Genomic DNA, 230,686 nt, shown 5'->3' with positions numbered 1-230,686 from the left:
ACATAAAGGGTTGGAAGATACTGAAATGCGCTATCGTCAGCGTTATGTAGACTTAATTGTTAATGATGAGTCACGTAAAGTATTTCAGGTTAGAACCCAAATCGTGGCAGCGATACGCCAATATTTGAATAACCAGGCATTTATGGAAGTGGAAACACCTATGTTGCAGGTTATTCCTGGTGGGGCAGCAGCAAGGCCATTTATTACTTATCATAATAGTCTGGATATTGATATGTATTTACGTATCGCACCAGAGTTATACCTCAAGCGTCTTGTAGTGGGTGGCTTTGAGCGGGTTTATGAAATTAATCGTAACTTCCGTAATGAAGGTTTATCAACCCGGCATAACCCTGAATTTACCATGTTGGAATTTTATCAGGCTTATGCAGATTATCATGATTTAATGGACTTAACAGAAGACATGTTGCGTACTGTTACTCAACAGGTGTTGGGCTCTAATGAAGTGAGCTACCAAGGCAGCTCGTATGACTTTGCTAAGCCATTTCAACGGATGACTGTGTTTGATTCTATTTTGCACTTTAATCCAGAGTTAACGGCTAGTGATATTGACAACCTGGAGTCTGCTCGTAAAGTCGCTGAAAACCTAGATATTCCATTAAAAGACAACTATGGTTTGGGCAAGGTGCAGATTGAGATTTTTGAAAAAACCGTTGAGCACCGTTTAGATCAGCCAACATTTATTACTGAATACCCGACAGAAGTCTCTCCACTTGCTCGACGCAATGATGAAAATCCATTTGTAACTGATCGGTTTGAGTTTTTTGTGGGGGGGCGGGAAATTGCCAATGGATTTTCTGAGTTAAATGACCCTGAAGATCAGGCAGAGCGTTTCCAACAGCAAGTGGCTGAAAAAGAAGCAGGTGATGACGAAGCAATGCATTATGATGCAGATTATATTAATGCTCTAGAGTATGGTTTACCACCAACTGCAGGAGAGGGCATCGGTATTGATCGCTTAGTTATGCTGTTTACTAACTCTGCATCGATTCGTGATGTGTTACTTTTCCCTCACATGAAACCACAAACTGAAATTTGACGCATTTGACCATTGAGTTGTGGCTCAATGGTCAGTTATCCTTACACTGTCGCCTTAATTATAAATGTTAAGGCGTTTTCAAAGTTAAAAGCACTTTACTGATTTCTAAAATTTGGCATTCCTTACGGGGATTTTGTCCTAATTTGGTGATTAGCTTTTTTATCGCTTTAGCCTGAAGTGAATGCTGTTTGAGCTTTCAGTTAAAGTGTTTTTAAACTCAGAATTAATTTTATAAACAAAATTAAAAAATCGCTCATCCGGTTTATTGGTAGTTAATAGGTACTTCTATATCAATAGCAAGCCGTTTCTTGAGCAGTAAAAAAGTACAGTGACGGGATCTTACTAATCATGTCTGAATTAAGGGAGCAGCTAGAGCAGTCCATTCCTTATCAAGGGCGTAAAGCCAGTAGAGTAGGAAGTGAGCAACGGCGACGGGCTATTCTGGAAGCAGCGCTTAATATTGTAATCAAGGAAGGGGTACGTGGCGTTCGCCATCGCGCAATTGCAAAAGCCGCCAGCGTGCCATTATCAGCAACCACTTACTATTTTAAGGATATTAATGATTTAATCAGTGACACTTTTTCTTACTTTGTCGAATTAGGTAACGCTAGGCTGAGTCATTTCTGGATTGAAGCTGAAGCAGCGATTAAACAACAGTTGTCTCAGTCAGAGACTACTGAAACAACTAGGCGACATTTACTTAAACATTTTACTGAACTTGCCGTATGTTATATCGAGCAACAAGTGACAGAGCGTCGTAATGAACTTGTTGCAGAGCAGGCTTTTCTGCTGGAAGCACTTAGGTCTTCGCATTTACGACAGCTGGTACACTTACATCACCAGAATTTGCTAAAGGATCTAACCCGCTTTTATCAACTATTAGGTACGGCTAAGCCAGAGCTTGATGCGGCACTGACCAAGGCAGTCGTAGTTGATGCAGAATATTGCTGTTTGCTGGATCCAAACCGTTATGGGCGAGAATATATCCGTGCATTTATACAGCGACATATTCAGTTGGTGCTGCAAATTCCTGATGAGGAAACCATAAACTAACAAACTACATTGGTTAAACTTAGTACTTTGCAGCATGGCGGGTTAATAGAGCTATGTTGCAAGTAATCCAACTGTAGAAAATAGCACTATACAAGTGGTGACAATAAAGGCTGTGGGTGTAAGAATCTACTGACTTAACTTACTCAAGCTTTGAGGTCATTATGAAAAATCAACCCATCATACTAATAGTGGTTGCTGTAGTTAGCGTGATAGCAACAGTGTTTATGCTGGATTGGTATGGGTATCTCCGCCACTCTACTGAGCAAGATTCAGTTTATTTGGCTGAGTTTAACCTAATTAAAAATGATCCTGGGCAAGAACAGTTTCTTTCACATAACCCCGCACCATTTTTAGCCTATTGTGCTGGTGGCTATTTAGTGATGAGTCATCAGAAAAAGCCAGGTGTTGCTGGGGTATTAACCTATAAAAATAAGAAGCCTATTCCTTGTAAGTCAAACTAGCCGTTTAGTTACTAGTCGTGTTGGTGGCTACTTGTCTTTACGTTGGAAATAGCCTTTAACTGTTTGCAATAAAGACGGGCGAGTAGTTACCTTAGACTTTTTCCTGCTTCTTTTGTGTGGGTAGAAGTTCACTTGACCACCGAGCATTTCAGTCATTTCACAGGCATCTTGGTAAATAAAGTCCATTAAATGAGTATTGGCAGGAAGTGTATGTTGAACGAGGGGAGATAGCTGGTAGGCCGGTAAGTCTTCAATAGCCATCAGTTTAATTGGTTTGGCCTGACTGGTTAGCCAAAGGTGTCTTGCTAATATACAGTGACTGGTTAAGTCATATTGTTGGGCAGAATATTGCCAGTTAACCCGTTGTTTTGCTGCTTCTATAAAAGATATCGGCATATGCCAGTGATTTAACAGTAAGCTAGCTAAGCGACTATTTAAACTGCGACACATTTGTTTTACTTTTTTTTCACTAGCAAGCAAATTTGGTTCTTGGGCTAAGTGAGTAATAAGTAACATGCAGCCGGAGTCTTGTAATAAAGAGGCAAGCATCGCTTCATCAGTGTTTAACTGAGAAATATATTTAGCCATGATAGCGCTGATAGCTGCCAGTGCGATACTGCGCTGCCAGTAATTAGCTAAAAAGCGTTTGGCCAGCTTGGAGTCAGATGGAAACAGTTTTTTTATTGTATAGGTTAAAACGAAGTTGCTAACGGCATACTCTCCTAACCTCTGAAGAGCTCCTCGTAAATCCATAGGGGGGGTCGTCTGATGAAAGAGTGGCGAGTCAGCCAGTTTCATCAGCTGGTCGACGAGCACGGGGTCTTGCTCCAGTAATTGAATAATGTCATTTTGGTGATGGCTGGGGTTGGCAATAATCTGGCGAATAGTAACCACAGTTTCAGGAAGACGAGGAAGCGGTTTTTTACCTTGCTCTAGTTGTTGTGCTATTTGAATATGGGGAGCCGTTGCCATGTTTATTTTGGTATTACTTCCGAAAACTATTCGTCAATTGTAGTGACTTTATAGCCGCATCCTATGATGGTTATAATAGCACTTTGAATGACAGTAAGTGAGGGTGAAGCAGGCAGATGGCTGATGTGAAGTTAGAGGTGAGCTGGAAGGAACACCTGATTGAGGAGTTTAATAAAGATTATATGAAAAGCCTGCGTGCTTTTTTACAAGCGGAAAAGCGGGCTGGGAAAGTGATTTACCCTCAAGGATCAGAATACTTTAAAGCTTTTGAACTTACGCCATTTGATCAGGTAAAAGTGGTAATTTTGGGGCAGGACCCATACCATGGCCCTGGACAGGCGCATGGGCTTTGTTTTTCTGTTAGACAAAAAGTTAAAATTCCTCCTTCTTTAGTGAATATGTATAAAGAGCTGGCGCAGGACTTAGGCATTCCTCCCGCCAATCATGGTTTTTTGGAACACTGGGCAAAACAAGGTGTATTGCTGTTAAACAGTGTGCTAACAGTTGAACAGGGACAAGCAGCTTCTCATCAAGGAAAAGGTTGGGAACAGTTTACTGACGAGGTTATTGCTCGTTTAAATGCGGAGTGCCAAGGAGTTGTTTTTATCCTCTGGGGTAGTTATGCACAGCGTAAAGGCAGTTTTATTGATACAAACAAGCATCTGGTTATTAAATCAGCGCATCCTTCACCATTATCTGCTCATCGTGGCTTTTTTGGCAGTCGTCCTTTTTCACAAACTAATACTTATCTGCAGCAGCAAGGGATGGAGCCAATAGACTGGCAATTACCCTCGCTTTAATTTTCGGTATTCTCTGGGAGGGACCCCAATCACTCGCTTAAATAAACGTGAGAAATAATAAGCATCTTCATAGCCTAAGTTTTGGCTTACTGCTGAGATGGGCTGATTCGTTAAGTCTAACAAATAACAGGCACGCTGCATTTTTAAATGGATAAAGTGTTGAATAGGACTGTGGCCGGTCAGAGCTTTAAAGCGCTTGCAAAAGTGATATTTGGATAAATTAACATTGGCAGCCAATTGCTCTAATTTAATTTGACCGTGAATATTTTTTTGCATATTACTCAACACTTTTTGTAAATCAAAATGTTCAGCCTGTAATTGCGGTTTAATGACAGCCACTAAACTGAGTAATTGAGCTAAATGGTTGGCTGCATAAATCAAGGGGCTAAGCTGGTAGGCGGCCTGATGTAATGAAACTAACGTATCAAAACTGGCCACCAGCTCTGGGTGTAAACCAAGTGGTAATTTAACATTACCCGTTTCAGGTAATAAGTGTTGTACATAACTATCACTCAATACCCCGTCAAAATGTATCCAGTAAATTGACCAGGGATTATTATTATCTGATTGATATTGATGTGATAACCCACGGGGTAATACTACTAGGTCGCCTGTACTTATGGTGAATTGTGATAGTTGAGTGTGTAGTTTGCCTTCCCCTGCAACGCAGTAAATTAATAAATGGTCCACATGCTGGTGGCGCTCCATTTGATGGAGTTTGGCCTGAGGATAATAACCAAACCCTAGAGGGTAACAGTGCTGACTAAGTGGGTGCAGGCTTAATTGCCTAGTGAGTGAGTCTGAGGTTATGTAACGAATAGCCTTGCTTGATAAAGGCCAACCAGAAGTGAGTTCAGGTTCGGTAGTTGATTTTGATAAAACCACAATAAAGTCCAGTTTTCTACCAAGATAGTTAATCCTGGATCAGAAGTAACCATGTTACAAGGGAAAGAAGTAATAGGGACATAAATATCGAAAGCAAAAACAGTGGCATCAATAATAACAACAATATAATCATTACCCATCAAGTAGGTAACTTAACAATGACTACTCAACCTAACTGCTTAAATCAATTTATTGATGGTGAGTTCAGTGTCAGTGAAGCAAAACGTCGTATTTCTGTCACCAATCCTGCGACACAAGAGGTGTTGTGTGAAGCGCCTTGTACAACTAGCAAGGAAATCGAAACGGCCATCGTTAGTGCACAGCAAGCTTATTATCAATGGCGAGAGGTGCCCACTCCAGAAAGAGCCAGATTAATGCTGAAGTATCAGGCACTGTTGAAACAACATCAGGAGGATTTAGCTGTTACGTTGAGTAAAGAAACCGGAAAGATCCTGGCTGATGCGAAAGGTGATGTATGGCGTGGGATTGAAGTGGTTGAGCAGGCTGCGAATGTCAGTAGCTTAATGATGGGGGAAACTGTAGAGAATGTAGCCCGAGCTATTGATTGTTACAGCTATTTACAGCCTCTTGGGGTATGTGTGGGCATTACGCCGTTTAATTTCCCAGCTATGGTGCCGCTATGGATGTACCCGATGGCCATTGCTTGCGGTAATAGCTTTGTGTTGAAACCATCTGAGCAAGACCCTATGACACCTATTCAGTTGGCAGATCTGGCAGTGGAAGCTGGTTTCCCTAAAGGTATACTGCAAGTAGTGCATGGTGATAAAGAGCAAGTAGATCAATTAATTACTCATCCGCTGGTGAAAGCCATATCGTTTGTTGGCTCAGTGGCTGCTGGTCAGCATATTTATCGAACGGGTACAGACCATTTGAAACGAGTACAGGCTTTTGCTGGTGCAAAAAATCATATGGTAGTGATGCCAGATGCTGATAAAGAGCAAGTGGTTAGTAATTTAGTTGGCTCAAGTGTTGGTGCTGCTGGTCAGCGTTGTATGGCGATCAGTGTAGCCGTGATGGTGGGTGAGGCTAAAAACTGCCTGGATGATTTACGAGATGCCATGGCTAATGTTAGGCCAGGTTTATGGGATGATCCAGAGGCTAGCTATGGACCACAAATTTCACCACAAGCTAAACAGCGAGTGTTGGGTTTTATTGCGAAAGGCAAAGAAGAAGGTGCCACTTGTTTATTAGATGGTTCAGATTGCAAGGTACCAGAAGCACCTGATGGTAATTGGATTGGGCCGACTTTGTTTGTTGATGTTACGCCTGAGATGAGTATTTATAAGGAAGAAATATTTGGGCCAGTACTTGTTGTGTTATGTGTGGATACCCTTGATCAGGCTATTGAGTTAATTAATCAGAACCCTTATGGCAATGGTACCTCTATTTTTACAGCTTCTGGTCAGGCTGCACGACACTTTCAGCATTATATTGAAGTTGGGCAAGTGGGTATTAATGTACCCATTCCTGTGCCATTACCCTTTTTCTCCTTTACTGGTTGGAAAGGCTCGTTTTATGGTGATCAACATGCTTATGGTAAGCAGGCCGTACGCTTTTATACAGAAACCAAGACCGTGACCGCCCGTTGGTTTGACCCTGGTATGAGTGCATCACCTAATATGACTATCCATTTACGTTAGAGAGGGAGAAAAAATATGGAGTAATAGGGTATTCTTCCACCGCTCTATAAAGCTATCCTCGGTCTTTAGAATTTTAGCTGTCCAGGACACTCTATCACTCTGTATCGGACACTAGGCTTATTTTCAACCCCCTTTCGTAGAAGTCTCGTTAGGAGAAAATATGGATTTTAATTTATCAGAAGAACAGTTAGCGTTTCAGGCTACGGCAAAACAATTTGCAGATAAAGAATTAGCTGAAAAAGCAGCAGAGTGGGATCTGCAAGCACACTTTCCCATTGATGTGATTAAAAAAGCGGGTAACTTGGGTTTTTGCGCAATTTATGCGCCTGTCGAACAAGGTGGAATGGGATTAAGTCGGCTAGATGCCAGTTTAATTTTTGAGGCATTAGCACAAGGCTGTACATCGACCACTGCCTATCTGACTATCCACAATATGGTGACCTGGATGGCCTGTAAGTTTGGTCAGTCTACGGTATTGGAAGAATGGTGTCCCCGTTTAGCTACAGGAGAGGTATTGGGCTCTTATTGTTTGACGGAGCCCAATGCAGGATCTGATGCAGCTTCATTAAAAACCAGTGCTACCAAAAAAGGGGGGTATTATTTATTAAGTGGCAGCAAAATGTTTATTTCTGGTGCTGGCTCAACGGATGTATTACTGATAATGGCTCGAACGGGTGAAGCTGGGCCAAAAGGTATTTCCAGCTTTTTAGTGCCGGCAGATTCAGAAGGAATTAGCTATGGGCGTAAAGAAGATAAAATGGGTTGGAATAGCCAACCGACTCGCACGATTAGTTTCGATCAGGTAAAAATACCGGTTAACTTGCGATTAGGTGAAGAAGGGCAAGGTTTTAAAATAGCCATGCAGGGGTTAGATGGCGGGAGAATTAATATTGCGTCTTGCTCTTTAGGTACCGCACAAGCTGCATTGAAACAGTCCCATGATTATCTGCAGCAACGCCAGCAATTTGGTAAACCATTAGCGGACTTTCAGGCGCTGCAATTTAAATTTGCTGATATGGCTACCCATTTAATTGCTGCACAACAAATGGTGCGTTTGGCTGCTTTTCACGTGGATCAGCAATCCAGTCAGGCCTCCACTTATTGCGCTATGGCAAAAAGGTTGGCAACTGATTTATGTTTTGATATTTGTAATCAAGCGTTACAGTTGCATGGTGGTTACGGTTATATCAAAGAATATCCATTAGAGCGTTATGTTAGAGATGCTCGGGTGCATCAAATTCTGGAAGGTACCAATGAAATAATGCGGGTTATTATTGCCAGGCGCTTATTAATAGAAAATGGATTAGAAACGATTTTCTAAGGACATTCGATGAAAAAAGAACTAGAACCTGTAACAGCCGGGCAGTTAACAGCAATTACCAATAAATTGGTTGTTGAAAAAATTGGCCATACAGCATTGATCACCATTAATAATCCCTCAGCCAATACTTGGGATAGTGAAAGTTTGTCGGGATTAAAAACGATTGTTGAATTATTAAATCAAGACCGCTCTATTTATAGTTTGGTAATTACGGGACAGGGAGAAAAGTTTTTTTCAGCTGGAGCTGATTTAAAAATGTTTGCTGATGGTGATAAAGCTAAAGCCCGAGAGATTGCCAAGCAATTTGCCCTAGCATTTGAAACGTTAAGCCAATATCAAGGGGTTTCTATTGCTGCTATCAATGGTTATGCAATGGGTGGTGGGTTAGAGTGCGCATTAGCTTGTGATTTACGAATAGTTGAAGCTCATGCAGCACTGGCACTACCTGAAGCGTCTGTGGGGTTATTGCCTTGTGCCGGTGGTACCCAGCAATTGCCATGGCTAGTGGGAGAAGGCTGGGCGAAACGGATAATTCTTTGTGGGGAACGAGTTACTGCCGAAAAAGCAGTGGAAATTGGCTTAGCTGAACAACAGGTGTCATCAGGTAAAGCCAAGGAAATGGCATTAGCACTTGCAGAAAATGTTGCTACACAAAGTCCGTCCAGTGTGCGCGCCTGTAAGCAGTTAATTCAAAAAGCCCGATTTCATCCTATGTGGCAGGCATTACCAATTGAACGAGAGCTATTTATTGATTTATTTGATACGGAAGATCAGCGGGAAGGGGTTAATGCATTTTTAGAAAAGCGGCCAGCTGTTTGGAAAAATAGTTAGAAGATAAATAATAAGTGGCTAGGAGATTATTAATGTCACAGTCTGCGGTGTTATTTGAAGAGTTACCCGTTAGTAAGGGAAAGCGACTGGCTAAAATTACCTTGAATCGAGCGAAAGCGCTGAATGCTATTGATTTAGAAATGATCATGGCTATTTTTCAGCAGCTTCAACAATGGCGGAGCCAGCCTGATATTGTTGCTGTTTGGTTGGAAGGTGAAGGAGGCCGAGCCTTTTGTGCGGGTGGTGATATCCGAAAATTATACCTAATGCTCACAGAACAGTCGGACCACCGTTTAGAGCATGCCACTGTATTCTTTCAACACGAGTATCAACTGGATTATTTAATTCATACTTACCCAAAACCCATCATCTGTTGGGGAAGTGGCATTGTAATGGGTGGAGGGCTTGGTTTAATGGTTGGTGCCAGTCATCGAATAGTGACTGAAACCAGTCAAATTGCCATGCCAGAAATTAATATTGGTTTATACCCAGATGTTTCTGGAACCTGGTTTTTATCGCGTTTGCCAAGTGATTTAGGATGTTTTATTGGTTTAACGGGAGCTGCACTTAATGCGGCTGATAGTATTCGCTTAGGTTTTGCTGATTATTTTATTTCTACTGAATTAAAAGCAGAATGCTTGGACACGTTAATTCAAGCGGATTGGGAGCAAACTGATACAGCCAATAAAGTGTTAGTGGGACGCTTATTAAAGCCTTTAGAAAAACAAGCCTGGCGTCATCTTCCTGCGTCTAAAATTGTTGAACACTGGCAAAGTATACGCTTGTTATTTGGTTTAGCTTCTTTGCTAGATATTGATGTAGCTGTAAAATATCATGCAGCAAAACCAGAGGATGACTGGTTAACAGGTACTTTACAAAGCTATATCAATGGTTGTCCAACTACCGCTTGGATTGTCTGGGAGCAAATTCAACGCGGACGTCACTTATCATTGGCGGATGCCTTTCAATTGGAATTAATTTTATCCGTGCAGTGTTGCTTACATCCTGACTTGGCCGAGGGGGTTAGAGCGAGGCTAATCGATCGTGATAACCAGCCTGGTTGGTACTATAAGTCAGTTGCAGAGGTACCCACTGAATGGGTCGAGGGACATTTTCAAGCACCGTGGGCTGAAGACGTGAATCCATTAAAACATTTATTGAAATAACAAATCATAAACAACTGTTGCAGCATAAACAAAATTATAATGAGGGATGTATGAAAATTGGATTTATTGGCTTAGGACTCATGGGGGGGCCAATGGCTCACAACCTGTTAAAAGCTGGGTTTGAGCTTAAAGTATTTGACTTGGTGCCTGCGCTGCTAAAGCCGCTCGTTCAAGAAGGTGCAATGGCGGTTGATAATGCTCAACTAGTAGTAGAAAACGTAGATTGTCTAATTACCATGTTGCCTGCCAGTGAGCATGTTTTAAGCCTGTACTTAAAGGATGAAGGGTTGATAGAGAAAATTGACCCAAAAACCTTGGTGATCGACTGTAGTACAATAGCCCCAGATGCTGCAAAAAACGTGGCTGAAGCGGCGGTTAAGCGGAGTATTACTATGTTAGATGCCCCTGTTTCTGGTGGCACTAAAGGGGCCAAGGAAGGTACCTTAACTTTTATTGTGGGAGGATCAACATCAGGTTTTGAGGCTGCACAGCCCATTTTCTCTGCAATGGGAAAAAATATTTTACATGCGGGTGATCATGGCGCGGGGCAGATGGCAAAAATCTGCAATAACATGTTGCTGGCTATTCATATGGCTGGTACCGCAGAGGCTATCCAGTTAGGGGTTAATAATGGTCTGGACCCTAAAGTACTATCAGATATTTTGGTGCAAAGTTCTGGTAGAAACTGGTCGCTTGAGCTGTATAACCCGTACCCAGGTGTTATGGATATGTCTCCAGCAAGTAATCACTATCAAGGTGGGTTTAAAGTGAATTTAATGGTGAAGGATTTGGGGTTGTCACAGCAAGCGGCGTTGTTAAGTCACTCTAGTACACCGTTAGGTGCATTAGCAAGAAACCTATTTAATCTGCATGCTACTCAGGGAAATGGTCAGTTAGATTTTTCCAGCATCCAGTGCTTTTATCAGGCAGATAAGGACTTGGTTTAGTGTTTTAACTATTGACTCATTTCGGCCGAATATTTCATCACACCACATCAGTTTTAGATTTTGATAGCTGACGAAATATTCGGGCTGGGCGACAGTTCTTCCTTTTAGTTAATGTTTGACTACCCCCATTCGTGGGCGGTCATGCTCAAAATGTCCACTTTGTGTATAAAAACCTCCTCGTACGACTTTAGGTTTTACCAGACGCTCGAAATCACGGTACTCCATGCGGATAATTTCATTATGATTGCCTGCGTTGAACGCAACTTTGTGGTCAGCAACTAATGCTTCAGCCACGTAAACAGGGATATCAAACAAGTTGCCAAATGGTGGCATTGCGCCAGTTTTACAATGAGGAAATAAATCGCTGAATTCACTCTCATGGGCTAGTTCAACATCTACTGCACCAAGATATTCGCTGATAGTGTTGAGGTCGATGGCATAATTTGATGGCATGACAACCATCGACATAACATCATCAACTTTTACCATGACTGTTTTGGCAAAGTCTTTGCCTGGGATATGAGCGGATTGAGCAACTTCCTGTGCTGTAAAGCCAGCAGAGTGCTCATGAATACTGAAAGGAATGTTTTTTTCCTGTAAGTATTCGGTAAGTTGGGGAATAGCCATAGCAGCCTCCGTTATTCCCGAAGCCAGGAAACAGGGATTCTCTTAAATTATAGAACAACCATAATGGTTTATTTCCCCGTTTCTTTCATCACCCTGCAATGGTTATAATCCACTGATAAAAATGAATTATCTTAGTCAGCATTGCCATGGTTTATTGATGAAGCGAATTACTTTTTTTCTAATGCTCCAGTTATGGATGGTTGTTGTTAGCTGCTTTTCTCAGTTAGCTGTGGCAAGTAATGAAGCTAGCAATGCTCAGCCTCAATCACATGACACGATTACTGTTGCTTACTCATTAGGACAGGAGCCTTATCAGTTCACTAATGATCAGGGTAAGGCCAACGGTTTTATTATTGATTTATGGCGTCGTTGGGCTGAACAAGCCAATGTTAAGGTGCGCTTTTTAGGTGCCCCTGCCGTTGTTGCAGCGGAAATGGTGGCAAGGGGGCATGCGGATGTTCATGCTGGCTTATTAACCAAGGAGTTAAAAGCCGTTGATCTAAAAGCTGTAACGCCTGTGGGGAAAAGCAGTATTTACTTTTTTTACCACCGGAATGTGTTGGGCGTAAAAAGTCTGCAAGATTTAGCAGGATTTAAAATAGGGGTTATCAGTGGTGCTGACACTGCTTATGAAATTGAAAGCCGCCTGAAAGATGCTTCACTAGTTAACTACCATAATAATATTGCGATGCTGAAAGCTGCTCAGGCAGGGGAAATCCGTGTATTTGTTGGTAGTGGGCCTACTTTACGGTTTTTAATGGCGAAGCAAGGTATTTCCCGAGAGTATAATTACCAAGCAGAACAACCACTTTATCAGCGTACCCTTTACGCTGCGGTAAATCCTGATAATGCAGCCATTGAAGAATTGATTCGGGATGGTATGCAAAAAATTTCAGCGGCTGATCGCAAGGTGATGGAAAACAAGTGGCTGGAACAAACGCAAAGCTATACCAGTGGTGCTTTAATCGTTGCAATTGATACTGACTTTCCTCCTTTATCATTTTTAAATTCAAAAGGTCGGCCCGCTGGTTTTTTTGTTGATTTATGGCGGCTTTGGGCCAAAAAAAGTGGCAAGCAAGTACGTTTTAAGGCCACTGAGTGGCAGGAGACCCTTGAGTTGGTTCAGGTGGGGGATGTTGATATCCATTCGGGACTTTCTGAGACTACTGGACGTAAAGAATGGCTGGATTTTTCACAGCCTTTTTATGAAATGAGTTCAGTATTATTTTATGACACTTCAGGTAAACCAGTTCGTAACAAAGAGCAATTAGCCGGTAAGCGACTAGGGGTAGTAAGAGGCACATCTCACCAAGGGCATATTGAAAAGCAATGGCCTGATTCGCGGGTAATTACCTTTGAAAATAATGAAGCACTGATCAGGGCTCTGTTGGATAAGCAAATTGATGCGTTTATTGCTGAGCAAGTGTCGATTAATATTTTGCTAAACACATTGGGATTGGTAGGTGAAATAAAAGCGTCCAGTCAATTTTCATTTCGAGAAAAGTTTCATGCTGGGGTGATAAAAGGTCGTAGTAAAGATTTATTAAACGATATTAATAAAGGATTGAGTCTTATAACCCATGAAGAATTTCGGGAAATGGAGGCGCGCTGGTTAGCTGATCCTAAGTTTCGTTATTTCTCTGATGAAGCAGTTCCATTGGAGTTGACTGAAGAGGAAAAACAATGGCTGGTTGATCATCCTGTCATTACTTTTACGGGTGATCCAAAATATCCTCCCATTGAGTTTTTAAATGAAGATGGTAAATACCAGGGGATTGCAGCTGAATATATCGATATTATTGAAAAGCGCTTAGGGATTACCATGAAGTATATCCCTTCGGCTAATTGGGAGGCTGCAAAAGAAAAGTTACGCCACGATGAAGTCGATATGGTCAGTGTCATAGCGTGGGATGAAGATCTTGCTAAGTCTTTGTCATTTACCCAGCCTTACCTGGAAATTCCAACTGATATTATTGCCCGTAGTACAGATGATAGCATCAAAAAAATAAAGGATTTGTCAGGTAAAAAGGTGGCAACCTTACCTGATTTTGAGCCAACAGAATTTATTAAGTCTCGATATCCTGATATTGAGTTTGTAAATGTCCCTGACTTTGCGAGTGGTATTAAACAAGTTTCTCTTGGCCAGTTTGATGCGATGATTGTTAACCGGGCTACGCTTTCTTACTCAATTGACCAGACTAAAATAACCAATTTACGTAGCGTTGCTGAAGTAGGGTATAACTACCATTATCGAATGGCAACTAACCGCCGTTGGGAAGTTTTTAGCACCATCTTAAATAAAGTATTAAGCAGTATTCCTACCAAAGAAAAAAATGAAATCGAAGGCAAGTGGATTTCGATTCAGCCCAGAGTATGGAAGCCCACAAAAGAATTTATCGTTGGGGTGGTTATTACCCTTGCGATTATATTGCTGATTATTTACTGGAATTGGCGCTTATCCCGGGAAATTGATGAACGGCATAAGGCGGAAAAAGCCTTACGGATGAGGGCGCAAATGGATCGGATGATTAGCAATATTACCCGACAATTTATGGATCGTGAGCTTGATGAAGCCATTCAATATACGATTCGGGTGATCGGCGAGTTTATGGGGGCTGACCGAAGTTATGTGCTGAGTTATCAGACGGATTATAAAAGTGCAGATATTACTCATAACTGGCATGTTAAAGCCATGCCTGATTATACAGAACAACAGCAACAGCTGCTAACTGAGCATTTTCGAGTATTGGATAGTCGACCGTTAAAAGGCGAAGTGTGTCAGTGGTCGTTAGGTAGTTTTGGTATACATGAGCCTTCGTCTGCTCGTCATTATTTAGAGTCTCTCAATATTCGTTCAGTTATCCATGTACCGATGTTGTTATCTGGGCGAGTGGTTGGTTCGATTGCACAAGTGACCGTCGATCAGGATAAAACCTGGACCAGTGAAGAAGTAGCCTTGTTATGGCGGGCCGGAGAATTAATTGCTATTGGTCGAGCCCGTAAAGATGCTGAAGATGCCTTGCGTCGGAGTGAAGAGCGTTACCAACTGGCAATGGATGCAGCTACAGATGGACTGTGGGATTGGAATATTCCACAAGGAAAAATTTATTTTAGCCCTCGCTTTGCCAGAATGCTAGGTTATCAGCCTGATACGATAGAAGGTACAAAAGAAGCTTGGGAAGATTTAATTCATCCAGATGATAAAGCACAAACTACTGCATTTTTAGATCATATGTTTGCTACTCAAAATGACAGTTTTGAGTGTACTTACCGGGTTCGTCGCCAAGAAGGCAGTTACAGTACAATTCAAACCCGCGGTAAGGTAGTTAAACGTAATCGTAAAAACGAACCATTACGTGCTGTGGGTACCCATGTTGATATCACGGAAGAATTAACCCGCCAACAAGAATTATCATTAGCGCGGTTTTCACTGGATAACTCTGCAGATGATATTCTTTGGGTGCGCCAGGATGGCAGTCATCGTTATGTCAATATGGCTTTATGTCGCTCACTGGGTTATGAACAGGAAGAATTATTAAATAAAAAAGTCACTGATATTGACCCAGAGTTAAATCAACGTGCCTGGGAGTCACTGTGGAATGTATTGACTCGTGGTAAACCCAGAACCTTTGAAACTTTGCGGCGGCGCAAAGATGACTCTGTTTATCCTGTAGAAGTGACAGCTAATTTTATGGAATATGACGATGAAGGCTATGTCTTCATGTCCAGCCGGGATATTACCGATCGAAAACAAGCAGAAGAAGCCCTTAGGCAAGCGAAAGAAACTGCAGACCAAGCTAATTTAGCCAAAAGTGAATTTTTAGCCAATATGAGCCATGAAATTCGCACACCAATGAATGCAATTATTGGTATGAGCCACCTGGCATTACAAACGGAATTAAGTAAAAAACAATACGACTATATCAGTAAAATCAAGTCTTCTTCTCATGCTTTATTAGGCATCATCAATGATATCCTCGATTTTTCAAAAATAGAGGCAGGCAAAATGGACATGGAGTCCATTAATTTCGACTTGGAAGAAGTCTTTGATAATTTGTCGAGCATGATGGGCGTTAAAGCAGAAGAGAAAAATCTTCAAGTGGTGTATCAAATTGAGCCTGATGTTCCACGCCAGTTAATTGGTGATCCACTGAGGTTGGGTCAGGTATTAATTAATTTAACCCATAATGCCATTAAATTTACCCGTAAAGGACAAGTGACTGTTAGTGCCAAGGTTCGCTCAAAAGGAGATGAAGAAGTCGAGTTGGTTTTTTCAGTAAAAGATACCGGAATAGGTATCAGTGATGGTCAGTTAAGTCGACTATTTGACTCATTTTCTCAAGTCGATGGATCAACTACCCGTAAGTTTGGTGGCACGGGCTTAGGCTTGGCCATTTGTAAAAAACTGGTTGCCATGATGGGTGGGGATATCAAAGTTGTTAGTGAAATGGGGCAGGGTAGTGAGTTTGTATTTACTGCTAAGCTGGGCATTCATCGTTCAGAAGATCAGTTAAAGAGGCTTAGCGAAGAGTTGCAAGGAGTTCGGGTGCTGATTGTAGATGATAACGAAACCTCGCAAACTGTACTGACAGATATGCTGGAAACCTTTAGCCTACGACCCCAGGCTGTAAGCTCTGCGAATGAAGCCTATGAGTTTATTAAGCAAGCTAACCAAACCCCTGGTGATTGCTTTGAGCTAGTGTTGATGGATTGGAGAATGCCAGATACTGATGGCATCGATGCTTCAATTTATATCAAACAAATGGAAGGGCTTGCTAAAGTGCCAGCAATTGTCATGGTCACGGCTTATGGGCGGGAAGAAATTATGCAACAGGCACAAGGTGCCGTGGATGGTTTCTTAATTAAACCTGTTAGTCCTTCGGTTTTATTAGAAACAGTTTTAAGAACCTGTGATCGCTGGTACCGTGCAAGAGTCTTAAAAGGTAGTCAACAGCTTACTCAAATTGCTCCACAGTTGGTGGGTGCTAAAGTGTTGTTGGCGGAAGATAATGAAATTAATCAGCAGGTTGCTCAGGAGTTATTATTAGCATTAGGCTTAGATGTGGTTATTGCGAATAATGGGCGAGAAGCTGTAGAGAAAATTCAACAAGAAAGTTTTCGCCTGGTATTTATGGATATTCAAATGCCAGAAATGGATGGTTTTCAGGCTACGGAAAAAATTCGTAGCATGCCTCAATTTGATAAATTACCTATTGTAGCAATGACGGCGCATGCGATGCGGAGAGATCGAGAAAAATGCTTGGCAGCTGGCATGAACGACCATATTGCAAAACCATTAAATCCTGATGAATTGAGTGTAATGATTGCCAAGTGGTTAAAAACCAAGCCCATTATTAGTAATAAAAGAGTCAGTCAGCCTCAACTGGAATGGCCAGAGCAGTTATCCTCTATTGATTTAGCCGCTGGTCTATCCAGAGTAATGCAAAATCAGCCTTTATACTGCAAGATCCTGAGGGATTTTATTAATCAGCAGCCAGCTAATTTGCAGTCATTAGCAGAAACACTAGCTAATCAAGATTGGGAGCAAGCCCTTTATCTGGCACACACGATGAAAGGAGTTGCTGGTAATATAGGAGCGAATGAATTACAAGACAGTTGCTTAGCGCTAGAAAAGCTACTTAAAGCAGAGCAGTTTGAGCAGGCTGAGCAGGTATTTAATCAATTAAAATCTCATTCGCAAACTTTAGCAGAAGAGCTTAGCCTGCTGCCAGGTGTTATCATTGCTGAAGAAGAGACGGCTACTGAGTTACAAACTGCTGTAGACACAACAGAAAGCAATTGCGAAAACGACAGTACTGGTGCGCCTTCTGCTGATGAATTATTCCAGTTAAAGAAAATGTTATCCAGTGGTGATACGGAAGTGATGGCTGTTTGGCAGAAGTTGATGCCCCACTTAACCAAGACTCTTGATCCAACGCTATTAGGTCAAATTGGTGAAAAAATAGATAATTTTGATTTTGATGAAGCGTTACATTTAGTGGAAGATAATATTCCTTAATTACACATCGCCAGGTGCCTAATACTGAAGCACCTGGTGTATGTGGGGCTAAAAATTGAGCTTTTGGATGATTTAGTTGAGTCACACATTACTGTGATAATAGCGCCATGGCAGCTTCCATTTCATCACTCAAGTCTTCTGCTTCATTCATATCCACATTCGGATCTAAACCTAGTTTTTCAAAAGCTTTAATCGAACTCCAGTCCATTTCTGTGTAAGGATGGCCTGTACCGACCAAACTCTGTAAATTGGCGACCATAACAATATCAACGTAATCCACTTTTGGAGTATCGCGATCAAACTTGATATATTCTTCTGGCACTTTGGCTATCATGCTAGGAAAGTCCCAGGCCTCAAGAATTTTGGTCCCCAGTTTAGGGTGAGTTTTTTCAATTACATGAGCCAAGGTAATGCTATCGGGGATATTGGGTAAATTTTCTACATAAGTCAGTACAGGTAATGCGCCAATTTTATGCATGAGACCAGCTAGCATCGCTTGATCGGGCTGTAGCTTAGTATAGTGTCTGCAAAGCACATTACAGATGCCGGCTACTTCAGTACTTTTAGACCATACATCACGCATCATTTTATCAACAACATCAGAAGTAGCCTGGAACATTTGCTCCATTGCCAGCCCAGTTGCCAAGTTGGCACTGTAGGTCATACCCAGCCGGTTAACTGCCATTTGGATATTATCGATTTCGCGGCTGGTGCGCATCAGCGGAGAGTTGACAATTTTTATGATGCGAGCGGTAATTGCTGCATCATTGCTTATCACCTTTGCTAGCTCGTTAACTCCTGCATCCGGGTCTTCTGCTGTTTCTCGTACTCTCAGTGCTACTTCTGGAAGTGTTGGTAGACTTAATTCATCGTTTTTAAGAGCAGTTAAAATCTCTTCTTCAATTTTTTCTGACAGGTTAGCCATAAGGGAGTTGCCCAAGTTAATCAGTCCGGGAATAATATAGTCCGTTTATCTGGCGAACGAAATATTGCTCCCAGGCAAAGAGGTTGCCGTACCTTAATTGAATTGCGACCCCTTTCGCCTGGGGCGTAGTATCTTTTTAGACAGTATAGGGCAAATCCAGTAATGTCACTTTTTCATTTGGCTGATTGGCAAAATATAAATCATTTGCAGTAACGGCTTTATCCTGCAATACCGCTAGGGCTTGGTATTGGTTGTCGGCTACTTTGGTGTCATTAATTAAATGGCCAACACTTGCTGTATGTGAGTGGGATCGCAGGGGGGTCATGCTCTTAATAGGCTGGTCAGCTTGATATTGAATGCGATACAGGTGATTTTTTTGTTTCCCTAAATATTGCATGCGTGCAACGATTTCTTGACCTGTATAGCAACCCTTTTTAAAGCTTATGCCACCAGTTGCCTGCATATTAAATTGTTGAGGAATAAATTCCAGGCGAGTTTCTTTATTCAACCAGGCTAATCCGGACTGGATGTCTTGTAATTGCCATTGGCTGTAGTTGGCTGGGTTCACCTCATTAGGTAAGTTTTCCCATAACTTAATTGCAGTTGCTTCGGTTAGCCAAGCTTGATAACAAAAAGGCTGATTGGGTAGCTGGCAAATTACTTGGTTATCAAAAGTCAGGCTTGTTCCGGCTTCGGGTATCGGTAATTGTTGGCTATTCAAAAGCTCGGAAATAGCTGGGCCTGAAAAGCCAAGTTTTACATATTGATCCGTTAGATTAGTCATTTCTGCCTTAAAAAAAGCACAGTATTTTTTTAGCTCATCAGTCATTGGGTTGACTAAGTGACGATCCATTATCAGCCAAAAACGGTCAGGTAGTCGGTGTATATAAAAGTTGGCAAGCATTCTTCCTTTGTTATTACAGCATGCGCCCAACGCTAGGGTATTTACAGTCAGAGCTTTTACATCACAGGTCAGCTGTCCTTGTAAAAACTGCTCAGCGCCTTCTCCTGTGACCTGCAAAATACCTAGTGGCTCTAGGTCACTAACGATCGATTGTTGGGATGCACTTGCTGGCTTGAAAGTATTTTGAAAACTTATCAATTGATGATCATCAAAGGTTGCACCTTGTTTAATAAGAAATGATTGCCATGTGGTTATCATGTCGAACTTTTAACCTGTTGTTGATGATAAAATTGTTAATGGTAAAAGAGAAAGCGACTGACATATTACTGAGATTATCACTATCAATAAATGCGTAATTTGTGAAGGACGCTTATAATGCCAGAGGGGTGGAAACATACCCTTATCTCAAAGTAGTAGAGGCTTGTTATGAAATCACAAACTGAACTCAATCGGTTATTTTGGCATAGTCGGCGTGGTATGTTGGAGCTGGATGTACTGTTAGTGCCTTTTTTAAAAGAAGCTTATCTGCAGCTGAGCCCGGAAGATAAAGCCCGCTATGAAAAACTGCTGAGCTGTGAGGATCAGGATATGTTTGGCTGGTTTATGCAAAAGAACCGTCCAGACGATCCAGATTTGGCTCGTATCGTCAATATTATTCTGGAGCGGGTGCAACCCCGAGACTAATGCTAGATCCTGCTCGCCAGCTGAGTTTAACAGTTGGCTCTTCAAAAAGTTTATGCATGTATATTGTCTGCTTGTATACAGGACTTGCCATTTTGCTTTGCTGGCTGGCCAATATTCACCTGTTGTATAAGTTAGTAATGGTTGGAGGGTTATTAGGAGTTGGTTGCTATCAGTTGTTTTTATATGGGCTAAAACGGTTACCGGGCAGTACTGTTGAGTTGAGAAGGCTAGATTTAACTCAATGGCAACTAATAGCGAACAACCAAACCGCTTTTCAAGGAGAGTTGGCAGATGACTGTTTTATCACGCTTCCTTTAACCATTGTTCGAATTAAGCTGGGCAAACTACTAAGACATTCTTTGGTTATTACACCTGACTCTGTAGATAAAGATGCTTATCGTCGCTTGCGGGTAATTTTAAGCCATGATTTTGCTACTGAGCCAGATAACAGCATTCTTTAATCGTTAAACAGCACTAAAAATTGGCTCCTAAAAAGCTTTCAGGGGTTAAGACCGTGTCAGTGGCAACGGGCAGTTGTTCTGGGTAATCAAGCGTATAGTGTAATCCCCGGCTCTCTTTACGTTGCAATGCTGACTGAATAATTAAGTCTGCCACTACAGCCAAGTTGCGCAACTCAATTAAGTCATTACTGACTTTGTAGTTGCTATAAAATTCATAAATCTCTTGTTGTAATAGGTCAATGCGGTGCTTGGCTCTTTGTAGGCGTTTATTGGTTCTAACAATACCCACATAGTCCCACATAAAACGTCGTAGCTCTTCCCAGTTGTGGGCAATAATGATGTCCTCATCAGAGTCTGTCACCTGGCTTTCATCCCATTCAGGTACCGCAGGTGTTGTTTGGGTATTGGGTAGTTTTAATAAAATATCTGCGGCGGCTGAGCGGCCATAAACAATGCACTCAAGCAGAGAGTTGCTTGCTAAACGGTTTGCGCCGTGTAACCCAGTAAAACTGGACTCACCTATGGCATAAAGGTTGGGAACATCGGTTTGGCCATACTGGTCGACTAAGACTCCACCGCAGGTGTAGTGAGCTGCAGGCACTACTGGAATGGGGTCTTTGGTGATATCAATACCAAAGCTGGCACAACGTTGTAATATGGTTGGGAAGTGTTGCTCGATAAATCGGATTGACTTATGACTGATGTCCAAAAAAACACAGTCTAAGCCCAAGCGTTTCATTTCATGGTCGATGCCTCGCGCCACAATATCTCGCGGAGCAAGTTCACCACGGGGATCAAATTGATCCATAAAGCGCTCACCACTTGGTAGCAGGAGTTTACCTCCTTCTCCTCGTACTGCTTCAGAAATTAAAAAAGACTTTGCATGGGGATGGAATAAACAGGTTGGGTGAAACTGATTGAACTCCATATTAGCGACTCGGCAACCTGCTCGCCAAGCCATTGCAATGCCATCACCAGAAGCCCCATCCTGATTACTGGTGTACAGATAAACTTTGCTGGCCCCCCCCGTCGCAAGTACTGTAAATTTTGCTTGAAATAATTCCACTTGGTCTGTGTTGAGGTTGAGTACATATGCACCTATACAACAGTTGTGGCCTTGGCCAAATTTTTTGCTATTGATTAAATCAACAGCAACCCGCTGATCGAGTAAGGTGATATTGGGATGTGTCTGGGCTTTTTTTATAAGAGTTTCAAAAATTGCTTGACCAGTGGCATCGGCGGCATGGATAACCCTTCGATGACTATGCCCACCTTCTTTGGTTAGATGGAAACCATTATTGCTTTTTTTATCTTTGGTAAAAGGTACACCACTATCAATAAGCCATTGAATGCTTTCTTGGCTATTACTGACAGTGTATTTCACTGCATCTAGGTGACACAGTCCAGCCCCTGCCTTTTCAGTATCGTTAATATGCGCTTCTATGGTATCGTCGCTGTCTATTACTGCAGCAACGCCACCTTGAGCCCAGTAAGTTGAGCCAGCAGCAAGATCTGCTTTGCTTAATACAGCAACGCTGGCTTGTTCAGCCAAGTGAAGGGCTAGAGTTAAACCTGCTGCACCGCTTCCAATAATGAGGACATCAAAATGGTGGGCTGTTTTCATAGGGTGGGAGCTAACCAATCGGCATTTAACGAAAGCGCTAGTATAACTGCATTACCTTCACTGGAGCTAGCATGTTAACGACATCAAAACTGTTAATTAGATAGCGTAACTATTGTGGTACTAATCAATCGTTTTTGTGAAAGGACTTGAAGTTCTGAAAGGAACTTAAGCCGATTGAGTGAATCAATTATCCGTCGGGAAATAGAAAGTTGTTTTCTATTAAAAGGCTGCAACTGTTGTTATTTGGATTTAACTAAGCAGATAATGACCAATAAGTAAACAGCAGGTGGTCAAGCAGATAACTGAGCAGTTTTAAGGTAGTTGAGTAGTGTTAATTGGATGAGTTGGTTCATTAAATCCTGCGTGGCATGGTTAGATGACTTATCCTAAAAAGCAGAGAACTTTTGTTATTGAGTATGGTCTACACAACAGAACAAAATGTGATGCTTCGGCAACTCCCACAGGGCTTTCAGTTGCAACTGCAGTCTTTAGCCAGTGAACTGGGGAGGTGGCGATGGTAAGTGCGCAAGACTCAGATCAACGATTAGTTGAGCGAGTGCAAAAGGGGGATAAGCGTGCTTTTGATATGTTGGTAATGAAATACCAACACAAAATCCTGGGGCTGGTTAGTCGTTACATTCATGACCACCAGGAAGTTCAGGATGTTGCTCAAGAAGCGTTTATCAAAGCTTACCGGGCACTTGATAAATTTAGAGGAGACAGCGCATTTTATACATGGCTGTATCGAATTGCGATAAATACAGCGAAGAATCACTTAGTGTCTAAAGGGCGACGTCCACCTGATACTGACGTTGATACTGAAGATGCTGAATACTTTGAAGGGCAAAATCCCCTCAAGGATATTGAGTCACCAGAAAATCGGCTTTTTCGTGATGAAGTAGAAAAAGTGGTTTATAAGGCAATTGCGGGCTTGCCTGATGACCTGAGAACAGCGGTGACATTACGCGAATTTGATGGTCTGAGTTATGAAGAAATTGCGGAAGTTATGCAGTGCCCAGTAGGTACTGTTCGGTCACGTATTTTTCGTGCCAGGGAAGCAATTGATAAACAGATCAGACCATTAATAAACCAGGCTTAATTTTTGATAATAGGTTATTGGATTATTGAAATTAAGCTACTTAAAGTTAGGCATGAAAGAGAACAAAATGCGACAAAAATATAGCCATTCTTGTGAGGTGCCTCATGAATCAAGATGAACGTTTGTGCGAGTCGTTGTCCGCATTCATCGACGGTGAGGCCAGTGAACTAGAAATACATCGGCTGTTGAAACAGTCACAAGACGATGATGGCGTTAGGCAAACATCATTTCGATATCACCTAATTGGTGAGGCCATGCGGCATGAAACTCATCAGTTTTCCGCTATTGATATTTCTTCAGCAGTGAGTACCGCAATAAAGGAGGAGCCAGCTTTACAAGTTAGCTCTGGCAATGGAGCTGAAAAATCTGCTGTGGGGCGTTGGCTACAACCTTTAGCTAGTGTTGCTGTTGCTGCTTCAGTTGCCTTTGCTGTGGTTGTAGGTGTACAGGTGTTTCAAACTGAACAGGTAAATCAGCCCGGACAACAGCTGGCTGCAACTACTGATCAGGAACGAGCGGCTGAAACCAATGCGAAATATGCTGGTGCGGGAGCTAATCCACTTTCACAACTAGCTTCTTATCCTGAAGGTGCAGCACCGGTTGCAGCTACCCAGACAGCACCTGCAAACTCGCTTCGTTTGCTTCAGCCTCAGGCAGTTGATCAGGCAACTCAAACACGTATTCAGTCCTATTTGATGCAACATGCTGAGCACTCAGCCCTTACTAATGGTCAAGGTATTTTACCCTTCGCTCGGGTAAATAAGTTTGAGACGCAGTAGTATGAAAAAGCGAAGTTGGAGTCGGGCTACCTCGTTACTGGCTTTTTCACTATTTATTGGTTCAAGTGCTCATATCTCAGCGGAAACAGACCTTGCAGCTGTGCAGTTGCTGAAAGGAATGAATAAGGCCTTTCGTGAACTAAACTATGAAGGCCAATTTATTTATCAGCATAGCCAAGGCTTAAATAGTGTTGCTATTAGTCACTCTGTGGCAGATGGTCAGGAAAGAGAGCGACTCGTTTTTCTGGATGGACCTAAACGGGAAGTGGTTCGAGATGGCAGTAAGGTAGTTTGTATTAATGCTGATAATGAAGTGATTCGCTTTGATCGTGGTGACTCCTCACTTGCTTTTGGTAGGATGCTAAGTGATAACCCCGGTAAGTTAGCTGAGCATTACAGTTTAGAGATAGCCGGTAAAGGCCGAGTAGCTGATCGTGAAGCAATTATATTGTTAGTGAAACCAAAGGATAAGTATCGCTATGGCTACCAAATCTGGCTGGATGAGGCTTCATCCTTACTGCTTAAACTGGTTTTGCTTAACCACAAAGGCGAAATGCTAGAGCGGCTTCAGTTTACTTCTCTTGAAATTGGTCATGAAATACCTGAAACCAAACTGGTTACTTCATTAAAGGGTGAAGTGAAATCTGAAAAAGTCATTGTATCTAAGGCTTACGATAAAACTAATGCTAGTCCTAGTGATAACGAAAGCTGGTACGTTAACTGGGTTCCCTCTGGGTTTGAGTTATTTCGTCGAGATCAACAGCATAGTCCTGTTACTAAAAAGGCGGTTGAGTCACTAATGTATACTGATGGGTTAGCAGGGTTTTCTATTTTTGTTGAAGCAAAACCAACTAATGCAATATCAGTCATCACGCGAGAAGGTGCGATTACTGCTTTTACTAAAGTGTTGGCATTTGAGCAAGGTGAGTTTTTGATTACAGTTGTAGGTGAGCTTCCTTTAGTTGCAGCAGAGCGTATAGCGATGTCAGTCAAACTGCAAAAAGGGAGTGCAGTTTCTATAAGTCAGTAGCTGTCTAACCTATAGCAGATGACACTTGTTTTTCTTAGTTTGGCTATTGCGGACACTGTATTAAGTATATTAATTTAAAAAATTATTACTTTAAGAATTGTTGGTTTAGCTATTAATGGTTGAAGAGCACGGAATTGTAACGGCTATTGATAATGATGGCCGAGCTTGGGTTGAAACAAATCGGCAATCAGTTTGTGGTCAATGTTCTGCAAATAAAGGTTGTGGTCATCAGTTACTGAACAAGCTGCAATCATCTAGGCAGGCAGCTATTGTTGCTTCAGTTAAAGTGCGAAGCCAGTATTCCTTACAGGTGGGTGACACGGTTGTTATTGGGATTCCTGAAAATACCTTAGTGAAAGGATCCTTGCTGGTTTACCTGCTGCCTTTAGTATTTATGCTATTTATCTGCTGGCTACTAAAATGGCAGGGTTATCAAGAGCAGGTAACAATACTGCTGGGTTTTGTTAGCTTGTTTTCAAGCTTTTATTTGCTACGTAATATTATTAATAAATCATCTTTCCAACAGTCACTGGAGCCTTGTGTGCTAAAGGTTTTAGTGCCGATTCAAAACACTGAAACAACAATAGTGACTTCCTTATAAAGCTAACACTCTAAGACATAGGTTAATAATAAACTCTTAGTGAAGGGATTAAGTTTTTTATGAATATGAGATTTTGGCTTAAACAATCAACTGCAATTTTTGCCTTATTAATGACAATGCAGTTAACAGCTTTTGCGAAGTCTTTGCCTGAATTTACTGAATTAGTAGAAGAAGCATCGCCAGCGGTTGTTAATATTAGTACCTTACAATTACCTAAGCGGAATCGAATGAACCGCTACTATTTTCCTGATGATGATATACCTGATATTTTTCAAGAGTTTTTTGGTCGACCTCATCCGCAACGCCCAGAGTCTGGAGGAAAACCAAGGCCACAGTCCTTAGGGTCTGGTTTTATTATATCTGAAGATGGTTATATTTTAACAAATAACCATGTGGTTAAGGGAGCAGACCAAATTGTTGTTCGCTTAAGTGACCGTAGGGAGCTAGAAGCAGAGTTAGTGGGCTCAGATAAGCGTTCTGATTTAGCGCTGCTGAAAATCAAGGCTAAAAATTTACCAACAGTAAAACTGGGTTCTACAGATAACTTAAAGCCAGGGCAATGGGTTGCTGCCATCGGATCCCCTTTTGGTTTTGATTATTCCGTCACAGCGGGCATTATCAGTGCTATTAATCGAAGCTTGCCAAGTGAAAATTATGTTCCTTTTATCCAAACAGATGTAGCTATTAATCCTGGTAATTCAGGTGGTCCTTTATTTGATATGGACGGAAAAGTAATTGGCGTGAACTCACAGATTTTTACGCGATCTGGTGGCTTCATGGGGCTGTCGTTTGCCATTCCTATTGACGTAGTCATGAATGTGGTTTCTCAGTTAAAAGATAAGGGCTATGTTAGTCGGGGCTGGTTAGGTGTTTATATTCAGGATGTGAATAAAGATTTGGCAGAGTCGTTTGGTTTAGATAAACCTCATGGTGCATTAGTGGCTGAAGTGATGCCCAAAGGCCCTGCAGATGAAGCTGGGTTTAAGCCTGGCGACATTATTACTCAATTTGGTGGCAGAGAAATTGATGTCTCTGCAGATCTGCCACATGCAGTGGGCCAGACGCCAGTAGGAAAAAAAGTAGCGGTAGACGTGGTGCGTCAAGGTGAAAAGATAATCCTTGATGTCACTATTGGTGAATTACCAGATGAAAAGAATAGAACCCGAGCCTCTTCTAAAACCCCTAAATCAAATGACCGGTTAGGCTTACAGGTAGAAGAGCTAACTGATGAACAAAAGCGGAAATATGAGGTTAACAACGGCGTGTTTGTTACGGGCGTTATGGTTGGTCCTGCTAGCTCAGTAGGTATCCGTCGTGGTGATATCATTACAGACTTACATAATCAGCCAATAAACTCTGTTAATGACTTTAAACAGGTAGTGGCTAAGTTACCTGCTAATCGCTCAATTTCGATGCGTCTGGTAAGAAACGGTCGACCTGGCTATATCACTTTTAAATTAACTGAGTAGTCAAACGCCAACAGTCCCAGGGCTGCTAGGACAATTCTGTTGTTCTGGCAGCCTATATCTCATGCTGTTACATGACAGCCTTGCCATTAATGGGCTAAACTACCCGCCAAATTAACCGCTGAGTAATCAGCTTTGCCTGTTATAACTACTTAGTAATGCAGCCTTTTTTCAGGATGCATCATTAGCATTATGTGTAGATTACATCGTGAGTGATTTAAGTCATATTCGTAACTTTTCTATCATTGCCCATATCGACCATGGAAAATCCACCATAGCAGATCGCTTTATCCAGCTATGTGGTGGGCTTACTGAGCGAGAAATGGCTGAGCAAGTGCTTGACTCAATGGAGTTGGAACGCGAGCGGGGCATTACTATAAAAGCGCAAAGTGTCACCTTGTCTTACCAGGCAAAGGATGGCAAAAGCTACCAGCTCAATTTTATTGATACGCCAGGCCATGTCGACTTCTCCTATGAAGTCTCCCGCTCACTGTCAGCTTGTGAAGGCGCTTTGCTGGTTGTCGATGCAGCCCAAGGTGTTGAAGCACAGTCGGTTGCTAATTGCTATACCGCGATAGAGCAGGGACTCGAAGTGGTACCAGTATTAAATAAAATGGATTTACCTCAAGCTGAGCCAGAACGAGTTGCGCAAGAGATAGAAGACATTATTGGTATTGATGCCACTGATGCTGTGCGCTGTAGTGCGAAAAGTGGTCTAGGAATAGAAGATGTACTAGAGCGCTTGGTAGAGCTGGTGCCAGCCCCTGAAGGTGATGTTGATGCACCATTGCAGGCACTGATCATTGACTCCTGGTTTGATAATTACTTGGGTATTGTATCGTTAGTCAGGGTCAAACAGGGCCAGCTGAAAAAAGGCGATAAAATGCTGGTTAAATCAACAGGTGCTAGTCATGTTGTTGATGATGTTGGTATTTTTACTCCTAAGCGTACAGCTACGGGAGTATTAAAAGCAGGTGAAGTAGGGTATGTAGTCGCTGGGATTAAAGATATTCAGGGTGCCCCAGTTGGTGATACTCTCACCTTGGTTAAAACCCCTGAAGTGGATCCACTGCCAGGCTTTCAAAAAGTAAAACCACAAGTGTATGCTGGGCTATTTCCTATTGTATCAGAAGACTATGAATCATTTAGAGATGCGCTGGCTAAGCTGACATTAAATGATGCCTCGTTATTTTATGAACCAGAAACATCTGATGCATTAGGCTTCGGCTTCCGCTGCGGATTCTTGGGTATGCTCCATATGGAAATTATTCAGGAGCGGCTTGAGCGGGAATATAATCTTGATCTAATTACAACAGCACCCACAGTAATCTATGAGCTGAAAATGAAAGATGGCTCAGTAGTTATGGTGGATAACCCATCGAAACTACCTGACCCTTCCAATATTGAGGAAATGCGTGAACCAATTGTGGTCGCCAATATTTTAGTGCCGCAAGACTATTTAGGAAATGTAATAACCCTGTGTGTTGAAAAACGGGGTGTGCAAAAAGATATGCAGTTTGTTGGTGGACAAGTGTCGTTAACTTATGAGCTGCCGATGAGTGAAGTGGTATTAGACTTCTTTGACCGTTTGAAGTCTGTAAGCCGTGGCTTTGCTTCATTAGACTATACTTTCGATCGTTTTGAAGCATCGAGTTTGGTTAAGCTGGACATTTTAATCAATGGCGAAAAAGTAGATGCTTTAGCCCTGATTGTACATAAAGACCACTCCATGCGACGGGGGCGAGAGTTATGTGAAAAAATGAAGGAAATTATTCCGCGACAAATGTTTGATGTCGCTATTCAAGCCGCTATTGGTGGACATATTATTTCACGGCAAACGGTTAAAGCCTTACGTAAAAATGTGACTGCTAAGTGTTATGGTGGTGACGTCACCCGTAAACGTAAACTGCTTGAAAAACAAAAAGCAGGTAAAAAGCGAATGAAACAGGTTGGTAAGGTAGAAATTCCCCAAGATGCCTTTCTGGCAGTGTTAAAAGTTGATAAGTAGGATTATATGGATATCAATTTCCCTCTGATATTAGTGTTGCTGGTATTCGGCACAGGCCTGATTTATTTGGTGGATGTGCTGGTGCTCTTACCCAGACGTAGGTTGGCAGTGGAGCAATATCGAACAACGGTAAAAGCTGAAGACCAGGAAGTGGTGGCTGGCTTGCAAAAAGAGCCAGTAGGGATTGAAACCGCCAAATCTGTATTTCCTGTATTATTTATCGTATTGGTATTACGTTCATTTTTATATGAACCATTCCAAATCCCCTCTGGTTCGATGAAGCCTACGCTGGATATTGGCGACTTTATACTCGTCAATAAGTTCGCTTATGGTATTCGGCTGCCAGTCATTGGTACTAAGGTAATTGAGGTTGGAGATCCTCAACGTGGTGATGTCATGGTGTTTATTAAACCAGGCGATGATATCAATTTTATCAAGCGGGTTATTGGATTGCCTGGTGATACCATTAAGTATAAAGATAAAAAGCTTTATATTAATGGTGAGCAGATTGAAGAACAATTTATTACTAGGCGCACGGATGTTGGAGCGAGTGGTCCATATAAAGAGTTTAAGGTATTTGAAGAATCAATAGCCGAAAATAAACATACTATTCGTAGAGCCTTGGTTGCTCCCTCAAAAAATGGAGAAGAGGGCGAATGGGTAGTGCCTAAGGGACACTATTTTGTCATGGGGGATAACCGGGATAATAGCAACGATAGCCGTTTTTGGAAGTTTGTCCCTGATGAGAACATAGTGGGTAAAGCCGTGGCTATTTGGATGCACTGGCCAAAATGGACGCAATTACCTAGTTTTAAGCATAATGGAGCTATTAATTAGCTTTGGTAAGTGGCTGATAATTTGATAACTAATAAGAAACATTAAGAGGCTATTGGGCAATGAAACTTAAAAAATCGCAGTTGGGCTTAACTGCATTTGGTTGGTTTTTGGCATTGTGTGTAGGTGGTTTTATTGTTGTAACAGTAATGAAATTAGCACCTATATATATCGATAATTATGCTGTACAAAAAGTGTTTAACTCGTTGGATGAACGGCCAGGTATTGCCAAAGCGAGCCCTAGAAAGGTGAGGGACTATATTTCAAAAGGCTTTACGACCAATATGATTCGTGATTTTAATGCCAAAGATGTTGTCATAAAAAAAGAAAGTGGCTTTCTTTCTGCCACGCTTAAATATGAAAAGCGAGAACACTTAGTCAAAAATATCGATATAGTTTTAACTTTTGAAAATAGTTGGAAAATCAAAGCCGAGTGAAAAAAGTAAACCAATCATTATTTCGTAAGCTAGGATATAGCTTTGAAGATGAAAGTCTGCTCCTGTTGGCATTAACCCATAGGAGCTATGCAGGTGGAAATAATGAACGCCTGGAGTTTTTAGGGGATTCGATAGTTAACTTTATTATTGCAGAAGCACTTTATCAGCAGTTCCCTCAAGCCAAAGAAGGCCAGCTTAGCCGATTAAGAGCTAAGCTGGTGCGTGGTGCCACACTAGCAAAAATCGCCAAAGAGTTTGATTTAGGTGACTACTTACGGTTAGGTTCTGGTGAATTAAAAAGTGGTGGCTTTCGCCGTGAGTCCATTTTAGCGGATGCACTCGAGGCACTGATAGGGGCAATTTATCTTGATAATGGACTTGAGGCTTGTCGGGAGCGAGTATTAGCCTGGTTTGCTTCGCGCTTGGAAAAGCTTTCACTGGATGATACCCAAAAAGACCCCAAAACCCGGTTACAGGAATATTTGCAAGCTAAACAGTTGGCTTTGCCTGTTTATGAGGTAGTGGATGTTAAAGGTGATGCTCATGATCAAACCTTTACCATTGAGTGTGTAGTAGCTGGTTTAATGGAGAAAACCCAGGGGGTTGGCTCTAGCCGTCGGGGAGCTGAGCAAGAAGCCGCTCGTCGAGCATTGCAACAGTTAGGAGTAGATAGCAGTGGTAACTAATCAGAGTTCAAACTCAGAACAGAATTTACACTGTGGTTTCGTTGCAATAGTGGGTCGGCCTAATGTTGGCAAGTCTACTTTGTTGAATCAAGTACTAGGGCAAAAGCTTAGTATTACTTCTAAAAAGCCCCAAACCACGCGACATCAAATTTTGGGGATTAAAACAGAAACAACTACCCAGGCTATTTACGTTGATACTCCAGGCCTACATCTTTCCAATAAAAAAGCTTTAAACCGTTATATGAATAAGGCCGCTAGCACGGCTTTACAAGGAGTTGATGTAGTAGTATTTGTGGTGGATCGTACTGGCTGGACAGAAGAAGACCAGCTAGTGTTGGATAAAGTCTGTCATCTTAATTGCCCAGTGATTTTAGCGGTTAATAAAGTTGATCAGTTAAAAGATAAGTCAGCGTTATTGCCACACTTGGCAGAGTTAAATAAAAAAATGTCGTTTGCTGACATTATTCCTATTTCTGCGGAAACAGGAATGAATGTCGATCGGCTCGAGCAATTAGTAGGCAGCTATTTACCTCAAAGTCATCATTTTTATGATGAAGACCAAATTACCGATCGTAGTTCTAGGTTTTTAGCAGCAGAAATTGTTAGAGAAAAAATCATGCGTCAGCTGGGTGATGAAGTGCCCTATCAAATTACTGTTGAGATAGAGCAGTTTCAAGTTGAGTCCCGGTTAATTACTATCAGCGCTTTGATTTTGGTAGAAAAGTCTGGCCAAAAAGCTATTGTAATAGGCAAAAAAGGTGAGCAGATTAAAATCATAGGCCGTGATGCCAGAGTTGATATGGAAAAGCTCTTTGATAATAAGGTTATGTTAAACTTATGGGTCAAAGTGAAGAGTGGTTGGTCTGATGATGAGAGAGCGCTAAATAGCTTAGGTTATACAACCGATTAGTTACTTGACTTCATACCTTTCTATGAATGTGTCTGACGATGGGTATGTATTGCATACCCGCCCCTTTCAAGATAATAAGACAATTGTTGTAGTAATTACCAGTCAGTGTGGACTACAACGAGTTGTTTTTCAAACAAGTAGAAACTCAAGAAAGCAAACAGGAATCACAAGTTTTTTACAACCATTTCAATCACTTTGGCTAACCTGGAAAGGCAGTCATGAATTAAAAACAGGGAAAGCCGTAGAAGTTTGTGGCGAACGTTACCAGCTATCGGGAAAATTATTGTACTGCGGTCTTTACTTGAATGAGTTGCTGGTAAGATTGTTGTTAACTGAAGAAAATTCATCCCGATTATTCAATCTATATCAGTTTACGCTGACTGCTTTGCAAAATGATCCTCTGCAAGTTGAAGTATATCTTCGACAGTTTGAGTTTACATTGTTGGCTGAATTAGGTTATTGCGTTGTATTTGATTGTGATGCTAATGGTGGTTTAATTAACCCAACTGCCAACTATACTTTCCTGCCTGATCAGGGGTTTTGTGTTCAAGAGCAGTCTCCTGATTCTTGTTATCTGTTTGCAGGTAAAGACTTATTAGTATTATCTCAGATGCCATGGGTAAATGGGCATTGGAATAATCAGTCGTATTTTAGCCCACACGAATCCCATATTGAATGGACTAAGCAGTTAAAAGGAGTAGCCAAACATATTACCAGAATGGCATTAGCACCTCATTTAGGTAATAAACCATTGATGAGTAGAGCGCTGTTTTTCAAGCAAAAATAACATTTGCTTATTCTGTGCCTTCATGTTTTCGTTGCCAATCTAATAGCTGCTCAATTTGCTCAACTAGTTCCTCCATTGCTCCAGCCACTTTACGCCTTTCTTCTTTATTTTTTTCAGAAGCTTTTAAAATGGTTTCCATATTGTTGCAAGCTCTACGGAGGAGGGGAACACCACAATAACGAGTAGCACCATGTAATTTATGAACTACTTCCAATAGTCTGGGCCACTGCTTATTTCGATATAACGCTCTAATTTGTTCTTGTTCATTCTTTAAATTGTCAAAGAGCATAGATAACATATCGTTGGCTAGGTCTTCTTTACCGCCAGCTAACTTTACCCCTTCTGTTAAGTCAACTACTTTAGTTTCTGGTTCAGCCTGGGGATCATCATTTAGGTAGTCATTGCCTTTTATTGGGGCAACATGTAAGCCAGTCCACTTTTTTATAATATGCTGCAACTGATTTTCATTGATAGGCTTGGTCATATAGTCATCCATACCTGCCAGTAACAATTGCTTTTTTTCTTCTGCAAGGGCGTGGGCTGTCAATGCGATTATGGGAATACGTCGTTCAGATAGTTCTCTTTCTCTTACTCGGCGAGTAGTCTCCAGGCCATCCATATGAGGCATTTGAACATCCATAAAAATAAGATCAAAGTGGTATTGTTTAGTTTTAATAATCGCTTTTGTACCAGAGTCTACTGCTGTTACTTTCGCGCCAAGATCTTCCAATAAAGCAGTGACTAGACGTAAGTTGGCAGGGTTGTCATCAACAGCTAATATATGGGGTTGGCGGGTAATTGCTTGATTAATACGGCGAGCAATATTGCTTTGGTTACCATGGGGTACTTTACTCTTTTCTAATAATAAATAAGAAAGTGCCCGATATAATCGATTGTGGCAAAGGGGCTTAACAATACAAAGGGCATTATTATGCTGATCTAATATGTTGTTAATTGATTCTTCTTTATTAGTGTGGGCTAGAATTACCAAATATTGCTTATTTTCCTGAGCAGCTTTAATTAAGAATCTAATTTTTTCTAAATCCAAATATGAAGGATGATGGCTGACAACCAGAACATCATAGGTTTTCCCCTGGGCTTTGGCCTCTTGAGTTTTTTCTGCTAAACAGGCTTCATTAGCACAACTATCGACATTTAAATCATATTCTGAGAGTAAATGAGCAATTGCTTGTCTGGCCAGGTCATGGTGTTCCAGTACCAATACATGGGTGTTAGAAAAAGCAGGAAAGTGTTCTTTTAACGTTGGCTCATTAGCTTTAGGTACTGTTAGGGTAAACCAAAAAGTGGAGCCCTTACCTAATTCACTTTCTACGCCTACTTCTCCCGACATTTGTTGGGCAAGTCGTTTAGAAATAACCAAACCAAGTCCGGTACCACCGATATTACGAGTAGTAGAGGTATCAGCTTGAGAAAAGGCTTTAAATAGTTCCTTTTGTTGTTTGCTGGAAAGACCAATGCCAGTATCAGTAACGCTGATTTTAATAGTTACCAAATTATCTTTTTCGTCTTCAAGCATGGCTCTGACGACAATGGAACCATCATTGGTGAACTTAATGGCATTACTCACCAGATTAGTCAGAATCTGTTTTAGTCGAAGAGGGTCTCCCATGAGATGAATAGGAGTGTCAGAGTAAATTAATGGAATCAGCTCCAATGACTTGTCATGAGCACTGGGAGCTAAAATGGTTAACACTTCTTCAATGCTTTCCCGTAAATTAATTGGAATGCTCTCAAGCTCAAGTTTTCCAGCTTCAATTTTTGAAAAATCCAGTACATCATTAATGATTGATAGAAGTCCTTCTGAAGACTTTTGAATTGTGCTGAGGTACTCAAATTGTCGTTCATTCAGCTTGGATCGTAGTAATAAGTTAGTGAAGCCAATGATACCATTCAGTGGTGTTCTAATTTCATGGCTCATATTAGCCAGAAATTCCGATTTTATTCGACTGGCTTCCAGTGCCTCTTTGCGAGCCATGTCTAACTCAATATTTTGGATTTCGATAGTCTCTAATGTTTCCTGTAGGTCTTTGGTTGATTGCTCGATATTATGTTGCATCTCCAATTGACCACGCTGGAGTGAAGCCACCATTGCATTAATACCTGTTTCCAGCGCCCTCATTTCACCACCAGTATTAGTATTAATACGAGTATCCAGATTACCCTGGCGCATATGGTTAACAGCACTGATAATTTTCATTAGCGGGCCAGTAATGTTGTGGCCCATTTTTAGTGCTAAAAATAGGTTGATCAAAACACCAGAAAGGATGAGTAATCCACTGGCAAGGATGGTTTGATATTTTTTAATTTCAGTATTGCTTCGGGAGAATTCTGCAATCAACCAACCCAATAAAACCTTTTCGCTACTACTGCTGATAGCCGGCCCATGATTAATTGAAGGTGAATTTGGTTTGGCATAGATAGGGGTGCTAATCAGTAATGATTGTTTATGTAAGGTATGAAAAGGCCGAGTGAGAAAGTAATTTTGCTGATTACCCTTAAACTGAATTTTGGGGCCAGCATGGGCAAGGGATACTTTTGTATGAGAATACAGGCTGACTGCTCTGACATCATTTTTTTCTAGTGCAGAATTGGCAATTTCTTGAATAAGACTCAGGTTACCCAAAGATAAAGTGTGTTCTGTAATAGGTGTCAGTTGCTGAATAGTGGTTTGACTACGCTCTAGTAGTAAGGCATCTAAGTCATTGATTCGGGCTAAGGTAAAGAAAGTGCCTAGGATCAGTGAGATACTAATAGTTGGAATTAAAGCAAGTGCCAAAACACGGCTCTTGATACCTTGCTGCTTTAGCATAATGAGTTCTTTACCTTTAGCGGGATCAATACTACACCTGAGTATGACAAATCAGTATAATAAACCAGCTTCTTATGTTTAACAGATGTAACTATATAGTTTTTCAATATTAACGGTTCTTCTGCAGACAGCTTATTATCGGAGAAGTTATTAAACGTAAACTGTTGATAAAGAGGATAAAGCATGGCGGTAAATTATCCCACCATTGAGTCACTCGTTGGTAATACGCCCTTAGTTCGTTTGCAGCGAATAACAGGTAATACCACTAGTAATAATGTACTCGTTAAATTGGAGGGAAACAATCCAGCAGGCTCAGTCAAAGACCGCCCTGCGTTGATGATGATTAATGAGGCAGAACGGCAGGGAGTAATAAAACCAGGTGATACGTTGATTGAAGCAACCAGTGGTAATACAGGCATAGCGTTGGCCATGGCAGCGGCCATTAAAGGTTATCGAATGGTTTTAATTATGCCTGATAACATGAGTGAAGAGCGACGGGCTGCGATGACGGCTTATGGTGCTGAGCTGGTTAGGGTTAGTCCAGAACAAGGAATGGAAGGTGCTCGAGATTTAGCCGATCAAATGGAGCGTGATGGCAAGGGTTTGGTGCTGAATCAGTTTGCTAATAAAGCTAATCCTTTAGCTCATTATCAAGGGACTGGCCCAGAACTGTGGAAGCAAACCCAAGGGGAAATAACTCACTTTATCAGTTCTATGGGAACTACTGGCACTATTATGGGCGCATCACGTTATTTAAAAGAACAAAATCCAGCAGTCCAGATTATCGGCTTACAGCCAGCTGAAGGGTCCAGTATTCCTGGTATTCGGCGGTGGCCAAAAGCCTATTTACCCACTATTTTTGAACCAGAACGTGTTGATGTGGTGATGGATATTACTCAGCAGGAAGCAGAAGTCACTATGCGTAAACTTGCTCGGGAAGAAGGTATCTTCTGTGGTGTATCATCTGGTGGAGCAGTGGCAGCGGCACTTAAAATTGCTCAACAAGTAGAAAATGCAACGATTGTTGCCATTATTTGTGATCGGGGTGATCGATATTTATCAACTGGTGTATTTGGCGCAGACAAACCATAAACTACTTAAATACTAGTGCTGCAGCAATATTCTCGTAGCTATTGGTCAGTGGTTGCGAGGAGCACGAAATTATCACACGGATATTTGACATTCCCTGCCTGTGGAGCGAGTGTCTACTGATTGTAAATCAGCTACTTCGCAAACTTCTACTCGTTGTTTAGTCAAAATTATTAAAAAATAAGTTAAAATGGCAGGTTGTAATACTTAACGTATAGATTGTTGTATTTGTACAGCACTAGCACTGCTGTTTGTAGTCTTATAAGCAGGTAGCATTTAAATGGAAACAACAAGGGTGGTAAAAATTAATCAAGTGCATTAGGGTTTTGACCTATATTGCCACTAGTTATAATAACTGATTTTAGATGACTTATGCTGAGGTTAGGTTGTCTGTTAAAGGTTTCTTAATTGCGCGGTTGTTTTTCGTTTAAATGACTTTAAATGGTGCGCTCTTGAAAGTTAAGTAAGCTAGAAAACTAGCAGAATAGATCAGTGGATCACTCATGGTTAAAGTACGTGAAGAACACCCAATACATGAAGATGGTTCTGTCAATATTGATGCATGGCTATCTCAATTCAGCCAAGATGCCAATATTAAAGAAATAGATCAGGTTAGGCTGGCTTGTAGCATTAGTATGCAGGCGGAACTAGAAGCCAGTTCCGAAAAAAATATTTGGGTTGAAGGGACTAGTAGCTTTCGTACTGGGTTGGAAATGGCACAAATTCTTGCTGAACTAAACCTGGATCAAGAAAGCCTGATTGCTGCCATTCTTTATCGTGGTGTTAGAGAGCACAAATTACCGCTTAAAAAGGTTAAAGAGCAGTTTGGCAACCGTGTAGCCAAGCTTATCGAAGGTGTGTTAGGCATGGCAGCAATTAGTTCTTTGCAAATGCATAACCGCAATAAAGTTCTAGGGCAGGAACATGGCCAGCTGGATAAAGTTCGGAAAATGCTGGTATCTGTCATTGATGATGTAAGAGTTGCCTTAATTAAATTAGCTGAGCGTACTTGTGCAATCAGAGCAATTAAGCCGGCTGATAAGGAAAAGCGGCGGCGAGTAGCACAAGAAGTATTTAATATTTATGCTCCTTTAGCCCATCGGCTTGGGATTGGTTATATTAAGTGGGAGCTAGAGGATTTATCTTTTCGTTACCTTAAGCCTCAAGATTACAAAAAAATTGCCAGATTATTAGATGAGAGACGAGTTGATCGTGAACAGTATATTGCTGATGCAATAAAAACACTAAAGGATTCTTTAACAGAAGCGGGTATTGAATCTGATATTACAGGGCGAGCAAAACACATTTATAGTATTTGGCGCAAAATGCGCCGTAAAGGTATTGAGTTTAGAGAAGTCTATGATGTCAGGGCAGTAAGGGTATTAGTTCCTGAAGTGAGAGACTGTTATGCCACACTAGGTATTATCCATTCCTTATGGAAACATATCCCTAAAGAATTTGATGATTATATTGCTACGCCAAAGGAAAATGGTTATCGGTCATTACATACGGCAGTTATTGGGCCTGAAGGAAAAAACCTCGAAGTACAAATCCGTACCTATAAAATGCACGAAGAAGCAGAAAAAGGCGTTTGTGCACACTGGCTTTATAAAGGTACGGATATAAATTCAGTTCGTGACAGTTATGAAGAAAAAATTACATGGCTAAGGCAGGTACTTGAGTGGCATGAAGAAATTGGCGACATGGAAAACCTTGCCGATCAATTACGTGCTGATATTGAACCTGACCGAATTTATGTTTTTACCAAGGATGGTCATGTAGTTGATTTGTCTATGGGAGCTACTCCTATTGATTTTGCTTTTCGGATCCATACTGAAGTGGGCAATACCTGTCGTGGAGCTAAAGTAGGTGGGCGAATTGTGCCACTGAATCATACCTTGAAAACGGGAGATCAGGTTGAAATTTTAACAGGTCCAGGTGCCACGCCGAGCAGGGATTGGTTAAACCCAAATTTAGGTTATGTAACTACATCAAGAGCAAGGGCCAAAATTACTCACTGGTTTAAAGAGCAAGATCGTGAGCATAATATTGTAGCGGGTCGGGCACACTTAGAGCGTGAACTTAAACGGTTAGCCCTGCAAATTGACGATTATGACGAACTTGCTAAAGTGGTTAACTATCAAACCGCAGATGATATGTATGCAGCGGTGGGTGCTGGTGACTTAAAACAAAACCATGTCATTAATGCTGCCCAGCAACTGGTAGAACCCAAAGATGTTAAAGAGTTTGAGTTTAAAACACGCCCTAGTCAGTATAGTAAAGTTGCTGATAGTGACGTTGTTGTCAGTGGTGTTGGTAATTTACTGACCCAAATGGCTGGTTGCTGTCATCCGTTACCAGGAGATGATATTGTTGGGTATATAACCGTAGGGCGTGGAGTCACAATACATCGTCAGGATTGTCCTACAGCATTACAGCTTCAAGAAAAAGAGCCTGAGCGCTTTATTGAAGTAGATTGGGTGAGTGAACAGGTTAATATTTATCCTGTTAACGTCTTGATAAAAGCTTACGACCGGTCAGGCCTATTGCGCGACATTACAATTGTTTTAGCCAATGAAAAAGTTAATGTTTTAGCAGTGAATACTCAGTCAGATAAGGATGATAACCTAGCTGTGATGAAACTTACCATTGAGGTGAGTAGTATACAGGCATTAGGGCGAGTATTAGCCAAAATTAATCAAGTGTCCAATGTTATTGAAGTGGTTAGGGATAAACAGCATTAGTATTAATAAAATTCACCTCTAGTCTGATTTTTTATGAAGTATACAACTGAAGATTTATTATATTTGATGGAACGGTTGCGTGATCCGGACATTGGCTGTCCTTGGGATATTAAACAAAGCTATCGGACAATTGTTCCTCATACCATTGAAGAAGCTTATGAAGTTGCAGATGCGATTGCTAAGCAGGATTTTCCGCATTTAGAAGAAGAGCTAGGTGACTTGCTTTTTCAAGTCATTTTTTATGCTCAGCTTGCGAAAGAAGAAAGTCGTTTTGATTTTGCTGACATCGTTAATCAGTTAGTAGAAAAATTAATTCGACGGCATCCACATGTTTTCCCTGAGGGAACATTAGCATCTAAACGTCAGCCTGAAGATGAAATCAGTGAAAAACAAATAGCAGCAAATTGGGAAAAAATTAAAACGTTAGAAAAACAAAAGCAAGGAAAGTTAGTAAAAAATAACCCAGTGCAGCATTTTATCAGTGAAGTACCAGCGGGATTGCCTGCCTTAACTAAGGCGCTTAAATTGCAAAAACAAGCAGCAAAAGTTGGCTTTGATTGGAGCAACATTAAATTAGTGGTTGCCAAATTGAAGGAAGAGTTAACTGAGTTGGAAACCGAACTGGAAGTAGATAATCAGCAAAATATCGAAGCAGAATTAGGTGACTTACTTTTTTGTTGTGTAAACTTAGCTCGACATCTTAAAGTTAACCCAGAACAAGCATTAGAGCAAACCAATCAAAAGTTTATTGAACGGTTTAATTGGATAGAGAAACAATTAATCGAACAAAATAAAACACTAATGGAAGCAACACTAAGTGAAATGGATTGGCTGTGGAATCAAGCAAAACAAAATAATCAAAGCTAATGACATACTTTAATATGTATCAACGACTGTATAAGTGAGTAATATATAGGAGATTTGAATGAATGATTCACAGGCTGCACTGTGGAGTGATGTTCATTTACTGGGTGAATTTCTTGGTCAAACGATAAAAGACGACTTAGGTGAAGAATTTCTAGGCAAAGTTGAGTGGATTAGACGGCTTTCAAAATCAGAGCGGGCAGGAGGAACGCCTGACCACCTAGCGTTAGTTGAAGCTCTACAGCAGTTAAGTGATGATGAGTTGCTACCACTGGCTCGTGCATTTAGTCAGTTTCTTAATTTAGCTAATATTGCAGAGCAATACCATACTATCTCACCTTTTTATCGAGACGATAACATTCAAGCTAACCCCATTAACGCATTATTACAAAAACTAAAATCTCAGCCGCTAAATAAATTGGTTATTACTGAGGCCATTGAGCAAATGGCGATTGAGCTGGTGTTAACTGCTCACCCCACAGAAGTCACCCGTCGTACATTAATCAAAAAGCATGAAGCGATTGCGGATTGTTTGGCTGAAAAAGATCAGGGAGGGGATACGGTTAAACAGGAGAAAATCCACAACCGACTAGCCCAGTTGATTAGCCAAGCTTGGCACACTAATGAAATTCGTCAACACCGTCCAACCCCGGTGGATGAGGCAAAATGGGGCTTTGCTACCATTGAGAACTCCTTGTGGTCAGCTGTGCCAGCTTTTTGTAGGGTACTAACGACAGAGTTGGAAAAGGTTCTGGGTATCAATCTATCGAAGCAGGTAATACCCATTCGGGTTGCATCTTGGATGGGAGGAGATAGAGATGGCAACCCTAATGTCACAGCCAAAGTGACAGCTGAGGTATTACTGTTATCTCGCTGGATGGCTGCCGATTTGTATTTAAGAGATATCCAGATATTAATTGATGAGCTATCAATGGCCATTTGTAGTGAGCCATTACGTGCTAAAGTAGATGCAGTTAATGAGCCTTATCGAGCTTTATTAAAACAACTAAAGCAGCGGTTAAAAGCCACTTTGTTGTGGGCTGAACAGTCATTATCTGAGCCAGTTACACCTAGTAATAATGTTTTGCTTGATGATCAGGCATTAATTGAGCCACTAGCACTTTGTTATCAATCATTAGTTGATTGTGGCATGGAAACAATCGCTAATGGTCCAATATTAGATACCTTGTATCGAGCCCACTGCTTTGGTTTGCATTTAGTTAAATTAGATATTCGCCAGGAAGCCGGTCGGCATACTGCGGCAATTGCTGAGATTGTTAATTATTTGGAGCTGGGGAATTATGCTGAATGGAATGAACAACAAAAGCAACGGTTTTTGCTTCAAGAATTAGCCAGCAAAAGGCCGTTAATTCCATCAAAATGGCGGCCCTCTGCTGAAACTCAGGAGTTACTCGATACCTGTCGAGTAATTGCCCGACAGCCTGCAACGGCAATGGGTAGCTATGTTATTTCGATGGCTAGTCAACCTTCTGATGTACTTGCTGTATTGCTCTTGCTGAAAGCAACGGATGTTGAATATAAAATTCCTGTAGTGCCCTTGTTTGAAACCCTTGCTGATCTGGATCAGGCGGCTGAAATTATTGACCGGTTGTTAAGTGTTGAGTGGTATCAGCAATATATCAATGGTTATCAGCAGGTGATGATTGGTTATTCTGATTCTGCAAAAGATGCTGGTTTTTTAGCTGCTGCCTGGGCTCAATACCAAGCACAGGAAAAATTAGTGCAAGTGGCCAATAAACATAATGTTCAATTGGTACTTTTTCATGGTAGGGGCGGTTCAATTGGACGCGGTGGTGGTCCAGCCCATGCGGCGATATTATCTCAACCCCCGGGCTCACTTGATCATGGGATGCGGGTAACTGAACAAGGAGAGATGATTCGTTTTAAGTTTGGTTTACCAGATGTCGCCGTAAGAAGTATGGTGCTTTATTGGTGTGCAGCAATTGAAGCGAAACTGCTACCACCACCAGTGCCCACTAATAACTGGCGAGGCACCATGGCGAAAATTGCTAATCAGTCATTAACAGTTTATCGGCAAACCGTGAAAGAAACACCAGACTTCGTCCATTATTTTCGTGCTGCTACTCCAGAGCAAGAGCTGGGCAAATTACCCTTGGGTAGCCGTCCTGCAAAAAGAAGACAAGAAGGGGGGATTGAAAGTTTGCGTGCTATTCCCTGGATTTTTGCTTGGACCCAAAACCGCTTAATGCTACCTTCCTGGCTTGGAGCAGGTGAAGCACTGGAATCTATATTAACTGAGTCTGGTAGTAACTCTCTAACAGAAATGATGTCACAATGGCCCTTTTTTCGAGCCAAGATCAATATGCTGGAAATGGTTTTGGCAAAGGCTGATTTAACTTTGGCTGCACACTATGATGAACGACTAGTACCTGCTTCTTTGAAACCATTGGGTTTTCAGTTGCAACAGCAGTTGGCGCATACAGTCTCGATGGTTAAACAACTTACTGGGTCAGAGACTTTGTTGGCGGATGAGCCTTGGGTGCAGCAGTCAATCGCACTAAGAAATCCTTATACGGATCCTCTAAATGTACTACAGGTTGAGTTACTCTATCGAGCGAGAAATAATCCTGAGTTGGTTACTGACCTGATTGAGCAGGCATTAATGGTAACTATTACTGGAATAGCTGCGGGAATGAGAAATACGGGTTGATAAATATCAACTAACTGCTGCTATTCTTAATGAGGACTGTTAGGGGGAGAGCTAACGAAGTAGTCCATCAGTTAGAATCAGTTTATTTTTTACGTTTGTAAGTGCTTGATTAAACTGGCTGGGCTAGGCTCACGGATATGCCTCTGTAAAAAAGTTGTAAATTAGAGTCGCAAATTACTCATTGTGAACCATAATTTATTTCTGGAAGCTTTTTAAATGATAAATATAACAAGCTAACGCCATGGTTTAGTTTTAAAGTAGGTCTGGGATAAGCCATGCATATTGCAACTCGAGTAAAACGTTACCTTGCTGCCAAGGGGGTCTGCTTTCAAGCCTTACAAATTAGGCGTGACTTGCCGTTCTTGGATGCGATTAAACAGGTAGGTATTCAACCTAAACAGTTGGCTTTACCTGCTATTTATCGAACAAATCAGCAGTTGCTGATGGTGGTTACTGGTTTAAATCAGGTGGTCACTACCTCTCAATTAGGTAAACTGCTGGGATGTCCGGTCAAACCATTAGCTATGCCGGAAATCAATAAGATTTTTGCTGATTGTGAGCCGGGAGCTGCTCCAGCTTTAAGTGAGCCTTACCACTTGCGCTGCGTGATTGATAATCAGCTATTGTGTACTGATAAAGTCTACTTTATTGCTGGCTGTGCTAACTTCTTGATAGGTGTTGCAGCAGATGAATTCAAGTTTTTAAATCCCCACGCACTCTTTGCCTCTTTTCCTGATGTTGATCTTGATGAGGCTGATCAACGTCAGCTTGACGTTACCAAGAAACAGTTAATAACCGATACCTGTTATTACACAGAGACTTCAAAAAATAATGAGTTTAACTGCTTGATTGATTGGCCTCAGCAAAATGAATTGGTTGAGCAGTTATTGATGGAAAAAAATGACGATATTGAGCTTGTAACTGAGTTACTAAAAAAGGCGCCAGGAGTTAAGCAGCACTTAGTTCAATATGCAGGTATTTTAGCTAGTGATGATGCAAACCCCATAGCAACTGATGATTCAAAAGCGCTTGAGTCAGTAATAAAGTCTTTAACACCAAGGGTTGCAGCTAATTTAGCGATAGGCATATTAATCTTACGGCAATTCAGAACACCAGTAAGAGGAGTGGTGGGAAAAGCGGCCTGGTGGCGAGTGGCTTTATATAGTGCTCACCTTGCTCAGAAAATTGCAGCCGAATGTACTCAGTTGCAAGATAAGCAACATACAGCCCACTTATTAGGTTTAATCCACCAATTGGGCATCGTTGCTATAGGTCATTTTTATCCACCTGAGTTTGTTTTGTTAAATAAAATGGCCAATGCAAATCCTCATCAATCAATACGAAAGTTGGCCAGCAAACTGGTTAGGTTAGGTCAAGCAAATAGTGTGTTGAGAATGGGTTATCCGGCATTAGGTGCTTGTTTATTGTTAAAGTGGGGGTGGCCATCCCATTTATGTGAAAGTGTTGGTGCTCACCTCCAACCAGTGGAGGTCATTAAAAATGATGATATGGCGCTGTTACTAAAGTTGGTGAACTGTTTACTAAGTGAATATCAGGTCGGGTACCGAACTACCAGTGCATCAAGTGACAGTTGCTGTAAAGCACTAGCAGTACCCAAACAGCTAGTTCAACAGCTAGCGAGTGAAACGCTTTGTGAATACCAATGCTTAAGCCGGATTAACCATAGTTTGGTGGCATAATATAGGGTGAAGGGGTCGCCCATCTCAGCAAAGGCTATTGTGAATACGACCTAGCGTGCTGGCATTAGCTGGCTAACCTTGTTTCCCCTGTGATACCTGTGTATCTTTGCAGAAATATAATTTCACTACAAAGTTAGTCTTTTTTGGCAGGCTATCTGCAGTTATTTTAAACGACAGGAGCAATGACAATATGCGAGTTATTTTGCTGGGAGCACCGGGGGCAGGGAAAGGTACACAGGCGCAAAATATTGTTAAGCATTACAATATTCCTCAAATCTCTACTGGAGACATGCTGCGTGCGGCAGTAAAAGCTGAAAGCCCTCTGGGTCTTAAAGTGAAAGCGGTTATGGAATCTGGTGGGCTGGTTTCTGATGATATTATTATTGACTTGGTTAAAGAGCGGATTACTCAGCCTGATTGTAAAAACGGCTTTCTGTTTGATGGTTTTCCAAGAACGATTCCACAGGCAGAAGCACTAGAAGACGCAGGTATTAAAATTGATTATGTCGTAGAAATTGCGGTTGATGATGAAGAGATAGTTAAACGCTTAACTGGGCGGCGAATTCATGAAGCCAGTGGTCGTATTTACCACTTGGTTTATAATCCACCTAAGCAGCCAAATAAAGATGATTTGACAGGTGAGCCTTTGGTGCAAAGGGATGATGATACAGAAGTGACCGTTCGACATCGTTTAAAAGTGTATCATGAGCAAACGGCTCCTTTGGTTGATTTTTATAAGTCAAAGGCAGTTCAACCTGGTGCAGCAAAATATGGAAAGATCAAAGGCACTGGTGAAGTTGATAAGATTCGTGAAGCTTTATTTGCACTGTTAGACTAAATCTTAAGCGTTAGCTTAACTGAAAAAGCCAGCCATTACGTTATGTAATGGCTGGCTTTTTTATTTTGTTAGATAACTACTACACGCATCACTTAAGCTATTTTGCATCTATTTTTGATGAAAATATGAATTTTGAATTGGAATCGGTAATTTAAAAAGTGATGAAGACTGGTAAACCACTCTTATAACTATTAGTCAAATAGGGATGTATGAAGAGGCTTTCTGACGAGTTTAATTAAGCTGTTCAGCTGGTAGCAACTTATAAGAGTGCTGATAATAAAAATAATTGATTAAAGTTTGTGCGGCAGTCGTGTGTCAATTAAGAATATATTATTGTATGAGTAAAAAAGTCACCTATTTCATTGGGCAGAAAAAGCACAAAAGACATTTCCTTATCAAGGCTCTTTGAAAGCGAGGAGGCATTTTGTTGATGGTAATAGTGTCTTGATGTTGCGATACAAGTCTCTTGTTATAGTTGTTCGATAGTCCTTTAACTGAACTTATCTTGTCAGCAGATAGAGGCTTATTTATCCAATTAGCTAATCTTGACAACTGATTCCTCTCATCAGCTAGTTGAAGAACAGTTGTAGGTTAGTTGCATACCCATTTTTATCTCAACATAAACTTGTCATTTATTAGTTGGCAAACTTTTAGGGGAGGAGTTTTACTAAATGAAGCAGGGGAATAAACTACTATAAAGATGTAATGGGAAGCTTTTTGGTCCCATATAGTTAAGTTTCTTGATAAAAATTCCTATCATTTTACTGCAATATAGTATTTCTATCCGCTAGATCGTTTTTAAAGTGAAGTTAAGCTGATGATAATCTTTCAAGCTTAAGTAAGTTGTTAAGAGCCTTACTCATCAAGCTTGTTAGCTGAAAAGAATGTGACCTATTATCAATTTAACTAACTTCAAAAGTATATTGTTACCTAAAGGCAATAAACTTTAAGTTAGTCTTATTGCTTAGCCTTGGATAGCTGTTAGTTAACGAGAATGGTTGTCGAAATACATTTTGAAAAGTCTTCCAGAACTCTTTTGATCTTGCTTGATAGAGGGTAATGCAGTTTAAGTGTGGAGCTTTTAGCTGTCGTTCATTTATCACTAGCTATTTATCACAAGGGTTGTTGGCAACTAGTTATACAAACTCGATAGTAGTTATCAGTCGTTGAGTTTAGGGCAAAGTAGGTCAAAAGGGCGGATAATACAAAAAGGGCTATAATAGTTGAATTATGAGGTAGCAAAGGATAGTTATTAACCATTTCAAGAAAGTAAGTCAGTTGTCAGTATGCACCTTATGATCGACACTTAATAATAGGGAAGCACAATTGTGTGTTTAACTTTTAAGCTTAGAAGCCGCTAAGTTACTGGCTTACATGAAGTAAAAGCATTCCTGAGATTTAAAAGGACTAGCTCTAATCATGGCTGCTTTCTATTTATATAATGAAGATAGATCTTAATGCTTCAATCAGTACTTTTTCAAATAGTCTGCAATGTAGACTTCCCTTACCGCTAAAAAACACCCCATTCGATATCATTAACTACTGTTCAGTTATACATCTATTTATTGAACTGTGACCACAAGTATGCAGTAAGAGGAAAAGTTGAAGTAATACTTTTTATAATGCTGTTCTATATCTTTTCGAATGATTTTTAGGATTTGTTGTCACTCTTAACCACTAGGGATGGTGGAAATGCAGCTTATGCATAGTGGTATGGATACCGCTAATTAGAACAATGCAGGAGTAATTGACGAAGAGGATTAAACTGTCACTCCAATCATTTATAAAAACATAAACTTATGGGAGTAAGTCTGATAAAGCAAGACTTGCGATAACTACTTTAATTTACATAAAAGTGCTGCTGGAACTAATCGCTCGACAGCTCAGATAGCACTTTTTATTTCAGTTAGTGCTGCTATTGCTAGCTTCACTGTAGTAAGTTAGCTCCCTAAAAACCCTACGCTTTGGGTATATAATAGGGGCGGTCATGTACAGTCTTTAATATCTTTCGTTAGAGGTTATTAAAGTACTAATCCTTTTTACATTTTACTTGCTGCTGGATTAGTTGGTAAGGCTACTAATAGCGATATTTGCCAAGAAAACGGTATCAATGAATGTAGTGCTTTAGGACTGTGGTCACTACTGAAGATAAAAAGTTGCTGGTAAACAGTTCTTAATGGAAGAGATTCCTAAAATACCCTCAATCCCTGATAAATGAAATTGGCTTTTATCAAGAAAGTAGGTTTAAGCTTACCTACTTTTAAGGGCGATTCAGAGTAAAATCTAAGGTTGTTAGTTCAAAAAAACAAAATTCAGCAAAAAAAGGGTGAAAAATTTCTTAGATTTAAATATTATTCGCACTTTAACTATTGGGTAAGCACTTTTTGTGCTATGTTTTTATTGATAACTCTAATTTGATTCCTGCTCAGGAGATTTAAAATGGCGAGAGGCAGAAAACCTTCAGCAAAATCCGCAGCTGCTAAGTCTGCTCAACCAAAGCGTCGTGGTCGTCCACCCAAAGCAGCAACTAAAGCAACTGCTACTAAAAAAGTAACTGCTGCTAAAGCAGCAACAAGTCCAGCATTTGCCAAGGCTGAAAATGCATTAGCAAAAGCAGAACAGCAAGTTGCAGCTCTACAAGCTAAATTGGCAGATGACAAACAAAAGGTTGCTGAAGCCAAAGTAAAGGCAAAAGCAAAAGCAACTGCTACAAATAAAGCAAGAGTAGAAAAGGCTGTGGAAAAAGTTGCAGCTACTAATGAAAAGATTAAGGCTGCTAACGTTGCTCTTAAAGAAGCTAAGTTCCAAGAAAAGCTGGCTTCTGTTAAATTAAAAGAGCAGGAAGCTGAAGAAGCAATGCAGCAGCGAGTAGAAGAATACCGCTCAGCATTAGCGCAAAAAGCAGAAGCTGACTTGGCTAAAGCGGTAAAAGACTTTGAGCAAAAATGGTTAAAGGCACGTAATAAGTCTGATAAAACCAAAGTTGACAAGCGAGCTAAGACCGAAAAAACAAAACTGAAACAAGCTGTTAAAAGAATTGCTGCAAAAGCAGCTCAGCTTGAAAAAACAGAAGCGAAAAAAGCGAAAACTACTACCAGTCGTAGAGGTCGCCCAGCAAAAGCAAGTAGTGCTACCGCTGCATCAAAACGTCGTGGTCGTCCAGCTAAAGCAGGCTCTACAACTACTGCTCCCAAAAAACGGGGTCGTCCAGCTAAAGCAAGCACAACTGCGGCACCGAAAAAACGTGGTCGTCCAGCTGCTAAATCTACTTCAGCAACTGCCGCTGCACCTAAACGTCGTGGTCGTCCACCTAAGGCAGGTACAGGCACAACTGCAGCGAAAAAACGTGGTCGTCCAGCTGCTAAATCTACTTCAGCAACTGCCGCTGCACCAAAACGTCGTGGCCGTCCACCTAAGGCAAGCACAGGTACAACTGCAGCACTGAAAAAGCGTGGTCGTCCAGCAAAAGCTAAAACTGCAGCATCATCAGCCCAGCCAAAGCGCCGTGGTCGTCCGCCTAAAAAAGCATCTTAGTGGAGAATGCTGAAATAGTCTCTTCATTTGTTGCAGACCATTTATAACTGAGCATATTTTTTTAAGGCCCGTAAGGGCCTTTTTTGTTCTCTACTAATAAAGTGTGTTTGTTGTTTGTTTTATGTTAGCTACTAAAAATGACTGTTTTTTGGCAATGAGATGACATGATTGGTTGGGTATAGGTGTGCAGTGGCCCAATTACTTCACTGGCTATCATAGATGTAGAACACTCTAGTTAAATAGTTTACCTTATTTTGAAGCAAACCTTATCAAGCCCTTCATTGGCAGCAATCCCCTATATGGTTAAAATAAAACAGTAAACAGCTATTGGGTAACATAAAGCCTTTGTAACAGTGAATTTGAATTAAAAGTAATATTATCAATTTTTTGCTATAGGGCTTATTTTGGAGAAAAAAGGTTAATGGCTAAATTGTTGGCACTAGATACTGCAACTGAAGCCTGTTCGGTTGCTTTATCCTTAGATGGTAATATTACTGAGCACTTTGAGATTATACCAAGAGAACACAGCCAAAAGATTCTCCCAATGATTGATAAACTAATGACGGCAGCGGGTTTGACTATCAAACAGTTGGATGGCATTGCATTTGGCCGTGGTCCAGGCGCTTTTACTGGGTTGAGAATTGCGGCAGGCATTACCCAGGGTTTGTCTTATGCTGCAGACTTACCGGTTATCCCGGTATCCAATTTAGCTGCACTAGCTCACTATGGCATGCGTTGTTATCAGGCTGATTCAGTTTTATGTGCTATCGATGCTCGAATGTCTGAAGTTTATTGGGCTCAATATATTTTGCAGAATAACCAGCTGACTTTATTAGGCGAAGAAGTGGTGTGCCCTCCTGAGCAGGTTACCACCCTTCAACTGGAGCGTAATTGGATTGGTGTTGGTACAGGTTGGAAGTATCATCAAATATTAAATGCGGAACTGGCTGACTATTATATTAATGACTATCCGCACGCTTATGATATAGCTGCTATTGCAACACTGCTGTTTGAACAGGGTAAAACTGTGAGCAGCGAGCAGGCTTTGCCAGTCTATTTACGAGATAATGTCGCTAAGAAAAAGAGTGAACAGAAGTAGGGAACCTGATTGTCCCAATACTTGTTATTATTTACCCTAACTGGCAGCTATATTCATGGATTTTTTACAGATTATTATCCTTGCTCTAATTCAAGGTATTACGGAATTTTTACCTATTTCAAGTTCTGGACATCTAGTACTTCCTGCTCAGCTGCTTGGCTGGGAAGATCAAGGTAATGCTTTTGATGTGGCTGTCCATGTAGGTACTTTATTAGCAGTGTGTATTTATTTTTGGGCAGACATAAAAGCCTTATGGAATGGTTGGACAGCCTCACTGATTAAAAAACAGCCCAGTCACGAGGCTAAATTAAGCTGGTGCATTATTTGGGCCACACTACCGGCATTAGTTTTTGGTGGGGTTCTTTCATTATTAAATTGGGATGAAAAACTGCGTTCAACTTTGGTAATTGCCACTACTACCATTGTTTTTGGTTTGTTGCTTTGGCAATCAGAGCTAAAAGGTAAAATGAACCGCGAATTAACAGAAATGACAGTATATCTGGCATTATTGATTGGCTTTTCCCAAGCGTTGGCATTAATTCCAGGTACCTCAAGGTCAGGGATTACTATTACCATTGCACTTTTTTTAGGTTTTAATCGTGCTGCTGCAGCCAGGTTCTCTTTCTTACTATCCATACCCGTCATTTTAGCTGCTGGCACATTGAAAACATTACAACTAATTGCTTCCACTGAGCCAGTAGCCTGGGATGTATTGGTTTATGGCGCAGTCATTGCTGGAGTCAGTGCGTTTTTATGCATTCACTGGTTTTTAGGTTTTATTAACCGTATTGGGTTATTGCCTTTTGTCATTTATCGGTTGCTGCTAGGTGTTGTTCTATTTAGTTTATATTTTGCCACTGAGTTTTGACCAGTAATAATTATGCATCAAATGTCTGGTAGTGAAATAGCGGTTATTTGTCATGAAAGTGGTTTTGTTCATCAAGCTGAGCAAATAGCCAAGCTGCTAGGTTGCCCTTATTTAGGGTTAGCAACACCATCCCAATTAACTGAGCCGGCTTTAGTTATTGAAGTAACAGCAGCAGGCATTGCCCTAGCTGAAACTGGGAAAAAAGCAGCAAACCCCATCAAAGTAGATTTTGTTACAGGTGCTTTAGCCCATAGAAGAAAGTATGGTGGGGGAAAAAGCCAAGCAATTGCAAAGGCGATTGGTTTAAATAAAACCAAAACATTACAGGTATTAGATGCCACAGCTGGATTAGGGCGAGATGCTTTTGTATTTGCATGTTTAGGCTGTCAGGTTACATTACTTGAACGATCAAAAGTCGTGCATTTATTACTGGCTGATGGGCTTAAAAGAGCAGAGGCTGATTTAGAAATAGCTAATATTATGAGCCAGTTACAGTTGTTACAAGTTGACGCAAAAGACTATTTTCAGAAGTTATCTCATTTAACAGGTCAGTATGATATTGTCTTCTTAGACCCGATGTTCCCTCATCGAGAAAAAAGCGCTGAAGTAAAAAAGGAAATGCGTATTTTTCAAAAGTTACTAGGCCATGACCTTGATGCAGACCAATTACTTGAAGCGGCGCTTGATATTGCCAAATACCGTGTAGTAGTAAAAAGGCCTAAATTAGCGCCTCACTTAGCGGATAAACCCCCGACTTACCAGTTAACTGGTAAGTCGGGCCGATTTGATATTTATGTTAATAAAGCTATTGAGAGCTAATTCCATTCATGAGGGGGGATCTATCTCTAAACTTAGTGACAGGGGTAAAGACCGTTTATTGCTCTAATTAGCGGTATCTATACCTGCATGCATAAACTGTATTTCCACCATCCTTGGTGCTTAACGATAATATCAAAGCCTAAAAATCATTCGCGAAAAGTATATCCGCTTTCAGTTAAGTGGAGGATATTATAACGAATATCCGGGGGTAAGATTCTTTTAGCTGCTTGGCCAATATCATATAACTCTTTGCCAAAGCTTAAGCTACCTTGGTTGTTAATAGTGATAACCTGTTTGTTTTTCAAAGTAGCAACCAGGGTGCGGAATAATGTTTTATCAAAGAACTCAGGCGCATTAATCCCTTGGACTAGCGATAGTCGCTGAGCAATATTGTGGCATTGGGTTTCCAGCATTTGTGCATTAAATTTATCACTGCCTGCCTTCAATAATACGCTAATGACCAAGTAAAATCGTTCTAGCATTTGACTAATGGCTTTAGCAAGCAAACTTAACTGAATATATTCAGTAGTATTCGGTGCAGCTCGTACTAACTTGTCATTTTCCTGACTTATCAACTTTAACTGGGCTAAACAGTTAATACTGTTTTCAATTTCTGGCTTGATCTGTTGTTCTGGCCAAATTAAAAACAACTCAGTTTTTAAATAAGGGTAAAGGGTGGTACAAGCTTCAATTAAGTCGTCATGAATTTGATAGGGACTATTGATAAAAAAACAACTTATCAAGGAAGGCAGGGCAAATAAATGCAAGATGTTATTGCGATAATAGGTCATAACCACTGCATTTTTTTCGCTTAGTGTAACAACATCACCTAATGCATCCGTCTGGATGTGAATGAGTTTCATCGTTTCCACATAATGTGTCATTGTTTCACTGGTTTCAGTAGGTAAGGTTACTTTTTGGCTGTAGGGCAGTTGTGTTAATAAGTTTAAGTAGAAATTGAGTGAAAAATATAGGGTGTTTTTATCCATTGCTTGCCTGGGAGTAGAAAGCAGTGACATAGCAATCAGATTAACAGCGTTTACAGCTGCAGCTGAGTTGATTCTTTGGATGATTTGGGTAGCTAAACTATTCGTTACAGCGTTTAGCCATGGGGGTTTAGCTGTTTTTGCTGAATAGTCAGGGTGCCAGTTGGGTTGCTGTTCTGTTAAATAGTCTCCCAGTTTTAGTGGTTCTGCGAAATTGACTGTCACTTTACCCAGTGTCTTTTTTAGGCTGGAGAGTGTGCGGAAAATATCTAGGGGCGACTCTTTTTTCTTACTTTTACCTCGTAGTTCGCCTAAATAGGTTTTAACCTCCAAGACATTCTCATAACCAATATAAACTGGAATAAAAGCAATTGGCTTTCGATTATCTCGTAAATAGCTTCTGATTGTGAGCGCTAACATGCCGGTTTTGGGGAGTAAGCACCGCCCTGTCCGGCTTCTACCTCCTTCGATAAAATACTCGGTGGGAAAACCTTTAATAAACAGTGTATGCAAATATTCATTAAATACTGCAGTATAAAGTTGGTTGCCTTTAAATTGGCGGCGAATAAAAAATGCACCACTGCGACGAAGTAAACCACCAATCACTGGCATATTAAGGTTAATACCGGCAGCAATGTGGGGTGGGGTTAAACCTTGTTTAAACAGTACATAGGATAATAATAAGTAATCAATATGGCTACGATGGCAGGGAACATAGATTATTTCGTGATCTTTTGCTAATGCTTTGACTGATTCTAAGTGGTTTACCTCAATACCGTGATAAACTTTATTCCAAAACCAGGAAAGTACAATATCCAGTAAACGAATAGCTTGATAGCTAAAGTCTGAAGCGATCTCTTTACCATAATGTTGTGCTTTGGCTTTTGCTTGCTGGTAATCAATTTCTTTTTCTGCTACTTCCTTTTCAATGGCTTCTTTAACTAAAGGGGCATGTAATAATGAGCTAACTAAACTATGGCGGTGAGATAAGTCGGGCCCGACAACGGAAGTGCGTAACTGTCTGAAGTGAACCCGTAATATCCTAGCAACTTTTCGTTGTGTTCGGCTTTCACCTAGTTCTTTATTCACAATATCACGCAGTGACATGGCTTGGTTAAAGTGCACCATAGTTTGTCTGCCATGAATAAGAATTGTCAGCAGTTTTTTAAAACGGCTGGCTACTTGAAAGTTGTAGGTAAATAGTAGTTTGAAAGCTGATTGTTCTTTATCAGGAGATCGTCCCCAGAATACAGAGACAGGCACTAGGAGTACATCAAGTGCAGCATTGTTTTCAACCTGGTTAATAAGCAGTTTTAGTTGTTCTGGAAGGCTAGCATCTTCTCGTTTAAACAGAAATCCTTTGAGTTGGGTTAAAAAAAAGTGTGCTGGTTGTTCGATAGTTAAGTTGGTGAGTAGCTCTGATGGTCTTGGTAGCTTTGCGTTAATACACTCCTGTTCAACGAGTAAAAAGTCTGATAAGGAAGAATTATGTAATACATAGCAAACTGGAGTATTAGGTGTGAGCTTAAGTTGCTCAGCAGAAGCATTATATACCTGTACTTTTACCCACAATGAAATTAACTTTCGTAATACAGCCAGTAAAAATTGAGAACTTCTAATTAACTTTTCCATAACATACTTATAAAAGTGGCTAACTTGTTATTAAGTGACAATAATCGTAATCCAAGAGAAAGCTTGGTAACTAAAAGTTGAATAGGCTTCATAGTAGTTAAAGTAGCGAGGCCATTGTTGTATTTTGATTATAAATTGGTAAATGACAGGGAATTCAAAACTTTAATAAGAAGTACTGCTGCTAATGTTTTAGGTATCATGCCAAATAACCGGGCCTTCTCCTGCCCCATTAATTTGCCACCACTCATTTTCATTATTTTTTCCTTCTTCCCAAAAGTTGCCATTACAGCGAACTTCAATGTTTAATGCTTTATATGCGTCATGGGCACAGTCAATATCCGTCTCCCATGGTGACTCAGATGAATTAAACCAAACACTGGAAAAATGTCGTCCCGAGGCTTTCTCCACAATTAAAATAGGAACAGCATGGGGGCCAACCATTCCAAAATAATGGTGACTACGCCCATGACTGTTGGTAGCGGTAAGGTTGTCAAAATGTTTTTCTAGCCAGTTTAGAATAGCTTCTAAGTCAGTGGTTTTAATATACACTTCAATATCAGGCTGCCGCATAATCTAGTCTCTAAACAACATGTGTAATATCCTGCCAAAACAAAGTCCGATATAACCCGTTAACGCAATAATACTGCCGATTGACAAACCAACCAACCCCAGTATAAGGCAGTTGTAACCGTATAAAGGGCTTATCCATTGTTTTTGCACTGCAATAATTAGTAAACCACTAATACCGAATAGAGCTGTTCCTAGTAAAAAAATACTCAAATAACGCTTGGGGTTTTGACCAATGATCAACAGTCGCTGTTTAAACCAAGCAATTTTCATGGTGACAAGCTATCCCCCTAAAAATCATTCGCTTTGGGTATAGTTTGGCACAATGATTGAAATTATGGAGTAATTTGATTGAGAGTAGGGGGTTGGTGTGTTACAGCCCAACGGAGAAGCTGGGCTGTAACAGATTTTAAGTAAAGAGTTTGCTGATAATCTTCTCATACATAGACGACAGAAGGTCTAAGTCTGCCACTTTCACACACTCATTCACTTTATGTATGGTGGCATTGGATGGTCCAAGCTCGATAACTTCAGTGCCTGTTGGTGCAATAAAGCGGCCATCGGATGTGCCTCCAGCCGTAGAAACTGTAGGCTTATAACCCGTGACCTCTTCTACTGCACTCACTGTTGCAGGTAGCAAATGGCCATGGTCAGTTAAAAATGGTATGCCAAATAAACTCCATTCAATATGAAAATCGAGCTGGTGTTGGTGAAGAATATACTCAACTCTCTGTTTTAATGATTCTGCAGAGCTTTCAGTAGAAAAGCGGAAATTGAATTGTACTGTGAGCTCACCAGGTACAACATTGGTTGTGCCTGTACCTGCATTAATATTAGAAATTTGAAAACTGGTGGGTGGGAAAAACTCATTTCCTTGATCCCACTCATGGGAGGCAAGTTCTGCAAGTGCAGGTGCGGCTAAATGAATAGGGTTTTTTACCAGGTGAGGATAGGCTACGTGCCCTTGAACTCCTTTAATAGTGAGCACTGCACCAAGGGAGCCGCGTCGGCCATTTTTAATAACATCGCCAACAAACTCAGTGCTGGATGGTTCACCAACTATACACCAATCAATGTGCTCTCCTCTGGCTTGTAAATGTTCCACCACCTTTACCGTGCCATTTTTAGCAGGTCCTTCTTCATCGCTGGTAATCAAAAAAGCAATAGAGCCATGTTCCTCAAAATCTGGCTTTTCTGCCAAAAATCGTTCACAGGCTGTGATCATTGCAGCCAATGAACCTTTCATATCAGCAGCTCCACGACCATATAACATGCCATCAGCAATAGTGGGTTCAAACGGTGGATATTCCCAGGTAGATTCTGGGCCAGTAGGAACTACATCGGTATGACCGGCAAAGGCTAATACAGGATTTTTTTCACCAAGCCGTAACCAGACATTATCAACGTCTTCAAAGCGAAGCCTTTCTACAGTGAAGCCTAGTGCTGCCAGGTGCATAATCATAATTTCCTGGCAGTTGGCATCATCAGGAGTAATGGATGGCTGTTGGATTAGCGCTTTGGCTAGCTTGATGGTAGGGCTAAGTTGGCTCATAAACTAAGACAGAGGCCTTTTAAAATAGAGTGATCTGATAAGTAATAATGTAACTGGCAGGTTAATGCTACTCAGTTTTTTCTTTGTATTCACAAAGGTCTTCAATAATACATGAGTTGCACATCGGTTTACGGGCTTTACACACATAACGCCCATGGAGTATTAGCCAGTGGTGAGCATCCAGTAAGAACTCTTTAGGTACCACTTTGAGCAATTTTTTTTCCACTTCAAGAACATTTTTACCTGGCGCAAGGTTGGTACGATTGCTAACCCGAAAAATATGGGTATCAACTGCCATTGCAGGCTGGCGAAACGCTGTATTGAGAATGACATTAGCGGTTTTTCGGCCCACTCCAGGTAAAGCTTCTAAGGACTCTCGGGTATCAGGTACTTGAGAGTTGTGCTGCTCCATTAAAATTTTGCAGGTTTTAATGATATTTTCGGCTTTAGCATTATACAAACCAATGGTCTTGATGTATTTCTTAAGCCCTTCAACGCCTAATGCATAGATACTTGCCGGGGTATTCGCAACAGGATATAAGTGTTTAGTGGCTTTATTAACACCAACATCAGTAGCTTGAGCAGATAAAATAACTGAAATTAGTAGCTCAAAAGCAGTGGAATATTCCAACTCAGTAGTGGGATTAGGGTTTTCAGCTTTAAGACGGGCAAAAATTTCATAACGCTTCTGCTTGTTCATATTCAGGCTAACTGTACATCACTTCATATTATTAGAGCTGTAAACATCATCTGAAGTGCAGCTTGGTCTTTAGAATACATCGGGAAAGAGTATTTTTAGCTTTCTCTTTGGGGGTATCTCAAGCCTTATTTTTAAACTCTTTCGTGGCATTCTACTTAGGGAATAGTTACCAGAAGATATTTACAGGTTTTAGCTAATTTGGCCCGTTACTCTAACGCGTTTGCTGCCTGTTGTAACTTCTTTTGAGGCTTTGGCTGCCTGGTGTGCATCAATCAGGTTTTTAATAGCAATAAAAAAGCCCATAAAAACAAATGCCCCTGGTGGTAATACAGCAAACAGAAACTTTTTGTAGTCAGCAATTAAGGTAATGGTCCAGTTTTCGGCAATGCTACCAAATAACAGGTGCATATTGGCAAATAAAGTACCTTGACCAATAGCCTCACGCACTGCACCTAATAAAATTAATACCAGCGCAAAGCCAGTTCCCATCATTAAACCATCCAACATAGAAGGTAATGGTGAGTGTTTGGAAGCAAACGCATCCGCACGACCTAATACAGTACAGTTGGTGACAATCAGAGGAATAAACAAACCGAGAATTTGGTATAACTCGTAAGTGAAAGCCTGCATAAGCAGCTCAACACAGCTGGTAAAAGCGGCAATAATCATTACAAAGGCAGGTAGGCGAATTGCCTCAGTCACTTGATTACGAATGAGTGAAACTGCCAGATTAGAGCAGGTGAGTACCAGTAGTGTCGCAAAGCCCAGCCCAATAGCATTAACCACGCTATTGGAAACACCGAGTAAAGGACATAACCCCAGTAGTTGAACCAGGGCTGGGTTATTTTTCCACAGCCCTTCAGCAGCGATGGTTTTTGGATCTGCACTAGCCATGGTTTAGTTCCTCAAGCTTTTTGGCTCCCTTGTGAAATAAAGTTGCTTGGTGTTCATTAAAATAATCCAACGAGCGCTTTACTGCAGCAACCACGGCGCGGGGGGTAATAGTGGCGCCAGTAAACTGATCAAACTCACCACCATCTTTTTTTACCGCCCAGCCATCTTCTGTTGGGCTTAGTAACGACTTACCTGCAAAGTTATTAATCCAGTCAGATACCTTGCTATCAATCGCATCACCCAGCCCTGGGGTTTCTTTATGAGCAATTACCCGAGTGCCAGTCAGTTTACCTGAGTGATCAATGCCCACTAATAGCTCAATACGACCGTTATAGCCATCAGGTGCTGCAACTGGAATAACGACTGCTGAAGGCTGTTGTTGCTTAAATGCAACATACACCTTGAAAGGTTGGTGCTGGCTAATTAAAGGCTCTGCTGGCTGCATAACATAGGTATGGAGTAAATCATTGTCATAATAATCTTGGGGCAGTATGTCAGCTAAGGCCCGTTGCTCACTGGCACGAATTTGGGCTGCAATCCGGTCTTGAGTAAAGACATAGGTAAGGGCAATTAGGCCCACCGTAAGGGTAGCAAATAACCCAAGACGTAAACTGTTATTACTAATGGCTTTAGCAATTAGACTCATCGAAAACAATCCCTAGTCTGATTTGGCCAAGCCACGATTTGGCTTTTTGTGACCATAAGTGCGGGGCTGGGTGTAATAGTCAATAGTGGGCGCTGCCATATTCATTAGCAGTACGGCAAATGCCACACCATCTGGGTATCCACCCCAGGCTCGAATGATATAAGTAAGTACTCCAATGCTGGCACCAAAAACTAATCGGCCTTTCTTACTGGTGGCTGAGCTGACGGGATCAGTGACAATAAAAAAAGCGCCCAGCATGGTTGCGCCGCTCAGTAAGTGAAATAGAGGCCCTCCATGACTATCTGAACCTTCACCACCATAAAACAAGAAAGACATAACTAACAGGGCAGCAAGCATTGCCACGGGTGCATGCCAGGTAAACACTTTTTTAACCAGCAAAAAGATGCCGCCTGCTAAAAAGGCAAGGTTAACCCAAGTCCAGCCGATGCCCGCATAGCCTTCAAGCACGGGGGTTTGCTGCCATAGCTCCAACAAGGTCAGGCTGGTGTTGGTTTTGACTACATCTAGCGGCGTGGCACCAGTAAAGCTATCAACCACCGTGCTACTGATTGAAGGCAGCCAAAACCCTAAGCTTTCAACAAGTGAAGGGTTGCTTAGATTTCCCTCAATACCTCTTGGGGGTAGCCAGGCAGTCATTTCTACTGGGAAAGAAATCAATAGTAATACATAGCCCAACATGGCGGGGTTGAAAGGGTTGTAACCCAGGCCACCATAAAGCTGTTTGCCAATAACAATGGCAAAGCTACAACCAATTAACGTGAGCCACCAGGGGGCGGTAGGAGGAATCGCCAGGGCCAATAAAAAAGCAGTAACGACAGCACTGTAGTCTGCTAAATAAAATTTAATGGGACGTTGTCGGAGTTTTAATACCAGCGCTTCACTAGCCAGGGCAATAACTGTTGCCCAAGCCAAATTAATTAGCACCCCGTAACCAAAAAAATAACAGTTAGCCAGAATGCCAGGTAGCAATGCAATTAATACCCACTGCATTACCTTGGTACTTTGGTTCTGGCTGTGGGTATGGGGGGAAGACATGCGAATTAATGACATAATGGCAATTAAACCTCTGTTTCTGGCGCTTTATTGGCCAGGTAATCCGCTAAAGCTTGCTCTGTACTAGCCAGTTCCTGTTCGGCTTGGGTGACAGCTGTAGTTAACTCCGCCAGATCTGTTTTACCCTCTGCTTGAGCTTGCTCTAAAGTGCGTTTAGCTTTTTTTGCATTGGCTTTGGCCATCGCGAGCTGAATTTTTAATTTTTTTTCACCTTCATCCAACGGTGTTTTTTTCTTGGTGGGTTTTGCTGGATTATCTTCAGTATTATTTTGTTCAGCTGCAGGAGTAGGGGATGTTTCATCCTGCTTAGCCAAGTAAGCATTAAGGGCAGCTTCAGCTTCCTTAACTGCTTGTTGGTTTGTTGAAACCTCAGTTTGTAAAGCCTCTTCCTGCTCTGAGCCAGCTTCTGCCGCTTTAGCATAATTGCGTTCTGATTTTTTCAGCGCCGCTTTAGTCATAGCCAGTTCAATAGATAACTTTTTATGGTGCTCATCTTTTACTGAGGGTTTCTTTTTGACTGGCTTAGTGGGTTCGGCGGATGGCTGAGGTATTGAAGGTTTCTGGCTGGAAAGCTTGGCTAGCTTAGCTTCAGCTTCTGTAATGATAGTTTGTTGAGTAGTAATTTCTTGCTCAAAACCTGCTATATCACTGGTTTCCCCTGCTTGCTCAATGGCGCGTTTGGCTTTTTTCAGTGCTGCATTGGCCATGGCCAACTTGATTTTAAGGGCTTTTTCTTCAGCACTTGGTTTGGGTTTTGCTGGCTTTTCGGCTGTTTCTACCGTTGTTTTAGTTTGCTGTAACGATGCCTCTAATTGTTTTAGCTGGCCATTGAGCAAAGCTAAATCCTGTTCTATTTTACTGGTGTCTTGCTCTTGTTGTTTGGTTTGCTCTAATTGCCGCTGGGTTTTTTTAATTTGTGCGTTAACCGTAGCCAGCTGAATTTTTAATTGCTTTTGTGCTGGACTTAATGAGGCTTTAGGCCTGGGGCTAGTTCCGGCTGCCTTTTTCGTTTTGGCTCGATCAATCGCTGCTTGCACATCGTCTTTCGGTTGGGCTTTACCTGCCTTGAGTTTGGCTGCTTTTTCTGCATTGGCCTTACGTTTAGCTTCTTTTTCCTGTGCTGCTTTTTCTAAGCGAGCCTGACGTGCCTCAAAACGCATTTTGGAATGTTCTGCTTTTTGCTGCATGGCTTCCTGATGGCGTATTTCCCCTTTAGAGGAACGATAATACTGCACTAGAGGGATAGCGCTAGGGCATACAAATGAGCAGGCACCACATTCAATGCAGTCAAACAAGTTGTGGTGTTTAAGCATTTCATGGTCTTTAGATTGGGAGAACCAATAAAGTTGTTGGGGCAATAAGGATGCAGGACAAGCCTGGTCACACATTCCGCAGCGGATACAAGCCTGTGCTGGTGGCGCAGCAGGAAATTCTTCTGCTGTCGCAGCAATCAGACAGTTCGTTGTTTTTACGATAGGTATTGTATGACCTTCCAGGGTAAAGCCCATCATCGGACCCCCCATCACTAAACGATTGAAGGGGCTATCAACCAGCCCAGCCTGGGGAAGTAATTCAGAAATTAGTGTACCTAACCGAACTTCTAGATTTTTGGGGGTATTCAGCGCTTGCCCCGCTAAGGTTGTTACCCGAGATACCAGAGGTTTGCCTAGGATGACAGCATCATGAATGGCTGCTGCAGTCCCTACATTTTGGCAAATTATGCCAATATCCGCAGGTAAACTACCACTGGGTACTTCTTTGCCCGTCAAAATATATATCAGCTGCTTTTCACCACCAGATGGATATTTGGTTGGAAAGCTAGCAACTTCGATAGAAGTGCCTTTAGCAGCTGACTCCATAGCTGCGATAGCTTGTGGCTTGTTGTCTTCAACTCCAACAATACACTCATTGGGCTGAAGCAAGTGGCAAAGAATTTGTACTCCACTAATAATTTGATCAGCACGCTCACGCATTAACATGTCATCAGCTGTGATGTAAGGTTCACATTCGGTGCCATTGATGATTAAAGTGGTAATTTTGTTTTCACCACGGGCTTTTAATTTAGCGCCAGTGGGAAAGCCTGCACCACCTAACCCTGTAATACCCGCTTGTCGAATATGTTCAATAAGCTCTGCTGGTTTAACCGAGGTGTAGTCTTGTAGTGGAGTAAGTGGTACCCATTGGTCTTGGTTGTCAGACTCAATCACAATACACCGGTCTGACATGCCTGAAGGATGGGGGATAGAGTGGTCAGTAACAGCCACTACTGTTCCTGAAATTGAGGCATGGACAGGGGCACTGACAAAACCATTGGGCTCGGCAATTACCTGGCCAGTTTTGACCTTATCGCCAACAGCCACAACAGGCTCTGCGGGAGCACCAATATGCTGCTGTAATGGCAAGATGACCTTGCTAGGTAGTAACGCTTCAGTAATGCCTTGTTGAGTTGACTGATGCTTGTTTTCTGGGGGGTGAACACCACCAGGTAATGGCCAAACCTGTCTCATGCCAGCCGCCCTCGACCTGCATCGGTTGCGATAATCTGGCTGGGTGGCACAGGAAGATCCCAGCGCCAGGTTTGGGGAGTCACCTCAATCGGAATCATGTCAATACAATCTACAGGACAGGGTTCAACACATAAGTCACAGCCAGTGCACTCATCTGCAATGACTGTATGCATTTGTTTGGCAGCACCTAAAATGGCATCCACAGGGCAGGCCTGAATACATTTGGTACAGCCAATACACTCGGCCTCTCTAATAAAAGCAACGGTACGGGGTTTTTCTTCACCGTGTTCTGCATCTAAAGGGATGGGTTCAACATCCAGCAAATCAGCGAGTGCGTGAATGGTAGCATCACCACCAGGAGGGCATTTGTTAATCGCATCGCCATTGGCAATGGCTTCAGCATAAGGTTTGCAGCCTGGATAACCGCATTGGCCGCACTGAGTTTGGGGAAGTAAGGCATTTACCTGGTCAACTAGTGGATCACCTTCCACCTTAAACTTTTCAGAAGCAAAGCCGAGTACTGCGCCAAAAATAATGGCCAAAATCAGTAAGGCAATAACGGCAATAAAAATAGTATCCATAGTTTATGTGCTTGCTTTACAACTTGACTAAGCCAATGAAACCCATAAATGCCAAAGCCATTAAGCCGGCAGTAATCATTCCGATGGATGCGCCACGAAAAGGCAGAGGAACATCAGCTGCAGCAATTCGCTCCCGCATTGCTGCAAACAAAACCAGTACCAGTGAAAATCCAACGGCAGCACCAAAACCATAAGTAGCTGAGGCAATAAAAGAAGTGTTTAAACGGTTGGTATTGAGCAAGGCAACACCTAATACAGCACAGTTAGAGGTAATCAAGGGAAGAAATACTCCCAGCACTTTATAAAGCAGGGGACTGGTTTTGTGCACGACCATCTCGGTAAATTGCACTACAACGGCAATGACTAGGATAAATGAGATGGTTTTTAAAAAGGTTAAGTCGAGCGGCTTTAAAATATATTCAAAGGTTAAATAACTGCAAATAGACGCCAGAGTGAGTACAAAAGTGGTCGCCAGCGACATTCCAATAGCAGTTTCCAGTTTATTAGAAACCCCCATAAATGGGCATAACCCCAAAAACTGGGCCAGCACATAGTTATTGACCAGGATAGTGCTGATCAAAATAAAAACAAGCTCTGTGGTTACCTCTGGCATGGTAAGTTCACCAACAATTTACAATAGTACAATAGGGTACTTAATTAGGGTTGTAACTGATTCCCTAATACACGTATAAAAAGTAGGGGGATGGCCTTTATATTGCTGTACATATTATTGTGCAGCTTTATATGCCATACAAGTGTGGATTTAGTTAGTTTTAAGTATAAATTGTTATATGCTTAACTGCCGTGGCTATAGTGCTCTACCAACAGGCAGAGCACCCAGCAATGAAGCTATCTTGTTTGGCTAAAGCACTCGCATTCCAGGTTTAGCCCCGGATTCAGGCTGAATAATCCACAAGTCTTTACCGCCAGGCCCAGCACACAACACCATTCCTTCCGACACACCAAAGCGCATCTTGCGGGGTTTTAAATTGGCCACTAAAACTGTTAGTTTGCCTTCTAAGTCTTCTGGCTGATAAGCGGTTTTTATTCCAGAAAAGACATTGCGGGTTTCGCCACCAATATCAAGCGTAAGTTGTAGCAATTTATCGGCACCTTCCACATGACTGGCTTTTACTACTTTGGCTACTCGTAAATCCAGTTTGGCAAAGTCAGCAAACTCAATTTCATCTGCAATTGGCTCTTTGGCTAAAGGGCTATCAGCTGCGGGTAAAGGTTTAGGCTCAGCTTGTTTTGAAGATTCAACCATCGCATTTACCTTATCCATCTCAACTCGTTGCATAAGAGGTTTAAACTTATTAACAGTGTGATCTAGCAACAACTGCTTATTATCCTTCCACTGTAGTGGGTTGATATTTAAATAAGCCTCTGCTTGTTCTGACAATGCAGGTGTGACTGGCTTGAGGTAAATCATTAATAAGCGGAACAGGTTGATACCAACAGTGCAGATATCCAACACTCGTTGTTCTTGTCCTTCTTGTTTGGCCAGAGCCCAGGGCGCTTGATCATTGATATAGGTATTTGCTAGATCCGCTAAGGCCATAATTTCGCGCATGGCTTTAGCAAACTCGCGGCTTTCATAAAAGGTCGCAATTTGCTCGCCTTTCTCAATAAACTGCTCGGTTAGTTCCGGAGCAACATTGTTCTTGGATAATACACCACCTGACTTCTTAATAAAATTAGCGCAGCGGCTGGCAATGTTAATAACCTTATTAACTAAATCACTATTTACTTTTTGGGCGAAATCTTCCAGATTCAGGTCTAAATCATCAATCCGGTTAGTCAGTTTGGCTGCATAAAAGTAACGTAAATATTCTGGATTTAAATGGTCTAAGTAAGTACGTGCAGTGATAAAGGTACCCCGTGACTTGGACATTTTCTCGTTATTGATGGTGAGATAACCATGTACGCAAACTGCCGTAGGTGTGCGATAGCCTGCACCTGACAGCATGGCAGGCCAGAATAAACAGTGGAAGTTGATAATGTCCTTACCAATAAAGTGGTACACCTCAGCTTTACTGTTAGGTGCCCAGTAGTCATCAAAATTCAGATCATCCCGACGCTCGCACAGGTTTTTAAAACTGGCCATGTAACCAATGGGAGCATCCAGCCAGACGTAAAAGTACTTACCAGGTTGATCGGGAATTTCAAAGCCAAAGTAGGGTGCATCTCGGGATATGTCCCAGTCTTGTAAACCAGTATCCAACCATTCAGCCAGTTTGTTGGCAATCTCTTCAGACACGGTGCCACTACGGGTCCACTTTTGCAAAAACTCAGTAAACTTATTCAGACTAAAGAAAAAGTGCTCCGACTGCTTAGTAATTGGTTTGGCACCAGAGATGGCAGAGACAGGATTCTTTAACTCCGCAGGAGAATAAGTAGCACTACATACCTCGCAGTTGTCGCCATATTGGTCTGCTGCTCCACAGCGTGGGCATTCGCCTTTAATATAACGGTCAGCCAAAAACATTTGCTTTTCTGGATCGTAGGCTTGACTGATTTGCTGAGAGGTAATGTAGCTTTCTTCTCTTAAGGCTAAATAAATGGTTTCTGATAGTTCTCGGTTTTCTGATGAATGTGTCGTATAGTAGTTGTCAAAATCGACTAAAAATTCATCAAAATCTTTAATCCGCTCTTTATTGACTTGAGTGACTAGTTCTTCAGGTGTAAGCCCCATTTTTTCAGCATGGAGGCTGATGGCAGTACCGTGTGCATCGTCAGCACAAACGTAGGTGCATTTGTGACCACGCATTTTCTGGAAGCGTACCCAAATATCTGTCTGAATATATTCTACCAGGTGCCCCATATGGAGCGGCCCATTGGCGTAAGGGAGGGCGCTAGTGACAAGTATTTTTCGGGGTTGCTGCTTCATAATTAACCAATGCTGTGATTTTGTTGATGAACCTTATACTTAAAAAAGGGATCCATTAATTAAGCGGAAACCATTATAAAACGAAACCTGGGTAGTGTCCTACCCAAAGCTTAGGTATCTTCGATTTCTTTTTGCAAACAGCACTTTTAGCTGTAATTGGGTAGAGCTACTAACTGTCAAGTAATTGAAGTAAAAAAATGATTGGCCAGCAGGGGGACTAAACTTTTAAAATAATGTTATAGGCAGTCCACAACAGATTAGGGGTAGTGCTTTTACAGTTGGTGAATTTATATGCAGCTATTCGGATCGTACAGGTAGACTACATACAACACCCACAACTAGTTATACAGTATATTCACTAAGCAGTAGGCTATTTCATGAGTGATCAAGATCGAAAGAGCTTTATCAGAATGCGTAACCAGGGCTATTTGCCATGGGAGATTGAGTCTCAGTATGAAGACCAGTCTACTAATACTGATGAGCATCCTGTTTTTGGTCGCACAGAACAAGCGGTAAGTTGTGATAATGGAGCGCGGGTACAGCCATTACCTAAAGACTTTATGCCTGAGCCGCGTTATATTCAGTGGCTTGAAAAGCATCATGGTGTGCCCCCAGAATTTACTTTGGAGCAATTACCCGAGTTTAAGTTGTATTGGCTGGAAACAGGTGAAGCACGTAAAGCCTGGCAGAATAAGTTCAAGAACCATGTAATCTATCAGTGGAAACGGCAGCAAAGTGAAAGACAGCAAAGACCTCACCGCTCAACTATTGAAACAGTCACCGACTGCAGTTGGACAGGAGGGATCCAGTTCGACGAACAACAAGATGAACCTTGATCTCGTCTATGCGATCAATGTGGTTTTTTCCAAATTGCAGGCAGCTTTTCCATTAAGATACAAATCAGCCTTTCCTTCGCTAGACAACGAAAATACAGCTAAAAGACAGTGGGCGAAAAGCCTGCATCGCTATACTCCTGAAAGAATTGTAAAAGCAACTGAAAAAGCTATTCGTCAAGCAAAGTACTTTCCTGATTTAATGGATATTCAAAAGTATTGCAAGCTGACACCACAAGAATGTGGTTTACCCTCCGTAGAAGATGCTTATAGGGATGCTTGCTTTGCTCCTGACCAGTTATCCGCTGAAGTTACTTGGAAACATCCTGCTGTCTATCTGGCAGCAAAAGCCACTGGCTGGCAATTACTGAGAAGTGAAGAACGACGGGTGGCGTTTCCTGTTTTTCAGCGCAACTATGAGATTTTATGTAACCGAGTATTGGATGGTGAGAATTTAACCAGCGAATTGCCGCAGGGGTTGGAGCATCATCAGGTAACAGTGGCTGATCAAGCAGAACAACAGTCGAATGAACAATTAAAGCAGCAAATGTTGGCTCAGGGAATTAACCCAAACGCAGGAAAGCAAGCTTTCGATCAACTCAAGCAGCAATTGCAAAAGCAAAAGTTTTAACTGGAGTATATCTAATGACCACCGTCAACCGAGCCCAGGTTGAGCAAGCAATTGACCAGTATCAAGATCCTTATTATCAAAAACCGCTATCACAAGTTAACGCAATAAAAGCAATTCAGATTTCTTCTGAAGGTGATGTCAGTGTTGAGTTAGAGTTTGCTTATCCAAACTCTAAGCTAGCAGGGGGAATAAAAACTTTGCTGGCTGAAGCAATAAGTCAGTTGCCGGGTGTTAAAACCGCTAGCATCGAAATTGTAACAATGATCCCTGTTTCCAAAGGACAAAATAATTTGCCAGCAATGGAAGGGGTAAAAAATATAATTGCGGTGGCTTCTGGTAAAGGTGGGGTAGGTAAGTCAACGACTGCCGTGAACCTAGCGCTGGCATTAGCGGCTAATGGAGCCAAGGTTGGAATATTGGATGCTGATATATATGGGCCAAGTCAGGGCTTAATGCTAGGAGTTGAGCCTGGTGGGCGACCTGAAGTACAGCAACTGGATGGTCAGGCTTTGATGAAACCAATAATTGCCCGTGGTATTCAAGTGATGTCGATGGCGTTTTTGGTGGACGAAAATACCCCTATGGTTTGGCGTGGGCCAATGGTGAGCGGGGCTTTACAACAATTGCTGAATCAAACTCTGTGGCAAGATCTGGATTATTTGTTTGTAGATATGCCTCCCGGTACTGGAGATATTCAGCTAACCCTGGCACAACGTGTTCCAGTTGCTGGAGCGATTATAGTCACAACTCCTCAAGACTTGGCGTTGCTTGATGCTAAAAAGGGCATTGAGATGTTTCGCAAGGTTAATGTGCCAGTTATTGGCGTTGTTGAGAATATGAGCACCCATATTTGCAGTCAGTGTGGTCATACTGAACACTTGTTTGGTGAGGGTGGTGGTCAGCGAATTGCTGATCAATATCATACTGACTTATTAGGCTTCTTGCCGCTTTCCATGGCTATTCGTGAGCAGGTCGATGGTGGCATGCCTACAGTGGTTGCTGAACCTGATGGCCAGCTAAGTTATGTGTATCAGGAAATTGCACGCAGGGCTGCAGCCCTATTAAGTCAGCAAACCTTGCAGGCAGCAGTGGTGCCCAATATCACCATAGTCGATGATTAAAGAGGCTTATTGGTTAATTATCAGCAGCTGATGTTAACTCTTTGCTGTTTTTAGTAGTTGATGTTTTAAAGCTTGGGACAATATGTAATGCGGTTGTGTGATAGAGATATAGAGGCTTTTTTAGCCAGCGGTAAAATTGTTATCGAACCAATGCCTTCGATTGATCGCATTAATGGCGTGAGTGTCGATTTAACACTAGGCAATAGCTTTAGAGTTTTTAATGACCATGCTGCTCCTTACATTGATTTAAGTGGCCCTAAAGAACAAATTGATGCGGTATTAGACTCTATTATGAGTAAAGAAATTATCTTGAGAGATGAAGAAGCTTTTTTTCTTCATCCTGGTGAGTTGGCGCTTGCCGTTACTCAAGAGTCCATTACTTTGCCTGACGATATCGTGGGCTGGTTAGATGGTCGTTCATCTTTGGCCAGATTAGGGTTAATGGTGCATGTGACAGCTCATCGCATTGATCCAGGTTGGAGTGGCCAGATTGTGCTGGAATTTTTTAATGGTGGAAAGCTGCCCCTGGCATTAAAGCCAAACATGACAATTGGTGCAATTAATTTTGAGCAAATGTCAGGCTCTGCCCAGAGACCTTACAATAAGCGAGATAATGCTAAATACAAAGGTCAGTCAGGAGCGATTGCCAGCCGCATTGGTGAAGAAAACTAAAACTCATGGACTTTTTGCTAGGAACAGTTTTATAGCGGTTGGCCTTTGGGCTTTGCTATAAAGCGGTTTCTAAGTGTTTTCTAGTTTTTCCACCACCCATCTTATTTTTGTCTAATCTTGTTAATAATTCAGTCTGTAATAAAACGAGCTATTTGTGCTGTTAAAGAGTTGTGCTGCTGGTAATCTCAATAATGTATAGCAGAGTAGTAAACGTACTAATGACCATTCTGTTGGGATGGTGGCTTAGTTGTATAAGTAGCGCGAATGCACAAGCAGAAAAGGAAAAACTGCTGTTTGTGAGTGATCCCTGGCCTCCTTATATTACAGGAGATTTGGGACGACCAGCGAAAGGAGGGGTAGCCGTTGATTTTGCTCAGGAGTTATTACAGCGGTTAGGGTATGAAATGCGTTCTATGTTATACCCATGGAAGCATAGTCTGAACATGATAAAAACCAATACAGCTGACTTAATATTCCCCTTAATTCAGAACTCAGAGCGTGAACAGTTCATGGTCTTTTCTCAGACAGTTTTTGTTTCTCATGACCGTATCTGGTTTGTAAAGAAGAAATTAGAGCCATTAAAGTGGAGGCGATTGAGTGATTTATATCAGTACAGGCTGGGTAAAATAAAAGGATACAGCCATGGTCCCGAAATGGATAAAGCTGTCGAAGAAAATAAGTTTACTGAGATTATTTATGGTGAAAATCATTTGATAAACCTAACTCGGTTACTTGATGATGAAGTTGATTTGGTTATTGCTGATGAGCAAGTGATTCAAATGATTATTAAACACAACCCTGACTGGCGTGATTTGTTTGGATTTACCCGTAGGGCAATTAATAAAAGCCAGTACAAAATGGGCTTTGCTAAAGGCTCCCCCGTCACTTCCCGTATGGACGAAGTTAATCAAGAAATTAAGCGAATGAGATCAGATGGTTCATTAAGACGAATTTTCTCAAACTATTAAGGACACCTCTAAGTTTTGAGGTCCCCCTTATGCATGTTGTTTGAGTATATTCTTAATATTGAAGTAGCATAGCAAGATAGCACAAGTAATGTTAAATAACCCAGTTAAAATAGCTATTCTTGATTTACTTAAATCTAGTCAAGCATCGCTTTCTGAATATCAAATAATTAGTCACCTTAGAGAGCTTGAGCTAGTGGAGGATAAACAAGGTAATCTGGCTTTGTTTCGGCTTAATTTTGTGGTGATGAATGCATTATTTCAGCTGCAGCAAGAATTATTGAAGGAACATCTGTACTTGAATATTTCTAGTTTGGCTATTCAACTTGAGCCACTTAGTGCATCCGGTGAAATGGACTTATCTTGCTGGCATGATGATGAATCTTTACGTCATTATTACCTTAACTGGGATAATTTGATCAATACTACAGAACAAGATGTAGAAGCCTTATTGAATTGCTTTTGGCAACGGTTTTTATCGCCAAATAAACGTGTAGATGCCTTATTTGCTTTAGAATTACCTGTGAGTGCTGACTGGGGGATGATTCAACAATCCTACCGGCGACTTGCTGCACTTCATCATCCTGATAAAGGGGGGTGTCCTCAACGTTTTATTGAAGTTCGTGAGGCATATGAAATATTACAAAAAAGTGATAAGCCTTGTACGACTAATTGCTAACTCGACAACTGATGTGTAATGCTAAACAATAGTGAGCTTTATTTGTCTTTTATTCTCTTGTACTAATCCCTGTCTTACTTAGTTCAACAAGGAGTTGGTGTGTTTATCCGCAACTTAATGAAGTTCGTGGTATGTCTATGGCTTTTAGTAGCAATTAATTTTGCTGCTGCGACTGAACAATCAACTTCAGTCACTATTAATAATATCAATGTAGTCAATGCTGAAACAGGAAAAGTTGAGCATCAACAGACTGTTATAGTGGAAAATGGAGTTATTAGTAAAGTCTATAAAACCAATGATAAATCAAAAAATAATGTAGGGCGTGTTATTGATGGCAGTGGTAAATACCTTATTCCTGGTTTAATTGATAGTCATGTGCATATTAGCTCAACTCTGGGGATGTCATTAGACCAAGAGGCAGAATATCCTAAGTTAGTCAAACAATTCCAACAACAGTTACCAAAATCTTACCTTTATTTTGGCTTTACCTCATTAGTCGATTTAAATTCATTTCCTGGGCGCCTTACAGAGTTTCGTCAACAACCTATACATCCAGAGGTGTATGACTGTGGTAGTGCCTTAATGCTTGAAAATGGTTATCCATTGGTTTTTATGCCGAAAAAGAAAAGACTACAGGTTGCGCCGAATATTATTTTCAACCCTGATAGCAACAAGCATGTTGCTGGTGTTTTAGCCAAAACGCACTCTATTGCAGAAGGGATTAAGCGGGTCAAAGCCGGTGGTGCCATTTGTGTGAAGAGTTTTCATGAAGATGGCTTTGCTAAACCAATTTGGCCGGTTCCTTCGTCAAAGATGTTGCAAGAAATGGCAACAGAAGCTCACAAATATGAGCTTCGCTTATTATTACATGCCAACTCAATTAATGCTTATAAAGCAGTTCTTGACTCTGGTGTGGATATTATTGTCCATGGAATGTGGAACTGGGATGAGTACCGAGGGCAAGCTGGTTTGCCTAATGACATTAAGGCTGTGTTGAATGAGATAATACTTAAAGATATAGGGGTGATGCCCACGTTAAGAGTTTTAGGTGGTAGCAATGACATGTTTAATACAGAATTTTTGCAGCAGCCAGAGATAGCAAAGGTATTACCTAAAGCTTTTCTTGAGTGGCTAAAAAGCCCTAAAGCAAATTGGTTCAAAGCTTCCTTGGTGAAGCGACTAAAAATGAGTGAAACAGTCATAGCGGATAAACAGCGGAATATCATTACTGAAGGTAACAGAGCTTTCAAATATCTGTATCAACGAGATGCCAAAATACTGTTTGGCACAGACACTCCTGCTTCACCCAGTTATGGAAATGTTCCTGGTTTTAATGGTTATTTGGAAATGAAGGCATTGGCCAATGCGGGAATGGCATTAAAAGACTTATTAGCCAGTGCAACCATTCGTAATGCTGAAGCATTTGGCTTAGAAAATAAGTTAGGTAGTATTGTAGTAGGAAAAACAGCTAATTTGCTGATATTAAATGATAATCCTCTCAAAACGATTGAGGCTTATAATAATATCGATCAGGTGGTTTTGCAGGGGGAGGTGTATAATCGAGAGGATTTTGCTGTTAATTAATATTGTCTAACGTGGCTGTTATGACTCAATAATACTGACTATAAATATAATGAAACAGCCACTTTCAGCTTTAAAGTGAATAGGTGGCTGTTCGTGTAATGATTTGTTTTTGGATTTATTTGGTAGCTGAATAAGGGTTGTCTGAGTGTAGGTAGCCAATTAAGTGAATTTTTTTAGGGTGCTGACTTAACCAGGCTTTTATCTTTTTGATTTGCTCGTAGTCGTCTTCCCCAAATTGCTGTTGATACATGTTTTCGAACATGGCTTTAGACATTTCTTTTTTTATCTTACGTTGCCAAGGGTCGGTAAAAATTTGGTTTAGCTTATCGGCCAGATCTTCTTTTTTAAGTAGTTCCCAGACGTCTTTTTCAAGCCAGATGCCGTTAATTGTTGGGTTTAAATTAATCTTATAGTCGTATTTACTGGAAATACGGAATTTAGACATAATGATGCTTGTTTTGGGGCATAGTAAGGCGCTTGTTGTTAACCTGGGTTTAATATTCGTTTTTATTCGTTTGAATTTAACCTCTGGGTTTTTTTCTTTCCAGCTTAGATAGTCTTCCAGGTATAACCAATGGCCCTTACAACTACTGCATGTCATGCATGGGATCTGCTTATCTAAACGTGTTGGAGTAAGTACTCCTGCTTTGCAACTTGTACATTTCATAGAGATTAATAAGATTAAATCCAATTTAATATTAAACTGTATCCGCGAATTGGATGTTACTTAAACGAATTTGCGCTGTAAATTGTATGGATGGCCTATGGAGTGTGAACTGATTAAAGTTATGTTGGTGTTTCTGAGGGCTAAATAATTGAAATAGGTAATTATTTTATCTTTATGGGGCTAATCAAGTAATTTTAAAAACTCTAAAATAGTTCACAGTAGGTTTTAATTGTTTCGCGGTGTAATTATATAGAGTGGCTGTGAAAATGTTGGTGAATCCTGGTATATCTCAGAAGGCTTGGTGGGGGGGGAGGAGGGACGATAGAGCCTATGTCCCTCTTCAGTAGGTAAGTAAGACTAGTTATGTGAGTGTAGTTCTTCATTCAGCTCAATAGCTGATTTATTGGTTTTACATTCTAAAGCACCGGTGAGGGAGTTACGGCGAAATAATAAGTCAGAATGGCCAGCTAAATCTTTTGCTTTGGTGGTTTTAACTAGTTTATTGCTGTCGTCTAAAATATTGACTTTTGAACCTGCAGTTACATAAAGCCCTGCTTCAATAGTGCAGCGATCCCCTAAGGGAATGCCAACCCCAGCGTTAGCGCCGACCAAACAGTTTTTGCCTACTGAAATAACAATATCATTGCCGCCAGATAATGTGCCCATAGTGCTACAACCCCCACCTAAATCACTACCTTCAGCAACCATAACACCTGCTGAGATACGACCTTCCACCATGCTTTTCCCTTCCGTCCCAGCATTAAAGTTGACAAACCCTTCATGCATGATAGTGGTGCCTTCACCAATATAAGCCCCAAGTCTTACCCTTGCTGTATCAGCTATCCGTACTCCAGCTGGTACCACATAATCAGTCATTTTAGGGAATTTATCGACGGCGTTAATTTCAAGTAGCTCTCCTTTCAGGCGGCTTGCTAATTGACGTTGCGGCAATTCTGCTAAGTCAATAGCACCTTGGTTAGTCCAGGCAACGTTAGGTAATAAAGGGAAAATGCCGGACAAATCTGTGCCATGGGGTTTTACAAAACGATGGGAGATCAGTTGTAGTTTTAGATAGGCTTCTGGCGTTGTTTGTGGTGCCTCATCGGTAGCAAGTAGGGTAGCGACAAGGGGGCGTTGACTCGTTTTAAAAGCATCAATAATGGCGAGTTGGTCTTGAGCGTTAAGCTTAGTCAGGTTGGTTGCCAATGCAGTTAAGTGATCAGCAGTTAGTTCAATAACTTGGTTGCCTTTTTGGTAATCAAGAGCAGAGGTAAAGGCTTCGGTAAGCTCTGTTGTGGGTTTGAACAAAGGGGCTGGGTAATAAACTTCTAACCAGCTGCCTTGTTGGTTTTTGCTGCCAACACCAAGAGCAATGCTGAAAAATAAATCGGCCATGGTTAATACTACACCTTATCAATATCTCAAAAATGTTTTAGGGGTGAATTAATTACTTTATAGCAATAATTCGCTATAGCTTTCTGGAGAAAAGCCCACACTGATATTGCCATCGTTATCAAGCACCGGGCGCTTAATAACACTTGGGTTGGCAAGCATCAAAGTAATTGCTTTGTCATCAGTTAAGTTGGCTTTTTGATTTTCCGGGATTCGGCGCCAGGTCGTACCCCGTTTATTAATCAGTAATTCCTGGCTTAATTGGGTTAACCACTGGGCAATGATATCACGTCGAATACCTGCTGTTTTAAAGTCGTGAAACTCATAAGCTATTTGTTGTTCGTCTAGCCATTTTTTAGCTTTCTTTACTGTGTCACAATTTTTAATACCATAGAGCTTAATCATGACCTGATTTCTTTACTCCTCATTGTATAGTTAAACTGCGTTGTTGGTTTTTTCCAATTGAGTCTTGTTGTAACCGGTTATCCAAGTGTTGGCAAAGGGTCTGTTGTATTTGTAAACAAGTAGTTTCGTCTGTAATGGGATTACCTTGCAGGTCTGTTACAAAAAATACATCTTCAACTCGTTCCCCTAGGGTAGCAATTTTAGCATTGTGGATTACCAGCTGCAGTTCCACAAATAACTTACCGATTAATGCAATTAAGCCGGGGCGATCTGGGGTGATGATTTCAATAATGGTGCGTTGGTTTTTGTTATCTTGACTAATCATCACTTCCGCTGGGTAGGCAAAATGCTTTAATTGCCGAGGAGTGCGGCGGTTAATCAATTCAGGATTTTTATTATGGCGAATCAATGCTTTGACTAGGTGCTGTTTAATCTGTTTGATTCGGTAAGGCTTATGGCCTATTGGTTTGCCATTTTGTTCTAACACGATAAACGTATCCAGTGAGTAACCTGTTTGTGAGGTAATAATTCTGGCATCCTGAACATTAAGGTTGAGTTTGTCCAACGCGGCTGTTAATACAGCAAACAACCCTTCACGGTCTTTGGTATAAATAAAAATTTGGGTAGTTGCTTCTGCTTGCTGCTCGGTGGTTTCTTTTATCAGAATTAGCGGCTTGCGCTGTTTATGATTGAGGACTTCTTGACAGTGCCAAGATATTTCCTCAGCAGTATGCCGCAAGAAATAATCATCGCCAAAATCATGCCATAACTTTTCGATAGTGGCTGGGGTTACTTCAGCTGTTGTAAGTAAGGCTGCTGCCTGTTGTTGGGTGGTTTGAATTTGCTCTTGCTTATCAAAAGGATTTTCCAGACCTCTTGCAAAGGCCTGTTTCGTTGCTGAATACAGCTGTCTGAGCAATGAGGCTCGCCAACTATTCCATAAGCTTGGGTTGGTAGCATTAATATCAGCAACAGTTAATGCATAAAGATAATCGAGGCGAGATCCTGTAGAGACTTGCTTTGCAAACTGATTGATTATTTCTGGGTCAGAAAGATCCTGGCGTTGTGCTGTTGAAGACATCAGTAGATGATGTTTGACTAACCAAACGACAAGTGCAGTGTCTTGTTCGTTAAGCTGATGTTGTTTGCAAAATTGTTCTGCTTCTACGGCGCCAAGCTTTGAATGATCGCCACCACGCCCTTTGGCTATGTCATGAAACAATCCAGCGATGTTTAGCAGCTCTGGTTTTTCTAAGGTTTTAATAATTTTTGTGGCTATAGGAAAGCGAGTTTTACTTTCTTGGTAGTGAAAACTACGAAGAAATTTAATCAGCAACAGTGTGTGCGCATCAACTGTGTATATATGGAATAAATCGTGTTGCATTTGGCCGATGATTTTACCAAATGGGGGTAAATATCGGCCTAAAACGCCATAACGCACCATTCGCCGTAAATTTACTGTTAGGCCGTATGGGGCCTTCATTAGCTCAATAAACAGGGCTGTATTACCTGGGTTGCTACGAAAGTTCTCGTCAATTAGGTAGCGATGCTCTCGAATCAGGCGAATAGTTGAAGCCTTGACCCCTAAAATTTCAGGGTGTTGGGTCATGAGGACAAATACTTCAAGTAACGCAGATAGTGAGTTTTTAAATACAGCAGGAGAAACCGCTTCAATGTAATTATTATTGATCTGAAAGCGCTCGTTGAGGGTTGTGACGGTAACAGGTTTATCAGCAGATAAAATTAAGTCATCAAAGTGTTGTAACAGTAAATCATTGAGTTCGCCAAGGGCCATAACTGTGCGAAAATATTGTTGCATAAACTGCTCTACTGCCAAGCTGGAATGGGTGTCTTGATAGTCAAACTGCTGGGCAAGTTGCTTTTGATAGTCAAATACCAGTCGGTTTTCATCTCGTTTGGCCAGTAAATGTAGGCCGTATCTTACCTTCCATAAATATTGCCTACCTGAACGTAAAATCCGATATTCAGAGTCGGTAAGTAGTCCTTGATCGACAAGTTGAGCCAGGTTTTTAATAGCAAAATGGTGGCGACTGACCCAGTTGATCATATGAATATCTCTTAAACCGCCGGGTGAGCTTTTTAGGTTGGGTTCCAGTAAATATTCAGTTTCGTTAAACTTTTTATGTCTTTGCCGTTGCTCTTCATATTTGGCTTTCAGAAATTTTTTACTAGGCCAATATTGTTTGGCTTTAATGTCAGCCAGTAACTGTTTGACTAAACGCTTGGGCCCGCATAGGGTGCGAGACTCCAGTAAGTTAGTCATGATTGTGATATCAATAGCTACTTGCTCACAGCACTCGGTAATGGAGCGAACACTGTGGCCGACAGCCAGTCGTATATCCCAAAGTAAAGTAATAAAGGCTTCAATCCCTTGTTGGTAGGTAGAATAATTGTCGCTTGCCAGCAAGATCAGTAAATCAATATCAGAATATGGGTGTAGTTCTCCTCGTCCATAGCCACCCACTGCTACCAAGGCTATGTCATCGCACTCATGACCAATCCAGTGCTCCCAGGCCAGGCTGATCATCTGATCAATTAGCCAGGCTCGAGCATGAACCAATGTTTCGATGGCAACGCCCTTATGGAAGTCTTCATCCAGTTTGCTTTGTGCTTGAGCTAAGCATTTCTTATATGCGGGAATAGAGGAGGTAGATAGGGTAAGCTCAGCACGGAACTGACCCTTATCAAATAACTGTTCACAGTAGTTGAGCGTGGCTTGATCCAGCTTCATGTTTTTTATTATGGGGCGGCAAAAGCCACCCTTTGCCGTAATTGGTGGATTAAAAAGGCTCTTCTGAGCGCTTGGTGAGAACTTCGCAACCGTCAGCAGTGATAGCTAAAGTGTGTTCCCATTGTGCGGAAAGGCGCCCATCTTTAGTGGTGACTGTCCAGCCATCTTTTTTATTGAGTTTGGTGTGCTTTTTGCCAGCATTAATCATAGGCTCGACAGTAAATGTCATGCCCTCTTGTATCTGCAGGCCTGTGCTAGGCTTGCCATAATGAAGTACTTGGGGCTCTTCATGAAATATCTTGCCAATACCGTGGCCACAATACTCCTCTACAACTGAGAAATGATATGCATGGGCATGCTTGCTGATGATATGGCCAATGTCCCCCAGATAAACACCTGGTTTTAAAATCTCAATCGCTTTATATAGGCACTCTTGGGTGACGACACAGAGTCGCCTGGCATGCTCTGCTACTTCACCAACATAAAACATCTTACTGGTGTCACCATGGTAACCATCTTTAATGACAGTCACATCAATGTTAATAATATCACCATTTTTCAGTATCTTGTTGTCACTGGGGATGCCATGACAAACTACTTGATTAATTGATGTGCAAATAGACTTGGGAAAACCATTGTAATTGAGAGGGGCTGGAATGGCTTGCTGTTGATTAACTATGTAATCGTGGCAAATTCTATCTAATTCGCCAGTGCTAACGCCAGGCTCAACATAAGGCCCAATCATTTCCAATACTTCTGCGGCCAGGCGACCAGCAACTCTCATTTTCTCTATTTCTTCAGGGGTTTTAATATTTACAGCCATAACAGGCATTGATCTCCATCGCTTGTCAACGCTTAGCTTATTAGCACAGTAGTGTATCAGAAGCTGACATTAAATAAATTGTTACATGTATTTTGGATAGATGGTGTTTACACCGGGATACTCTGGGAAAGCTTCAATGAGTAGTAATCGAACTTGCTTAGGCTAGGACAAATTAGGGTTGTTATAATGACTATTGAGCGCAACTAATATATCAAAAAATTCAATTAGCTGAGAGGAATTAGCGCGACTATAGGTAGCTTGTGCTGCATCCTATAAATAAAGGCCTAATGCTGGGTTTTAGTTTAGGATAATTTATGGTATAAAGCTGCGCCTGCAAAAATGCAGGATATAACACACACGCACCGACACTGTTACTCTGGGTGCCTAAAGCAGGTTGAGTAGCGGGGTGTGTGGAGGCCTAACCCAATGTTGGAGATATAACATGGCTAAAGTTTCAATGCGTGAAATGTTGAAGGCTGGTGTACATTTTGGTCACCAGACTCGCTACTGGAACCCTAAAATGGCTAAGTACATTTATGGGGCGCGCAATAAAATTCATATCGTTAACCTTGAGCATACCTTGCCAGCTTTCAATGGTGCTTTAGACATCATTAAAAAAATGGCTGAAAGCAAAAAGAAAGTTTTATTTGTTGGTACCAAGCGCGCTGCGAGTAAAGCTATTCGCGAAGAAGCTAAGCGCGTAGGCATGCCTTATGTTGACCACCGCTGGTTAGGTGGTATGTTGACCAACTACAAAACTATTCGTCAATCTATCCGTCGCTTACGTGACTTAGAGGCACAAAAGCAAGACGGCACTTTCGAAAAGCTAACCAAAAAAGAAGCCCTAATGCGTACTCGCGAGCTTGAAAAGCTTGAGCGTAGTTTGGGTGGAATTAAAGAGATGGGTGGCTTACCTGACGCTATTTTTGTTGTTGATGTTGATCACGAGCGGATTGCTGTTACTGAAGCAAACAAATTAGGTATTCCTGTCATAGGTATTGTTGATACTAACAGTAATCCTGATGGCGTAGATTACGTTATTCCAGGTAATGACGATGCAATTCGTGCCATTCAGCTTTATGTTAAGTCTGTTGCTAACGCAACTGCTGAAGGTCGTGCTAATGCAGACCTGGGACAGGCAGATGAATTTGTTGAAGTTGCTGAAGAAGAAACAAAGCAACCTGAAACAAAAGAAGCCGCTGAAGGCTAATCTACAGACGTATTCATGAGTGGGCAGTTTTGCCTTCATCGTATACAACAAAGGGGGCAAGGCCCCCTTTTTCAAATTTTGAGTGAATTGTACTCTAACTGAATTAAGAGGATAGATTCATGGCAGCAATTACCGCCGCATTGGTAAAAGAGTTACGTGAGCGTACAGGCCTGGGCATGATGGAGTGTAAAAAAGCACTTGTTCAAGCTGAGGGTGATATAGAGAAAGCCATTGAAGAGTTGCGTAAGTCTGGGCAAGCAAAAGCTGCGAAGAAAGCAGGCAGGACTGCTGCAGAAGGTGTTGTAGCTGTTAAAGTGGCTGACGATGCAAACTATGGTATTTTGCTGGAAGTGAACAGCGAAACTGACTTTGTTGCTCGCGATGATAACTTTCTGAACTTCGTTAACACTGTGCTGGATAAAGCATTTGCTGACAAGCAAACTGACGTTGCAAAACTAATGGAAGGTGAGTTGGAAACTGCTCGCTTAGCCTTAGTGCAAAAAATTGGTGAGAACATTGGCGTGCGTCGCCTTGAGCAGGTAGAAGCTTCAGTAGTTGGTAGTTATGTACATGGTAATAAGCGTATTGGTGTACTAGTTGCCTTAGAAGGTGGTGATGCTGAGCTGGCTAAAGATATCGCAATGCATGTTGCTGCTGTGAACCCACAAGTGGTGAACAAAGAAGATATGCCTGAAGAAGTTGTGGCTAAAGAGAAAGAAATTTTCATTGCCCAAGCCAAAGACTCAGGTAAGCCAGATGATATTATTGAGAAAATGATTACAGGCCGTATCAGCAAATTCTTAGCAGAGAACAGCCTAGTAGAGCAGGCTTTTGTTAAAGATCCTGATGTAAAAATTGGCGCTTTAGCGAAAAAAGCCGGTGCAAAAGTGCTTGGCTTCAAGCGTTATGAAGTAGGTGAAGGGATTGAAAAAGAAGAAGTTGACTTTGCTGCAGAAGTGGCTGCTCAGGCAGGGCTTAATAAGTAATAGTTGATGATAATGGCCTGCTAAGCAGGCCATTTTTTTGTTTGGTAGATTTTGTTAAGTACAGGTGGACTGATGCCTATTAGTGACCGACAACCAAAATACAAACGTATCTTGCTAAAGCTGAGTGGTGAAGCCCTGATGGGTGATGAGGAGTTTGGGATTGACCCAAAAGTCCTTGATCGAATGGCGCTGGAAATTGGCCAATTAGTGGGTATTGGTGTGCAAGTGGGAATGGTCATTGGCGGAGGAAACCTGTTTCGTGGGGCGTCATTGCATGCAGCTGGAATGGATCGTGTCACAGGCGATCACATGGGAATGCTAGCGACAGTCATGAATGCGCTGGCAATGCGGGACAGTTTGGAGCGCTCCAATATCAATACTCGAGTGATGTCTGCTATCCCAATGAGTGGTGTGGTTGAGCATTATGATCGCAGAAAAGCACAGCGCTATCTAAATGGTGGTGATGTTGTTATCTTTTCTGCTGGTACTGGTAATCCATTTTTTACCACTGACTCTGCTGCCTGTTTGCGAGGCATTGAAGTGGAAGCGGACTTAGTATTGAAGGCGACTAAAGTTGATGGTGTTTTCACTGATGACCCAGTTAAAAACCCTAGCGCTGAAAAATTTGAAACACTCAGCTATGACGAAGTGCTGAATCGTAAGCTTGGGGTTATGGACCTAACAGCAATTTGTTTGGTAAGGGACCATCACATGCCTGTTCGTGTATTTAATATGAATAAAAGCGGCGCCCTGTTAAATATTGTAGTGGGTGGCAATGACGGAACATTAATTGCTGAAGGTGATTAGTACTAGAGGTGAATGATGATTAATGAAATAAAATCTGATGCAAAAACTCGGATGAAAAAAAGCGTAGAATCCTTGGATGTTGCCTTTGCCAAAATTCGTACCGGAAGAGCGCATCCAAGTTTATTGGACAGCATTGTAGTTCCTTATTATGGCGCTGATACTCCATTAAACCAAGTGGCGAATATTTCAGTAGAAGATGGTCGTACTCTGTCAGTTAACCCCTGGGAAAAGCAGTTAGTACCTGCAATTGAAAAAGCGATATTAAAATCTGATCTGGGCTTGAATCCTAATACGGCAGGTGATGTGATACGTATTCCTTTGCCTCCGCTAACTGAAGAAACACGTAAAAACTATATTAAGCAAGCGAAAGCTGAAGCGGAGGGGGCTCGAGTGGCTGTACGAAATATCCGCCGTGATGCTATTAGCGAACTTAAGACACTGTTGAAAGATAAAGAAATCAGTGAAGACGAAGAGCGCAAAGCCCATGATGAGATCCAAAAGATAACGGATCAGTACGTTGCTGAAGTGGATAAGGCGTTACAAAGTAAAGAATCTGAGCTGATGGAAATTTAGCTGTATCAAAAGGGGGCTGCAGCTGACTAAAATGCTTGTGGCGCCCATGCTCTAATTAGGCTAACAAAAGGTTAGCTTTTCTCATTTTGCCTGCTCCTTGTGATAAAAATCAGATAAAAAGCCTTGCATCCTATGGATTTAGCGGTATTGTTTCGCATTCAATGAATGAGGCATATAGATTCAGGATTCATGTCAGCGATAGACACGTCACCCAAGCTTAATAGCACTTCAGCAGACAACTTCCCTCGCCATGTTGCTGTCATTATGGATGGTAATAATCGTTGGGCCAAACGTCATAAACTGCCAAGTATTGCAGGACATAGAGCTGGCCTTAAGGCAGCACGTAATATTGTGGAAGCCTGTCGCGATTACAATATTGAGGTATTAACTTTATTTGCCTTTAGCAGTGAAAACTGGCGTCGTCCCAAAGAAGAAGTAAGTGCACTGATGGAACTGTTTCTTCATGCGCTTAAGAGAGAAACCAAGCGACTGAAAAAAAACAAAATTCGTTTAAAAGTCATTGGAGATACCACTGCTTTTAGTAAAACCATCCAAAAGCATATTAAAGAAACTGAGCTTGCTACTGCAGAGTTTCATGAGTTCACTTTGGTTATAGCGGCAAACTATGGTGGTCAGTGGGATATGCAGGAAGCTTGTAAACGCCTAGCGACAAAAGTTCAGCAGGGTGAGCTAACACTGGATGAAATAACTGCAGAGCAAATAGATGAGCACTTGACCACTGCGGGGCTGCCGTTGCCAGATTTATGTATCAGAACCAGTGGAGTGCACCGTATCAGTAACTTTCTGCTGTGGCAGCTGGCATATGCTGAGCTTTATTTTACTGATATTTTGTGGCCTGACTTTGATAAAGTGGCTTTTCATCAAGCGCTGCTAGATTATAGCTCCCGGCAGCGCCGATTTGGTCAAACCAGTGAACAAGTGGAGGCTGCTCAGTGCTCAAACAAAGAATAATAACTGCCGTTATTTTAGTGCCGCTTGCTCTGCTTGGGGTGTTTGCCCTATCTCCTTTTTACTTTAGCCTTTTTGTTGGTGGAGTCGTTTTACTTGCAGGCTGGGAATGGGCAAATTTAGCAGGTTTAACTGAGATGCCAGCACGACTAGCCTATGTTTTAGGCTTGGCATTGGCTTTATTTGGTTCTCAATTTCTTCCCCTGATGTCGGTACTTAGCCTAGCCATTGTTGTTTGGTTGGCTGCTCTTGGGCTGGTGTTGACTTATCCGACATCGACTACAGTTTGGCAGCATAGAAGCCTTAAACTGATTGTTGGTTTGATGGTGCTGGTACCGGCCTGGAGTTGTTTAGTTTGGTTGAAAAAAGCGGATAACAGCTCATGGCTAATTGTCTACCTGTTTGCTTTGATCTGGGGGGCAGATATTGGAGCTTATTTCTTTGGTAAGCGTTTTGGTAAACATAAGTTAGCCGCTAAAGTCAGTCCAGGTAAAAGTTGGGAAGGGGTTTATGGTGCATTAGCTGTGACAACACTGGTGGCCATTGGCTTTGGTTTGGGGCAGCATAAAAGCTTCCCTCAGGTAGCTGTTATGGTGTTATTTGCCTGGTTAATTGTCGCGGTATCAGTGTTGGGTGATTTGCTAGAAAGTATGTTTAAACGTGAGCGAGGGGTGAAGGATAGCAGTAACTTGTTGCCTGGCCATGGTGGGGTGATGGATCGTATTGATAGCTTAACTGCAGCAATTCCAGTTTTCTGTATTTCGTTATTAGTAACAGGTCTTTAAGGCAGGGTGGCAAGATAGTGCAGCAAATCACCATTTTAGGTAGTACTGGCTCAATAGGTTGTAGCACATTAGCTGTTATCAAAGAACACCCTGATAAATATCAGGTGTTTGCTCTTGCAGCTAATCAACAGCTCGAAAAGCTATTTCAACAGTGTGTTGAGTTTAAACCCCGATATGCAGTGCTTGTTAATGAGGCTGCAGCTGGACAGCTGGCTGAGCGACTAAAGGCTGCTGGGTCTATTACTGTAGTGTTAGCTGGTACCCAAGCGCTAGAGACCATAGCATCGGAGCCACAGGTTAATGTCGTAATGGCGGCCATTATGGGTGCAGCGGGTTTGTTGCCCACATTGGCAGCAGTTAAGGCCAGTAAGAAAGTCTTGCTAGCTAATAAAGAGAGTTTAGTGTTGGCTGGTAAACTCTTTATGAAGGCAGTCAAAGACCATAAAGCGACACTGCTACCCATTGATAGTGAGCATAATGCCATCTTTCAGTGTCTTCCCTGTACACAACAGCCGTTAACAGAAATGGGGGTGAGAAAAGTTGTCTTAACTGCTTCTGGTGGGCCATTCCGGACTTATAGCTCAGCTGAACTAAGAGCAGTAACACCTGAGCAAGCCTGTGCTCATCCTAACTGGTCAATGGGTCAAAAAATTTCAGTTGATTCCGCCTCTATGATGAATAAAGGCTTAGAATTAATAGAGGCCTGTCATTTGTTTGCTATTAAGCCTGAGCAAGTTGATGTAGTGATTCACCCGCAAAGCATTATCCATTCAATGGTTGACTATGTTGATGGATCAGTTTTAGCCCAAATGGGCAATCCTGATATGTGTACACCAATTGCCCACGCACTTGCCTGGCCAAATCGAATATCAACAGCTGTTAAACCACTTAACTTGGTAGATATTTGTCAGCTTGATTTTTATCCTCCTGATGAGCAGCGGTTCCCTTGCCTTAAACTTGCCCGTGAAGCGGCAGCTGAGGGCGGTGCAGCTCCAGCAGTATTGAATGCAGCTAATGAAGTGGCGGTTGAGGCATTTTTAGCTGGAACTATTCGTTTTGTTGACATTCCACTTATCAATGAAGAAGTGCTTTCTAAGCTTGAGGTGCAAGATTCAGGTGAGCTTGAAAGTATTTTGGCTGCTGACAGCAAGGCCCGTGAGGTAGCCACAGCAGTGATTAAGCATATAGGTTTATAAGATGGAGTTTTTACAGTCTGCATTAGCCTTTCTTGTCACGTTAGGTATTTTAGTTACCTTTCATGAGTATGGGCATTTTTGGGTCGCAAGACGTTGTGGGGTTAAAGTTCACCGTTTTTCATTTGGCTTTGGTAAGCCTCTAGTTTCCTGGTATGACCGGCATGGTACTGAGTTTGCCATTGCAGCCTTCCCTTTAGGGGGCTATGTGAAAATGCTAGATGAAAAGGAAGGGCCTGTTCCTCCAGATCAGCTGCAATATGCATTTAACCGTAAGCCGGTGACCCAGCGAATTGCGATCATTTTAGCTGGCCCCTTTGCTAATTTTTTGTTAGCAGTAGTAGCTTTTTGGATTATGTTAATGCTGGGGTTTCAAAGCTTAATTCCAGTGACAGGGCAAATTGCTGAGAATAGTCCAGCCCAGCTAGCAGGTATAGAAAGTGGCTATGAAATTGTCAGTATCAATAATGAACCCACTCCTACATGGTATGATGTCAATATCGAGCTATTGCGCTACATTGGGGATACTACGGATATTGAAGTACAACTACAGCAGCATGAAATCTCGGGTACTCAGTCAGCGGCACCAGTTACTAAAGTAATCCCCGTTACAAACTGGTTATCAGGGCAAGAGCAGCCAAAACCAGTTGCTAGCTTGGGAATAATGCCTTATTCATTACCAATACCGCCTGTAGTAGGTGGTTTGGTTGCTAATGGACGGGCAGAGCAAGCTGGTATGCAGTCAGGTGATAAAATTTTAGCGGTTAATAGCAAGCCAATTAATAACTGGATGGAATTGGTAGCGCAGATAAAACATAATCCTGAAAAAAACTTAACCCTACTTATTTCAAGAAATGCGGAAAATCAGCAAATTATTTTACGCCCTGCGTTTAAGCAACAGGGGAGTGAAAAAATTGGTTTTGCAGGAATAAGTGCTCAACAAATAAATACACCTACTAGTTTAATTAGAAAAGTAAAATATTCTTTTGGTAAGGCCTTTTTGCCTGCACTGGATAAAACATGGTCAATGATAACATTGACTGTGACGTCCATCAAAAAAATGGTGCTGGGTGATGTCTCAGTTAAAAACTTGAGTGGTCCAATAACCATTGCTAAAGTGGCGGGCAATTCGGCAAAATTAGGCCTGGAAAGTTTTTTAAACTTTTTAGCACTTGTTAGCATCAGCTTGGGTGTAATTAACTTGTTGCCTGTTCCAGTACTTGATGGTGGACACCTGTTGTTTTATTTTGTCGAATGGGTGAAAGGAAGTCCTGTCTCAGAAAAAGCACAAGTAATTGGATTGCAGATAGGACTCAGCCTTGTTATAGCTATGATGTTTTTAGCTTTCTATAATGATATAAGTCGTCTGTAAGTTTGGGGGAATCTTTTTTCCATTTGTTGGAAAAAGCTTCTATTTTCTTTCAATGTCTTGCTGACCCTGGAAGAACTGATTTCATGAAACGTTATTTGTTGTCTTTATTAGTTGGGTGTGCAGCAATACCCTATGTTGCATTAGCAGATACGTTTGTCGTATCTGATATAAGAATAAACGGCTTGCAGCGAGTATCTGCAGGTACCGTATTTAATTCAATACCGGTAGGGGCTGGTGATGAAGTTGATGACCAGACCGTTGTTGAAACCACGCGAACACTATTTAAAACAGGCTATTTCCAAGATATTCGTTTATCCCGAGATGGCAATGTTTTAGTAATCAGTGTTGTTGAGCGACCAGCTATTAGCTCAATTAAAATTGATGGAAATAAAGCAATTGAAACTAAAAAGTTGCTTGAAGGTTTAAAACAGGCTGGGCTGTCAGAAGGGGAGATTTTTCAAAAAGCGACCCTAGAAGCAGTTAGGTTGGAACTAGAGCGGCAATATGTTGGTCAAGGTCGGTATGGCGTGAAAGTCGATACGGATGTGGAGCCGTTACCTCGGAACAGAGTTGCTTTAAAAATCAATATTAAAGAAGGCGCTGTTGCTAAAATTAAGCATATTAATATTGTTGGTAATAAGGTTTTCCCTACCGATGATTTGCTGGATTTATTTGAATTACAACCTTCAAGTTTGCTTTCGTTTTACAGTAATGATGATAAATACTCACGTGAAAAGTTGTCTGGTGATTTAGAGCGATTGCGTTCTCATTATTTTGATCGGGGCTATGTGAACTTTAATATTGCCTCCACGCAGGTTTCTATCTCTCCAGATAAAGAGAAAGTCTATATTACTGTCAATGTGAATGAGGGTGAAAAGTTTACGATCAAAGATGTCAAATTAGCGGGTGACTTAGTTGTCCCTGAAACTGAGATGAAATCCTTAGTAGGTGTTAAAGAAGGGCAAATCTTTTCGCGCAAAGAGCTAACCAAAACGGAAGAACAACTACTGGACCGGTTAGGTAATGAAGGTTATACCTTTGCCAACGTAAATACCATTCCTCAGCCACATGATGACAATACCGTCTCTATAACCTTTTTTGTTGACCCTGGCAAACGCACATATGTGCGAAGAGTCAACTTCGTAGGTAATACAAAAACGGAAGATGAAGTATTGCGTAGAGAAATGCGTCAAATGGAAGGCGCGTGGGCTTCAACAGATAAAATTGAGCAGTCTCGTACTCGCTTGGAGCGGTTAGGCTACTTTAAACAGGTTAATGTTGAAACCCCAGCAGTACCAGGTACAACAGACCAAATTGATGTTAACTATGCTGTTGAAGAGCAGCCATCTGGTAGTGTTCAGGCCACACTAGGTTTTTCTCAAGGTAGTGGGTTAATTTTGGGTGGTAATATCAGTCAAAGTAACTTCTTAGGAACAGGAAATAAAGTTAACCTCGGTTTAAACACCAGTAAAGTACGTACTTTGTATCGGTTTGGCTTTATTGATCCCTACTATACCGTTGATGGCGTAAGTCGTGGTTTTAATGTGTTTTATCGTACCACTGACTTTGAAGAAGCTGATATCTCTAACTATTCAACTGATGTATGGGGTGGTGATGTAACCTTTGGCTACCCTATTTCAGAAACTGAGCGCTTAAGTTTTGGCTTTGGCTTAGATAATACTGATGTTAGTACGGGTTCTAATACAGCCCAGCAGATAGTCGACTTTTTAGATAAAGAAGGCGATAGCTTTTTAAACTACAAGTTTAATATTGGATGGAATGAGTCCACCTTAAATCGTGGAATTCTGGCAACAGATGGTCATTCTCAGTCCATTGGGCTAGAGCTTGCACTACCTGGTAGTGACTTGAAGTTTTATAAACTTAACTATACTGGGCAAATCTTTACGCCGATCAGTGAAAAGCTGACACTGCACTTAAAAACCAACTTAGGCTATGGGGATAGCTTTGGTGGTACTTCAGAACTGCCGTTTTATGAAAATTATTATGCGGGTGGTTTTGGTTCTGTGCGCGGTTTCAAGAACAATACTCTTGGCCCCAGGGCTGTGCGCAAGGATAATAATGACGATGATCCAATAGGCGGCAATATTTTGGTTGAAGGAACAGCAGAAGTTATCTTCCCTATGCCGTTTATAAAAGATCAACGTTCTGTGCGTAGTGCTGTATTTTTGGATGCCGGCAATGTTTTCGATAGCAATTGCGGCGATGATGACAAGAATTGCAGTAATGCAGACTTTGGTGAGTTGCGTTATTCGGTAGGCTTAGGCGTTACCTGGATAACAGGCTTAGGGCCTTTAACGTTTAGTTTGGCTAAAGGGCTTAATGCTGACTCAAGTGATGAAACTGAAGTCTTTCAATTTGCACTGGGACAGTCATTTTAATCTGAAAGTTGCTTAGCTTTGCCTAACTTGCAAGAAAAAAGGCTTATTAACTTTTTCTGGTAAGTATTGTGGTACGTGTTTTAAGCAGATCACTTAAAACACGTTGTTAGTGAGACCCAATATGCTAAGGTTTAGGTGTCAAAAGTGCACTAAGGTATCAAAAGAACTTAGGTATAAAGCAACGAAATATTCAGGTTAGGCTATTTGGTACACAACGTAGGAGAATAAGTTTTGGTTAAGAAGCTAGCCAATGTAATCGGACTGGTATTTGCCGGATTTGTATTTGCAACTGTATTAACCCCTGCTGCTATGGCTGAAGTAAAAGTGGCTGTAGTTGACTATCACAAAGCACTTAATCAGTCAGATGCTGCTAAAAGATACCTTAAACAGCTTGAAAACAAGTTTGGTGGTAAAGTTAATACTTTGAAAAAACTTGAGACTGATGCCAAGCGAATTAATGCCAAGCTTAAGAAAGACGCTGCAGCAATGAGTGATACTGAGCGTGGTAAATTACAGCTTGAACTAAAAAGGAAGGCTGAAGATTATCAAATTCAGACTAAAGAGTTTCAGGCAGAAAAAAACAAAGCAGATCGTACTCAGTTTAAACAACTGAAGCCAAAGCTGGATAAAGCTATTGCTGAAGTAGCAAAAGCTAATGGTTATGATCTCGTGTTAAATCGTGCAACAGCATTCTATATTAATCCAAAACATGATATAACTCTCAAAGTAATCCAGAAACTTAATACCTACCGTTAATACCTCTCTTTATATGGCATCAGAGCGTACTTTTTCTTTGCGAGCAATTGCAGATCACCTTGAAGCAGAGCTTCAAGGTGATCCAAACTATTTAGTCTCGGGAATTGCAACCATACAGCAAGCTACAGCGAAAGATTTATCTTTTTTGGCTAACCCAGCGTATAAAAAATACCTGATAGATAGTCAAGCTGGTGCAATATTACTGACCCCTGATGAAGCAAGTGACTTTCAAGGTAATGCTTTAGTCTTGGATAACCCTTATTTAGGCTATGCTAAGATCTCTCACTGGTTCAGTAGTCAAACACAGCCATTAGGGTATATTCACCCCAGTGCAGTCATTGCTGAAACTGCAACAGTAGCAAAGTCGGCATCTATAGGTGCGAATGTAGTGGTAGAGGCTGATGCTGATATTGGAGAAAATGTGGTAATTGGACCTGGTAGTGTTGTTGGTCAAGCCTCTAAAATTGGCGTTGGTAGCTGTCTTGCTGCCAATGTAACTGTTTGTCGTGGTGTTTTTGTTGGTGAGCGAGTCACTATTCACAGTGGTGCTGTTATTGGTGCAGATGGGTTTGGCTTTGCGCACTATAAAAGTGAGTGGCATAAAATTGCTCAGCTGGGAGGCGTCATTATTGGCAATGATACTGAAATAGGGGCAAATACGACTATCGACCGGGGCGCATTGGATAATACAGTAATTGGCTGTGGTGTTAAGTTGGATAACCTGATTCAGATTGCCCATAATGTTGTCATTGGTGATAATACAGCAGTTGCAGGCTGTGTTGGTATTTCTGGCAGTACAAAAGTCGGAAAAAACTGTACAATAGCGGGCGGTTCAGGTTTAGCTGGCCACTTGACTATTGCTGATAATGTTCATATCACCGCAATGGCACTAGTCACCAAATCAATTCGTGAGCCAGGCTCCTACTCTTCTGGGGCAGGTAGTTCAATGCCTACTGCAGAGTGGAAAAAGCTTGTGGTTCGCTATCGTCAGCTGGATAAGTTGGCCAAGCGAATTAAAACACTAGAGCAACAGCTAAGCGCTGGCGCTTAACCCAATTATTATCCAGCTGAAAACAAGTTAGGTTAACGTTGAAAATGATGCGCGTTGAAGAAATTAAAGAGTTTTTGCCTCAAAGGTATCCTTTTTTATTGGTTGATCGGGTAGTTGATCTGGACCTGGAAGCCAAAACCATTAAGTGCTACAAAAATGTTTCGGTTAATGAAGATTTCTTCAATGGTCACTTCCCCCAGCATCCTATTATGCCTGGAGTGCTTATTGTTGAGGCAATGGCTCAAGCCGCAGGTATTTTAGGTTTTAAAATGAGTGGCAAACAACGGGAAGATAATCATGTGTATTATTTTGCTGGTGCCGATAAAGTAAGATTTAAGCAGCCAGTTGTGCCAGGTGATCAGTTGGTTTTAAATGCCACCTACAAAACTGAAAAACGTGGTATATGGAAGTTTTATTGTGAAGCTGTTGTTGATGGCAAAATGGTGAGTTCCGCTGAAATAACTTGTGCCAAAAAGGAACTCTAGTTTTGATCGATTCGCGAGCAGTCGTTGACCCAAAAGCGAAGTTAGCTGAGGGTGTTGAAGTTGGGCCCTGGAGTTATATTGGGCCAGAAGTTGAAATTGGACCTGGCTCAGTAATCCATTCTCATGTGGTTATTAAAGGACCAACTCGGATTGGTAAAAATAATCGGATATTTCAATTTGCTTCAGTAGGCGAAGACTGTCAGGACAAAAAATACCAAGGTGAACCGACTTGCCTGGAAATTGGTGATAACAATGTTATCCGGGAAGGTTGTACTATTCACCGTGGCACAGTTCAGGACAATAGTGTTACTTTAATTGGTAACAACAACTTATTTATGGCTTATGTTCATGTAGGCCATGACAGTATTATTGCTGATGACTGTATTTTTGCTAACAATGCGGCGGTAGCAGGCCATGTTAAAGTAGGGCAAGGTGCCATTCTTGGTGGTTATACGACAGTGCACCAGTTTTGTCAGGTGGGAACTTATAGTATGACTGCTGCTCAAGCTGCCGTTTTTAAAGATATTCCAGCCTTTGTGATGGTAAGTGGCAACCCTGCTGCAGCCCATGGAATGAACTTTGAGGGAATGAGGCGTAGGCAGTATTCACCAGAGCTAATTAAAATACTGCGGCAGGCGTATAAAGTAGTATATCGAAAAGGACTTACTTTAGATGCTGCCCTCGAAAAACTCGCTGTATTAGAACAAGGCTACCCTGAAGTCTCTTTATTTGTAAAATCTTTACAGGCTTCGACCCGGGGAATTACCCGCTAAGTCATGACTGACCTAAATTACCCTTTTTATAAAGGCCCTCTCCGGATTGGTATAGTGGCTGGTGAGGCCTCTGGTGATATTTTGGGGTCGGGTTTAATTAAGTCGCTCAAAGTACGCTTTCCAGGTGCAGTCTTTGAAGGAATTGGCGGACCACTCATGGAAGTGGAAGGCTTTAATAGTCATGTGCCCATGGAGCGGCTTTCCGTTATGGGTTTGGTTGAAGTAATTGGCCGACTGAGAGAGTTACTCGGCGTTCGTAAACAGCTTTTTAATTATTTCACTCAAACTCCACCGCATATTTTTATTGGGATTGATGCACCTGACTTTAACCTGGAGCTTGAGAATAAGCTGAAGCAGGCAGGGATCACGACAGTTCACTATGTTAGCCCTTCAGTATGGGCTTGGCGGCAAAATCGAGTTAAAAAAATCGCTCAGTCAGTTGATCATATGCTTACGTTGCTGCCATTTGAGGCAGCTTTTTACCAACAACATCAGGTGCCAGTTACATTTGTGGGGCATCCACTGGCTGATGAAATTCCTTTATATAGTGACCAAGTAGCTGCTCGGCAAGAGCTTCAGCTACCAGCAAATAAGCCTGTTGTTGCTTTATTACCTGGTAGTCGTGGCTCGGAAATAAAACAGTTAGGACAACTGTTTCTGGCTACTTTTCAGCGTTGCTTGGAGCAGTATTCTGATGCTTATGCCATATTACCTTGTGCAAATAATGCCAGAAAAAAGCAAATTGAAGCACTGCTTAGCTTGCCAGAAAATGCAACCATTAAAGACCGAGTAAAACTGGTTGATGGTCAGGCCGACCAAGCGATGATCGCTGCAGATACGGTATTGGTTGCATCTGGTACAGCCACTTTGCAAGGTATGTTATTAAAAAGGCCGATGGTAATGGCCTATCGGTTGGCACCTGTAACCTATCAAATATTATCCTGGCTGGTAAAAGCGCCTTATGTTGCACTACCTAATTTATTGGCTGAACAACAGGTGATACCAGAGTATATTCAGTCTGCAGCAACTGTTGATAATTTAGCGCAAGCCACTTTAGCAAATCTGGCCGGTAATAATGACTGGGTTGAAACGGAAGCATTGTTTTTAAAGCTTCATCAGCAACTACGCTGCCAAGCCAGTGAAAAGGCAGCCCGTGTGGTCAGCCAAATGATAGCGGATCAATTTATAAAATGAGTCATTTTGAAGCAAGCTGGGAAGTTAATCAGCATCAATTAATTGCTGGTGTTGATGAGGTGGGCAGAGGTCCTTTGTGTGGGGCAGTTGTGACTGCTGCGGTAATACTTGACCCCAATCAACCAATTGAGGGGCTGAATGACTCCAAAAAGCTATCAGATAAAAAGCGTGAGCAATTATATGATGTTATTCAGCAACAGGCACTGTCATGGCACATTGGTAGGGCTGAAGTTGAAGAAATCGATCAGCTCAATATTTTGTATGCCACCATGTTGGCAATGCAGCGGGCTGTGTTAGGTTTGTCAGTAAAACCTGAGCTAGTGCTTATTGATGGCAATCGCTGTCCTGAGCTTCCTTATCCAAGCCAGGCTGTTGTTAAAGGTGATTCTCAAGTGCCAGCCATTGCGGCAGCCTCTATTTTAGCCAAAGTGACTCGAGACCGTGAAATGCTCGCCCTGGATCAACAGTATCCTGGCTATGGTATTTCTAAGCATAAAGGTTATCCAACCAAAGCACATTTAGCAGCACTTGAGAAACTAGGAGTTGCTCCTATCTATCGACGCTCATTTAAGCCAGTAAAAAAATTAATGGAAAGCTGAACTTCCTGAATAAAGTTGCTTAAGGTGGTGCATCCAGTACTAAATGGGCTTGGCTCTGCCAGCGTTGGAGGTATTCCTCTAATAACTCTTTTTCCAGATTTGTATTTTTTTGGCTTTTAATGAAGTTACTCAGGTGCTTGGGGAGATTGCCCTTAAGGCAGGGGGATTTTAAAGCAAAGGTGTAATATAGCGGCTCAGAGTTAATATAATTAGCAAAGTGGCGTAGTTCCTGGCTAATACCCATGGCTTTGGCATAGGCAAGTCCAGGATATAGCTCATAAACAACGTAGTCTGCTCGTTTTGCTAATAAAAGCTTGAAAGCAATTTCTAAAGAGCGAACCCCATAAAGAGCAAGATGGTCCTGGGCATACTGGTCAAACTTTTGGCCAAAACTGTTGTTAATTAGTGTTGCCCCGCGTTTGTTTTTTAGGTCATTCCAGTGATTAAACTTAAAGCCTTTGCCGCTTGGCACAAATACAACATTTGCTACCTGCGTGTAAGCAGGCTTAACGTATTCCATGTAAGTTGTACGTTCAACAGTTAGAAAAGCGCCAGCCAGCATATCCAGTTCATTTGCTTTTACTTTTGCCTGGGCTCGAGACCAAGGGCCTACATAAACTGCATTCACTTTTATGTTTAAGTCTGCTACTGCTTGCTTTAACAGTGCTATGCTAACGCCGGTTAGCTGTTTAGGATTGGCGCGATCACGCCACAATAAAGGTGGGTATTCAGGATTGCCAGAAACCTTTAGTTGAGAGCACTTTGTGGCATGGGACTGATTCGATATGCTTATTAACATCAACACAACAATTAAGCAAACTAGTCGGTGTTGTAGTATTTGTTGTGGACTAGAGCAAAGCATTGGTGTGACTCTACAAGTTCGTCAGTATTGTTGTATTTCGTGCAGTTAGTAATGAAAACACACTTTTTTCCCTGGTGCGAGTGTTTTAGCTCCCCAGCACGCCGACTGCTTAATTTACAGAATGCACTACTGGCAAATAAATTTGGGTTTTATAAAATAGCCTGCTGCTATGCAATATCAATTGCTGAATTTAAGTTGGTGAAAAGGTTGCCAATTAAACTTCAGAACTAAAAGTAATTAGCTTTATGTTTATTCGTTGAGGCTTTAGAGGACTGCATGTCTAATAATCTGCCAAGTTTTGTTCATCTTCGGTTGCATACAGAGTATTCACTGATTGATGGCATTGTAAAGATCAAACCCTTAATTGCTAAAACAGTAGCTAAGGGGATGCCAGCGGTTGCCATTACCGACCAGATGAATTTATTTGCTTTGGTTAAGTTTTACAAAGCAGCTTTGGCAGCAGGTATTAAACCAATTTGTGGCGCTGATGTTTGGTTGGAAAATGATGAGCAGGATAGCTCTCCACTTCCAATGTTGCTGTTGATTCAAAATCAAGAAGGGTATCGTAATTTAACCGAGCTGATTTCTCAGGCCTATCAAACTAATCAGCACCATGAAAAAGCCATTATGAAAAAGCAGTGGCTTAAAGATAAGTCTGCAGGGTTAATTGCTATTTCAGGGGGAAAGCTCAGCGAAATTGGTCAAGCATTATTGGCAGGCCATCAACAACAAGCAGAAGCACTGATTAAAGAGTGGCAGACTATTTTTCCCAACCGATTTTATATAGAGCTGCAGCGTACTGGTCGAGAAAATGATGAAGTGTATTTACATGCAGCTGTAGCGCTTGCTGAAACTTGTAACTGCCCTGTTGTTGCAACTAATGATGTACGGTTTTTACACGAAGAAGATTTTGATGCCCATGAAGCGCGGGTTTGTATTGGGGAAGGGAGGGTCTTAGACGACCCGCGTCGTCCACGATTATATAGTGAACAACAATATTTACGCTCACCAGAGGAAATGATTGAGCTGTTTGCTGATATACCTGAAGCGCTGGCCAATACAGTGGAAATTGCCAAACGTTGTACTATTGAAGTGCAGTTAGGCAAATATTTTTTGCCAGAATATCCAGTACCTGATGGCAAAACCATAGATCAGTTTTTCCGTGAGTTTTCCCATCAGGGGCTTGAAGAGCGCTTGGCTTTAACCTTAGATCCTTCTGCTGCTGATTATGAAATACGTCATCAGCAGTATATTGATCGGCTGAATTTTGAGTTGAATATTATTCTGCAGATGGGATTCCCGGGGTATTTCCTGATCGTGATGGACTTTATCCAGTGGGCAAAAAATAATGGCGTACCAGTGGGGCCTGGCCGGGGGTCGGGTGCGGGTTCCCTGGTTGCCTATGCGCAGAAAATTACGGACCTTGATCCCCTTCAATACGACTTACTGTTTGAGCGGTTTTTGAACCCTGAGCGGGTGTCAATGCCTGACTTTGACGTTGACTTTTGTATGGATGGCCGGGATCGAGTCATTGATTATGTGGCACAAAACTATGGTCGTGATGCGGTATCCCAAATTATTACCTTTGGTACTATGGCCGCGAAGGCGGTAGTTCGAGATGTCGCAAGGGTACAAGGTAAATCCTATGGGTTAGCGGATAAACTGTCGAAAATGATTCCCTTTGAAGTAGGGATGACGCTAACCAAAGCTTATGAGCAAGAAGAAACCATCCGTGAATTTCTAACCAGTGATGATGCTGCCCAAGAAATTTGGGAAATGGCCTTAAAACTGGAAGGTACCACTCGAAATGTAGGGAAGCACGCCGGTGGTGTTGTTATCGCACCCACCAAACTGACCGACTTTGCCCCCCTTTATTGTGATGAGGAAGGGCATGGCTTAGTTACCCAATTTGATAAGGATGATGTTGAACAAGCAGGCTTGGTTAAGTTCGACTTTTTGGGATTAAGAACCCTCACCATTATTGACTGGGCATTAGAAACCATTAATAAGCGTCGTGCCATTCAGAGTGAAGCGCCTATCGATATTAATCAGATCGATTTGACAGATGGGTTGGTGTTTAAGCTCCTCCAGCGAGCAGAAACAACTGCCGTGTTTCAGCTTGAATCACGAGGGATGAAAGAGCTTATCAAGCGGTTATTGCCGAGTTGCTTTGAGGATATTATCGCGTTAGTGGCACTGTTCAGACCTGGCCCATTGCAGTCGGGGATGGTAGACGACTTTATTAACCGGAAGCATGGTCGCGCCACAGTAGAATATCCGCATCCTGATTTGGAACCTGTATTATCTAATACCTATGGAGTAATCCTGTATCAGGAACAGGTCATGCAGATTGCTCAGGTGTTGGCCAATTACTCTCTGGGCCAAGCAGATATGTTGCGTCGGGCAATGGGTAAGAAAAAACCTGAAGAAATGGCCAAGCAGCGGGAAATTTTTAATAAGGGGGCCTCGGACAATAACATTCCTGCGGAGCAAGCGACTTATATATTCGACTTGATGGAAAAGTTTGCTGGTTATGGTTTTAACAAGTCCCACTCAGCAGCTTATGCGCTAGTTTCTTATCAAACGGCTTGGTTAAAGGCGTATTTTCCCGCCGAATTTATGGCTGCAGTACTGTCATCAGATATTCACAATACTGACAAAGTGGTGATTCTGATTGAAGAGTGCCGCTCAATGAAATTGCATATTGCGCCACCCGATGTAAATGTTAGTGAATATAAATTCACTGTTAATGATCAGAATGACATCGTCTATGGCTTAGGGGCTATCAAAGGGGTTGGTGAAGGCCCAATTGAAGCTATTGTTGATGCGCGTAAAAAAGAGGGAGCCTTTAAGGATTTATTTGATTTTTGTAAACGCATTGATGGCAAAAAAATCAACAAACGGGTAATGGAAGCGTTAATTCGTTCTGGGGCGTTGGATCTGTTAGGGGCGCAACAATACCAGGAAAAATCTCGGCTGGGTAAAAATCGCGCAGTATTATTAGCCGCTATGGAAGATGCCTTAAAAGCGGCTGATCAAGCAGCAAAAAGCCAGGATAGTGGTCATGCTGATTTATTTGGTGAGATTTTGTCTGAAACAGAGCAAGACTGTTATGAGTATTATCACAATACTTATGAGTGGAGCGATAAACAACGTTTGCAAGGGGAAAAAGAAACCCTTGGGCTTTATTTAACTGGCCATCCTATTGATCAGTATGAGTCTGAAATTAAGCATATTATTAGAAGCCGCATTGTTGATTTGAGACCAGCTAGAGAAAGCCAATATATTGCTGGGTTGATTGTTGCGTTGCGAGTGATGCGTAATAAGCGTGGGCAGAAAATGGCGTTTATTACTTTGGATGACCGTACTGCAAGAATTGAAGTCTCGGTATTTTCAGATCAATTTGAGCAATATCAGCAGCAATTGGAAAAAGACGCACTGGTAATAATTGAAGGCGAAGTCAGTCATGATGACTACACTAACAATCTAAAAGTGCGGGCCAAGTCTCTAGCTAACTTAACCGAGGCGCGTAGTAAATATGCTAGGCAGCTTCAAGTAGTCTTATCTGAGCAAGGCTGCCAGCCTGGTTTTGTAGAATTGCTGGCCAAACTGCTGGCGGATCATAGAGGTGAGCTACCCATTACCATTGAATATCAAAAACAAGATGCTAAGGCTAAATTGGTGCTGGCTAATCAATGGTGGATATCGCCAACTGATGAATTAATCCAAGCTCTTAAGCAGCAATATGGTAAGCATGCCGTCGAGTTACAGTATAAATAAATTGTTTAGTCATAAACCGGGTCTGTTGTGTAACTGCACTCGACTAAGTAGTCACAATCACGTATCTTATGCTCCTTTTTAGTTGGGCATAATCCGTTAGCAGCCACCGTTATAGTAAGGCAAGAATTACGACTATGAACCCCCAATACCTAGACTTTGAACAGCCAATTGCAGAGCTGGAAGCCAAAATAGAGAGTTTAAGTTCTCCAGAGCAAAATGCTATTGATTTTGCTGAAGAAATAAAAAGGCTTAAAGAGAAAAGTAAACTGAGAACTCAGCAAGTTTTTAGTAAGCTAACAGCCTGGCAGAGAGCGCAAGTTGCAAGGCATCCTCAGCGTCCTTACACTTTAGACTATATTGAACATATTTTTTCTGATTTTGATGAGTTGCATGGTGACCGCAAGTTTGCTGATGATTTATCCATTGTGGGTGGTATTGGTAAACTGGAAAATCAGCCCGTGATGATTATTGGTCATCAAAAAGGCCGCGATGTAAAGGATAAAGTACGCCGCAACTTTGGTATGCCAAAGCCAGAGGGTTATCGAAAAGCATGCCGGTTAATGGAGTTGGCCGAGCGGTTTAGAATACCTGTACTGACGTTTATTGACACACCAGGAGCATATCCAGGGATTGATGCAGAAGAGCGTGGTCAAAGTGAAGCCATTGCTTATAACTTAGCGGTTATGTCTCGGCTGAAAACTCCGATTATTTCCACTGTTGTTGGTGAAGGTGGTTCAGGTGGAGCATTGGCTGTGGGTGTTTGTGATCATTTGATGATGTTGCAGTACTCTACTTATTCAGTTATTTCTCCAGAAGGTTGTGCTTCCATTTTATGGAAGAGTGCTGAAAAAGCAGCCGATGCAGCTGAGGCCATGGGGATTACTGCTGATCGTTTATTAGAGCTTGGCTTTGTTGATCGGCTAATTCCAGAGCCACTGGGTGGGGCTCATCGTGATCCTGTACAGATAGCGGCTAATATTAAAGAGTCGCTGATTAAAGAATTGGATGTGTTAAAGCGCCACTCAATTGATGAACTATTGGATTTACGATACAAGCGTCTGATGTCGTATGGTTCGTTTGGCCAGTAAAAACTGAGTAGATTTTTTGACAAAAAGCCGGCTATTTAGTCGGCTTTTTAGTGTTGGTATCTTGTTGAACTGAAAGCAAATAACTCTTCATGGACTTGCCCCAGTTATACTGCCAAAACCTGGAACGATTGCTAGCTGCCTATAGCCCCACACGCCTGGTAGTAGCTTTCAGCGGTGGGTTGGATTCAGCCGTTTTGTTGGACTTAACCTGTCAGTTTGCTACCAAGCACCAATTACCTTTGGTGGCTTTTCATGTTAATCATGGCTTAAGCCCCAATGCACAGCAGTGGCAGAATAACTGCCACAGAGTCGCTACTGAGTCGGGTTGTGATTTTGTTGTAAGAAAGGTCATAGTTAAATCTGTTGGCAAAGGTGTTGAGGAGGCTGCCAGGGCTGCTCGCTATCAAGTATTTGAAGAGTTTTTAGCTGCAACTGATGTACTACTGTTAGGCCATCATTTGCAGGATCAATTGGAAACCCTGTTATTTCGTTTCTGTCGTGGTTCAGGAGTGGCGGGCTTGGCAGGTATGCCTGCAAGCCGTGCCATTGGTAAGAGCCATTTAGTCAGGCCTTTGCTGGCATATACCAAATCTGACTTGCTTCACTATGCTCAGCAGCATCAATTAACTTGGGTGGAAGACGAGTCCAATGCCGTGCTGGATTTTAGTCGCAACTTTTTGCGCCAAGAAGTTTTGCCAAAGCTGGAATGTCACTGGCCATATTTATCTCGTCAACTAAAGAATACCAGAGAACACTGTCAGGATGCAGCAAGTATACTTGAGGATATGGCCCATTTAGATTATCAAGCCACACTGATTTCCCCTCTTGAACACTGGCGTAAAGGATTGCTTGCTCAGCCATTAAATTGCCAGCAATTACTAAAGTTATCATCCCCCAGGCGACATAACTTGATTCGCTTTTGGCTTAAACCCTTGGGTATTAATATTACTCGACCATTACTGCAGGAGTTTGAAAACTCTTTGCTTATCGCCGCAGACGATGCAATGCCAACTATTACTGTTGGCAACGGCCAACAAAAGGGAGTTCTTAAACGTTTTCAAGAATGCCTATTTTTCTTGCCTGAGGGTTTAGCGAGTTGGTTGCCAGTTAACCAGCAGCTGGACTGGAATTGGCAGGTACATAAAACAATTAAACTAGTGGAAAATGGTCAGTTACTTTGCCGTCAGGCTGAGAATGAAATCAGTGCAGCCAAGCTGGAGGGTAAAGTCCTGACGGTTGCCTATCGTGAACAGGTGTCTATAGGTAAGTTTGCTGTACCTGGACGTCAGGGGCGTAAAACCTTAAAGCGTTGGCTTCAGGCATATCAAGTTCCACCCTGGCTGAGAGAGCGCTGGCCTTTATTGCTTGCTGGTGGTGAGCTGGTTGCTATACCAGGCATACTGGTTAATGAGTCCTTTGCTTGTAAAGGGGGGGAGTCAGGCGTTTCGTTTCATTGGGAGTTTTAGAGCCACTTATTCTCTACTACTAACTAGTAGTTCTCTAAGCTAATGATAAATTGAGGTTACGAGTAGATTCTGGTATTCTGGCGTCCCATCTTGTGATGACCAGTCACCCTCCACATCTAATGGTCATAAACCGCTAACATTAACTAACTTCTGCAGGTTTTTCATGACGCGCTACATATTCGTCACTGGTGGTGTTGTTTCTTCATTAGGAAAAGGCATCGCGTCAGCATCTCTGGCGGCTATTCTGGAAGCTCGTGGTTTAAATGTCACGATGCTTAAGTTAGACCCTTATATTAACGTTGATCCGGGAACAATGAGTCCTTACCAGCATGGTGAGGTATTTGTTACTGAGGATGGTGCTGAAACTGACCTGGATCTTGGTCATTATGAACGGTTTATTCGTACGACAATGACCCGTAATAACAATTTCACCACTGGTCGTATTTATCAGGATGTACTACGCAAAGAGCGACGCGGTGACTACCTGGGTGGCACAGTTCAGGTGATTCCTCACATTACTGATGAAATAAAGCGACGTGTCATTAAAGGTGCCGGTGATGCCGATATTGCTTTAGTGGAAATTGGCGGTACGGTGGGTGACATTGAGTCACAGCCCTTCTTGGAAGCGGTTCGTCAACTAAAAGTAGAGCTAGGTCAGGATAGAGCTTTACTAATGCACTTAACGCTGGTGCCGTACATCGCGACTGCCGGAGAAACTAAAACCAAGCCAACCCAGCATTCTGTAAAAGAGTTGCGCTCCATTGGCTTGCAGCCGGATATTTTGGTGTGTCGTTCAGACCATCATATAGACTCTGGCTCAAGACGCAAAATTGCCTTGTTTACCAACGTTGAAGAGCGTGCAGTTATTGCATTAGAAGATGCAGACTCTATTTATAAAATTCCTCGTATGCTGCATAAACAAGGGCTGGATGACATTATCGTTGACCGTTTTCGAATGGAGTGCCAGCCTGCTGACCTAAGTGAGTGGGATGCTGTGGTAGAGGCTGAAGCAAGCTCAGAGCATGAAGTGACAATTGCTATGATTGGCAAGTACATGGATTTGCTCGATGCTTACAAGTCGCTAATTGAAGCAATGAAACACGCGGGGTTGAAAACCCACACAAAGGTGAAACTGGTTTATATTGACTCTGAGCAGCTGGAAACCGAAGGGCTAGATGCCTTGGATGAAGTGGATGGTATTTTAGTGCCTGGTGGCTTTGGTCAGCGAGGGGTTGAGGGTAAAATTAAAGCGGTGCAGTATGCCCGGGAAAATAAAATCCCTTATCTTGGTATTTGTTTAGGGATGCAAGTAGCGGTTATTGAGTTTGCACGCCATGTGGCGGGTTTAACTGATGCACATAGCTCAGAGTTTGATAAATCCACCCAGCACCCAGTGGTAGGCTTGATTACCGAGTGGACAACAGCTGAAGGTGAAGTAGAAACCCGTAGTGATGATTCTGACTTAGGCGGAACCATGCGCTTAGGTGCTCAGGCTTGTCAGTTGAAACCTAATTCAAAAGCCCATCAGGCTTATGGTAAGGATATTATTCTTGAGCGTCACCGTCATCGTTACGAAGTCAATGATAATTTCGTGGCGCAGCTTGAAGCGGCTGGTTTGGTGATTTCTGGGCGTTCAGTAGACAATGCCCTTGTTGAAATGGTTGAGGTGTCAGATCACCCCTGGTTTGTTGCCTGCCAGTTTCATCCGGAGTTTACTTCAACACCTAGAGATGGGCATGGCTTGTTTACTGACTTCGTAAAAGCGACTCTATCCAATAAAGCTTCAAAGTAAATGTTAAGCTTATTAATGGTGCATTTAGTAAAGTGACGAGTATTTAATAAAATGCACCACACGAGGAAAGTTAGTAGATTGTTAAACAATTGAGATAGTGTATATGAGCCAGAAGATTATTAAAGTTGGCAACATTCAAGTAGCTAATCATCTGCCTTTTGTCTTATTTGGTGGTGTCAATGTGCTAGAGTCGCGAGATCTGGCTATGACAGTTGCCGAACATTTTGTCAAAGTGACGGAAAAACTGGATATTCCCTATGTTTTTAAAGGCTCATTTGATAAAGCTAATCGCTCGTCTATGCATTCTTATCGTGGGCCGGGATTAGAGGAAGGACTAAAGATTTTACAGGAAGTTAAAGACACCTTTATGGTGCCTGTCATTACAGATGTGCATGAGCCTTATCAGGCTGCACCCACAGCAGAGGTGGCAGATATTATTCAACTACCTGCCTTCTTATCCAGACAAACTGATTTGGTTGTTGCCATGGCAAAAACAGGTGCTGCAATTAATATCAAAAAAGCACAGTTTTTAGCGCCTCATGAAATGAAGCATATTTTGACTAAATGCGAAGAAGCAGGTAATGCCCAATTGATGCTTTGTGAGCGTGGCACTATGTTTGGCTATAACAACTTGGTGGTAGATACATTGGGTTTTGGCTTAATGAAAGCTATGAACTACCCCGTTATTTTTGATGTGACTCATGCACTGCAGCGACCTGGAGGGCGGTCTGACTCAGCAGATGGCCGTCGTAGTCAGGTTAATGAGTTAGCGAAAGCTGGGATGGCAACGGGCTTGGCAGGATTGTTTTTAGAAACCCACCCTGATCCCAATCAGGCAAAATGCGACGGGCCTTGTGCACTAAAACTTGATAAATTACAGCCTTTCTTAGAACAACAAAAAGCACTTGATGAGCTGGTAAAAAGCTTTCCTGAAATTGACACTGAATAATTTGCCTAGAAAAGTTTTGGAGTTAACTCACAATGATTGAAATTGTTGATATTAAAGCCCGTGAAGTGTTGGATTCGAGGGGGAATCCGACAGTTGAAGCTGATGTTATTGTAGCGGGTGACTTTATTGGTTCGGCTTGTGCTCCCTCAGGTGCATCAACAGGTTCGAGAGAGGCTTTAGAACTACGCGATGGTGATAAAAGCCGTTATTTAGGCAAAGGGGTTCTAAAAGCGGTTGCAGCCGTGAATGAGCAAATTAAGCAAGCATTATTAGGAATGGATGTGACTGATCAGCGTGCACTAGACAATAAAATGCTAGCGCTGGATGGTACTGAAAATAAATCTAAGTTAGGTGCTAATGCCATTTTGGCAGTTTCTTTAGCAGCGGCTAAAGCGGCGGCGGCAGCTAAACAAATACCTCTGTATCAGCATATTGCAGACATTAATGGCACAACCGGACAGTACAGTATGCCTGTTCCCATGATGAATATTCTTAACGGTGGTGAGCATGCAGATAATAATGTCGATATTCAGGAATTTATGGTGCAGCCTGTTAGTGCCCCGTCATTTCGTGAAGCGCTACGGGTTGGCGCAGAAATTTTCCACGCTTTAAAATCTGTATTAAAAGCCAAAGGCTTAAATACGGCAGTTGGTGATGAAGGTGGCTTTGCACCTAATTTGCCGTCTAATGAAGCAGCGCTTGAAGTGATTGCTGAAGCTGTTGAGAAAGCAGGTTATAAATTAGGTGAAGATGTTACGCTGGCATTGGACTGCGCTTCTTCAGAGTTTTATCGCGATGGCCAATATCAGCTCTCTGGTGAAGGAAAAACGTTTACCAGTGAAGGTTTTGCAGATTATTTAGCGGAACTTACGGATAAATACCCCATTATTTCGATTGAAGATGGAATGGATGAAAGCGACTGGGATGGTTGGGCTGTGTTAACCAATAAAATTGGTGATAAAACTCAGCTAGTCGGTGATGATTTATTTGTTACCAATACTAAAATTCTCAAGCGTGGTATCGATGAGAAAGTTGCTAACTCTATTCTAATTAAATTTAATCAAATTGGCTCCCTGTCAGAAACCCTGGATGCAATTAATATGGCGAAACAGGCAGGGTATACTGCAGTGATTTCCCATCGTAGCGGTGAAACTGAAGATGCCACTATTGCTGATTTAGCTGTAGCCACTGCTGCAGGGCAAATTAAAACAGGCTCGCTATGCCGTTCTGATCGTGTTGCTAAATACAACCAGTTATTACGTATTGAAGAGCAGTTGGGAGATCAGGCTCCTTATAAAGGTAGAGCAGAATTTAAAGCCTAGTTGATCTTCACGAATGACCATAAATACCAAATTAGGGGGCATTGCCCCCTAATTTGTTTTATATGTAAAGTGCTTACCGTATTTTGCGTATGCACCACTAGGCGCTGATGAGTTAAAATGAAAATATAATTATGGGCTTAATACCTTATGAAATGGCTAACTGGATTATTAGTGTTGATATTGGCTCTGTTGCAATACCGGCTTTGGTTTAGTGATACAGGTGTGGTACGTCTGTGGCAGACCCAGCAACAAATTACTGCACAACAGCGAGAAAACCAAGGGCTTTATCAGCGCAATCGGGTATTAGAAGCAGAAGTTGTAGAGTTACAAAATGGCTTAGATACCATTGAAGAATTAGCACGAAGCCAACTAGGTATGATTAAACAAGGCGAACAATTTTATTTAGTTGCTGAGTAATAGTCATAAAATTTAGTAAAAGCGAATGATTTTTCTGTTACTTAAAGTTATTTACTAAAAATCATTTGCGAAGAGAAAAGCAGTTGATGACATCCAACCCTAGTTCATGCTGGGCCATTGTTCCTGCAGCCGGTATTGGTAGTAGGATGCAACAAAATAAACCCAAGCAATATTTGGAAATCAATGGCCAGTCGATTCTTAGTCATACATTGACTCGGTTGCTGCAGTTTCCCTTTCAGAAAATTATTGTCGCTGTGGCTGCTGATGATCAATGGTTTGATCAGTTACCTGTCAGTAAGAATGTCAGAGTTATAAAAATTGAGGGCGGTGCAGAACGCTACCAGTCTGTGGCAAATGGGCTGAACTGGTTAGCTAATTGTGCTACTGCGAAGGATTGGGTGATGGTTCACGATGCAGCCAGACCATGTATTCGTCAGGAAGAGATTCAAAAACTTTATCAAGCGTTAGTTGATCACCCTGTGGGTGGTTTATTAGGGGTTCCAGTCAAAGATACCATAAAGGCTGTAAATACTAAGAAAGAGGTCAAGCAAACAGTTTCGCGAGAAAATCTTTGGCAGGCTCAAACCCCACAAATGTTTCGATTTGGACTATTAAAACAGGCACTAACTGAAGCATTAACAAAAACCCAATTGGTAACGGATGAAGCATCTGCCATTGAGCTGTTGGGTTATTTACCACAAATGGTGGAAGGGCGTGATGATAATTTAAAAATCACACGACCAGTGGATTTACCGTTAGCTGCTTTTTGTCTGGAGCATCAGACAGGCGACGTGTAAATGTTCAAAATAATTAAGAACAGGTCAATTAGAGCAGTTAATAGAGAGAGCAACATGAGAATCGGTCATGGCTTTGATGTACATAAATTTGGTCCAGGTGATGCTATCACCATTGGTGGAGTAAAAATTCCTTATAGCCAAGGGTTGATTGCCCATTCAGATGGTGATGTATTAATTCATGCGCTATGTGACGCATTATTAGGAGCTGCTGCTTTAGGTGATATTGGTCAGCACTTTCCTGATACTGATCCTCAATTTGAAAATGCTGACAGTCAACAACTGTTGACTCATGTTTATCAGTTGGTCAAGAAACAAGGCTGGCAACTACTGAATGTTGATATGACGATAATTGCCCAAGCTCCCAAAATGTCACCTTTTATTCCTCAAATGAAGGATTGTCTACAGCAGCTGCTGTCTGCAGGCAATAACCAGCTCAATATCAAAGCGACTACCACTGAAAAGTTAGGCTATACCGGTCGTAAAGAGGGGATTGCTGCCCATGCAGTAGTATTATTGGAGGCAATCTCTTGAGCTGGTTAGATTTTACTGAGCTAGCGAGGGCCCATGGTAAAGCTCTGACAAAAGCGGTGTTTAAAGCACAGTGCGAAGACTTTGTGGTTGAAGAGGTATTGGGTATTACTCCAACCGAAGAGGGTGAGCACGAGTTACTGTGGGTAGAAAAAATTGGACAGAATACTGCTTGGGTTGCCAAGCAACTGGCTGCTTATGCAGGTATACAACAACGACAAGTTAGTTATTGTGGGTTAAAAGACCGTCAGGCAGTAACCCGTCAATGGTTTAGCTTGCATTTACCTGGTAAACAGGGGCCTGACTGGCAGCAGTTAAATCTTGATGGAGTTAATATCCTGAAGGTTGTACGCCATCAACGTAAATTGGCCAGAGGTTGTCATGCAGGTAATCAGTTTGTTATTCGGTTAAAAGAGGGTGTGGTTGCTGAAAAAAAATTGATAGAACGGATAAGTCGTATTCAGGCGCAAGGAGTACCCAATTATTTTGGTGCTCAGCGGTTCGGCTATGATAATCATAATTTAACTAGGGCCGAGCAATGGTTTTCAGGTGAGTGGCGACCGAAAAAGAATCAACAAGATATTTATTGGTCTGCAGCCAGGGCCTATATTTTTAATAAAGTATTAAATTTTCGTGTCAAGCATCACTTATGGGCTGAGCTGATAAAAGGTGACGTATTGCAATTTAATGACAGCAATACCCTTATTTTACCGGATAAAATTGATGATGCGGCAAAGGTAAAGTGGCAACAAGCTGAATTGATTGCCACGGGTCCATTGTGGGGAAAAGGGCATTTGCTTAGCCAGGAGCAGGCGGCAGAAATTGAAAACAACCTGGCAGAGGAAGAACAATTGTTGACTGATGGTTTGGTGGCAGGAGGAGTCGCCATGGCCAGACGGTCACTAGTGGTTTATCCTCAACAGCTTGTTTGGCAGCAACAACAAGATAATATTGAGATTTCGTTTTATTTACCAAAAGGGGCTTATGCTACAGCTGTCGTTCGTGAGCTGGTTGACTGGTAAACAGATAGTACTTGTATACAAATGAAATTATTGCTTTCAAATGATGATGGAGTATTTGCTCCTGGTCTTGCCGCATCCCACCAGGCTTTGTGTAGTCGTTTTGACTGTCAGGTGGTGGCACCTGATCGAGATAGAAGTGGTGCCAGTAGCTCCCTCACCCTTGATCAGTTATTACGCCCGGAAGTCCATAGTAATGGCTTTATTAGTGTGAATGGCACACCCACCGATTGCGTTCATTTAGCAATTAATGGAATGCTTGATCATATACCTGATATGGTTATTTCAGGGATTAATCTAGGGGCTAACCTGGGAGATGATGTACTTTATTCAGGTACGGTGGCAGCTGCTTTTGAAGGACGGTTTCTTGGCCATCCGGCGATTGCAATTTCGCTGTGTTCTCGCTCCGTAATGCACTTAGCTACTGCTGCTCAAGTTATACGGCAGTTGGTAGAGGGCATCAGTGAACTGCAGTTGCCTGAGAGAAGTGTACTTAATGTTAATGTGCCCGATTTACCGCTAGCTGAACTTAAAGGGGTTTTATTGACTCGGTTGGGGCATCGGGCAAGGCCTGCTAAACCAGCCAAATTGACAGATCCAAGAGGTAATGAAGGCTATTTTATTGCTACGGTGGGTGACGCAGAAGATGCGGGAGAAGACACTGACTTTTTTGCGGTTGAGCAGGGTTATGTTTCTGTTACTCCACTACAAGTAGATAAAACCCATTACCAAGCATTCTCTCATGTTGAACCTTGGTTGGAGGCCTTGCTATGAATGAGCTTATGCTTAATGGAATAGGCATGACTTCAAAGCGGACCCGTGAACGCCTGGTTAACCGCTTGAAAAAAGAGGGAGTCACCTCACGCCTAGTATTGAAAACAATTCAACAAACACCGCGACATATCTTTGTTGATGAAGCGTTATCCCACAGAGCTTATGAAGATACGGCATTACCTATTGGTTTTAGCCAGACTTTATCGCAACCCTACATCGTTGCCAGAATGACAGAGTTACTGCTGACAGGCAGCTCTTTAGGACGTGTTTTAGAAGTGGGCACGGGGTCTGGCTATCAAACCGCTGTGCTGGCTCAACTGGCAGATGAAGTATTTAGTGTTGAACGGATCAAGTCTTTACAGCTAAAGGCAGCTAAGCGGCTGAGTTTGCTAGGGCTTCACAATACTTACTTAAAAGTGGCTGATGGCCACCTGGGGTGGGAGCAACAAGCCCCTTTTGATGGCATTATGGTTACCGCTGCACCTCCTCAGTTACCTGAAGTATTAATCGATCAATTGGCTGTGGGGGGGCGGATGGTTGTTCCTGTTGGCAAAAACAGGGAACAAATGTTGTATCTCATAACCAAAACAGCAGCTGGAGTACAAGTAAGAGAAATAGAAAAGGTGCATTTTGTGCCTTTATTAGGTGGGCTCAAATAGTAAATTTACATGAGCTGCTGAATTGAAACAGTGAGCTGAGTGAAAAGAGAAAATTTTTAAATAGTTAAAAGTATTTGTTCAAGATAAAACAGTATGGGTTGAAATAATTATTCTAGAAACAAATTAAATTGAATAAATTATTCGAATTGAAGTGAATAGTCGGTGGATTTTCTGCCATGAGTTAGCTCAAACAAGGTTTATAGCATGAGTCAAAAGCTGAAGTATGCTGCGTTATTTACGAAAGGGATGGCGATGGGGGCCGCTGATGTGGTGCCAGGTGTTTCAGGTGGCACCATTGCTTTTATTGTTGGTATTTATGATCGTTTGCTTCAGTCTGTTAGCCATATTAATCATCATGCTATTCGGCTTTTATTTACTAAAGGCTATAAAGCGGCTTGGGAATATATAGACGGCAGTTTTCTCTGTACACTGCTAGCAGGTATTGTTTTCAGTATTTTAACATTGGCTAGAGTTATCAGTTATTTGTTAGCCACATATCCCATTTTATTGTGGTCTTTTTTCTTTGGTTTAATTGTCGTTTCCTCATTTTATGTTGGAAAGGAAGTCAAACGTTGGCGTTTGGGTTGTATTGTAAGTGGGGTTTTTGGGGGGATGCTGGCTATTATCGTATCAACTGCCACACCAGCAGAAATGACTGCCAGTTATCCGATGTTTTTTTTAGGGGGAATGGTTGCCATTTGTGCCATGATATTACCGGGCATTTCCGGTAGTTTTATTCTGCTGTTATTTGGCTTATATGGACATGTGATGCTGGCAATTAAGGACTTTGATTTATTGGTTTTGGCGGTGCTTGCAGCAGGCTGCCTCTCGGGTTTGATGATGTTTTCAAACCTGTTGCATTGGTTATTAAACCATAAACGGGAAATCACACTGGCTTTTTTAACTGGCTTAATGGTGGGGTCGCTAAGTAAAGTGTGGCCTTGGAAACAAACGATTTCATACCGGCTAAATAGTCATGGAGAACAAGTACCACTTATTCAGCACAATGTGTTGCCTTGGCAGTTTCAAGCATCTACTGGTCAATCAGATCAACTGTTAGTGGCAATTACTATAATGTTAATGGCAGTGGTACTTGTAATAGCTGTTGATAAGGGACAAAAACTGCTGAAAGCACGTTTTGAAAATAGAGCAGATTGTAAAAATAGCACAATTTAAATAGTTTAATTAACTGTTTGATTAAAAATAAAATTTGGTAGTTTTTTAGATTTTTTTTTAGCAGAAATATATAGTTTTATTCTAGAAAGACATAACCAAACGGCTTAAATGATTGGGAAAAGTTTGAAAAATTTGTGATTTTGTTTGTATCTAAAAGTCAAAATATTGCACATTTTGTTTGCATGGTCTGTCTGGTTTCTTGTTTCGTTTTTGTTCCTGGCTGTGTCACAACAAAGACATATGCACCTGTTACTGATCGTACTCAACGCCCTAAAGTGACGCGTGGAGAGCATATTGTCAAGCCTGGAGAAACTCTTTATTCCATAGCTTGGCGCTATGGTTGGGACTACAGAACGTTAGCGGCTGCCAACAATATTAAGTCTCCCTATTTAATTCACCCACAGCAGCGAATTAGGTTATCAAGCACTATATTGTCTACAAAACAAACAGAAAGAGGCTTGCAGAAATTAACAAAAAAGCAACCAAAAAAAACGGTGAATGTAACAAAAGCCAAAAAACCGACGGCAAAAAGTGTAAAAAAGCGGACATCAAAATCAGGCAATATAGCTTGGATCTGGCCAGTAAAAGGTAGGGTAATTGAAAATTTTACTACAAAAGGTAAGGTTAATAAGGGTATTGATATTGGTGGAAAATTAGGTCAGCCTGTAAATGCAGCCGCGGATGGAAAAGTAGTGTATGCAGGTGGTGGTCTATTGGGTTATGGAAAATTGGTGATTATCAAGCATAACCATCAGTTTCTCAGCGCTTATGCCCATAATAGAAAACTGCTTGTCAAGGAAGGTGATAAGGTTCAGGCTGGGCAAAAGATTGCCGAAATAGGAGCGACAGGTACCACAATGGCGAAATTGCACTTCGAAATTAGGCAAAATGGCACACCTGTTAATCCCTTGAAGTTTCTGCCCAGATAATAATAAAACCTGGCGTTAAAACATGAACAGTGGGTCTTAATAGCTGTCATGGCTAAAAAAACAATAATTACTCCAACTACAACGCAGGATCACTGACTATGGCACTGAAAAGGGAACAAGTTGACTTTACGAACTATATCCACGAAGACGTTGAGGACTCGCACTTTAACGAAGAACGTGGTGATACCGATCATAGCTTAGAAAGCGACTCAGGGTTTTCTGAGAAGCACCCGAAAAATCGTTCATCAAATAAAAATAATAAAGAAAAAGAAGATGACGAAAGCTTTTATAAAAGCCTTGATGCCACTCAACTTTACCTCAATGAAATTGGCTATTCGCCACTCCTAACCCCTGAAGAAGAAGTACATTTTGCTCGTTTAGCCCTAAAAGGCGATGATGGGGGTAGAAAGCGAATGATTGAGAGCAACCTGCGACTGGTGGTGAAAATCTCCCGTCGTTATGTTAACAGAGGGTTGTCATTGCTCGATTTAATTGAGGAAGGTAATTTAGGTTTAATTAGGGCCGTTGAGAAATTTGACCCGGAAAGAGGTTTTCGTTTTTCAACTTACGCCACTTGGTGGATAAGACAAACTATTGAACGAGCCATTATGAATCAAACCCGAACTATTCGGTTACCGATTCATGTGGTGAAAGAATTAAATGTTTATTTAAGAGCTGCCCGAGAATTAACCCAAAAACTGGATCATGAACCTTCACCGGAGGAAATAGCCGATCTACTAGATAAACCAGTAGATGATGTGAAGCGAATGCTAGGACTTAATGAGCGGGTCACTTCGGTGGATACACCTCTGGGACCAGATTCAGATAAGTCAATTTTAGATACCATTTCTGATGAGCATGATTCTGATCCAGCTGAGCTGTTACAAGAATCAGACCTTAACAGTAGTATAGATAAATGGCTATCTGAGCTTTCCGAAAAACAGCGTGAAGTTGTTGCTCGTCGCTTTGGTTTAAGAGGTTATGAAACCAGTACTTTGGAGGAGGTTGGCCGAGAAATTGGTTTAACTCGAGAGCGGGTCAGGCAAATACAGGTAGAAGCGCTAAAAAGGCTACGCGTTATTCTTGAAAAACAAGGGCTTTCCAGCGAATCACTGTTTAGTTAACTACTAAAAGCTAATTCTGAAGGTCAGCAGTAACAGCAGGTAAGTTATACTGCTGGCCCCCAGATATACTAAACATATATTGATTGCGCAGGTTTATTAGCGAGCAGGTAAGTTGCTTACTTTTCTAAGTGCTGCAGTTTGCCTCCAACTCCATTCCACTCATCAGCGTCTGCTGGGGCATCTTTTTTCTCAGTAATATTGTCCCACACTTCTGCAAGTTGTGCGTTCAACTCAATAAACTCTTGTTGATCTTCTGGTACTTCATCTTCAGAAAAAATAGCATTAGCTGGGCATTCTGGCTCACATAAAGCACAGTCAATACACTCGTCTGGGTGGATCACCAAAAAATTGGGACCTTCATAAAAGCAGTCAACGGGGCAAACTTCTACACAGTCTGTGTACTTACACTTTATGCAGTTTTCACCAACAACGAATGTCATGGTGGGTTACTCCATTATTATTTAAATCAGGCTAATCAATTTATTGTGGAAACTGTAAACAAGCATAGTTGTTCTTGTTTAAGTATCCTGCAGGCAGCCCTCTATTTTTAGACTACCTGTCATTAAGGCTTTATAGGATGCAGCACTATATCAGTTATTAAAACAGCTTAATAGATAATTCCAGCTTATAAGCACCTAGTGTCTAGAAAAATTTTCCCTATAGTTAGATCGATTGGTGATTAGAGAAAACAAATGAAGCACTTAAAAATAAGCGCTGCATTTGCCCTTTAAATTTGATGCTTAAGCTTATATAGCAGTTCCAGTGCTTGGAGGGGAGTAAGGTCGTCCACATTAGTTTGCTGTAACTGGTCCACTACTGGGTGGTTTGCTGTTGCAAATAAATCAGACTGCAGTGGTGTTTCTGGGGCTACTGCTGGTGCTGATTTTTTTGTAGGTTGTGGCCGAGAACTCGTAGTTGTAATAGCTTCAGTTGTATCTATTTCTGACTCTACTGTGCTGGCAGATTCCAATTGCGCCAGTTTTTGTTTTGCTTGAGTGATGACTGGATGGGGTACGCCTGCCAGTTGTGCTACCTGTAAACCATAACTTTGGCTGGCTGGTCCCTCGTGAACTGCATGAAGAAAGACAATGCGGTCATCATGCTCAGTGGCATTCAAATGCACATTGGCCACATTAGTGACATGCTCTGGTAAGGCTGTTAACTCAAAATAGTGGGTGGCAAAAAGGGTGAAGGCTTTCACTTGGGTGGCCAAATATTCAGCACAAGCCCAAGCTAATGATAAGCCATCAAAGGTGCTGGTACCTCGGCCTACTTCATCCATTAGTACCAAACTGTATTCGGTTGCATTATGGAGAATATTGGCTGTTTCGGTCATTTCTACCATAAAGGTTGAGCGGCCTCCAGCTAAGTCATCTGAAGAGCCAATCCGGGTGAATATCCGATCAACAATACCAATAGTGGCTTTCGTAGCGGGTACAAAACTACCAATATGGGCTAACAAGGTAATCAACGCTGCCTGCCGCATATAGGTAGACTTACCTCCCATATTAGGCCCTGTAATAATTAACATACGGCGCTGGTTATCTAACTTTAAGTCATTAGCTACGAATGGTTCATCTAATACTTGCTCAACTACTGGATGGCGACCTTCACTAATTTGAATACCAGGCTTTGACGATAAGGTTGGTTTGGACAAGTTTAAATTGTCGGCACGTTCCGCTAGGTTTTGTAAGACATCCAGTTTAGCAATTGCTGCAGCGGTATCTTGCAAGGGAGCTAAATGCTCTAACAGTAATTCCAGTAAACCCTCATAAAGGGCTTTTTCTCTGGCCAGTGCCCGGCTTTTACTGCTTAGTGCTTTATCTTCAAACTCTTTTAATTCAGGGGTAATAAAGCGCTCGGCATTTTTGAGGGTTTGCCGACGAATGTAGTGAGTAGGGGCTTGTTCTGCCTGCTGGCGACTAATTTCAATAAAGTAGCCATGAACTCGGTTATAGCCCACTTTTAAAGTCGATAGTCCTGTTGCTTCTCTTTCTTGAGCCTCTAATTTCAGTAAGAATTCACTGGCATTTTCGCTGATATTGCGTAAGTCATCGAGCTCAGCATCATAGCCATCCGCAATAACACCTCCGTCACGAATGACCACGGGAGGGTTATCAACAATAGCTCTTTGTAGTAACGCAGCAAGTGTCGGATATTCACTAATAATCTGGCCCAGTTGCTGAATGAGAGGGGATTGAATATTAGCCAGCTGAACCTGTAACTCTGGTAATTGCAGAAGTGCATCCCTTAACTTTGCCAGATCCCGTGGTTTTGCGGAGCGGAGTGCTACCCGTGCTAGTACCCGCTCAATATCGCCAATTTGTTTCAATGCTTGATGTAATGGCTCATAGCTGTAGTCAGCCAATAAAGCACTTACTGCCTTCTGGCGCTGTTTGAGTTCAACTTGATTTCGTAACGGTCGGTTTATCCAGCGGCAAAGTAATCGGCTGCCCATCGAGGTGGCTGTTTTATCAAATACGGCTGCCAGGGTATTTTCTTTGCCTCCAGATAAATTGGTTACTAATTCTAAGTTTCTACGACTAGCGGCGTCTAAAATAACACTTTCTTCATGGCGCTCAATACTCAGCCCGCGAATATGAGGTAAAGCAGTTCGCTGGGTTTCTTTCGCGTATTGCATTAGGCACCCAGCAGCATCTATGGCAATGGTTAACTGGTCACAGCCGAACCCTGCTAGGTCATTGGTTTGAAACTGTTGGGTTAACATTTTAAATGCTGTTTCAAAATCAAAGTCCCATACTGGTCGACGGCGCACTCCTGATCTACTTTTAAGCTGCTCTAATAAAGGGCTGTCTTCACTCACTAATATTTCTGCTGGGTTTAATCGCTCTAATTCAGCTAAAAATGCCTCTTTTCCCGAGACTTCTGCCACCTGAAATCGGCCGCTACTGATATCTAATGTTGCAATGCCATATTGATTGTTATTTTGATGGAATGCTGCTAACAGATTGTCTTTACGCTCCTCCAGCAAGCTTTCGTCACTGACGGTTCCGGGGGTGATAACTCTTACCACTTTTCGTTCTACCGGACCTTTACTGGTAGCAGGGTCACCAATTTGTTCACAGATGGCTACTGACTCACCAAGTTTAACTAGCTTGGCCAGGTAGTTATCTGCTGAGTGGAATGGAATGCCAGCCATTGGAATTGGCTCTCCGCCAGAATTTCCCCGTGCAGTCAGGGTAATATCCAACAATTGAGAGGCTTTTTTGGCATCGTCATAAAAAAGCTCATAAAAATCACCCATCCGATAAAACACCAACTCATTGCGATGTTGCTGTTTGATCCGCAAATATTGCTGCATCATAGGCGTATGTTTTGAAGCTTGGGTTGTTACTTTTGCCATTGGATACTAATTGCTCTGTTGGTGACAGGAAATGGGGCGATAATTCTACGCAATTAATGGCTTTAGATTAAGCCTAGGATGTAACTTAATTTGGGAAAACAATTGTTGTATATATAGGATTCACTGATTAAATAGTCTGCAACTGACTTCTTAACGTAATTGATAGTCTTACGAAACTTGATAAAAGTGAAATGCGATGAGTGATGAAATAAAAGCACTTGCCCAGCAAGTAGGAACGTTTTTAATCGATCAGCAACTGAAGCTAATTACCGCAGAATCCTGTACCGGGGGTTGGGTCGCTCAAGTTGTGACTTCAATTGCAGGTAGCTCCAACTGGTTTGAAGGTGCGTTTGTCACTTACTCTAATGCAGCTAAACGGTCAATGCTGGAAGTTTCAGCACAATCCTTGGTTCAGTTTGGTGCAGTGAGTAAAGCAGTAGTAATCGAAATGGCAGATGGTGCCCTTGCTCACAGTGAAGCAGATCTTGCTGTTGCTATTAGCGGCATTGCAGGACCTGAAGGAGGAAGTGCAGAAAAACCAGTTGGCACAGTATGGATAGCTTGGCAACTGCATGAACATCCCACGATAACTTGCTGTTTTCATTTCTCTGGTGATCGTGAGCAAGTTCGTAAGCAAGCTGTGGTTGAGGCATTAAAAGGTATTCTACAGCACTTTAATAGTTAAACCTGTTGTTAAAAAATTGATTAACTTTTTTGCAAATTTTACTGGCTGAGTATAAAGTTGTATGAAATAATACTGTGTAAATATACAGTATCTCACTGATACTTACCAGATTACTAAATTGAATCTATAACTTATGAGGCGAGGTGAGTTAATGGATGATAACAAAAAGAAAGCGCTTAGTGCAGCGTTAAGTCAAATTGAACGTCAGTTTGGTAAAGGTGCCATTATGCGCATGGGTGACCATGAGCGTGAAGCTATTCCTGCCATATCCACTGGCTCACTGTCATTGGATATTGCTTTGGGGATTGGTGGCCTGCCAAGAGGGCGAATAGTTGAAATTTTCGGACCAGAATCTTCAGGTAAAACCACATTAACCTTGCAGGTCATTGCGGAAGCTCAGCGAAAAGGAGCTACCTGCGCATTCGTTGATGCGGAACATGCGCTAGATCCTGTTTATGCTGAAAAACTAGGGGTCAATGTGGATGATCTTTATGTGTCTCAGCCCGATACTGGTGAGCAGGCATTGGAAATTACTGACATGCTGGTTCGTTCTGGTGCGGTGGATGTGATTATTGTTGACTCAGTAGCGGCATTAACGCCCAAAGCAGAAATTGAAGGAGATATGGGTGATGCACATGTTGGCTTGCAAGCCCGACTAATGTCTCAAGCGTTACGTAAAATTACCGGTAATATCAAACAAGCGAATTGTCTGGTTGTTTTTATTAATCAAATCCGTATGAAAATTGGTGTCATGTTTGGCAGCCCTGAAACGACGACTGGTGGTAATGCTTTGAAGTTCTATGCATCAGTTCGGTTGGATATTCGTCGTATAGGCTCGGTTAAGCAGGGTGATGAGGTGATTGGGAATGAGACTCGGGTCAAAGTAGTCAAAAATAAAGTTTCACCACCATTTAAGCAGGCTGAGTTCCAAATTCTTTATGGTAAAGGTATTTATCATATGGGAGAGGTGGTTGATTTAGGTGTTAAACAAGGAGTTATAGATAAAGCTGGCGCATGGTATTCCTATAACGGTGATAAAATTGGCCAGGGTAAAGCTAATGCTGCTCAGTTCTTGCTGGATAATCCAGAAATAGCTACTGAAATCGAGCAAAAAATCCGTCAACACTTTGGTATAGAAACACCATCAAAGGAGACAGTTGTAGAAGAAGTGTAATGGTACGTTGTAGGAAATATTATAAATAACTTGTATCTACACTGATGAATAATTCCTCTCCTCATAAAATCCGACAAGCAGCCTTACGGCTGCTTGCTCGTCGTGAACATTCGACCCAAGAGTTAAAGCAAAAATTAAAAATGCGTTCCTTTATTGGAGAACAAGTGTCAGTCGTTTTAGATAGTCTCAGTGAAGAAGGTTACTTGTCTGATCAACGCGCAGCAGAGTCTATTTTTCGTCGGTGTGTTGAAAAAAACTTGGGGCCAAAACGCATTCAACTAGAAATGCAGCTAAAAGGCATTGAGCAATCAATGGTCGAGGCTGTGTTAGAAGCTAATCAGAAAATTGACTGGTTGCAATTAGCGGTTGCTGCATTAGCAAAAAAGTTTAATCCTGTAGCTGAATGGAGCGATGTAGCATTAATAGCAAAAAAGCAGCGCTATTTAATTCAACGTGGGTTTGACTATGATATAGTCCAGCAAGCACTAAAAACTGCATCTGAGTCATTCTTCTAGCCACCATATTTCATCAGATATCGAAAGTTTTGAGCATTCTGATGAGCTTTCATAAATCTTTGCAGAACACCAAATTGTTTTGACGAGGCTCTCAACAAGCAGGTGGTTGTGATATAGTACCCGCTTTTTTGTTGGTCTCCCTTGAAACTGGTTACTATGCAAGGCTGTTATGACTAGCCCCTATCTTTTAACTTGTTTTTAGTAGATCATAGGCCACCCATATAACCCTGTGAAAGTAAGCGGGTATTGTCAGTGGCGCATGGTGTGCCATGTTAGGCAGTAGTTTTGGCCGCTTGAATTGGGAAATAACGCTAGTCTCAATTATTATGCAGCAGTTAACTTTTTCAATTGAAAACTGGTCTGCCTGGGCTCCTGGCCTGAGCAATCAAGCCGCTTGGCAGCAGTGGGCTGAGGGGGCAACAGAGATACCAGTCACTGAAAATCAGCCGGATTTAGCTTGGTTACCAGCTAGGCAGCGAAGAAGATTAAGTCTGCAAGCTAAAATGGCTTTAGCTGTTGCTCATGAATGTCTGGAAAAAACTGAAGTTTCGTCAGTACGTACAGTATTTGCCAGTCGACATGGTGAGGCTCAGCGGATGCAGCATATGCTTCAACAATTAGCAGTAAATGAGCCTCTATCACCCACCGAGTTTGGTTTGTCAGTCCATAACAGCACTGCAGGATGGTATGGGGTATTATTCAATGATAATGCTGCTACAACCGCTTTGGCAGCTGGTAAGGATACTTTTCCTTGTAGTTTGATAGAAGCTGTATCGCAATTATCTACGCCTGGGGTGAATAGAGTACTGTTGGTATTTACCCATATGCCGTTGCCTGATTTTTATCAGGCGTTTCAGGATGAGTCCAGTTCTTATTTTAGCTTGGGTTTAATACTATCCCAGCAAGCAGGTAGACCAGTTCAGCTTAGTTATCAAAAGGCTGGCTCTCAGCAAAAGCAGTTAATCTCACCGGCATTGGCATTTATTCGCCTCCTGTTATCTGAAAATCAGCAGTTACAAGTAACCACTGATCGAATGGTGTGGCAGTACGAGCACTTGTAATGAAGAAGCTCTATTTGATCTGGCGAGTGCTAGCGACTGGTTTTAGCTTTTTATTGTTTGGCATTGGAGGTTTCTTATTAGCGCTATTGGTGTTTCCTCTAATTAACTTAATTTGGCGTGACCAATGGCTGCGGCGCTATCGTGCACAGCAATTGATTAGTTGGAGTTTTCGCTTTTATCTCAAGTTACTCGACTATTTAGGAGTAATGAGTTACGAAATCAAAGGGCTGGAAACCTTAAGAGCGGATAAGGGACGAATTATTATTGCAAACCATCCTTCCTTGCTGGATGTAGTATTATTGATTGCCGCCTTGCCACAAGCGGATTGTGTGGTAAAACAGGCGCTTTGGCGTAATCCGTTTTTACGTGGTGTGGTCAAAGCGGCTGGTTATATTAGCAATCAGGATACAGAGGCTCTTATTTTGCAATGTCGAGATTCGTTAAAAAAGGGCGGTTGTTTAATTTTATTTCCTGAAGGAACGCGCACCACTCCAGGTAAAGCTGTTCGGTTTCAGCGGGGTGCAGCTAATATTGCATTAAGAGCCCAAGCGGATATTCGCTTGGTAGAGATAAGTTGTCAGCCCACGACCCTAACAAAACAGGAAAAGTGGTATCAGGTTGCTGATCGAAAAGTAAAGTTCTTAGTTGAGGTTAAACGCCTGGTGGAAGTTCAACCGTTTCTTGCAGAAGCTGACGAGTTGCCCCTGGCCACCAGGCAATTAACCCGATATTTAGAAAGTCAGTACACATAAAGGTAGTAATTATGTCTAGCTTAAAGGAAGAGTTAAAACAGCTAATTGTTGATGTGTTGGATTTGGAAGATGTGGCACCAGAAGATATTGTTGATGACGAGCCATTATTTGTAGAAGGATTAGGGCTGGACTCAATTGATGCATTAGAGCTCGGTTTAGCATTGAAAAAGCGTTACAACATCAAAATTGAAGCTAATGCTGAAGATAATAAACAGCATTTTGCCTCAATTAACAGTCTTGCCGCTTTTATTGAAGCAAATAAGTGAGAGAGGAAGTAACCATGCAATCTCGTCAAGATATTTTAGCTGCACTTACTGAAATATTGGTTGAAAAGTTTGAAATTGACGAAGCGGATATTGTTCCTGAAGCAAACTTATATGAAGAGTTAGATCTTGATAGTATCGATGCAGTCGATCTGGTTATTATGCTCCAAGAATTAACTAATAAAAAAATCAAACCTGAAGATTTTAAAGCAGTAAGAACTGTTGATGATGTGGTGAATGCCATCGAGCAGTTGATTAAATAGCAACAGATAACTGTAAGTGGCATTCATTCAATGAGATTGTTATTTATCAAATGGTTGCTAGCTACAACAGTGATTGGCAAGGATAGCTAATGCGTTGGTTAAGTGGGCTAATTGCTGTGCTTGGGTTGCTTTATCCATTAATTGTATTGATAGGGCTAAAGTATTTAGAGCCCCGCTGGATAGGGCTGCTGCTTTTTATTTTGGTGGCTGTGAGGCTGGCGCTAAGTAGTGCAGTACGAAAAAATCTGCAGTTGTTAAAACCGGCACTATGGGGCGGCTTGGCAATATTTTTATTAGCTCTGGGGACAATGGTATTAAACCATGAAATGCCGTTAAAACTTTATCCAGTGGTAATGAATATTATTATGCTGGCTACTTTTGGCGTGACGTTGAAGTCACCACCCTCAATGATAGAGCGCCTCGCCCGATTGCAGGAGCCTGATTTACCTGATGAAGCGATTATTTATACTCGGAAGGTAACAATCGTGTGGGTGCTATTTTTTGCCATCAATGGTGCTATTGCTGCGTTTACGGCTGTTTACTGCGCTTTTGAAACCTGGGCCTTGTATAATGGCTGTATTGCTTATGTATTAATGGGGCTGTTATTTGCTGTGGAGTGGTGTATTCGGCAACAGGTCAAGAAAAGGAATCAGCAGTGTTGAAGTACTTTTCATCAGACCTGGTTATTGAAAATGCTTGGCAACCAGCTTGCTTTAGTCAACTGGCGACAGATCGTGCAAACTTAAAACAGCACTTGGGTTATTTGTCAGAAGATCAGCCAGTGACAACAGCTGAGTTAATAAAAACAGTGTCTGTTTATGCAAATGAATTAAATAGTAAAAAGAGCTGCCGAGGTTGGGCTATTTATTGTGAAGACTCTATTTGTTTTATTGTTGCTTTATTAGCTGCATTAAAAACTGGTCTAGAAATTGTTATTATTCCAAATAAGCAACCAGCCACTCTAAATAAGTTGATTAACCTGCAATATACACTATTGACTGATAGTGTTTTAGATGTTGATAGTGACAGCTACATTCCAGTTATTTTCGATAACTTGCTAGCGACTCATGATACACCTGATTTGTCGGATGACCTGGAATTTTATCTGGAGGAATGGCAGTCATTCTTAGTAGATAGCCATCAGCCATTATATTTTTATACCTCTGGTACCACGGGTAAGCCTAAACTAGTATCTAAAAAATTTGGTCAGCTTGTTGAGGAGGTAGCTGTACTAAATCGTTTATGGCAAGAAAATACAGCACGGGCTGTCTTTATCTCGACGGTTAGCCATCAGCATATTTATGGTTTTTTATTTAAAATCTTATGGCCACTAACGATAGGTAACCCTATTTTAAGCCGCTTAATCAGTTATCCTGAAGAGCTTTTGGCAGTTTCCCAGCATTTTGCCAAAGTGGTATGGATAACTAGCCCCGCATTATTAAAACGATTACCAGATACTGTTGATGGCGAGGTAAAGTCGTTGTCGATGGTGGTCTCTTCTGGTGGCCGGTTAGACTACCCAGTTGCCAAACAGGTGGCTGATGAGCTTCAGCAATTTCCTATTGAAGTATTAGGCAGTACCGAAACCGGTGGTGTTGCCTGGCGTCAACAGTGTCAGCAAGATTCAGCCTGGACACCACTACCCAGGTGCAATGTCACTAAAGATATTGAAACGGGTTGTTTACAAGTTAGTTCACCTTTTATTAGTTCAGAGCATGCCTATTTAGTAATGGGCGATATAATTGATCTGCAGGATAATGGCCAGTTTTTGTTAAGAGAACGAGCAGACCGGATCGTTAAAGTTGAAGAAAAACGGTTGTCGTTAGCTCAGTTGGAGTCGGTGCTGCAACAATGTGTGGAAGTCAGCCAAGTGGCAGCAGTTGGCTTGTTATCCGGGGCAAGAGCCAAAGTAGGTGTGGCTATTGTATTAACAGAAGCAGGGCAGGAAAAGCTAAACCAACTCGGTAAAAGACAGTTGAGTGTGCACTTTACCCAGTTATTAAGTAACTATTTTGAGAGGACCTTGTTACCTAAAAAATGGCGCTATGTAAATCAATTACCTGAAAATAGCCAGGGTAAAGTGTCTGCCAGTGCTTTAGCAGCATTATTTGAGAAGGTGTAAAGATAAAGCGTAATATGCTCACTGTGAAGGATTTTTTAGGCGAGGCCACTGAGGGATGAAACCTCAGGAGCTTAGCGATGGTAACAAAGCTTAAAAATCATTCGCGAAGAGTATATATAGGTGAATAATGGAATTACCAGACTATTCAATCAAACAACAAACAGGTCAGCAGGCAAGTGTTGTATTAACGATTTCAGAATCACTACCACATTTTGCTGGCCATTTTCCTAATCAACCAATTTTACCAGGGGTGGTGCAGGTGGACTGGGCCATTTACTTTGCCCAGCAACTGGGTTTTGGTCAGGCGACAGTAAAACAGTTAGAGGTTATTAAATTTCAGCAGTTGGTAATGCCTCCTACCACTTTGTATTTAAGCTTAGAACGGTTAGCTAGTGGAAAAACCAAATTTAGTTTTACTGATGAAGAAAAAGTCTTTTCTTCTGGCCGGATTGTTTGGGGGAACCCTTGAGCGAGTTTAAGCCTTGTATCGTTATCCCAATTTATAATCACAGTGAAACAATCTCTGATGTTATAGTAGGCATTAATACACTTAATTTGCCTTGTATTGTAGTGGATGATGGTAGTAATGACATTACCAAGCAAGTGCTAAAAAAACTTGAGCAAGATAACCCTCAATTGAGACTAGAGACTTTGGCCAAAAACCAGGGAAAAGGTGCCGCTGTTAAACAAGGGTTGGCAGTTGCCTGGCTAAATGGTTTTTCCCATGCTTTGCAGGTCGATGCTGATGGCCAGCATGATTTACAGGATATTCCGCAACTGTTAGCCAAAGCCAAGCAAAATCCAGAGGCCCTCGTGACAGGGCAACCCTTGTATGATGAATCAATTCCTAAATCACGACAGTATGGGCGTTTATTCACCCATTTTTGGGTGTGGCTGGAAACTTTGTCATTCACCGATTCAATGATTGGCTTTCGTGTTTATCCTTTAGCCAGTGCTGTTTCCGTATTGGATCAGGTAGTGGGTGAGAGAATGGATTTCGATATTGAGGTGCTGGTCAAAATGATCTGGCAAGGGATTCCCGTGCAAGCTTATCCTACCCGGGTGATTTACCCAGAAAATGGTATATCCCATTTTAATTTATGGCATGACAACTGGCTGATCAGCAAAATGCACACTCGGTTGATGTGTGGGATGGTGTTTAGACTGCCAAGCTTGCTCAAGCGTAAACTATTTACTCAGCAAGCCACTCATTGGGCAATGATCAGTGAACGAGGCAGTATTTGGGGATTAAAATTTTTATTGTGGGTATTTCGACTGGGTGGTGACAAGTTAGTTAGACCACTGCTTTACCCGATTATTGGCTATTTTTATTTAACCAATAAGACCGCACAACAGGCATCAAAAACGTATTTATCTCGTGTAGCCAAACAGCAAATCCAGTTCAATCAAGTTACTCAGCTGCTATCAGAATACATTCGTCCTGATGTATTGGTTAGCAGTCATGATAGTTTTAAACACTTCATGGCATTTGGTAAAGCCACTTTGGATAAATGTGCTGTGTGGGCAAATAAAATAACCGAAAAAGATGTTGATATTGTTAATAATGAGTTGTTTGATTCATTGTTGGTGGAGCAACAAGGAGCAATGCTGATCACAGCCCATTTTGGCAATAGTGAGATTTGTCGAGCACTTGCTTATGCCAAATATGGGCAAAAAGTGAATGTGCTGGTACATACTAAACATGCTGTTGCTTTTAACAAAATTATCCAGGAAATTAATCCAGAAGCGCAACTAAGTTTAATTGAAGTGACTGAAATTGGCCCGGATACTGCCATAATGCTCAGTGAAAAAATTGAGCAAGGTGAGTTTATTGTGATTGTTGGAGATCGTACTTCGGTGAATGATCCTGCCAATTGTTGCTATGTAGATTTTTTAGGGCATCTAGCACCTTTCCCTAAAGGTCCATTTATTTTAGCGGGTTTGCTTAAATGTCCAGTTTATTTGTTATTGTGCTATCAAGAACAAAACCGTTATCGTGTTCATTTTGAAAAAATTACTGAGCAAATCCCCTTTGGGAAAAAAGTAAGGGATCAGGAAATACTGAATACCGCAAAAATATATGTCAATTATTTAGAAAGATTCTGTTTAAAACAGCCACTCCAGTGGTTTAATTTTTTTGATTTTTGGCAGCAGGATAAAGTTGTAAACCAACAAAATCCTGCTGTAAAAAAGGCTGTAAAGTAATTTAGGTGTAATGTCCATGGTTCAATCTGCTGTCAATGCTGAAAAAGCTGTTACCATTTCAGATCAAAGCTGGGTCTCCATTGAAGATATCAATAGTATTGCTGCCGGCTATCAGCAGGTTGTACTGTCTTCTGAGCAAACCTTTGTTAGTAAAATCAAACAAGGTTGTGAATTCCTGGATAAGTTGCTCCACGAAGAAGGAGTGATTTATGGTGTAACCACTGGCTATGGTGACTCCTGTACAGTATCTGTGCCGCTTGAATTAGTCGAACAGTTACCAGTCCATTTAACCCGTTTTCATGGCTGTGGTTTAGGTGAATACTTAACGGTAGAGCAAGTCGTTGCGGTATTGGCAGTACGTTTAACTTCGTTAACCAAAGGTGTATCTGGGGTTAGCTTGGATTTGTTACAGTTACTAACCACGCTAATTAACCAAAAAATAGCGCCAGTGATTCCTCAAGAAGGTTCTGTGGGGGCTAGTGGAGACTTAACTCCACTTTCTTATGTGGCTGCGGTATTGATGGGGGAGCGAGAGGTTATCTATCAAGGACAACAACGGCCGACTAGTCAGGTATTTGCTGAACAGCATATCCAGCCAATCAAATTGCGTCCTAAAGAAGGGCTGGCCATTATGAATGGTACTGCAGTGATGACAGCACTGGCTTGCGATGCTTATCAGCGGTCAGCTTATTTAGCCAAGTTAACTGCCCGGTTGACTTCGTTAGCGAGCATTGCATTACAGGGGAATGCTTATCACTTTGATGAGAAACTGTTTGCTGTTAAACCACACCCAGGGCAAATGGAAATAGCAAAGTGGATTCGTACTGACTTACAGCATTTTGAGTCACCTAAACAGTCGGATCGTTTGCAGGACCGTTATTCAATTCGCTGTGCACCTCATGTTATTGGGGTGTTACAAGACGCTTTACCTTCATTTAGAAGTTTTATTGAAAACGAAATTAACAGTGCTAACGATAATCCGATTATTGATGCCGAAGGTGAACATGTATTACATGGCGGCCACTTTTATGGTGGGCATATTGCCTTTGCAATGGATTCGATGAAAAATACTGTCGCTAATTTAGCCGATTTGGTTGATCGGCAATTGGCGTTGTTAATGGACACTAAATTTAATAATGGTTTACCAGCTAACTTGACTGGCGCTACTCAAGAACGATTAATGGTCAATCACGGTTTTAAAGCGGTGCAGATAGGGGCCTCTGCCTGGACAGCTGAAGCGTTAAAATTAACCATGCCAGCCAGTGTATTTTCCCGTTCTACGGAATGTCATAATCAGGATAAAGTCAGTATGGGGACCATTGCTGCACGGGACTGTTTACGTGTATTAGAGCTAACTGAGCAGGTTGTGGCAGCGGCTATTTTATCTATTCATCAAGCGTTAGCACTCAGAGTGCGTAAAGGTGAGTTGCAACTGTCGTCGTTAAGTGAACCCCTACAGGCGATGTATAACGATGTATTTGGCTATTTTGAGTTGGTTGAAGAAGATCGGCCTTTAGAACAAGTACTGCGCCAAACAGTGGAGTATATTAAGCAGCAAAGGTGGGAATTATACGGTTGATACAGTCCCTCAAAATGAAGGTTGTTGTGAAAGCTGCAGAATATGGAGTGATAGGGTGTTCTCCAATACTCTTTATCAATGGTGGATGTAATAACAATGGAATTTAGTCAGACAGTCGAAATAACCGTGCCGTTTCATGATGTGGATATGATGCAAGTTGCTTGGCATGGTCATTACGCTAAATATTTTGAAATTGCCCGCTGTCAGCTATTGGACTCATTTGATTATAACTACCGGCAAATGGAACAGTCGGGCTATATGTGGCCGATTGTTGATTTTCGAATTAAATACATTCGTCCGGCAAAATTTGAGGCAAGTATTCTGGTATCGGCCACATTAGTTGAATATGAAAACCGCTTGAAAATTGCTTACCGGATTAAAGATAAGCAAACGGGTGAAACCCTAACAAAAGGCCATACTGTGCAAATGGCTGTTAAATTGAGTAATCATGAAACCTGTTTTCGCTCACCGTCAATATTATTTGATAAGTTAGGAGTAGAGGTTGAGGATGAATAAATGCTTGCTGAAGGTTTTTACACTTATCACCCTATTTATGATTGGGGTTGTTAAAGCAGAAGTGCTTGATTTTCCTTTTTCTAAAAAATTACAGCAGCCAGCAAATGTCGAAGAATTTTTAAATAAAACACTAGCTTTAAAAAATAATATTCAAGGAAAATTTAATCAAGAAAAACATATTAAAGTACTAAGCCGTCCACTATTGTCATCTGGTGAGTTTATTTTATCTGAACAACAAGGATTAGTGTGGGATACTCAACAGCCAACCAAAAGCCGGATTAAAGTCAATACAACTGGATTATATGAGTGGAAAGTGACAAGTAGTGATTTCACCCAAGGCCAGTGGCAAGTTAAGCCCGAGAGCCAGTCTGCAGGCTTTTCTCGTTATGCTAAAAGCTTTCAGGCGTTGCTGAATGCTGATATCAAACAGTTGCAGGAAGGGTTTGATTTATATTGGCAGCGCACCGCAAATAATTGGCAGTTGGGTTTAAAGCCTAAGCAGAACAGTCAGCTAACAAAGTTAATTAGCTGGATTACAGTCGCAGGCAGTGACCGAGTGGATATGATTCAAATTCGGGAACAGTCCGGAGATTTTAGCCAAATCACACTTTTAGATGTAATTTCTTTAAACAGCAACAAGCCTGTCGATGTCAAAGCGAAATAACTGGATGGTTGGTCTTAATAGGCAAAAAGGGTTGTTTATTGGTTGGCTGTTGTTAATTATTGCCAGTCTGGTTTTGTTGTTTGTTCAGCTTCAGCAGGGTATTCCATTGAAAATGGATATTCTGGAGCTGTTACCGCAAGTTGAACAAACAGAGACCTCTAAACAACAAAGGCCATCACAGGTTTTTATTGACCGATCTGTGAAAACAGTAGCTAATAAAGTTGTGTTACTAGTAGGTCATCAGGATAAGCAAACGGCACTAAATCACGCTAGGCAGTTGCATCAGACATTGACACAACATACTGCTGTAACAGACAGTTTCTTGCAGCTTAACCAAGATAGCTTGCAATCAGTCGCTAAGCTGTATTTTCCTTACCGATTTGGTTTGCTCTCTGATAACGTTGTGAATCAGCTGAAAAATGGCGATATTAATGGGTTGGTTGCACATGCTCAACAACAGTTGTATAGCCCGTTATCTGCTGCAAACTCTAAACTGATCCAAAATGATCCTTTGTTTCTTTTCTATGACTTTTTAACTCAGTTACCTTCAGCCAATGGCAAGTTGCAGTTGGAAGATGGCTATTTACTAGCACAAACTAATGGTCAGGTTTATGTGTTGATGTCCTTGGTGCTGGTTGATGAATATAAACAACAACTGGATTTTGTTGACAAAATAGCGCAAGTCGAACAGCAGCTTCAGGCAAAAGACGCCAATATTGAATTATTAAAAGCTGGGGTGGCTTTTCATAAAGCCTATGGCGAAAAGTCTGCCAAAGCGGATATTTCCTTAATTAGTATTGGTTCGATTGTAGGTATTATTCTATTAGTATTGGTTTTATTTAGAAGTATTAAGCCATTATTACTTACCTTATTTACCATTGCTTTAGGGGTATTGGTCGCTTTTTCTGTCACATTGTTGATTTTTGGTGAGCTGCATATTATTGCCTTGGTATTTGGGGCTAGCTTAATTGGTATTTCCATCGACTATGCTTTTCATTATCTGGCTAAGCAATATACGGCCAGTGACGAATGGCATCCTGCTCGATGTGTTCGTGCTATTTACCCAGGGTTGATATTAGGCTTATTTACCAGTGTGGTGGGTTATATCCCAATGGTGACTGCACCATTCCCTGGGTTGCAACAAATGGGAATATTTAGCATTGTTGGTCTTGCAGTGGCCTTTTTAACAGTGGTGGTAGCCTATCCTGTGTTATCTTCAAGAGGGTTTTATCGAACGGGTTTAGGCTTATTAGGTAACGCTTTACAGGGCTATTTATCTAAATGGCAGCATCAATCCACGGGCTTAAAAACATTTATTGCGCTGGGATTGTTATTGGCCTCCTTAGCGGGTTTAACACAGTTAACTGCAGACGATAATGTTAAAAAGTTACAGGCATTGTCTGAACAATTACTTCAAGAGCAGCAAAAAATCCAAGCCATCACAGGATTTGCTGATGTAGGGCCTTATGCCATCATTTTTGCTGATAATAATGAGCAGCTGTTAATGCAGGAACAGCTGCTGGTCCACCAGCTTCGTCATGCTAAACAAGCGGTTGTAGGTGAGTTTATTGCATTATCTGACTATATTCCTGCGACAGCCATACAACAGCAGCATTATCAGTTACTGGGTCGTTTGGCTGAAAATAATGAAGAGGACCCCAGCAATATTTGGTTGAAATTGACTCAGCTGGGTTATCAATCGTCAGTAGTTGAACAGTATCGGCAGAGTATACTCGCGGCGAAAAGCCAGCAATTAAACTTTAATGACTGGTTTACTCTGTTTCCAAATAAATGGATAAAATCACTTTGGTTGGGAGAGAGCAGCGAAATACACCAAGAAAGTAAACAAGTCGCCTCGGTTATTCGTTTTAATCAAATTATGGATTATCAAGCTTTAGCTAACATAACTGAAAAACAAGACGGTGTCATATTAATTGATCAGGCTAAAACTGTTTCCTCTACCTTTGCCAGTTATCGGGTGCAGTTAGTAAAACTGGTTGGAGTTGCTTATTTGTTAATTGCTTTATTTTTGTGGTTTCGCTACGGCTGGAAAGACGCATTTTTTATTTTTATGCCACCCTTGATTGCAGCATTATTGGCAATAACCAGTATTGCCCAAGTGGTAGGCTATTATAATTTATTTAACTGTTTAGCTATTATTTTAGTGTTGAGTATCGGGATTGATTACACACTATTTTTAAAGGAGTCTGATAGTCATTCGTTAAATGCGACTTTTACGGCTGTTGCTTTGTCTGCATGCACAACCCTATTGTCGTTTGGTTTGCTGGCGTTAAGTGACATTCCAGTGGTTTTTAGTTTTGGTTTAACGATTTGTGTCGGTATCGGTTGTGCCTTTTTCCTGGCACCGTTGGCGGCCAAACATATTTCCAGGTAGTCGGTGATAGGTAATATGAATAATCAACAAGAGGCATTTGATGTCATAGTCATTGGAGCGGGTCCTTCAGGAGCTGTGGTGAGTTCGCTGTTAAAACAACAGGGATTATCCGTTTTGGTTGTTGAGAAAACTCATTTTCCTCGTTTTAGTATTGGTGAGAGCCTGTTACCTCAATCTATGACCTATTTAGAAGCGGCCAACTTATTGCAGCCAGTGGTTGAAGCCGGCTTTCAGTATAAAAATGGTGCAGTATTCCGTCGTGCCAGCCAGTATACCCAATTTGACTTCAGAGAAAAATTCTCCACTGGCTGGGGAACTACCTATCAGGTGAAGCGAGCAGCTTTTGACAAGGTGCTCGCTGATGCCACTGAGCAACAAGGGGTGCAGATTAAGTATGGTTACACGGTCACTGCAGTCAACTTTTTAAACGAAACAGTAGAAGTATGTTGTGTCGATGAACAAGGTAATAGTTACCATTTTTATGGCCAGTTTTTAGCTGATGCCAGTGGTTTTGGTCGAGTATTACCTCGTTTGCTTGATTTGGAGACTCCATCCTGTTTTCCTGTTAGACAATCATTCTTTACCCATATCAAAGATAACATAAGTTGTGAAAATTTTGATCGTAATAAAATCCTCATTACGATTCATCCTGAACGTCAAGATGTATGGTATTGGCTCATCCCATTTTCTGATGGTACTGCCTCCATTGGAGTAGTGGTGCCACCTGAATTAGTAAACAAGGATGAGGATAACACCCGTCAATTGCAGCGATTAATTGGCGAGGCATCTGAGCTAGCTCAATTAACGGATAGTGCTGAGTTTATTAATCCAGCGCAAAAAATTGCTGGTTATTCTGCAAATGTCTCCAAACTATGGGGAGACCGGTTTGTGTTATTGGGGAATGCTGCAGAGTTTTTAGACCCGGTATTTTCTTCTGGAGTAACTATTGCGTTAAAGTCAGCCCATCTTGCAGCGGGGTTAATTACTAAACAAGTGATGGGTGAAGTGGTTGATTGGCAAGCCTGTTATCATCAACCCTTAATGAAGGGGATTGATACATTTCGCTGTTTTGTTGAAGCTTGGTACGATGGCTCATTGCAAAATATTTTATTTTTTGATCAAAAAGAGCCAGGGGTAGAGCGCATGGTCTGTTCTATTTTGGCGGGTTATGCTTGGGATGAGGCTAACCCCTATGTAGCTGATTGTGGTCGTCGGCTGAATGTTTTAAAGGAGCTATGTAGTTGAGAGCGTGTGTGAAGAGTTTATTCGTCATAGTTCTGTATAGCTGGCTGGTAACTGGTTGCGGTTTTCGTACAGTGAATCAGACAATAGGTGATGGCCAATCTGTAAAATCATCAACGATGCCGTTACCCAAAGTACAAGCATTAGGGGAAAGCTTTACGGCTACCCAGGAATTGGTCGGTAACTATCAGGGTAAGGAAAATCAACTGTTGTTTCAGCTGGAATCCAATGAATCTAAGCTGGTAATGGTTGGCTTGACCAATATTGGCCATCGATTAATAACACTGGAATATCAGCAAGATAAGTTAACGGCAGAGTTAAGCCCACTATTACCGGATCAGTTGAAAGCTAATTATTTATTAAGCGATTTTTTGTTAGCATTTTCCAATATTAAGGCTATTCGGTCAGCCTTTAATGGTTCAGCTTATCGCATAGCTGATCATGCTCAAAATGGGACTTATACAAGAATAATTTATAATAAATCCAAACCTATTATTGAAATTAAATATGACCATGTAGATCCTTGGCAAGCTAAAGTACAGCTTAAGCACTTGGTTTATGGCTATAGCCTACAGATTAAGACTATTGCCAAGCAGTTACTATGAAAGGAAGTCATTTAAATAGACCGTTATGAAAATGCCCATTCGACTTTCTGCTCTTGGTATGGTTTGTCCATTAGGCAATGATCCGCAAACCATTTTGCAGAGTTTAATTACAGGCTCCCAACAAGGGATGCAGGCCAGAGATGATTTTATTCCAGAAAAATCAGTAATTGTCGGTGCCGTTCAAGCTACATTGCCCAAACTGGATAAAAAATGGCAACACTATCAGTGTCGAAATAACCAGTTGCTATTAACTGCTTATCAACAAATTGCAGATCAGGTAGAAACTTATATCAAGCAATATGGCCCCGAACGAGTGGGATTGGTGTTGGGCACCAGTACCTCTGGTATTGATGAAGGGGAGGAAGCGGCGAGTTATAAATTACAGCATCAGCAATTTCCAGCAACGTACCATTATTTGCAACAGGAAATTGGTGGCAGTACAGAGTTTTTAGCGAATTATTTAGGACTAGAGGGTGTGGCCTACACTATTTCCACTGCTTGCTCGTCCAGTGCAAAAGCGCTGGCTTCTGCCAGACAGTTATTGCACTCAGGCATCTGTGATGTGGTGATTGCAGGCGGTGTTGATACGCTGTGCCGGTTAACTTTAAATGGCTTTGACTCGCTGGAATCTGTTTCTGATAGTATCTGTAATCCATTTAGCGAAAACCGTAATGGCATTAATATTGGTGAAGGAGCTGCCTTATTTGTCGTTACCCGTGAGCTTGGTGGTATTCAACTGATGGGCGTTGGTGAGTCTTCTGATGCTTATCATATGTCTGCACCACATCCGACTGGACAAGGCGCTGAGCAGGCAATGCAACAGGCATTAACGGATGCTCAGTTACCGCCTGAAGCCATTGCGTATATTAATTTGCACGGAACAGCGACCAAGCAAAATGATGCAATGGAGGCCCAAGCTGTTAGCCGTGTGTGTGGTAGTCATACGCCTTGCAGTTCTACCAAACCTCTTACTGGCCATGCATTAGGCGCAGCAGGTGCTTTGGAAATAGGCTTTTGCTGGTTATTATTGACTGATCATAATCAACAGCAGCTGCTACCACCACAAGTGTGGGATAATTGCTATGACCAAGAATTACCATCTATCGCGTTAGTGAAGCTGGGAGAGCAGTTTACTCAAGCAGCTGCGATAGGAGGGAATTACTTAATGAGTAACTCCTTTGCCTTTGGTGGTAATAATATTAGTGTGGTAATAGGTAAGCCGTATGAGTAATAAACAATCCCGTTGGCAGCCGGAGGAGCTATTACCCCATGGCCATCCTATGGTGTTGTTAGATCAGGTGGAAGATTATGGTGCTGATTTTGTTACAGCAAGTTTTACTGTCACTGAGCAGGCCCGCTTTTTTAACTTGCAGCAAAGATTTGTCCCTATTTGGTTTGGCTTGGAATATATGGCCCAAACGATCGGCTTATTTGCAGGAATACAGCATAAATTAGCTAATGAATCAGTAAAAATAGGCTTTCTATTAGGTACACGACGTTATGCGTGTTTGGCTGATGCTTTGTTACTCGGTAATACTTATCAGGTCAAAGCAAGTAAAAAATATGAAGATGAAGGGTTGAGTGTTTTTGACTGTGCTATTTATCACCAAGAGCTCATTGCTGAAGCTAGCATTAATGTTTTTCAGCCAGATAATCCTGCAGAATTTTTTGAGCAATTATGAGTAATAGTAATAAACGAATTTTAGTGACCGGTTCCAGTCGTGGGATTGGCAAAGCAATTGCGATGAGACTGGCTGAATCTGGCTATCAGGTTGTAGTGCACTATCGCCAGGGGCAGCAACAAGCAGAGTCTGTCGTCAACCAATTAACGGAAACAGGGCTAAAAGCAGATCTATTGCAGTTTGATATTAGTGATCGGGTCCAATGTGAAGCGGTATTAGCAGAAGATATTGCTAAGCATGGTGTTTACTATGGTGTAGTGTGTAATGCGGGCTTAACTGCTGATAATGCTTTTCCTGCCATGACTGACAATGACTGGGACCGAGTTATTCATACCAATCTTGATGGCTTTTATAATGTGTTAAAACCCTTAACCATGCCAATGGTACAAGCCAGAAAGCCGGGACGAATTGTCACAATGGCTTCTGTTTCTGGATTAATAGGTAATCGGGGACAGGTGAATTACAGTGCTGCAAAAGCGGGTATTATTGGTGCTACCAAAGCATTAGCTATAGAATTAGCCAAACGTAAAATTACGGTTAATTGTGTTGCACCTGGATTAATTGATACTGATATGACTGATGATTTACCTGTTACTGAAATTGTTAAACAAATACCAGCTCGTCGAGTAGGAAAGCCTGAAGAGGTTGCATCATTGGTTAATTATTTAATGTCTAAAGGTGCAGCTTATATTACCCGACAAGTAATTTCTGTTAATGGGGGGCTATGCTAATGCGTCGTGTAGTGGTGACGGGTATGTCCTGTATTACAGGCATTGGCCAGAGTTGGAAGCAGGTTCAGGGTAACTTAAAGGCCAAACGTAATAGCATTACGCGGATGAATGACTGGGACCGTTTTGAAGGTTTACACACCCGACTAGCAGGCCCCGTTACTGACTTTGTCCCGCCATCTCACTATTCTCGGAAGAAAATCCGTAGTATGGGACGAGTTAGTTTAATGGCTACGCGAGCGACAGAGCAGGCACTGGAAGATGCAGGTTTACTAGGCGATCCAAGAATTCGTCTGGGGTCAATGGGGGTGGCCTATGGCTCTTCAGTGGGTAGCACGGAACCTCTGGGGGCATTTGGCTCCATGATTACTAATGGTAGTTGCAAAGGGGTAACAGCCACCAGTTATATTCAAATGATGAGTCATACCGCTGCGGTCAATATCGGTTTATTTTTTGGTCTAACCGGAAGATTAATTCCCACCAGCAGCGCTTGCACTTCTGGTAGTCAGGCAATTGGCTTTGCTTATGAAGCTATTAAGTATGGCATGCAGGATATGATGGTTGCTGGGGGAGCAGAAGAACTATGCCCAACGGAAGCGATGGTTTTTGATACTTTATTTGCCACCAGTACTAAAAATAATACCCCGGAATTAACCCCACGTCCGTTCGATAAAGCCCGTGATGGATTAGTGATTGGGGAAGGAGCTGGCACTCTTATTTTGGAAGAGTTAGAGCATGCTGTTGCCAGAGGTGCGCCTATATATGCTGAAATTGTTGGGTTTGGTTCTAACACGGACGGGGCTCATGTTACCCAACCTAATGCAGAAACCATGGCTATTGCGATGGAACTGGCATTAAAAGACGCGGAGTTAACCTCAGACGCAGTCGGCTATGTCAGTGCTCATGGCACAGCAACAGACCGTGGTGATGTTGCAGAAACCAGAGCGACAGAACAAGTATACGGCAATACCGTGCCTATCAGTTCCCAAAAAAGCTATTTAGGCCATACCTTAGGTGCTTGTGGGGCAATTGAAGCATGGTTGTCTATTAAAATGATGAACAACAACTGGTTTGCGCCGACAATTAATTTAACGGAAATAGACGACCAATGTGGTGAGCTTGATTATATTATGGGGGAAGGCCGCGAACTAAACTGCGAGTACGTCACTAGTAATAATTTTGCTTTTGGTGGGGTTAATACCTCATTAATTTTTAAGCGTTGGGATTAACGCTGAACATTTTATAAAAATGACTATCTCTATGAATTAATAAGAGCTAATAGATGTGATTACAGTAGTAAATAAAAAGAATGAGTGATTTTTTCGGTATGTAGGCTTTTGATTCGAGCTTGAGTTAGCTTTTGAAATTATGCAATTCACGTTATCCAAATATAATACATCATTTAGAGCGAATACAAAGACTTTGGCATCGTGACCATATTTTGCAAACCAAGAAGTTAGCTGAGTTTATTGTTCATCAAAAAATATTTTCAATAAAATTTTCCAGAATACTTTGGTCTTCTGGATCTATTTTTATAAAAGAAACACCAATTTTATAATGCTTTTGCGATAAAACAATATTCGACATTTTTGCCATAGTATAGATTTGGTACTTTTTATGGTCGATGACAGCATTGATCATCATTGGATAAACAAGTCCTTCCTTAAATGGTTCAATACATTTTATTAGTGCACCCTCTTTTGAAATATCAAGCACAATGCAAGGTGTAAAGAAGTTTTTTTTCTTGTCTTTTACTAATGCTCTCCAGATGATAGATCGCCGTGGATGTTTTCTTGATTCTTGTTGAGACTTTACTAAAGGCATATAGACCGATCCTTGTGTCATCAACTCATATTCCTTTGTAGTATTTTAACGGATTTTGTGGAATTTTCCATCTCCGAATTATCGCAGGTGATGGGCGTTAATGAAAAATGTGGCTACCACTATTCGCTGCTTGGAAGAGGAGGGGAGGCCGTAGAGGTTATTTAACCTATGATCACCAAGACTACCTCGGTTCATTGGGCATAACACCGGAACATTATCAATGGGATGAAAGTCATATCGCTTGGGTAATCGTTTGGTGACAACCTTCATGAGAATTTTAATACAGGCTCATGTAAGCTATTTGACTGTTATACTAACTACATTCACTTCTGATCGTGGATTTGTCGATATGTGACCAAGCAGGCAATTAGTGGCTTTGGGGCAATAAATAAATCAAGAGTGGTTTACAGTCAAAGGTATGTCTAGGTATTAGTAATAGCAGCTTGATGATTAAAAACCATTTTGCTATTAGCTTTTAATCATCAGTATTTATTAAATTATCGTGGTTCTATATATAAATATCCATCATTTTCTTTATCATCAGGTCCTACAATACTTTGTATATGCTCTTGATCATTCGCAAATGATGACCAACCAGCTTTTTCTAATAGATCATGTGCTAATACATAAGGCGTTGCAAATGATGCACCTGCAGGTGCATACTTTTTATCAGCTGAATTTGAGTAATTATTATCGTTAAATGTTGGATATCTTTTAACCAGTTCTGGTGTAAGCTGATATGGTGCAATTGAAGGTGCAAATCGACTAGCTCCACCTTGTTGAGCTTGCTGCCCAAGAAAACCAACAAATATGTTATTGCTTTCAACTTCGCTTGCATTTTTTATTTGCTCAGATGGAGTTTGGACTTTATCAAGTGCTCCAATCACATTAATACTTCCTGGTTCTTGATTATTTAATGGTGTTAATAGGGAGCCAACACTAATTTGGCCTGGTGAATTACCATTTGCTAGATATATATGTGTACCCATTTTAATTAATGCTTTTAGTGAAGTAATTCTATTTCCATATGCTATATATTTTCCTACTAGTTGCTTTTTAGTTCCTTCTACAATCATATTAAATTGATCTTCTGGAATTTTTTTCTTGATATCTTCTTCTGTCCACCCAAATCGCTTTATGATATCTCTAATAGTGATCGCCCTAGCATGAGACAAAAATGAGCTACTACTTTCAATAGTATTATAATTCTTTGAAAAGCTAACAAAAAAATCAGATAATTTGCTTTTTTCACTATCAGTTAAGTTTGACCAATTATTTGTTATCTTTGAGCTTGCATTTAAGTCATTGTATAGGCTTATCAATTGGGTATCTTGAATACTATTACTACCACCTGAAAAATTTAGATAGTCATAAGCGCCATTTTTATTAGCAAGCTCTACAGCAAAAGCAAAGAAATTTCCAAAATATATTGATTGTTTATCTTTATGTCTGTTATCCCCTGTAAGCTCATCAATCACTACACGTCTATCTGACTGAGAACTGTACAGCCTTCCATCTTGTCCAACATGTTGTTCTATTATATCTTTTACTAGTGTGCCATGCCCTTTAGCTCGTAGTATCGGACGTGGACCAGGTTCAATGTATACATCAAAATCATCTTCAAACCCTTGGTCAAGGATAGCGATTTTAAATGTATTATCTCCATTAAGTGAAGTACCAGAGCTAACAGGATAGCTTATTCTTGAAGTAAGTTTTGCATTAGGATCAAACCGGGGAACGCCAATATTTTCTTTATCTATAAAAGGTTTATTTAAGCTATCAATAACTTCTTCAATATTTACATTACTATTACCAAAAACAATTTGTGATAATGGGATGGTTATTATAGTAGTACCAATAATTGATGTTAACTTTCTATTTGTAAAGATCATCGATGGTTCCTTTAGTAAAACTGCTGTAGCTTTATTTTGGTTTATATGATTTTTTTGATTTTGAGAAACCTTACTTTAGATAAAGTAAATATCACTTGAAGTTAATCACAAATGATGCATATCAACGTTTTTTTATAAGATAATTGATAAATAAACTTCATTTCTTGTTGTTTGTGTATTCTCTATATAAGAATTTGCATTAGGTTTTGTATGTGAAATGAAGTTTGAATTCATTTTTTGGTAGACAATACAATGATTGTATGTCTGATTGTTTGTGCTTTTTTTGGTAGTTATACTGCATTAGATTTATTGTTGATTTGTTCAAGGTTGTAATTAATCGTATTTGCATTTGATTTTTTTGTTTGCTTTTATTCTATCTGCAGCTATTGATTTTTCTACTTGCATAGCACTTATTATAAATTTAACTAAAAACTGTTTTTTGCATTAAAGCACATAACAAGCTTAACCACGAACACACTTTATATTTAAGTGTAAGTAAAACCATGTAACCAAAATAAAACAATTTATTGGAGTTTACTAATGCACCCTTATCGTTCCAATATGGTTAACATTTCTACTTGTTTTCTTTCATTTATTATCTCGACATTCAGTTGGGCTGAATTCACTAAAGATGACTTTAATGTTTGCTTTTATCCAGAGAAAAACTATAAAGGTACACCGCAATGTGCTGTTGCAGGTGAAACTGAAGACATATCAACTTTCCCGTTCTCCAAAGTAAATTCAATTTCAGTTGGAAAAGCTGCAACCGCATATATCTGGGATAATAGCAATAAAAATAAAACATTAAGACGTTTAGAGTCCAGTGTGACAGATTCCACAAGTTTTCCTCTTAGTACGTTTGAAGTAAGAGCTGCCTGGTATGGAAGTTATCTTGATAGATATACCCCTCAGGACCGTCATATACATGATATGTTAATTAGGACATTTCCTATTCGAGACATTCAAATTGATAAATGGGTAAAGCAAACACCTGGTACTGATACACTCAAAGAGTATAAAGGAAAGCCATTTACCCAAAGTATCCGTATATTGGTGAATACTGCTAATACCTCTATTGGCGAGGGCAGCTTTTTTATTCGCCCTACCAAGCTTTATCCATCAAAAAACAGTGAAGGTGAAGCAGCTGTCACACTTAATCAAGATCAAAGTAAAGGCTTATTTCCTGGACTTGCTGGTACTATAAATTCGAACAAAGTAACTTTTCACTATACAGGCACCTCCCGAAATAATAGCCATTACACTAATGGCCATGAAAGTTATAGTGAGGATTCATCGACTTTTCCTGGTTACACACAAAAATACTGGCGTTGGTCTTTCCCATTGAGCGAGCCTTTTGATCCTTTAGATACTAATGTGCTGGTATCGATTTTAATCACACCAGCTAGTTATTTAACTGATGGAAAACCAGGCATTCATGTCATGATAAATAAAGCCCGGTTTGATGAAAAAGGATTATTGGCTGTAGGTGATTCATTGCTGGAATCACCGCTTAGTTTACAGGCTGATGATTACTCTATGAGTCTGTGGCAGACCTTGCCTCTAACGGTAAGCTCATTTCATTTTAATGATGCCAATATTGTACAAGAAGCAGCAAATTTAAATATTGAAGCTGGTAAACTTACCCCACACCCTTATTATTCAGACTATGACATTGAGTTTTTAGATCAGCGAACCTACCCTGTTAATCGACGATTTAAACGCTGTTGGGAAGATTTTATACAGGGAGTCAATACACTTTCAGCTTGGTGGATTGAGCGGCTATTTGGAGCACCTTCCATTTGTGAAATCGATACAGGGGAACATTCACCACAAATAACCCAGCAAAATAATAACTCTTCTGTTGTCATTACTTATACGACAAATAATGAATCTCCTGAGCCTAATCCAAATGAAACAGATACTGTTGTACCCATCAGTAGTAATGAACTAGATGTAGCTAGCAATCAAACCTCTTATCAAGCAGCAATGGATATTGCCTACTGTGCGAATGAAGTGGATACAGGTACAACCCAAGCTGATCAACAAAACCATTGTAATGATAATGAAGAGCAAGTTATATCCTGGTTAGGAGATGTTTCTTTAGATCACCAAATTACCATGCAAACAGGGCTTCGCCAATTCCTTGATGATCAAGCCAGAGGTGCAGCTGTTTTTCCAGATAATATTGCTACTGGAAATGCTCAGCTGGATCAATGGGTACGCGAACATGCGGAGCAAGCAGAGTCTTTAATTGCTCGTTCAGTTCAGGTACTTGTCAACAGCGATACACGTTCATCTCCGAACATTGCTCCTAATGAACTGCGTCAGCGTAAGAAAAAAGTAACAAAGACCAGTTGTTACTCGCGAGACACTTCTGTGAAGCAAGAAAGTGGTGAATGGCAGTGTGTTAAAAATACTAAGAAACGCCATAAAAATACAGATAAGGTTGTCGCTCTACCACCACGGGTAGAAGAAGGATATGTGACTAATGACTCAAATAATTCCAGTGATCAACAGCGTCATCGTAATCTTGTGCGAGAGTTTTTAAACCAAAATAATCATAACAATTTGCCTCCTGGATTAAATAGCAATCAGTTCTCTGATTTTACCCCCTATATCGGGCGGGATGCCGCACCTACAGGCCAGAACTTAGGAATTTTGTATTTAAATAATCCTCGTATTCCCGGTAGTCACCAACGATTTAGTTATGGTTTATCTCATATTTGGACTAATAATGATGGAGGTCATCGCCGTGACTGGGAAAACTATGAAATACAAAATACAACTCAATTATCTCATCTCATTATGACGGCTTTAACTCAAAGGCAGCCTAAAAAACATGAAAAGCAAACTAACGGTAACTATAGACGCGAATATAGCGAAGTATCTGTACCGAGAGGTGATGGAAGCTTTGATGTTTACTCAAACTTTATCATTATTTTAGGAAGTAACGGTATGGTGATCACTGCTTATCCGACTAAAAGAACCAAGCATTATAGAGTTGGTCCTATGTAAATAGATAAAAGTCAAGCTTGATGTTCCATAACACATACATTACCAAATGTGTTATGGAGCAAATTACTTAATACCACACTAAAACCTGTTAACACAATTTCTTAGTATATTTGAAGATGTGACTACTAAACACATATGGATATTTTAGCTTTCTTAAGTTCTTATTTTTTACTACTTAACCATTTATTAGCAGCGTCTTGTGGACGCATACCTTTATTCATCCAAACCATGACTTGGGCAATATCACTGGTAGTCCACTCAAAATCATCAATAATTTTACTTGCTTGAGGATTATTTTTAGAAAATTCTTTATTTATAATAGAGTTTATAAACTCCTGCTTACCAAAAACTTGCTTCGGGTCTGCCAAATACTTTAAGTCAAACTTCGCAAACTTCCAGTGTGGTGTCCAACCTGTGACCACTATATATTTTTTCTGATCAATGCTTTGTTCAAGTTTCCTGAGCATATTAATACTTTTATTTTGAGTTAATTGATATTTAAGCTGGTAGATTTTGATAGCCTGTTTTGTTAGCTTCATTAACCCTGCTGTTGGTTCAATCCCATGTATAACGCCATTGAATTGATCTGAAAAACTATTTAGTTCATTAATGGCACTAATTTGAACATAGGAAGGAACTACCAATCCTAAGCGAGTACCTGATAGGTTTGGCCCTAAGTTTTCTATTTTTTCTTGATATTGCTCTAGATAATCTTTGTGAGTAGACGGTAACCAGGCTGTAACCATAGCATCTGCTTCTCCGGATGCTACCATTGCCCATACCTGATTGATACTGGCAGAAGTCATAGACACCTCATACCCATGGGACTCTAGCACTAGCTTTATCGTATGCGTTGTTGCAATGGCATCTGTCCACTCTGCATAAGCTAACACTATCTTTTCTTTTGTTTCCTTGATTGCCGCTTGCTGAACTTCTAATTCATCATCACTGCAACCTATTAAAAGACCAGCATATAGAAGTAAATTAGTTAAAATCCTAACTGTACTTTTGAGCATCATTAAAATACTTAGTCATACATAAGCAGTTAATACTAAATGTAGCCTATAGACCTCAATGATGATCAAACTTAAAGTTCATCCCTATGATTTCCGATAAGTGGCATTATCGTCTAAGATGGCGGGGGATGTGGGTTGGAGAAGGGGACAGGTGACAGTAGCGGTTGGGCTTGGAAAGTCTGTACCTACTTAATTTTCATTCAAAACCAATTTGGGATAATTTTTGTTGCTTTAGAGGTAGATAGATAAAAAGGCGAGGCTGTTACTCTAAGACAGATTCTGTATTTAAGTTGATTTATTGTAAAACAAGATGATATTAAGTTATTTTATTGGGCGGCTTTACTTTTTATGACTAGGAGGTTGTAGTGATGCTAAAAAAATGCCTATTTTCTGCTTGTATTATAGGATTGTCTATTCATAGCTATGCTGACGTTAAGCGAATGATTACTTATGCAGATATACGTGAGAACATAGGAATTACACCAGGCAATATCCGATACAGAAGATCGGCTAGACTCTCCAGGGGATATTTTTGTTTTTGACCAAATCCTTCTTGCGGAAAATGGTAAAGATATTCTTGGTCGCAATGCAGGCTTTTGTATTCGAACAGACCCTGGCGTCCCTGATTTTAGTGGTACTGATCATCCAACACTACCAGACAACCCAGAAAACAACTATGGTCAATGCCAATGGAGCCTCGTTTTCAGTGATTCTGGAAAAGGGAAAAAAGGTAGCATACAGGTTGCGGGTAGGGAGTCTGATAAAGGGTTATCAGAGATTGCAATTATTGGTGGAACAGGAGATTTTTTGGGAATTAAAGGGGTGTTATGTAGTACTCCAGAACCTCAGAATAAACGCTTTAAACAAGTTTTAGTTTATTCCAAAAAAAGCAACAACAAGAATCAGTTGAGATGTCCATAGCATAAATAATAATTGAACCTAGGCTGCTCACTTGTCCGGCACCAGAGCAGCAATGGCTTACTTTTATGGTGTAGGCGCTGCCGGGGATGCCACACTATGGATATCGATATTACTAATGCCAATACTACTGATACTCTAATCTCAAGCTGGAACGTGATTCTATACAGCTTCATATAGGGCTATTGCTGCTGGTTTCTCGTTTCGGTTCGTTCTATACAGTTGCACGTCCTGTTTCATCACTCGTTCGAAGTGTGCCTATTCATTGATGTATTTATAATCAATCTGTCATATGTTTCTTGTTAATACCTGATAAGTCGGCGTTATTGGCAAGTTTTGTCTGTTTCCACAATGGAGGTTGGATTCATCATCTTGAAGCGACTAAACTTTAAGCTTTAAAAGCTAAAAACCAAATGAATATGAAAAAGCTTTATTATTTTTGTTTATTTCTTATTTTTTTATCTTCTCTTTCTTCGAAAGAGGAAAGAAAACTGTTAATAAGTACAGCTGAAAATTTACCTTGGTCATCAAAAGACTTGAAACATGGAGGCTTTGTTCACCATGTTATAACAGAGGCATTCCAACGAGAAGGCTATAATGTCTCATATGTGTATTACCCATGGGCTAGGAATTATAAACAAGGTTTATCGGGAGAATATGACGCCACTGCTTACTGGATATGTGCCCCAAAAAGAGCTAAATATTTTTTTGTAGCGAACCATTATATCAGGAAGATTATGTTTTCTTTTATTTAAAAAGTAAGCCAATGAAAAAATGGGAAAAGTTAAGTGATTTAAGAAACTATAGAATACGTGCAACAAGAGGTTATACATATACTGGTGAATTTATAAGTGCAGCAAATAATAAAAAACTTAATGTTGTTTTTAGTACAAATGATGAAATTAATTTTAGGATGATGTTTAAAAATAGAATTGATATTTTAGTTATCGGATCTGTAGCAGGCTATTCTTTGTTACAAAGAAAGTTTGATAGCAGCTTAATGCATAGCGTAGATTTTAACCGAAAACCACTGGTGTCTTTTACTAATCATATACTTTTTCCAAAAAAAATATTAAATCTAAACAGCTAGTCAAAGACTTCAATAATAGCTTAAAAGCTATGAAACAGGATGGTACCTATGAAAAGTACCATGACCTACAGTTAGGGGGATATTACTCTAAGCTATAGCCCCTAAGAGGATACATAGTAAGAAAACAAGCTAATCTGGAAACACTATGAAACTGATCGTCCTAGCTTATCTACTGTCGACCTTCTTCAGTTCTGTCCATGCGAAGACTTATACGGTCGGGCTTGTTGACTGGCCCCCCTTTGCTTATGTAGACAATCAGTCTATACGAGGAATCAGTGTAGAAATTGTTCAGGAAGTTTCAAAACGCACTGGTATTACAATCAAAATCGTGGAATTTCCTTGGGCAAGATTGATGGTACTTTTGGAAGGGGGCAAGGTGGATGGTATTGCCTTTGTGGCAAAAAACAAGGAGCGAGAGAGGTACATTCTCTATCCAGAAGAACCTTACTATACACTGACTACTGTTTTTTATGTGCGTAAGGGAGATCGAGATCAAGTCCAGACCTACAATGACCTTTATCGACTCGGCGTTGGAGTCGTTCGCGGGTCTGAATATTTCGATCCTTTTAACAATGATCCAAAGATCACCAAAACGGAGGTAGTAAAGGAAATCCAGTTGCTGCAAATGTTGGACAAAGGCCGTGTTGGTGTGATTGTCGGTACACATCCCCAGGTAGAGGCTCAAATTGCTCAGCATGGGTTTACCGAAAAATTCGAGCAGGCAGTCTATCATCCGGGAAACGATGCGCAAATCTATTTCGGCCTTTCCCGTAAATCAGCTTTGGCAAGCTATGAGTCGCGTATTACAGAGGCTATCCGAGCCATGAAGAAGGATGGATTGATTCAGAAAATATCTAAGAAATATCTTAAATAGTGTGTTTTGTAGTATAAAGATATTTTGCCATTATTTAATGTCTTTACCAATAGTTGGGCACGTTTTGAGTGGGTATCTCAAGCAGAATAAGGCGCTAGGGCCATAGCCAGGCAGTGCAGTGTGTTTGACGACTGTAACAGCCTTAGCGGTTGCATGAATAATTTAGCAGCAATATTAATCAAGAAAAACTTTGGAATAGAGTAAAAGCAAACTTGAGCTATAAATAACTAAATACACTGTTTTATCTCGTGTAAGTATATAATGAGAATATTCATAATTATCATTGAGATGATACTGACCACATCTATTATAAGTAAACTCAATGCTGAACAAATTTTAAGGATTTCAACAGCTGAGTATCCACCATATAACTCCAAATCTTTAAAGCATGGAGGTCTTATACCACACATTATTAAAGAAGCATTTGTTATAGCAGGTTATAAAGTAAAGTTTGAATTCTATCCTTGGAAACGAGCCTATCAAATGTCTGTGGATGGAACTGTTGATGCTACTGCTCAATGGTTAGACTCAAAAGAGCGTAGAAAATATCATTACTATAGTGATCCTCTTGTTGAAGATCAGAACGACTTCGATCAGTATATTGAAAACTCCCGTAAAGGACTCTATTAACGTGTTCCCTCTGCAATTGTGTGTGGCTGGTTAAAATATCTCACACGTTCACTGAGTGATTACGGTTAAGTAGAATAAAGGCGATAGGCGCTTTAAGCAGATTTGGCTAAGTGCTAAGACTTTGGTTAAACGGTTGGGATGAAAACTACCCCTATGATTAAGTAGGGGAAAATCATCAATTTTCTTTAATCTTTTTAAGATTGTTAACTAATAGCTCAGCTTCTTTCTTTGTTAGCCCTATAATTTGCATCCTGTTCGTTTGACTAGATGTTATATTTTCAGATTTTTCTATATTTGTACCGAAGGCTGTAATTGATAAAGGAGCTCCTAAGTTTTTAGAGGTGAATAAGAACATTTTTTCACCAAACTTAGAGGTAAGTTCTAAATGAACGACATGGCCATCCTTTCTTGTTTTGCCAATTTCTATGCCAGTAATGTCTGATCTTTGGGCTGTAATTGAGCCAGACTCTGATTTAAATACAATTTCATTTTTCGCATTATCTTGAAAAGACATAAAGCCTGCTAAGTCTATTCCTGTAACAAAATAGATGATCGAAAGGCTAATAGGTAATCCCACAAGGACCATCAGTAGAATATGTTTTATACTCATGCTTTGCTTATTGGTTTAGGGCTGTTTAACTTAGTTTATAGTTTGCTTTTCCATATTTGACTACTCCATGCCCACACTGCGCAAGGAATGGTCTTCTAAGTCAGATAGAGCCACTGCTACAATACGTCCAGGGTTGCGTATTCTCAGTTCCACATTCCTGGAGCTGTCATTCAAGCCAACATACTCTATCTGCTTAGTTGTAAATAAAAACAATTAATATTCTTTCAAGCGTAACAAAATTAGTGTTAACAGGCCCCCGATTGACATAGCCATGTATTTTTTGATGAGCTGTGCTAGTTATTTCACACTCAATTAATTATCGCTAGCTAAATAAATATTATTTTATTAACTAATAAATGAATAAAACGATTAGTATTTTCTTATTTTTGTTTAAAAAAGTTTTTACTTCTGACTTAATTGTTCTGAAAGTTGTTACCTATTGTCAGCTAATTTGACATTTCTGATCGGTCTATTTAAATCAATTACTCAAACGATTGCATTGTTTTCTTGTTAAAAAAATTGACATTATATATTTTTTTGGAATTTTGATATAAATAAATCGAATTTCAAAAAGTAATGTGATACATTGCTGTGCAAATTAAAAAAACAACCAAAGTTTATTTATTTCATTAATAAGCGACACGTCTATTTCTACGATAAGTCTTTCAGAGTAACGACAAAATTTGTGGTCATTAAGCAGTAAAAGGCATTTAGTTGTGAAAAAATCGTTATGGATTTCTGCACTGGGTATTGCTAGTGCCATTGGATTAAATACAGGTGTGGCAAAAACACAGTCATATCACTTTATTCAATTAGGTGAAAAAGCACAGTGTTTAACTGTGCAGTCACCAGTCTCGAATCATGCGGCTGTAAGGATGAATAGCTGTGAAGGGCTGCCTGAACAACAATGGTATCAGGATGCGTTAGGTCGTTTTCATTCCCGTGTTGCTCCCGATTTTTGTATGGAAGCGGGTCGTAATCCTGCGAATAATTCCGCTGTTTTTATGTGGCGATGCCACCAGGGAATTCATCAACAATGGCAGTTAACAGATCTGCAACTCCAAAATAAAAAAAATCCCCAGATGGTGCTGGATGCTTCTGCCTCTGAGCCAGGCAAAGTGATTACCTATGCAGCTCATGGTGGAACGAATCAACGTTGGCAGTGGCTTTCTGTTGAGCCCCCTATAAACCACAACCAATTACAAGCCCGCATTGAGCAAGCCGATAATCTATTAAAACAAGTTGTATCTGGCGTAGAAAATAATGCCTATTACCCTGAGGATATTGATGGCTTTTTACCTATGGTAGCGGATGCCAAGCAGGTAATGGCAGATGACGATGCCACGCAAAGTATAGTAGACCAAGCAACAAAAACATTAGAAGAAGCCACAGCGCTCTTTCAAGCGTTGAAAATTTCTCACAAAAAAGATTTAGAAGCGTTATATCACAATGTACAAAAAATTGAATTTTCGAGCAGCAATATTAGCCGGTTGGTTGCCATAAATTCTCAAGGGTTTTTAGTGCATGCCAAAGAGCCACAATTAGGTGTTGGGACCATTGCCGCTGGCCGACTAGGGAAAGGCCGTGTAGTTGTATTAGGGCGTGAAATTAACGACTATTTAAACGTTTTGACTAACCCGGCGGCTCAACCGAGTATGCAGCAATTTGCTAGTAATCTATTGAGCTGGTTAACGGCGAGACACCCTCAGCCTTACGATACAGTTCTACAAACCGCTGACCAGCGTTTGAAAGTGTTAGTGCAATGGAAGCAATGGCGCAATAAAACATTTGATGATCAATATCAGATTGATCCTACTACAGTAGCTGATATTGCCAAACAAGCCGCCCTGTTTGATCCAGCTGAGTTTCCTGTTGCTATTGTTGATCCTCGTATCGAGTCACCAGAAGTACAAGCTGTGCTTGAAGATTACGTCAACGCAGGGGGAAGCTTGCTGATGGGGCATCAGGTGTGGACCTGGAAAACTAACCTGAAAACCGCACCAGGCCAGCAGCTTCTCACGAAAGCTGGTATTGCCTGGGATGGAGGTAAATCGCGTTCCCAACTTTCACATCAAATTGCAAGTAAGCCTGCTATTAATGAAATGATTGGAAGAAACGTACCCGAACGTTTAGCCTATCTGAAAGCCGTTGAAGAAGGCGTTGCGGCTTATACCGTATCAAAAGGTACTCTCGAACAACTAGCTATTAACTTAGGGCGTACTCTTCAAAACTTACCTCTACCGGTAAACACGTTACTCACCTACCTCGACAAGGATCTCAACTATCCATTCGACCGACTGACTGAAAGGCCGTATACCCAAGTGTTAGCTTATATTGACTCAGTTACAAAAGACTTATCAACCAATCAGAGCGCAGCAGCGGGTCATGACGTGATGGGCATTGTTCCCACAGATGCTGTTTCGACCGTTAAAACTCTCGCGTTTGATTTTAATCAAGAGCACAGTGACTGGGTCAGAACATCCCGTACCGCCCCTTTTTGGTTAAGCACAGGCCTTTATGCCCGTGCTGGCGAAACGATTGTGATTGAAGTCGCCTCTCCATCGGATCAAACAATGGCTAAGGGTCAAGCCAGTCACATTGAAGTCCGGGTGAATGGCCATACGGATAACATTGCCACAGAAAAGAACCGTAAAAAATGGGCACGTCCTCCACAGGTTAGCTTTACGCAGGCATTAAAAGTAGGCCGTAATACCATTAATGCCCCTTATGGTGGACTAATCTACCTGACTACTTCTCACAAACAGTATCGTCAGGCGCAAGCTAACATCACAATCAAAAATGCCGTAAAAGCCCCTTACTTTAAGCTGGGTGAACACTCGAATGCCCAATGGAATAGCGAAATTAAACATTATCCTGCGCCTTGGGGAGAAATCCACAGTGGCAATATGATCGTTTTATTGTCCAAGCAGCAGCTACAACAAATTGAGGATGTTGAAGCTTACGCCAAAGCCTGGCAGCAGTTGACAAATAACACCTACCAACTGATGGGGCTAGGTAAAGATAAACCGGAGCCACATAAGACCCCATCGTTACCTAACCGTTTTCACTCGGATTTAACCATCAGTGCGGGCTGGATGCATGCAGGTTACCCCATCATGGCCCCCTTAGAAGCCAAATTGGAAAAATACAGCAATGTATTGGGTTGGGGGCCTTTCCACGAGCTGGGCCATAATTATCAACAGCGCGATTGGATGTTACCTGGAACAATGGAAGTGACAGTTAACCTGTTCTCGCTCTATCAACAAGATCAATTTGGCCAGCCGTCACGTTTAGCCGCTCAGAAGACTTATGACAAGGTGCTGAAAAAGCTCAATGAAGGCAAAGGCTGGAATGACATTAAGGACCTTTTTGAGCGTTTGGCATTTTATCATCAATTTGCGTTAGCTTATGGATGGGATTTTTATACAGAGTTGTACAGCCAAACCCGTGAGCTTTACCATCAGCGAGGCTATGCGAAGACCAAGGGGCAGTCTGCAGCCGATTATTTACTGATTATGGGTTCGAAAATTGCCAAGGAAGATTTACGGCGTTATTTTGAAAAATGGCAAATTACCGTCTCGGATGAAGCGAAGCAGCAGGTCGCCCACATGGAACTCCCCATGCCGGCCATACCGTTATGGTTATACGGGACCCAACAATATACCTCTGATGCGCTTTAAGTGATATGTATTACCTCGGTAAGTATGTGGAGCTAGAAAATTTAAGTTTCATATGCTCACTGAGGAACCTGACTGAATATATGAATAATTATTTATTATTAGAGCCAGGTTTGATTACTTTTTCAGATATTATCAATACTATCAACATTACTAGTAAGTAATGTTGATAGTATTGATAATATCTGAAAAAGTAATTTGCAGGGTATAAACATTTGTATCTGACATATACAACAGATTAGCTATACTGTCGGAGTCACTCATTTTTTCACCAATCTAGAATCAAACCCGAAGTCAACAATTTCACCTATATCAAGCTTATCAAATTCTGGGTGCGCTGGATTAAGAATATAATTTGACTCCTCTGGAATAATTACACTAGGCACTCTAAGCAGCAAAGATAGTTTATTTTGCACCCAGAAATCACCTGTTGCCTGTGTATCTGGTTCCATTTCATAAGACTGCCAGTTCAACGGTAAGCTATCTGTATCTAGATCCATGACTAACGACTCATCGAACGACACTGGCAGCTTGTGATATTGCATCAGTATATCTGACTGTTTGAGGTGCGCTAACAACTCCATAGAGGCAAGTGCCAGGCTTTCAGAAAGATAAACAACTCTTGTTCCCTTTGAGTTCCAGCACCCACCAAATAAAAAGGCTCCTTCTCCTGATAGTATCTCTTGTGGTGTTTTTGAGTATACCGGTGCTGCTATTCTCCATCCTTTTAGCATTAACTAAACACCCCATGTCGGATACGCCCGATAAGGTCTTCCACTTCCTTTGCACCGAATTCTGTTCTGGCATGCTCCAGTGGGGTGTTACCACCAAATAAAGGCTCTGGTGTTTTTAGCCAGTTTTTGGCCTTCTCGTCGTCGTCCAGCATCATTGCTTTTACTAAGTCATATAGTTGAACAAACCGATACACCTTGCTTGACTCATCTGGCGTTAGGCGTCCTGCTTGCTTTCGACGGCTTAGGGTAGCTTTTGACATGCCAGAAATTAGCAAAAATGTTTTTTGATCAATTCCTAGCGCCTTTTCAATATGAGCAATAGCCTTTACTGAAAGGCCTTCTAATAATGAGGTCTGAATTTTTATCCGGTCCATACCAATTACAAGAGCAAGTAGCTTGTTCTTTTTAGTGGCTTTAGCAGGGTTAAATTGAAGCTTTGAGCTTCCACTTTCTATTCTTCCAGAGGCAGACATTTTGCTCTCCTTGTGGGTTCATATGATAACTATAATTATATCATATGAACCCTATAAGCTGGTGGTAAGGTTGAGAAGTGCCCCTTATACAAAGGGGGCTAGCCCAGCCACTGACATTGATCGAAAAGCTAATAAAACCCATACTTTGAGGAATAAGAAGGATGTCAACTATTTTACTGCTTGTACGTAGAAGTCTTACTCATCAATAACTAAGATATACATAACTAGGCAATATTCTTGTTATTGTTTAAACAAGCTCACAAGGATTCTACTCTATGGCAAAAATTCTAATCGTGGATGACTCAGAAACAATGATAGAAGGGCATAAAGCAATTCTTGAGGGTCTCGGACACACTATATATTCCGCCGAAAGTGGTGAAGAGGGTGTTGAAAAAGCAATTGAAATTTTGCCAGACTTGATCTTGATGGACATAGTGATGCCTAAAATGAATGGATTTCAAGCTACGAGAAAAATCACTACAGATGATCGCACCAAACATATTCCAGTAGTGATCCTGACAACAAAAGATCAGAAAACAGATATCATGTGGGCTAAGCGGCAAGGAGCCAAGGGATATTTGATCAAGCCTGCCAACAAAAAGGAGCTGGCGAGTACAATCGACCAGCTTTTAGAAGAATCCAACAAGTGACATACTTTTAAGCCAATAATGCAGTTAAGCTAAAATCAAGGGCCCAAGGCCTTAGCTTTAATCAAGTTTGTTAACGTTTAGGCCTAACCCTTGGATTTTTCGTTTTTAACAATAAACCTCTGATAATCTGGATCAGAAAATGCTGTTTTCAGCATTTTCAGTCGCTTGTTAGTTGGCTACTGTATAGGGTGTATTCAACAGCACTCGTTAAAAAAATTGTAGCATTTTGTTGGTTTTTGGAGTGACTTGAGGAAAGGTGAGTGGGGTGGAAGTTTAGAGAGGCTTCTGATTGGTTTTTGTTCTCTACTATTTTAGATTGGTGTTATGTGTTTTTTTACTATCTGGAACAGTGTCCAGATAGTGGTAGTAAAAACAGATAAGGTTACTGTTTAATAAAACAATACTCAGAATCTTTTTCGCATTTAAGAGTAGAATTAGTCCCTAAGATTAATGGGTGATTTTTCCTTCCATGTCCTACATAAGGGTAATAATAAACAGGCTTATTGAATTTTTGTGCAAATTTCTCAATTACAGACTTATAAATTAGACGTTGTTCATCTGTTGGGTCAAGAGGATAAAACTGTCCAAATACTATTGCATTAACATTTAAGTCTTTCTTGAATAGAAGCTGGTGAAGACGTCTATCTAATTGACGGAATGATGTACCAATATCTTCTAAAAGTAGGATTTTACCCGATAGATTTGGTTCATATACTGTAGAAAATAATGACGAAACTAAAGTAAAATTACCGCCTCTTAGTTCACCATTAGCTCCTTTCTTAGCTAATGTATTTAATGGAATGATATTTTGGTAAAATACTCCTTTTGATAATACCTGTTCCACTGAAGGTAGTGGCTCTAAGTCATTCACTTGTATCTTTTTTTCGTCTTTATCTTTGTTATCCTTATTATAGCTTGCTACAACACCATGCAAAGATTTCCATTGTAGAGTTTCATTCACAAATGAATGAATGGCTGTGACATCACTGAAACCAATTAATATTTTAGGTTTTGCTAATAGTAATCTTTCTTTTTCCATATGAAGATAAGGTAGAATATTTACCCCTCCACCACCTCCTTTTACAAACCACACAATATCTACACCATCATCTAATAAAGCATTTATTAAACTTTCTGCCCTAGCCTTTTCTGTATTTACATAGCCAAAGTCAGAAACAACTTGATTCAAGTATTTTGTTGAAACAACATAACCCTTTTTCACTAATGCATCAGTAACACTTTTTATTTTTTCTTCATCATATTGGGTTGATACTGAAATGAGAGCAATACTTTTATAGCTATCAGCTAATAATGGAAATGTTAAAAAATAAACTAATAGTGCACAAAACTTCTTTAACAAAACTTATACTCCACTAACTACCCTAAGTTTTTCTAGGCTAACACTTAATTCGATAGAAAATATAAACAATTAGCCTAACCTCTAAAATGTTACTTATTGGTAACACTTCAGTAAATGTAAGTCAATAATAACTTATATTTATTTGCTCTCTATCTCAATCCCACCTCTTATGTTGTTTTTCAAAAACAGCTGATAGTGCTTCTTATCGGTAGTCATTAGAAAATATAGCGGTATAGTTGTAGTTTGATCAGTTTAGATAGAAAGTAATCCTGTTCTGAGACTAGTAGTGAGGGCTGATCTTCCCTATTAAGAAAATAAACGACGATCATTTTGCATGTTTTTAAAACCGACACACAACGGTGCCGGTATTTTATTATTCGATACGATAATTAAAAATTGGGCAGAAGCGGCTCACAAGGAACTTTTCCTTGGCAGATCATACTGGTTGCTGTTCGCTCTCCAGACTCTTTTGACCAACGAGGAAGTGGGTAGTACTCTATTTCGCTCAGAGCATTGTCACGGTATGGCAGTTTCTCGACATCTTTTGGTGCTGACTCTTTCAATTCATCCTCTGTTGGTAACATTTTGATTAATGCTTTTGCTGCGACCTCTGGATCGCGATAACTTTTCACTATCCCTTTCTTCATTTTGACTTCAACGACTTCATCTCCTTCTTTCTGAAAAGGATTCACTATTACCACCTTCTTTTTTTGATGAAGCAATGTATCGATCTCAATTTTTGTCCATGAGCCATACCATGCAAATACCATTGCTGCATCAGCAACACCTACCAACGCTGGCGTATCGTCCCCCCACATCTTGCCAAAAATATCTTTCGCATCTACATAGTTATGGCTATCTTTAGTGCCTGCTTCTGGTACTACTACTAACGTATAAGCTTCTAAGTCTTTTGCTCGCTCATACCCAATACGTGTATAACCATATACATCATCAAGAGCACCTTTATAACCACCTGTAATAAATGCCACTTCTCGATCAAGATACACCCTATCCATTGCCTTCGATGCCGTTTTAATTGCTTCACGTACATCTCTCGGACTACCAATACGCGCTTTACCTAATATTGCTACTACAGGCATTCCTTCTGCGTGAAGTGAATCTGCCAAAGCGCTTGAATTGGGAGCCGCTTCCTTGTGGTTGAGCTTAACAAAGGCAGAAGGTTGCCCTATTAATTCTAAAGAATCTGATCCTCTCAGGAATCCAAAACGAACATAATCATCATCCGTTTCACGTAAGATTTGCACTTGATCTGCGTCCAAAGCAAACTTCAATGTTTGAATTTCCATAGATATTAAGCTCTCTAAAGCTTTCTTTTTCGAAAGCTCCCCAGCCAAGTATTTTTTTGCAGTATCCAGCATTTTTTTCTCGACAGATGACAGTTCAGTATTGGTTTCTGGTGCATCAATCAGTTGGTTGAATTGAATAATTTCTTCTGGAGTTAAATTAGAGTTGGAAAGAGAAAGAGGTTGTTGGGGGGCGTTCTTAACCAAAGCATGTGGGTTTGAGCATTTTATACCCAGTGCGGTTCCGCTCGCCAGAAACATCGCTGAAACAGGTGTTTCGACATTGTTGATTCGGTTTGGTGCGCATAGCACCTTGCTATGATCTGGTGCTGCACTTATTTGTACTGTAAAATAAGTGCCGGGTTTTAACGCTTCCAATGATATACACTGAGATTGGCCTATTGCAAACTGATTTGACCACTTGGACCTCCAATTTTCAGATACAACTTGTATTCGGGCAGCATACATAGAACCAGGTTGCAGGTATACACATGCCTTTGAAAAAGCATGAGCAGAGGGACCTAATAGGCTCATAAAGGTTGCAACTGTTATTAACATTAAGCGGAATTTCAGCATCAATTTTCTCCTTAAAAATACTTTTTATGTCATCCATAACCAAAGGCAAGTCTGCTCAACTAGAACTAATTAACTAAGCTAAACCCCCAGCTAAGCTGGTGGACTCAAATAGGTTTTACTGTTACAGAGGCAAGAGTTCCTTCTATGCTCGACAAAGAGTGGGAAGGAATAACCTATGAGAGAATATAAGAGTTTGTCTCATACTCGATGGGATTGTAAATATCATGTTGTGTTTATCACGAAAAAAGGATGGTGACTCAAAAGTGTGCCTGATTAAAAGTTAACCTTTAAAATACTTGTTGTTTTCAACAGTAAGAGAATAACGATAAGTAGAGTAGACACATCAATGAGTCACTACCCATAAACCACTAGGGTAAATTATGAGTATTAACAGGCAAAAGTCTTATTTATCATTTGTTGTCGTATTATTGTTATTAGTAAATATGCCTAATGCCTATGCTGAGTGGACATATGTTTATTGTGCGAAGTCGGATCAGAGTGACTGGTATTGGTTAAAAGATATATCAAATCATTATGCAACTATTTCAGGCAATTGGGGTATGGAAAAACTAAGAGAAAGCCGAAAATGGGGGGCTAAATTATGTTATGAATATTTTTTCTACTTTTCAGTATCTGATGATGAGTATAGCTTAATAAGTGAGCAATGCCGGGAGGGCTATGTTCCACAGCCTGCTAATAACAAGTATTCTCAGTGGTATATTTTCAATGTAAATAAATCAAATGGCGAACATTATTTTGCACCTGGATATTACACGATACTTGAAGGTGGGCTAGAATGTTTTGATCAAAATCTAGAAGGTTTTGAATCGCACAGTCCTTGGCAATAAAGCGCTAGGTTAATAACTTATTCATATTGGGTAGACTATAATTGGCCTGCTCAGTTCTAAAAACAGACAATTAATATCCTTTCAAGCCCCACATTGTTGGGGCTTTTTTATGCCTAAATAAAAATCATGAAAATAACAAAACTCTTCGTTCATTGCTCAGACACGCCAGACGATCAGGATGTTACTACACCTATGGCATGTTCAACGTAACTGGTCTGGGATTGGTTATCACAAGGTTATTCAGCGTGATGGGGCTATCGAGAATGGCTGCCCGGAGTTTTGGCCTGGTGCACATGTTAGAGGGCATAACCGCAACAGATTAGGTGTTTGCCTGATTGGTCGTGATGAGTTTACGCTAGGTCAGTTAGACAGCCTGGAGCGTGTATTGACGTGATGGAAAGACCAACACCCTCTACCCAAGATATGCGGACACCGGGACTTCGACTCTAAGAAAACCTGTCCTAATTTTGACGTGGGAGAGTGTTTGGAGAGAGATGTATAAAAAGAATAATTTTAGTTTATTAAATAATATTATTTAAATACAAGCTTTCATTCATTTGAACTCTATCATCAATAACCCTACTCTGTTATCTGGATAAATGACATTTTAGTACTAACTAAATTAAGGACGATGAATTATGACTACTACAGCCCAATCACAAGGCAGCTATTATGCGTTTTTAGATATGCCCAATGACCCACTTCTTCATGAGTTTACTACTCAATGGGTGGTGCCTGCAGATCTTCCTCAAAAAAATACTTCAGGAGGGGATTTCTTTTTATGGAATGGCATCGGGCCAAGTTCTGGTGTAGGCCTTATTCAACCTGTACTAGAGTGGAGAAACGGTCACTGGTCTGTAAAGACAGTACATACGACTGGAAGCAACTACACCTGGACGCCTACGAATAGCCAAAATGGCAGGGGGATTCGTGTTTCGGCTGGAGAGGTACTGACGGCTTTTATAGAACTTAAACAGCATCAACAAAATCGTTACGTTTATTCAGCAGGTTTTAAGGGCGATAAGTTTTCATCTACTATAGCAAGCGTGACGACTACCGTGCCTTATAACCAGCTTATACTATGTCTTGAACCATATGGCACTGACGTTTCTGAATATCCAAATCAACCTTATGTCGAGATGAAAAATATTAATGCTACGTTTGAGGGAGACATAAAAAGTGGTGGCAATTGGTCTATGGATTCGAAAGAAAGTTATAAGAGGGCAATTCCCGTGAGTGGGTCTGTTGTGACAGATGGAATTAGTAATGGCAAAGTTCGCTTTTATTTTCAGTAACCTTAGTCAAATAGGTTAGAAACTTAAATAGCTAGATATAAATAAAGCCTCTGTTTCACAACAGGGGCTTTATTTATTGTTAACTCACTACACGAACATTGATCGCACAGGGGCCTTTCTTACTTTGGCCTATTTCAAACTCTACTTTTTCACCATCTCTAGGCTCACGGCTTTGTATGTCATTCTTATGAAAAAATAAGTCTTTGCCTTCGCTTGGAGCAATAAAACCAAAACCTTTATCTGGGTTAAAAAACTTAACTGTGCCTGAACTCATTCTTATACCTTGTTAATGTGATTGTCAGAATGATTTATAAGGGGTAATTAACAACAAATCAATGTATTCAACAATAATTAACATAGTAATCGGCTTTTTCCAATCGTACCTAACCAACAATCAGCGCAAAGCCGAACTAAATTCACCAAAAGCAATTAGCAGAGATCGTGCAGGGCAATATCAGTGCCTCAGAGCTTGGTTCGCTTAGCATTCAGTCGGCGAGGGTGGAAGGATGACTTTTTACTAATCGTCACTGTTACGCCGCTTGTGCTGTGCTTTGTGCCAGAGACGGGAAGCCACATAAAACAAGGCTTTGAGGTGCTGAGCGCTAGTGTGCCAGAGTGGTATATGTATGCTCTGGCGTTGGTGTATATCGATACGTTTGGATTTAGGCGGATATTTAGAAAATTTATTGTAAGCTACCCTTTTATGATGTCGAGGTAGAGTTACAATTGAATATTCTTCGGCATTTGCCGTTGTAATCCCGCATATGGCATGTTCTGGTCAAACTAAACCGGACACTTTTCTCTGAGACTGTTCAAAGTTAACCGGAGACATATTTTCATTAGCCGTATGCAAACGTTCCAGATTATAATATTTCATATATGCAGTAACATCTTGTCTTATATGCTGGCGAGTAGGTTGCTCTGTTTTCAAAATCCAGTCGTGCTTTAAACTACCAAAAAATCGCTCTACTACTGCATTATCCCAACAAGCACCCACGTCCCCCATTGAAGACCGTATCCGGTGCTTTTTTAATAAACGTTGAAATGGCTGGCTTGTATATTGTGATCCTCTATCACTATGAAACACTAAGCTGACTTTCGGTTGTCGTAAATAAATGGCTTTAGTCATCGCTTTGCAAATTAAGTCTGTGTTCATGCGGCTAGCCATATACCAGCCAACAATTCGGCGAGAAAATAAATCCATGACAATTGCCAAATACACCCAACCTTCAGCTGTCTTCAGATAAGTTATATCACCAGCCCACACCTCATTAGGAGCAACTGGATTAAAGTTCTGATTTAACAGATTATCAGCAACCAGGTCGCCATGCTTACGTTTTGTGGTTACCTTATAAGCTACCCTTTGTTTAACTTTTAAATTCAATTTTCTCATTAATGTGCGGACCCGATAGCGTCCAACTTGAAAGCCTTCTTCGCGTAGTTTCTTGGTTAACATGCGGCTTCCTAAGCTGTTTCTACTTGCTTTAAAGAGTGCTTTGGCTCGTTGACCAAGGACCCGTTCTTCGAATGATAGTGATTTGGCTGGGCGTTTACACCAGTCATAATAAGCCGACTCGCTTACCTTCATCACACGACACAGTAGCTTAACAGGATTGTTATTAGCTGCTTGTTTTTGAATAAAGTTGAATTTTACTTCATTTCTTTCGCGAAGAAGGCACTCGCTTTTTTTAAAATTTCTTTTTCCATTCGCAGAGTTTTCACTTCTTTACGAAGGCGTTTCAACTCTTCGCGCTCATTTTCAGTTAAGGTTTTGCCAGCCTGCTTTTGCTCATAATCATCCTTCCAGAGATACAGTATATTTGGGTTAATACCCAATGATTTAGCTGCCTCTGGCACTGAATAATCTTGCTCCAAAACCAAGGCAACAGCCTCCGTTTTGAACTCTTTTGTGTACGTCTTGTAACTGCGTTTCTGACTCATACCAACACCTTAATGCTTGATACTTATTATCTCTCTTTAAAGTGTCCGGTTCCATTAGACCAGAACAAACATACCATAAATGATCGATATAGAACCGAAGGCGTATGCTATAGAGATTAGAGTGAATAGAGTCTTGAGCTTAGGATTTTCTGCACGAAGTCCTTCTATGCCTTCTTTCATGAATAACCAAATATTACAAAAAGGATGAAAGTAAAAAGGATAATGGTATCCTGCTACAGGCATAAGCAATAATGTTAACAAATAAACTTTGAAAGGAACTGATAGCCCAAGAATGCTTGTAAAAAAGTAGGATATAAAAAAGCATAAGGTTACCTAATTATCATCATACCTAAGCTAATTTTTGTGCAGCTTGTGGTCAAACATTAGAACAAAATGCATAACAAGTTTCTCAAGCTTACTCCGGCCACAAAAAGTGTGTGGCCTCTGTGGGACACACTACGCGCTGCTTCGTGTGCCCCTTAGCAAAACGTTATGTTTAAAACGGAGTCGAAACAATGATAGTTACCAATAAATTGATGCCATCAAAAAAACAAGATGAATTACTAAATGAGTTAGGCCCAGATGGCCCTGTTTTTATGATCAACTTGGTAAAATTTAAAGATAAAGCGGTCTACGAAGATGGGCGTGATACCAACCTTACTGGAAAAGAGGCGTACCGGCTTTATGGTCAAGAAGTTGTGAAAATGCTAGCCAAGTTTAACGCCGAAGTTGTTTTTGGCACACATATCACCGAAATAATAATAGGTGAAGTTGAAGAGCTTTGGGATGAAATGACAGTTGTAAAATACGCGTCACGAAAAGATCTCAATGCAATGACTTCTTCACAGGAATGGCATTCTATTAATGTACATCGCTTGGCAGGTATAGCTGGTCAGTTAAATATCGAATCGGTGCGCCCATTAATGTGAAAAACATAATCGGGAAAGAGCTGGCATCTAGCTAGCCCCTACACCCTGCATTAACCGCGGTGCAGGTATATTACAACCAAACTGTCATATATTTCCTGGTACTACCCCTAATTGGGCTTATTGGTGGGTTTTAATTTGACGACAGGTGAAGTGGGTGTGAGATAGAACAGTAAGTTTTGAGAGCCCTGGACACTGCTTTTAATCAATACAGCAAAATCCCACCCTTGCATGAGATGACTCATTTGCTTGGGTGTTATGAAGTGCTGACGGGTAGGCCAGGTTATAACAGGCAAGTACTGTCGTTACATAATCTGTTGTATTTGACTAGTGATTTTGTCGACCCACCTGCTGTTGATGGCTATACTTATTAAAGGCCGCTGCTGCTTAATGCTCTAGTACTCCGCCTCCTTCAACTGTACTTGGCAGCAGTTGGCTTTTATAAAATCTCAGTAATCAGTTATATATAAACTGTTCGTTGCAACGATGTTACTCAAGCCATCAACTCCTTCATGGTAGCAACGGATAGATGACTAGAATGTACACACTTATTAGCCACCCCTGATAATGAGTGGCTTTTTTATTGTTAACCCACTACACGAACATTGATCGCGCAGGGGCCTTTCTTACTTTGACCTATTTCAAACTCTACTTTTTCACCATCTCTAGGCTCACGGCTTTGTATGTCATTTTTATGAAAAAATAAGTCTTTGCCTTCGCTTGGAACAATAAAACCAAAACCTTTATCTGGATTAAAAAACTTAACTGTGCCTGAACTCATTCTTATACCTTGTTAATGTGATTGTCAGAATGATTTATAAGGGGTAATTAACAACAAATCAATGTATTCAACAATAATATACACAGTAACCGGCCTTTTCCAATTATACCTAATCAAGAATCAGCGCAAAGCTGAACTAAAGTAAGCCATTCACCAAAAGTAATTAGCAGAGATCGTGCGGGGCAATATCAGTGCCTCTGAGCTTGATTCGCTTAGCATTCAGTCGCGAGGGTTTACGGCGATTTCGCTAAATTGTTCATATAAAATTTATTTGGAAGTGATATAAATAAGTTAAAATATTATTAAAGAGTATGGATGAACGATACAGGGATCGATCTATATGCCTTTAGTAAAGTCTCAACAGGAATCAAGACGACACCCTCGACGCTCCGTTGTTTGGAAAGCACTAATCAAAGATAAGAGGAATAAAAATTTTTCATCTTGCACTGTGATTGATATCTCAAGATCAGGTGCACTTATAAAGTGTATTGATCCTTTTAAAGAAGGACTTATTTATCCCCTCATGATTAATGCAGTCATCGAGAGTAGCAGACATAAAATTTATACTATGGCAAAAATATGTAATGTTGTTTTATCAGAAAAGCAATTTTTAACTGGTGTTTCTTTTACAGAAATATCTCCAGAAGATCAAAGTATTTTGGATGATTTTGTTGAGGCAATTTTTAGCGAGCAATAATAAACTTTTCTTTTAGCTCTGCTGCTAATGCCGTTTGTTTTTGTTCTTCCGCTGGGTTATAGGCGGCGACTGTCGCTAACTTAGCGAAAGCGCCATAAACCCTCGACAGGGCGGGGAGCAGTCACAGAGCTTGATGTTTCTCAAGAAATTTCTTGCTTTGCTTGAGACTTTCTCTGATACCTTTCCCCTTTGTTTGTAGTGCCAATTTTTGTACTGAAGGAGCGGCAATCTCCAATAACTTCTTGTAATAGAGTTTGGCTTTGGTGGAATTACCCGCCAGCTCATTCGCATAGCCAATCCCATAAATACTGTTTAAACGATTTGGTGAAATAGCAAGACTGGCTTCATAGGCATTTATAGCATCCTGATAGTTTGCTGTGAGTATCAGCATATCGCCCAGTAGCTCTCTGGCGGGTAACACCACTCCGGGTGTGACGGGATGTTTATCGACAGAATCTTCCAGATCTGCAGCTTGGCGCATCATCGCAAGAGCACTCTTGGTGTCTTTGTTCAGAAAACGAACCCAGGCTGCGACAGTTTTGCGTTGGGCATCCACCAATACGGCCCAGTAGTTACTTCCCGCCTGTTTGGTTTTTGCATAAAGTTGATCCATCAGCTGAATACTCTGCTGGGCTGATGCGAGATCCCCGCTTCTTGCTGCTCCTAGACCTTTGGCGAAATAACTAATCGCCTCCACCTGGGGAAATTTCGCCCAGGGAAAGCTTTCGGGCACACGGGATTTTAATTGTGCAGCTTCTTGCCACTGATGACGCTCCAGTGCAAAACGAGCTGGCATTGAAGCTAAGGCGTAGGCACTGACGAAGGTTTCCTGGTGCTTGCTAGCGGTTTTCATCTCCTTAAGTGTTTTTTTAGCTGCTTGGTCATCCCCCCTTTGTAAATGGGCATAGAGTAAATAATCCAAAGCATGCAGATAGTGGTGGGAGATAAAATCTCCAGCAGGGTAATTCAACGCTGCCTTTGCGGACCGCTCATTCCATTGAACTACATCAGGCCAGAGGCCTATACGGACAAAAATATGGGTGGGCATATGGAGGGCATGGGGTACATCTGGAGCGATTTTGTCGTAAGCGCGGGCGGCAGTAATGGCACGATTAGCAAGCATGGGATTGTCATAGGCGTGAATCGTATAGTGGATTACGCCCGGGTGTTGGGGTTCGTTTTGATAAAGCTTTTCCAACAGTTTTCCCGCTTCTTTTTGGTGGCTATAGGATTTATCCTCTTTGGGAGCGGTAGCGAGATGGGAGAGTGCGTAAAAGGCTGCAGCATTGATATCATTGGGAAATTGTTGGAAGGTTTTGTGTTGCGCCTTTTCCCAGGCGGCAATTCGTTGTGGGTGTGTTAGAGACTGCCAGTTATTAAAAAATGCTGCTGCGGCCGTAATATAGCTTTTTTCCCGTGGGCTGATAGTTTGAATAGTTTTGGCTTTATTGATTGCCTGCCAGCCCTCGTCAAGTTTCTCCTCACTGGGACGCCCTGGCCACAGGGGCTGAAATAAAGTCATAGCAACCCCCCAGTGGGCCATAGCGCAGTCGGGTTCCTGCTGAGTTAAGGCGGCAAAGTGTTCTTTGGCCTGTGCGTACATCATATGGTGCAGCAAGGCCAGAGCGCGCTCAAATTTTTGTCGGGCTTCATTGCTACAGGAGATAGGGAATTCAATTTTACCGATATTTTTTCGGTCGGTTTTTATATTGCTGTCCTGGTGTGCAAAGGAGGTAACGGGGCAAAGAAAGGCCATAAGAGTTATAAAAACAACTATTAACTTAAGTTTCATTGCTCGCCCCTCAAAATTTTTACGTCAATCTATTGCATAGCATAGATAATATTTCTAGAGAACGTGCAAAGTGGTACTATGTAGAGGGTAAATAATATCATTGAGAATAGCGTCCTATCTGATTTAGATGATTTGATGTAGCTAGCCCAGCTCTTATACAGGAAGTCTATAAACAGCTTCAGCTTGATCAGAAAACCGTTGATAAACACTACAGAAGATTAATAATAGGCAGTCTTGTTGTGCAGGATGATGAGACGAAGTTGTATTATCGGCCGCTTAAAATCCAGCTGAGTAGAGCAGGGTAGCAGTTATTCAACAGAAAATTGCTGTAACTCAATACCTGAAATAGGCTTAAAGTGCTTTAGGTTAGTGGTGCATAGTGTTTCACCATAGCGAATAGCTGTTGCGGCAATTAAAGCATCGCCCATTTCTACACTATGGATAAGCGCAAACTGTTTTGTATAACAGCGAGCATTGATAGAAATTTGTGGGTCAATCTCACCTATGTGTGGACCACTACAGAAGGATATGAGCAGCTATGCGCCTAAATTTCTAATGATAAGTGTCCGCCAAATGGGGGGAAGATCAAGATGTTGGTGAAGAAATTGTAGATAAGGCCCGATAGATTTATCGGGCCTTAATGTAAGCTAGTTACTAAAAGTTGGGCGGTCGTCTTTCACTTCTGAGTTTGGAATAAAAATTAGATTTTCAATTTTATAGCGAGTTGAGGCTGGCAGGGGGGCATCGTGAATAGGTAACTCAACTTCTACTAAGTCTTGTGTAAAATCCTCAATAGCTTCAAATAGATTCAAGCTATTTCTTAAACAAGGTGTGTCAGGGTTTTTCTTAACAGTTAAAGAAACGACTGGAGAGGAGCCTCTTTGTATTAATCTAGCTTCTACTTTAAACTCTTGATTTACATCCGTAGTTCCACATGAAAAAGCTCGTGTTTTTAAAACTGGTAGCCCACTGCTATTTCTATCAACAACAACTTTACCATAAAGCTCCGGATTGGCTAAAGAGTCAGCAACTTCAAGTTCTGCAAAAACACTGCTTGAAATTGATGCTATTCCAACTGTTGTTACAATTAATGTCGCCTTTTTTAAGCCTTTAAAATTCATTTTATAAACCTCTTAGTAAAAATGATCGATTAGAAATACTTTTATGAAAAAATAAAAGTATTGGGACATGCGATTTAAACTAGTGTTTAATGCTAAGGGCTTTTGGATCTTTAGTTAAATTTATAAAATCAATCATATAGATTATTAAAATTTATAAAAAAGCAGGCAGTGCTAGATTTGAGTCAGTACACCTAATCCTTGTTTGTTCTCGTTTATACCCGACCATAGGCAGGAGGCTGAGTAAGGGGAAGCCTAAGGCGTTAGTTAAGGAGTTGGGATGAAAATTATTACCCCACCAGGTAGTGGGGAGGGCGTCAACTCAGTTCATGAAAGCTACTACTACCTATCAGGGTGTTCTCCGTATTCAGACTCTATCACACCTTGAATTTTTGCTGCCAATATTGCATGAACTGTCTGGCTGGGATGCACTTGATCTAAAAACACATGGTTAGATAATGGGTCTAATACGGCTCTTGTAAATAATGATACATATCCATCTTTGTTATACGCATCCTGTGTATTGACACCTTCTATTTCTGCTGCATCTATTAGTGAATTGAATGCTTTTTGAGAATCAAAGAAAGTTATTTTTACATTATCGTTGCTAAGCTTACTTACTAATTCTTTTAAATACGAATTATGCATACAGGAAATTTCATACATATCTTGTCTAAAATTATCATCCTTAGAGAGTGCTAATGGAGTTTTTGATAAATCAGGAATCCCTATTACTAGTATTTTTTTTACGCCATTTTTTATCATCTCGCTTAGGTTTTTTTCTATATTGCTAATTACTCTTGGTACATCTGTTCTTTGATATGTAATATAATCGTTTGCTCCAACCCAAACTATAACCAAATCTTTTTCACTAAAATCATGCATTTTTTGAAACTGATCTATTTGGCGGCCTAGGTTGGAAATAAACTGAAACTTTAAATTTAACATTGACCCATACTTAACTGCTGCAGTTCCGCCTTCTGCAAAGTTAACAACTTCTTTTCCCAAGAAATTTGGTGACTCTAAAAAATCTGTCCATACAAAACCATTGGTGAATCTGCCTTTGTAATAAGAATGATTAGATAGTAATATTCCACTTGTTTTCTGCTGCATGAATCCTTCTGAAGCGGACAAACTATCTCCAAATACTACAATTCGTTCTATTTTTTTAAGGTTTTCAGGTCCAGTTTTTGGAAAAAACTGGAAGGCTAGTCTTAGTTCATGCTTTTTTGATAAAAGCATCGGCTTTGTTTCGTAGAGCCTTTTGTCCAGAACTCTTTCCTCAAAAAGGGTTCTGTTGGCTGATATAGGCCTATTCATACGATACTTTTGAAACCCTTTATTTGCTCTTAAAACAACATCGTGAGAAAGACTTCTTATTAGTGCAGGAGTAATGGAACCAGTCATAACATCTAACCTGAAATAACTATTTTAGTATGCAAGCGATTGCTTATTTTGTTAATTTGCATTCTATTTTATATATTTTTCTAGGTATATGACTACTCCCTTTGTCCAGTATGGATGAGAAGCAGTCATGTGAGAATCTAGTAGGGTAGGGCGTAGTGCCTGGCCATCATGTTGCTAAGATGCAATAGCTCAAGCTGCATGACATGATGACCATGACAGCCTTGCTATTCTGCAGCTCTCTGCCATTATTATTGGCACTTCAAACTGAAATAAAAATAAAAGAAGTACCAATGATGATTACAAAAAAACTTGCCAAGCTATCAAAAGAGCATCCACGTATAACTATTCGTACCCTAGCGACCCTAATGGCCATTAATGACAATGAAGGCTGTTCAGTCTCTGAGCTATCTCAGTTTATGGGTGTCAATGAAAAAAATGTCGCCACGACAATCCGTCGTTTGGAAGAGGGGAGGGATAGCGGAGACGTTAAGTTAATAAAGGTTAAGCAAAATAAAGACGACAAACGCTTTAAGCTGGTTTGGCTGACAGCTAAGGGTAAGGCGTTGTTGAAGCGGTTAGGCTAAGTTACCGAGGGGGCATGTTATACATTCAATAATGTAGTGGTTCAGATTTTTTTCTGTTGCTCGAAACAGAGTCAAAGAACCACCATAGGGAGAAGGTGGAAGATAGTTTTCCATAGCCAAGAAATTTCTACGAAAAACTTGGTAAAGCTGTAAGATTTCCAGGGGGGTATGATCTGTGATACCAACTAGAAGATGCTACAATATTCAATAACCCTAAACAAAGTATCAATGGGTGTTAATTATGACTTGCATAAAAACAAAATTGCTTAGTGGCTTCGTACTAGCATTTACCTGCCAACTAGGATTTGGTGTGACTTTAAATATTCTTGAATGGGAAGGTTATATCAGCCCTTATGAAAAAGATATTCAAGCCTATGCAAAATCTAAAGGTATCGATCTTAAGCTCAACATCGTCAAGCCATTTATCACTAATCCAGAACAGATTTTTCAGGTTGCTCGCAGAAAAGGTGCTGATTTAGTTACACCAACACACAACTACTACAAAACCAAAAATGGTCAATTGTTCAATGTTTTACTACCAATAGATACGAAAAAACTAGAAAACTATTCTAAAATTTTGGATTCTTTACGAAATGCTGATTATGACAAAAAGGGAAACGATAAATATTCTGTACCTCTATTGGGCGGCTCCTATGGCTTGGCTTACAATTTGAACAAGATGTCTGAAGCACCAAAATCTTGGGAAGTACTCTGGGATAAAAAGTACAAAGGACAGTTTGCTATTACCAATGATCAATTTGAAGCAAACATCTATATTACTTTATTGGTTCTTGGTTACCCTCCAGCCAGTTTCTATGACATCAAAAAATCAAATATGAAAGAAGCTCAAGTTCAGTCGAAACTCAATGAGTTAGTAGCCAACTCTGGTAAATTTTGGGCTGGGTGGGCTGAGCCTGCCATCATGAAGGACAATGTTTTTGTCACCACGTATTGGTTTGGTGTGGCTGCTGCCAATAATGAAGGACAAAAATGGAAATTAGCTTCACCTAAAGAAGGTCAAACAGTGTGGCTAGATACTATGGCCTTGGCGGAACATTTAAAGAATGACGCAAGCAAGCTTGAAGCAGCTTACTTGGTTATGAACTATATGCTGACTAAAAAAGCACAACAGAAATTATTCAAAGACTATGGCTCAGTCATCGTAAACACAGAAGCAGCCAAAGCTGATGGTAATGATTACACTACATTCTTCAAGGAAGAGTACTTCTGGCAGCCTTTAACGGCACGAACACGTGGCATTTACAAAACTATGTGGGAAAAAGCGAAAGATGCGGCTAAAAAATAGAAGGTTCTTCTGAAAATATTGAATTAATTTAAAATAAAGTAGATAAAGCCTTAAATAGGCTACTTAATACATATATAAGAAAGCATTTGCCCATTAAGTGCAAAGACTCTCTTACACTTAAAAATCAGTATCTAGCAACTTTCCTTAAGTTAACGAGTTTTTCACTGGATGCAAGAGCAAGTGTTGTACAAATTGTCTGTAAGCTAGGAGTAGTGAGGCTTGTAGCGATTTATCAACTCACTAGCTTTAGGGTAAAAGTTAGTGAGTTTTGAGGCAATTAAAAATTAAGTAGAATGGCGACATATGAAGTTATTTAATTTTTTCTAGCCAAGAAATACTCTAATAAATAAACGCTTTTTTCAAACTATATGGTACTTATTTTTTGTTTTACTCTATCAAATCTAACAGTTGATATAGGTTGCCATGCCAGACTATTTTTAAGTAAAAGTTTTATTTTTTTATAAAATATAAAAAACGCGTATATATAATACGTCTTCTTTATTTGTATTTTATTTTCTTACTCAAGAATAGTGTATAGTTTTTTATTTTATAAGTTAATTGCTTCTTAAAATATTACTCCTATTTATTGTTTTAACTTATAAGTTTGTAGTCTATGAGGTTTATTTACATGAGAAAAACAGTTTTAGCCATTTCTATTGTTAGTACTTTTGCTTCTCCGGTTTTCGCCGAGAAAAGCGGCTATTACCTAGGCTTTAGTGCAGGCCAGGCTGATTATGATGATGCTTATGATAAGCATGCAGGTGGACTAATTGCTAGAAATAGAGCAGAAAATACTCCGCTAAATAGTTTTAATACAAGCTCAACTGATAAAGACGGAGTCTTTAAGATTTTTGGTGGCTATCGATTTAATCAGTATTTTGCAGTAGAAGCTGACTACACTAAGTTCTCAGACACAAGGTCAAATTTGTCAGCCTCTGACCCCCAGAACTTTACAGTATCTAATAGAGTTGAAAATGAGCTGCAAGGGGTAGGGTTAAAAGCCGTTGGATTCTACCCAATAACTAATAGTTTTGAATTAAGGGCTTCTGCTGGCTTAATGAGATGGAAGCTTGAAGAGAAGTCGAATGGTGAACACGTTATAAGCCCCTTTACTGGAGATAGAGTGTTCACGTTCAATCAAGATTATAACTCAACTGAAAGAGGCACTAGCATTACTGTAGGCCTAGGTGCTAACTACAATATCAATGATTACTTTACAGTTGGCCTCAACTGGGAGCGTATCAATGATGTAGGTGAAAAGCGGTTTGCTTTTGGCGAAACCGATATTGACACTTATACTGCTTCTTTACAGTATAATTTTTAAAACACGTTCTTACATCCCCGTCTTCAAAAGATGGGGTTTTACACGCTTTCTGATAAAATACTTTCAGTCAATAAGTGGCCAATCTGGGTAAATCTGTTCAGATAATTTATGGTATTCATGAATAGCATTTTCGTCCAGGTACTCTTCATAAAATTTTCTATACGGAGGTTTTTTTCCAGAGTTAACAATGATACTATTAATAATATCGATAGCAAATTTTCCAACCCTTTTTTTAGAGCAGACAATATATGCTATATCAAGAGGTTTTGTATTATTTATTGGGAAAGAAAGAAAAGAGCCTTTTGGTAAGTTATACATAGCTTCAAATGCATAAGAAACGAATGCATCAATTCTACCATATTTAAACATTTGATAAAAATTATTTATACTAGTTGTCCAGAATATATTATCTCTTACTTTTCCTTTGATGAATTTTTCAATCTCACCACCATAATTCCTGTTTTCTGTTAGCCCTATCCTGATATTATCACTTTCTATAAGTTGATTTAAATTTACTGGTTTTCCACTTTTTATATAGTTTGGTATGGTTTCTTTGCGAATGATTATACGATTAGGGAAAATTAAATACACTGGCATACTAAAGTATAAATAATCTTCCCTGCTTGATGTTTTTCGTAAGGCAGGCAAGCATCGATTATCATTATTTTTGATATCTTTCAATGTTCTACTAACAGTAGCCACCTGAAAAACATGATTGAATTGAGGCATTCGTTTAGTAAAAAAAGTAGCAGTTCTATCAGCTATACCTTGTCCTTGATCAGTACCTGACAAAATATAAACAGGAGGCATGTCATTTTTATACCAAATAATTGTTTCTTTAGCATGGGTAGAAACTACTATCCCTATACCAATGGTAATTCCAACTAATAAAGGTATTACTACGTGCACGGTTAACTACCCAGAAATACATATAATATTTGAGTTTAGTTGATGTTTTGTGTCTCTGATTGATTCTAAATAGGGGGAAGATCAAGGCGAATAAGTGAGAATTAAGTAGACTGCTTATTGTAGAGCGACGCTCTCCTGCCGTAGCTGATACCCTCTAGTCTTTGAGGTATCCCAGTCCTGTACAGCTGGGAGCCTCGTATACTTAGGTATTGCTATCGCACAGCTCGTACGGATTCGATGTCTACCTACCAGGTAAGAAATTAAACCTCACTATACCAACTCAAAGTTCAGGACAGGAGTTGTTTTATTATTATTTTTCTTGAGGTTTAGTATTAAGGTTTCTTCAAAGTGTGTATGTGGTAAGTTATATTCTTCCAATAATAACAAAGTTGTTCTAATAACAAACCATGACCAACTAAAAAAGGTTCCCTTATCTCTTTCCCTTTGAGAAAGCATAGAATAATATTTTCTCAATAGTACATCATTTTCTTTTATGTGTTTTAATATCCCATCGACTTCATTTGTATTTAATCCTTTATTACATAAAGCAATATTTCGTATAAACATATAGGGCCTCTCTAATAACCAAGTACAGTGGTTGGTTATTCAAGCAAAAACCTATCCAAATCCAGCAAGCCTGCAACAACGTTCAATCAAACGTAATCCTCCACTTATTTTGTGGTTATTTTTTGGTCATTTGTTGTAAAAAAAGCAGATATCAACTTAATCTCCGACTAAGCTGCTGTAACTACTGATAAGTGGATTAGGGATTGAGACAAGATAAGAATTATTACACTTTGATGATTTGCGACTAACAACAAACCTAATACTTGTTAACTATTCTAATAGAGATAATGAATATATCTTAGCAATGTTTACTAACAATATATGGACATTTGTATGTTTACAGTCATTCAAAGTAGTACTAATCGTCTAGATATTAAATTAAGCGGCAAAATGGACTCTAAAGAAATGAATGCCGTACTAGATGAACTTGCCGATAAAGCCAGGAATATTGAAAACGGAACCTTATTTTATGAAATTACTGATTTCCACTTTCCAACACTTGGAGCAATCGCAGTAGAGTTCTCTCGTTTGCCTGAGATGATTAAACTGATGAAAAACTTTAAACGAGCAGCAGTATTAGCTGACAAAACCTGGTTAAAGAAAGTGAGTGAACTTGAAGGTGCCTTTTTCCCAGGTTTAGAAGTGAAGGCATTTAACTGGAACCAAAAATTGGAAGCAGAAGACTGGTTGTTAAGTTAAAGGTTTGATTGATTTACAATCAGTTTGATATATATTTCCTTGTAACGACCGATAGGCGGATTTTGGAAAGACGACAGGGGAGGTGAGTAAGACAGGAAGCCCGAACACTGCTTTTAAGCCTTTGAGAGCAAGCCTCCGAATGACCGGAGGCATCAATGGATCAATAGTCGTATACCTAACAATTACTACCCGTTGGTGCTATACAATCTTGGACACTATAACAATACCCCCAACCATTGCCCGTATCAGCACACACAATGACTAGCCGTATCACACTCGCTAGTACAGCTGCTTTCGTCTGATGCCAATGGGTCAGGGAGTAGCACATACGTAAAAGCAAGAGTTGGGACAGGGAATGAATAACCTTGGAAGGATTGGATGAGCTTTTGCTGATCCGTTACCTCACCCGCATAGCTATTGCCTGCCAACATAAAAGCTAAGCAGAGCATTGCTATTTTTATACACTTATTAGTCAAGTTTGGCTTATTCATATTCATTCTGGACTAGGCGCTGTGTGGGTTCACCGCCATCTAGCCTGATCAAACTACAACCAATCTGTCATATGTTTCCTGGTAACTACCGATAAGTGATCGTTATCGGCGGGTTTTGGAAAGGCGGAAACATAAACATCACTAAGGATTCACAAGGCAGTAGTTGTGGAAAGCGCAGCGCATGGAGCAGAGGGCCTTATGGTTGCGTTTTATACATGTCAGTAGAAGAGTTGGGTCTTATCCACCTAGCTTCAAATAAAAGAAAATTAATTTCCCTGCAAAACTTTACATAAAAAATATATCACCTAAGTCGTCTTATTTTAAGAGACCAAGAAACAAAAAAACTGGCTTAACAGACAAAAATATAGATGCTAGTGGATGTAAATAGAAAGATTAAAAAAATATGCAGACATTTTAGTGCTATTAGTTTTATTAATCAGTCGTATAAAAATATTTAAATTTTTTTTAAAGGAAAATTTAAATACAGTTATACCAGGTATCAAAATTAATTAAACAGAGGATCTAATCTTGAAACAAGCAGTAAATATAAGATTAAAAGTTTCAACTTCAGCAGCACTTGCAGTCGGTATACTTTTTAGTTTTCAGAGTTCCATAACACTTGCCGCATGTGGATCAGATGAAGAATGGGGTGATAGATTTTCTGATTTAAAAGAAAAAGTACAAAATCACTATAAAAGCGGTACAATAAGTGAGCTTACACGGGAACAGTTTTGTTTTAAAGTCTATGATAATCATGCTCAAAAAGCTCATGAATATGAAGAATTACAGCAGGCTATTGCTGACGTCATTCCTGTAGAATTTGACCGCCCTGTAATAGACCTTCGGTTTATTTTTAATAATGGCTCACTTTCCAAAGGTGAAATGCCTGGTGAAGAGCAAACTATCGGGATTTTAGGTGGAACAGGGCCGCTTAGTGATGCTAGTTTGGTAAATATTATTACTAAACATGTAAACCTCGAAGAACCAGAGTTTCATAAAATGAGACTTAGAGATGCATTTATGATCCACCTTTATTCTCTACCACCTCCCAGAAGTGGCAGTCAATATGTGTATTCTCCAGACTGGTTAGGAAGGTTAGCTGGGCCTGGACTGCCAGGAACAGTAGATGAAGGATTTATGAGTCATGGATATCGAAACTATTATATGGCAAGTAATACTGCCCATACTAAGCGTCAAACACTAATAGATGTGAGTAATGGGCTTCAGATAGCAGCAAGAGTAAATTTAATTTATTGGGCATCCGCAGGTTTTAGCTTACCAAAAGTTCCAAATATTGCTCACCTACCAAAGGATTTGCTTGATAAAATAATTGAATCTGATGTACCACAACGCCAAAAAGAAAATATATTAATTCTTGGTACAAAAGAAGCGTGGAATAAGAAGTTATACAAAGGACTTATGGAGGACAAAGGTATTTCCTATAAACGCCTTAAAACTTCAGATGAACAGGACAATATGCAGGAATATATTGATAAAATCAAACAAGGCACTGCGACTGAAAATGAATTAGAAAATTTGTATAACAAAATTTTTGAGCTTGCCAGTACATATGGAACAAATAATGTTCTATTGAGTTGTACTGAACTACCGCTAGGTCTTAAAAAATACATAAAAACGCAAAAAAATGGAGTAAAAACACTTTCAAAAGCTGGGTATAATGACATCATTGTATATGACTCAGAAGAAATGTTTGCTGAGATCATTGTTGATAATATAAATGACTACTTCTATTACAATTAATTTAAACTTTAATATATAAGCTGGTTAACTTTTGTATAAAAGTTGATCAGCTTACCCTAAATAAATCAATCACTTAGGGTTTTGCTACACAGCAGGAGTAGTGACCTGCTGTAACCATGTGGCAAGGTAGCAGTGATGACTAGGGCGCTTTCGCTCCACTGATTTGCTGGGCTGCAAGGTCAAAGGTATATAATCCTTCAAACTGGCTGTTTTTCTCGGATATTACTTGCTTTGATTTATTAATAATCAAGACATCAGCAAAATCAGCATCTTTTTTCTTACTGCCAACTATTTACTTTTTCAGAGAGCCGATAATCGTTCATGGCTCGCTATATTGTTGGTCCATCTTCAAACACAACGTTGCGCACTTTGAAGAGAGTATCTAGCACATTCACAGTCCCTCGGCAATCGTGCGTGTGTGCTGAATAAAACCCTGATAGCCTAACCTCAACAGTTGTCACCTTTGTTTAGGAATAGAATGACCAAAGAAGCAATCCCCTCCGAGGCCCCATTAACTCTTGAGGCCGTGCAAGCCAAGTTTGAGGCCTGGAGACAGCAACTAGGTAAACGCCAGCCGTTTCCAAAGATATACTGGCGTGATGTCATTGCACTTCAGGAGCACTATAAAATATCAAAAATATTATCCACTTTACGGATCACCCATGCTCAATTCAGGGTTCGTATTCCCTCGGTGAAGGTGGGTGAGAACAAAAATTTTTTAACCACCTATACACAGTTGCCGGGGGGGCACAATTTCTTTCTATTTAAGGAAATCGAATTAACATATAACGTTGCGTTGTACCTGTAGGAATCGAACTTAAAGGCTTATCTTTTCTATTTGTTGCATGGTAAGTAAGCAAAAGATCATTAGAATCCTCATCAGTTACTAACATATTATGATAACTTACCCAGTTACTGCCTTGTTTATTCTGTAACTGTACTATATCACCCGGTGAAAGCAGATTTTTTGCTGTTGATGCACTTTTTGTCCATCCAAGAACTGTAGCATAACTATTTTGGTGGCCAAAATAGTCCCTAAACGGCCAAACTACACTCCAACTGGTTGACCACTCCCAATTTCGATTACTACCTAAACACCAAAGAGGAGGAGAAGCTGAATAGGAATAAAACTCAGTGCTGGTAGATTCATCCCTACAGCCATCACCACTACCTACTTTGCTAAACCCGCCAGCAATCATGGCCTGACTAATAAAATTAGTGCAGTCATTGTCACCAAAATCGGGATAGCTGGGGTTACGACTATTCCACCAAGTATACGCATAATCAATGGCATCTGTACGGTTGTAAGTTGAAAACAAATGAGATGTGCTACTGATCAAGTCTTCTCCCGTTGTTTCCTTTATTAAAGCTTCATTTATGTCAGACTCTTTAGAAAAGTTTTTAAATAACGGGCTTAACCCTTGAGAAGCATACTCAAGTACCTGATCTAATTCTTCTTGTGTTTTCACAAACTGAGAATATTTTCCTGTTAACTCAGGATATTCACCCAACAAGATATTTTTAAGAAACAGCTGAAAGCTTTCATCTTTTTGATTTAACTTAATAGCAATACCTTTCTCTTTCATAAATAAGCTAATTATGTTCTCCCCTGTTGGTTTATTGTTTGCTATCACTTGATGTGAAAGCATCATGAAGTAAGTTACAATGCTAATGAATATTAGCGATTTACTTTGGCTGCTCATAGAAATCCCTTCTATAAAAATCCATATACAGAACAACAGCTTTAATCATATAACACATCAGCAAGCAGCCCTATCAAATATTTATTAAAATAATAAAATTACTCCAAAAATGAATATTAGCTGACATCAGTTACTTCTTTTAGCTTTATTTCGATGGTGTACCCTTAGTAATCATGGGTTACAGTAAATAACTTACACATTATACGGCCAATAACGTCTATCCAAACACCTATCTGCTCTAGTACACTGCCTTCCAAAAAGTTGACAGCAGTTAGGGATGCTTTCCCAGATTTGCTAAGGGGTATATCAGTTCATGAATAGCAAATGGATGTTGTAGAGAAATATGTAACACCACCTAAGCCAGCAGAAGGGCCGAAAGACCTTGTTAGGCAAACTGCAGGAGTCAGAGCCTAACCAGGCTGAAACGGACCTGCAGAACATCTTAACGGCAATTAATTCATGTGTAGAACTAAAGTGAGTTAGACAAAGTGGTAAGTGCAGTAACAAGCTTGCCGGAAGAGTTGAAAGGCCAGGCTAGGCAAACTTACAGGGCTAAGGCTAGTGAATTAAAAAATAATTAATTTTAAATATAGGGTCAATTTTTTATGAGTTTTGGCAGGTTAGGGAGTTTGTGGAAACAGCCCACCCATTAAACTTAAGTACATTATAAAGCCGAATGAAGCAAACAAAACCCCAGTAGTTGCAAAGCAAACAAAGAATGATTTTGAAATATTGAGTAGAGATAAAGATTCGTTGCTAATTTTTCCTAAATATTTTACGGAAATTATGAATATAAACAAGGCTACTATGGTGACTAAGAATCCTAATAAAAAAATTAATTCTTGATTCATCAAAATAACAGCTCACATAACAAAGTCCGATTGCAGTATAAAGATTGATCGGCCACAAGTCAAACGTTTGTTCGAGTATTGCTTGATATACCATTAATAAAGGCCTGCAGAGTAATGAGTAACTATCGGGAGTTCCGACGACGAAGGCAAGAAGCAGACGAAAAACTACAGAAAATAATCAACAAATACCAAGTTAAACATTCAATAAAGTCAAAAATATTATTTTTTCTCGAATTAATTTGTCGCAAATTAGCGAGAAAACCGGCATAGTATTAACTATGGAACTAGAAAATACAGTGTTCTGCTCAACCACAACAGGGCGAATGTGAGCTTTATTTTGGAATGTGATGGTACCTGTTGTATAGCGTTAGTGATCTATGATCTGCTTTAATCAAACAGTATGGAAACAAAGTAAGAAACTTTAAAGGAGAAAGGTTTTGGGTGAGAGGCTACATTGTTTCAACGGTTGGTTTGGATGAAAAGCTAGTGAGGGAATATATTCGAAATCAAGATAGTAGGGATCAATATTTTGACCAGATGAATTTGTCGCTTTAGCGACTGATATATAGCTCTTTTGAGGGGCTCACCCGTATAAGCCACCGGCTTTGCCGGTGGTAATTTAACTTCTAGTTTCGCATGCGAAATCGTTCAGGACTGACAAAGTATTATATGGGTTGAAAATATGTGAAAAAGCCTTCAATCCTGTTGGCTATACCATTTATCAAGAATCGCATCCCAGGATCCATCTTTTTTCATGGCACGTATTTGTTCATCAAACTTTGGCAGAATCTTTGTAAATGGAGATTTTTTGGAGGCTATTATCACATAATAAAAATTCAATTCAGGTAGTGTTGTTGGTATTTCAATGAACTCATCATGCAACCCCAGTTTTTTTAAAGTTGTTCGGATTGCAAAGGGGTTCTCCAGGATATAATCGCCTCCTTGTTCAGCATTTAACACACGCCACATTTGATATTTTTTTACTACGTTATGAATTTTATACCCTTTTCCATCCATATACTTCTTCGTCCACCCATTTCCCAAGTAGTCAACCCGTTCAAAAGGTTTCAAGTCTTCTAACGTCTGAATTTTCTTCAAGGACTCAACAAGAGGGTTCCCTTTTTTGACATAAATACTATATGACCTGAAAAGGACTGGTTCTTTGCCAAAGACTCCATATTTAGAGCGCTCCTCTGTAGGGGTTGTGATCATAGCATCGTGTACACCATCCTTCACATACTCTTGAGCCCTTATCCAGGGGTAGCCATGATGGGAGATGGAAATTCCTAAGCGGTTACTAAGAGCCTCATTCATGATATCGATAAGAATCCCTTCCATTCCGTTTTTTGTTCTTTGGCTGATAGGGAACCAATGCTCCATATAGGCAAGTGACATAGTATCTGCTGAAGAGACTGGGGTTTTAATATAAATAAGTGCTATAAAAATAGTAAAAAAGATATGATAGTAATTTTTCATGTTGGTATTGCTCAATGATTCACAGAAACATTTTCGTGGATGTTCAGGAACATTTGTGACGAAAATGCTAATGCGTTTGTTCCCATATTGCTTTCCATTGAGATGCCTACGAGAGTGTTGTTACTCTGTATTCTTGGTGCTTTCTAGAAGTCTATGGCTTTAAAGGGGTATTTACCAATAATAGATCAGTTTCGCATGTGAAACAGAAGAATGAGTGACACTCAATAAGGTATAAGGTGGCAGTGATCTTCCCCCTATTTAGTGGACACTTGTCATTAGCAAAGTATATAAGTAGCTGAATAAATTATGTTTTTAGGCGCTTGTATACTTTAATACGTGCTTAATTTTCAGGATAAGAAATCACTGGTAGTACAAGAGGTTATTTTATAAAACCAAGAGTTAACTATAGTCCACCAAGTTATTCATTGCACCATTTTGATAATAGTATACATTTTAATTTAAAAGCAACGAAAGACTGCGTAAATACTCTGATATATAAAGCACTTCTAAGTAGTATCGATATGAAAAAAAACTTACCAATCACAGGTGTAGAAAAAAGCTTTTCCGAAAGCTGCAATCTTCTCTCTACAACGAATCTGAAAGGCACTATCACTTATGTTAATAAAGATTTTTGTGATGTTGCTGAATTCAGCTCTGATGAGTTGCTCAATAAAAATCATAATATAGTGCGACACCCTGATATGCCTCCAGCAGCTTTTGAGAATCTATGGAGCTATTTAAAAGCTGGTAAATCTTGGATGGGACCAGTTAAGAATCGTTGTAAAGGAGGGGACCATTATTGGGTAAGTGCTTATGTGATGCCAATTAAGATTGATGGAGAAGTTAGAGAATTTCAGTCAGTACGTTTTATTCCTGACAAGAAGTTGGTAACACGTGCTGAAAAAGTCTATGAAGCACTAAATAATGGAAAAATACCGAAGACTCTTCAGTCATTTAAGATTCCATATTTAGTACGTTTGCTGCTCTGCGCATTAGGAGGTTTTTCTCCAATGATTAGTTTTGGGTTCTGGGCAGGTCTCACTGGTGGAGGCAGTGTTGGAACTGCAGCTCTATCCTTTGTGACTTCAGTAATACTTTCCACTCTATTGTTTCAAGTTTCGGTATCACGGCTCAACCGATTAGCAAAAGAGGCTCGATCAATTTTTGATAATGATCTGATGAAGTATATTTATACTGGAGCTTGTGATGAGATATCACAAATTGAGCTAGCTATGAAAATGAAAAATACCGAATTAAAAAGTGTTATTGGTAGAGTGAAGGATTCAAGTCAACAAATCCAATCAGTTGCTGAGCAATCTAATAACTTAACAGGGGCTACAGCAAATGAAATTGCAAGCCAACAAAGTGAAATTCATCAGCTTGCATCTGCAATAGAAGAAATGACAGCTTCTTTTCAGGAGGTGGCAAAGAACTGTGAGGAGTCCTCTAAACAGGCTGAACAAGCTGAGAAACTAGCTAATGATACTCGTGAAATTTCTAATCAAGCTATTAAGTCGAATGATATTCTAGTTAAAGAAATTGATGCATCAACAAAAACCATTGAGAATTTAGCGCAGCAGAGTCAGAACATTGGTTCTGTTCTGGATGTAATTAAGTCCATTGCGGAGCAAACAAATCTATTAGCATTAAATGCAGCAATTGAGGCAGCCAGAGCTGGTGAGCAAGGACGAGGATTCGCTGTTGTAGCAGACGAAGTGAGAACATTGGCCCAAAAAACACAAGAGTCTACTGGTGAGATTGAGGCTATGATTGAACGGCTCCAAACAGATACTAAGCAAGCAGTCGTTGCTATGGAAGGCAGTAAGCAACGTTCTGAGAGTAGTGTCATGAATATCAATCGTTCAGGTGAGTCATTGGATGCAATAGCTAAAATTATTCATTCATTAGCAGATATGAGTACCCAGATAGCATCTGCCAGTGAAGAACAGAGTTGTGTAGCTGAAGAGATCAGTAACAATATTAGCAGCCTTAGCTTGCATGCATCTAAAACTGCAGATCAAGCACAGCAAACATTGCAATTATCAAAAAGCCTGTCAGAACAAACAAAGCAGCAACAAAGTTTAGTAGATCAATTTTCAACAAAATAATGGATTACATGTACTGATTCATATCTGATCTGACACTACTTTCCAGGCTCAATGCGTTGCTCCTTACAATCAGCGTCATCAACTGCTTCTTCAAAGGCTGCTGTTAACCCCTATACTATTTTACCTTCATAGTTAATTAAAGTTTATATACAGCAATTGGCCATAAAACCTTAAACCTCTCCATTTCCCCCTAGCCTATACTAACACCTGCTAACACTCGCAAAGGACAGCCCAGCAATGCCAGGCAAGGAACACCAGCCGACACCCAAAGGACTAAGATGCAGAAAAATAGCAGAACAAACCACCGCATTCTTGAAGGCTGGCGGCAAGATACAAGAAGTTCCACCCGGCGCTACTGGGCTACCGAGTATCAAGGACGTTAAGCGGTCGTATCAGATGAGTATAAGAGGGTTTCTTTCTTAGATAGGGAATACCCACCCCTGAGCTATTGAAAAGCACTGCTATGAGGTAACACACAAGCAAACTAACACTTATCTACAACATTATATGCATAGAGTCTCTTCGCAAAAAATGTCAAATCGACTAGTTTTTTTGTTGGCAATATAGTACTGCCTGCACTGAGGAAATATTGATGAGTGAATATAGTGTAAGAATCAACCGGGCGCTGAATTATGCTCAGGAAAAGCTTCCAGCCTATGTTGAACTCGAAGAAGTGGCACAGATAGCTGCTTTTTCTCCTTATCACTTTCACCGTATTTTTTTGCTAGTAGTTGGTGAAAACTTTGCATGCTTTATGCGTAAAAGACGACTAGAGTGGTCAGCGATGGAGTTGCTGAACACGAAGCGGAGAATTCTTGATATCTCCTTGGATGCAGGTTATGAAACCCAAGAAAGTTTTGCTAGGGCTTTTAAATGTTACTTTTATACAACTCCTGGTAAGTTTCGGAGTAAAGTGAAAAGCCCAAAAGATGCCTTTCTTGGATTGAAATCGGCTTTTGAAATCCAAATAGGAGAGCTTATGAAACCTGAAATTATTGAACGCGGTCGCTTTATCGTTATCGGTATCAAAGATGACTATAATAGCCCAGATTTTTCTGGTGCGTTATCTCAGTGGGAAAAGTTTTGGTCTAGAAGCTATGAAATTAAAGCTACAAATATTAATTGTTATTATGGCCTCTCAGTAGTTCCTACAAAAACAAGACAAAAGAATGGTTGTTCGGGAGTTTTTCAGTATTTGACAGCTCTTGAGGCCGTTGATGGTGACGTAGTACCAAAAGGCATGGATAAGCTAAGCTTACCACCACAGAAATATGCTAAGTATACTTATGAAGGTCCTGTATCAGGGTTTCAAGCCTTTATCATGAGGGTTTGGACTCACTATTTACCTGAATCAGGCCTAGAGGCCATTGAATCACCTGAGATTGAAGTATACGATGAACGATGTAGATTAGATTCGCACAAAAGTGAAATGGACTACTTAGTTCCAGTCAAGACAAATGAAGTATCTTGAACTAAAGGTTCCACCTCTGATTCAAATAATAATCATTGGGATTTTAATGATCGTTGCTTCAGGCTATCTTCCCAAGGTAAGTATTCATCCTTGGATACGAGTTGCCTCATCTGCGGTAACGCTCATGGCTGGTATGTACTTTTGTTTCTCTGGGGTCTTAGAGTTTCGGAGACATAAAACGACTGTAGACCCCCGGTATCCAGATAACGTTTCAAAGTTTGTAGATAGTGGTATATATACGTTATCTCGTAATCCCATGTATGTAGGTTTTGCGCTAATTCTAATTTCGATAGTTTTTTTCCTAAGCTCACCAGTCCTTCTGTTGGGCGTAATCGCTTTTGTGATGTATATGAACCGATTTCAGATAGAACCAGAAGAGGTGCACTTATCTGAAGCCTTTGGTGAAAGGTATGAGGCATACAAACAAAAGGTGCGGCGGTGGCTGTAATGCATAACAATCGTGTCCCCTCGGCAACTGTGTGTAGGTGGTTAAAAAATTTTTGTTCTCACCCACCTTCACCGAGGGAATACATAAAAATAACATGGGGGATTAGTAGGCCGCGGGAGCTTCCCCAGCAGCCTACTAATCCCAAGGTTTTGATGTGCACCGCTTGAAAAAGCAACTTTTCAAACTTGATTAGCGTATCAGATAGATGGAAGGCCCCATAAAAAGAGCCATATGAAAAAATAAAGAAATATATGATTAGCTGAACTTATTGAATCACACCAATTTTTTTATTGCCTTCAGATTCATAAACAACTACTGAAGTAGTTTTAACATTAAATATTATATTATATTTGGATTTGCTTTGGGCTTTTAAAGTCCCGAATTCTTTTTCAAGTTTATTAGCTATTTCTCGTTTAGCATGTATTGCCCCAGAATTAAAGCCTTGGTTGTGCCAGTTGTTTCTAGTCTCTTCAAGCTTAAAGATCGTAAATGCTGCAGATATGGATATCCCAATGACAACACCTATAATATATTTTATCAATTCTAGTTACTCCAAAAATATTTGTATAAAATTAAGAAACAGGTTTAATAACACTCATATTTTATAGCCTGTTTACTTGCATGAATCTGGTATAACAAAGGAGTACTCTTTGATTTCACTGATACGAATTAAACCGTCATAATCAGCTGCAAAACCGTCAACTATTTCATCTAATAAATGACCTCTGAATCTAAGATACATGAACTGGTAGGGTTTGCTTTGATTCTTTTTATAGAACTCGTGCATTTCAACTCCAGCCCAATCGAAACTCACCCAATAAGTAGTTTTACTATTACATACAGTAAAACTATGAGTTTCTGGGCCCCACGAGTATTTTCCGACATAGCTTTTATCATAGTCAGCTGCAAAAATTGAAGCTGAAATAAAATAGAATAAAATAGCCAAATACATTTTCATATTTTTCTCTTATAAATGAGTTAATTAATTCATAGTGTTTCATTTTATGTTCTATTTTTGAACATAAAAAGGGTGTGCATATTACCATGCTATAATACATATCCTCTGTTGGCAAAGTAGGTATAAGGTAAGCATCGAATTTGTACGGATTATGAAGCTAAAGGCATTGATATAGCACAGAAAAGCTACCAATAAATAACAAGCAACATACAGCAAATCAAGTGAATTTTTTATGATGTATTCAAAGCAGATGCAAAGAAAGTTTTCACCATAAGTTGACAGACAATCTCTGGCTGATTGATTTGTATCCAATTAACAAGATCTTTTTAGGAGGTAGTGGCAATTTTTGCCAAGTTATGGTGAAAACCAAACGCTGAAAAGCCCTGAAAGCCTTATGGTTGGATTTTGTACATGTTAAAATTAGACTATATTGCGTTTTTCATTCAGAATACAGTGCCTATAGGTTGATCAATATGGTTTTAATTAAATTAGGTATGTGAGTAGTAGAATGAGATATTTGTTAGCAGTTTTTTCTGTGATAGTGATGAGCAAAGTCCAAGCACAAGCAATAGTAGTCAATAAAGGAAAGTACTCTGATTACTACCACATGATGTACCAACTAGAAAGAGGGAAATATAAAATAAATTCGAATTATGGATTTAATGAGGGTGGTCAATTTGAAGTACTAGTACCTAAACAGTATTTTCCTGTAGCTGCTCCAAACTGTAAGGAAAATATAATTATTAGAATGCCTTGGTCTGAAAATGAGGTTAAGAAGAAGGCTTTGTATGATCAGTTAGTTGCTCAAAAAGAAGTAAACGTTGTTTTGGAGTTAAACCCTTATATTAACTTAGTTAACAAAAAGCCACTTAAAGTTGAGCTTCAGTATTGTAATGTATTTTTCAGGCATCGATCGGGTGATTATTATGATAGTTTATAATTCACATAATCAATAAAGACCCTGTCACCCCAGCTAGTGCTCTTTATGTGGTAATCTGATATTCTTTCATATATTTTCTAGTTGGGTTTATCGGCGGGCTTTGAGTAGAGATTAGACTTTATTTTTAGGATTTAATTCGTTTACTGCTTTTTCTGCTTTATTTAAAAACGATTGGTCAGCTCCAACGGCTGGTTTAAGTTCCTTGTTTAATGTTTCATTAGCCAGCTGGTAAATCTGCTCTGGGCTTGTTCTTATAGCACCAGATTTGTTAGTTTGATCGGACGGGTGCTTAAAGACACGGAAAGGGCCATGTCCCGTACTGCCAGGTTCACTTACTTTATACTGATCTGCACCAATTTGTTCTTTCAATGGTGTTTTTGTGGCTACGTCTAACCAATTTCCACTCTGTTGATAGGAGCGACCGTGGTATCCAGTAAGGCTATCATAGTGCTTTGCATTATGATCTTGATTAACCAGGTCTGCCATTTTCACCTTTGCGTTGAACTTCTCTGCATATTTTGAGCGAAGACTATCTGATTCACCCATTGTTCCCATACTCTGGTTTTCAGGAAGTTCCGAGGTATTTCCTCCTCGAGTGTAACTGATTAACTTTTCGTTAAAAGCTGTCGAGTATGCTTGGAGGTGGGGGCTTGGTCCTACTTTCAAATCAACTGTCACCCCTCTTTGAGAGCCACCAAGATACGACTTGGTAAGGTCAACCATATTGAATATATGATCTCTTTCAGGCTTGCCATCTGCAGGTATCGCCTTCAGCCAGCGCTGAAGTAGCTCTCGTGTGTCACTGAGTTTCTTTTTCGGGCTGTTATTATCCGTTACCAAATTGTCGGCATCGAGCGTATCTTTGAGGGAGATGATATTAGCATCGCCTTGCTGTAGCCCTAAACTCGCTGGGGTGTGCTTCATCTCTTCTGTAAAAGGATGTGTGTAGATATTAACTTGGTGGCCAAGTGCCCTCCAAGAATATATATTGAACTTATCCAAAGCGCCAAGCGGTTTATCTCCCAGATAAACGTTGTTGATAATTATTTGTTTACCTCCATCCGAAACGGTAATGCCTCTATGCTTACTAAGCGTGTCAGTAACACTTGTTGTTTGTTGAGATGGGCAACTTGCTAGGTCTTGTGCTGGCGCAATCTGTTGTGCATTTCTAGCAACTGAGGCTGTTGGTTGTCTCGTAGCATCAACACTTGCTCCAGAACAAACCGTCCCAGATTGCATTAAGGATGATGTCGAGGCTTTCATACTAATATTCCTTGGGTTTCGGTGTTTGTCAACGTAGTTGTCGTGTTATCTTCTTATCTTCATCGAGCTATCTCAAAACGTGAGGCATAATAAATATTAATAATCAATTTAGGGCTAATTATTAATAACACAGACAACACCCATTGCTCCTTCTGGTGGACGCCTTGCGATGCAAAGCATCCATCCTCAGCAGCTTCAATTAAAGAGGGGAGTTGCACAGTTTTAAATGGATATTAACGAGTTTGATTTCTCTCAGGGTTTAAGTGGACTTCATCTGCCAACTCCCAGTTTCGTATATTCCCACTCCATCGGTTAGGGGAAGCTGCTTTAGCTTGCTCATAAACCTGTTTCCGCCGGCTTAAAATAACTAGGTCTTCACCTGTATGGCGTTGTACCGGTGTTACAAACTTTAATCCACTATGCTGATGCTCATGGTTATACCAATGAACAAATTGATCAACCCACCGTTGAGCGCTTTCTAATGAGGTAAACCCTTGGTGAGGGAAATCTGGTCGGTATTTAGTGGTCTTAAATATGGACTCTGCATAAGCATTGTCATTGCTAACTCGCGGTCGACTATAAGAAGGCTCAATACCAAGTTCAGCGAGTTTGACTTGTAAAGCGCTTCCCTTCATTGGACTCCCATTATCTGAATGTAATATCAGGGGCTGCTGGTGAATTTTATGGAGATTTTCCCGCCAGAAGGCTTTCTGTATTAAGTCTGCCGCTAGGCTACTACGCTCACAATCGTGCACCTCCCAGCCAACCACCTTGCGGCTGAAAACATCAAGGATCAAATACAGGTAAAAAAAGATGCCGGTGACGGGACCTGGCAACCAAGTGATATCCCAGCACCAAAGTTGATTAGGGCCTGTCGCCGTGTGGGTGGTTTTCGGTTTGGGTTGACGAGATTGGGTCTTCCCTCGATGGGTTGATAACCCTTCTGCCCGCATGAGCCGATAAAAGCTGGCTTCACTGGCAATATACTCACCTTGATCTGCTAATTTAGGCACAATCTGAGAAGGTGGGAGGTCAGCAAACTCCGGTGAATTCAGCGTTTCTCGCATCTGTTGATGAACATTGGGAGGCAGCTTATTAGGCGGCAATGGACGCTGTGCAGTGGTGCGGCCATCCGGTTGTAGCTCACCGCCTTGCTGCCACCGTTGATAAGTGCGCGGGGTTAACCCTAATACTTCACAGGCCTTAAATTGCCGAGCCCCTGCAGTTGTGGCTTCCCCAATTAACTGAACTGTTTGTTGCCTATCCGCATACGACGTTAGGCTTCCTCGTCCGGTCCCCAGATTGACTGAGCTTTTTTTTGAAGGACTAACAGGGCCGCGGCTTCGGCCAGTGCTTTTTCTTTTCGCTTTAGCTCTTTTTCAAGTTGTTGGCACCGCTGCTTTTCCACTTGCAAGCTTTTCTTTAGCTCCTGGGAGGGTTGCTCTGGCTGAATAAATGCCTGTTTCCACTGCTCAACTTGCTCAACATACAACCCTTTTTTTCGGCAATAGGCTGCTAGCTCTGCTTGAGATAAGGCCGCTGTCTCAATGATCACATTAAGCCTTTGTTCTGATGACCAGCTTTGATTTGATGTTTCTTTCGGCATGTTGGCAGATTGACTTCGCACTTTGGTTTTCCAAGTATGCAGGGTTGACTGAGGAATGCCAGTCATTTTGTGTACCACTGGGACTGATTTATTTTCGGGTGGGAGCAATAGCTTTAAGATATTTTCTTTTTGCTGTTTGGTATATTTAGCCATCAGTTATCTGTCGTCATCTCAGTGAATAAAAACGACAACTAGCCTGACAGAGAGGGGTTTGGTTTGCTGGTAATGTTTCCGAAGAGGCGATGCTTGATGAAAATTCCTGCTTCAGAGAATAGCTTTTGGATATGTAGTTATCGACTAAGTTAACAAAGCCAACTTGATCAAGGCTTGCCATATTTCTTGAATGGCATAAAACTAAATCGTTACCTATTAAACTGAGCCAGCACCCTTCCATTTTAGCCCCATTAGCATTCGCTAATAATGCACGCTCCATTAATAAGGATTTATTCTCACGGTCCACGTTAATCAACGGACTACAAAATGAAATAAGGTTGCTTCTATTATCTACACTCAATCCAATTTTTATATCGAGATTATTTTCTTCAAAGTTACAAACACCATTGATTAATGTAAGATCGGTATTTATAGCCTTTAGCCAAGTTTCAACTTGAAGGTATTCATTCAAATTTTGCAATGTATTACCCCGCCTTGAATATTCCACCAACTCTCTAATTGGTAATCTAAACACTTATAAAAAAATCAATATCAAATATAATCATTTTTTTTTAGAATAGCGCGAATTTTAAAAAAATAAATATAGAAGACATAGTGCCATAAATATTAAAGTATCCCTTCAGTGTATGCTAATTGAAGTCAGCAGAGGGTTTTGAAAAGACGAGAGGGAAGGGTGTCGGAAATATAAAGCACTCAACTTTCATGTATCAGTCATATTATTTATCTCTTTAGCAGAATGTTTATACTAGCATTAATTAATACAGTTTTTATTTGGGTAGAAAATATTGTTTATACAGCTGTTTATATTTTCCTGACTGTTTTAAGTGTTCAAAGACTCCTTGCCATTTGCTGATTATTTCATCTGAAATGTTTTTTGAAAAAGCAATATACCCACTTGATTCTAATAAAATAACTGGCGTTTGCCGAATATTTTTAGTAATTATTCCTGCTTCTTTTAGCTTTTTGTTGACAGTGCTACTGGCTGATGGAGTAAGATTTACTCTCTTTGATTTTAGCATTTTAAAGCAATTCACGTAACTGACATTTGATACAATATTTGTAAACCCTTTTTTCCGGAATTTTGTGGATAGCATAAATTTTTTTAGGGTTATGCCTCAAAAGTATATCCAAATACTAAGTTATGTGGTTTTTACTCAATACAGGTCTTTTCAAATTATATAACACTTGTCGTATAATTATTATATCTTAGTAGGACATATTGGATGAGATAACGATTATGGCAGTGGTATAAGGGATATAGCTAGAGTAATGGGTGCCAGCTAAAATACTGTCATTAATACATTAAAAAAAAGAACACCAATTACAAGCTGTTAATCAACCATTTGCTTTTCAAAGACCAATCAAATGCATGATATTGTGATTGGTCTTTTTATTAATCGCTATGAGTTAGGCCTTCAAATATGAGTAGACACACTTTTGAGTCACTACCGTTGATTTTTATCAGATTCTGCGGCCTGAGAAGACTCTTTAATACTCACCCCACTACCGGAACCAGCGCTACCACCTTCGTTAATTTTAAGGGTAGCGCCTTGAAACGCGACACCGGATGGGTCTAGTTTAGCAAAGCTACCACCGCCTTTTAAAGTGAGTTCCACTCCAGCATCAATGACAACTTTATCGCCGGCTTTAATATGAATTTCATTACCGGCCTGGATCATGTACTGACTGCCAGTTTTACCGTGTAAACTGTCGCCAATTGTTGTGTGACTATCCTGGTCGATAGTGATGTATTGGTTACCATCGATTTGTTGGTGGTGGTTGCCTTTAGTGTGCTCATAGCTATTGTTGCCCACCACTAAATGACGTTCGTTGCCGATGGTTTCCCGTTTGTCGTTTTTAACCCGAACTTCTAGGTCTTTTTCCGCATGAATAAAGACTTGTTCGCTGCCTTTTTTATCTTCAAAACGGATTTCGTTAAAGCCTTCACCGCCGGGTGTACTGTTGGTTTTAAAAGTGGTGCGGGTTTTATGGTCGGGTAATTTATAAGGAGGTTTATCCCGACCATTATATAAACAGCCCATCACAATTGGTTGGTCAGGGTCGCCATTAATAAATTTCACCAACACTTCGGTGCCAATCCGGGGTACTTGTAAATCCCCCCATTGTTTACCCGCCCAGTTTTGTTTGACCCGTACCCAACAGGAGCTGTTTTCATTGTATTGGCCATCTCGGTCCCAGTGGAATTGAACTTTGATTCTGCCGTATTTATCGCAGTAGATTTCTTCCCCTTTGGGACCAGTCACAAACGCTGTTTGGCTACCCCGAATTTTGGGTTTGGGGGCTAACGGTTGGGTTTTAAGCTGGTGGTCTCGTGGGGTGGCAATAATACGGTTGCTGTAGCTGCTGCCTCTACCTGTGTCGTGTTCTTCCAGTACTTGAGTTTGAATACCATCATGAATCACCTCGGTGAGTAACCAATAGTGATCATAACGGCTGTCATCGTAGTTTTGTAATTGGAAAAAATGCCCGGCTGATACATGAGGGCTGTTACTGAAGCCATCCCCGGTTAATTTAACAGATTTATAGGCTTTGATGAGATTTTCAGCTTTTTGCTTGCCGGCGGTTGGGTTTTGATACGACACATTATGTTGATAAACTTCTAAGCCACTCAACCCGGATTGATCATCACTGGCAGATTCTTTAACTTCCAAGTTCAGGCTTGGGTGTTCAAAATTGTAATCCCGAAACACAACAGTATTCGGTTGGGCTTCTGCAGTTACATAAAACTGGCTGATAAAGTAATGCGTGGTTTCCATTCCGGCCTGGTATTTATACTCCAGCTCAGGGGTAACTGGGACAGGCTTAAAACTGTAGTGGCTATCACTGATCACCATGACACAGTTATTGCTAGTTTGTTCAATAAAGTAGTGCAGGCCGTCTTCTGCCATTAGCCGGTGAGTAAAGTCTAAATCGGACTCTTGATATTGAGTGCAATATACGCGGATGGGTAATTCGCCAGTGATTTGAAACTTGAAATCGTCGGTGGTTAGACCTGCATTCAGCAACACTTGCCGGATAATGGCATCAGCGGTGAGGTTTTGGAAAATCTTTAAATTAACCCGGTAGTGCAGCAAGGACACTTTAGGTGTCAGTTCAAACCGATAACGACAGAAGCGACCAATAGGGTCACTGATTTGGTTGGCGTGAATAATACCGTTGATGTATCGAGGCTCGTCAGGATCATGGATCACTAATTGGGCGGGTTGCTGCAAAATCGCATCAAGATCCAGGTCAAAATTTTCACAAACCGTATCAATAGTAAACACATAAGGGCGGGAAATACCCTCTTGCCCTTCAAATCGGACCACCCGTAGGCTGTCCTCAACCCCTTTTATGCTAAAGGTAAAACGGCTACTGTTACCTACATCCATGACTGCACCTACAAATAAGAGGGTTACGCCTTTTGTAGAACCCTCATAGTTAACTAAGAAACACTGGGGGTACATTAAAAGGGGAGAGCAAAAAGCGCAAGTACAGATACGATAAGTCAATAACAGAATGGCCTTTAAGCACTTAGAGATAATGGTATTTATTAATGGCTGGGGTTGCTTGAAGCACTGATAATAAGAATGGATGTTTTTTGCTCAATTAATGGGAGGGGGTTAAGTTTGATGTTGGATCGTTGGGGGGGTATTAACTATCAACGTGAATGCTGGCAGTTTAGATAAATATTTTCTAATTTTCCGTAGCATTAAAAGCAGAGTTGTAATATTTTCAATTTTTATAGAATTTATTTGATATGTGGTTTTTCCATTTCCTGTATCATTAAAAAACAGTAATTTTATGCTTTTTAAAGCCCACTAATATAAGTTGCTTATTAGTGGGTTTTCAGTTATTGCGCTAATTTTACAACGGTTCCTTTCAAGGTAACGCCAGCGATTAAGGCACCTGCACCGCATTCAAATTCACTGGTGCTGGAAATTTCATTTTTCTTGTAATAGGACTTAATGTTGACTACTGCATTACCTCCTTCTTTTAAGGCACGTTCTTGTAGTGAAATGAGAGCAGACAAAATAACCCATTGACAAGCTTCTTTATCAGACTTGTTAAAAGCATTGGTTTTTTTGTTTGACATATATTCCCCAAGTGTATTTAACACTCTTGGGGTAGGTTGGTTGCCGAAATATAATGGCACATTAGACAGTAATTTCTCTTTGGCTGCTGGTTTACTCAATGCTTCCTGGATTGAATACATTACGCGGGTATCGCGGGCTTCAACGTTGCTAATAGACAATATGGAGAAGGTGAGTAGTGTGCAAAAAGCTTTTGGTTTCATAGGGTTATATCCTATATTATGGGGCCTGAAAGTACCGGAGCACAAAAGGTACTACTGTCACAAAAATCGACATAAACTTCAAGGAACAAATGTAAGGTACTAAACCTACATCTCAGTTGTTGTACGCTCTTATATATCTTTCTCTTTGGTTATATTTTAGGCTGTCGTATTGTTGCTGCGAAACTAGTTTAATTGATAAGTGATAGTGTCACTGGCTATCTCACATAATAGGTTAAAGCAGCGTTGTTTATATAAATGTAATCAAATAAAATCGCATCTTTATTTGTTATTTAGTGAAAGGTTTATAATGTTTGAGCTATATCATCATGTGTTAACAGTGTTTTTGGGATTTTTTGCAATTATGAACCCCATTGCTAATACGGCTGTTTTTATAAGCCTGACTGGCAAAGAAGATAGATCATCTCAAATTAGAGTTGCTTGTAGAGCACTTATAATTTCATTTTTTATTATCCTAGTTTTTTCTATTTTAGGGAAAGCTATTTTTCATTTGTTTGGTATTTCATTACCAGCATTAAGAATTGCAGGTGGTATCCTTATTTTTATAGTGGGTTATCAGATGTTGCATGGAAGCAGTTCAGATATGCATAAACCACGAGAGAATGAAGTTAGTGATATATCAGTTTCCCCTTTAGCAGTTCCTATTTTAGCTGGCCCTGGCACTATAGCAACAGCAATGAACTACTCTGCAACAGGTCAGGTAATAGAAATTTGCATTACGGTTGTGACTTTTGCGGTGCTTTGCTTAATTACTTTTCTAAGTTTTATATTTGGTCAAAAAATGATAAGGGTTCTTGGTGAAAGCGGATTAAGTATTGTTACTCGCTTGATGGGATTGATTTTAACTGTAATAGGCATACAAATGCTTATTACAGGCACTTTTAGTGCAATAAAAGCATTTGGTTGATAAGATCGTTGGCTTAACAGTTTCAACTATGCCAACGATTTAGAGTTTTATTGCTGAGAAAGGAATTTGTGGTAGAGTTAAAAATACAATAATAGCCATAAGATAACTATAACGTTAAGGATAACAATGGGCATATCTATTGAAAGTGATACCTTTTCTAATCAGGATTTTGTTCTTTTTCAGCAAAAAGTGCGTGATGACTTAGATGTACTGAAAAAGCTGTTAGCAAACCCTGAGTTTGGGCAAGGTCCTGCTTCTCTCGGTGCTGAACTAGAGTTCTATATTGTGGATCAGCATCTAAAGCTTTTGCCTATCAATCTTGAAATTAATGCTCAACTGCAAGATCCTCAGCTCACTGTAGAGTTAAATAGGTTTAATTTGGAGTATAATCTTAGCCCTCAGCCGTATAAAGGTTCACCCTTTGTTGCTATTGAGGAGGAGTTAAGCTCTGCTATAAGAAAAATAGATGAAGCTGCCAGTCTTCATAGTGGTCAAGTAATTCCCATAGGTATTCTTCCAACACTATCTATCAAGGATTTTCATGACCAAACAATGACAGATATTCCTAGGTATAGAGCACTTTCCAATGCGTTATGTAAGATGCGTGGTGGCCCTTTTACAATAGCAATTGATGGGAAAGAACCGATCAAGCTAGAAGTTGATGATATTACCTTAGAAGGTGCAAATACTTCTTTTCAAGTCCATTGGCGAGTGCCTGCTAATCAGTTTGCAGATTATTTTAACGCTGTCCAGCTGGTGACACCAGTTGTACTCGCTTTGTCTTCTAATTCACCCAGTTTGTTTGGACACCATCTATGGGCAGAAACGCGAATTGCTTTATTTAAACAATCTATCGATAGCCGTGTATCCCGTGAGCAACGTTGGCGACACCCTCCACGGGTATTTTTTGGAACTGGCTGGGTAAGAGAAAGTGCCTGGGAGTTATTTGCTGCATCTGCAGCATTATTTCCTCCTATTATTCCAGTGATTGGGGATGAGAACCCGTATGCTTGTTTAGCTGCTGGAAAAGCGCCTAAGTTAGAAGAGATGAGGTTGCATCAAGGTACTACTTGGCAATGGAATCGGGCAATATATGATGATGCTGATGGAGGCCATTTACGTATTGAAATGCGCTTTTTGCCGGCAGGTCCTTCATTGATCGATATGAGTGCTAATGCGTTGTTTGCTATAGGGTGTGCGTTGGCGGTTTTACCTGATATCAAACATTTAACCACTGTTTTACCGTTTAATTATGCTGAACATAACTTTTATCGAGCAGCAAAGCTGGGTATGGATGCCAGGTTGGTGTGGCCATCCACAACACAGGTTCAGTTACATGAAGAGCCGGCATTACAAATTGCCAAGCGCTTATTACCAAAAGCATGTCAGGCATTGGAAAAAACTGGCTTGTTTGGCTCTGAAATAAAACGATTAATGAGTGTTATTCAGGGGCGTATCGAACAACGCATGTGTGGTGCTAAATGGCAGCGTTTAGTTACAAACCACTTACTAAAACAGACTAGTAAAGAGGAAGCATTTGCAGGCATGTTGGCCGAATATATTCGAGGTTATCGTAGTGGTAAGTCAATTAGTGAATGGGGTATTCCATTATGAACGACCACACTTCGTCACTGATTAATGTATGGTCTCAGCCTCAGCCACATGATATTGGTTATTCAGTAGATGACTTTATTGCGTTATTAAAGCAACCAACCATTATTAGGTTATCTGGAAGAGATACTAACCGTTCTAGGGTCGTGTCTACCTTGCTGCATGGAAATGAGCCTTCCGGCTTACATGCAGTTTTTCATTGGATTAAATCCCAAAAAAAACCAGCTGTGAATACAGTATTTTTTATTGGCTCTGTGGTTGCAGCACGAAAGCCGCCAGTTTTTTCTAATCGGCATTTACCTGAACATAGAGATTTGAATCGTTGTTTTAAAGGACCATTTGATGACTATTCGGGACAAATTGCGAAATTATTTTTAAACTTTTTGGATGAGGAACAGCCTGAGTGTCTGGTTGATATTCATAATACGTCAGGAGCTGGGCCCGCTTTTGCTGTTAGTATTTGTAATGATTTATCGCATCAGACGCTAACTTCTCATTTTGTTGATCGATTGGTTGTCACGAATCTTCGTTTAGGATCACTCATGGAGTTGTCCGAAAAAGGTATACCAACAGTAACTATAGAGTGTGGAGGGAGTCAGGATGAGCATGCACATCAGTTGGCCATAGAGTCTGTTGATCGTTTTCTGTTACTTGAGAATGTGTTTCGAGAGTCTATTACAGACTGGGGGCTTGAAATATTACACAATCCTGTCCGTGTTGAGCTGATGCCTCATGCCACTATAGCCTATAGTGCCAACCCAGTTGATGGCGTTGATATTACTTTGCCTCCTGATATTGAACACTTAAACTTTGGGGTAGTAGATACGGATACTCGGTTAGGTTGGCTAGGCACAAAAGGAGTGGACTGCTTTAAGGTGTTTACTCAAGAAGGGAAGAATGTTGCACTTGAATTGTTGCGGGTAGAAGGTAATCAACTATTTCCCAAACAGCCGGTAAAAATTTTTATGATCACCACTAATCCTACCATAGCCAAAAATGATTGTTTGTTTTATGCCGTTACTTGCCGACTCTAATCATTAATAAGTTAATTTATAGAAATACTGCAAGCGAGGTATAGTGTTTGTTTTTCACCAGTTTGATGAGGCTGTTTTGACGGAAGACATGATAGTAGCAAGTAATGGACGGGTAGACATTTGGATATGTCATTCGCCAGATGGGGGGGGGATAGCTGAAGAGTGGTTAGGTAGTGAAGAAATGGCGCGATTTCAGCGTTATCGTTCCCCTGCAAAGCAGCAACAGTTTTTAGCGGCTCGAGTATTTTTAAAAAAAACACTCAGCCATTATGTGCTTCTAAAACCAAGCCAATGGCAGTTTAGTGTGAGTAAATATGGCAAGCCGGTTATTGATTGGCGGGAGAGTGGTTTGCTATCAGATCCGCAACTGTCTTTTAACCTTTCTCATAGTCGTGACTGTCTAGCATTGGTTGTTACCCAGGAAAACCCTGTGGGTATTGATGTCGAGTCTCTCTACCGGTCAAGACCATGGTCCAAGTTGGCTAAACGGGTTTGTACTGAGCAGGAGCAAAGTGATTTATCTCGTTTGCCTCAAGCACAACAATTTAGTCATTTCATTAAATTATGGGCACATAAAGAAGCCGTATTAAAAGCAATGGGCTTGGGGATCAACAGTCAGTGGCCAATGAGTCGTTTGGGATTTAAGCTGACCACAGCAGATAAGTTGGATTTTATTCCACCTGTAGATTTCCCTCATTCTCAAGTAGACTTCCGTAGTCTTTACTTCAATGGCACTTGGTGTGCTTGTGCGATATTGGATTATGCAAGCGCTATTGAGTGGAAAATAAAGTATCTCTAAGCCACTTGTTGGTGCCAACTTCGCTTGTCAATTGAGCGAATATTGTCAGTTTCTTCTATTGAAGCTAAATAACTCATCAGCAACTTAAGTTCTTTATCGGCTGGCTCTCCATAATAGGGGGCAACAGGAATCAGGTTGCTGTATTGTCGCTCTAGCTTTTCAGGTGAGTCATCAATGACAATAACATTTTGCAGATCGTAGCCATGCCGTTTTACTTTTTTTAGGTCCTTAATGTAGTAATTACAATCAAGCTCAGAGTGGTAATGAGTAATACAGCGATCTCTCGCCCAAACAAATTCTAATTGATCTGCAGAACCAAATAGATAAGAAACAATAGTGTCTGCATAAAACTGGTTACCAGTGGTCCATACTGCCAATTTAAAGTGTTGCTGGCAAAACTCCAAAAACTCATCCAGGTAAGGGCGAGTGTAAATAAAGTAGGGGCATGCAACAAAAGCATGGGGAAGCTCTAAGGGGATCAGTTCAGCATGAATAAGGGTTTCATCAAGATCAAGGATAAGTAGCTTGTCAGACATCGTCTCGCTCCCAGGGGAAAGCTGTAGTTGACTGTAAAGGGACCCCTGCTAGTAATTATAAGCAATTACAGTCAATAAATGACTTATCCATTAGAAGAAAAAGCTTATACAGATAAATACTTTATACTAATTAGTGATGACTAGGCTTTTTGGAGTGGCCATCGTTCATGTTGATTATGAAGGAAAATAATAAACCTATTCAAAGTGGATTTCTGAAAAATAGCTGTTTGTTGGCGACTAAACTATGAGTTTAAACATTACTAGTGTAAGTAGTGGGGTGAGTCAGGATGTTAACCTTCAAGACCATGCATTTGCCTTCATTATATTATGTATTAAATTGGCGGCGAAAATTGGTTTTTAATGAAAAGCGTAACCTGCTGTATATCCATGACCTGGATGAGTTTAATGACGAAGCACTAATTTATACCAAGGTACTGGATAAAATTCGTTGGCCAGAAAAGCAGCAAGTGGGGTTGCAGGTACTGTTATGTTTGCTAGCTCGGGCAATGCCTTCACAGGGAGATGATAGTTTTTTCAATTGTTTAGGACGGCCATTTGCTCGAGGAATGGAGTTTGATGAAGTACGCTTTCAACAAGTCATAGAGGCTAAAACCTGGGATGACTTTTTTAATGCAATGCGGTCGGCGGTAAAACACCTAAATATTATCAAGGCAAGTTATACCATCAACGACTTATGTCATTTAGTGTTTCATCGAGCATTGGAATGGCAAGATAGAAAAAGCTTTTTATGGGATGCTAAAGATGCGTTTTCATTAATTGCTGCTGACCAGTTTTATAATGGCCGTTATCAAGTAGCTTAATATTCTTCGTGAATGCTTTTTATACCCCTAGGGCACAAGGGCTTTGTTGTCTTCGTTCTTCACCCCAGTCACTTAGTTTTATCTAAGCTCCTAGGGCTTTATCACTCGACGGCCTCGCCTAAAAAAACCTTCACTTGGAGTATGTTTTTTATAGTTATCCTTTAAATACGTTTCGTGAGTGGTTGTTAAACTTTCGGCCAATTTAATAACCAGGGTTTGCTCAGTTGAGATAACTGCTGTTGTATAGATTCCAAGGTAAACAGACGACCTGTGTTGGGCATACAGTGTAGCTGAATTAACTGGTCTTGGTAGTAAAACTGCAGGGCAAAGGCATGTAAATATCCACGGTCAATGGTTTCATCTGGGGTTGGGTAGTAGCGTTTGTCTCCAATGATTGGAGAGCCCAGGCTTTTAAGTGCCACACGAATCTGATGGGTTTTTCCTGTATAAGGTTTGATCAAAAACAAGCGTAGCCCTTTTTCACAACCATAACTAAAAAAATGACTGATAGCTGGGTTTTCAGCTGAGCGTTGTAATTTCCAAGTTCCTCGTCGGGAACGAACCATGTCGCCTTTCACTAACCCTTGTTTTTTACTGGGGCGTTTATCTGTTAAGGCAATATAGTATTTCTCTATTTTTCGTTGTTGAAAAGTGGATGATAATAAGCCATTAGCTGTAGTTTTTTTTGCCAGAATTAATAAACCTGAGGTGATTTTATCTAGCCGATGGACTAAAAATAGTTGCGGTTCGTTCAATTGCTGCTGAAGCTTTGCCACAAAGCTAACAGCTTGATCGTCTTTATGCACACTCACCCCAGTTGGCTTGTCAATGACGACAAAGTCGGGGTGGTCAAACATTATATTTATCATAAAAAAGAATACTGTACCTACAACTAGCAATCGAGCTATCAAGTTTATCGCAACAAATACAACATTTATAGCCAGTTAGGCTGTCGAAAAAGCTGAGAAATAGAAAACGTTCCGTGAGGTAATATAGGGGGCGTAGATGGTTAATTTTCAGCTAAGCCTATCATTAATATGGAGGTATCATCGGGTAGTGGTTTAGATGCATGGGTTTGAAAAATCTGATAGACATTTTCGATAGACTTAGTAACAGGTTGGGTACGATTTTCCAGGAAAGCATTTTTTACAACGTTTTCTAACTGCTTTCGCCCTTCAGCTGTGTCGGCGGACTCAAATAAACCATCGGTATAAAGAATTAATTGTTGACCTGGATGAAATACCAATTGAGTTGAATGATAAATGACTTCGGGCATTAAACCTGGTAGTGGCCCTGAGCATTCAATTTCTTCAATATGTCCACCACTAAGAAATAAAGGGGCAGGGTGTGCTGCAGAGGCAATTGATACCGTTTGCTCATTAATAATTCTTAATGCAATACAGGTAACGATAGTCGCTTGCATTACATCATTGGATTCTGCTGCCTTAGAAAGTGAAGTTAGGATTTCTCCAGGATCAGTATAAACTTGCGTGCAAGCATGGAATAAACCATGAAAAAAACCAGCAAAAGCATGAGCAAAAAATTTAGCCTGTTCACCATGGCCCATTACATCACCTAAAATAATGGTATGTTGATCAGCGCTTTTGTAAATAAAATCACCTCCCCCTGCAGAAGCGGCTTGCATTTTTAAAGCTAATTCAAATTTACCGATTTTCTGGGGGACTTGTACTCGCAAAGTATTGGTTACATCATGATCTAGTTTATCGCCTAACGTGGCTTTAATATGCTTCGTTCTATTTAAGGAACGCTCAATAGCCGCAATTAGCTTTTCTTTTTTGGTTGGCTTTATTAAAAAGTCATCGATGCCGAGATTAGAAGCAGAAAACTCTGTTTCAGCATGCCCCGTGAGAAAAATAAATGGCATATGGTTAGTGGACGGACTGGCTGCAAATCGCTGGCGGACTTCTAAACCATTTAATCCTGGCATTTCCATATCCGAAATAACAAGGCTGACTGGGTGGCGGGTAATGTCAGTAACAGCTTTGCTTGGGTTTTGATAGGTAGTGATGTCATATTTGCTTTTTAAATAATGCTTTAGAATCGCCAGAGTAGTAGCGTCGTCATCTATAATAGCGATAGAGGGCTTGTCCTGAGTTGAATATAATTTAGTAATTTCAAAACAGTTAAGTGGTTGGCTGCTTGAGCCAGCAATATATTGAAAGCAGGGAAATCGAGAAACTACAATACCCAGCCCCATGCCCCCTTCCCGCAATTCATTATCATTCAACGCTTGCTGGCTATTTTTTACTTTAATTGCAAAGTCGGAAAAAGGGTTTCCATCATCATAGACCTGTAATGCCCAGCGATTGTTATCTTGAAAAAATACAACTTGAATATGCTTGGCAGCAGGACAGCCGTATTTAACTACATTAGTGGCAATTTCGCTGAAGGCGAGCTGGAAATTTTGTTGAATTTCTTCAGGAAGTTGAGTAGAGGATAGGACATTGGCCAGTTTAAGTCTTAATTCGCGGACGTTGTTAAAACTGGCTGGCAGTTGTTCATCCATAAACTTGAGTGTCATATCCTTGTTACCTATCTCAGGATGAATTGATCTGGTTATCAACTCTTCTCTACTAATAGTGTAGCGAGAATTGTAAGAAACAGTGGATTAATCAAAGCCTGGGAAGTCTGCTATTTTACTTAGAACAGGGAGCAGTGTTCAGTATGGTAACCACTATGGCAAATGATCAGCAACGGCAGTCTTTTCCCCAATCAAACAAGCTTGAGCAACGAGCCCATGCACGGGTTGAGCGAGTGGAGCGGGCCTTAATTGAAACCTATACAGGTAGTACGAATAATGGTGTAGGCATAACTGTTTCAGCAAAAACCACGAATGTTTCAGTAACAGGGTTTCAGGTTAAACTAACGGAACCGCTCAAAGTTGGCAGTATTTTAAATACCTGTATTGCGGTAACTGATCATCAGGCTCGCTACTGGCTGATTGCTGAAGTGCGCTGGTGCGGTAGAAACTACCCTGCCAAAGGGTATACGGCTGGCTTTTGTATTATACCGGGTGAAGGCTCAGACTATCAGCGTTGGCTAGAAGCATTTGCTGGAATTGACCAGCACGCCCGAAGAGCTTAGCTCTTCATCCTCTTCTACCTCTTTATTTTGTATTGATGTGTCTTGAACAGGCTTGTAGGGTGGCTGTGTTCTGGTAAGCAAGTGTCGTATAGCCCCACAAAGCACAACTAGCTCAATAGGATGAGAGTGACGTAAATCTTCTTATCGTTGTATAATCTCCTGTTTGTCATAGCCGCTTAGCAAAAGTGTAGGTGTGGTTGTCACATGACCTAATTGTTATTCATGGTAAAGCCACCACACATTGCACAATCAACATAAAATAGCCGAAGCGAATGTTTTTTCGTAAGAGGGTTGCTAAGTCAGCTACTGGTTTAGATACATATTTAATTAAGCCCTGATGATGGGACGCCACTATGAAAAGCGCAGAGATACGATCAGCATTTTTAAATTATTTTAAGCGCCAGGGACATGAAATTGTAGCAAGCAGTTCATTGGTGCCGCCTGCTGATGACAAGACCCTGTTATTTGCCAATGCAGGGATGAATCAGTTTAAAGATGTTTTTTTAGGAAGAGAGGCACGCTCTTATACTCGAGCGACCACTGCGCAACGTTGTGTTCGAGCTGGCGGTAAACATAATGATTTAGAAAATGTCGGCTATACGGCTAGGCATCATACTTTTTTTGAAATGTTGGGTAATTTTAGTTTTGGCGACTATTTCAAACGTGAAGCTATTCGTTACGCTTGGGAGTTTTTAACCGAGGAACTAAAACTACCCAAGGATAGACTTTGGGTCACTGTTTATAAAGACGATAAAGAAGCAGAAGACATTTGGTTTAATGAAATTGGTATTGATCAAACCCGTTTTTCTCGGTTGGGAGAAAAAGATAATTTCTGGTCAATGGGTGATACTGGTCCCTGTGGCCCCTGTTCCGAAATTTTTTATGACCATGGCCCTGAGATAGCAGGTGATCCACCAGGAGGACCCAATGATGATGGCGATCGCTATATCGAAATTTGGAACCTGGTTTTCATGCAGTACAACCGTACTGCTGATGGCAAAATGGAGCCACTACCCAAGCCATCTGTTGACACCGGTATGGGGTTGGAGCGAATTGCGGCGGTTATGCAACAAGTGCATAGTAATTATGAAATCGATCTTTTTCAGCATTTGTTAAAAGCAGCTTCTAAAGAATTGGGTGGTGTTGATCTTGCCGCTAAGTCATTGCGGGTAATCGCTGATCATATTCGTTCTTGTGCTTTCATTATTGCTGATGGTGTACTGCCTTCCAATGAAGGACGCGGCTATGTATTACGCCGGATTATACGTCGGGCGATTCGTCATGGTAACAAGTTAGGAGCCAAGGGCGCATTTTTCCATAAATTACTCCCTGCGCTGACAGAGATGATGGGTGATGCTTATCCAGAGCTAGTCAGTGGCCAGCCACATATTGAGCGAATTTTACTAAAAGAAGAGGAGCAGTTTAGTAAAACCCTTGATAATGGGATGAAGATTTTAGAAGAAGTAATTGCTGGGCTGAAAGGTAAAGTGATTCCTGGCCAGACAATCTTCACCCTATATGACACTTATGGTTTTCCTGTTGATTTAACCAATGACATTGCTAGAGAGCGTGGCTTAACGCTGGATATTGCTGGTTATGAAGCTTTAATGCAACAAACGGCAGATGCAAATAGAAAGCGTAAGGTAACTGTTGACTATAATGCTGCCTTAAATCTAGAAGGACAAACCGACTTTACTGGTTATCAACAGTTAGTGCATCAGGCTACCATTAGCCATATTTTGGTGGGGGGGGAAGCAGTACAGCATGCAGCTGAAGGCCAGAAGGCTGTATTGGTTTTAGATAAAACCCCTTTCTATGCAGAGTCTGGTGGTCAAGTAGGTGACAAAGGCGTGTTGCGTTGGGATGGTGGGCGGTTTGAAGTTGTTGATACTCAAAAAGAAACTGACCATCACCTTCATATTGGTACTATCAAGCAAGGTCAGTTAACCGTTGGTCAGCAGGTAGAGCTGGTCGTTGATCAAGAAAAGCGTCAGGCCACGGCACTTAACCATTCTGCGACCCACTTATTACATGCAGCCCTACGTAAAGTCTTGGGTGACCATGTATTACAGAAAGGCTCATTGGTGGATAGTGAGCGGTTGCGGTTTGATTTTTCTCATTATGAAGCGGTTACTTCTGAGCAGTTAGCCCAAATAGAAACACTCGTTAATGAGCAGGTCCGTGCTAATACGCCTGTGGCAGTAGAAGTCACTGATATGGATACTGCCAAAGAAAAAGGTGCAATGGCACTGTTTGGTGAAAAGTATGGTGAACAAGTACGACTGTTAAGTATGGGAACCAATGGTTTCTCAGTCGAATTATGTGGGGGTACCCATGTGGATCGTACGGGGGATATTGGCACTTTTGTGATTGTTGCTGAAACAGGTATTGCTGCTGGTGTGCGACGGATAGAGGCTATAACAGGAAAAGCTGCTTTAAACTGGTTGAAGCAGGGTGAACAACACTTGCAGACTATTGCTGGGTGGATAAAAACCAGCCGTGATAATGTGGTAAGCAAAGTGCAGGATTTACTCGAACGGCAACGCCAGATGGAGAAGCAGCTTAGCCAACTACAGCAGAAACTGGCGAGTTCATTAGGTAATGACTTAATGGCAAGTGTTAAAGAAGTGGCAGGTGTAAAAATGCTAGCTGCTGAATTAACGGGTGTTGATCCTAAAGCGTTGCCCGATACTATTGACCAGTTGAAAAATAAGCTAGGTTCAGGGGTGGTTGTGTTAAGTATCAAGGTTGCTGACGATAAGTTAGCAATTGCCTCTGGTATTACAAAAGACTTATGTGGTCAAATTAAGGCCGGTGAGTTATTAAGTTTTGTTGCTAAGCAAATAGGAGGTAAAGCAGGTGGCAAGCCAGACTTTGCTCGTGGAGGCGGTAACCAGCCAGAAAAAGTAGCAGGGGCATTAGCCTCAGTTGAAGGGTGGCTGGCTGATAAACTGAAATAACTTTAACTCGCTACTGCATTATATAGAGGAAGGTTCATTAATAGCCTCTATATAATGCAAGAAAATTGGAAATAGGTAGTGTGTACTGATTAACCATCTTATAATAAGCCGCTTCTTGATAGCCAAGTTATTGATATTAGATCGTCACACTTAAAAGCAGAGTGCAAAAAATTAACGTAATATGGCATTAATCGTACAGAAATTTGGTGGTACTTCCGTTGGTACCATAGAACGAATTCAGGAAATAGCTGATAAAGTAAAGGCATTTCGTGATCAAGGTGATGATATTGTTGTTGTTGTATCAGCAATGAGTGGTGAAACCAACCGCTTGATTGGGCTTGGCAACCAAATTCAACAAAAACCTACCCCCCGTGAAATGGATGTTTTGTTATCCACTGGTGAGCAAGTGACGATAGCATTATTAACCATGGCTTTGAATGAGCGGGGTTGTCCTGCCAGATCATACACTGGTAGCCAGGTTACAATTAAAACTGATAGTGCTTTTAATAAAGCACGTATTGAAGATATCGAGAAAGATAAAATTGTTAATGACTTGACTGCTGGCCGGGTTGTGGTAGTTGCTGGGTTTCAGGGTGCTGATAGCGAAGGTAATATAACCACTTTAGGTCGAGGTGGTTCTGATACAACAGCTGTTGCATTAGCAGCTGCTCTAAAAGCAGATGAGTGTCAGATTTATACTGATGTAGATGGTGTATATACCACAGATCCACGTGTTGTAGATAATGCACGACGTTTAGAAAAAATCACTTTTGAAGAAATGTTAGAAATGGCCAGTTTGGGTTCAAAGGTGTTGCAAATTCGTTCAGTCGAGTTCGCGGGCAAGTACAGTGTTCCATTACGAGTTTTGCATAGTTTCCAAGAAGGGCCAGGTACACTAATTACATTAGAGGATGAGGACTCTATGGAGCAACCACTGATTTCTGGTATTGCGTTTAATCGTGACGAAGCCAAGTTAACCGTTAAAGGAGTACCGGATATTCCAGGAGTTGCCTCACGAATATTAGGTCCAATCAGTCGTGCCAATATTGAAGTAGACATGATTATTCAAAACGTGGCCGAAGATAAGACAACAGATTTTACCTTTACTGTGCATCGTAATGACTACCAGCAAGCCATGGAGCTACTGGAAGAAACGGCTAAAGAGCTGGGTGCCACTGAATGTGAAGGTGATAATAAAATCGCCAAGGTATCTATTGTTGGGGTAGGTATGCGCTCCCATGCTGGTGTGGCAACTACGATGTTTGATGCTTTGGCTAAAGAAGGAATTAATATTCAAATTATTTCCACTTCAGAAATTAAAGTATCGGTGGTTATTGCAGAGAAATACCTTGAACTTGCGGTGCGTGCGTTACACTCAGCATTTGAACTTGATCAAGTGCCTGGTGGAGAGGGTTAAATATACTCCGTTTAGTGAAAATACGCATAGATTACACTCACCTAGCGACTACACTATATTTATAGGTGGGTGTATAAAATTTAATCATTGTTGTAAGCAGTGATAACATCTAACTAAACCATTTCGATTCAGTAGTAGAAGAAATAGCAGCAACGTCAGTATTTACAAGCCGTTGAGATTATATAGCTTTGAAGTAGCTGTGGTTGTTGTTTAATCTCAATAAGCGAAGGAGATAGTAATGCTTATTTTAACTCGCCGTGTTGGTGAAACTCTCATGGTTGGCGATGACGTGACCGTAACTGTCTTGGGTGTGAAAGGCAACCAAGTAAGAATTGGTGTTAATGCACCAAAAGAAGTTGCTGTGCATCGTGAAGAAATTTATCAGCGTATTCAAAAAGAAAAAGAGGAAAAAGTAGGCAGCTAAATTTTTTTAAAAAGTACTTTGCTTTTCGCGCGAATCTGTTATTATTTCGCGCGTCGCTAAGGAGAGATGGCCGAGCGGCTGAAGGCGCTCCCCTGCTAAGGGAGTATACGGTTTGTAGCCGTATCGAGGGTTCGAATCCCTCTCTCTCCGCCATAGTTTTTTTGCCTGTTGTAGACGCTGTTATTTAGGCAAAGCTGAGCTGCGATTTTGTTGGCGGTTTTGCTGTAAATACTGAAGTGTCAATTTTGTGCGTCCGTAGCTCAGCTGGATAGAGTACCTGGCTACGAACCAGGCGGTCGGAGGTTCGAATCCTCCCGGACGCGCCATATTCAGTATACCATGCTTGGTATATTATTTAGAAAGGCCCGATTAGTCGTCGGGCCTTTCTAGTTTAGGCAAGCTGATTTGGTGTTGTAACTGTTTTGAGCTTAACCCTAAAAAATTAGTTTGACTCTTTTGGCAAAAAACTCTATATTACGCGCCCACATACAACGCGTCCGTAGCTCAGCTGGATAGAGTACCTGGCTACGAACCAGGCGGTCGGAGGTTCGAATCCTCCCGGACGCGCCATATTTATTATGTAAATATTGAAAAAACCCACAAGGTTATCCACATAACCTTGTGGGTTTTTATGTGCTTAAATATTTATTAAATGTTACTTCTTAATGCTCGTCTGGTTATTCCGCCTATTCTTCAGTCCCCTTTATTTATAAAGACTTTTTTATTGTGTTGGTAAGCTGATTTACTCTTTGGTTAAAAAAAAGCCCACCTCTGAAAGTGCTTTTAATTCGACTTTAGTTTGACTTGATCAGAACAAATTAACAGGTTTATCCACAGTTTTTGTGGGTAACTAAGGGTGTTGGCTTGTTGGTGGTTTTACCCAAAGTATTAGTAATACACTATACTGGGGGTATATTTGTGCAATGTTAACAGTTTAAAGCTGTATTTTAAGTGAGTTCGTAGTTAAGTTGATAATAACTAACTAGAAAAACAGATTACTTGGATGTTAACTACACAGGGCTGTGTATGAGTTTCGATCGGCTTTACGATCTTCAGGCAAAAGCAAGGCTGGCTAATTTAAGCAATAGTGAGCCTTGGGTTGGTATTTTAACTGCTCAAGGCCAGTGGTTATTAAAAAATAAGCCACTTGAAAGAGAGTTAAACGCTATAGCTAAAGGGCAGTGTCAGTCTGACTGGGTTGAGCTAATACATGATTTAAGTTGCTCAGATCAGTTAGCCAGTCACGGAACCAGTTTTTGTATTCCCAGTCCTATCCCTTCAAATCTACAACGTCGTTTATGGTGCCAACTATTACCTTTTGAAAAAAAGGAAAATCGTGGTGCTCTGGTTACCATCACTGAGCAATCCTCACTGGTTAATAAGGGAGATTTAACTGCGTGGCTTTCCATTTTGGAGGCTATTCAGGATGCAGCAATGCTATTTGATCAGTCTGGTGTATTACTGCATGGTAATACTTCTGCACTGCAGTTAATGGGGATACCAGAACTCACTCGACAGGACAATCACCATATAAGTCAGGTGTTTCCTGAGTTACAACTGAATAATACCGAGAATTTGCCTAAATGGTTAAGTCATAATAATGAGCGGTTTGGCGCAGGAAAGCGATGGCGTGAAGTGACTTTATTAAATGCCCAAGGTAAACCCTTATTGGTGATGATGACAATGTTGCCATTATCCATTCAAGGACAGCATTGGGTAATGGGTCTATTGAGGGATAACGCCAAACAATTTCTTTCTCAACAGAAGTTACTTAATTACTTATATCATGACCCGCTTACGGGCTTGGCAAATCGAGCACTATTTCAAGATAGACTGGCACAAGGTGTAATTCGCGCGCGCCGCCGAAAACGTAAGGTGGCTTTGCTGATCATTAACTTGGCTCGTTTTAAATTAATAAACGATACATTAGGTCATACTGCTGGTGATGAATTATTAAAACAAGTGGCTTTACGTTTGAAGCAGACTGTCAGAGATGAAGATACTGTAGCGAGATTGGGCAGTGATGAATTTGCAATTATTTTAGAAGATACGTTTGATCAGCATGATGCAGATGTAGTAGGGAGAAATGTTATTGCTGCATTAGGTGTTTCTTTTAAATTGCAAGAAAAAGAAGTTTTTATTTCTGCCAGTATTGGTATTAGCTTATTAACTTCACCGGCTGATAGTCATGAGGTCTTACTTAAACAGGCAGATATTGCCCTTTATAAGGCGCAGCAGTTAGGACCAAACCGCTATGAGTTTTTTTCTAAAGATATGAAAGCAGCTTCTGAGTATCGGATTCATCTAGAAAGCTGTCTTCATTATGCGCTGGCGAATCAGGAAATGGTGCTTTATTACCAGCCTCAAATAGATATTCATTTTGGTTGTATTGTCGGTTTTGAAGCATTATTGCGTTGGAAGCATCCGACAGAAGGTGTTTTATTACCTGGCTTGTTTGTTCCATTGCTGGAAGAAACTGGGTTGATTATCCCGGTCAGTGAGTGGTTGTTGGAAACTGCCTGTATACAACATCGTACTTGGATTTCCGAAGGAAAAGTGCCTCCTTATACATCAATTGCGGTTAATTTACCTACCCGGCTTTTAATGAGTGGTTGTTTATTATCAGTATTAGAAAAGGTGTTGCATATTAGCCAGTTACCCCCACAGTTACTGGAGCTGGAAATAACTGAAACGATGCTAATGCATGATATTAACTTTGCGATTAAGGAGTTAAACCAGGTAAAAGCATTAGGGGTGAGTATTAGCATTGATGATTTTGGCACAGGCTATTCTTCGCTGAGTTATTTAAGAAAACTACCTATTGATACGCTAAAAATTGACCAAATGTTTGTTGAAGATATTCCTGATGACCCGGATGCCGCCAGTATTGCCCGATCCATTATTAACCTGGCACATAATTTAAGGCTGCAAGTAGTTGCTGAGGGGGTGGAAAACGAAAAAGCCCTTGGCTTTCTGCAAGCTGAGGGGTGTGATATTTGTCAAGGCTATTTATTTTCTCCGCCATTGCCAGCAGAGCAATTACTTGAAAGTTATGAGCAGTTGACTGAAACCGCTTATATGGAGTCAACATTGGCGCCGCAGTCGGTTACCCATTGATGCACCCTTCGTATAGCGTATAACTGCTGCTATTATTCACAGAGAAATTGAAAAATTTTACATAAAAAGAAGGGGTTGATTCTTTGTTGGTTAAAAAGTAATCAATCTGCAGTGGTTAGCATAAGTAAGCTGGCTTTCGCGATTTAATCAAAACTTGATCACAGACTTATCCACAAATATTGTGAGTAATGCCATAATTTTTTTATGATATTAATAGCTTTAGGTTGTTGTGTTAGTGTTTGTTATTGCATATTCTACGTCACTTGTCTGCTAATTTAACATCTACATCCACGCTACAAACTGCTGATTTACAAGTGTTTTTATCTAGTGTTGATAAATACTGTCACTTTCAGTAGGTAATGACTGACATAAAGTTAGTGTTATTTCTATTTGTCATACATTTTGAAATATGGTGCGTGAAAATTTTGACAGGGAACTGCCCATAAGTTGTCCACAGTTGTATTTGTGGTCTAAAAAGTAGCAGAAGGTGATGGAAAACAAGAATACGTCACTTGTGGATAGCTGAGGAAAACATCCTCAGCCTGAGTTAAAGTTGCTTTAAAATAATCCTAGTACTTCGGTGTCATAACTAATTAAAATATTTTTAACTTGTTGGTAATTGGTTAATGCCGATTTATGGGTTTCTCTACCAATACCGGATTTTTTATAACCACCAAAGGCAGCATGAGCTGGGTATTGATGATAACAGTTAGTCCAGATTCGACCAGCTTCAATCTGTCGTGCAACACGATAGGCTCGATTGATATCCATAGTCCATACACCAGCACCTAAACCATATTGAGTTTGGTTAGCAATGCTAATAGCTTCTGCTTCGCTACTGAATCGAGTTACGCCAATAGTGGGGCCAAAAATTTCCTCTTGAAAAACCCGCATTTGGTTATTGCCTTGCATGATGGTAGGTTCGATATAAAAGCCATTAGTTAAGTGCTTAGCGACAGAAGCTTTGTGGCCTCCTAATAAAATCTCAGCACCTTCCTGACGACCGATATCCATATAACTGAGGATTTTATCCATTTGTTCGGCTGAAGCTTGGGCGCCTATTTGGGTGTCAGTATCTAAAGGGTCTCCTTGTTTGATGGTTTTCGCTCGATTAAGCACTCGCTCGATAAATTCTTCGTAAATGCTCTCATGAATTAAAGCACGAGAAGGGCAGGTACATACTTCTCCCTGGTTAAAAAAACCTAGTAACAAGCCTTCAACTGACTTATTAATATAAGCTTCTGGTTGCTTAAGAATATCTTCAAAATAAATGTTGGGGGATTTACCTCCCAGTTCGACTGTGCAAGGAATAATTTTCTCTGCAGCTCGTTTTAGAATTTCGCTACCAATGGGAGTTGAGCCAGTAAATGCTAATTTAGCAATTCGGTCGCTATTGGCTAGCGCGGCCCCTGCTTCCTGGCCTAACCCGTTAACAATATTAATTACCCCTGCTGGGAATAAGTCACCGATTAGTTCCATCATAACCAAAATAGAAACAGGTGTTTGTTCTGCAGGCTTAAGTACCACACAGTTACCTGCGGCGAGGGCGGGTGCTAGCTTCCAGGCAGCCATTAGTAGTGGGAAATTCCAGGGAATAATTTGACCCACTACACCAATTGGTTCATGGAAATGGTAACTGGCGGTGGTTGCATTTATATCAGCGGTACTGCCTTCCTGGGCCCTTATACAGCCAGCAAAGTAACGGAAGTGATCAACAACCAAAGGTAAATCAGCATTAAGCGTTTCTCGAATAGCTTTACCATTATCCCAGGTTTCAATTACAGCTAACTTTTCTGTTTGTTGTTCTATTCGATCTGCTGCTTTTAATAATAGGTTAGCTCTGTCCGATACAGCAGTATTTCCCCAAGTCTGTTTGGCCTGGTGAGCTGCGTCCAGGGCTAATTCAATATCCTCTGTGGTTGAGCGAGGTACCTCGCAATAGGCTTCACCTGTCACTGGGCTAATATTTTGTAAATACTGTCCTTTAACCGGGGCTTGCCAGTCGCCATTAATGAAATTGGCATAATGAGGTTTAAAGCTGATCAATGCATTTTCACTTCCTGGTTTTTGGTAGAGCATTATTTATTCCTTATTGGTTACTATTATTGTTGTATTTTTGAGCTTGTATACCCTTCTCGAATGATTTTTAAGGTTTGATGTAGTCACTAAGCATCACGGATGGTGTGAATGCAGTTTATGCAGGAGCAATAAACAGTTTCCATCCCAATCATTTATAAAAACATAAAACTCATGGGGGTAAGCCTGCTACTGCAAGACTTACGACAGCGCCATTAATGTGTATAAAAGTGCTGGCTGGAACTCATCATTAGACGGCCGCCCTTAAAAACCATTTGCTTTGGTTATATTTGTTTAAGTTATGTTGTGCTTCATAAATGTACCGCGTTTTCTTAGCTAGGATCAATTTTGACGGTCGTGGATCCGAATATTTCACTAGTCCACAACGGTTTTGTGGACTAGTGAAGTGCTTCCATTCACCATGTTGCGTATAGTTTTGTTTTTTGAATGTTATGTTTTGTCTTAACTGGGTTGACTATTTCACATGGAATATGTTGTAAGAACAGAAATCTTGTTGAGTTTGGTTGGGTTGGTTGCAATTATTCTAGCAGTACTCGGTTGGCGTCTGGCTAAAACCAAGCAATTGCTTCATGAAGCAATTGCAAAACCAGACCAAACCTGTAATGCAGCACTATCAAAAGTGCAGATAAAAGCGTTGTTTACCAAACTTTATGAAGCCCGGCAACAAAAAAATGTTGAAGGCTTAAAAGGCTATGTTAGTGAAGGCTTTTTACATCAACTGAGCCAGTTATTTGCCCGTTGGGATCAAAAAAAGTGTTGTTATCAGCTGGATAAACAAAAGTTGTTAGATGCTAAATTAGTCAGTGGCTTTAACTACCAAAATCCTGACCGGGATTTAGTTTGGGTTATCGTTAATAGTCGAATGGTAAGTTACCTTTATCATGAGCCCTCTGGCCGGTTGATGGAAGGAGATAAACTATTAAAATCCAATAATGAAATTTGGTTATTTTCTCAAGAACAAGGCCAGTGGATTTTAGATACTATTATTAAAGACTCACCATTTTTTGATTTAAATCTAGATAAGGCGGTTTCTTAAAAGGGGTACTTTGGTAAGTATGTATGGCTACAGTATTTCTTATTTTTGATACACTTGTTGAGGCAGCAAACTTGTTAATTAACAGTTTTTACTTATAATCTTAAAAAAATAAAAATATTTAAAAATATCTTTCATCCTCATTTCTCTAGAGCTGACTTATTGATGGATAGTCAGCTATCTTCTATCTATACTTTTAGCGCTATAAAGATTAGTTTTTTACATACTTAAAATTGCAAATACATTACTTACTGGCTCTCGTGCTACTTATTGTAAGTCCTCATGGAAAAGGGATGGAGACTGATAGTATTGGGTTAGGTCAGAAGAAAAGTAAAAAGTACATATATCTATGTTGTTTAAGATGATTCAAACAATTTTGTTGGTAGTTGCTCTAGTGACTTCTTTTAACTCTATAGCTGGAGATGTTGTGCGCTTGGCCATTGGTGAATGGCCGCCTTACCACTCTGTTGATCTGGAATATTTTGGTATAGGTTCCAGAATTATGAAAGAAGCATTTGCTAATGAGGATATCGAGGTAGAATATGGCTTTTTCCCTTGGGCACGAAGTCTGGCGTTGGTTAAATCAGGTAAATGGGATGGATCAGGAGTTTGGTACTATTCACCAAAACGTGCAAGATATGCTCTTTATAGTGATCCTGTTTTACAGTCTTCTTACGTATTTTTTCATTTGCATAGCTACCCTTTTGATTGGAAAACCATTGATGACTTAAAGGGAGTGATTATTGGTGGTGTAAATGGGTATAGTTATGGGGATGTATTTGATACGGCAATGGATGAAGGCAAACTTATTGTTCAGTTGGTACCTACAGACCAACAAAATATAGAGAAGTTACTTGCTAAAAGAGTTAATATTTCAGCTTTTGAAATAAATAATGCTTATTATTTTCTTAATAGATATTTTGCTTTGCAAAAAAACAAGCTTACATATCATCCTAAGATACTTACTACTCAAGCACTACATCTAATTATATCGAAGCGACTTAAAAACAGTAGAAGGCTTATTAAGTCATTTAATAAGGGGCTTCAAGCTCTCAAACAAAGTGGTAAGGTAGATCAATATATTAATGAATTTCGTACTAAGCAAATTAAACTAATCCGATAGAATATTTGCCCTTATCAGACCAACCCTAACTGCAGTAAATCATCTATTCACGATGATAAAACTATATATCTTATACAAGTGTGTAATTCTGTTTTTGAGTATGAGTAGTCAGTAGATGTAAATTATACGTTACAGCTGATAATCCTTTCAATCTGCGCTGTTGTGTTTACCCGGTTGTCTCATATTGTATATGTTGGTTAACAACATACCCTAAAAAGCCTGTATTGGGGGCTACGCCCTGTTCAGGTGGCTGATCTCTAATTCCTATAAGATATAAGAGGGACGTTATGGCTAAGGGCACAAAATATGTTGCTAAAGAACCGGATGCTGGCGGCTTTATTCATTATAGTGATGATGAAAATGCGGTTTGGCATGAGTTGATTACCAGACAGATGACCTGCATTCCAGGTAGGGCTTGTGATGAATATTTAGATGGACTGGATAAACTGCAATTACCCCATGACCGAATTCCCCAGTTGGAAGAAATCAATAAAGTATTAAGAGCTACTACTGGGTGGGAGGTGGCACGTGTACCTGCGCTGATTTCTTTTGATAAATTCTTTTCCATGTTAGCCAATAAGCAGTTTCCTGTAGCTACCTTTATTCGTTGTTGGGAAGAGCTAGATTATTTACAAGAGCCAGATATATTTCATGAAATTTTTGGGCACTGTCCTATGTTAACGCATCCGGCTTTTGCTGCTTTTACCCACCATTATGGTGAGTTAGGTTACAAAGCGTCGAAGGAAGATAGGGTATTTCTAGCTAGGTTGTATTGGTTAACAGTAGAGTTTGGTTTATTGCAAACTACCAAAGGTTTACGTATTTATGGCGGTGGTATTTTATCTTCTATTGGCGAAACCAATTACGCTTTAGATAGTGATAAACCGGAACGGGTAGCCTTTGAGCTAGTGACCATGTTAAGGACCCCTTATCGCATTGATATAATGCAGCCAATTTACTTTATTATTAACTCAATTGATAATTTATTTGAGTTATCGAAAATAGATTTAATGGTTTATGTTGAAAAAGCTAAAAAACTAGGATTGTTGCCGCCTAAGTATCCACCAAAAACCATGACAGCATAAAGGACGCCTCTAAAAATGCTCTTTTTTCACGATAGCTGTGTTAGCACTGTACTCAGGTCCTCATGTATTACTTATACACTGTGGCCTTCCGTGCGGTGCGGCCTTGTTCTCCTGAAAAATAGCTATTCTTAAAGCGCCCCGTACCTGCACTAATAGTTTCTAAAGAGAACAAAATCTATATTTTGACTATATTGGCAAGATTTTCTTATAGTTAAGACCGATAGGTTTTTTGATAAAAATAAGGAAGAAAAATGTCTGAATTAAAAAGTATGACCTGTGAAGCATGCCGTGCTGATGCTCCCAAGGTAACTGATAAAGAGCTTAAGGAGTTAATTGCACAAATACCTGATTGGGGAGTAGAAGTGCGGGATGGAATTATGCAACTTGAACGGCAATTTAAGTTTAAAAACTTTAAGTTGGCGTTAGCGTTTACTAATAAAGCTGGAGAGTTAGCAGAGGAATTTGGTCACCATCCTGCTTTGTTAACAGAGTGGGGCAAAGTAACGGTAACCTGGTGGACTCATGCTATTAAAGGGTTACATAAGAATGACTTTATCATGGCCGCTAAAACAGATGAATTGTTAGAAAGTTAATTGTATTACTATGTGGCAATTTTACAATAAATGAAATTAAGCTTCTTCTGTAAAAGATTATTGAAAAAGTTGTTTTAGCTCTTCGCTCTTTCATGCTGTTGGAAAGCCAATATGAAAGAACGAAGGGGTTAAAAGGATTTCGCAATACCCTCTATCATGCTTTTTATTAATAGCCATTGACTATCAATCTGTAATAACATCGTATCCGGTTACGGCTTGCACAACGGTAGGTGTGTACTTTTGGGGTTAGTTATCTATCGCTCGGGCCTTAGAAAAATAAGATTCATTGACGGATACGGATACCGCATATGCGGCTTGAAATTACTTGCCAGGACCGTTTAGGTATAGCAGAAGAAGTACTTCGAATTATTTCTAATCAGCAAATCAACTTGAGAGGGGTTGAAATTGATCTGGCGGGAGTTATCTACTTAAGTCTACCTACTTTGCCGTTTGAAGCATTACAGTCATTACTACCTGCAATTCGCCATATAGTTGGGGTAAATGATGTTCGAACTGTGGCTTGTATGCCAGTAGAAAGAGAACATCATGAATTTCTAGCATTATTGGCAACCCAACTAACTCCTGTATTATCCACTGATATTAAAGGCAATATATCAATAGCTAATGATGCTTTGTTAAAATTATTGGGTGTTAGTGTTGATGAGTTTATTGGTAGTGCCTTCAACCACTGGTTCAAAGGCATTAATTTAGCCCGTTGGTTGCAGGAAGATGATCATGCTCCTCATAGCCGGATGTTACGTTGGCATAGCCAGGAAGCATTTGCTGATATTTTACCTATTGAAGTGCCTGAAGAAGAAGGAAATACTTTAGTCGGCGGTTTAGTTTGTTTTAAATTTAATCAACGGGTGACTAAGCCTAGTGAATTAAATCAAGCTAAAACCATTGATTTTAGTGATATTTTTACCGTTAGTCCTTCAATGAAGCATGTGATTCGTCAAGCTCGTCATTTAGCAAAATTAGAAGCTCCACTTTTGATCACAGGGGAAACAGGAACAGGTAAAGAATTGTTAGCTAAAGCTTGTCACTTTGTCAGTAGTCGAGCGGACAAACCATTTTTAGTACTTAATTGTGCTGCATTACCTGATAGTGTTGCAGAAACAGAATTATTTGGTTACGTGAAAGGTGCTTACAGTAATGATCCAGATTCCGGAAAAAAAGGTCTGTTTGAACTAGCTAATGGTGGAACAGTACTTTTAGATGAAATTGGTGAAATGTCAGCCACTTTGCAAGTAAAATTACTCCGGTTATTGCAAGACGGCACTTTTCGTCGAATTGGTGGTGAAGAGGTGGTTAAAGTCAATGTGAGAATTATGTGCACCACCCAGAAAAATCTGCCTGCACTGTGTCAACAAGGAGTTTTTCGTGAGGACTTATTTTACCGACTGAATGTATTGTCTTTGGCTTTACCACCGCTACGAGTGAGAAAAGTTGATATTGTGCCAATGGCCGAACATTTTCTAAAACGGTTTACTTTGTCACTAGGAGAAAAGTTAGTACTCAGTAAAGCCTGTTGTAATTTAATTCAGCAGTACCCCTGGCCTGGCAATGTAAGACAGTTAGAAAATGCTATTTATAGGGCTGCCTCAATGGCTGAAGATCAGGAAATTAGTCCGGAAGATTTACATCTACCATCTTATGCTTCTGGTTATGGCTATTTTGACCATGCGTTTGAGGGCACCTTGGAAGAAGCAACTAAGCGTTTTGAAAGTGAGTTATTAACCAGGCTCTACCCTGCCTATCCAAGCTCTCGACTGTTAGCTAAAAAACTAGGTGTTTCACACACAGCCATTGCAAAGAAACTGAAAGAGTATGGGATAGGCAAACATCGATCGTCAACTTAAGTTTACACTGTTGGCAACCAATTGGGACAGTAGTAGGGCACTATTCAGCTTAGTATCTAAGGGACTTAAGCTAAGCAATTTGCTGTAACAGTATGCTTACAAATAGAGGCTAATATCTCTTTTTATTGATGTATATCATCACTATTTATTTTGCCCGTTATCTGGAGTACTCATTTATCTATGGAGTCAAAAAATAAGTGAGATGACGGAGATACAATAATGACTGGTTATACAACTGCTAACCCGCTGGGCACTGATGGTTTTGAGTTTGTGGAGTATACGGCACCTGATCCTCAGGGTATTCAGGCCTTAAAAAATCTTTTTTTACAGTTGGGCTTTACTGAAATTGCCAAACACCGTTCTAAGGATGTGTGGCTATTCCGGCAAGGAGATATTAACTTTATTGTTAATTCTGAGCCCCACTCTCAGGCAGAGGAATTTGCCCGTCAACATGGTCCAAGTGTGTGCGGTATGGCATTTCGGGTTAAGGATGCTAACCAGGCTCTAGAACAAGCAATTTGTTGTGGGGCTAAACTTTACCAAGGTAACTTAGGGCCAATGGAATTAAATATTCCTGCAATTTATGGTATTGGTGGAAGCACCCTTTATTTTGTTGATCGTTATGGCGATAAAAGTATTTATGATATTGACTTTAATTTCTATCCTGGTTGGCAAGAGAAAATAGCTGAAAATTGTGCTGGTTTATTGGACTTAGATCATCTTACTCATAATGTTAAACAAGGTAATATGGCGGCATGGGCTGGATTTTATGAGCGACTAGGAAACTTCAGGGAAATTCGCTATTTTGACATTGAAGGAAAATTAACGGGACTAGTCAGTAAAGCAATGACAGCACCTTGTGGGAAAATTAGAATTCCAATCAATGAGTCGTCTGATGATAAATCGCAAATAGAAGAATTTATTCGTGAGTACCATGGTGAAGGTATCCAACATATTGCCATGTCAACGGAAGATATTTATGCAACAGTTGCTCATTTAAAAAAATGTGGAATGCGCTTTATGTTTACCCCTGATACTTATTATGAAAAAGTTGATGAGCGGGTACCAGGGCATGGTGAAAATCTGGATAAATTAAGGGAATTACGTATTTTAGTTGATGGTGCACCAAAGAAAGATGGAATTTTATTGCAAATTTTTACAGATACGGTCATTGGTCCGGTCTTTTTTGAAATTATTCAACGTAAAGGTAATGAAGGTTTTGGTGAGGGCAATTTCCAGGCATTATTTGAGTCGATTGAAGAAGATCAAATAAGACGGGGAGTTTTAGCTGATGCGTAAGTGGATACGGTTTCCTCATAAGGAAGGCAAAATATCCCGTCAAGCCCATGCGGATTTTCCAGAATCTGCTATTTATGAGCGAGAGCTAGGACGGAGTGGTTTTTTTGGTCCCAGCAGTCATATGCATCACAAGCATCCTCCCACTGGCTGGTCTCAGTGGGAAGGGCCTTTGCGCCCAAGACTATTTAATTTAAATAATCTTGGGCAAATGGCCACATCACCCTGGCAGGCGACGACGGTTTTGTATAATGCACACTGTAAATATCGGTTTTGGCAGTGCGATAAGGCCATGGAAACCTTGGCACGTAATGCCGATGGTGATGACTTATTATTTATTCATGAAGGTGGTGGTGAGTTTTTTTGTGATTATGGACATTTAACGTTGGTAGCAGGGGATTATGTGGTTATCCCCAGAGGGACCATGTGGCGCCTGGATCCTGACACTACAATGCAAATATTAATAATTGAAGCGACTAATGATTCCTATCAATTACCAGAAAAAGGATTGCTGGGGGAACAAGCTATATTCGATCAAGCGATGTTGGATGTGCCTGCAATTGATGATGCATTTAAAAATCAGCAGTCAGAAACGCCTTGGTCAGTCGAAATTAAGCGAAATAGTCAGGTTTCTGTAGTCACATTTCCCTATAATCCGCTGGATGCAATTGGTTGGCATGGTGAATTATCGGTAGCACGAATTAACTGGCGAGATATTAGACCATTAATGAGTCATCGATATCATTTACCGCCTTCAGCGCATACTACATTTGTAGCTAGTCGGTTTGTGGTTTGTACTTTTGTGCCGAGGCCTATTGAAAGTGACCCTGGCGCATTGAAAGTACCTTTCTATCACAATAACGATGATTTTGATGAAGTGCTTTTCTATCATGCAGGTGATTTTTTCAGCCGTGATAATATTGATAAAGGCATGGTGACTTTTCACCCTGCAGGCTTTACCCATGGGCCACATCCTAAAGCATTTCAGGCAGGGCGTGAGTATAAGAAGAAATTTACCGATGAAGTAGCGGTGATGTTAGATACCCGGGATGCCTTAGAAGTGGGAGAAGTAGCTACAGAAGTAGAAGATACTAATTATGTGAATAGTTGGCAGGTGAAATAAAAGGCACTACCAATACTCTCGTTTTATAGGGCTGTCGCAAAAGGGGTAGAAAGTAAATATAGTGTCTGATATGGAAAACAGGATATTCTTCCTCCGCTCTTGAAGTGCCATATGGCCCATCAAGAGCTAAAAAGGCATCCATACCTTAGTTACAGAATACCCCGTCACCCCATATTCGCTAACTATTTGCGACAACCTCAAAGAAAGCAAAAGTAATGAAATTGTAATTTTAAATTATTTTAAAACTGTAAAAATTAACGATATTCAATATGAAATTAGCTTCAATTAAAAATAATTCCCGTGATGGTCAATTGGTGGTGGTTAACAAACAATTGACTGAAGCAGTGGCTGTACCAGAAATTGTCAATACCTTGCAACAAGCACTGGATAATTGGCAACAGACAGAGCCTGCTTTACAAGAAATTTATCAGGCCTTAAATAAGGGCTCTTTAAAAAATACTCTGCTATTTGATCAGCGACAAGCATTGTCGCCCTTACCCCGTGCTTATCAGTGGGCGGATGGTAGTGCCTATGTTAACCATGTAGAGCTGGTGAGAAAGGCCCGTGGTGCTGAAATGCCAGAGTCATTCTGGACTGACCCATTAATGTATCAGGGTGGCTCGGATGCGTTTTTAGCACCTTATGCTCCCATTGAAATGGCTGACACCAATTGGGGGATTGATTTTGAAGCAGAAATAGCTGTGGTGACAGATGATGTTCAAATGGGAGTTACACCAGAGCAAGCGGCAGGTCATATTAAATTATTTATGCTGGTTAATGATGTGTCATTACGTAATTTAATTCCTGGCGAATTGGCAAAAGGGTTTGGCTTTTTTCAAAGTAAACCTTCTAGTGCTTTTTCTCCTGTGGCAATAACGCCCGATGAGTTGGATGATTCCTGGGATGGTAAAAAAGTGCACCTACCTTTACATAGCAAATTAAATAATGAATTTTTCGGTGCGCCAGAGGCTGGGGTTGATATGACCTTTGATTTTCCAACATTAGTTGCCCATGCTGCGAAAACCAGGCCGCTAAGTGCAGGTGCTATTATCGGCTCAGGGACTGTTTCTAATTACGATCGAAGTAAAGGCTCTAGTTGTTTGGCTGAAAAAAGAATGCTTGAAGTTATTGAACAGGGTAAAGCCGTTACACCATTTATGCAGTATGGTGACTCTATCCGAATAGAAATGTTTGATAAGTCTGGTCAATCTATTTTTGGTGCTATAGAGCAAGTGGTTTCACCCTATAAGGGAGCATGAAATGATTAATCTATACAGCTATTGGCGTTCTTCGGCGGCTTATCGTGTAAGGATTGCTTTAAATTGGAAAGGACTGCCTTATAAGACCATCCCTGTTCACTTAGTGAAGGAGGGTGGGCAACAGCATCAGTCAAGTTACAAAGAACTGAATCCTCAGGAGTTGGTGCCCACTATTCAATTGGATGGTATGACCCTTGGGCAGTCAATGGCTATTTTGGAATATTTAGAAGAGCATTATCCTGAGCGGCCATTGTTACCCGCTGATAATGCAGAAAGAGCGGCTATTCGTGCTTTCGCCCTTGCCATTGCTTGTGATATCCACCCACTAAATAATTTACGGGTATTGCAGTATTTAACTAACCAAATAGGGGTTGATGAACAGACAAAACAGCAGTGGTATAGTCATTGGGTAATCAATGGATTTTCAGCATTAGAAGCACAATTGACTAATACAGCAGGTACATTCTGTTTTGGCGATGAGTTTTCGTTAGCCGATGTGGTACTTATACCCCAAGTATATAATGCTCATCGGTTTAATATTGCTTTAAATGATTTTCCAAATATTAGCCGTATTTATGATAATGGGTTGTCAGTGCCTGCGGTGCAGAATGCAGCACCTGAAGTACAACCTGATGCTGAGTAGCTTTATATAACAGAGAATAAAAAAGCGCCTTTCGGCGCTTTTTTAGTTGTTGCTTTGTGGATAAGGCGGTTAGTTGTTGCTTACATTGAAGGTGGGCTCAACTAAAACAGTTTCAGCAAAGTTATGGTTTTGATAATTGCTCGCCATATCGTAAACACTTATTTCAGTGACTCCCCAGATACCAGGTGCAGAACCTGCTGGTAAGTGAATTTTTTTGGTATATACCTTAGCGGTGTTAGGGTTACCTTCAAAGAATAAGCGGCCATCATTGTTAGGTTGGTGAAAAAACTCGTGAGTCACACCTTGTGGGTCACGTAGTTTGATTCTGGCATAATCAAAACCTGAAATATTATCACTTACCTGATAATTGATAGTAACAATAGTTTCGCCATTAGGGTTACTTGGGTTAACAGGGGTAGCACTCACACTAATTTGGTTTAGATTGAGTACCGGAGGTTGAGTATCAGGGTTGGTTGAGGTTAAGGTAACTTGGCGAGACCTTTCACTGCCATGGAAATTAAATCTCCCCCAGTTTAATGCTTTATCCTTCATGACAACTTCACTCATGCTATACGCGCCTGAAGCCATATAGTTGGGCATAATATACACTAACTTACAGGTGTTGCTGGTTTCGTTAAAGCCACCATGTTTTCCAATGGAATATAGTTTTGCTGATCCGTGTTTCATTGAGCCGAAACAAGGGTCAGTTTCAGCCATACCTACAGCCTCAGCTACTCGCCACTCTGCCGTGATTTTATTGACGGGTTCTGCATAAGAGTTATGATCTTGTGTAACATTTAGCGTTAAGCTATTAGGCACATAGGCTGGTGGGGTGGTATCAGAGTTAGCATTATCAATATATAGTTTCCAGCCAAAATCGTTTGCACCACTAAACCGCTCATTGCCATTAAGATCATTTAAGGCAATTTGATCAGGGCGCCAATATCCTTGGGGAGCATTTTTATCAAGGACAAAGCTACCAGTTAATATGGTGCTGACTTTAGCAGGTGCGCCAGACTGATCGACTGGCTTCAGCGAAAAGTCTTTAAAGGTACCTATTTGGCTATAAACTCTAACATTAGTTTCAGTGGCACCTTCTAGTTGACTATCTTTAGCATGTAACTTAACAGTAACATGCACTTTTTTGTCGCCATTATTTTCAGTAGTTACACCAATTTCAACATTTTTTATTTTGCCTGGATAAATATAGTCGGGATACAGGTTAAGTACTTCGAAAGTCATATCCTGATCAATAATAGAAAGGTATTGGCTGCCTTTCATAATACGTTTTTGGATAAAATCGAATTTTTTAGGTGACCGTGAGCGGAGCTTATCGGGATTTAAAATATAATAAGCGATTGACTCAGCCATATCTTCATTAGGGTTTTTAGTATGGGCATAAGCCGACACGAATTCAGTTTGCTTAGATGTACTCCAGCCATCTTTATCATTAGGATCTACATACCAACCACCTACTTCAGCCCAGTCACTCCGTGTTTGCCCATTGATCACTTTGCCATAGATATAATGCGCTTTCTCATGAACGATTAAGCGATGAACAAAGTCATCTGCATTATGGGCAAATGCTTTTTCCATAAATTCAATGTAGCCATTGCCACTGGAGTTTTCACCAGAGTGCCAAGCAATTGCAGCAAGTGAAGGGTACAGAGGGTTTTCCATTCCATTTTTACGTCTAACTAAATGGGTTAGCCCTTCTATTTTATGCATACCTGTTGGCATGTCTTCAAAAATATTAATTAATTTGACTTTTTCTCTCGGTAAAAAAGGCTGGAAGTAATTGTCTGACTCATTAGTAGTACCAGCAGTTAATTGACTGATGTTTGCTTTTAAGCTTACCCCAAACCGTTCTTTCATTATTTTTTCTACTGCTGCACTATCATTACCAAAGTCGGTAACCACATTTACCAATGCATGGTGGAGTCGTTTAGAAAAAAAACGGCCTTTTACGCCATCGATTTCTACTAGGCGAGGAGCGGCATTAACAAATGTTTTCTCATTAATTCTAATTTTTTTGGTTTTACCTTCAGTGATAACTTCCACATCATCAGTGAGCGCTTTATCAGTAATTTCCCAAACTGATGGAGTTAATTTTTGTTCACCGTAAGAGTTTCTTTTTGGTTGTGGAATCATTCTGATAGTGTTAAGTAAACGGCTAGCGTGTTCTAAAGACCAAGCATTGTCAGGCGTGTCGATTAATGCAATATTGTAATCATGTAGCAGAGCATTAGCGGCAGAGTTATCTACAATCTCAATGGTTTGATTTGAAAACGTGATTGTTTGTTTTTTATTTATGTAAGACTGGTATTCAGATGTACTTTCTTCACTATCTTCCCATTTGAAACAGCTTGAGTAACCATCTTCGCATGCTGGAGTTTTTACAAAGTTAAAATTAGTATTTCCTGAAGTCACTTTTCTTGAGCTGTTTTGTACTTCATATCCTGGTGCATAGGCATGAATCGTGGCAGAGTTTGAATATTGCTCAAAACAAAAGCTGCCATTGCCTGTTACTGCTTTCGTTTTTAAAGTGGTGTCTGAAGCAATAGTAATCTTTGCTGTTGTTTCAGGATCAAGTCCAGTAACAGTCCCTGAAACTTTACAATTTTGGGATGAATCAGTTGTATTGGTTGGCTGACTTGTTTGGCCTTCGTGGTCAAAGTTTAGCTGTACAACAGACTTATTTGAGTTTTGACCGGTTGTATCAGTGACTTGGTAATAAAACTCATCATAGGCGACAGTTGATGTGGGGGTATAGGTAAATTTGCCAGTGTTTGGATCCATCTTTACTTGGCCAAACTTTGGCTGATTGACAACCTTATAGGTTAGGGCATCTTTATCTACATCCTGTGCCCAAACCCAGCTGTTGTGCATGCCAGGTTTGCTGATAGTCTCACTGTGGCCTTGGGTAATTGGTGCCTGGTTAGCCGCCCAAACCGCAGTAGTTAAATGACTTAAGCCAAGAGCCAAAGTTAATGGCAATACATGTTTAGCCATAGTCGAGTTGCCTTTTCCTTATATGTTGTAATAGGCATAAAACAGCTTGTGTATTACTGTTTGCCTAGAAGATGCTGTTAATAGTTCCAGTCATTATTTATATGGCGCCATTTAAACAGTAGTAGCTATTGGAACTACTACAGTTAGCGGTAGCGCTTTAACAATTAATGCGATTGATGTATACCCCCTAATGCTGGGTAAAAATTATCCAATATAAATAACGGATACATTATTGAATCGCGACGCAATAATATCAGGTCGTTAACTTTATGGTCTGACAAGCTTTGTAGTTTTGTGAAATAGTATGCAGATTTAATTTATCTTTACTGTCGTTCTAAGTGAGTGATTTTTAACAAGTTTGTTTGGAGGAAGGGGGCTTAGTACTGGCTAATCTAGCCTCCTTGGATTTGTGAAAAATAATAAAGATAATCTTGTACATTCAAAGGGGGGCTAAAATATATAGTCCATTTGCTCATGAAAAATGATTCTAAATACAGAATTTTTTGTTAATAAATTGCTCATTATAATTACTGACATTTTTCATGCAAATATAGGCTTAGTACAAGAAGGCTGACATACAAATTAGCGGATATGGACTATAGAGGTCTTGATGGGCAAGTTTACTACTGTGAAACTTGCGGTAGCGTCTTTAATTGAGATAAAAACGCTACTGGAACCATGGAATTACACTTCAAGAGCGGCAAGAGTGGCCTGTGATTACCTATTAGACACTAGACTTATTCTTAACACTTTTTCTCAGTGTATGTGGTAAACAAAAGCTTATTAATTTCTAATCCCACTCTGCTGCTGACTGCTGATCTTTATCCCTCTCATCCACCCAATGTTCGCCATCAGAGGTTATTTCTTTTTTCCAAAAAGGGGCGGTGGTTTTGAGTTTGTCGATTAAAAATTCGCAGGCGGCGAAGGCGGCTTTGCGGTGGGCGCTGGCGACGCCGACATATACGATAGATTCACCCAATGACAGCTTACCTACTCGGTGACAAATAATCGCATCAATAATTGACCAGCGTTGCTTGGCTTCTTCGATTAATTCATCCAGCACTTTTTCGGTCATGCCTGGGTAGTGTTCCAGGTAAATGGCGGTGACATCGGGCCGTTCGCTGAAGTCTCTTACTAATCCACAAAAAGTAGCGATTGCTCCGACTTTGGGGGAGTTTTCGCGAAGGGTTTGGTCGAAGGTGTTAATATCAAAAGGGGCCTGTTGAATGCTGATCATTAATCAGCCTCCTGTCACTGGCGGAAAGAATGCCACTTCATCGCCGGCTTTTACTGGGCTACTAAATGGCACCATGGTTTGGTTGACGGCAGCTTTAAGGTTGGGATTGGAGAGGGCTTTTTGCCAGTTGTCGCCGCGCAGCTTTAGTTGCTCGATAATGGCAGTTAATGACTGGGCTTCGTCAGTTAATTCGATTGCATCCATTGCTAACTGTTCTCTCAGACGACCAAAAAATAGTACTTTAATCATTGAGACTCCTCCGCTTGCCAATGACCACTGCGGCCACCTTGTTTTTCGAGAAGCTTGGTCTCTTGAATAACCATCCCTCTATCCACAGCTTTACACATGTCATATAGAGTCAATGTGGCAGCTGAAGCAGCGGTGAGTGCTTCCATTTCTACGCCGGTTTGACCAGTGACTTTGCACTCAGCAATAACCCGTACTTGCTGCTGCTCAGGTTCTGGCAATAGTTGCACATTGACACTGGTCAGCATCAAGGGGTGGCACAGGGGAATAATATCAGAGCAGCGTTTGGCCGCCTGAATCCCTGCTATCCGGGCCACTGCCAGTACATCTCCTTTTTTGTGAGTGCCAGCCATAATCATTTCCAGGGTTGCAGGCTGCATGGTGATAACAGATTGCGCTCGGGCTAGCCGGTGGGTGGGTGGCTTATCCGTTACATCAACCATTTGGGCGTTGCCCTGTTGGTCAATATGGGTCAGTGCTTGGTTCGGTTTTTCCATAAGGATAACTTCTTAAATACATTGGCTATTGAGCCTGTTTTAATACAGCGGAACCCAGGCTGCAAGAGAAGCAGTAATGAATCGTAGCTTTTTAGGTGATTCTTATTCTTGTTCTTGCAATGACTCCGCTCAAGGTGGTCTGATTTGTATTACGAGTTATAGCGATTACTTACTTGAATGGTTAAGGCTTTTTAGTCGGGTGGATACATTACAGTTATCAACAATATTCACCAATCACTACAGGTAGGCTTTGTAAACTTTTGACTTTTAAGTAAAAAATCTGCATAAACTTCCAGTTAAATAGTTTTTAGTTGGTCGATTGATCGAAATGTGATCTCTAACAAGGTCTGAACTGTGTTTTAGTTTGTGTTTTTGGTTTGACTGTGGTCATATATGCCAGCTTTTTGATTGTTTTTTGTACAGCATGGGTAGAGTGTATTGTAAAGAAAAAGCTTTTTTTGCAATACGCTTTAGCGAACTTTTCTATAGCCTAAGCGAAATCAGTTTTTAAGTATTATTAAGTTGTTTAAGAGTAGTCGAATGAAGTATCAGCCTGAAGCTGAAGCTAATCAAACCACGCTTACTGCCTTGCAAGGCATGCTGACAATTTCGGTGTTATTGCAAGCGGTTCAAGACCCAAAGCAGTATGAAGCTCAACTAGAAAAGTTAGCTGAGTTGCCAATCAAACAAGCAACCAAGCAGTTTGCACGACAGTTGCAATTAAGTATTAAATTAAAGACTGCTAAAGCTGAAAAAATAGCAGGGCTAGAATTGCCTTTGTTATTTTTGTCTTCTGCGGGTGAATATTGTTTATTACTTAAATTGAATGACAAGCAAGCACTGATACAGCGGCCATCAGTAGGTCGCCCTGAAGTATTGGAAATAACCGAACTACAAGAGTTGTGGCAAGGTCAGATCATAGCGGTGTCAAGCAAGTTGGTTGCTGATGGCTCCAAGCGTAAGTTTGATATCAGCTGGTTTATTCCTGAATTTATTCGCCATCGAAAGTTGTTAAAAGAAGTTATTATCGCCGCCTTTTTTCTGCAAGTGGTAGCCTTGGTTTCGCCGTTATTTTTTCAGGTGGTGATGGATAAAGTACTAGTGCATCAAGCTTTATCGACTCTAGATGTACTGGTGATTGTGTTAGTGATTGTCGCAGTATTTGAAATTGTACTAAAAGGGCTGCGAGAATATTTATTTGCTCACACCACAACCCGTATTGATGCGCAATTAGGCAGCCAGTTATTTAAGCACTTATTAAATTTACCATTAATTTATTTTAAATCCCGTAGTGTCGGGGTGACAGTGATGCGGATTCGGGAGTTGGATACCATTCGCGAATTTATTACTGGGGCAGGGTTAACCTTATTAGTAGACTTAACCTTTACCGTAGTCTTTTTTGCGGTAATGTATTATTACTCGTTCTTTTTGGCTACTTTAGTGCTACTTTCAGTTCCCCTCTATATTGGCCTTTCGGTATTAATTACTAACCCTTTACAAAAGCGTATTGAAAACCTGTTCCAGTGTGGGGCGATTAATAATGCCTTTTTAACTGAAACTGTCAGTGGGGTAGAAACGGTTAAAAGCTTATCCTTAGAGCCACAATTACAACGGCGCTGGGAAAGCCAAACCCACGACTATGTGAAGGCTAATTATCAAGTGCAGTGGTTGCAAGTATTAGCCAGTCAGGGTGTGCAAATTATTCAAAAAGTCACCATGGTATTGGTGTTGTGGTTTGGTGCAAGAATGGTCATTGACTTAGAGTTATCCATTGGCCAATTAATCGCCTTTAATATGATGGCCAACCACGTTAGCCAACCAGTCATTCGTTTAGCAGAATTATGGCAGCAGTTTGTTCAGGCGCGAGTTTCTGTTGATCGTTTAGGTGATGTATTAAATACCGTGCCAGAGCAAAATAATACAAGCAGTCAATTACTCGAAAAGCCAAAAGGGCGTATTGATATTGATAATGTTACTTTCCGCTATCGCCCAGACTTGCCACCAGTGATTAATACTATGTCATTAACCATTCAGCCAGGTGAGTTAATTGGCGTGGTAGGGCCTTCTGGTTCTGGTAAAAGCACTTTAACTAAATTGATCCAACGGTTGTATATACCTGAGCGTGGACGAGTGTTACTGGATGGTCAGGATATCCGACAGTTAAATCCTAACTCTATGCGTAGTCATATAGGTGTGGTGCTACAGGAGAATTATTTATTTAATCGCACGGTGCGGGACAATATTGCTTTAAGCCAGCCTGCTGCGACTATGGATCAAGTGATGAATGCGGCCAAGTTGGCTGGTGCCCATGAATTTATTATTGAGCTGCCTGACGGCTATGACACGGTATTAGCTGAAAATGGCTCCTCATTATCTGGTGGTCAGCGTCAGCGGGTAGCGATAGCGCGAGCTTTATTAAATGACCCCGCTATTTTAATTTTTGATGAGGCCACCAGTGCCCTTGATGATATTTCTCAGGCAGTTATTCAAGAAAATATGGTGGATATCTGTAAAGGGCGAACAGTGATAGTCATTGCCCATCGTTTATCAACGGTAAAAGCTTGTGATCGAATCATTGCGGTTGATAAAGGGCAGATAGTGGAAGCGGGTAGTCACAGTGAGTTAATGGCAACCAATGGTTGTTATGCAAAATTATGGTCAATGCAGCGAGTTTAGTTGGGTGGTGATATGAGTAGTATGGGAAGTCATTTAAAAACAGCCGCTGCGGCTTATCAACAATTAAAAAATGAGCCTGAACCGATTAAACGGCAACGGCATGAATATGAGTTTTTGCCCGCTTATTTAGAAGTAACGGATAAACCGCCTGCGCCATTATCCCGCAAAATTGCCTGGGGTATTTGTGGTTTATTATTACTAGCGGTGTTATGGGCGAGTTTAGGTCACATCGATATTATTGCCAGTGCGACTGGTAAAATTATGGTTAGCAGCCGGACCAAAGTCATTCAGCCATTAGAGACTGCAGTCATTTCTGCAATTCATGTGCGGGATGGGCAAAGTGTTAAAAAAGGTGATGTGTTAATTGAGTTAAATCCTACCGGTGCTGTGGCTGATACTCAGCGTTTAAAAGAACAATTATTATTTGCTCAGTTGGATGCAGCTCGATTGCGGGCATTATTAAGTGATGAGCCGAAACAGAATTTTATTCCCCCTAAAGATGCATTATCTAATCAGGTTGAAGAAGCTGAGCAATTGATGATGAGTCAATATGGAGAAAAGCAGGCTATTAAAAAAACCTATGCCAGTGAAATTAAACAGAACCAGGCACAGCAAAGCTCCACGCAAACGGAATTAACCAGCCGTAAAAAAGTATTAAAAAGTATTAATAAGCGCTTGTCAGCACAACATTCACTGGTTAAAAGAGATGCTTTTCCAAAAATTCAATACCTTGAGTTAGAAGAAGAAAAGCTGCAGTTAGAAAGTGATTTAGCGGTATTAGAAAGCCGTTTATTAGAGCTGAAAGCTGCTGCGGTTAATATTATTGATCGACGCAACCAAGCGGTATTTGAGCGTGAACGGCAATGGCGCCAGCAGCTGTCAGAAGCAGAAAAAACTATTTCCCAGTCACAGCAAGAGTTAATTAAAGCAAAAGAGCGGGCCAGGTTACAAACCCTGGTAGCCCCGGTTACTGGTGTGGTTCAGGAATTGGCCGTACACACCATTGGCGGGGTAGTCAGCCCGGCACAAACCCTGATGGTGGTGGTGCCAGAAGATGCGCTATTAGAAGCTGAAGCGTTAGTGCTTAATAAAGACGTTGGCTTTGTGATTCCAGGACAGGAAGTGGAAATTAAAATTGATAGTTTCCCTTATACTAAATACGGCACTATTCGTGGTGTTATCAGCAATGTTTCTAGAGATGCGGTGGAAAATGAGCAATTAGGATTGGTTTTCCCTGCCAGGGTCGAAATGGAAACCGATCAAATTATGGTTGACGGTCATGCCATTAATTTAGCGCCAGGGATGACGATTACGGCTGAGATTAAAACCGGTGAGCGACGGGTGATTGAATACTTGCTAAGCCCGCTGCAAGAGTATCAGTCAGAAGCATTAAAGGAGCGGTAAGATGCAGCAGGAACAAGTGCAAGATCAAGAAAATACCGCATTAGAGCAAGTCAAAACTGAGTCGGCTATCAATTGTTTGGTTAGAGTGGGGCAGCTATTTGATATTGCCATTGATTCACAACAGTTGTTGCATCGTCATGGTAATTATGAAGCGGCTTATGATGAGCTGGATATTTCTCGCTGTGCAGGGCGTTATGGCTTTAAATCTAAATGGCAAACCCTAGATGCAACCGCATTAGAAAAAATCCCGGTACCTGCTATTTTATATTGGCAAGGCCATTATTGGGTATTAGAAAAAAATGGTGCTGAAGAAACCAGCTGGCAGCTGTATAACGGCAAAACACAGCAAGTAGTTAATATCAGTGTTAAAGCCCTGCTGATAGCAGAAAAGTTGCAGGTCATGCTGCTGAATAAATCGGAAACCGTTAAAGTTAACCAGCTGCCATTTGGTTTTCAGTGGTTTTGGCAGTTTATCAAAAAATACCGCAAGCAGTTTCGAGATGTCATGATTGTCTCGATTTTCTTGCAGTTATTTGCTTTGGTTACACCATTTCTGTTTCAAACTGTCATCGATAAAGTACTGGTAAGCCGTGGTCTATCCAGCTTGCATGTATTGGCTATTGGTATGCTCAGTTTGGCACTGTTTGAGCCTATTTTTACCTTTGTACGCTCCATTGTATTTTCCCACTTGGCAAGCCGGGTTAACTCCGAGCTGACCAGTTATGTTTATCAACATTTAATTGGACTGCCCTTAGCTTTTTTTCGCACCCGTCAAACCGGGGAAATAATTGCACGTATTCGGGAAATGGACCAAGTGCGCAGTTTTATGACGGGTACGGCACTTACATTAGTGTTGGACTTGTTATTTGTTGGTGTGTTTATGGCGGTGATGTTTAGTTATGCACCATTATTAGCCTGGTTAGTGATTGGTTCATTTGTCATTTATGCAGGTTTTTGGCTATGTATAACTCCCAGTTTGCGCAATCGAGTACAGCGGCAGTATGAAAAAAATGCAGAGAATACAGCGTTTCTAACCGAAACCGTCACTGGCATTGAAACCATTAAAACTTCGGCTACTGAACCGCAATTTAATAAACAGTGGGATGAAAAACTAGCTAATTATGTTAAATCCGCTTTTAGTACCTCGTTATTGGGTAATATTGCGGGGCAGGGAATAGGCTTAATTCAGAAACTATTCTCAGCATTATTATTATGGTTTGGTGTTAAGTTGGTGTTGGAAGGTAAATTAACTGTTGGTGAGTTAGTGGCTTTTAATATGTTAGCAGGTCATGTAACTATGCCGGTGTTACGGCTCGCTCAGGTCTGGCAGGAGTTTCAACAGGCATCCATATCCCTGCGGCGGGTGGGTGATATTATGCATCATCCATCGGAAAATAATATTCAGGCTGGAAAAACTTCACAGCCATCAATTGAAGGTGAAATTGAGTTGCGTAAAGTAACTTTCCGTTATCATGACGATGCTCCTGAAGCCTTGAGAAGACTTGATTTAACTGTACAAGCTGGTCAGATGACTGGTTTAACTGGCCGCTCTGGTTCAGGCAAAAGTACCATTACTAAACTAGTGCAACGTTTGTATGTACCGCAAAGTGGCCAGGTATTAGTGGATGGGATGGATTTAGCCTTAATTGATCCGGCTTTGTTAAGACAAAATACTGGTGTAGTACTTCAGGAAAGTTTTCTATTTAATGGTACCATCCGGGAAAATATTGTTATTAGTAAGCCATCTGCTACTGAAGAAGACATGATTAAAGCGGCCACATTAGCCGGTGCTCATGAATTTATTGGTGAATTACAAGGGGGTTACGATACCCCTGTAGGTGAACGTGGTGGTAATTTATCCGGTGGACAGAGACAACGAGTGGCAATTGCTCGGGCATTAATTAATAATCCTAAAATACTGATTATGGATGAAGCTACCAGTGCCCTAGATTATGAGTCGGAACAAACGATCTTACAAAACATGCCGGCTATAGCAAAGGGGCGTACGGTGATCGTTATTGCCCATCGACTCAATGCATTGCAGCACTGTGAC

The 230,686-nt window shown here is 40.6% G+C and carries 202 protein-coding genes, 3 tRNA genes and 2 pseudogenes (2 of these 207 cut by a window edge); 144 read left to right on the top strand and 63 right to left on the bottom strand.

What is annotated here, in order from left to right; translation table 11 throughout:
* From lysS to G4Y78_RS22135, 3 genes are all read left to right on the top strand, one after another.
* Nucleotides 1–1,057, top strand: the 3' portion of a protein-coding gene (gene lysS, locus G4Y78_RS22145) for a lysine--tRNA ligase (protein ID WP_163835069.1). It extends 449 nt beyond the left edge of the window; 1,057 of the gene's 1,506 nt are visible here — the last part of the coding sequence; its start codon lies off the left edge, out of view; it ends in the stop codon at nucleotides 1,055–1,057.
* A 348-nt stretch (nucleotides 1,058–1,405) separates the two neighbouring features.
* Nucleotides 1,406–2,110: a TetR/AcrR family transcriptional regulator gene (locus G4Y78_RS22140; RefSeq protein ID WP_163835068.1), complete on the top strand. Its 705-nt coding sequence runs from the start codon at nucleotides 1,406–1,408 to the stop codon at nucleotides 2,108–2,110.
* A gap of 161 nt (nucleotides 2,111–2,271) precedes the next feature.
* On the top strand, nucleotides 2,272–2,571 hold the full coding sequence (locus G4Y78_RS22135) for a hypothetical protein (RefSeq protein WP_163835067.1): 300 nt from the start codon (nucleotides 2,272–2,274) through the stop codon (nucleotides 2,569–2,571).
* Between the two features lie 27 nt (nucleotides 2,572–2,598).
* Here the strand turns inward: G4Y78_RS22135 and G4Y78_RS22130 are convergent, their stop codons facing one another.
* Entirely contained in the window at nucleotides 2,599–3,543 is a 945-nt protein-coding gene (locus G4Y78_RS22130; RefSeq protein WP_163835066.1) for an HDOD domain-containing protein, read from the bottom strand.
* A gap of 116 nt (nucleotides 3,544–3,659) precedes the next feature.
* Here G4Y78_RS22130 and ung point away from each other — a divergent pair, with 116 nt between their 5' ends.
* Nucleotides 3,660–4,343 (top strand): uracil-DNA glycosylase, encoded by a 684-nt coding sequence (gene ung / locus G4Y78_RS22125; protein ID WP_163835065.1) that lies wholly within the window; start codon nucleotides 3,660–3,662, stop codon nucleotides 4,341–4,343.
* Here ung and G4Y78_RS22120 read toward each other — a convergent pair.
* Nucleotides 4,329–5,228 carry a helix-turn-helix transcriptional regulator gene (locus tag G4Y78_RS22120; protein WP_230425634.1) on the bottom strand — a complete coding sequence of 300 codons (900 nt, stop codon included), beginning with the start codon at nucleotides 5,226–5,228 and terminating at the stop codon, nucleotides 4,329–4,331. The genes ung and G4Y78_RS22120 overlap by 15 nt on opposite strands.
* Nucleotides 5,229–5,386: 158 nt before the next feature.
* Between G4Y78_RS22120 and G4Y78_RS22115 the strand changes: the two genes are divergently transcribed.
* The 5 genes from G4Y78_RS22115 to mmsB all read left to right on the top strand — a co-directional run bounded on the left by G4Y78_RS22115 (nucleotide 5,387) and on the right by mmsB (nucleotide 11,154).
* Complete coding sequence (locus G4Y78_RS22115; RefSeq protein ID WP_163835064.1) at nucleotides 5,387–6,889, top strand: CoA-acylating methylmalonate-semialdehyde dehydrogenase; 1,503 nt, start codon at nucleotides 5,387–5,389, stop codon at nucleotides 6,887–6,889.
* A gap of 160 nt (nucleotides 6,890–7,049) precedes the next feature.
* Nucleotides 7,050–8,210: an acyl-CoA dehydrogenase family protein gene (locus tag G4Y78_RS22110; protein WP_163835063.1), complete on the top strand. Its 1,161-nt coding sequence runs from the start codon at nucleotides 7,050–7,052 to the stop codon at nucleotides 8,208–8,210.
* A 9-nt stretch (nucleotides 8,211–8,219) separates the two neighbouring features.
* Entirely contained in the window at nucleotides 8,220–9,041 is an 822-nt protein-coding gene (locus G4Y78_RS22105) for an enoyl-CoA hydratase (RefSeq protein ID WP_163835062.1), read from the top strand.
* 32 nt (nucleotides 9,042–9,073) lie between these two features.
* The gene (locus tag G4Y78_RS22100) at nucleotides 9,074–10,207 is read left to right on the top strand and encodes an enoyl-CoA hydratase/isomerase family protein (RefSeq protein WP_163835061.1); all 1,134 of its coding nucleotides are present in this window, start codon (nucleotides 9,074–9,076) and stop codon (nucleotides 10,205–10,207) included.
* Nucleotides 10,208–10,257: 50 nt separating this feature from the next.
* Nucleotides 10,258–11,154, top strand: a complete 897-nt coding sequence (gene mmsB, locus G4Y78_RS22095; protein WP_163835060.1) for a 3-hydroxyisobutyrate dehydrogenase — start codon at nucleotides 10,258–10,260, stop codon at nucleotides 11,152–11,154.
* A gap of 108 nt (nucleotides 11,155–11,262) precedes the next feature.
* Here the strand turns inward: mmsB and G4Y78_RS22090 are convergent, their stop codons facing one another.
* A complete protein-coding gene (locus G4Y78_RS22090; protein WP_163835059.1) occupies nucleotides 11,263–11,781 on the bottom strand; it encodes an aminoacyl-tRNA deacylase in 519 nt (172 codons plus the stop codon).
* Between the two features lie 157 nt (nucleotides 11,782–11,938).
* Here G4Y78_RS22090 and G4Y78_RS22085 point away from each other — a divergent pair, with 157 nt between their 5' ends.
* On the top strand, nucleotides 11,939–17,800 hold the full coding sequence (locus tag G4Y78_RS22085; protein WP_163835058.1) for a transporter substrate-binding domain-containing protein: 5,862 nt from the start codon (nucleotides 11,939–11,941) through the stop codon (nucleotides 17,798–17,800).
* 88 nt (nucleotides 17,801–17,888) lie between these two features.
* Here the strand turns inward: G4Y78_RS22085 and G4Y78_RS22080 are convergent, their stop codons facing one another.
* Nucleotides 17,889–18,725, bottom strand: a complete 837-nt coding sequence (locus G4Y78_RS22080; RefSeq protein WP_163835057.1) for an HDOD domain-containing protein — start codon at nucleotides 18,723–18,725, stop codon at nucleotides 17,889–17,891.
* A 136-nt stretch (nucleotides 18,726–18,861) separates the two neighbouring features.
* Nucleotides 18,862–19,887, bottom strand: coding sequence for a CAF17-like 4Fe-4S cluster assembly/insertion protein YgfZ (gene ygfZ / locus G4Y78_RS22075; RefSeq protein WP_163835056.1), 1,026 nt, complete (start codon nucleotides 19,885–19,887; stop codon nucleotides 18,862–18,864).
* 168 nt (nucleotides 19,888–20,055) lie between these two features.
* Between ygfZ and G4Y78_RS22070 the strand changes: the two genes are divergently transcribed.
* Both G4Y78_RS22070 and G4Y78_RS22065 read left to right on the top strand, forming a co-directional pair.
* Nucleotides 20,056–20,313, top strand: coding sequence for an FAD assembly factor SdhE (locus G4Y78_RS22070; protein WP_163835055.1), 258 nt, complete (start codon nucleotides 20,056–20,058; stop codon nucleotides 20,311–20,313).
* Nucleotides 20,313–20,774, top strand: coding sequence for a protein YgfX (locus tag G4Y78_RS22065; RefSeq protein WP_163835054.1), 462 nt, complete (start codon nucleotides 20,313–20,315; stop codon nucleotides 20,772–20,774). The genes G4Y78_RS22070 and G4Y78_RS22065 overlap by 1 nt, the downstream gene beginning before the upstream one ends.
* A 13-nt stretch (nucleotides 20,775–20,787) precedes the next feature.
* Here the strand turns inward: G4Y78_RS22065 and nadB are convergent, their stop codons facing one another.
* Complete coding sequence (nadB, locus tag G4Y78_RS22060; RefSeq protein ID WP_163835053.1) at nucleotides 20,788–22,398, bottom strand: L-aspartate oxidase; 1,611 nt, start codon at nucleotides 22,396–22,398, stop codon at nucleotides 20,788–20,790.
* Between the two features lie 514 nt (nucleotides 22,399–22,912).
* Here nadB and rpoE point away from each other — a divergent pair.
* The 11 genes from rpoE to recO all read left to right on the top strand — a co-directional run bounded on the left by rpoE (nucleotide 22,913) and on the right by recO (nucleotide 33,035).
* Nucleotides 22,913–23,497, top strand: a complete 585-nt coding sequence (rpoE, locus tag G4Y78_RS22055) for an RNA polymerase sigma factor RpoE (RefSeq protein ID WP_163835052.1) — start codon at nucleotides 22,913–22,915, stop codon at nucleotides 23,495–23,497.
* A gap of 104 nt (nucleotides 23,498–23,601) precedes the next feature.
* Complete coding sequence (locus G4Y78_RS22050) at nucleotides 23,602–24,276, top strand: sigma-E factor negative regulatory protein (protein WP_163835051.1); 675 nt, start codon at nucleotides 23,602–23,604, stop codon at nucleotides 24,274–24,276.
* A 1-nt stretch (nucleotide 24,277) separates the two neighbouring features.
* Nucleotides 24,278–25,306 (top strand): MucB/RseB C-terminal domain-containing protein, encoded by a 1,029-nt coding sequence (locus G4Y78_RS22045; protein WP_163835050.1) that lies wholly within the window; start codon nucleotides 24,278–24,280, stop codon nucleotides 25,304–25,306.
* 115 nt (nucleotides 25,307–25,421) lie between these two features.
* Complete coding sequence (locus tag G4Y78_RS22040; protein ID WP_163835049.1) at nucleotides 25,422–25,907, top strand: SoxR reducing system RseC family protein; 486 nt, start codon at nucleotides 25,422–25,424, stop codon at nucleotides 25,905–25,907.
* Nucleotides 25,908–25,966: 59 nt separating this feature from the next.
* On the top strand, nucleotides 25,967–27,376 hold the full coding sequence (locus tag G4Y78_RS22035; RefSeq protein ID WP_163835048.1) for a DegQ family serine endoprotease: 1,410 nt from the start codon (nucleotides 25,967–25,969) through the stop codon (nucleotides 27,374–27,376).
* 205 nt (nucleotides 27,377–27,581) lie between these two features.
* Nucleotides 27,582–29,381 (top strand): translation elongation factor 4, encoded by a 1,800-nt coding sequence (gene lepA, locus G4Y78_RS22030; protein WP_163835047.1) that lies wholly within the window; start codon nucleotides 27,582–27,584, stop codon nucleotides 29,379–29,381.
* A gap of 12 nt (nucleotides 29,382–29,393) precedes the next feature.
* A complete protein-coding gene (gene lepB, locus G4Y78_RS22025; RefSeq protein ID WP_408022103.1) occupies nucleotides 29,394–30,218 on the top strand; it encodes a signal peptidase I in 825 nt (274 codons plus the stop codon).
* 59 nt (nucleotides 30,219–30,277) lie between these two features.
* Nucleotides 30,278–30,652, top strand: a complete 375-nt coding sequence (locus tag G4Y78_RS22020) for a DUF4845 domain-containing protein (protein ID WP_163835045.1) — start codon at nucleotides 30,278–30,280, stop codon at nucleotides 30,650–30,652.
* Complete coding sequence (gene rnc, locus G4Y78_RS22015; RefSeq protein WP_163835044.1) at nucleotides 30,649–31,338, top strand: ribonuclease III; 690 nt, start codon at nucleotides 30,649–30,651, stop codon at nucleotides 31,336–31,338. Before G4Y78_RS22020 ends, rnc begins: the two co-directional genes overlap by 4 nt.
* On the top strand, nucleotides 31,328–32,248 hold the full coding sequence (era, locus tag G4Y78_RS22010) for a GTPase Era (RefSeq protein WP_163835043.1): 921 nt from the start codon (nucleotides 31,328–31,330) through the stop codon (nucleotides 32,246–32,248). The genes rnc and era overlap by 11 nt, the downstream gene beginning before the upstream one ends.
* A 22-nt stretch (nucleotides 32,249–32,270) precedes the next feature.
* The gene (gene recO, locus G4Y78_RS22005; RefSeq protein ID WP_163835042.1) at nucleotides 32,271–33,035 is read left to right on the top strand and encodes a DNA repair protein RecO; all 765 of its coding nucleotides are present in this window, start codon (nucleotides 32,271–32,273) and stop codon (nucleotides 33,033–33,035) included.
* A 7-nt stretch (nucleotides 33,036–33,042) separates the two neighbouring features.
* On the opposite strand, the gene G4Y78_RS22000 is transcribed toward recO, so the two are convergent.
* Nucleotides 33,043–35,865 carry a response regulator gene (locus tag G4Y78_RS22000; protein WP_163835041.1) on the bottom strand — a complete coding sequence of 941 codons (2,823 nt, stop codon included), beginning with the start codon at nucleotides 35,863–35,865 and terminating at the stop codon, nucleotides 33,043–33,045.
* 183 nt (nucleotides 35,866–36,048) lie between these two features.
* On the opposite strand from G4Y78_RS22000, the gene cysM reads away from it, so the two are divergent.
* From cysM to G4Y78_RS21950, 10 genes are all read left to right on the top strand, one after another.
* Entirely contained in the window at nucleotides 36,049–36,957 is a 909-nt protein-coding gene (cysM, locus tag G4Y78_RS21995) for a cysteine synthase CysM (protein ID WP_163835040.1), read from the top strand.
* Between the two features lie 500 nt (nucleotides 36,958–37,457).
* A complete protein-coding gene (gene relA, locus G4Y78_RS21990; protein WP_163835039.1) occupies nucleotides 37,458–39,698 on the top strand; it encodes a GTP diphosphokinase in 2,241 nt (746 codons plus the stop codon).
* A 33-nt stretch (nucleotides 39,699–39,731) separates the two neighbouring features.
* Complete coding sequence (mazG, locus tag G4Y78_RS21985) at nucleotides 39,732–40,565, top strand: nucleoside triphosphate pyrophosphohydrolase (RefSeq protein ID WP_163835038.1); 834 nt, start codon at nucleotides 39,732–39,734, stop codon at nucleotides 40,563–40,565.
* Between the two features lie 58 nt (nucleotides 40,566–40,623).
* Entirely contained in the window at nucleotides 40,624–43,254 is a 2,631-nt protein-coding gene (ppc, locus tag G4Y78_RS21980; RefSeq protein ID WP_163835037.1) for a phosphoenolpyruvate carboxylase, read from the top strand.
* A gap of 275 nt (nucleotides 43,255–43,529) precedes the next feature.
* Nucleotides 43,530–44,954, top strand: coding sequence for an HDOD domain-containing protein (locus tag G4Y78_RS21975; protein WP_163835036.1), 1,425 nt, complete (start codon nucleotides 43,530–43,532; stop codon nucleotides 44,952–44,954).
* 190 nt (nucleotides 44,955–45,144) lie between these two features.
* Complete coding sequence (gene adk, locus G4Y78_RS21970) at nucleotides 45,145–45,792, top strand: adenylate kinase (RefSeq protein ID WP_163835035.1); 648 nt, start codon at nucleotides 45,145–45,147, stop codon at nucleotides 45,790–45,792.
* Nucleotides 45,793–48,231: 2,439 nt separating this feature from the next.
* Nucleotides 48,232–49,326: a hypothetical protein gene (locus G4Y78_RS21965; RefSeq protein ID WP_163835034.1), complete on the top strand. Its 1,095-nt coding sequence runs from the start codon at nucleotides 48,232–48,234 to the stop codon at nucleotides 49,324–49,326.
* 421 nt (nucleotides 49,327–49,747) lie between these two features.
* Complete coding sequence (gene tsaB / locus G4Y78_RS21960; RefSeq protein ID WP_163835033.1) at nucleotides 49,748–50,425, top strand: tRNA (adenosine(37)-N6)-threonylcarbamoyltransferase complex dimerization subunit type 1 TsaB; 678 nt, start codon at nucleotides 49,748–49,750, stop codon at nucleotides 50,423–50,425.
* Between the two features lie 55 nt (nucleotides 50,426–50,480).
* Nucleotides 50,481–51,293, top strand: a complete 813-nt coding sequence (locus tag G4Y78_RS21955; RefSeq protein ID WP_163835032.1) for an undecaprenyl-diphosphate phosphatase — start codon at nucleotides 50,481–50,483, stop codon at nucleotides 51,291–51,293.
* Between the two features lie 12 nt (nucleotides 51,294–51,305).
* Nucleotides 51,306–52,112: a class I SAM-dependent methyltransferase gene (locus G4Y78_RS21950; RefSeq protein ID WP_230425633.1), complete on the top strand. Its 807-nt coding sequence runs from the start codon at nucleotides 51,306–51,308 to the stop codon at nucleotides 52,110–52,112.
* A gap of 146 nt (nucleotides 52,113–52,258) precedes the next feature.
* Here the strand turns inward: G4Y78_RS21950 and plsB are convergent, their stop codons facing one another.
* From plsB to metG, 12 genes are all read right to left on the bottom strand, one after another.
* Complete coding sequence (gene plsB / locus G4Y78_RS21945; protein WP_163835031.1) at nucleotides 52,259–54,730, bottom strand: glycerol-3-phosphate 1-O-acyltransferase PlsB; 2,472 nt, start codon at nucleotides 54,728–54,730, stop codon at nucleotides 52,259–52,261.
* 189 nt (nucleotides 54,731–54,919) lie between these two features.
* Nucleotides 54,920–55,300 (bottom strand): hypothetical protein, encoded by a 381-nt coding sequence (locus G4Y78_RS21940; RefSeq protein WP_163835030.1) that lies wholly within the window; start codon nucleotides 55,298–55,300, stop codon nucleotides 54,920–54,922.
* A gap of 3 nt (nucleotides 55,301–55,303) precedes the next feature.
* Nucleotides 55,304–55,570 (bottom strand): hypothetical protein, encoded by a 267-nt coding sequence (locus tag G4Y78_RS21935; RefSeq protein WP_163835029.1) that lies wholly within the window; start codon nucleotides 55,568–55,570, stop codon nucleotides 55,304–55,306.
* A 136-nt stretch (nucleotides 55,571–55,706) separates the two neighbouring features.
* Nucleotides 55,707–56,849 carry a succinyl-diaminopimelate desuccinylase gene (dapE, locus tag G4Y78_RS21930; RefSeq protein ID WP_163835028.1) on the bottom strand — a complete coding sequence of 381 codons (1,143 nt, stop codon included), beginning with the start codon at nucleotides 56,847–56,849 and terminating at the stop codon, nucleotides 55,707–55,709.
* Between the two features lie 67 nt (nucleotides 56,850–56,916).
* A complete protein-coding gene (nth, locus tag G4Y78_RS21925) occupies nucleotides 56,917–57,549 on the bottom strand; it encodes an endonuclease III (protein ID WP_163835027.1) in 633 nt (210 codons plus the stop codon).
* A 189-nt stretch (nucleotides 57,550–57,738) separates the two neighbouring features.
* Entirely contained in the window at nucleotides 57,739–58,443 is a 705-nt protein-coding gene (locus tag G4Y78_RS21920; RefSeq protein WP_163835026.1) for an electron transport complex subunit E, read from the bottom strand.
* A complete protein-coding gene (gene rsxG, locus G4Y78_RS21915; RefSeq protein WP_163835025.1) occupies nucleotides 58,436–59,089 on the bottom strand; it encodes an electron transport complex subunit RsxG in 654 nt (217 codons plus the stop codon). Before rsxG ends, G4Y78_RS21920 begins: the two co-directional genes overlap by 8 nt.
* A 12-nt stretch (nucleotides 59,090–59,101) precedes the next feature.
* Complete coding sequence (rsxD, locus tag G4Y78_RS21910) at nucleotides 59,102–60,160, bottom strand: electron transport complex subunit RsxD (RefSeq protein ID WP_163835024.1); 1,059 nt, start codon at nucleotides 60,158–60,160, stop codon at nucleotides 59,102–59,104.
* Nucleotides 60,161–60,168: 8 nt separating this feature from the next.
* Nucleotides 60,169–62,670, bottom strand: a complete 2,502-nt coding sequence (gene rsxC / locus G4Y78_RS21905; protein ID WP_163835023.1) for an electron transport complex subunit RsxC — start codon at nucleotides 62,668–62,670, stop codon at nucleotides 60,169–60,171.
* Entirely contained in the window at nucleotides 62,667–63,251 is a 585-nt protein-coding gene (rsxB, locus tag G4Y78_RS21900; RefSeq protein ID WP_163835022.1) for an electron transport complex subunit RsxB, read from the bottom strand. Before rsxB ends, rsxC begins: the two co-directional genes overlap by 4 nt.
* A 16-nt stretch (nucleotides 63,252–63,267) precedes the next feature.
* Entirely contained in the window at nucleotides 63,268–63,864 is a 597-nt protein-coding gene (rsxA, locus tag G4Y78_RS21895) for an electron transport complex subunit RsxA (protein ID WP_163835021.1), read from the bottom strand.
* Nucleotides 63,865–64,113: 249 nt separating this feature from the next.
* Nucleotides 64,114–66,141 carry a methionine--tRNA ligase gene (gene metG / locus G4Y78_RS21890; RefSeq protein WP_163835020.1) on the bottom strand — a complete coding sequence of 676 codons (2,028 nt, stop codon included), beginning with the start codon at nucleotides 66,139–66,141 and terminating at the stop codon, nucleotides 64,114–64,116.
* Nucleotides 66,142–66,518: 377 nt separating this feature from the next.
* Here metG and G4Y78_RS21885 point away from each other — a divergent pair, with 377 nt between their 5' ends.
* The 7 genes from G4Y78_RS21885 to G4Y78_RS21855 all read left to right on the top strand — a co-directional run bounded on the left by G4Y78_RS21885 (nucleotide 66,519) and on the right by G4Y78_RS21855 (nucleotide 72,626).
* Nucleotides 66,519–66,977 carry a DnaT-like ssDNA-binding domain-containing protein gene (locus G4Y78_RS21885; protein ID WP_163835019.1) on the top strand — a complete coding sequence of 153 codons (459 nt, stop codon included), beginning with the start codon at nucleotides 66,519–66,521 and terminating at the stop codon, nucleotides 66,975–66,977.
* Nucleotides 66,967–67,605 (top strand): replication protein P, encoded by a 639-nt coding sequence (locus G4Y78_RS21880; RefSeq protein WP_163835018.1) that lies wholly within the window; start codon nucleotides 66,967–66,969, stop codon nucleotides 67,603–67,605. The genes G4Y78_RS21885 and G4Y78_RS21880 overlap by 11 nt, the downstream gene beginning before the upstream one ends.
* Nucleotides 67,606–67,619: 14 nt before the next feature.
* Nucleotides 67,620–68,726, top strand: coding sequence for an iron-sulfur cluster carrier protein ApbC (apbC, locus tag G4Y78_RS21875; protein ID WP_163835017.1), 1,107 nt, complete (start codon nucleotides 67,620–67,622; stop codon nucleotides 68,724–68,726).
* A gap of 87 nt (nucleotides 68,727–68,813) precedes the next feature.
* The gene (dcd, locus tag G4Y78_RS21870) at nucleotides 68,814–69,398 is read left to right on the top strand and encodes a dCTP deaminase (protein ID WP_163835016.1); all 585 of its coding nucleotides are present in this window, start codon (nucleotides 68,814–68,816) and stop codon (nucleotides 69,396–69,398) included.
* Nucleotides 69,399–69,616: 218 nt separating this feature from the next.
* Nucleotides 69,617–70,366, top strand: coding sequence for a substrate-binding periplasmic protein (locus G4Y78_RS21865; protein ID WP_163835015.1), 750 nt, complete (start codon nucleotides 69,617–69,619; stop codon nucleotides 70,364–70,366).
* An 88-nt stretch (nucleotides 70,367–70,454) separates the two neighbouring features.
* On the top strand, nucleotides 70,455–71,042 hold the full coding sequence (locus G4Y78_RS21860) for a DNA-J related domain-containing protein (protein WP_163835014.1): 588 nt from the start codon (nucleotides 70,455–70,457) through the stop codon (nucleotides 71,040–71,042).
* 99 nt (nucleotides 71,043–71,141) lie between these two features.
* The gene (locus tag G4Y78_RS21855) at nucleotides 71,142–72,626 is read left to right on the top strand and encodes an amidohydrolase family protein (protein WP_163835013.1); all 1,485 of its coding nucleotides are present in this window, start codon (nucleotides 71,142–71,144) and stop codon (nucleotides 72,624–72,626) included.
* Between the two features lie 115 nt (nucleotides 72,627–72,741).
* Here G4Y78_RS21855 and G4Y78_RS21850 read toward each other — a convergent pair whose 3' ends face one another.
* The 5 genes from G4Y78_RS21850 to map all read right to left on the bottom strand — a co-directional run bounded on the left by G4Y78_RS21850 (nucleotide 72,742) and on the right by map (nucleotide 78,665).
* Nucleotides 72,742–73,293, bottom strand: a complete 552-nt coding sequence (locus tag G4Y78_RS21850) for a TFIIB-type zinc ribbon-containing protein (protein ID WP_163835012.1) — start codon at nucleotides 73,291–73,293, stop codon at nucleotides 72,742–72,744.
* A gap of 357 nt (nucleotides 73,294–73,650) precedes the next feature.
* A complete protein-coding gene (gene dapD, locus G4Y78_RS21845; RefSeq protein ID WP_163835011.1) occupies nucleotides 73,651–74,688 on the bottom strand; it encodes a 2,3,4,5-tetrahydropyridine-2,6-dicarboxylate N-succinyltransferase in 1,038 nt (345 codons plus the stop codon).
* A 57-nt stretch (nucleotides 74,689–74,745) separates the two neighbouring features.
* On the bottom strand, nucleotides 74,746–75,090 hold the full coding sequence (locus G4Y78_RS21840; RefSeq protein ID WP_163835010.1) for an ArsC family reductase: 345 nt from the start codon (nucleotides 75,088–75,090) through the stop codon (nucleotides 74,746–74,748).
* Nucleotides 75,091–75,109: 19 nt separating this feature from the next.
* Complete coding sequence (locus G4Y78_RS21835) at nucleotides 75,110–77,842, bottom strand: [protein-PII] uridylyltransferase (protein WP_163835009.1); 2,733 nt, start codon at nucleotides 77,840–77,842, stop codon at nucleotides 75,110–75,112.
* A 49-nt stretch (nucleotides 77,843–77,891) separates the two neighbouring features.
* Nucleotides 77,892–78,665, bottom strand: coding sequence for a type I methionyl aminopeptidase (map, locus tag G4Y78_RS21830; RefSeq protein WP_163835008.1), 774 nt, complete (start codon nucleotides 78,663–78,665; stop codon nucleotides 77,892–77,894).
* A 442-nt stretch (nucleotides 78,666–79,107) separates the two neighbouring features.
* Between map and rpsB the strand changes: the two genes are divergently transcribed.
* From rpsB to rnhB, 15 genes are all read left to right on the top strand, one after another.
* Nucleotides 79,108–79,875 (top strand): 30S ribosomal protein S2, encoded by a 768-nt coding sequence (gene rpsB, locus G4Y78_RS21825; protein ID WP_163835007.1) that lies wholly within the window; start codon nucleotides 79,108–79,110, stop codon nucleotides 79,873–79,875.
* Nucleotides 79,876–79,994: 119 nt separating this feature from the next.
* Nucleotides 79,995–80,861: a translation elongation factor Ts gene (gene tsf / locus G4Y78_RS21820; protein ID WP_163835006.1), complete on the top strand. Its 867-nt coding sequence runs from the start codon at nucleotides 79,995–79,997 to the stop codon at nucleotides 80,859–80,861.
* A gap of 72 nt (nucleotides 80,862–80,933) precedes the next feature.
* Nucleotides 80,934–81,668 carry a UMP kinase gene (gene pyrH, locus G4Y78_RS21815; RefSeq protein WP_163835005.1) on the top strand — a complete coding sequence of 245 codons (735 nt, stop codon included), beginning with the start codon at nucleotides 80,934–80,936 and terminating at the stop codon, nucleotides 81,666–81,668.
* Nucleotides 81,669–81,683: 15 nt separating this feature from the next.
* Nucleotides 81,684–82,241 (top strand): ribosome recycling factor, encoded by a 558-nt coding sequence (gene frr / locus G4Y78_RS21810; RefSeq protein ID WP_163836565.1) that lies wholly within the window; start codon nucleotides 81,684–81,686, stop codon nucleotides 82,239–82,241.
* A 189-nt stretch (nucleotides 82,242–82,430) separates the two neighbouring features.
* Nucleotides 82,431–83,213, top strand: a complete 783-nt coding sequence (gene uppS / locus G4Y78_RS21805) for a polyprenyl diphosphate synthase (RefSeq protein WP_163835004.1) — start codon at nucleotides 82,431–82,433, stop codon at nucleotides 83,211–83,213.
* Nucleotides 83,195–83,995: a phosphatidate cytidylyltransferase gene (locus G4Y78_RS21800; protein WP_163835003.1), complete on the top strand. Its 801-nt coding sequence runs from the start codon at nucleotides 83,195–83,197 to the stop codon at nucleotides 83,993–83,995. The genes uppS and G4Y78_RS21800 overlap by 19 nt, the downstream gene beginning before the upstream one ends.
* Before the next feature lie 17 nt (nucleotides 83,996–84,012).
* Entirely contained in the window at nucleotides 84,013–85,191 is a 1,179-nt protein-coding gene (gene ispC / locus G4Y78_RS21795) for a 1-deoxy-D-xylulose-5-phosphate reductoisomerase (protein WP_222937559.1), read from the top strand.
* A gap of 1 nt (nucleotide 85,192) precedes the next feature.
* A complete protein-coding gene (gene rseP, locus G4Y78_RS21790; protein ID WP_163835002.1) occupies nucleotides 85,193–86,560 on the top strand; it encodes an RIP metalloprotease RseP in 1,368 nt (455 codons plus the stop codon).
* 83 nt (nucleotides 86,561–86,643) lie between these two features.
* The gene (gene bamA, locus G4Y78_RS21785; RefSeq protein ID WP_163835001.1) at nucleotides 86,644–88,959 is read left to right on the top strand and encodes an outer membrane protein assembly factor BamA; all 2,316 of its coding nucleotides are present in this window, start codon (nucleotides 86,644–86,646) and stop codon (nucleotides 88,957–88,959) included.
* 231 nt (nucleotides 88,960–89,190) lie between these two features.
* Complete coding sequence (locus G4Y78_RS21780) at nucleotides 89,191–89,715, top strand: OmpH family outer membrane protein (protein ID WP_222937558.1); 525 nt, start codon at nucleotides 89,191–89,193, stop codon at nucleotides 89,713–89,715.
* A 13-nt stretch (nucleotides 89,716–89,728) separates the two neighbouring features.
* On the top strand, nucleotides 89,729–90,766 hold the full coding sequence (gene lpxD / locus G4Y78_RS21775) for a UDP-3-O-(3-hydroxymyristoyl)glucosamine N-acyltransferase (protein WP_163835000.1): 1,038 nt from the start codon (nucleotides 89,729–89,731) through the stop codon (nucleotides 90,764–90,766).
* Between the two features lie 44 nt (nucleotides 90,767–90,810).
* The gene (fabZ, locus tag G4Y78_RS21770) at nucleotides 90,811–91,251 is read left to right on the top strand and encodes a 3-hydroxyacyl-ACP dehydratase FabZ (RefSeq protein ID WP_163834999.1); all 441 of its coding nucleotides are present in this window, start codon (nucleotides 90,811–90,813) and stop codon (nucleotides 91,249–91,251) included.
* 2 nt (nucleotides 91,252–91,253) lie between these two features.
* Entirely contained in the window at nucleotides 91,254–92,024 is a 771-nt protein-coding gene (lpxA, locus tag G4Y78_RS21765; RefSeq protein WP_163834998.1) for an acyl-ACP--UDP-N-acetylglucosamine O-acyltransferase, read from the top strand.
* Between the two features lie 3 nt (nucleotides 92,025–92,027).
* A complete protein-coding gene (gene lpxB, locus G4Y78_RS21760) occupies nucleotides 92,028–93,218 on the top strand; it encodes a lipid-A-disaccharide synthase (protein WP_163834997.1) in 1,191 nt (396 codons plus the stop codon).
* Entirely contained in the window at nucleotides 93,215–93,817 is a 603-nt protein-coding gene (gene rnhB / locus G4Y78_RS21755) for a ribonuclease HII (RefSeq protein ID WP_163834996.1), read from the top strand. Before lpxB ends, rnhB begins: the two co-directional genes overlap by 4 nt.
* A gap of 19 nt (nucleotides 93,818–93,836) precedes the next feature.
* Here the strand turns inward: rnhB and G4Y78_RS21750 are convergent, their stop codons facing one another.
* Nucleotides 93,837–94,679, bottom strand: a complete 843-nt coding sequence (locus tag G4Y78_RS21750) for a substrate-binding periplasmic protein (RefSeq protein WP_163834995.1) — start codon at nucleotides 94,677–94,679, stop codon at nucleotides 93,837–93,839.
* 276 nt (nucleotides 94,680–94,955) lie between these two features.
* Between G4Y78_RS21750 and dnaE the strand changes: the two genes are divergently transcribed.
* The 15 genes from dnaE (at nucleotide 94,956) to rpoS (ending at nucleotide 112,499) form a co-directional block, all read left to right on the top strand.
* Entirely contained in the window at nucleotides 94,956–98,459 is a 3,504-nt protein-coding gene (gene dnaE, locus G4Y78_RS21745; protein WP_163834994.1) for a DNA polymerase III subunit alpha, read from the top strand.
* 134 nt (nucleotides 98,460–98,593) lie between these two features.
* On the top strand, nucleotides 98,594–99,547 hold the full coding sequence (locus G4Y78_RS21740; protein WP_163834993.1) for an acetyl-CoA carboxylase carboxyltransferase subunit alpha: 954 nt from the start codon (nucleotides 98,594–98,596) through the stop codon (nucleotides 99,545–99,547).
* 89 nt (nucleotides 99,548–99,636) lie between these two features.
* On the top strand, nucleotides 99,637–101,013 hold the full coding sequence (tilS, locus tag G4Y78_RS21735; protein WP_163834992.1) for a tRNA lysidine(34) synthetase TilS: 1,377 nt from the start codon (nucleotides 99,637–99,639) through the stop codon (nucleotides 101,011–101,013).
* Between the two features lie 163 nt (nucleotides 101,014–101,176).
* Nucleotides 101,177–102,805 carry a CTP synthase gene (locus G4Y78_RS21730; protein ID WP_163834991.1) on the top strand — a complete coding sequence of 543 codons (1,629 nt, stop codon included), beginning with the start codon at nucleotides 101,177–101,179 and terminating at the stop codon, nucleotides 102,803–102,805.
* A 103-nt stretch (nucleotides 102,806–102,908) separates the two neighbouring features.
* Nucleotides 102,909–103,754, top strand: coding sequence for a 3-deoxy-8-phosphooctulonate synthase (gene kdsA / locus G4Y78_RS21725; RefSeq protein ID WP_163834990.1), 846 nt, complete (start codon nucleotides 102,909–102,911; stop codon nucleotides 103,752–103,754).
* A gap of 32 nt (nucleotides 103,755–103,786) precedes the next feature.
* Nucleotides 103,787–105,076, top strand: a complete 1,290-nt coding sequence (gene eno, locus G4Y78_RS21720; protein WP_163834989.1) for a phosphopyruvate hydratase — start codon at nucleotides 103,787–103,789, stop codon at nucleotides 105,074–105,076.
* Nucleotides 105,077–105,223: 147 nt separating this feature from the next.
* A complete protein-coding gene (gene ftsB / locus G4Y78_RS21715; RefSeq protein WP_163834988.1) occupies nucleotides 105,224–105,493 on the top strand; it encodes a cell division protein FtsB in 270 nt (89 codons plus the stop codon).
* A gap of 86 nt (nucleotides 105,494–105,579) precedes the next feature.
* Nucleotides 105,580–106,290 carry a 2-C-methyl-D-erythritol 4-phosphate cytidylyltransferase gene (ispD, locus tag G4Y78_RS21710; protein ID WP_163834987.1) on the top strand — a complete coding sequence of 237 codons (711 nt, stop codon included), beginning with the start codon at nucleotides 105,580–105,582 and terminating at the stop codon, nucleotides 106,288–106,290.
* A 54-nt stretch (nucleotides 106,291–106,344) separates the two neighbouring features.
* Nucleotides 106,345–106,821: a 2-C-methyl-D-erythritol 2,4-cyclodiphosphate synthase gene (gene ispF, locus G4Y78_RS21705; protein WP_163834986.1), complete on the top strand. Its 477-nt coding sequence runs from the start codon at nucleotides 106,345–106,347 to the stop codon at nucleotides 106,819–106,821.
* Nucleotides 106,818–107,840: a tRNA pseudouridine(13) synthase TruD gene (gene truD, locus G4Y78_RS21700; protein WP_163834985.1), complete on the top strand. Its 1,023-nt coding sequence runs from the start codon at nucleotides 106,818–106,820 to the stop codon at nucleotides 107,838–107,840. The genes ispF and truD overlap by 4 nt, the downstream gene beginning before the upstream one ends.
* A gap of 21 nt (nucleotides 107,841–107,861) precedes the next feature.
* On the top strand, nucleotides 107,862–108,611 hold the full coding sequence (gene surE, locus G4Y78_RS21695) for a 5'/3'-nucleotidase SurE (RefSeq protein WP_163834984.1): 750 nt from the start codon (nucleotides 107,862–107,864) through the stop codon (nucleotides 108,609–108,611).
* Nucleotides 108,608–109,270: a protein-L-isoaspartate(D-aspartate) O-methyltransferase gene (locus G4Y78_RS21690; RefSeq protein WP_163834983.1), complete on the top strand. Its 663-nt coding sequence runs from the start codon at nucleotides 108,608–108,610 to the stop codon at nucleotides 109,268–109,270. Before surE ends, G4Y78_RS21690 begins: the two co-directional genes overlap by 4 nt.
* 204 nt (nucleotides 109,271–109,474) lie before the next feature.
* Nucleotides 109,475–110,446 carry a DUF368 domain-containing protein gene (locus tag G4Y78_RS21685; RefSeq protein WP_163834982.1) on the top strand — a complete coding sequence of 324 codons (972 nt, stop codon included), beginning with the start codon at nucleotides 109,475–109,477 and terminating at the stop codon, nucleotides 110,444–110,446.
* A 134-nt stretch (nucleotides 110,447–110,580) separates the two neighbouring features.
* The gene (locus G4Y78_RS21680) at nucleotides 110,581–111,375 is read left to right on the top strand and encodes a peptidoglycan DD-metalloendopeptidase family protein (protein WP_230425632.1); all 795 of its coding nucleotides are present in this window, start codon (nucleotides 110,581–110,583) and stop codon (nucleotides 111,373–111,375) included.
* Between the two features lie 98 nt (nucleotides 111,376–111,473).
* Nucleotides 111,474–112,499, top strand: a complete 1,026-nt coding sequence (rpoS, locus tag G4Y78_RS21675; RefSeq protein WP_230425631.1) for an RNA polymerase sigma factor RpoS — start codon at nucleotides 111,474–111,476, stop codon at nucleotides 112,497–112,499.
* 116 nt (nucleotides 112,500–112,615) lie between these two features.
* Here rpoS and fdxA read toward each other — a convergent pair whose 3' ends face one another.
* Together fdxA and mutS are read right to left on the bottom strand one after the other, a co-directional pair.
* Complete coding sequence (fdxA, locus tag G4Y78_RS21670) at nucleotides 112,616–112,939, bottom strand: ferredoxin FdxA (protein WP_163834981.1); 324 nt, start codon at nucleotides 112,937–112,939, stop codon at nucleotides 112,616–112,618.
* A gap of 287 nt (nucleotides 112,940–113,226) precedes the next feature.
* Complete coding sequence (gene mutS, locus G4Y78_RS21665; protein WP_222937557.1) at nucleotides 113,227–115,863, bottom strand: DNA mismatch repair protein MutS; 2,637 nt, start codon at nucleotides 115,861–115,863, stop codon at nucleotides 113,227–113,229.
* 196 nt (nucleotides 115,864–116,059) lie between these two features.
* Here mutS and pncC point away from each other — a divergent pair, with 196 nt between their 5' ends.
* The 21 genes from pncC (at nucleotide 116,060) to G4Y78_RS21560 (ending at nucleotide 135,543) form a co-directional block, all read left to right on the top strand.
* Entirely contained in the window at nucleotides 116,060–116,548 is a 489-nt protein-coding gene (pncC, locus tag G4Y78_RS21660) for a nicotinamide-nucleotide amidase (RefSeq protein ID WP_163834980.1), read from the top strand.
* 151 nt (nucleotides 116,549–116,699) lie between these two features.
* A complete protein-coding gene (gene recA / locus G4Y78_RS21655; protein WP_163834979.1) occupies nucleotides 116,700–117,722 on the top strand; it encodes a recombinase RecA in 1,023 nt (340 codons plus the stop codon).
* Nucleotides 117,723–117,766: 44 nt separating this feature from the next.
* Nucleotides 117,767–118,237, top strand: a complete 471-nt coding sequence (locus G4Y78_RS21650) for a regulatory protein RecX (RefSeq protein WP_163834978.1) — start codon at nucleotides 117,767–117,769, stop codon at nucleotides 118,235–118,237.
* A 269-nt stretch (nucleotides 118,238–118,506) separates the two neighbouring features.
* Nucleotides 118,507–119,298, top strand: coding sequence for a beta-ketoacyl synthase chain length factor (locus tag G4Y78_RS21645; RefSeq protein WP_163834977.1), 792 nt, complete (start codon nucleotides 118,507–118,509; stop codon nucleotides 119,296–119,298).
* Nucleotides 119,298–120,050 (top strand): lysophospholipid acyltransferase family protein, encoded by a 753-nt coding sequence (locus G4Y78_RS21640; protein ID WP_163834976.1) that lies wholly within the window; start codon nucleotides 119,298–119,300, stop codon nucleotides 120,048–120,050. Before G4Y78_RS21645 ends, G4Y78_RS21640 begins: the two co-directional genes overlap by 1 nt.
* Before the next feature lie 11 nt (nucleotides 120,051–120,061).
* Nucleotides 120,062–120,316, top strand: coding sequence for a phosphopantetheine-binding protein (locus G4Y78_RS21635; protein ID WP_163834975.1), 255 nt, complete (start codon nucleotides 120,062–120,064; stop codon nucleotides 120,314–120,316).
* Between the two features lie 14 nt (nucleotides 120,317–120,330).
* Nucleotides 120,331–120,576, top strand: coding sequence for an acyl carrier protein (locus tag G4Y78_RS21630; protein WP_163834974.1), 246 nt, complete (start codon nucleotides 120,331–120,333; stop codon nucleotides 120,574–120,576).
* An 89-nt stretch (nucleotides 120,577–120,665) separates the two neighbouring features.
* A complete protein-coding gene (locus G4Y78_RS21625) occupies nucleotides 120,666–121,238 on the top strand; it encodes a COG4648 family protein (protein WP_163834973.1) in 573 nt (190 codons plus the stop codon).
* A complete protein-coding gene (locus tag G4Y78_RS21620) occupies nucleotides 121,232–122,698 on the top strand; it encodes an AMP-binding protein (RefSeq protein ID WP_163834972.1) in 1,467 nt (488 codons plus the stop codon). Before G4Y78_RS21625 ends, G4Y78_RS21620 begins: the two co-directional genes overlap by 7 nt.
* 127 nt (nucleotides 122,699–122,825) lie before the next feature.
* Entirely contained in the window at nucleotides 122,826–123,167 is a 342-nt protein-coding gene (locus tag G4Y78_RS21615) for an ApeI family dehydratase (protein WP_163834971.1), read from the top strand.
* Complete coding sequence (locus G4Y78_RS21610; protein ID WP_163834970.1) at nucleotides 123,164–124,903, top strand: glycosyltransferase family 2 protein; 1,740 nt, start codon at nucleotides 123,164–123,166, stop codon at nucleotides 124,901–124,903. The genes G4Y78_RS21615 and G4Y78_RS21610 overlap by 4 nt, the downstream gene beginning before the upstream one ends.
* Nucleotides 124,904–124,919: 16 nt before the next feature.
* The gene (locus tag G4Y78_RS21605; RefSeq protein ID WP_163834969.1) at nucleotides 124,920–126,482 is read left to right on the top strand and encodes an HAL/PAL/TAL family ammonia-lyase; all 1,563 of its coding nucleotides are present in this window, start codon (nucleotides 124,920–124,922) and stop codon (nucleotides 126,480–126,482) included.
* Between the two features lie 96 nt (nucleotides 126,483–126,578).
* Nucleotides 126,579–126,998, top strand: coding sequence for an acyl-CoA thioesterase (locus tag G4Y78_RS21600; RefSeq protein ID WP_163834968.1), 420 nt, complete (start codon nucleotides 126,579–126,581; stop codon nucleotides 126,996–126,998).
* Nucleotides 126,991–127,662, top strand: coding sequence for a LolA family protein (locus G4Y78_RS21595; RefSeq protein WP_163834967.1), 672 nt, complete (start codon nucleotides 126,991–126,993; stop codon nucleotides 127,660–127,662). The genes G4Y78_RS21600 and G4Y78_RS21595 overlap by 8 nt, the downstream gene beginning before the upstream one ends.
* Nucleotides 127,646–130,057 (top strand): MMPL family transporter, encoded by a 2,412-nt coding sequence (locus G4Y78_RS21590; RefSeq protein ID WP_163834966.1) that lies wholly within the window; start codon nucleotides 127,646–127,648, stop codon nucleotides 130,055–130,057. Before G4Y78_RS21595 ends, G4Y78_RS21590 begins: the two co-directional genes overlap by 17 nt.
* Nucleotides 130,058–130,072: 15 nt before the next feature.
* Nucleotides 130,073–131,302, top strand: a complete 1,230-nt coding sequence (locus tag G4Y78_RS21585; protein WP_163834965.1) for an NAD(P)/FAD-dependent oxidoreductase — start codon at nucleotides 130,073–130,075, stop codon at nucleotides 131,300–131,302.
* A 71-nt stretch (nucleotides 131,303–131,373) separates the two neighbouring features.
* Nucleotides 131,374–131,904, top strand: coding sequence for a DUF3261 domain-containing protein (locus G4Y78_RS21580; protein WP_163834964.1), 531 nt, complete (start codon nucleotides 131,374–131,376; stop codon nucleotides 131,902–131,904).
* Between the two features lie 25 nt (nucleotides 131,905–131,929).
* Nucleotides 131,930–133,135: a beta-ketoacyl-[acyl-carrier-protein] synthase family protein gene (locus G4Y78_RS21575; protein ID WP_163834963.1), complete on the top strand. Its 1,206-nt coding sequence runs from the start codon at nucleotides 131,930–131,932 to the stop codon at nucleotides 133,133–133,135.
* Nucleotides 133,128–133,586: an ApeP family dehydratase gene (locus tag G4Y78_RS21570; RefSeq protein ID WP_163834962.1), complete on the top strand. Its 459-nt coding sequence runs from the start codon at nucleotides 133,128–133,130 to the stop codon at nucleotides 133,584–133,586. The genes G4Y78_RS21575 and G4Y78_RS21570 overlap by 8 nt, the downstream gene beginning before the upstream one ends.
* Complete coding sequence (gene fabG, locus G4Y78_RS21565) at nucleotides 133,583–134,317, top strand: 3-oxoacyl-ACP reductase FabG (protein ID WP_163834961.1); 735 nt, start codon at nucleotides 133,583–133,585, stop codon at nucleotides 134,315–134,317. Before G4Y78_RS21570 ends, fabG begins: the two co-directional genes overlap by 4 nt.
* The gene (locus tag G4Y78_RS21560; protein ID WP_230425630.1) at nucleotides 134,311–135,543 is read left to right on the top strand and encodes a beta-ketoacyl-ACP synthase; all 1,233 of its coding nucleotides are present in this window, start codon (nucleotides 134,311–134,313) and stop codon (nucleotides 135,541–135,543) included. The genes fabG and G4Y78_RS21560 overlap by 7 nt, the downstream gene beginning before the upstream one ends.
* Nucleotides 135,544–135,790: 247 nt before the next feature.
* On the opposite strand, the gene G4Y78_RS21555 is transcribed toward G4Y78_RS21560, so the two are convergent.
* Nucleotides 135,791–136,159, bottom strand: a complete 369-nt coding sequence (locus tag G4Y78_RS21555; RefSeq protein WP_163834960.1) for a PilZ domain-containing protein — start codon at nucleotides 136,157–136,159, stop codon at nucleotides 135,791–135,793.
* Nucleotides 136,160–136,245: 86 nt separating this feature from the next.
* Here G4Y78_RS21555 and G4Y78_RS21550 point away from each other — a divergent pair, with 86 nt between their 5' ends.
* The gene (locus G4Y78_RS21550) at nucleotides 136,246–136,398 is read left to right on the top strand and encodes a hypothetical protein (RefSeq protein WP_163834959.1); all 153 of its coding nucleotides are present in this window, start codon (nucleotides 136,246–136,248) and stop codon (nucleotides 136,396–136,398) included.
* 237 nt (nucleotides 136,399–136,635) lie between these two features.
* Here G4Y78_RS21550 and G4Y78_RS21545 read toward each other — a convergent pair whose 3' ends face one another.
* Nucleotides 136,636–138,030: a hypothetical protein gene (locus G4Y78_RS21545; RefSeq protein WP_163834958.1), complete on the bottom strand. Its 1,395-nt coding sequence runs from the start codon at nucleotides 138,028–138,030 to the stop codon at nucleotides 136,636–136,638.
* Between the two features lie 540 nt (nucleotides 138,031–138,570).
* Here G4Y78_RS21545 and G4Y78_RS21540 point away from each other — a divergent pair.
* On the top strand, nucleotides 138,571–141,045 hold the full coding sequence (locus G4Y78_RS21540; RefSeq protein WP_163834957.1) for a hypothetical protein: 2,475 nt from the start codon (nucleotides 138,571–138,573) through the stop codon (nucleotides 141,043–141,045).
* 161 nt (nucleotides 141,046–141,206) lie between these two features.
* On the opposite strand, the gene G4Y78_RS21535 is transcribed toward G4Y78_RS21540, so the two are convergent.
* Nucleotides 141,207–142,064 carry a glycine betaine ABC transporter substrate-binding protein gene (locus G4Y78_RS21535; RefSeq protein ID WP_163834956.1) on the bottom strand — a complete coding sequence of 286 codons (858 nt, stop codon included), beginning with the start codon at nucleotides 142,062–142,064 and terminating at the stop codon, nucleotides 141,207–141,209.
* A 486-nt stretch (nucleotides 142,065–142,550) separates the two neighbouring features.
* On the opposite strand from G4Y78_RS21535, the gene G4Y78_RS31790 reads away from it, so the two are divergent.
* The 5 genes from G4Y78_RS31790 (at nucleotide 142,551) to G4Y78_RS21510 (ending at nucleotide 145,573) form a co-directional block, all read left to right on the top strand.
* Nucleotides 142,551–142,982 carry a dirigent protein gene (locus G4Y78_RS31790; protein ID WP_163836558.1) on the top strand — a complete coding sequence of 144 codons (432 nt, stop codon included), beginning with the start codon at nucleotides 142,551–142,553 and terminating at the stop codon, nucleotides 142,980–142,982.
* A gap of 410 nt (nucleotides 142,983–143,392) precedes the next feature.
* Nucleotides 143,393–143,734: a type 2 periplasmic-binding domain-containing protein gene (locus G4Y78_RS21525; protein WP_163834955.1), complete on the top strand. Its 342-nt coding sequence runs from the start codon at nucleotides 143,393–143,395 to the stop codon at nucleotides 143,732–143,734.
* Between the two features lie 11 nt (nucleotides 143,735–143,745).
* Nucleotides 143,746–144,069, top strand: a complete 324-nt coding sequence (locus G4Y78_RS21520) for a hypothetical protein (RefSeq protein ID WP_163834954.1) — start codon at nucleotides 143,746–143,748, stop codon at nucleotides 144,067–144,069.
* A gap of 145 nt (nucleotides 144,070–144,214) precedes the next feature.
* Nucleotides 144,215–144,943: a substrate-binding periplasmic protein gene (locus tag G4Y78_RS21515; protein WP_163834953.1), complete on the top strand. Its 729-nt coding sequence runs from the start codon at nucleotides 144,215–144,217 to the stop codon at nucleotides 144,941–144,943.
* 261 nt (nucleotides 144,944–145,204) lie between these two features.
* A complete protein-coding gene (locus tag G4Y78_RS21510; protein WP_163834952.1) occupies nucleotides 145,205–145,573 on the top strand; it encodes a transporter substrate-binding domain-containing protein in 369 nt (122 codons plus the stop codon).
* Between the two features lie 175 nt (nucleotides 145,574–145,748).
* On the opposite strand, the gene G4Y78_RS21505 is transcribed toward G4Y78_RS21510, so the two are convergent.
* Nucleotides 145,749–146,183: a hypothetical protein gene (locus G4Y78_RS21505; protein WP_163834951.1), complete on the bottom strand. Its 435-nt coding sequence runs from the start codon at nucleotides 146,181–146,183 to the stop codon at nucleotides 145,749–145,751.
* Between the two features lie 716 nt (nucleotides 146,184–146,899).
* On the opposite strand from G4Y78_RS21505, the gene G4Y78_RS21500 reads away from it, so the two are divergent.
* On the top strand, nucleotides 146,900–149,863 hold the full coding sequence (locus tag G4Y78_RS21500; protein WP_163834950.1) for a M60 family metallopeptidase: 2,964 nt from the start codon (nucleotides 146,900–146,902) through the stop codon (nucleotides 149,861–149,863).
* A 257-nt stretch (nucleotides 149,864–150,120) separates the two neighbouring features.
* Here the strand turns inward: G4Y78_RS21500 and G4Y78_RS21495 are convergent, their stop codons facing one another.
* Both G4Y78_RS21495 and parS read right to left on the bottom strand, forming a co-directional pair.
* Entirely contained in the window at nucleotides 150,121–150,594 is a 474-nt protein-coding gene (locus G4Y78_RS21495) for an RES family NAD+ phosphorylase (protein ID WP_163834949.1), read from the bottom strand.
* The gene (parS, locus tag G4Y78_RS21490; RefSeq protein WP_163834948.1) at nucleotides 150,594–151,067 is read right to left on the bottom strand and encodes a type II RES/Xre toxin-antitoxin system antitoxin; all 474 of its coding nucleotides are present in this window, start codon (nucleotides 151,065–151,067) and stop codon (nucleotides 150,594–150,596) included. Before parS ends, G4Y78_RS21495 begins: the two co-directional genes overlap by 1 nt.
* Before the next feature lie 275 nt (nucleotides 151,068–151,342).
* On the opposite strand from parS, the gene G4Y78_RS21485 reads away from it, so the two are divergent.
* Nucleotides 151,343–151,717 carry a response regulator gene (locus tag G4Y78_RS21485; RefSeq protein ID WP_163834947.1) on the top strand — a complete coding sequence of 125 codons (375 nt, stop codon included), beginning with the start codon at nucleotides 151,343–151,345 and terminating at the stop codon, nucleotides 151,715–151,717.
* A gap of 382 nt (nucleotides 151,718–152,099) precedes the next feature.
* Here G4Y78_RS21485 and G4Y78_RS21480 read toward each other — a convergent pair whose 3' ends face one another.
* Nucleotides 152,100–153,077 (bottom strand): LD-carboxypeptidase, encoded by a 978-nt coding sequence (locus G4Y78_RS21480; protein WP_222937555.1) that lies wholly within the window; start codon nucleotides 153,075–153,077, stop codon nucleotides 152,100–152,102.
* A gap of 389 nt (nucleotides 153,078–153,466) precedes the next feature.
* Entirely contained in the window at nucleotides 153,467–154,957 is a 1,491-nt protein-coding gene (locus tag G4Y78_RS21475; RefSeq protein WP_163834946.1) for a hypothetical protein, read from the bottom strand.
* 175 nt (nucleotides 154,958–155,132) lie between these two features.
* Between G4Y78_RS21475 and G4Y78_RS21470 the strand changes: the two are divergent.
* The 4 genes and pseudogenes from G4Y78_RS21470 to G4Y78_RS21455 all read left to right on the top strand — a co-directional run.
* Nucleotides 155,133–155,204, top strand: a pseudogene (locus G4Y78_RS21470) (IS200/IS605 family transposase); the annotation flags it as partial.
* A gap of 133 nt (nucleotides 155,205–155,337) precedes the next feature.
* Entirely contained in the window at nucleotides 155,338–155,805 is a 468-nt protein-coding gene (locus G4Y78_RS21465) for a hypothetical protein (RefSeq protein ID WP_163834945.1), read from the top strand.
* Between the two features lie 178 nt (nucleotides 155,806–155,983).
* Nucleotides 155,984–156,199 carry a peptidoglycan recognition protein family protein gene (locus tag G4Y78_RS30850; protein ID WP_222937554.1) on the top strand — a complete coding sequence of 72 codons (216 nt, stop codon included), beginning with the start codon at nucleotides 155,984–155,986 and terminating at the stop codon, nucleotides 156,197–156,199.
* A gap of 244 nt (nucleotides 156,200–156,443) precedes the next feature.
* Nucleotides 156,444–157,100 carry a hypothetical protein gene (locus G4Y78_RS21455; RefSeq protein WP_163834944.1) on the top strand — a complete coding sequence of 219 codons (657 nt, stop codon included), beginning with the start codon at nucleotides 156,444–156,446 and terminating at the stop codon, nucleotides 157,098–157,100.
* A gap of 79 nt (nucleotides 157,101–157,179) precedes the next feature.
* On the opposite strand, the gene G4Y78_RS21450 is transcribed toward G4Y78_RS21455, so the two are convergent.
* Together G4Y78_RS21450 and G4Y78_RS21445 are read right to left on the bottom strand one after the other, a co-directional pair.
* Nucleotides 157,180–157,374: a cold-shock protein gene (locus tag G4Y78_RS21450; RefSeq protein WP_163834943.1), complete on the bottom strand. Its 195-nt coding sequence runs from the start codon at nucleotides 157,372–157,374 to the stop codon at nucleotides 157,180–157,182.
* Between the two features lie 504 nt (nucleotides 157,375–157,878).
* Nucleotides 157,879–159,041, bottom strand: a protein-coding gene (locus G4Y78_RS21445) for an IS3 family transposase (protein WP_163834942.1) whose coding sequence is annotated in 2 segments (ribosomal slippage) — nucleotides 157,879–158,777 and nucleotides 158,777–159,041 — 1,164 coding nt in all. Because the reading frame shifts where the segments join, the coding sequence is not laid out codon by codon here.
* Between the two features lie 515 nt (nucleotides 159,042–159,556).
* On the opposite strand from G4Y78_RS21445, the gene G4Y78_RS21440 reads away from it, so the two are divergent.
* Complete coding sequence (locus G4Y78_RS21440) at nucleotides 159,557–159,970, top strand: DUF1330 domain-containing protein (RefSeq protein WP_163834941.1); 414 nt, start codon at nucleotides 159,557–159,559, stop codon at nucleotides 159,968–159,970.
* Nucleotides 159,971–160,146: 176 nt separating this feature from the next.
* Nucleotides 160,147–160,341, top strand: a complete 195-nt coding sequence (locus G4Y78_RS21435) for a hypothetical protein (protein ID WP_163834940.1) — start codon at nucleotides 160,147–160,149, stop codon at nucleotides 160,339–160,341.
* Nucleotides 160,342–160,553: 212 nt separating this feature from the next.
* Here G4Y78_RS21435 and G4Y78_RS21430 read toward each other — a convergent pair whose 3' ends face one another.
* The gene (locus tag G4Y78_RS21430) at nucleotides 160,554–160,748 is read right to left on the bottom strand and encodes a cold-shock protein (protein WP_163834939.1); all 195 of its coding nucleotides are present in this window, start codon (nucleotides 160,746–160,748) and stop codon (nucleotides 160,554–160,556) included.
* 340 nt (nucleotides 160,749–161,088) lie between these two features.
* Here G4Y78_RS21430 and G4Y78_RS21425 point away from each other — a divergent pair, with 340 nt between their 5' ends.
* Nucleotides 161,089–161,445 carry a PilZ domain-containing protein gene (locus G4Y78_RS21425; RefSeq protein WP_163834938.1) on the top strand — a complete coding sequence of 119 codons (357 nt, stop codon included), beginning with the start codon at nucleotides 161,089–161,091 and terminating at the stop codon, nucleotides 161,443–161,445.
* A gap of 121 nt (nucleotides 161,446–161,566) precedes the next feature.
* Here the strand turns inward: G4Y78_RS21425 and G4Y78_RS21420 are convergent, their stop codons facing one another.
* The 4 genes from G4Y78_RS21420 to G4Y78_RS21405 form a co-directional block, all read right to left on the bottom strand.
* Entirely contained in the window at nucleotides 161,567–163,237 is a 1,671-nt protein-coding gene (locus G4Y78_RS21420) for a tetratricopeptide repeat protein (protein WP_163834937.1), read from the bottom strand.
* 308 nt (nucleotides 163,238–163,545) lie between these two features.
* Nucleotides 163,546–163,665, bottom strand: coding sequence for a type II toxin-antitoxin system VapC family toxin (locus G4Y78_RS31430; RefSeq protein ID WP_163834936.1), 120 nt, complete (start codon nucleotides 163,663–163,665; stop codon nucleotides 163,546–163,548).
* 219 nt (nucleotides 163,666–163,884) lie between these two features.
* Nucleotides 163,885–164,358, bottom strand: coding sequence for a hypothetical protein (locus tag G4Y78_RS21410; protein WP_163834935.1), 474 nt, complete (start codon nucleotides 164,356–164,358; stop codon nucleotides 163,885–163,887).
* Between the two features lie 339 nt (nucleotides 164,359–164,697).
* Nucleotides 164,698–165,762 carry an SGNH/GDSL hydrolase family protein gene (locus G4Y78_RS21405; protein ID WP_163834934.1) on the bottom strand — a complete coding sequence of 355 codons (1,065 nt, stop codon included), beginning with the start codon at nucleotides 165,760–165,762 and terminating at the stop codon, nucleotides 164,698–164,700.
* A 203-nt stretch (nucleotides 165,763–165,965) separates the two neighbouring features.
* On the opposite strand from G4Y78_RS21405, the gene G4Y78_RS21400 reads away from it, so the two are divergent.
* The 3 genes from G4Y78_RS21400 to G4Y78_RS21390 all read left to right on the top strand — a co-directional run bounded on the left by G4Y78_RS21400 (nucleotide 165,966) and on the right by G4Y78_RS21390 (nucleotide 168,976).
* Nucleotides 165,966–166,346, top strand: a complete 381-nt coding sequence (locus G4Y78_RS21400; protein WP_163834933.1) for a MarR family winged helix-turn-helix transcriptional regulator — start codon at nucleotides 165,966–165,968, stop codon at nucleotides 166,344–166,346.
* A 241-nt stretch (nucleotides 166,347–166,587) separates the two neighbouring features.
* Nucleotides 166,588–167,652: an ABC transporter substrate-binding protein gene (locus tag G4Y78_RS21395; protein ID WP_163834932.1), complete on the top strand. Its 1,065-nt coding sequence runs from the start codon at nucleotides 166,588–166,590 to the stop codon at nucleotides 167,650–167,652.
* Nucleotides 167,653–168,280: 628 nt separating this feature from the next.
* Nucleotides 168,281–168,976, top strand: coding sequence for an Lpg1974 family pore-forming outer membrane protein (locus tag G4Y78_RS21390; protein ID WP_163834931.1), 696 nt, complete (start codon nucleotides 168,281–168,283; stop codon nucleotides 168,974–168,976).
* Between the two features lie 63 nt (nucleotides 168,977–169,039).
* On the opposite strand, the gene G4Y78_RS21385 is transcribed toward G4Y78_RS21390, so the two are convergent.
* The gene (locus tag G4Y78_RS21385) at nucleotides 169,040–169,885 is read right to left on the bottom strand and encodes a TIGR02285 family protein (protein WP_163834930.1); all 846 of its coding nucleotides are present in this window, start codon (nucleotides 169,883–169,885) and stop codon (nucleotides 169,040–169,042) included.
* 270 nt (nucleotides 169,886–170,155) lie between these two features.
* Nucleotides 170,156–170,452 (bottom strand): hypothetical protein, encoded by a 297-nt coding sequence (locus G4Y78_RS21380; RefSeq protein WP_163834929.1) that lies wholly within the window; start codon nucleotides 170,450–170,452, stop codon nucleotides 170,156–170,158.
* Nucleotides 170,453–170,785: 333 nt separating this feature from the next.
* On the opposite strand from G4Y78_RS21380, the gene G4Y78_RS21375 reads away from it, so the two are divergent.
* Entirely contained in the window at nucleotides 170,786–171,151 is a 366-nt protein-coding gene (locus G4Y78_RS21375; RefSeq protein ID WP_163834928.1) for a SpoIIAA family protein, read from the top strand.
* Between the two features lie 245 nt (nucleotides 171,152–171,396).
* Here G4Y78_RS21375 and G4Y78_RS21370 read toward each other — a convergent pair whose 3' ends face one another.
* Nucleotides 171,397–171,642 carry a hypothetical protein gene (locus G4Y78_RS21370; protein WP_163834927.1) on the bottom strand — a complete coding sequence of 82 codons (246 nt, stop codon included), beginning with the start codon at nucleotides 171,640–171,642 and terminating at the stop codon, nucleotides 171,397–171,399.
* 528 nt (nucleotides 171,643–172,170) lie between these two features.
* Between G4Y78_RS21370 and G4Y78_RS21365 the strand changes: the two genes are divergently transcribed.
* A complete protein-coding gene (locus G4Y78_RS21365) occupies nucleotides 172,171–173,403 on the top strand; it encodes an aspartate/glutamate racemase family protein (protein WP_163834926.1) in 1,233 nt (410 codons plus the stop codon).
* 478 nt (nucleotides 173,404–173,881) lie between these two features.
* Nucleotides 173,882–174,211: a hypothetical protein gene (locus G4Y78_RS21360; protein WP_163834925.1), complete on the top strand. Its 330-nt coding sequence runs from the start codon at nucleotides 173,882–173,884 to the stop codon at nucleotides 174,209–174,211.
* Here G4Y78_RS21360 and G4Y78_RS21355 read toward each other — a convergent pair.
* Nucleotides 174,168–175,055 carry an amidase domain-containing protein gene (locus G4Y78_RS21355; protein WP_163834924.1) on the bottom strand — a complete coding sequence of 296 codons (888 nt, stop codon included), beginning with the start codon at nucleotides 175,053–175,055 and terminating at the stop codon, nucleotides 174,168–174,170. The genes G4Y78_RS21360 and G4Y78_RS21355 overlap by 44 nt on opposite strands.
* Nucleotides 175,056–176,347: 1,292 nt before the next feature.
* On the opposite strand from G4Y78_RS21355, the gene G4Y78_RS31785 reads away from it, so the two are divergent.
* On the top strand, nucleotides 176,348–176,512 hold the full coding sequence (locus G4Y78_RS31785) for a transposase (protein WP_408022102.1): 165 nt from the start codon (nucleotides 176,348–176,350) through the stop codon (nucleotides 176,510–176,512).
* A gap of 141 nt (nucleotides 176,513–176,653) precedes the next feature.
* Here the strand turns inward: G4Y78_RS31785 and G4Y78_RS21345 are convergent, their stop codons facing one another.
* The gene (locus G4Y78_RS21345) at nucleotides 176,654–177,433 is read right to left on the bottom strand and encodes a substrate-binding periplasmic protein (protein ID WP_163834922.1); all 780 of its coding nucleotides are present in this window, start codon (nucleotides 177,431–177,433) and stop codon (nucleotides 176,654–176,656) included.
* Nucleotides 177,434–177,858: 425 nt separating this feature from the next.
* Here G4Y78_RS21345 and G4Y78_RS21340 point away from each other — a divergent pair, with 425 nt between their 5' ends.
* From G4Y78_RS21340 to G4Y78_RS31780, 4 genes are all read left to right on the top strand, one after another.
* On the top strand, nucleotides 177,859–179,541 hold the full coding sequence (locus G4Y78_RS21340; RefSeq protein ID WP_163834921.1) for a methyl-accepting chemotaxis protein: 1,683 nt from the start codon (nucleotides 177,859–177,861) through the stop codon (nucleotides 179,539–179,541).
* Between the two features lie 237 nt (nucleotides 179,542–179,778).
* Entirely contained in the window at nucleotides 179,779–179,964 is a 186-nt protein-coding gene (locus G4Y78_RS21335) for a hypothetical protein (RefSeq protein WP_163834920.1), read from the top strand.
* 169 nt (nucleotides 179,965–180,133) lie between these two features.
* Nucleotides 180,134–181,012: an AraC family transcriptional regulator gene (locus tag G4Y78_RS21330; protein ID WP_163834919.1), complete on the top strand. Its 879-nt coding sequence runs from the start codon at nucleotides 180,134–180,136 to the stop codon at nucleotides 181,010–181,012.
* Nucleotides 180,999–181,460, top strand: coding sequence for a methyltransferase family protein (locus tag G4Y78_RS31780; protein ID WP_163834918.1), 462 nt, complete (start codon nucleotides 180,999–181,001; stop codon nucleotides 181,458–181,460). Before G4Y78_RS21330 ends, G4Y78_RS31780 begins: the two co-directional genes overlap by 14 nt.
* 265 nt (nucleotides 181,461–181,725) lie before the next feature.
* On the opposite strand, the gene G4Y78_RS21320 is transcribed toward G4Y78_RS31780, so the two are convergent.
* Both G4Y78_RS21320 and G4Y78_RS21315 read right to left on the bottom strand, forming a co-directional pair.
* Nucleotides 181,726–182,001 carry a hypothetical protein gene (locus G4Y78_RS21320; RefSeq protein ID WP_163834917.1) on the bottom strand — a complete coding sequence of 92 codons (276 nt, stop codon included), beginning with the start codon at nucleotides 181,999–182,001 and terminating at the stop codon, nucleotides 181,726–181,728.
* Between the two features lie 72 nt (nucleotides 182,002–182,073).
* A complete protein-coding gene (locus G4Y78_RS21315) occupies nucleotides 182,074–182,418 on the bottom strand; it encodes a hypothetical protein (RefSeq protein WP_163834916.1) in 345 nt (114 codons plus the stop codon).
* A gap of 508 nt (nucleotides 182,419–182,926) precedes the next feature.
* Between G4Y78_RS21315 and G4Y78_RS21310 the strand changes: the two genes are divergently transcribed.
* Nucleotides 182,927–183,358: a hypothetical protein gene (locus tag G4Y78_RS21310; protein WP_163834915.1), complete on the top strand. Its 432-nt coding sequence runs from the start codon at nucleotides 182,927–182,929 to the stop codon at nucleotides 183,356–183,358.
* Nucleotides 183,359–183,469: 111 nt separating this feature from the next.
* Here the strand turns inward: G4Y78_RS21310 and G4Y78_RS21305 are convergent, their stop codons facing one another.
* The 6 genes and pseudogenes from G4Y78_RS21305 to G4Y78_RS21280 all read right to left on the bottom strand — a co-directional run bounded on the left by G4Y78_RS21305 (nucleotide 183,470) and on the right by G4Y78_RS21280 (nucleotide 190,698).
* Nucleotides 183,470–184,621: a hypothetical protein gene (locus tag G4Y78_RS21305; RefSeq protein ID WP_163834914.1), complete on the bottom strand. Its 1,152-nt coding sequence runs from the start codon at nucleotides 184,619–184,621 to the stop codon at nucleotides 183,470–183,472.
* A 233-nt stretch (nucleotides 184,622–184,854) separates the two neighbouring features.
* A pseudogene (locus G4Y78_RS21300) lies at nucleotides 184,855–186,380 on the bottom strand (IS3 family transposase).
* A 13-nt stretch (nucleotides 186,381–186,393) separates the two neighbouring features.
* Nucleotides 186,394–186,861, bottom strand: a complete 468-nt coding sequence (locus tag G4Y78_RS21295; RefSeq protein ID WP_163834913.1) for a CesT family type III secretion system chaperone — start codon at nucleotides 186,859–186,861, stop codon at nucleotides 186,394–186,396.
* 307 nt (nucleotides 186,862–187,168) lie between these two features.
* A complete protein-coding gene (locus tag G4Y78_RS21290) occupies nucleotides 187,169–187,420 on the bottom strand; it encodes a transporter substrate-binding domain-containing protein (RefSeq protein ID WP_230425629.1) in 252 nt (83 codons plus the stop codon).
* Nucleotides 187,421–187,846: 426 nt separating this feature from the next.
* Nucleotides 187,847–189,793: a type VI secretion system Vgr family protein gene (locus G4Y78_RS21285; RefSeq protein ID WP_163834911.1), complete on the bottom strand. Its 1,947-nt coding sequence runs from the start codon at nucleotides 189,791–189,793 to the stop codon at nucleotides 187,847–187,849.
* Nucleotides 189,794–190,254: 461 nt separating this feature from the next.
* Nucleotides 190,255–190,698, bottom strand: coding sequence for an excinuclease ATPase subunit (locus G4Y78_RS21280; RefSeq protein WP_163834910.1), 444 nt, complete (start codon nucleotides 190,696–190,698; stop codon nucleotides 190,255–190,257).
* Between the two features lie 307 nt (nucleotides 190,699–191,005).
* Between G4Y78_RS21280 and G4Y78_RS21275 the strand changes: the two genes are divergently transcribed.
* From G4Y78_RS21275 to G4Y78_RS21260, 4 genes are all read left to right on the top strand, one after another.
* Complete coding sequence (locus G4Y78_RS21275; protein WP_163834909.1) at nucleotides 191,006–191,623, top strand: MarC family protein; 618 nt, start codon at nucleotides 191,006–191,008, stop codon at nucleotides 191,621–191,623.
* A gap of 126 nt (nucleotides 191,624–191,749) precedes the next feature.
* Nucleotides 191,750–193,237, top strand: coding sequence for a glutamate--cysteine ligase family protein (locus G4Y78_RS21270; RefSeq protein ID WP_163834908.1), 1,488 nt, complete (start codon nucleotides 191,750–191,752; stop codon nucleotides 193,235–193,237).
* On the top strand, nucleotides 193,234–194,268 hold the full coding sequence (locus G4Y78_RS21265) for a M14 family metallopeptidase (RefSeq protein ID WP_163834907.1): 1,035 nt from the start codon (nucleotides 193,234–193,236) through the stop codon (nucleotides 194,266–194,268). Before G4Y78_RS21270 ends, G4Y78_RS21265 begins: the two co-directional genes overlap by 4 nt.
* Before the next feature lie 43 nt (nucleotides 194,269–194,311).
* Nucleotides 194,312–195,067, top strand: a complete 756-nt coding sequence (locus G4Y78_RS21260; RefSeq protein WP_163834906.1) for a 4'-phosphopantetheinyl transferase family protein — start codon at nucleotides 194,312–194,314, stop codon at nucleotides 195,065–195,067.
* On the opposite strand, the gene G4Y78_RS21255 is transcribed toward G4Y78_RS21260, so the two are convergent.
* A complete protein-coding gene (locus G4Y78_RS21255; protein WP_163834905.1) occupies nucleotides 195,064–195,603 on the bottom strand; it encodes an HAD family hydrolase in 540 nt (179 codons plus the stop codon). The two genes, G4Y78_RS21260 and G4Y78_RS21255, sit on opposite strands and share 4 nt — an antisense overlap.
* A gap of 287 nt (nucleotides 195,604–195,890) precedes the next feature.
* Between G4Y78_RS21255 and G4Y78_RS21250 the strand changes: the two genes are divergently transcribed.
* Nucleotides 195,891–196,424, top strand: coding sequence for a hypothetical protein (locus G4Y78_RS21250; protein ID WP_163834904.1), 534 nt, complete (start codon nucleotides 195,891–195,893; stop codon nucleotides 196,422–196,424).
* A 185-nt stretch (nucleotides 196,425–196,609) separates the two neighbouring features.
* Here G4Y78_RS21250 and G4Y78_RS21245 read toward each other — a convergent pair whose 3' ends face one another.
* Nucleotides 196,610–197,293 carry a TIGR01621 family pseudouridine synthase gene (locus tag G4Y78_RS21245; protein ID WP_163834903.1) on the bottom strand — a complete coding sequence of 228 codons (684 nt, stop codon included), beginning with the start codon at nucleotides 197,291–197,293 and terminating at the stop codon, nucleotides 196,610–196,612.
* 140 nt (nucleotides 197,294–197,433) lie between these two features.
* Complete coding sequence (locus G4Y78_RS21240; RefSeq protein WP_163834902.1) at nucleotides 197,434–198,966, bottom strand: SpoIIE family protein phosphatase; 1,533 nt, start codon at nucleotides 198,964–198,966, stop codon at nucleotides 197,434–197,436.
* Between the two features lie 143 nt (nucleotides 198,967–199,109).
* Here G4Y78_RS21240 and G4Y78_RS21235 point away from each other — a divergent pair, with 143 nt between their 5' ends.
* The 8 genes from G4Y78_RS21235 (at nucleotide 199,110) to G4Y78_RS21200 (ending at nucleotide 207,447) form a co-directional block, all read left to right on the top strand.
* Complete coding sequence (locus G4Y78_RS21235; protein WP_163834901.1) at nucleotides 199,110–199,529, top strand: PilZ domain-containing protein; 420 nt, start codon at nucleotides 199,110–199,112, stop codon at nucleotides 199,527–199,529.
* 353 nt (nucleotides 199,530–199,882) lie between these two features.
* Complete coding sequence (gene alaS, locus G4Y78_RS21230; RefSeq protein ID WP_163834900.1) at nucleotides 199,883–202,489, top strand: alanine--tRNA ligase; 2,607 nt, start codon at nucleotides 199,883–199,885, stop codon at nucleotides 202,487–202,489.
* A 181-nt stretch (nucleotides 202,490–202,670) separates the two neighbouring features.
* The gene (locus G4Y78_RS21225) at nucleotides 202,671–203,906 is read left to right on the top strand and encodes an aspartate kinase (protein WP_163834899.1); all 1,236 of its coding nucleotides are present in this window, start codon (nucleotides 202,671–202,673) and stop codon (nucleotides 203,904–203,906) included.
* Nucleotides 203,907–204,144: 238 nt separating this feature from the next.
* Nucleotides 204,145–204,330: a carbon storage regulator CsrA gene (gene csrA, locus G4Y78_RS21220; RefSeq protein ID WP_163834898.1), complete on the top strand. Its 186-nt coding sequence runs from the start codon at nucleotides 204,145–204,147 to the stop codon at nucleotides 204,328–204,330.
* Between the two features lie 60 nt (nucleotides 204,331–204,390).
* Nucleotides 204,391–204,483 (top strand) — tRNA-Ser (locus G4Y78_RS21215).
* Between the two features lie 96 nt (nucleotides 204,484–204,579).
* A tRNA-Arg gene (locus tag G4Y78_RS21210) sits at nucleotides 204,580–204,656 on the top strand.
* A gap of 167 nt (nucleotides 204,657–204,823) precedes the next feature.
* Nucleotides 204,824–204,900, top strand: a tRNA-Arg gene (locus tag G4Y78_RS21205).
* A 456-nt stretch (nucleotides 204,901–205,356) separates the two neighbouring features.
* Entirely contained in the window at nucleotides 205,357–207,447 is a 2,091-nt protein-coding gene (locus G4Y78_RS21200) for a putative bifunctional diguanylate cyclase/phosphodiesterase (RefSeq protein ID WP_163834897.1), read from the top strand.
* Nucleotides 207,448–208,005: 558 nt separating this feature from the next.
* On the opposite strand, the gene G4Y78_RS21195 is transcribed toward G4Y78_RS21200, so the two are convergent.
* Nucleotides 208,006–209,526 (bottom strand): aldehyde dehydrogenase family protein, encoded by a 1,521-nt coding sequence (locus G4Y78_RS21195; RefSeq protein ID WP_163834896.1) that lies wholly within the window; start codon nucleotides 209,524–209,526, stop codon nucleotides 208,006–208,008.
* 481 nt (nucleotides 209,527–210,007) lie between these two features.
* Between G4Y78_RS21195 and G4Y78_RS21190 the strand changes: the two genes are divergently transcribed.
* The 9 genes from G4Y78_RS21190 (at nucleotide 210,008) to maiA (ending at nucleotide 219,561) form a co-directional block, all read left to right on the top strand.
* Nucleotides 210,008–210,580 (top strand): Tim44 domain-containing protein, encoded by a 573-nt coding sequence (locus G4Y78_RS21190; protein WP_163834895.1) that lies wholly within the window; start codon nucleotides 210,008–210,010, stop codon nucleotides 210,578–210,580.
* Between the two features lie 358 nt (nucleotides 210,581–210,938).
* On the top strand, nucleotides 210,939–211,700 hold the full coding sequence (locus G4Y78_RS21185; protein ID WP_163834894.1) for a substrate-binding periplasmic protein: 762 nt from the start codon (nucleotides 210,939–210,941) through the stop codon (nucleotides 211,698–211,700).
* Between the two features lie 287 nt (nucleotides 211,701–211,987).
* Nucleotides 211,988–212,785 (top strand): phenylalanine 4-monooxygenase, encoded by a 798-nt coding sequence (gene phhA, locus G4Y78_RS21180; protein ID WP_163834893.1) that lies wholly within the window; start codon nucleotides 211,988–211,990, stop codon nucleotides 212,783–212,785.
* A gap of 251 nt (nucleotides 212,786–213,036) precedes the next feature.
* A complete protein-coding gene (locus G4Y78_RS21175; RefSeq protein WP_163834892.1) occupies nucleotides 213,037–213,378 on the top strand; it encodes a 4a-hydroxytetrahydrobiopterin dehydratase in 342 nt (113 codons plus the stop codon).
* A 308-nt stretch (nucleotides 213,379–213,686) separates the two neighbouring features.
* Nucleotides 213,687–215,240: a transcriptional regulator TyrR gene (gene tyrR, locus G4Y78_RS21170; RefSeq protein WP_163834891.1), complete on the top strand. Its 1,554-nt coding sequence runs from the start codon at nucleotides 213,687–213,689 to the stop codon at nucleotides 215,238–215,240.
* Nucleotides 215,241–215,459: 219 nt separating this feature from the next.
* Entirely contained in the window at nucleotides 215,460–216,539 is a 1,080-nt protein-coding gene (gene hppD / locus G4Y78_RS21165) for a 4-hydroxyphenylpyruvate dioxygenase (protein ID WP_163834890.1), read from the top strand.
* Nucleotides 216,532–217,659 (top strand): homogentisate 1,2-dioxygenase, encoded by a 1,128-nt coding sequence (locus tag G4Y78_RS21160; protein WP_163834889.1) that lies wholly within the window; start codon nucleotides 216,532–216,534, stop codon nucleotides 217,657–217,659. The genes hppD and G4Y78_RS21160 overlap by 8 nt, the downstream gene beginning before the upstream one ends.
* 269 nt (nucleotides 217,660–217,928) lie before the next feature.
* Nucleotides 217,929–218,918: a fumarylacetoacetate hydrolase family protein gene (locus G4Y78_RS21155; RefSeq protein ID WP_163834888.1), complete on the top strand. Its 990-nt coding sequence runs from the start codon at nucleotides 217,929–217,931 to the stop codon at nucleotides 218,916–218,918.
* A 1-nt stretch (nucleotide 218,919) separates the two neighbouring features.
* On the top strand, nucleotides 218,920–219,561 hold the full coding sequence (gene maiA, locus G4Y78_RS21150) for a maleylacetoacetate isomerase (protein ID WP_222937553.1): 642 nt from the start codon (nucleotides 218,920–218,922) through the stop codon (nucleotides 219,559–219,561).
* A gap of 69 nt (nucleotides 219,562–219,630) precedes the next feature.
* On the opposite strand, the gene G4Y78_RS21145 is transcribed toward maiA, so the two are convergent.
* The 4 genes from G4Y78_RS21145 to moaC form a co-directional block, all read right to left on the bottom strand.
* Nucleotides 219,631–222,573 carry an Ig-like domain-containing protein gene (locus G4Y78_RS21145; RefSeq protein WP_163834887.1) on the bottom strand — a complete coding sequence of 981 codons (2,943 nt, stop codon included), beginning with the start codon at nucleotides 222,571–222,573 and terminating at the stop codon, nucleotides 219,631–219,633.
* Between the two features lie 790 nt (nucleotides 222,574–223,363).
* Nucleotides 223,364–223,810 (bottom strand): molybdenum cofactor biosynthesis protein MoaE, encoded by a 447-nt coding sequence (locus G4Y78_RS21140; RefSeq protein WP_163834886.1) that lies wholly within the window; start codon nucleotides 223,808–223,810, stop codon nucleotides 223,364–223,366.
* Between the two features lie 3 nt (nucleotides 223,811–223,813).
* Nucleotides 223,814–224,059 carry a molybdopterin synthase sulfur carrier subunit gene (gene moaD, locus G4Y78_RS21135; RefSeq protein ID WP_163834885.1) on the bottom strand — a complete coding sequence of 82 codons (246 nt, stop codon included), beginning with the start codon at nucleotides 224,057–224,059 and terminating at the stop codon, nucleotides 223,814–223,816.
* Entirely contained in the window at nucleotides 224,056–224,553 is a 498-nt protein-coding gene (gene moaC, locus G4Y78_RS21130; RefSeq protein WP_163834884.1) for a cyclic pyranopterin monophosphate synthase MoaC, read from the bottom strand. The genes moaD and moaC overlap by 4 nt, the downstream gene beginning before the upstream one ends.
* Before the next feature lie 540 nt (nucleotides 224,554–225,093).
* Between moaC and G4Y78_RS21125 the strand changes: the two genes are divergently transcribed.
* The 3 genes in view from G4Y78_RS21125 to G4Y78_RS21115 are tightly spaced (at most 12 nt apart) and all read left to right on the top strand, a layout consistent with a single transcriptional unit that may run on beyond the window.
* Nucleotides 225,094–227,229, top strand: coding sequence for a type I secretion system permease/ATPase (locus G4Y78_RS21125; protein ID WP_163834883.1), 2,136 nt, complete (start codon nucleotides 225,094–225,096; stop codon nucleotides 227,227–227,229).
* Between the two features lie 12 nt (nucleotides 227,230–227,241).
* Nucleotides 227,242–228,633: an HlyD family type I secretion periplasmic adaptor subunit gene (locus G4Y78_RS21120; RefSeq protein ID WP_222937552.1), complete on the top strand. Its 1,392-nt coding sequence runs from the start codon at nucleotides 227,242–227,244 to the stop codon at nucleotides 228,631–228,633.
* 1 nt (nucleotide 228,634) lies between these two features.
* On the top strand, nucleotides 228,635–230,686 hold the 5' portion of the coding sequence (locus tag G4Y78_RS21115) for a type I secretion system permease/ATPase (protein WP_163834882.1). It continues 174 nt past the right edge of the window; only the first 2,052 of its 2,226 coding nucleotides appear in the window; the start codon lies at nucleotides 228,635–228,637; its stop codon lies beyond the right edge, outside the window.

Source organism: Spartinivicinus ruber (assembly GCF_011009015.1).
Lineage (GTDB): Bacteria > Pseudomonadota > Gammaproteobacteria > Pseudomonadales > Zooshikellaceae > Spartinivicinus > Spartinivicinus ruber.
Note: the sequence above shows the minus strand (reverse complement) of the source record. Positions and strands in the feature narration are given on the sequence as shown.

What these genes read in the sequence shown, in the direction of transcription:
- G4Y78_RS22140 (WP_163835068.1), top strand. Translation starts at nt 1,406, where the DNA reads ATGTCTGAATTAAGGGAGCAGCTAGAGCAGTCCATTCCTTATCAAGGG.
- G4Y78_RS22135 (WP_163835067.1), top strand. Translation starts at nt 2,272, where the DNA reads ATGAAAAATCAACCCATCATACTAATAGTGGTTGCTGTAGTTAGCGTG.
- G4Y78_RS22130 (WP_163835066.1), bottom strand. Translation starts at nt 3,543, where the DNA reads ATGGCAACGGCTCCCCATATTCAAATAGCACAACAACTAGAGCAAGGT.
- ung (WP_163835065.1), top strand. Translation starts at nt 3,660, where the DNA reads ATGGCTGATGTGAAGTTAGAGGTGAGCTGGAAGGAACACCTGATTGAG.
- G4Y78_RS22115 (WP_163835064.1), top strand. Translation starts at nt 5,387, where the DNA reads ATGACTACTCAACCTAACTGCTTAAATCAATTTATTGATGGTGAGTTC.
- G4Y78_RS22110 (WP_163835063.1), top strand. Translation starts at nt 7,050, where the DNA reads ATGGATTTTAATTTATCAGAAGAACAGTTAGCGTTTCAGGCTACGGCA.
- G4Y78_RS22105 (WP_163835062.1), top strand. Translation starts at nt 8,220, where the DNA reads ATGAAAAAAGAACTAGAACCTGTAACAGCCGGGCAGTTAACAGCAATT.
- G4Y78_RS22100 (WP_163835061.1), top strand. Translation starts at nt 9,074, where the DNA reads ATGTCACAGTCTGCGGTGTTATTTGAAGAGTTACCCGTTAGTAAGGGA.
- mmsB (WP_163835060.1), top strand. Translation starts at nt 10,258, where the DNA reads ATGAAAATTGGATTTATTGGCTTAGGACTCATGGGGGGGCCAATGGCT.
- G4Y78_RS22090 (WP_163835059.1), bottom strand. Translation starts at nt 11,781, where the DNA reads ATGGCTATTCCCCAACTTACCGAATACTTACAGGAAAAAAACATTCCT.
- G4Y78_RS22085 (WP_163835058.1), top strand. Translation starts at nt 11,939, where the DNA reads ATGAAGCGAATTACTTTTTTTCTAATGCTCCAGTTATGGATGGTTGTT.
- G4Y78_RS22080 (WP_163835057.1), bottom strand. Translation starts at nt 18,725, where the DNA reads ATGGCTAACCTGTCAGAAAAAATTGAAGAAGAGATTTTAACTGCTCTT.
- ygfZ (WP_163835056.1), bottom strand. Translation starts at nt 19,887, where the DNA reads ATGATAACCACATGGCAATCATTTCTTATTAAACAAGGTGCAACCTTT.
- G4Y78_RS22070 (WP_163835055.1), top strand. Translation starts at nt 20,056, where the DNA reads ATGAAATCACAAACTGAACTCAATCGGTTATTTTGGCATAGTCGGCGT.
- G4Y78_RS22065 (WP_163835054.1), top strand. Translation starts at nt 20,313, where the DNA reads ATGCTAGATCCTGCTCGCCAGCTGAGTTTAACAGTTGGCTCTTCAAAA.
- nadB (WP_163835053.1), bottom strand. Translation starts at nt 22,398, where the DNA reads ATGAAAACAGCCCACCATTTTGATGTCCTCATTATTGGAAGCGGTGCA.
- rpoE (WP_163835052.1), top strand. Translation starts at nt 22,913, where the DNA reads ATGGTAAGTGCGCAAGACTCAGATCAACGATTAGTTGAGCGAGTGCAA.
- G4Y78_RS22050 (WP_163835051.1), top strand. Translation starts at nt 23,602, where the DNA reads ATGAATCAAGATGAACGTTTGTGCGAGTCGTTGTCCGCATTCATCGAC.
- G4Y78_RS22045 (WP_163835050.1), top strand. Translation starts at nt 24,278, where the DNA reads ATGAAAAAGCGAAGTTGGAGTCGGGCTACCTCGTTACTGGCTTTTTCA.
- G4Y78_RS22040 (WP_163835049.1), top strand. Translation starts at nt 25,422, where the DNA reads ATGGTTGAAGAGCACGGAATTGTAACGGCTATTGATAATGATGGCCGA.
- G4Y78_RS22035 (WP_163835048.1), top strand. Translation starts at nt 25,967, where the DNA reads ATGAATATGAGATTTTGGCTTAAACAATCAACTGCAATTTTTGCCTTA.
- G4Y78_RS22020 (WP_163835045.1), top strand. Translation starts at nt 30,278, where the DNA reads ATGAAACTTAAAAAATCGCAGTTGGGCTTAACTGCATTTGGTTGGTTT.
- recO (WP_163835042.1), top strand. Translation starts at nt 32,271, where the DNA reads ATGAATGTGTCTGACGATGGGTATGTATTGCATACCCGCCCCTTTCAA.
- G4Y78_RS22000 (WP_163835041.1), bottom strand. Translation starts at nt 35,865, where the DNA reads ATGCTAAAGCAGCAAGGTATCAAGAGCCGTGTTTTGGCACTTGCTTTA.
- cysM (WP_163835040.1), top strand. Translation starts at nt 36,049, where the DNA reads ATGGCGGTAAATTATCCCACCATTGAGTCACTCGTTGGTAATACGCCC.
- relA (WP_163835039.1), top strand. Translation starts at nt 37,458, where the DNA reads ATGGTTAAAGTACGTGAAGAACACCCAATACATGAAGATGGTTCTGTC.
- mazG (WP_163835038.1), top strand. Translation starts at nt 39,732, where the DNA reads ATGAAGTATACAACTGAAGATTTATTATATTTGATGGAACGGTTGCGT.
- ppc (WP_163835037.1), top strand. Translation starts at nt 40,624, where the DNA reads ATGAATGATTCACAGGCTGCACTGTGGAGTGATGTTCATTTACTGGGT.
- G4Y78_RS21975 (WP_163835036.1), top strand. Translation starts at nt 43,530, where the DNA reads ATGCATATTGCAACTCGAGTAAAACGTTACCTTGCTGCCAAGGGGGTC.
- adk (WP_163835035.1), top strand. Translation starts at nt 45,145, where the DNA reads ATGCGAGTTATTTTGCTGGGAGCACCGGGGGCAGGGAAAGGTACACAG.
- G4Y78_RS21965 (WP_163835034.1), top strand. Translation starts at nt 48,232, where the DNA reads ATGGCGAGAGGCAGAAAACCTTCAGCAAAATCCGCAGCTGCTAAGTCT.
- tsaB (WP_163835033.1), top strand. Translation starts at nt 49,748, where the DNA reads ATGGCTAAATTGTTGGCACTAGATACTGCAACTGAAGCCTGTTCGGTT.
- G4Y78_RS21955 (WP_163835032.1), top strand. Translation starts at nt 50,481, where the DNA reads ATGGATTTTTTACAGATTATTATCCTTGCTCTAATTCAAGGTATTACG.
- G4Y78_RS21950 (WP_230425633.1), top strand. Translation starts at nt 51,306, where the DNA reads ATGCATCAAATGTCTGGTAGTGAAATAGCGGTTATTTGTCATGAAAGT.
- plsB (WP_163835031.1), bottom strand. Translation starts at nt 54,730, where the DNA reads ATGGAAAAGTTAATTAGAAGTTCTCAATTTTTACTGGCTGTATTACGA.
- G4Y78_RS21940 (WP_163835030.1), bottom strand. Translation starts at nt 55,300, where the DNA reads ATGCGGCAGCCTGATATTGAAGTGTATATTAAAACCACTGACTTAGAA.
- G4Y78_RS21935 (WP_163835029.1), bottom strand. Translation starts at nt 55,570, where the DNA reads ATGAAAATTGCTTGGTTTAAACAGCGACTGTTGATCATTGGTCAAAAC.
- dapE (WP_163835028.1), bottom strand. Translation starts at nt 56,849, where the DNA reads ATGAGCCAACTTAGCCCTACCATCAAGCTAGCCAAAGCGCTAATCCAA.
- nth (WP_163835027.1), bottom strand. Translation starts at nt 57,549, where the DNA reads ATGAACAAGCAGAAGCGTTATGAAATTTTTGCCCGTCTTAAAGCTGAA.
- G4Y78_RS21920 (WP_163835026.1), bottom strand. Translation starts at nt 58,443, where the DNA reads ATGGCTAGTGCAGATCCAAAAACCATCGCTGCTGAAGGGCTGTGGAAA.
- rsxG (WP_163835025.1), bottom strand. Translation starts at nt 59,089, where the DNA reads ATGAGTCTAATTGCTAAAGCCATTAGTAATAACAGTTTACGTCTTGGG.
- rsxD (WP_163835024.1), bottom strand. Translation starts at nt 60,160, where the DNA reads ATGTCATTAATTCGCATGTCTTCCCCCCATACCCACAGCCAGAACCAA.
- rsxC (WP_163835023.1), bottom strand. Translation starts at nt 62,670, where the DNA reads ATGAGACAGGTTTGGCCATTACCTGGTGGTGTTCACCCCCCAGAAAAC.
- rsxB (WP_163835022.1), bottom strand. Translation starts at nt 63,251, where the DNA reads ATGGATACTATTTTTATTGCCGTTATTGCCTTACTGATTTTGGCCATT.
- rsxA (WP_163835021.1), bottom strand. Translation starts at nt 63,864, where the DNA reads ATGCCAGAGGTAACCACAGAGCTTGTTTTTATTTTGATCAGCACTATC.
- metG (WP_163835020.1), bottom strand. Translation starts at nt 66,141, where the DNA reads ATGAAGCAGCAACCCCGAAAAATACTTGTCACTAGCGCCCTCCCTTAC.
- G4Y78_RS21885 (WP_163835019.1), top strand. Translation starts at nt 66,519, where the DNA reads ATGAGTGATCAAGATCGAAAGAGCTTTATCAGAATGCGTAACCAGGGC.
- G4Y78_RS21880 (WP_163835018.1), top strand. Translation starts at nt 66,967, where the DNA reads ATGAACCTTGATCTCGTCTATGCGATCAATGTGGTTTTTTCCAAATTG.
- apbC (WP_163835017.1), top strand. Translation starts at nt 67,620, where the DNA reads ATGACCACCGTCAACCGAGCCCAGGTTGAGCAAGCAATTGACCAGTAT.
- dcd (WP_163835016.1), top strand. Translation starts at nt 68,814, where the DNA reads ATGCGGTTGTGTGATAGAGATATAGAGGCTTTTTTAGCCAGCGGTAAA.
- G4Y78_RS21865 (WP_163835015.1), top strand. Translation starts at nt 69,617, where the DNA reads ATGACCATTCTGTTGGGATGGTGGCTTAGTTGTATAAGTAGCGCGAAT.
- G4Y78_RS21860 (WP_163835014.1), top strand. Translation starts at nt 70,455, where the DNA reads ATGTTAAATAACCCAGTTAAAATAGCTATTCTTGATTTACTTAAATCT.
- G4Y78_RS21850 (WP_163835012.1), bottom strand. Translation starts at nt 73,293, where the DNA reads ATGAAATGTACAAGTTGCAAAGCAGGAGTACTTACTCCAACACGTTTA.
- dapD (WP_163835011.1), bottom strand. Translation starts at nt 74,688, where the DNA reads ATGGCCGATTTATTTTTCAGCATTGCTCTTGGTGTTGGCAGCAAAAAC.
- G4Y78_RS21840 (WP_163835010.1), bottom strand. Translation starts at nt 75,090, where the DNA reads ATGATTAAGCTCTATGGTATTAAAAATTGTGACACAGTAAAGAAAGCT.
- G4Y78_RS21835 (WP_163835009.1), bottom strand. Translation starts at nt 77,842, where the DNA reads ATGAAGCTGGATCAAGCCACGCTCAACTACTGTGAACAGTTATTTGAT.
- map (WP_163835008.1), bottom strand. Translation starts at nt 78,665, where the DNA reads ATGGCTGTAAATATTAAAACCCCTGAAGAAATAGAGAAAATGAGAGTT.
- rpsB (WP_163835007.1), top strand. Translation starts at nt 79,108, where the DNA reads ATGGCTAAAGTTTCAATGCGTGAAATGTTGAAGGCTGGTGTACATTTT.
- tsf (WP_163835006.1), top strand. Translation starts at nt 79,995, where the DNA reads ATGGCAGCAATTACCGCCGCATTGGTAAAAGAGTTACGTGAGCGTACA.
- pyrH (WP_163835005.1), top strand. Translation starts at nt 80,934, where the DNA reads ATGCCTATTAGTGACCGACAACCAAAATACAAACGTATCTTGCTAAAG.
- frr (WP_163836565.1), top strand. Translation starts at nt 81,684, where the DNA reads ATGATTAATGAAATAAAATCTGATGCAAAAACTCGGATGAAAAAAAGC.
- uppS (WP_163835004.1), top strand. Translation starts at nt 82,431, where the DNA reads ATGTCAGCGATAGACACGTCACCCAAGCTTAATAGCACTTCAGCAGAC.
- rseP (WP_163835002.1), top strand. Translation starts at nt 85,193, where the DNA reads ATGGAGTTTTTACAGTCTGCATTAGCCTTTCTTGTCACGTTAGGTATT.
- bamA (WP_163835001.1), top strand. Translation starts at nt 86,644, where the DNA reads ATGAAACGTTATTTGTTGTCTTTATTAGTTGGGTGTGCAGCAATACCC.
- lpxD (WP_163835000.1), top strand. Translation starts at nt 89,729, where the DNA reads ATGGCATCAGAGCGTACTTTTTCTTTGCGAGCAATTGCAGATCACCTT.
- fabZ (WP_163834999.1), top strand. Translation starts at nt 90,811, where the DNA reads ATGATGCGCGTTGAAGAAATTAAAGAGTTTTTGCCTCAAAGGTATCCT.
- lpxB (WP_163834997.1), top strand. Translation starts at nt 92,028, where the DNA reads ATGACTGACCTAAATTACCCTTTTTATAAAGGCCCTCTCCGGATTGGT.
- rnhB (WP_163834996.1), top strand. Translation starts at nt 93,215, where the DNA reads ATGAGTCATTTTGAAGCAAGCTGGGAAGTTAATCAGCATCAATTAATT.
- G4Y78_RS21750 (WP_163834995.1), bottom strand. Translation starts at nt 94,679, where the DNA reads ATGCTTTGCTCTAGTCCACAACAAATACTACAACACCGACTAGTTTGC.
- dnaE (WP_163834994.1), top strand. Translation starts at nt 94,956, where the DNA reads ATGTCTAATAATCTGCCAAGTTTTGTTCATCTTCGGTTGCATACAGAG.
- G4Y78_RS21740 (WP_163834993.1), top strand. Translation starts at nt 98,594, where the DNA reads ATGAACCCCCAATACCTAGACTTTGAACAGCCAATTGCAGAGCTGGAA.
- tilS (WP_163834992.1), top strand. Translation starts at nt 99,637, where the DNA reads ATGGACTTGCCCCAGTTATACTGCCAAAACCTGGAACGATTGCTAGCT.
- G4Y78_RS21730 (WP_163834991.1), top strand. Translation starts at nt 101,177, where the DNA reads ATGACGCGCTACATATTCGTCACTGGTGGTGTTGTTTCTTCATTAGGA.
- kdsA (WP_163834990.1), top strand. Translation starts at nt 102,909, where the DNA reads ATGAGCCAGAAGATTATTAAAGTTGGCAACATTCAAGTAGCTAATCAT.
- eno (WP_163834989.1), top strand. Translation starts at nt 103,787, where the DNA reads ATGATTGAAATTGTTGATATTAAAGCCCGTGAAGTGTTGGATTCGAGG.
- ftsB (WP_163834988.1), top strand. Translation starts at nt 105,224, where the DNA reads ATGAAATGGCTAACTGGATTATTAGTGTTGATATTGGCTCTGTTGCAA.
- ispD (WP_163834987.1), top strand. Translation starts at nt 105,580, where the DNA reads ATGACATCCAACCCTAGTTCATGCTGGGCCATTGTTCCTGCAGCCGGT.
- ispF (WP_163834986.1), top strand. Translation starts at nt 106,345, where the DNA reads ATGAGAATCGGTCATGGCTTTGATGTACATAAATTTGGTCCAGGTGAT.
- surE (WP_163834984.1), top strand. Translation starts at nt 107,862, where the DNA reads ATGAAATTATTGCTTTCAAATGATGATGGAGTATTTGCTCCTGGTCTT.
- G4Y78_RS21690 (WP_163834983.1), top strand. Translation starts at nt 108,608, where the DNA reads ATGAATGAGCTTATGCTTAATGGAATAGGCATGACTTCAAAGCGGACC.
- G4Y78_RS21685 (WP_163834982.1), top strand. Translation starts at nt 109,475, where the DNA reads ATGAGTCAAAAGCTGAAGTATGCTGCGTTATTTACGAAAGGGATGGCG.
- rpoS (WP_230425631.1), top strand. Translation starts at nt 111,474, where the DNA reads ATGGCACTGAAAAGGGAACAAGTTGACTTTACGAACTATATCCACGAA.
- fdxA (WP_163834981.1), bottom strand. Translation starts at nt 112,939, where the DNA reads ATGACATTCGTTGTTGGTGAAAACTGCATAAAGTGTAAGTACACAGAC.
- mutS (WP_222937557.1), bottom strand. Translation starts at nt 115,863, where the DNA reads ATGGCAAAAGTAACAACCCAAGCTTCAAAACATACGCCTATGATGCAG.
- pncC (WP_163834980.1), top strand. Translation starts at nt 116,060, where the DNA reads ATGAGTGATGAAATAAAAGCACTTGCCCAGCAAGTAGGAACGTTTTTA.
- recA (WP_163834979.1), top strand. Translation starts at nt 116,700, where the DNA reads ATGGATGATAACAAAAAGAAAGCGCTTAGTGCAGCGTTAAGTCAAATT.
- G4Y78_RS21650 (WP_163834978.1), top strand. Translation starts at nt 117,767, where the DNA reads ATGAATAATTCCTCTCCTCATAAAATCCGACAAGCAGCCTTACGGCTG.
- G4Y78_RS21645 (WP_163834977.1), top strand. Translation starts at nt 118,507, where the DNA reads ATGTTAGGCAGTAGTTTTGGCCGCTTGAATTGGGAAATAACGCTAGTC.
- G4Y78_RS21640 (WP_163834976.1), top strand. Translation starts at nt 119,298, where the DNA reads ATGAAGAAGCTCTATTTGATCTGGCGAGTGCTAGCGACTGGTTTTAGC.
- G4Y78_RS21635 (WP_163834975.1), top strand. Translation starts at nt 120,062, where the DNA reads ATGTCTAGCTTAAAGGAAGAGTTAAAACAGCTAATTGTTGATGTGTTG.
- G4Y78_RS21630 (WP_163834974.1), top strand. Translation starts at nt 120,331, where the DNA reads ATGCAATCTCGTCAAGATATTTTAGCTGCACTTACTGAAATATTGGTT.
- G4Y78_RS21625 (WP_163834973.1), top strand. Translation starts at nt 120,666, where the DNA reads ATGCGTTGGTTAAGTGGGCTAATTGCTGTGCTTGGGTTGCTTTATCCA.
- G4Y78_RS21615 (WP_163834971.1), top strand. Translation starts at nt 122,826, where the DNA reads ATGGAATTACCAGACTATTCAATCAAACAACAAACAGGTCAGCAGGCA.
- G4Y78_RS21605 (WP_163834969.1), top strand. Translation starts at nt 124,920, where the DNA reads ATGGTTCAATCTGCTGTCAATGCTGAAAAAGCTGTTACCATTTCAGAT.
- G4Y78_RS21600 (WP_163834968.1), top strand. Translation starts at nt 126,579, where the DNA reads ATGGAATTTAGTCAGACAGTCGAAATAACCGTGCCGTTTCATGATGTG.
- G4Y78_RS21595 (WP_163834967.1), top strand. Translation starts at nt 126,991, where the DNA reads ATGAATAAATGCTTGCTGAAGGTTTTTACACTTATCACCCTATTTATG.
- G4Y78_RS21590 (WP_163834966.1), top strand. Translation starts at nt 127,646, where the DNA reads ATGTCAAAGCGAAATAACTGGATGGTTGGTCTTAATAGGCAAAAAGGG.
- G4Y78_RS21585 (WP_163834965.1), top strand. Translation starts at nt 130,073, where the DNA reads ATGAATAATCAACAAGAGGCATTTGATGTCATAGTCATTGGAGCGGGT.
- G4Y78_RS21575 (WP_163834963.1), top strand. Translation starts at nt 131,930, where the DNA reads ATGAAAATGCCCATTCGACTTTCTGCTCTTGGTATGGTTTGTCCATTA.
- G4Y78_RS21570 (WP_163834962.1), top strand. Translation starts at nt 133,128, where the DNA reads ATGAGTAATAAACAATCCCGTTGGCAGCCGGAGGAGCTATTACCCCAT.
- fabG (WP_163834961.1), top strand. Translation starts at nt 133,583, where the DNA reads ATGAGTAATAGTAATAAACGAATTTTAGTGACCGGTTCCAGTCGTGGG.
- G4Y78_RS21560 (WP_230425630.1), top strand. Translation starts at nt 134,311, where the DNA reads ATGCTAATGCGTCGTGTAGTGGTGACGGGTATGTCCTGTATTACAGGC.
- G4Y78_RS21555 (WP_163834960.1), bottom strand. Translation starts at nt 136,159, where the DNA reads ATGACACAAGGATCGGTCTATATGCCTTTAGTAAAGTCTCAACAAGAA.
- G4Y78_RS21550 (WP_163834959.1), top strand. Translation starts at nt 136,246, where the DNA reads ATGTGGCTACCACTATTCGCTGCTTGGAAGAGGAGGGGAGGCCGTAGA.
- G4Y78_RS21545 (WP_163834958.1), bottom strand. Translation starts at nt 138,030, where the DNA reads ATGATCTTTACAAATAGAAAGTTAACATCAATTATTGGTACTACTATA.
- G4Y78_RS21540 (WP_163834957.1), top strand. Translation starts at nt 138,571, where the DNA reads ATGCACCCTTATCGTTCCAATATGGTTAACATTTCTACTTGTTTTCTT.
- G4Y78_RS21535 (WP_163834956.1), bottom strand. Translation starts at nt 142,064, where the DNA reads ATGATGCTCAAAAGTACAGTTAGGATTTTAACTAATTTACTTCTATAT.
- G4Y78_RS21525 (WP_163834955.1), top strand. Translation starts at nt 143,393, where the DNA reads ATGAATATGAAAAAGCTTTATTATTTTTGTTTATTTCTTATTTTTTTA.
- G4Y78_RS21520 (WP_163834954.1), top strand. Translation starts at nt 143,746, where the DNA reads ATGAAAAAATGGGAAAAGTTAAGTGATTTAAGAAACTATAGAATACGT.
- G4Y78_RS21515 (WP_163834953.1), top strand. Translation starts at nt 144,215, where the DNA reads ATGAAACTGATCGTCCTAGCTTATCTACTGTCGACCTTCTTCAGTTCT.
- G4Y78_RS21510 (WP_163834952.1), top strand. Translation starts at nt 145,205, where the DNA reads ATGAGAATATTCATAATTATCATTGAGATGATACTGACCACATCTATT.
- G4Y78_RS21505 (WP_163834951.1), bottom strand. Translation starts at nt 146,183, where the DNA reads ATGAGTATAAAACATATTCTACTGATGGTCCTTGTGGGATTACCTATT.
- G4Y78_RS21495 (WP_163834949.1), bottom strand. Translation starts at nt 150,594, where the DNA reads ATGCTAAAAGGATGGAGAATAGCAGCACCGGTATACTCAAAAACACCA.
- parS (WP_163834948.1), bottom strand. Translation starts at nt 151,067, where the DNA reads ATGTCTGCCTCTGGAAGAATAGAAAGTGGAAGCTCAAAGCTTCAATTT.
- G4Y78_RS21485 (WP_163834947.1), top strand. Translation starts at nt 151,343, where the DNA reads ATGGCAAAAATTCTAATCGTGGATGACTCAGAAACAATGATAGAAGGG.
- G4Y78_RS21475 (WP_163834946.1), bottom strand. Translation starts at nt 154,957, where the DNA reads ATGCTGAAATTCCGCTTAATGTTAATAACAGTTGCAACCTTTATGAGC.
- G4Y78_RS21465 (WP_163834945.1), top strand. Translation starts at nt 155,338, where the DNA reads ATGAGTATTAACAGGCAAAAGTCTTATTTATCATTTGTTGTCGTATTA.
- G4Y78_RS30850 (WP_222937554.1), top strand. Translation starts at nt 155,984, where the DNA reads ATGTTACTACACCTATGGCATGTTCAACGTAACTGGTCTGGGATTGGT.
- G4Y78_RS21455 (WP_163834944.1), top strand. Translation starts at nt 156,444, where the DNA reads ATGACTACTACAGCCCAATCACAAGGCAGCTATTATGCGTTTTTAGAT.
- G4Y78_RS21450 (WP_163834943.1), bottom strand. Translation starts at nt 157,374, where the DNA reads ATGAGTTCAGGCACAGTTAAGTTTTTTAACCCAGATAAAGGTTTTGGT.
- G4Y78_RS21440 (WP_163834941.1), top strand. Translation starts at nt 159,557, where the DNA reads ATGATAGTTACCAATAAATTGATGCCATCAAAAAAACAAGATGAATTA.
- G4Y78_RS21430 (WP_163834939.1), bottom strand. Translation starts at nt 160,748, where the DNA reads ATGAGTTCAGGCACAGTTAAGTTTTTTAATCCAGATAAAGGTTTTGGT.
- G4Y78_RS21425 (WP_163834938.1), top strand. Translation starts at nt 161,089, where the DNA reads ATGCCTTTAGTAAAGTCTCAACAGGAATCAAGACGACACCCTCGACGC.
- G4Y78_RS21420 (WP_163834937.1), bottom strand. Translation starts at nt 163,237, where the DNA reads ATGAAACTTAAGTTAATAGTTGTTTTTATAACTCTTATGGCCTTTCTT.
- G4Y78_RS31430 (WP_163834936.1), bottom strand. Translation starts at nt 163,665, where the DNA reads ATGGGCGATGCTTTAATTGCCGCAACAGCTATTCGCTATGGTGAAACA.
- G4Y78_RS21410 (WP_163834935.1), bottom strand. Translation starts at nt 164,358, where the DNA reads ATGAATTTTAAAGGCTTAAAAAAGGCGACATTAATTGTAACAACAGTT.
- G4Y78_RS21405 (WP_163834934.1), bottom strand. Translation starts at nt 165,762, where the DNA reads ATGACTGGTTCCATTACTCCTGCACTAATAAGAAGTCTTTCTCACGAT.
- G4Y78_RS21400 (WP_163834933.1), top strand. Translation starts at nt 165,966, where the DNA reads ATGATGACCATGACAGCCTTGCTATTCTGCAGCTCTCTGCCATTATTA.
- G4Y78_RS21395 (WP_163834932.1), top strand. Translation starts at nt 166,588, where the DNA reads ATGACTTGCATAAAAACAAAATTGCTTAGTGGCTTCGTACTAGCATTT.
- G4Y78_RS21390 (WP_163834931.1), top strand. Translation starts at nt 168,281, where the DNA reads ATGAGAAAAACAGTTTTAGCCATTTCTATTGTTAGTACTTTTGCTTCT.
- G4Y78_RS21380 (WP_163834929.1), bottom strand. Translation starts at nt 170,452, where the DNA reads ATGTTTATACGAAATATTGCTTTATGTAATAAAGGATTAAATACAAAT.
- G4Y78_RS21375 (WP_163834928.1), top strand. Translation starts at nt 170,786, where the DNA reads ATGTTTACAGTCATTCAAAGTAGTACTAATCGTCTAGATATTAAATTA.
- G4Y78_RS21370 (WP_163834927.1), bottom strand. Translation starts at nt 171,642, where the DNA reads ATGAATAAGCCAAACTTGACTAATAAGTGTATAAAAATAGCAATGCTC.
- G4Y78_RS21360 (WP_163834925.1), top strand. Translation starts at nt 173,882, where the DNA reads ATGACCAAAGAAGCAATCCCCTCCGAGGCCCCATTAACTCTTGAGGCC.
- G4Y78_RS21355 (WP_163834924.1), bottom strand. Translation starts at nt 175,055, where the DNA reads ATGATGCTTTCACATCAAGTGATAGCAAACAATAAACCAACAGGGGAG.
- G4Y78_RS21345 (WP_163834922.1), bottom strand. Translation starts at nt 177,433, where the DNA reads ATGAAAAATTACTATCATATCTTTTTTACTATTTTTATAGCACTTATT.
- G4Y78_RS21335 (WP_163834920.1), top strand. Translation starts at nt 179,779, where the DNA reads ATGCCAGGCAAGGAACACCAGCCGACACCCAAAGGACTAAGATGCAGA.
- G4Y78_RS21330 (WP_163834919.1), top strand. Translation starts at nt 180,134, where the DNA reads ATGAGTGAATATAGTGTAAGAATCAACCGGGCGCTGAATTATGCTCAG.
- G4Y78_RS31780 (WP_163834918.1), top strand. Translation starts at nt 180,999, where the DNA reads ATGAAGTATCTTGAACTAAAGGTTCCACCTCTGATTCAAATAATAATC.
- G4Y78_RS21315 (WP_163834916.1), bottom strand. Translation starts at nt 182,418, where the DNA reads ATGAAAATGTATTTGGCTATTTTATTCTATTTTATTTCAGCTTCAATT.
- G4Y78_RS21310 (WP_163834915.1), top strand. Translation starts at nt 182,927, where the DNA reads ATGAGATATTTGTTAGCAGTTTTTTCTGTGATAGTGATGAGCAAAGTC.
- G4Y78_RS21305 (WP_163834914.1), bottom strand. Translation starts at nt 184,621, where the DNA reads ATGAAAGCCTCGACATCATCCTTAATGCAATCTGGGACGGTTTGTTCT.
- G4Y78_RS21290 (WP_230425629.1), bottom strand. Translation starts at nt 187,420, where the DNA reads ATGCTAAAATCAAAGAGAGTAAATCTTACTCCATCAGCCAGTAGCACT.
- G4Y78_RS21285 (WP_163834911.1), bottom strand. Translation starts at nt 189,793, where the DNA reads ATGGATGTAGGTAACAGTAGCCGTTTTACCTTTAGCATAAAAGGGGTT.
- G4Y78_RS21280 (WP_163834910.1), bottom strand. Translation starts at nt 190,698, where the DNA reads ATGAAACCAAAAGCTTTTTGCACACTACTCACCTTCTCCATATTGTCT.
- G4Y78_RS21275 (WP_163834909.1), top strand. Translation starts at nt 191,006, where the DNA reads ATGTTTGAGCTATATCATCATGTGTTAACAGTGTTTTTGGGATTTTTT.
- G4Y78_RS21270 (WP_163834908.1), top strand. Translation starts at nt 191,750, where the DNA reads ATGGGCATATCTATTGAAAGTGATACCTTTTCTAATCAGGATTTTGTT.
- G4Y78_RS21265 (WP_163834907.1), top strand. Translation starts at nt 193,234, where the DNA reads ATGAACGACCACACTTCGTCACTGATTAATGTATGGTCTCAGCCTCAG.
- G4Y78_RS21255 (WP_163834905.1), bottom strand. Translation starts at nt 195,603, where the DNA reads ATGTCTGACAAGCTACTTATCCTTGATCTTGATGAAACCCTTATTCAT.
- G4Y78_RS21250 (WP_163834904.1), top strand. Translation starts at nt 195,891, where the DNA reads ATGTTAACCTTCAAGACCATGCATTTGCCTTCATTATATTATGTATTA.
- G4Y78_RS21245 (WP_163834903.1), bottom strand. Translation starts at nt 197,293, where the DNA reads ATGATAAATATAATGTTTGACCACCCCGACTTTGTCGTCATTGACAAG.
- G4Y78_RS21240 (WP_163834902.1), bottom strand. Translation starts at nt 198,966, where the DNA reads ATGACACTCAAGTTTATGGATGAACAACTGCCAGCCAGTTTTAACAAC.
- G4Y78_RS21235 (WP_163834901.1), top strand. Translation starts at nt 199,110, where the DNA reads ATGGTAACCACTATGGCAAATGATCAGCAACGGCAGTCTTTTCCCCAA.
- alaS (WP_163834900.1), top strand. Translation starts at nt 199,883, where the DNA reads ATGAAAAGCGCAGAGATACGATCAGCATTTTTAAATTATTTTAAGCGC.
- G4Y78_RS21225 (WP_163834899.1), top strand. Translation starts at nt 202,671, where the DNA reads ATGGCATTAATCGTACAGAAATTTGGTGGTACTTCCGTTGGTACCATA.
- csrA (WP_163834898.1), top strand. Translation starts at nt 204,145, where the DNA reads ATGCTTATTTTAACTCGCCGTGTTGGTGAAACTCTCATGGTTGGCGAT.
- G4Y78_RS21200 (WP_163834897.1), top strand. Translation starts at nt 205,357, where the DNA reads ATGAGTTTCGATCGGCTTTACGATCTTCAGGCAAAAGCAAGGCTGGCT.
- G4Y78_RS21195 (WP_163834896.1), bottom strand. Translation starts at nt 209,526, where the DNA reads ATGCTCTACCAAAAACCAGGAAGTGAAAATGCATTGATCAGCTTTAAA.
- G4Y78_RS21190 (WP_163834895.1), top strand. Translation starts at nt 210,008, where the DNA reads ATGGAATATGTTGTAAGAACAGAAATCTTGTTGAGTTTGGTTGGGTTG.
- G4Y78_RS21185 (WP_163834894.1), top strand. Translation starts at nt 210,939, where the DNA reads ATGATTCAAACAATTTTGTTGGTAGTTGCTCTAGTGACTTCTTTTAAC.
- phhA (WP_163834893.1), top strand. Translation starts at nt 211,988, where the DNA reads ATGGCTAAGGGCACAAAATATGTTGCTAAAGAACCGGATGCTGGCGGC.
- G4Y78_RS21175 (WP_163834892.1), top strand. Translation starts at nt 213,037, where the DNA reads ATGTCTGAATTAAAAAGTATGACCTGTGAAGCATGCCGTGCTGATGCT.
- tyrR (WP_163834891.1), top strand. Translation starts at nt 213,687, where the DNA reads ATGCGGCTTGAAATTACTTGCCAGGACCGTTTAGGTATAGCAGAAGAA.
- hppD (WP_163834890.1), top strand. Translation starts at nt 215,460, where the DNA reads ATGACTGGTTATACAACTGCTAACCCGCTGGGCACTGATGGTTTTGAG.
- G4Y78_RS21160 (WP_163834889.1), top strand. Translation starts at nt 216,532, where the DNA reads ATGCGTAAGTGGATACGGTTTCCTCATAAGGAAGGCAAAATATCCCGT.
- G4Y78_RS21155 (WP_163834888.1), top strand. Translation starts at nt 217,929, where the DNA reads ATGAAATTAGCTTCAATTAAAAATAATTCCCGTGATGGTCAATTGGTG.
- maiA (WP_222937553.1), top strand. Translation starts at nt 218,920, where the DNA reads ATGATTAATCTATACAGCTATTGGCGTTCTTCGGCGGCTTATCGTGTA.
- G4Y78_RS21145 (WP_163834887.1), bottom strand. Translation starts at nt 222,573, where the DNA reads ATGGCTAAACATGTATTGCCATTAACTTTGGCTCTTGGCTTAAGTCAT.
- G4Y78_RS21140 (WP_163834886.1), bottom strand. Translation starts at nt 223,810, where the DNA reads ATGATCAGCATTCAACAGGCCCCTTTTGATATTAACACCTTCGACCAA.
- moaD (WP_163834885.1), bottom strand. Translation starts at nt 224,059, where the DNA reads ATGATTAAAGTACTATTTTTTGGTCGTCTGAGAGAACAGTTAGCAATG.
- moaC (WP_163834884.1), bottom strand. Translation starts at nt 224,553, where the DNA reads ATGGAAAAACCGAACCAAGCACTGACCCATATTGACCAACAGGGCAAC.
- G4Y78_RS21125 (WP_163834883.1), top strand. Translation starts at nt 225,094, where the DNA reads ATGAAGTATCAGCCTGAAGCTGAAGCTAATCAAACCACGCTTACTGCC.
- G4Y78_RS21120 (WP_222937552.1), top strand. Translation starts at nt 227,242, where the DNA reads ATGAGTAGTATGGGAAGTCATTTAAAAACAGCCGCTGCGGCTTATCAA.